General features: G+C 71.7%; 201 protein-coding genes and 3 pseudogenes (1 of these 204 cut by a window edge). 85 read left to right on the top strand and 119 right to left on the bottom strand.

Annotated elements, in window-relative coordinates; genetic code table 11:
- On the bottom strand, window positions 1-649 hold the 5' portion of the coding sequence (locus AB0F38_RS09915; protein WP_361889476.1) for an alpha/beta fold hydrolase. 632 nt of this gene lie to the left of the window's left edge; the window shows 649 of its 1281 coding nt (coding positions 1-649); it begins with the start codon at window positions 647-649; the stop codon falls past the left edge of the window.
- Between the two features lie 559 nt (window positions 650-1208).
- Here AB0F38_RS09915 and AB0F38_RS09910 point away from each other — a divergent pair.
- Complete coding sequence (locus tag AB0F38_RS09910; protein WP_361889473.1) at window positions 1209-1772, top strand: dihydrofolate reductase family protein; 564 nt, start codon at window positions 1209-1211, stop codon at window positions 1770-1772.
- Between the two features lie 213 nt (window positions 1773-1985).
- Here AB0F38_RS09910 and AB0F38_RS09905 read toward each other — a convergent pair whose 3' ends face one another.
- The 6 genes from AB0F38_RS09905 to AB0F38_RS09880 all read right to left on the bottom strand — a co-directional run bounded on the left by AB0F38_RS09905 (window position 1986) and on the right by AB0F38_RS09880 (window position 7935).
- Window positions 1986-2627: a hypothetical protein gene (locus AB0F38_RS09905; protein WP_361889470.1), complete on the bottom strand. Its 642-nt coding sequence runs from the start codon at window positions 2625-2627 to the stop codon at window positions 1986-1988.
- 71 nt (window positions 2628-2698) lie between these two features.
- Window positions 2699-3865 (bottom strand): ROK family glucokinase, encoded by a 1167-nt coding sequence (locus tag AB0F38_RS09900; RefSeq protein WP_361889467.1) that lies wholly within the window; start codon window positions 3863-3865, stop codon window positions 2699-2701.
- Window positions 3866-3995: 130 nt separating this feature from the next.
- Window positions 3996-4862, bottom strand: a complete 867-nt coding sequence (locus AB0F38_RS09895; protein WP_361889465.1) for an ATP-binding cassette domain-containing protein — start codon at window positions 4860-4862, stop codon at window positions 3996-3998.
- A complete protein-coding gene (locus tag AB0F38_RS09890; RefSeq protein ID WP_361889462.1) occupies window positions 4859-5908 on the bottom strand; it encodes an ABC transporter permease in 1050 nt (349 codons plus the stop codon). Before AB0F38_RS09890 ends, AB0F38_RS09895 begins: the two co-directional genes overlap by 4 nt.
- Window positions 5905-6888: a sugar ABC transporter substrate-binding protein gene (locus AB0F38_RS09885; protein ID WP_361889458.1), complete on the bottom strand. Its 984-nt coding sequence runs from the start codon at window positions 6886-6888 to the stop codon at window positions 5905-5907. Before AB0F38_RS09885 ends, AB0F38_RS09890 begins: the two co-directional genes overlap by 4 nt.
- A gap of 285 nt (window positions 6889-7173) precedes the next feature.
- A complete protein-coding gene (locus tag AB0F38_RS09880; RefSeq protein WP_361889455.1) occupies window positions 7174-7935 on the bottom strand; it encodes a GntR family transcriptional regulator in 762 nt (253 codons plus the stop codon).
- Between the two features lie 93 nt (window positions 7936-8028).
- Here AB0F38_RS09880 and AB0F38_RS09875 point away from each other — a divergent pair, with 93 nt between their 5' ends.
- Window positions 8029-9033 (top strand): Gfo/Idh/MocA family oxidoreductase, encoded by a 1005-nt coding sequence (locus AB0F38_RS09875; RefSeq protein WP_361889452.1) that lies wholly within the window; start codon window positions 8029-8031, stop codon window positions 9031-9033.
- Between the two features lie 6 nt (window positions 9034-9039).
- Here AB0F38_RS09875 and AB0F38_RS09870 read toward each other — a convergent pair whose 3' ends face one another.
- Window positions 9040-10236, bottom strand: coding sequence for a cytochrome P450 (locus AB0F38_RS09870; RefSeq protein WP_361889449.1), 1197 nt, complete (start codon window positions 10234-10236; stop codon window positions 9040-9042).
- Between the two features lie 466 nt (window positions 10237-10702).
- Window positions 10703-11623, bottom strand: a complete 921-nt coding sequence (locus AB0F38_RS09865; protein ID WP_361889446.1) for a DMT family transporter — start codon at window positions 11621-11623, stop codon at window positions 10703-10705.
- 220 nt (window positions 11624-11843) lie between these two features.
- On the opposite strand from AB0F38_RS09865, the gene AB0F38_RS09860 reads away from it, so the two are divergent.
- Both AB0F38_RS09860 and AB0F38_RS09855 read left to right on the top strand, forming a co-directional pair.
- Window positions 11844-12488 carry a TetR/AcrR family transcriptional regulator gene (locus tag AB0F38_RS09860; RefSeq protein WP_361889443.1) on the top strand — a complete coding sequence of 215 codons (645 nt, stop codon included), beginning with the start codon at window positions 11844-11846 and terminating at the stop codon, window positions 12486-12488.
- 75 nt (window positions 12489-12563) lie between these two features.
- Window positions 12564-13397, top strand: a complete 834-nt coding sequence (locus tag AB0F38_RS09855) for an aldo/keto reductase (protein ID WP_361889442.1) — start codon at window positions 12564-12566, stop codon at window positions 13395-13397.
- A gap of 30 nt (window positions 13398-13427) precedes the next feature.
- Here the strand turns inward: AB0F38_RS09855 and AB0F38_RS09850 are convergent, their stop codons facing one another.
- The 3 genes from AB0F38_RS09850 to allB all read right to left on the bottom strand — a co-directional run bounded on the left by AB0F38_RS09850 (window position 13428) and on the right by allB (window position 16321).
- A complete protein-coding gene (locus AB0F38_RS09850; protein WP_361889441.1) occupies window positions 13428-13757 on the bottom strand; it encodes a putative quinol monooxygenase in 330 nt (109 codons plus the stop codon).
- Window positions 13758-13874: 117 nt separating this feature from the next.
- A complete protein-coding gene (alc, locus tag AB0F38_RS09845) occupies window positions 13875-14990 on the bottom strand; it encodes an allantoicase (protein WP_361889438.1) in 1116 nt (371 codons plus the stop codon).
- Window positions 14987-16321 carry an allantoinase AllB gene (allB, locus tag AB0F38_RS09840; protein WP_361889435.1) on the bottom strand — a complete coding sequence of 445 codons (1335 nt, stop codon included), beginning with the start codon at window positions 16319-16321 and terminating at the stop codon, window positions 14987-14989. The genes alc and allB overlap by 4 nt, the downstream gene beginning before the upstream one ends.
- A 371-nt stretch (window positions 16322-16692) precedes the next feature.
- Between allB and AB0F38_RS09835 the strand changes: the two genes are divergently transcribed.
- On the top strand, window positions 16693-17496 hold the full coding sequence (locus AB0F38_RS09835) for an IclR family transcriptional regulator (protein ID WP_361889432.1): 804 nt from the start codon (window positions 16693-16695) through the stop codon (window positions 17494-17496).
- Window positions 17497-17553: 57 nt separating this feature from the next.
- Here the strand turns inward: AB0F38_RS09835 and AB0F38_RS09830 are convergent, their stop codons facing one another.
- Window positions 17554-18234 carry an ABC transporter ATP-binding protein gene (locus tag AB0F38_RS09830; protein ID WP_361889429.1) on the bottom strand — a complete coding sequence of 227 codons (681 nt, stop codon included), beginning with the start codon at window positions 18232-18234 and terminating at the stop codon, window positions 17554-17556.
- Entirely contained in the window at window positions 18231-19313 is a 1083-nt protein-coding gene (locus AB0F38_RS09825) for an ABC transporter permease (protein ID WP_361889426.1), read from the bottom strand. Before AB0F38_RS09825 ends, AB0F38_RS09830 begins: the two co-directional genes overlap by 4 nt.
- 110 nt (window positions 19314-19423) lie before the next feature.
- On the opposite strand from AB0F38_RS09825, the gene AB0F38_RS09820 reads away from it, so the two are divergent.
- Together AB0F38_RS09820 and AB0F38_RS09815 are read left to right on the top strand one after the other, a co-directional pair.
- A complete protein-coding gene (locus tag AB0F38_RS09820; RefSeq protein ID WP_361889424.1) occupies window positions 19424-20617 on the top strand; it encodes a sensor histidine kinase in 1194 nt (397 codons plus the stop codon).
- Entirely contained in the window at window positions 20614-21246 is a 633-nt protein-coding gene (locus AB0F38_RS09815) for a response regulator transcription factor (protein ID WP_361889422.1), read from the top strand. Before AB0F38_RS09820 ends, AB0F38_RS09815 begins: the two co-directional genes overlap by 4 nt.
- A 2-nt stretch (window positions 21247-21248) precedes the next feature.
- Here the strand turns inward: AB0F38_RS09815 and AB0F38_RS09810 are convergent, their stop codons facing one another.
- Entirely contained in the window at window positions 21249-21563 is a 315-nt protein-coding gene (locus AB0F38_RS09810) for a DUF5955 family protein (RefSeq protein WP_361889420.1), read from the bottom strand.
- Window positions 21564-21750: 187 nt separating this feature from the next.
- Here AB0F38_RS09810 and AB0F38_RS09805 point away from each other — a divergent pair, with 187 nt between their 5' ends.
- Complete coding sequence (locus AB0F38_RS09805; RefSeq protein WP_361889417.1) at window positions 21751-22356, top strand: nucleotidyltransferase family protein; 606 nt, start codon at window positions 21751-21753, stop codon at window positions 22354-22356.
- Window positions 22357-22589: 233 nt separating this feature from the next.
- A complete protein-coding gene (gene aceB / locus AB0F38_RS09800; protein ID WP_361889414.1) occupies window positions 22590-24209 on the top strand; it encodes a malate synthase A in 1620 nt (539 codons plus the stop codon).
- Between the two features lie 25 nt (window positions 24210-24234).
- On the opposite strand, the gene AB0F38_RS09795 is transcribed toward aceB, so the two are convergent.
- On the bottom strand, window positions 24235-24591 hold the full coding sequence (locus AB0F38_RS09795; protein WP_361889412.1) for a hypothetical protein: 357 nt from the start codon (window positions 24589-24591) through the stop codon (window positions 24235-24237).
- A 144-nt stretch (window positions 24592-24735) separates the two neighbouring features.
- Between AB0F38_RS09795 and AB0F38_RS09790 the strand changes: the two genes are divergently transcribed.
- The gene (locus AB0F38_RS09790) at window positions 24736-24915 is read left to right on the top strand and encodes a DUF397 domain-containing protein (protein ID WP_361889409.1); all 180 of its coding nucleotides are present in this window, start codon (window positions 24736-24738) and stop codon (window positions 24913-24915) included.
- A gap of 6 nt (window positions 24916-24921) precedes the next feature.
- Here the strand turns inward: AB0F38_RS09790 and AB0F38_RS09785 are convergent, their stop codons facing one another.
- On the bottom strand, window positions 24922-25899 hold the full coding sequence (locus AB0F38_RS09785; protein ID WP_361889406.1) for a fibronectin type III domain-containing protein: 978 nt from the start codon (window positions 25897-25899) through the stop codon (window positions 24922-24924).
- 133 nt (window positions 25900-26032) lie between these two features.
- On the opposite strand from AB0F38_RS09785, the gene AB0F38_RS09780 reads away from it, so the two are divergent.
- Entirely contained in the window at window positions 26033-26638 is a 606-nt protein-coding gene (locus tag AB0F38_RS09780) for a TIGR03086 family metal-binding protein (protein WP_361889403.1), read from the top strand.
- A gap of 48 nt (window positions 26639-26686) precedes the next feature.
- Here AB0F38_RS09780 and AB0F38_RS09775 read toward each other — a convergent pair whose 3' ends face one another.
- On the bottom strand, window positions 26687-28840 hold the full coding sequence (locus AB0F38_RS09775) for a hypothetical protein (protein ID WP_361889400.1): 2154 nt from the start codon (window positions 28838-28840) through the stop codon (window positions 26687-26689).
- 74 nt (window positions 28841-28914) lie between these two features.
- On the bottom strand, window positions 28915-29595 hold the full coding sequence (locus AB0F38_RS09770) for an alpha/beta hydrolase (protein ID WP_361889398.1): 681 nt from the start codon (window positions 29593-29595) through the stop codon (window positions 28915-28917).
- A gap of 64 nt (window positions 29596-29659) precedes the next feature.
- Between AB0F38_RS09770 and AB0F38_RS09765 the strand changes: the two genes are divergently transcribed.
- Window positions 29660-30457, top strand: coding sequence for a chitosanase (locus tag AB0F38_RS09765; RefSeq protein ID WP_361889395.1), 798 nt, complete (start codon window positions 29660-29662; stop codon window positions 30455-30457).
- 71 nt (window positions 30458-30528) lie between these two features.
- Here the strand turns inward: AB0F38_RS09765 and AB0F38_RS09760 are convergent, their stop codons facing one another.
- From AB0F38_RS09760 to heR, 8 genes are all read right to left on the bottom strand, one after another.
- Window positions 30529-31926 carry an 8-oxoguanine deaminase gene (locus AB0F38_RS09760; protein WP_361889392.1) on the bottom strand — a complete coding sequence of 466 codons (1398 nt, stop codon included), beginning with the start codon at window positions 31924-31926 and terminating at the stop codon, window positions 30529-30531.
- A gap of 153 nt (window positions 31927-32079) precedes the next feature.
- The gene (gene pucL / locus AB0F38_RS09755; RefSeq protein ID WP_361889389.1) at window positions 32080-33012 is read right to left on the bottom strand and encodes a factor-independent urate hydroxylase; all 933 of its coding nucleotides are present in this window, start codon (window positions 33010-33012) and stop codon (window positions 32080-32082) included.
- A 6-nt stretch (window positions 33013-33018) separates the two neighbouring features.
- Window positions 33019-33408 carry a hydroxyisourate hydrolase gene (uraH, locus tag AB0F38_RS09750; RefSeq protein WP_361889386.1) on the bottom strand — a complete coding sequence of 130 codons (390 nt, stop codon included), beginning with the start codon at window positions 33406-33408 and terminating at the stop codon, window positions 33019-33021.
- Between the two features lie 5 nt (window positions 33409-33413).
- Complete coding sequence (gene uraD / locus AB0F38_RS09745) at window positions 33414-33935, bottom strand: 2-oxo-4-hydroxy-4-carboxy-5-ureidoimidazoline decarboxylase (RefSeq protein WP_361889383.1); 522 nt, start codon at window positions 33933-33935, stop codon at window positions 33414-33416.
- A gap of 166 nt (window positions 33936-34101) precedes the next feature.
- Window positions 34102-34422 (bottom strand): helix-turn-helix domain-containing protein, encoded by a 321-nt coding sequence (locus AB0F38_RS09740; RefSeq protein WP_361889852.1) that lies wholly within the window; start codon window positions 34420-34422, stop codon window positions 34102-34104.
- A 53-nt stretch (window positions 34423-34475) separates the two neighbouring features.
- On the bottom strand, window positions 34476-34727 hold the full coding sequence (locus AB0F38_RS09735) for a hypothetical protein (protein ID WP_361889380.1): 252 nt from the start codon (window positions 34725-34727) through the stop codon (window positions 34476-34478).
- A gap of 226 nt (window positions 34728-34953) precedes the next feature.
- The gene (locus AB0F38_RS09730) at window positions 34954-35400 is read right to left on the bottom strand and encodes a DUF6083 domain-containing protein (protein ID WP_361889378.1); all 447 of its coding nucleotides are present in this window, start codon (window positions 35398-35400) and stop codon (window positions 34954-34956) included.
- A gap of 365 nt (window positions 35401-35765) precedes the next feature.
- Window positions 35766-36548 carry a heliorhodopsin HeR gene (gene heR, locus AB0F38_RS09725; RefSeq protein ID WP_361889375.1) on the bottom strand — a complete coding sequence of 261 codons (783 nt, stop codon included), beginning with the start codon at window positions 36546-36548 and terminating at the stop codon, window positions 35766-35768.
- A gap of 161 nt (window positions 36549-36709) precedes the next feature.
- Here heR and AB0F38_RS09720 point away from each other — a divergent pair.
- The 5 genes and pseudogenes from AB0F38_RS09720 to AB0F38_RS09700 all read left to right on the top strand — a co-directional run.
- Window positions 36710-36887: pseudogene (locus tag AB0F38_RS09720) on the top strand (VapC toxin family PIN domain ribonuclease); the annotation flags it as partial.
- 74 nt (window positions 36888-36961) lie between these two features.
- The gene (locus AB0F38_RS09715) at window positions 36962-37168 is read left to right on the top strand and encodes a hypothetical protein (RefSeq protein ID WP_361889870.1); all 207 of its coding nucleotides are present in this window, start codon (window positions 36962-36964) and stop codon (window positions 37166-37168) included.
- A 192-nt stretch (window positions 37169-37360) separates the two neighbouring features.
- A complete protein-coding gene (locus tag AB0F38_RS09710; RefSeq protein ID WP_361889849.1) occupies window positions 37361-38074 on the top strand; it encodes a hypothetical protein in 714 nt (237 codons plus the stop codon).
- A 20-nt stretch (window positions 38075-38094) separates the two neighbouring features.
- Window positions 38095-38622: a GNAT family N-acetyltransferase gene (locus AB0F38_RS09705; RefSeq protein ID WP_361889373.1), complete on the top strand. Its 528-nt coding sequence runs from the start codon at window positions 38095-38097 to the stop codon at window positions 38620-38622.
- A gap of 71 nt (window positions 38623-38693) precedes the next feature.
- Entirely contained in the window at window positions 38694-38915 is a 222-nt protein-coding gene (locus AB0F38_RS09700) for a hypothetical protein (RefSeq protein WP_361889370.1), read from the top strand.
- Window positions 38916-38957: 42 nt separating this feature from the next.
- Here AB0F38_RS09700 and AB0F38_RS09695 read toward each other — a convergent pair whose 3' ends face one another.
- Both AB0F38_RS09695 and AB0F38_RS09690 read right to left on the bottom strand, forming a co-directional pair.
- Entirely contained in the window at window positions 38958-40565 is a 1608-nt protein-coding gene (locus tag AB0F38_RS09695; protein ID WP_361889367.1) for an AMP-binding protein, read from the bottom strand.
- On the bottom strand, window positions 40562-42238 hold the full coding sequence (locus tag AB0F38_RS09690) for an AMP-binding protein (RefSeq protein ID WP_361889365.1): 1677 nt from the start codon (window positions 42236-42238) through the stop codon (window positions 40562-40564). Before AB0F38_RS09690 ends, AB0F38_RS09695 begins: the two co-directional genes overlap by 4 nt.
- A 105-nt stretch (window positions 42239-42343) precedes the next feature.
- On the opposite strand from AB0F38_RS09690, the gene AB0F38_RS09685 reads away from it, so the two are divergent.
- Window positions 42344-43186, top strand: coding sequence for a helix-turn-helix transcriptional regulator (locus AB0F38_RS09685; RefSeq protein ID WP_361889362.1), 843 nt, complete (start codon window positions 42344-42346; stop codon window positions 43184-43186).
- Window positions 43187-43222: 36 nt separating this feature from the next.
- On the opposite strand, the gene AB0F38_RS09680 is transcribed toward AB0F38_RS09685, so the two are convergent.
- From AB0F38_RS09680 to AB0F38_RS09670, 3 genes are all read right to left on the bottom strand, one after another.
- The gene (locus AB0F38_RS09680) at window positions 43223-44341 is read right to left on the bottom strand and encodes a winged helix DNA-binding domain-containing protein (RefSeq protein WP_361889360.1); all 1119 of its coding nucleotides are present in this window, start codon (window positions 44339-44341) and stop codon (window positions 43223-43225) included.
- A gap of 141 nt (window positions 44342-44482) precedes the next feature.
- On the bottom strand, window positions 44483-45520 hold the full coding sequence (locus tag AB0F38_RS09675; protein ID WP_361889357.1) for a glutathione S-transferase C-terminal domain-containing protein: 1038 nt from the start codon (window positions 45518-45520) through the stop codon (window positions 44483-44485).
- Window positions 45517-47010 (bottom strand): MFS transporter, encoded by a 1494-nt coding sequence (locus AB0F38_RS09670; protein WP_361889354.1) that lies wholly within the window; start codon window positions 47008-47010, stop codon window positions 45517-45519. The genes AB0F38_RS09675 and AB0F38_RS09670 overlap by 4 nt, the downstream gene beginning before the upstream one ends.
- Before the next feature lie 254 nt (window positions 47011-47264).
- Between AB0F38_RS09670 and AB0F38_RS09665 the strand changes: the two genes are divergently transcribed.
- On the top strand, window positions 47265-47702 hold the full coding sequence (locus AB0F38_RS09665; protein ID WP_361889352.1) for a VOC family protein: 438 nt from the start codon (window positions 47265-47267) through the stop codon (window positions 47700-47702).
- 413 nt (window positions 47703-48115) lie between these two features.
- A complete protein-coding gene (locus AB0F38_RS09660; protein ID WP_361889846.1) occupies window positions 48116-50530 on the top strand; it encodes an endonuclease/exonuclease/phosphatase family protein in 2415 nt (804 codons plus the stop codon).
- A 68-nt stretch (window positions 50531-50598) separates the two neighbouring features.
- Here AB0F38_RS09660 and AB0F38_RS09655 read toward each other — a convergent pair whose 3' ends face one another.
- The 3 genes from AB0F38_RS09655 to AB0F38_RS09645 are packed head-to-tail and all read right to left on the bottom strand — an operon-like array spanning window position 50599 to window position 53081.
- Window positions 50599-51558 (bottom strand): alpha/beta hydrolase, encoded by a 960-nt coding sequence (locus AB0F38_RS09655; RefSeq protein WP_361889349.1) that lies wholly within the window; start codon window positions 51556-51558, stop codon window positions 50599-50601.
- 18 nt (window positions 51559-51576) lie between these two features.
- The gene (locus tag AB0F38_RS09650) at window positions 51577-52851 is read right to left on the bottom strand and encodes a beta-ketoacyl-[acyl-carrier-protein] synthase family protein (RefSeq protein WP_361889346.1); all 1275 of its coding nucleotides are present in this window, start codon (window positions 52849-52851) and stop codon (window positions 51577-51579) included.
- Window positions 52848-53081 carry an acyl carrier protein gene (locus AB0F38_RS09645; protein ID WP_361889343.1) on the bottom strand — a complete coding sequence of 78 codons (234 nt, stop codon included), beginning with the start codon at window positions 53079-53081 and terminating at the stop codon, window positions 52848-52850. Before AB0F38_RS09645 ends, AB0F38_RS09650 begins: the two co-directional genes overlap by 4 nt.
- Window positions 53082-53466: 385 nt before the next feature.
- On the opposite strand from AB0F38_RS09645, the gene AB0F38_RS09640 reads away from it, so the two are divergent.
- A complete protein-coding gene (locus tag AB0F38_RS09640; RefSeq protein WP_361889340.1) occupies window positions 53467-54198 on the top strand; it encodes a nitroreductase family protein in 732 nt (243 codons plus the stop codon).
- A gap of 215 nt (window positions 54199-54413) precedes the next feature.
- The gene (locus AB0F38_RS09635; protein WP_361889337.1) at window positions 54414-55964 is read left to right on the top strand and encodes a peptidoglycan-binding protein; all 1551 of its coding nucleotides are present in this window, start codon (window positions 54414-54416) and stop codon (window positions 55962-55964) included.
- Window positions 55965-56061: 97 nt separating this feature from the next.
- Here AB0F38_RS09635 and AB0F38_RS09630 read toward each other — a convergent pair whose 3' ends face one another.
- The 4 genes from AB0F38_RS09630 to AB0F38_RS09615 form a co-directional block, all read right to left on the bottom strand.
- Window positions 56062-57204, bottom strand: a complete 1143-nt coding sequence (locus AB0F38_RS09630; protein ID WP_361889334.1) for an XdhC/CoxI family protein — start codon at window positions 57202-57204, stop codon at window positions 56062-56064.
- 64 nt (window positions 57205-57268) lie between these two features.
- Window positions 57269-59686, bottom strand: coding sequence for a xanthine dehydrogenase subunit D (pucD, locus tag AB0F38_RS09625; RefSeq protein WP_361889331.1), 2418 nt, complete (start codon window positions 59684-59686; stop codon window positions 57269-57271).
- Between the two features lie 2 nt (window positions 59687-59688).
- Window positions 59689-60273 carry a (2Fe-2S)-binding protein gene (locus AB0F38_RS09620; RefSeq protein WP_361889328.1) on the bottom strand — a complete coding sequence of 195 codons (585 nt, stop codon included), beginning with the start codon at window positions 60271-60273 and terminating at the stop codon, window positions 59689-59691.
- A gap of 2 nt (window positions 60274-60275) precedes the next feature.
- Window positions 60276-61166: a xanthine dehydrogenase family protein subunit M gene (locus AB0F38_RS09615; protein ID WP_361889326.1), complete on the bottom strand. Its 891-nt coding sequence runs from the start codon at window positions 61164-61166 to the stop codon at window positions 60276-60278.
- A gap of 278 nt (window positions 61167-61444) precedes the next feature.
- Between AB0F38_RS09615 and AB0F38_RS09610 the strand changes: the two genes are divergently transcribed.
- Both AB0F38_RS09610 and AB0F38_RS09605 read left to right on the top strand, forming a co-directional pair.
- Window positions 61445-63199 (top strand): PucR family transcriptional regulator ligand-binding domain-containing protein, encoded by a 1755-nt coding sequence (locus tag AB0F38_RS09610; protein ID WP_361889323.1) that lies wholly within the window; start codon window positions 61445-61447, stop codon window positions 63197-63199.
- 164 nt (window positions 63200-63363) lie between these two features.
- On the top strand, window positions 63364-64146 hold the full coding sequence (locus tag AB0F38_RS09605) for a hypothetical protein (protein ID WP_361889320.1): 783 nt from the start codon (window positions 63364-63366) through the stop codon (window positions 64144-64146).
- A gap of 84 nt (window positions 64147-64230) precedes the next feature.
- Here the strand turns inward: AB0F38_RS09605 and AB0F38_RS09600 are convergent, their stop codons facing one another.
- Window positions 64231-64980: a GntR family transcriptional regulator gene (locus tag AB0F38_RS09600; RefSeq protein ID WP_361889318.1), complete on the bottom strand. Its 750-nt coding sequence runs from the start codon at window positions 64978-64980 to the stop codon at window positions 64231-64233.
- Window positions 64981-65119: 139 nt separating this feature from the next.
- On the opposite strand from AB0F38_RS09600, the gene AB0F38_RS09595 reads away from it, so the two are divergent.
- Together AB0F38_RS09595 and AB0F38_RS09590 are read left to right on the top strand one after the other, a co-directional pair.
- Window positions 65120-65968: a (2Fe-2S)-binding protein gene (locus tag AB0F38_RS09595; RefSeq protein ID WP_361889315.1), complete on the top strand. Its 849-nt coding sequence runs from the start codon at window positions 65120-65122 to the stop codon at window positions 65966-65968.
- A gap of 206 nt (window positions 65969-66174) precedes the next feature.
- Window positions 66175-67251: a DUF2637 domain-containing protein gene (locus AB0F38_RS09590; protein WP_361889312.1), complete on the top strand. Its 1077-nt coding sequence runs from the start codon at window positions 66175-66177 to the stop codon at window positions 67249-67251.
- A 24-nt stretch (window positions 67252-67275) separates the two neighbouring features.
- Here the strand turns inward: AB0F38_RS09590 and AB0F38_RS09585 are convergent, their stop codons facing one another.
- Entirely contained in the window at window positions 67276-67686 is a 411-nt protein-coding gene (locus AB0F38_RS09585; protein WP_361889309.1) for an ATP-binding protein, read from the bottom strand.
- Window positions 67687-67928: 242 nt separating this feature from the next.
- Between AB0F38_RS09585 and AB0F38_RS09580 the strand changes: the two genes are divergently transcribed.
- Together AB0F38_RS09580 and AB0F38_RS09575 are read left to right on the top strand one after the other, a co-directional pair.
- Window positions 67929-68327, top strand: coding sequence for a ribonuclease domain-containing protein (locus tag AB0F38_RS09580; protein ID WP_361889306.1), 399 nt, complete (start codon window positions 67929-67931; stop codon window positions 68325-68327).
- Between the two features lie 94 nt (window positions 68328-68421).
- The gene (locus AB0F38_RS09575; protein WP_361889303.1) at window positions 68422-68811 is read left to right on the top strand and encodes a barstar family protein; all 390 of its coding nucleotides are present in this window, start codon (window positions 68422-68424) and stop codon (window positions 68809-68811) included.
- A 25-nt stretch (window positions 68812-68836) separates the two neighbouring features.
- Here the strand turns inward: AB0F38_RS09575 and AB0F38_RS09570 are convergent, their stop codons facing one another.
- A complete protein-coding gene (locus AB0F38_RS09570) occupies window positions 68837-70579 on the bottom strand; it encodes a pyruvate dehydrogenase (RefSeq protein WP_361889300.1) in 1743 nt (580 codons plus the stop codon).
- An 80-nt stretch (window positions 70580-70659) separates the two neighbouring features.
- On the bottom strand, window positions 70660-72141 hold the full coding sequence (locus tag AB0F38_RS09565; protein ID WP_361889297.1) for a protein phosphatase 2C domain-containing protein: 1482 nt from the start codon (window positions 72139-72141) through the stop codon (window positions 70660-70662).
- A gap of 314 nt (window positions 72142-72455) precedes the next feature.
- Between AB0F38_RS09565 and AB0F38_RS09560 the strand changes: the two genes are divergently transcribed.
- Both AB0F38_RS09560 and AB0F38_RS09555 read left to right on the top strand, forming a co-directional pair.
- Entirely contained in the window at window positions 72456-73442 is a 987-nt protein-coding gene (locus AB0F38_RS09560; protein ID WP_361889295.1) for a helix-turn-helix domain-containing protein, read from the top strand.
- A gap of 57 nt (window positions 73443-73499) precedes the next feature.
- Window positions 73500-73982: a DUF456 domain-containing protein gene (locus AB0F38_RS09555; protein WP_361889292.1), complete on the top strand. Its 483-nt coding sequence runs from the start codon at window positions 73500-73502 to the stop codon at window positions 73980-73982.
- A 302-nt stretch (window positions 73983-74284) separates the two neighbouring features.
- Here AB0F38_RS09555 and AB0F38_RS09550 read toward each other — a convergent pair.
- Together AB0F38_RS09550 and rsgA are read right to left on the bottom strand one after the other, a co-directional pair.
- Window positions 74285-74499, bottom strand: a pseudogene (locus AB0F38_RS09550) (Ada metal-binding domain-containing protein); the annotation flags it as partial.
- Window positions 74500-74545: 46 nt separating this feature from the next.
- Complete coding sequence (gene rsgA / locus AB0F38_RS09545; protein ID WP_361889289.1) at window positions 74546-75697, bottom strand: ribosome small subunit-dependent GTPase A; 1152 nt, start codon at window positions 75695-75697, stop codon at window positions 74546-74548.
- A 317-nt stretch (window positions 75698-76014) separates the two neighbouring features.
- On the opposite strand from rsgA, the gene AB0F38_RS09540 reads away from it, so the two are divergent.
- A complete protein-coding gene (locus AB0F38_RS09540; RefSeq protein ID WP_361889286.1) occupies window positions 76015-76515 on the top strand; it encodes a DUF5949 family protein in 501 nt (166 codons plus the stop codon).
- A 121-nt stretch (window positions 76516-76636) separates the two neighbouring features.
- On the opposite strand, the gene AB0F38_RS09535 is transcribed toward AB0F38_RS09540, so the two are convergent.
- The 6 genes from AB0F38_RS09535 to AB0F38_RS09510 form a co-directional block, all read right to left on the bottom strand.
- On the bottom strand, window positions 76637-77047 hold the full coding sequence (locus AB0F38_RS09535; protein WP_361889283.1) for a rodlin: 411 nt from the start codon (window positions 77045-77047) through the stop codon (window positions 76637-76639).
- Window positions 77048-77269: 222 nt separating this feature from the next.
- Entirely contained in the window at window positions 77270-77476 is a 207-nt protein-coding gene (locus AB0F38_RS09530) for a hypothetical protein (RefSeq protein WP_361889280.1), read from the bottom strand.
- 227 nt (window positions 77477-77703) lie between these two features.
- Window positions 77704-78114 (bottom strand): rodlin, encoded by a 411-nt coding sequence (locus AB0F38_RS09525; protein ID WP_361889276.1) that lies wholly within the window; start codon window positions 78112-78114, stop codon window positions 77704-77706.
- A gap of 182 nt (window positions 78115-78296) precedes the next feature.
- Window positions 78297-78566: a hypothetical protein gene (locus AB0F38_RS09520; protein ID WP_361889273.1), complete on the bottom strand. Its 270-nt coding sequence runs from the start codon at window positions 78564-78566 to the stop codon at window positions 78297-78299.
- Between the two features lie 237 nt (window positions 78567-78803).
- Window positions 78804-79037, bottom strand: a complete 234-nt coding sequence (locus tag AB0F38_RS09515; protein ID WP_361889270.1) for a chaplin — start codon at window positions 79035-79037, stop codon at window positions 78804-78806.
- 221 nt (window positions 79038-79258) lie between these two features.
- On the bottom strand, window positions 79259-79660 hold the full coding sequence (locus AB0F38_RS09510) for a rodlin (RefSeq protein WP_361889267.1): 402 nt from the start codon (window positions 79658-79660) through the stop codon (window positions 79259-79261).
- Window positions 79661-79927: 267 nt separating this feature from the next.
- On the opposite strand from AB0F38_RS09510, the gene AB0F38_RS09505 reads away from it, so the two are divergent.
- Window positions 79928-80656 carry a chaplin gene (locus tag AB0F38_RS09505; protein WP_361889265.1) on the top strand — a complete coding sequence of 243 codons (729 nt, stop codon included), beginning with the start codon at window positions 79928-79930 and terminating at the stop codon, window positions 80654-80656.
- Between the two features lie 311 nt (window positions 80657-80967).
- Here the strand turns inward: AB0F38_RS09505 and AB0F38_RS09500 are convergent, their stop codons facing one another.
- From AB0F38_RS09500 to AB0F38_RS09485, 4 genes are all read right to left on the bottom strand, one after another.
- Entirely contained in the window at window positions 80968-81429 is a 462-nt protein-coding gene (locus tag AB0F38_RS09500; RefSeq protein ID WP_361889262.1) for a MaoC family dehydratase, read from the bottom strand.
- A 33-nt stretch (window positions 81430-81462) separates the two neighbouring features.
- Window positions 81463-82806, bottom strand: coding sequence for an MFS transporter (locus AB0F38_RS09495; RefSeq protein ID WP_361889259.1), 1344 nt, complete (start codon window positions 82804-82806; stop codon window positions 81463-81465).
- A 117-nt stretch (window positions 82807-82923) separates the two neighbouring features.
- Window positions 82924-84150: an acetyl-CoA C-acetyltransferase gene (locus tag AB0F38_RS09490; protein WP_361889256.1), complete on the bottom strand. Its 1227-nt coding sequence runs from the start codon at window positions 84148-84150 to the stop codon at window positions 82924-82926.
- A 107-nt stretch (window positions 84151-84257) separates the two neighbouring features.
- Window positions 84258-85154: a LysR family transcriptional regulator gene (locus AB0F38_RS09485; RefSeq protein ID WP_361889253.1), complete on the bottom strand. Its 897-nt coding sequence runs from the start codon at window positions 85152-85154 to the stop codon at window positions 84258-84260.
- A 155-nt stretch (window positions 85155-85309) separates the two neighbouring features.
- On the opposite strand from AB0F38_RS09485, the gene AB0F38_RS09480 reads away from it, so the two are divergent.
- The 4 genes from AB0F38_RS09480 (at window position 85310) to AB0F38_RS09465 (ending at window position 89156) form a co-directional block, all read left to right on the top strand.
- Window positions 85310-86227 (top strand): CoA-transferase, encoded by a 918-nt coding sequence (locus tag AB0F38_RS09480; RefSeq protein ID WP_361889843.1) that lies wholly within the window; start codon window positions 85310-85312, stop codon window positions 86225-86227.
- Between the two features lie 41 nt (window positions 86228-86268).
- Window positions 86269-87051, top strand: coding sequence for a CoA-transferase (locus AB0F38_RS09475; RefSeq protein ID WP_361889251.1), 783 nt, complete (start codon window positions 86269-86271; stop codon window positions 87049-87051).
- Window positions 87052-87111: 60 nt separating this feature from the next.
- Window positions 87112-88650 carry a 3-hydroxyacyl-CoA dehydrogenase gene (locus AB0F38_RS09470; RefSeq protein WP_361889248.1) on the top strand — a complete coding sequence of 513 codons (1539 nt, stop codon included), beginning with the start codon at window positions 87112-87114 and terminating at the stop codon, window positions 88648-88650.
- 98 nt (window positions 88651-88748) lie between these two features.
- Entirely contained in the window at window positions 88749-89156 is a 408-nt protein-coding gene (locus AB0F38_RS09465; protein ID WP_361889245.1) for a VOC family protein, read from the top strand.
- On the opposite strand, the gene AB0F38_RS09460 is transcribed toward AB0F38_RS09465, so the two are convergent.
- Window positions 89084-89854, bottom strand: a complete 771-nt coding sequence (locus AB0F38_RS09460) for a DUF6597 domain-containing transcriptional factor (protein ID WP_361889243.1) — start codon at window positions 89852-89854, stop codon at window positions 89084-89086. The two genes, AB0F38_RS09465 and AB0F38_RS09460, sit on opposite strands and share 73 nt — an antisense overlap.
- 59 nt (window positions 89855-89913) lie before the next feature.
- Window positions 89914-91119: a YihY/virulence factor BrkB family protein gene (locus AB0F38_RS09455; RefSeq protein WP_361889241.1), complete on the bottom strand. Its 1206-nt coding sequence runs from the start codon at window positions 91117-91119 to the stop codon at window positions 89914-89916.
- 17 nt (window positions 91120-91136) lie between these two features.
- Here AB0F38_RS09455 and AB0F38_RS09450 point away from each other — a divergent pair, with 17 nt between their 5' ends.
- The 14 genes from AB0F38_RS09450 to AB0F38_RS09385 all read left to right on the top strand — a co-directional run bounded on the left by AB0F38_RS09450 (window position 91137) and on the right by AB0F38_RS09385 (window position 104614).
- Window positions 91137-92774 (top strand): acyl-CoA dehydrogenase family protein, encoded by a 1638-nt coding sequence (locus tag AB0F38_RS09450; RefSeq protein ID WP_361889238.1) that lies wholly within the window; start codon window positions 91137-91139, stop codon window positions 92772-92774.
- Window positions 92775-93040: 266 nt separating this feature from the next.
- Entirely contained in the window at window positions 93041-94333 is a 1293-nt protein-coding gene (locus AB0F38_RS09445; protein WP_361889235.1) for a GAF domain-containing protein, read from the top strand.
- A 47-nt stretch (window positions 94334-94380) separates the two neighbouring features.
- Window positions 94381-95043: a GNAT family N-acetyltransferase gene (locus tag AB0F38_RS09440; protein ID WP_361889232.1), complete on the top strand. Its 663-nt coding sequence runs from the start codon at window positions 94381-94383 to the stop codon at window positions 95041-95043.
- 123 nt (window positions 95044-95166) lie between these two features.
- Window positions 95167-95250, top strand: coding sequence for a putative leader peptide (locus AB0F38_RS09435; protein ID WP_361889840.1), 84 nt, complete (start codon window positions 95167-95169; stop codon window positions 95248-95250).
- A 116-nt stretch (window positions 95251-95366) separates the two neighbouring features.
- Window positions 95367-97064 (top strand): nitrite/sulfite reductase, encoded by a 1698-nt coding sequence (locus AB0F38_RS09430; protein ID WP_361889229.1) that lies wholly within the window; start codon window positions 95367-95369, stop codon window positions 97062-97064.
- Entirely contained in the window at window positions 97061-97240 is a 180-nt protein-coding gene (locus tag AB0F38_RS09425; protein WP_361889225.1) for a hypothetical protein, read from the top strand. Before AB0F38_RS09430 ends, AB0F38_RS09425 begins: the two co-directional genes overlap by 4 nt.
- Window positions 97237-97953, top strand: a complete 717-nt coding sequence (locus AB0F38_RS09420) for a phosphoadenylyl-sulfate reductase (RefSeq protein ID WP_361889222.1) — start codon at window positions 97237-97239, stop codon at window positions 97951-97953. The genes AB0F38_RS09425 and AB0F38_RS09420 overlap by 4 nt, the downstream gene beginning before the upstream one ends.
- Window positions 97953-98522 carry an adenylyl-sulfate kinase gene (gene cysC, locus AB0F38_RS09415; protein WP_361889219.1) on the top strand — a complete coding sequence of 190 codons (570 nt, stop codon included), beginning with the start codon at window positions 97953-97955 and terminating at the stop codon, window positions 98520-98522. The genes AB0F38_RS09420 and cysC overlap by 1 nt, the downstream gene beginning before the upstream one ends.
- Window positions 98519-99454 (top strand): sulfate adenylyltransferase subunit CysD, encoded by a 936-nt coding sequence (gene cysD / locus AB0F38_RS09410; RefSeq protein ID WP_361889216.1) that lies wholly within the window; start codon window positions 98519-98521, stop codon window positions 99452-99454. Before cysC ends, cysD begins: the two co-directional genes overlap by 4 nt.
- A gap of 1 nt (window position 99455) precedes the next feature.
- The gene (locus tag AB0F38_RS09405) at window positions 99456-100808 is read left to right on the top strand and encodes a GTP-binding protein (protein ID WP_361889214.1); all 1353 of its coding nucleotides are present in this window, start codon (window positions 99456-99458) and stop codon (window positions 100806-100808) included.
- Between the two features lie 225 nt (window positions 100809-101033).
- Window positions 101034-102149 (top strand): aliphatic sulfonate ABC transporter substrate-binding protein, encoded by a 1116-nt coding sequence (locus tag AB0F38_RS09400; RefSeq protein ID WP_361889211.1) that lies wholly within the window; start codon window positions 101034-101036, stop codon window positions 102147-102149.
- A 49-nt stretch (window positions 102150-102198) separates the two neighbouring features.
- On the top strand, window positions 102199-102990 hold the full coding sequence (locus AB0F38_RS09395; protein ID WP_361889208.1) for an ABC transporter ATP-binding protein: 792 nt from the start codon (window positions 102199-102201) through the stop codon (window positions 102988-102990).
- Window positions 102977-103855, top strand: a complete 879-nt coding sequence (locus AB0F38_RS09390; RefSeq protein ID WP_361889205.1) for an ABC transporter permease — start codon at window positions 102977-102979, stop codon at window positions 103853-103855. The genes AB0F38_RS09395 and AB0F38_RS09390 overlap by 14 nt, the downstream gene beginning before the upstream one ends.
- Before the next feature lie 6 nt (window positions 103856-103861).
- Window positions 103862-104614, top strand: coding sequence for a sirohydrochlorin chelatase (locus AB0F38_RS09385; protein ID WP_361889202.1), 753 nt, complete (start codon window positions 103862-103864; stop codon window positions 104612-104614).
- 7 nt (window positions 104615-104621) lie between these two features.
- Here AB0F38_RS09385 and AB0F38_RS09380 read toward each other — a convergent pair whose 3' ends face one another.
- The 9 genes from AB0F38_RS09380 to AB0F38_RS09340 all read right to left on the bottom strand — a co-directional run bounded on the left by AB0F38_RS09380 (window position 104622) and on the right by AB0F38_RS09340 (window position 113681).
- A complete protein-coding gene (locus tag AB0F38_RS09380; RefSeq protein WP_361889199.1) occupies window positions 104622-105254 on the bottom strand; it encodes a DsbA family protein in 633 nt (210 codons plus the stop codon).
- Window positions 105255-105417: 163 nt separating this feature from the next.
- Window positions 105418-106335 (bottom strand): S1 family peptidase, encoded by a 918-nt coding sequence (locus AB0F38_RS09375; RefSeq protein WP_361889196.1) that lies wholly within the window; start codon window positions 106333-106335, stop codon window positions 105418-105420.
- 558 nt (window positions 106336-106893) lie between these two features.
- Complete coding sequence (locus AB0F38_RS09370) at window positions 106894-107277, bottom strand: nuclear transport factor 2 family protein (RefSeq protein WP_361889194.1); 384 nt, start codon at window positions 107275-107277, stop codon at window positions 106894-106896.
- Window positions 107270-107818, bottom strand: coding sequence for a DUF1697 domain-containing protein (locus AB0F38_RS09365; RefSeq protein ID WP_361889191.1), 549 nt, complete (start codon window positions 107816-107818; stop codon window positions 107270-107272). Before AB0F38_RS09365 ends, AB0F38_RS09370 begins: the two co-directional genes overlap by 8 nt.
- Window positions 107819-107898: 80 nt before the next feature.
- Entirely contained in the window at window positions 107899-109101 is a 1203-nt protein-coding gene (locus tag AB0F38_RS09360; RefSeq protein ID WP_361889188.1) for a S8 family peptidase, read from the bottom strand.
- A gap of 253 nt (window positions 109102-109354) precedes the next feature.
- Window positions 109355-110554, bottom strand: coding sequence for a macrolide-inactivating glycosyltransferase (mgt, locus tag AB0F38_RS09355; protein WP_361889185.1), 1200 nt, complete (start codon window positions 110552-110554; stop codon window positions 109355-109357).
- Between the two features lie 54 nt (window positions 110555-110608).
- Window positions 110609-111910: an extracellular solute-binding protein gene (locus tag AB0F38_RS09350; RefSeq protein WP_361889182.1), complete on the bottom strand. Its 1302-nt coding sequence runs from the start codon at window positions 111908-111910 to the stop codon at window positions 110609-110611.
- On the bottom strand, window positions 111910-112749 hold the full coding sequence (locus AB0F38_RS09345) for a carbohydrate ABC transporter permease (RefSeq protein WP_361889179.1): 840 nt from the start codon (window positions 112747-112749) through the stop codon (window positions 111910-111912). The genes AB0F38_RS09350 and AB0F38_RS09345 overlap by 1 nt, the downstream gene beginning before the upstream one ends.
- Window positions 112746-113681 (bottom strand): sugar ABC transporter permease, encoded by a 936-nt coding sequence (locus AB0F38_RS09340; RefSeq protein WP_361889176.1) that lies wholly within the window; start codon window positions 113679-113681, stop codon window positions 112746-112748. Before AB0F38_RS09340 ends, AB0F38_RS09345 begins: the two co-directional genes overlap by 4 nt.
- A gap of 124 nt (window positions 113682-113805) precedes the next feature.
- Between AB0F38_RS09340 and AB0F38_RS09335 the strand changes: the two genes are divergently transcribed.
- Entirely contained in the window at window positions 113806-114672 is an 867-nt protein-coding gene (locus AB0F38_RS09335) for an aminoglycoside phosphotransferase family protein (RefSeq protein WP_361889173.1), read from the top strand.
- A 46-nt stretch (window positions 114673-114718) separates the two neighbouring features.
- Here AB0F38_RS09335 and AB0F38_RS09330 read toward each other — a convergent pair whose 3' ends face one another.
- Entirely contained in the window at window positions 114719-115450 is a 732-nt protein-coding gene (locus AB0F38_RS09330; protein ID WP_361889170.1) for a 3'-5' exonuclease, read from the bottom strand.
- A gap of 175 nt (window positions 115451-115625) precedes the next feature.
- A complete protein-coding gene (locus AB0F38_RS09325; protein WP_361889167.1) occupies window positions 115626-116858 on the bottom strand; it encodes an SAV2148 family HEPN domain-containing protein in 1233 nt (410 codons plus the stop codon).
- Between the two features lie 379 nt (window positions 116859-117237).
- Between AB0F38_RS09325 and glgX the strand changes: the two genes are divergently transcribed.
- Window positions 117238-119394, top strand: coding sequence for a glycogen debranching protein GlgX (gene glgX / locus AB0F38_RS09320; protein ID WP_361889164.1), 2157 nt, complete (start codon window positions 117238-117240; stop codon window positions 119392-119394).
- Between the two features lie 85 nt (window positions 119395-119479).
- Window positions 119480-121885 (top strand): malto-oligosyltrehalose synthase, encoded by a 2406-nt coding sequence (treY, locus tag AB0F38_RS09315; protein ID WP_361889161.1) that lies wholly within the window; start codon window positions 119480-119482, stop codon window positions 121883-121885.
- Between the two features lie 15 nt (window positions 121886-121900).
- Here the strand turns inward: treY and AB0F38_RS09310 are convergent, their stop codons facing one another.
- On the bottom strand, window positions 121901-122467 hold the full coding sequence (locus AB0F38_RS09310) for a DUF1707 and FHA domain-containing protein (protein ID WP_361889159.1): 567 nt from the start codon (window positions 122465-122467) through the stop codon (window positions 121901-121903).
- A 164-nt stretch (window positions 122468-122631) separates the two neighbouring features.
- On the opposite strand from AB0F38_RS09310, the gene AB0F38_RS09305 reads away from it, so the two are divergent.
- Entirely contained in the window at window positions 122632-123621 is a 990-nt protein-coding gene (locus AB0F38_RS09305; RefSeq protein ID WP_361889157.1) for a GNAT family N-acetyltransferase, read from the top strand.
- 154 nt (window positions 123622-123775) lie between these two features.
- Window positions 123776-124687 (top strand): GNAT family N-acetyltransferase, encoded by a 912-nt coding sequence (locus AB0F38_RS09300; protein WP_361889154.1) that lies wholly within the window; start codon window positions 123776-123778, stop codon window positions 124685-124687.
- Between the two features lie 7 nt (window positions 124688-124694).
- Here AB0F38_RS09300 and AB0F38_RS09295 read toward each other — a convergent pair whose 3' ends face one another.
- Entirely contained in the window at window positions 124695-126053 is a 1359-nt protein-coding gene (locus AB0F38_RS09295; protein WP_361889151.1) for a GH1 family beta-glucosidase, read from the bottom strand.
- 203 nt (window positions 126054-126256) lie between these two features.
- Between AB0F38_RS09295 and treZ the strand changes: the two genes are divergently transcribed.
- On the top strand, window positions 126257-128017 hold the full coding sequence (gene treZ, locus AB0F38_RS09290; RefSeq protein WP_361889148.1) for a malto-oligosyltrehalose trehalohydrolase: 1761 nt from the start codon (window positions 126257-126259) through the stop codon (window positions 128015-128017).
- A gap of 48 nt (window positions 128018-128065) precedes the next feature.
- Here the strand turns inward: treZ and AB0F38_RS09285 are convergent, their stop codons facing one another.
- A complete protein-coding gene (locus tag AB0F38_RS09285; RefSeq protein ID WP_361889145.1) occupies window positions 128066-129196 on the bottom strand; it encodes an aminopeptidase P family protein in 1131 nt (376 codons plus the stop codon).
- A gap of 69 nt (window positions 129197-129265) precedes the next feature.
- Entirely contained in the window at window positions 129266-129901 is a 636-nt protein-coding gene (locus tag AB0F38_RS09280) for a nucleoside/nucleotide kinase family protein (RefSeq protein ID WP_361889142.1), read from the bottom strand.
- Between the two features lie 106 nt (window positions 129902-130007).
- Between AB0F38_RS09280 and AB0F38_RS09275 the strand changes: the two genes are divergently transcribed.
- Window positions 130008-130394: a VOC family protein gene (locus tag AB0F38_RS09275; protein ID WP_361889139.1), complete on the top strand. Its 387-nt coding sequence runs from the start codon at window positions 130008-130010 to the stop codon at window positions 130392-130394.
- A 103-nt stretch (window positions 130395-130497) separates the two neighbouring features.
- Here AB0F38_RS09275 and AB0F38_RS09270 read toward each other — a convergent pair whose 3' ends face one another.
- The gene (locus AB0F38_RS09270) at window positions 130498-131169 is read right to left on the bottom strand and encodes a response regulator transcription factor (protein ID WP_361889136.1); all 672 of its coding nucleotides are present in this window, start codon (window positions 131167-131169) and stop codon (window positions 130498-130500) included.
- A complete protein-coding gene (locus tag AB0F38_RS09265; RefSeq protein ID WP_361889133.1) occupies window positions 131157-132386 on the bottom strand; it encodes a sensor histidine kinase in 1230 nt (409 codons plus the stop codon). Before AB0F38_RS09265 ends, AB0F38_RS09270 begins: the two co-directional genes overlap by 13 nt.
- A gap of 149 nt (window positions 132387-132535) precedes the next feature.
- Between AB0F38_RS09265 and AB0F38_RS09260 the strand changes: the two genes are divergently transcribed.
- Both AB0F38_RS09260 and AB0F38_RS09255 read left to right on the top strand, forming a co-directional pair.
- Window positions 132536-133273 (top strand): ABC transporter ATP-binding protein, encoded by a 738-nt coding sequence (locus AB0F38_RS09260; protein ID WP_361889130.1) that lies wholly within the window; start codon window positions 132536-132538, stop codon window positions 133271-133273.
- Window positions 133270-135858: an ABC transporter permease gene (locus tag AB0F38_RS09255; protein ID WP_361889127.1), complete on the top strand. Its 2589-nt coding sequence runs from the start codon at window positions 133270-133272 to the stop codon at window positions 135856-135858. Before AB0F38_RS09260 ends, AB0F38_RS09255 begins: the two co-directional genes overlap by 4 nt.
- A 9-nt stretch (window positions 135859-135867) precedes the next feature.
- Here AB0F38_RS09255 and AB0F38_RS09250 read toward each other — a convergent pair whose 3' ends face one another.
- The 7 genes from AB0F38_RS09250 to AB0F38_RS09220 form a co-directional block, all read right to left on the bottom strand.
- Complete coding sequence (locus AB0F38_RS09250) at window positions 135868-136773, bottom strand: LysR family transcriptional regulator (protein WP_361889124.1); 906 nt, start codon at window positions 136771-136773, stop codon at window positions 135868-135870.
- A gap of 30 nt (window positions 136774-136803) precedes the next feature.
- Complete coding sequence (locus AB0F38_RS09245; protein ID WP_361889121.1) at window positions 136804-137997, bottom strand: glycine C-acetyltransferase; 1194 nt, start codon at window positions 137995-137997, stop codon at window positions 136804-136806.
- A gap of 47 nt (window positions 137998-138044) precedes the next feature.
- Window positions 138045-139073: an L-threonine 3-dehydrogenase gene (gene tdh, locus AB0F38_RS09240; RefSeq protein ID WP_361889118.1), complete on the bottom strand. Its 1029-nt coding sequence runs from the start codon at window positions 139071-139073 to the stop codon at window positions 138045-138047.
- Window positions 139074-139292: 219 nt separating this feature from the next.
- The gene (locus AB0F38_RS09235) at window positions 139293-141407 is read right to left on the bottom strand and encodes a bifunctional serine/threonine-protein kinase/ABC transporter substrate-binding protein (RefSeq protein WP_361889115.1); all 2115 of its coding nucleotides are present in this window, start codon (window positions 141405-141407) and stop codon (window positions 139293-139295) included.
- Between the two features lies 1 nt (window position 141408).
- A complete protein-coding gene (locus tag AB0F38_RS09230) occupies window positions 141409-143532 on the bottom strand; it encodes a bifunctional serine/threonine-protein kinase/ABC transporter substrate-binding protein (RefSeq protein ID WP_361889112.1) in 2124 nt (707 codons plus the stop codon).
- 9 nt (window positions 143533-143541) lie between these two features.
- A complete protein-coding gene (locus AB0F38_RS09225; RefSeq protein WP_361889109.1) occupies window positions 143542-144291 on the bottom strand; it encodes a hypothetical protein in 750 nt (249 codons plus the stop codon).
- 187 nt (window positions 144292-144478) lie between these two features.
- Window positions 144479-144934: a MarR family transcriptional regulator gene (locus AB0F38_RS09220; RefSeq protein WP_361889106.1), complete on the bottom strand. Its 456-nt coding sequence runs from the start codon at window positions 144932-144934 to the stop codon at window positions 144479-144481.
- Window positions 144935-145144: 210 nt separating this feature from the next.
- Here AB0F38_RS09220 and AB0F38_RS09215 point away from each other — a divergent pair, with 210 nt between their 5' ends.
- Both AB0F38_RS09215 and AB0F38_RS09210 read left to right on the top strand, forming a co-directional pair.
- A complete protein-coding gene (locus AB0F38_RS09215) occupies window positions 145145-145618 on the top strand; it encodes a MarR family transcriptional regulator (protein WP_361889103.1) in 474 nt (157 codons plus the stop codon).
- A 154-nt stretch (window positions 145619-145772) separates the two neighbouring features.
- Complete coding sequence (locus tag AB0F38_RS09210) at window positions 145773-147365, top strand: MFS transporter (RefSeq protein WP_361889099.1); 1593 nt, start codon at window positions 145773-145775, stop codon at window positions 147363-147365.
- A gap of 45 nt (window positions 147366-147410) precedes the next feature.
- Here the strand turns inward: AB0F38_RS09210 and AB0F38_RS09205 are convergent, their stop codons facing one another.
- The gene (locus tag AB0F38_RS09205; RefSeq protein ID WP_361889097.1) at window positions 147411-148634 is read right to left on the bottom strand and encodes an MFS transporter; all 1224 of its coding nucleotides are present in this window, start codon (window positions 148632-148634) and stop codon (window positions 147411-147413) included.
- A 73-nt stretch (window positions 148635-148707) separates the two neighbouring features.
- Here AB0F38_RS09205 and AB0F38_RS09200 point away from each other — a divergent pair, with 73 nt between their 5' ends.
- From AB0F38_RS09200 to AB0F38_RS09185, 4 genes are all read left to right on the top strand, one after another.
- The gene (locus AB0F38_RS09200) at window positions 148708-149466 is read left to right on the top strand and encodes a DeoR/GlpR family DNA-binding transcription regulator (RefSeq protein ID WP_361889094.1); all 759 of its coding nucleotides are present in this window, start codon (window positions 148708-148710) and stop codon (window positions 149464-149466) included.
- Window positions 149467-149685: 219 nt separating this feature from the next.
- Complete coding sequence (locus tag AB0F38_RS09195; RefSeq protein WP_361889090.1) at window positions 149686-152112, top strand: GTPase-associated protein 1-related protein; 2427 nt, start codon at window positions 149686-149688, stop codon at window positions 152110-152112.
- A 111-nt stretch (window positions 152113-152223) separates the two neighbouring features.
- Window positions 152224-154509: a hypothetical protein gene (locus AB0F38_RS09190; protein ID WP_361889087.1), complete on the top strand. Its 2286-nt coding sequence runs from the start codon at window positions 152224-152226 to the stop codon at window positions 154507-154509.
- A gap of 2 nt (window positions 154510-154511) precedes the next feature.
- Window positions 154512-155060: a hypothetical protein gene (locus tag AB0F38_RS09185; RefSeq protein WP_361889084.1), complete on the top strand. Its 549-nt coding sequence runs from the start codon at window positions 154512-154514 to the stop codon at window positions 155058-155060.
- Between the two features lie 98 nt (window positions 155061-155158).
- Here the strand turns inward: AB0F38_RS09185 and AB0F38_RS09180 are convergent.
- Window positions 155159-155316, bottom strand: a pseudogene (locus AB0F38_RS09180) (peptidoglycan-binding protein); the annotation flags it as partial.
- A gap of 36 nt (window positions 155317-155352) precedes the next feature.
- On the bottom strand, window positions 155353-156468 hold the full coding sequence (locus AB0F38_RS09175; RefSeq protein ID WP_361889081.1) for an endonuclease/exonuclease/phosphatase family protein: 1116 nt from the start codon (window positions 156466-156468) through the stop codon (window positions 155353-155355).
- A gap of 496 nt (window positions 156469-156964) precedes the next feature.
- Here AB0F38_RS09175 and AB0F38_RS09170 point away from each other — a divergent pair, with 496 nt between their 5' ends.
- The gene (locus AB0F38_RS09170) at window positions 156965-157546 is read left to right on the top strand and encodes a snapalysin family zinc-dependent metalloprotease (protein ID WP_361889078.1); all 582 of its coding nucleotides are present in this window, start codon (window positions 156965-156967) and stop codon (window positions 157544-157546) included.
- Between the two features lie 152 nt (window positions 157547-157698).
- Here AB0F38_RS09170 and AB0F38_RS09165 read toward each other — a convergent pair whose 3' ends face one another.
- The 20 genes from AB0F38_RS09165 to AB0F38_RS09070 form a co-directional block, all read right to left on the bottom strand.
- Complete coding sequence (locus tag AB0F38_RS09165) at window positions 157699-158583, bottom strand: peptidoglycan-binding protein (RefSeq protein ID WP_361889075.1); 885 nt, start codon at window positions 158581-158583, stop codon at window positions 157699-157701.
- Window positions 158584-158611: 28 nt separating this feature from the next.
- Window positions 158612-160153, bottom strand: a complete 1542-nt coding sequence (locus AB0F38_RS09160) for a DUF6519 domain-containing protein (protein WP_361889072.1) — start codon at window positions 160151-160153, stop codon at window positions 158612-158614.
- Window positions 160154-160275: 122 nt separating this feature from the next.
- Window positions 160276-162441 carry a hypothetical protein gene (locus tag AB0F38_RS09155; RefSeq protein ID WP_361889069.1) on the bottom strand — a complete coding sequence of 722 codons (2166 nt, stop codon included), beginning with the start codon at window positions 162439-162441 and terminating at the stop codon, window positions 160276-160278.
- Between the two features lie 22 nt (window positions 162442-162463).
- On the bottom strand, window positions 162464-166225 hold the full coding sequence (locus AB0F38_RS09150) for a putative baseplate assembly protein (RefSeq protein WP_361889066.1): 3762 nt from the start codon (window positions 166223-166225) through the stop codon (window positions 162464-162466).
- Window positions 166222-169389: a putative baseplate assembly protein gene (locus AB0F38_RS09145; RefSeq protein ID WP_361889063.1), complete on the bottom strand. Its 3168-nt coding sequence runs from the start codon at window positions 169387-169389 to the stop codon at window positions 166222-166224. The genes AB0F38_RS09150 and AB0F38_RS09145 overlap by 4 nt, the downstream gene beginning before the upstream one ends.
- Window positions 169386-169763 carry a GPW/gp25 family protein gene (locus tag AB0F38_RS09140; RefSeq protein WP_361889060.1) on the bottom strand — a complete coding sequence of 126 codons (378 nt, stop codon included), beginning with the start codon at window positions 169761-169763 and terminating at the stop codon, window positions 169386-169388. The genes AB0F38_RS09145 and AB0F38_RS09140 overlap by 4 nt, the downstream gene beginning before the upstream one ends.
- The gene (locus AB0F38_RS09135) at window positions 169760-170101 is read right to left on the bottom strand and encodes a hypothetical protein (RefSeq protein ID WP_361889057.1); all 342 of its coding nucleotides are present in this window, start codon (window positions 170099-170101) and stop codon (window positions 169760-169762) included. Before AB0F38_RS09135 ends, AB0F38_RS09140 begins: the two co-directional genes overlap by 4 nt.
- Before the next feature lie 21 nt (window positions 170102-170122).
- Window positions 170123-170653 carry a phage baseplate assembly protein V gene (locus tag AB0F38_RS09130; protein WP_361889054.1) on the bottom strand — a complete coding sequence of 177 codons (531 nt, stop codon included), beginning with the start codon at window positions 170651-170653 and terminating at the stop codon, window positions 170123-170125.
- Window positions 170654-170690: 37 nt separating this feature from the next.
- Window positions 170691-171830: a hypothetical protein gene (locus tag AB0F38_RS09125; RefSeq protein WP_361889050.1), complete on the bottom strand. Its 1140-nt coding sequence runs from the start codon at window positions 171828-171830 to the stop codon at window positions 170691-170693.
- Window positions 171823-172197, bottom strand: coding sequence for a hypothetical protein (locus AB0F38_RS09120; protein WP_361889048.1), 375 nt, complete (start codon window positions 172195-172197; stop codon window positions 171823-171825). Before AB0F38_RS09120 ends, AB0F38_RS09125 begins: the two co-directional genes overlap by 8 nt.
- 5 nt (window positions 172198-172202) lie before the next feature.
- Window positions 172203-172889 (bottom strand): hypothetical protein, encoded by a 687-nt coding sequence (locus AB0F38_RS09115; RefSeq protein WP_361889046.1) that lies wholly within the window; start codon window positions 172887-172889, stop codon window positions 172203-172205.
- Window positions 172886-173566: a hypothetical protein gene (locus AB0F38_RS09110; protein ID WP_361889043.1), complete on the bottom strand. Its 681-nt coding sequence runs from the start codon at window positions 173564-173566 to the stop codon at window positions 172886-172888. Before AB0F38_RS09110 ends, AB0F38_RS09115 begins: the two co-directional genes overlap by 4 nt.
- Before the next feature lie 12 nt (window positions 173567-173578).
- A complete protein-coding gene (locus AB0F38_RS09105; RefSeq protein WP_361889040.1) occupies window positions 173579-179680 on the bottom strand; it encodes a DUF4157 domain-containing protein in 6102 nt (2033 codons plus the stop codon).
- On the bottom strand, window positions 179677-179961 hold the full coding sequence (locus AB0F38_RS09100) for a hypothetical protein (protein ID WP_361889038.1): 285 nt from the start codon (window positions 179959-179961) through the stop codon (window positions 179677-179679). Before AB0F38_RS09100 ends, AB0F38_RS09105 begins: the two co-directional genes overlap by 4 nt.
- Window positions 179952-181952: an ATP-binding protein gene (locus tag AB0F38_RS09095; protein ID WP_361889035.1), complete on the bottom strand. Its 2001-nt coding sequence runs from the start codon at window positions 181950-181952 to the stop codon at window positions 179952-179954. Before AB0F38_RS09095 ends, AB0F38_RS09100 begins: the two co-directional genes overlap by 10 nt.
- Before the next feature lie 30 nt (window positions 181953-181982).
- Complete coding sequence (locus AB0F38_RS09090) at window positions 181983-182840, bottom strand: DUF4255 domain-containing protein (RefSeq protein WP_361889033.1); 858 nt, start codon at window positions 182838-182840, stop codon at window positions 181983-181985.
- A gap of 4 nt (window positions 182841-182844) precedes the next feature.
- Window positions 182845-183588, bottom strand: coding sequence for a hypothetical protein (locus tag AB0F38_RS09085; RefSeq protein WP_361889030.1), 744 nt, complete (start codon window positions 183586-183588; stop codon window positions 182845-182847).
- On the bottom strand, window positions 183581-184318 hold the full coding sequence (locus AB0F38_RS09080; RefSeq protein WP_361889028.1) for a hypothetical protein: 738 nt from the start codon (window positions 184316-184318) through the stop codon (window positions 183581-183583). Before AB0F38_RS09080 ends, AB0F38_RS09085 begins: the two co-directional genes overlap by 8 nt.
- Window positions 184319-184347: 29 nt before the next feature.
- The gene (locus AB0F38_RS09075) at window positions 184348-184872 is read right to left on the bottom strand and encodes a phage tail protein (protein ID WP_033300128.1); all 525 of its coding nucleotides are present in this window, start codon (window positions 184870-184872) and stop codon (window positions 184348-184350) included.
- Between the two features lie 42 nt (window positions 184873-184914).
- On the bottom strand, window positions 184915-186765 hold the full coding sequence (locus tag AB0F38_RS09070) for a phage tail sheath C-terminal domain-containing protein (RefSeq protein ID WP_361889025.1): 1851 nt from the start codon (window positions 186763-186765) through the stop codon (window positions 184915-184917).
- 610 nt (window positions 186766-187375) lie between these two features.
- Between AB0F38_RS09070 and AB0F38_RS09065 the strand changes: the two genes are divergently transcribed.
- From AB0F38_RS09065 to AB0F38_RS09050, 4 genes are all read left to right on the top strand, one after another.
- Window positions 187376-187864 carry a hypothetical protein gene (locus tag AB0F38_RS09065; protein ID WP_361889022.1) on the top strand — a complete coding sequence of 163 codons (489 nt, stop codon included), beginning with the start codon at window positions 187376-187378 and terminating at the stop codon, window positions 187862-187864.
- A gap of 208 nt (window positions 187865-188072) precedes the next feature.
- Window positions 188073-188294, top strand: a complete 222-nt coding sequence (locus tag AB0F38_RS09060) for a hypothetical protein (protein WP_361889019.1) — start codon at window positions 188073-188075, stop codon at window positions 188292-188294.
- 150 nt (window positions 188295-188444) lie between these two features.
- Window positions 188445-188993 carry a TetR/AcrR family transcriptional regulator gene (locus AB0F38_RS09055; RefSeq protein WP_361889017.1) on the top strand — a complete coding sequence of 183 codons (549 nt, stop codon included), beginning with the start codon at window positions 188445-188447 and terminating at the stop codon, window positions 188991-188993.
- 40 nt (window positions 188994-189033) lie between these two features.
- Entirely contained in the window at window positions 189034-191205 is a 2172-nt protein-coding gene (locus tag AB0F38_RS09050; RefSeq protein WP_361889014.1) for an MMPL family transporter, read from the top strand.
- Window positions 191206-191321: 116 nt separating this feature from the next.
- Here AB0F38_RS09050 and msrB read toward each other — a convergent pair whose 3' ends face one another.
- From msrB to AB0F38_RS09030, 4 genes are all read right to left on the bottom strand, one after another.
- Entirely contained in the window at window positions 191322-191729 is a 408-nt protein-coding gene (gene msrB / locus AB0F38_RS09045; protein WP_361889011.1) for a peptide-methionine (R)-S-oxide reductase MsrB, read from the bottom strand.
- A gap of 10 nt (window positions 191730-191739) precedes the next feature.
- Window positions 191740-193134 carry a UDP-N-acetylmuramate--L-alanine ligase gene (murC, locus tag AB0F38_RS09040; RefSeq protein ID WP_361889008.1) on the bottom strand — a complete coding sequence of 465 codons (1395 nt, stop codon included), beginning with the start codon at window positions 193132-193134 and terminating at the stop codon, window positions 191740-191742.
- Between the two features lie 45 nt (window positions 193135-193179).
- Entirely contained in the window at window positions 193180-193632 is a 453-nt protein-coding gene (locus AB0F38_RS09035) for an indole-3-glycerol phosphate synthase (protein ID WP_361889005.1), read from the bottom strand.
- 153 nt (window positions 193633-193785) lie between these two features.
- Window positions 193786-194568 (bottom strand): pyrimidine reductase family protein, encoded by a 783-nt coding sequence (locus tag AB0F38_RS09030; protein ID WP_361889002.1) that lies wholly within the window; start codon window positions 194566-194568, stop codon window positions 193786-193788.
- Between the two features lie 37 nt (window positions 194569-194605).
- On the opposite strand from AB0F38_RS09030, the gene zapE reads away from it, so the two are divergent.
- From zapE to AB0F38_RS09010, 4 genes are all read left to right on the top strand, one after another.
- Window positions 194606-195745, top strand: a complete 1140-nt coding sequence (gene zapE, locus AB0F38_RS09025) for a cell division protein ZapE (protein WP_361888999.1) — start codon at window positions 194606-194608, stop codon at window positions 195743-195745.
- 84 nt (window positions 195746-195829) lie between these two features.
- Complete coding sequence (locus AB0F38_RS09020) at window positions 195830-196255, top strand: OsmC family protein (protein ID WP_361888996.1); 426 nt, start codon at window positions 195830-195832, stop codon at window positions 196253-196255.
- A gap of 135 nt (window positions 196256-196390) precedes the next feature.
- Window positions 196391-197767, top strand: a complete 1377-nt coding sequence (locus AB0F38_RS09015) for an alkaline phosphatase PhoX (protein WP_361888993.1) — start codon at window positions 196391-196393, stop codon at window positions 197765-197767.
- A 154-nt stretch (window positions 197768-197921) separates the two neighbouring features.
- Window positions 197922-198767, top strand: a complete 846-nt coding sequence (locus tag AB0F38_RS09010; protein WP_361888990.1) for a polysaccharide deacetylase family protein — start codon at window positions 197922-197924, stop codon at window positions 198765-198767.
- Between the two features lie 27 nt (window positions 198768-198794).
- On the opposite strand, the gene AB0F38_RS09005 is transcribed toward AB0F38_RS09010, so the two are convergent.
- Together AB0F38_RS09005 and AB0F38_RS09000 are read right to left on the bottom strand one after the other, a co-directional pair.
- Complete coding sequence (locus AB0F38_RS09005) at window positions 198795-198980, bottom strand: hypothetical protein (protein WP_361888987.1); 186 nt, start codon at window positions 198978-198980, stop codon at window positions 198795-198797.
- A 28-nt stretch (window positions 198981-199008) separates the two neighbouring features.
- The gene (locus AB0F38_RS09000; RefSeq protein WP_361888984.1) at window positions 199009-199686 is read right to left on the bottom strand and encodes an AIM24 family protein; all 678 of its coding nucleotides are present in this window, start codon (window positions 199684-199686) and stop codon (window positions 199009-199011) included.
- 72 nt (window positions 199687-199758) lie between these two features.
- On the opposite strand from AB0F38_RS09000, the gene AB0F38_RS08995 reads away from it, so the two are divergent.
- The 3 genes from AB0F38_RS08995 (at window position 199759) to AB0F38_RS08985 (ending at window position 203057) form a co-directional block, all read left to right on the top strand.
- The gene (locus AB0F38_RS08995) at window positions 199759-200520 is read left to right on the top strand and encodes a peptidyl-tRNA hydrolase (RefSeq protein WP_361888981.1); all 762 of its coding nucleotides are present in this window, start codon (window positions 199759-199761) and stop codon (window positions 200518-200520) included.
- 192 nt (window positions 200521-200712) lie between these two features.
- Window positions 200713-202014, top strand: a complete 1302-nt coding sequence (locus AB0F38_RS08990) for a DUF692 domain-containing protein (protein WP_361888978.1) — start codon at window positions 200713-200715, stop codon at window positions 202012-202014.
- Window positions 202011-203057, top strand: a complete 1047-nt coding sequence (locus AB0F38_RS08985; protein WP_361888975.1) for a TIGR04222 domain-containing membrane protein — start codon at window positions 202011-202013, stop codon at window positions 203055-203057. The genes AB0F38_RS08990 and AB0F38_RS08985 overlap by 4 nt, the downstream gene beginning before the upstream one ends.
- Window positions 203058-203328: 271 nt before the next feature.
- Here AB0F38_RS08985 and hemQ read toward each other — a convergent pair whose 3' ends face one another.
- Both hemQ and hemG read right to left on the bottom strand, forming a co-directional pair.
- Window positions 203329-204042 (bottom strand): hydrogen peroxide-dependent heme synthase, encoded by a 714-nt coding sequence (gene hemQ, locus AB0F38_RS08980; protein WP_361888972.1) that lies wholly within the window; start codon window positions 204040-204042, stop codon window positions 203329-203331.
- A gap of 4 nt (window positions 204043-204046) precedes the next feature.
- Window positions 204047-205582: a protoporphyrinogen oxidase gene (gene hemG / locus AB0F38_RS08975; RefSeq protein WP_361888969.1), complete on the bottom strand. Its 1536-nt coding sequence runs from the start codon at window positions 205580-205582 to the stop codon at window positions 204047-204049.
- 126 nt (window positions 205583-205708) lie between these two features.
- Between hemG and AB0F38_RS08970 the strand changes: the two genes are divergently transcribed.
- Window positions 205709-206725, top strand: coding sequence for a DUF4349 domain-containing protein (locus AB0F38_RS08970; RefSeq protein ID WP_361889837.1), 1017 nt, complete (start codon window positions 205709-205711; stop codon window positions 206723-206725).
- Window positions 206726-206770: 45 nt separating this feature from the next.
- Entirely contained in the window at window positions 206771-208153 is a 1383-nt protein-coding gene (locus AB0F38_RS08965) for an FAD-dependent oxidoreductase (RefSeq protein WP_361888966.1), read from the top strand.
- An 84-nt stretch (window positions 208154-208237) separates the two neighbouring features.
- Here the strand turns inward: AB0F38_RS08965 and hemE are convergent, their stop codons facing one another.
- Complete coding sequence (gene hemE / locus AB0F38_RS08960) at window positions 208238-209308, bottom strand: uroporphyrinogen decarboxylase (RefSeq protein ID WP_361888963.1); 1071 nt, start codon at window positions 209306-209308, stop codon at window positions 208238-208240.
- Between the two features lie 92 nt (window positions 209309-209400).
- On the opposite strand from hemE, the gene AB0F38_RS08955 reads away from it, so the two are divergent.
- The 6 genes from AB0F38_RS08955 to AB0F38_RS08930 all read left to right on the top strand — a co-directional run bounded on the left by AB0F38_RS08955 (window position 209401) and on the right by AB0F38_RS08930 (window position 217895).
- Window positions 209401-210060: a DUF3000 domain-containing protein gene (locus AB0F38_RS08955; protein WP_361888960.1), complete on the top strand. Its 660-nt coding sequence runs from the start codon at window positions 209401-209403 to the stop codon at window positions 210058-210060.
- Between the two features lie 220 nt (window positions 210061-210280).
- A complete protein-coding gene (locus AB0F38_RS08950) occupies window positions 210281-210943 on the top strand; it encodes a response regulator transcription factor (RefSeq protein ID WP_056791805.1) in 663 nt (220 codons plus the stop codon).
- 118 nt (window positions 210944-211061) lie between these two features.
- Window positions 211062-212336, top strand: coding sequence for a ribonuclease D (locus tag AB0F38_RS08945; protein ID WP_361888957.1), 1275 nt, complete (start codon window positions 211062-211064; stop codon window positions 212334-212336).
- Window positions 212337-213133: 797 nt separating this feature from the next.
- A complete protein-coding gene (locus AB0F38_RS08940) occupies window positions 213134-214363 on the top strand; it encodes an acetyl-CoA C-acyltransferase (RefSeq protein WP_361888955.1) in 1230 nt (409 codons plus the stop codon).
- Window positions 214360-216492, top strand: a complete 2133-nt coding sequence (locus AB0F38_RS08935) for a 3-hydroxyacyl-CoA dehydrogenase NAD-binding domain-containing protein (protein WP_361888952.1) — start codon at window positions 214360-214362, stop codon at window positions 216490-216492. Before AB0F38_RS08940 ends, AB0F38_RS08935 begins: the two co-directional genes overlap by 4 nt.
- A 302-nt stretch (window positions 216493-216794) precedes the next feature.
- On the top strand, window positions 216795-217895 hold the full coding sequence (locus AB0F38_RS08930; RefSeq protein WP_361888949.1) for an LCP family protein: 1101 nt from the start codon (window positions 216795-216797) through the stop codon (window positions 217893-217895).
- A gap of 177 nt (window positions 217896-218072) precedes the next feature.
- Here the strand turns inward: AB0F38_RS08930 and AB0F38_RS08925 are convergent, their stop codons facing one another.
- The 6 genes from AB0F38_RS08925 to AB0F38_RS08900 all read right to left on the bottom strand — a co-directional run bounded on the left by AB0F38_RS08925 (window position 218073) and on the right by AB0F38_RS08900 (window position 226557).
- Window positions 218073-219542: an amino acid permease gene (locus AB0F38_RS08925; RefSeq protein ID WP_361889834.1), complete on the bottom strand. Its 1470-nt coding sequence runs from the start codon at window positions 219540-219542 to the stop codon at window positions 218073-218075.
- A gap of 241 nt (window positions 219543-219783) precedes the next feature.
- Window positions 219784-221697, bottom strand: coding sequence for a 1-deoxy-D-xylulose-5-phosphate synthase (gene dxs, locus AB0F38_RS08920; RefSeq protein WP_361888946.1), 1914 nt, complete (start codon window positions 221695-221697; stop codon window positions 219784-219786).
- A gap of 171 nt (window positions 221698-221868) precedes the next feature.
- Window positions 221869-223146: a sugar ABC transporter permease gene (locus AB0F38_RS08915; protein WP_361888943.1), complete on the bottom strand. Its 1278-nt coding sequence runs from the start codon at window positions 223144-223146 to the stop codon at window positions 221869-221871.
- Window positions 223143-223931, bottom strand: coding sequence for an ATP-binding cassette domain-containing protein (locus tag AB0F38_RS08910; RefSeq protein ID WP_361888940.1), 789 nt, complete (start codon window positions 223929-223931; stop codon window positions 223143-223145). Before AB0F38_RS08910 ends, AB0F38_RS08915 begins: the two co-directional genes overlap by 4 nt.
- A 195-nt stretch (window positions 223932-224126) precedes the next feature.
- Window positions 224127-225236: a substrate-binding domain-containing protein gene (locus AB0F38_RS08905; RefSeq protein WP_361888937.1), complete on the bottom strand. Its 1110-nt coding sequence runs from the start codon at window positions 225234-225236 to the stop codon at window positions 224127-224129.
- A 121-nt stretch (window positions 225237-225357) separates the two neighbouring features.
- The gene (locus tag AB0F38_RS08900) at window positions 225358-226557 is read right to left on the bottom strand and encodes an ROK family transcriptional regulator (RefSeq protein WP_361888934.1); all 1200 of its coding nucleotides are present in this window, start codon (window positions 226555-226557) and stop codon (window positions 225358-225360) included.
- Between the last annotated feature and the right edge of the window lie 379 nt (window positions 226558-226936).

The following is a 226936-nucleotide window of genomic DNA, read 5'->3' as shown; positions in this document are numbered from 1 at the left end:
CCTCGGCGGGACCGGTGACCTTGTCCTCGGCACCGACCAGGACGAGGGTCGGGACGCCGATCCGGGGGAGCTCCGTACGGATGTCGAAGGCGGCCAGGGCCTCGCACGCGGCGATGTAGCAGCCGGGGTCCGTCGTGCGCACCATCTGGACGGCCCACTCGACGATGGCAGGCTGGGCGGCGGCGAAGCCGGGGGTGAACCAGCGTTCCGGGGAGGTGCGGGCGATCGGCTCCAGGCCGTTGGTACGGACGATCACCCCGCGCTGCCGGAACTCGTCGGCGGTGCCGAAGCGGGGCGAAGCGGCCACCAGTGCGAGGGAGGCCACCCGGTGCGGATGGCGCAGCGCGAGATCGGCGCCGACGGCGCCGCCGATGGAGCAACCCGCGTAACCGAAGCGGTGGACGCCGACGCTGTCCAGCGTGGCGAGCAGGCGGTCGGCGAGATCACTGACGGCGACGGCCGGGTGGGCGGGGGCTCCGCCGTGCCCGGGCAGGTCGTACCGGAAGATCCGCCAGTGCTGGGAGAGCTCGGGTATCTGGCGGTCCCACATGTGCCATGTGGTACCCAGGGACGGCCCGATCACCAGGACCGGAGCGTCTTCTGGCCCGTCAAAGCGGTATTGCATGGTGTTCGGTGGTGTCTCGGTCACCCGGAAAACCCTCTCATCTGTCACGAGATGTCACATCGCCGGGGTGGACCCAGCCAGTCTCGGCTCACACGCGTGACACCGAGCCGGCCCGACCCTTCTGCCTCGAACACGGCCATGCACAAGCGCCCAGTCCCTCCACTCTCCCACGTGCTCTTCAGCAAGGTTTTGGAGGCGGACACTTCCTGGCCTCTCCCGAACTCGGTCCAGGGTAATCCGGCGTCAGTCCCTGCCTCTCGGTCTGACGGGCGGGCGGTGAGGTATCCGAAGCGTCAAACGAGCGGCGCAGTGGCGGAGTCAGCTCCAAGACACGCTGCGCACGGTCACCTCCCCAGGCGGCAGGGAGGGCGAATGCGCCGACACCCGAAGTGACACCGGCTCGATTCCGACAGTCCCAGGTCAGCATCGGTGTGGTGTTCCACCCTCGCACATCGATGGCGAGTGAGGTCTTCTCAACGAGATGATCTCGTGAGGTGACTCGACCCAGTGATTCTCGCGTCGCGTTGAGTCCTGCGGCATCCGGCGGTCGTACTGTCGAAACCGCTACCGAGGAGGACTTCTGATGCGCAGCGTGACGTATTCGATGGGCGTCTCACTGGACGGCTACGTCGTCGGGCCGGACGGCGGCTTCGACTGGACGCCGCCCGACGAGGAGGTACATCGCTTCGCTACCGACGAGGTGCGAGAGGCCGGTGTCCACCTGTTGGGACGACGGCTGTACGAGACGATGCTCTACTGGGAGACCGTCGACCAGAATCCATCGCTCGGCTTCTCAACGCTCGAGTTCGCCGCGGTCTGGAATGCGCTCCCCAAGGTGGTGTTCTCCACCACGCTGTCGGCGGTGCAGGGCAATGCCCGCCTGGCCTCCGGCGGCCTGGCGGAGGAGATCGAGCGATTGCGAGCCGAGCCGGGGGACGGCGACATCGCGATCGGCGGTGCGACTCTCGCCGCCGAGGCGGCCGCGTCGGGTCTGATCGACGAGTACCGGGCCAGGGTTTACCCGGTGCTGGTCGGCGGCGGCATTCCGTTCTTCCCCCAGCACGAGCGCCGGGTCGATCTCGAACTGGTCGGGACCCGCACCTTCGGCTCAGGAGTCGTCCACCTCCGCTACCGCGTGGCGCGTTAGCCGACCGGTCCGCCGAACCCTGGCAAGAACGGCGGAGCTTCTCTCTCATGAGGACAGATTGATGCTGGACATCGACGACGCTCCTGTGCTGGCCCAGAACTTCCTGGCCGGGTGGAGCTGCTGGACCGGATCGCCCTGACCGGGGTGGAGGGCCGGGCGGGCTGCGGGGTCGTCTCGCTCGCGCAGGGTGGTGAGTCACCCGTCCGCTCCCCGTCAGGGGGTCGCCGCGGACACCACGTAGACGACGGGGGCTGCCGGGTCGGTCATGTTGACGGTGATGTCCTGCGTGGGGCGCGGGTCCTTGTTGCGGTGGGTCGTTCCCGCCCAGTCGACACCGGGTCCGAAGAACCATCCGGTGATCCTGGTGTCCCGTTCGCCGATGGTGACCTTGCCGGTCTCCAGCGCGGCGCGGCCGGTTCCCACACCGCTCAGGAAGCGGTCGAGACCGGCGGAGGTCGTACGGAACTTCACGTACATCCTGCTGGCTTTCCAGTTGTTGGTCTCGTAGTACTGGACGCCGACGGCGTTCCCGGGGATCGGCAGTTCGAAGATCCTGCGCTGCATTCCGGACGGCCAGTCCTCGCGCAGCCCCTGGGCCGCCGCCTCGGCCTCCTTGTCCTGGCCGGAGCGGCGGCTCTGCCCGGCGGAGATCACCAGGTAGCCGGCCGGGATGCCGATGAGCAGCACGATGATGGTGAGGGTGATCAGCCGCCGACGGATCATCCGGCGCCGGTCCTTCGGAGGCATCGCGCCGCCGTCCCCGGGGGAACCCGGGGAACCGGGAGAGCCGGGAGAGCCGGGAGAACCTGAGGAAGGCGTCTGGCCCGGCACGACGTGGTGCTCGGCTGCGGTCATGGTCGGTGATCCCTCGGAGCTGCGGGGCGGAGTGCTGATGGCGATTGCCGGGTGCCGCGGCGCGGCTGCGGTCAGTCGGTGGCGCGGGTGCCGCGCGTGTTGCGGATGGTGCTCGTGGCCTGGTCGTAGAACTGCGCGTAACGCTCGTACCGCTCGACACGCCTCCGGTTGGTCCGCCGGAACCTGCGGGCGACCAGACGGGCCAGGTCCGCGGCGCCGACCATACCCGCCTCAGGTCCGAGCTGGGCCTTCGCGATCCGGGCCTCCGGGCGGTAGCCGCGGCCGGTGAGGTGGCGCTTGAAGGCGTCCCTGGCCGGGCCGATCAGCAGATCGTCGGCAGCGCTCACGCCGCCGCCGATGACGAAGCAGGAGGGGTCGAGCGCGGCGGCCAGATTGGCGATGCCCACACCGAGCCACTGACCGATGTCCTGGAGGAGTTCGACGCACATCGCGTCACCCTCGCGGGCGAGCTCGGTGATGAGCGGGCCGGAGATGTCGGCGATGTTCCCCTTCACGCGGTCCAGCAGAAAATGCGCCACCGGGGAGTCCGCCGCGGCCAGCTCCCTGGCCTCGCGCACCAGGGCGTTGCCCGAGCTGTACTGCTCCCAGCAGCCGCGGTTCCCGCAGGGGCAGCGGTGCCCGCCGGGCACCACCTGCATGTGGCCGAACTCACCCGCGACGCCGTACTTGCCGCGCTTGACGTGCCCGTCCTCCAGGATCGCGCCCCCGATCCCGGTGCCCAGCGTGATCATGACCAGGTGGTCCTCGCCGCGGCCGGCGCCGAAGCGCCATTCCGCCCAGGCCGCCGTGTTGGCGTCGTTGTCGACCATGACGGGGACGACGAGGCGGGAGGCGATGGCGTCCCGGAGGGGTTCGTCGCGCCAGGCGAGGTGCGGGGCGAAGAGCACCTTGGAGCGGTCCGCGTCGACCCAGCCCGCCGCACCGATACCGACGGCGTGCACGTCGTGCCGGTCGGAGAGGTCCAGGACCAGCTCGACGATGGTGTCCTCGACGACCTTGGGGCTCTTGGACTTGTCCGGCGTCTCCGTGCGCAGGGTCTCCAGGATGTTGCCGTCGGCGTCGACGACTCCGGCCATCACCTTGGTACCGCCGATGTCGATCCCGACGGTGGGGACCCGGGGCGCGGTGAGGTGTGAGCGCCGCTCCCTGGTCCCGACGGTCCGCAGAACGGTGGCGCGGGCGGAGCCGCGGTGTGTGAAGTCGCGGTACGTGCTCATCGTCCCTGCGCAGGTCGGGGGGCCGGCGGTCACTCCTCCGGCGGCGAACGGTGCCCGCCGCCCCCGATTCTGCCATTCCCGGGCCCCCGGAACCGGTGGACGGCCCAGGGGCGGGGAAGATCAGGGGGGACTACGGGGTGTCCTCGCCGGCCGGACGACCGCCGAGGTGGTCCGGAGCGGGGGCCCGCTCCAGCTCGTGGCTGAGCTCGTCCAGCTCGCTGCCACCTGCCATCTGCCGGGTCAGTTCGTCCAGCGTGACGCCGTCCTTGGTGTGGCTGCCGGACATCACGCCGCGCTTGAGCAGGACGAACCGGTCGCCGACGAGGTAGGCGTGGTGGGGGTTGTGCGTGATGAGGACCACGCCGAGCCCGGCGTCGCGGGCGGCCGCGACGTACTTGAGGACGACGCCGGACTGCTTGACGCCGAGCGCCGCGGTGGGCTCGTCCAGGACGAGGACCTTGGCCCCGAAGTACACGGCGCGGGCGATCGCCACGCACTGGCGCTCCCCGCCGGACAGAGTGCCGATCGGCTGGTCGACGTCCCGGAGGTCGATGCCCATGCGCAGCAGTTCCGTGCGGGTCGTCTCGCGCATCAGCTGAACGTCGAGGCGCTTGAACGGGCCGGTGCCCTTCGTCGGCTCGGAGCCGAGGAAGAAGTTGCGCCAGACCGGCATCAGCGGGACGACGGCCAGGTCCTGGTAGACGGTGGCGATGCCCCGGTCCAGGGCGTCGCGCGGGTTGGCGAGCGTGGTCGGCGCGCCCTCGATCAGGAAGGACCCGGAGTCGTGCCGGTGCAGCCCCGAGATGATCTTGATGAGGGTGGACTTGCCCGCGCCGTTGTCCCCGAGGACGCAGGAGATCTCTCCCGCGTGGACCTCCAGGGAGACGTCCTCCAGGGCCTTGATGTTGCCGTAGTACTTGCTGACGTGGTCGAGCTCGACGAGCGCCGGGCGGGCCGTGTCGGTGTCCCGGGGGCCCGGAGCCTGGGGGGCCGTCATGTCGTCGCCTCCGCGCGCTTGCGTACCCATGCGTTGAGCAGGGTGGCCAGGAGCAGCATGGCTCCCAGGAAGAACTTGAACCAGTCGGGGTTCCACTCCGCGTACACGATGCCCTTGCTGGTCATGCCGAAGATGATCGCGCCGACCGCGGAGCCGATCGCGGAGCCGTAGCCGCCGGTGATCAGGCAGCCGCCGATGACGGCCGCGATGATGTACGTCAGTTCGTTGCCGACGCCCTCGCCGGACTGCACCACGTCGTAGGAGAACAGCAGATGCTGTCCGGAGACCCAGGCGGCGAAGGCGACCCCGAGGTAGAGCCCGATCTTCGTACGGATCACCGGGACGCCGACCGCGCGGGCCGCGCCGGACTCGCCGCCGACGGCGAAGATCCAGTTGCCGAAGCGGGTGCGGAGCAGGATCCAGGTGCAGACGGCGACGAGCGCCACCCACCAGAGGATGGTGACCTTCAGCTCGACGCCGCCGACGGTGAGGTAGGAGGCGAAGACCTTGCGGGCGGACTCGAAGCCCTCCATGTCGCCGATGGCCTTGGTCGAGACGGTGCCGCTGATCAGCTTGGTGAAGCCGAGGTTCAGACCGGTCAGCATCAGGAACGTGCCGAGCGTGATGATGAAGCTCGGCAGTCCCGTGCGGGTCAGCATGAAGCCGTTGAACGCGCCGAAGCCCAGGGTGACCAGCAGCGACACGAGGACGCCGACCCAGACGTTCGCCGTCATCTGGTAGCTGAACATCGAGGAGATCAGCGCGGCGCTGGTCACCATCACACCGGCCGAGAGGTCGAACTCCCCGCCGATCATCAGGAGCGCCACCGGCGCCGCCATGATCCCGATGGTGGAGGCCGCGTAGAGCACCGTGCCGAAGCTGGACGACTGCAGGAAGCTGTCCGCGACGATCGCGAAGAAGAGGAAGACGGCCACCGCCCCGACGATCGAGCCGAGCTCGGGGCGGCCGAGCAGCTTGCGCAGCGGCGAGGTGCGCAGCAGCCGTTCGTCGGTTCCCGTTGCCGGCGACTGCCCGGTGGCCGTCATCGGGTCCCCCGCTTGGTGTACTCGGCGAGCTCGTCGGCGTCCTGTGCGGTGATGATCTGCGGGCCGGTCAGGACGGGCAGGCCGCCGCCGAGGGCGTTCCGGTTGTAGCGGTGGAGCCAGAGCAGGTCGACGGCCTCGTAACCCTGGAGGTAGGGCTGCTGGTCGACGGCGAATCCGAGCGTCTTGTTCGAGAGGCCGGTGGCGACGCTCGCGTTGAGGTCGAAGGTGTCGATCTCGGCCTTGCTCCCCGCGGTCTGCTTCGCCTTCACGGCCGCGGCGGCGAACGGGGCCCCGAGGGTGACGACCGCGTCGATGCTCCGGTCGGAGTCGAGCTTCGCCTCGATGGAGGCCTGGACGTCGGGCATGTTGGTGCCGTCGACGTACAGGTTCTGCATCGTGCCGTCGAAGGTCTTCTTCGCCCCGGCGCAGCGCTGCTCGTGGCCGACGTTGCCCTGCTCGTGCAGGACGCACAGCGCCTTCTTGCGGCCCCGCTCGTCGAGCTCGTCGCCGACGGCCTCGCCGGCGATGGTCTCGTCCTGACCGATGTGGGTGAGCGCGCCGAAGGCCTTGGACTCGGCCGAGCCGGAGTTCACCGTGATCACGGGGATGCCGGCCTGGACCGCCTTGGCGACGACGGCCTTCATCGAGTCGGGCTTGGCCAGCGAGACGATCAGGCCGTCGACCTTCTTGTCGATCGCCGTCTGGACGAGCTCGGCCTGCTGCTGGCCCTCGTCGCTGTGCGAGTAGAGGAAATTGATGTTGTCCTTGACGGCCGCGTGCTCGGCGCCCTTCTGGACGATGTCCCAGAAGGTGTCACCGTCACCGGAGTGGGTGACCATGGCGAACGTCCAGCGGGGCGTGTTCACCGCGGACCGGCCCTCTGCGGCCTCCTTGGCCGCGCGCTCCTCCGCCCGCTTGCCGCCGGTGCTGCTGCATCCCATGAGGGAGACCCCCAGCACCGCCGCCAGCACGGCGCCCATCGCACGTACCCCTGTCCGAACCCTTGCCACGACGCCGTGCCCTTCTTGTGCTGCTCACTGTGCTGCCTGGTGGAGCCGGGGCAGCGGACTCGCGGCCCGGCCGCCCAAGTATCCCCGAGCCCGTCCCGGGACAGCCCGGCAGGGGCGTGACGGTGATCCGGCGGCCGTACCCCTTCCGTCGCCCCGCCGCGGGATTGCGGCTGTGGGAGTTCTAGCGGCCTTACATGACCCCGTCAACACGTGGACCGTACATTCCAGCGCGTCACCGGTACGGGGGCGGAGCCCTCAGGGACGCGCCAGCAGCTGGAACTCGAACGCGTACCGCGAGGCCCGGTAGACGTGGGAGCCGAATTCCACCGCCCGGCCGCCGTCGTCGAAAGTGGTCCGCTCCATCGTCAGCAGCGGGGCTCCCGCGGGCTCGGCGAGCAGCGCCCCCTCCTCGGCCGTGGCGGCCCGCGCGCCGACGGACTGACGGGCGCTGTGCAGGGTGATGCCCGAGGAACGCATCATCCGGTACAGCCCGGTCGACTCCAGCCGCTCGGTGCCGAGATCGAGCAGCTGCGGGGGAAGGTGGTTGCGCAGGAGCGCCATGGGCTCGTCGTGGGCGTACCGGAGCCGTTCGACGAGGTGGACCTCGCTGCCCTCCGCGACCCCGAGCGCCGCGGCGATGCCGGCCGTCGCCGGCTCGACGGTGTTGCGCAGGACGCGGGTCGCGGGGCGGCGGCCGGCCGCCTCCAGGTCGTCGTAGAGGCTGCTCAGTTCGAGCGGCCGCTTGATTCGGCTGTGCACGACCTGGGTGCCGACCCCCCGGCGGCGCACCATCAGGCCCTTGTCGACGAGCGACTGGATGGCCTGCCGGACGGTGGGCCGGGACAGTCCGAGGCGCGCGGCGAGCTCCAGCTCGTTGCCGAGGAGACTGCCAGGTGCGAGGAGGCCCTGCTCGATGGCCGTCTCCAGCTGACGGGCCAGCTGGTAGTAGAGCGGGACGGGACTGGTGCGGTCCACGCCCAGCCCCAGGGCGGCGGAGTCGGCGGTGGGTTTGGGCACGGCACGGAGCGTACCCCGTCGGCTCGCTCCCGCACCCTCGAATTGTCAGGACATATAGTTGACAGCGCAGCCGGTGGGCGGCACGTTGAGTCCATGCGCATCGGACTCATCGGCACCGGCCGGATCGGTTCCTTCCACGCGGACGTCCTGGCACGCCATCCCGAGGTCGGCGCCCTGGTGGTGACGGACCCCGACGCGGCCCGTGCCGCGCAGGTCGCGGAGCGGACCGGTGCCACGACCGCCGCGTCCGCGGCCGAGGTCCTCGCCCGCGGGGTGGACGCGGTCGTCATCGCGTCTGCCACCGCGGCGCACGCGGAGCTCATCGGCAGGGCGGCGCGGGCGGGTCTGCCCGCGTTCTGCGAGAAGCCGATCGCGCTGGACCTGCCGGGGACGCTGGGCGCCCTGCTCGAGGTGGACCGCGCGGGCAGCGTGCTCCAGCTCGGATTCATGCGTCGGTTCGACGCCGGGTACGCCGCGGCGCGCGCCGCCGTGCGGAGCGGCGCTCTCGGCCGGCTGCACACCGTACGGGCGGTGACCTCCGACCCCGCTCCCCCGCCCGCGGCCTATCTGCCGCTCTCCGGCGGGCTGTTCCGGGACTGTCTGGTGCACGACTTCGACATCCTGCGCTGGGTGACGGGCCGCGAGGTGACGGAGGTGTACGCCACCGGGTCGGACGCCGGTCCCCCGATCTTCCGCGCCGCGGGCGACGTGGACACGGCGGCTGCCCTGCTGACCCTGGACGACGGCACGCTCGCCACCGCCACGGCCACCCGGTGCAACGGGGCCGGATACGACGTGCGCATGGAGCTGGCGGGAGAGCGGGACCAGATCGCGGTCGGACTCGACGACCGTACGCCGCTGACCTCGGCGGAACCACAGGGTCCGCCCGTCCCGGACGAGCCGTGGCCCGGGTTCCTGGAGCGGTTCGCCCCCGCATACGAGGCGGAACTGGACGCCTTCGTCCGTGTCGTACGCGGGGAGGCGGCCAACCCCTGCGACGGCCGGGAGGCGCTGCACGCGCTGCGGATCGCCGAGGCGTGCGAACTCTCGCGCACGGAGCGCCGGCCCGTACGGATGTCGGAGATCCCCGGGATCTGACCGGGGTTACCAGGTCACCGGCAGCTGCTGCGGACCTCGTATCAACATGCCCGTGCGCCACGGGAGGCTGTCCGGGTCCGCGTCGAGCCGCAGCCCGGGGCAGCGTGCCAGCAGCGATCCGATGGCGATCCGGGCCTCGATACGGGCCAGTGGTGCGCCCAGGCAGTAGTGGATGCCATGACCGAAGGCGATGTGCCCGCGGGCGTCCCGGGTGATGTCGAAGCGGTCGGCGTCCGGGAAACGGGCGGGGTCGCGGTTGCAGTCGGCCATCGCGATCAGCACGAGCTCGCCGCCCCCGGGGATCACCGTGCCGGCGACGTCGAGCGGTTCGGTGGTGAAGCGGTACGTCGGGGTCTCGATCGGCCCCTCGTAGCGGAGCGTCTCCTCGACGGCGTTGTCGATCAGGCCTGCGTCGGCGCGCAGCGCTTCGAGCTGGGCGGGGTGCGTCAGCAGGCCGAGGACGCCGTTGGTGATGAGGTTGACCGTGGTCTCATGGCCCGCGACGAGCAACAGCCATGCCATGCCCGTGAGTTCGTCGGGGGCGAGCCGGTCGCCGTCTTCGTCCGCCGTGTGGATCAGCGCGCTCATCAGGTCGCTCCCGGGGGCGGTGCGCTTCTCCTCCAGCAGTTCCTCCAGATACCCGCCCATGGCGGCGGTGGCCCGGACGCGCGCCTCGGGATCGACGGAGGACACCGCGGTGTTGGACCAGGCGCGGAAGGCCTGCCGGTCCAGGGACGGCACGCCCAGCAGCTCGCAGATGACGGCCATCGGCAGCGGGAACGACAGCGCCTCGACCAGGTCGGCTCCCCGGCCGGGTCCGGCCAGCATGGTGTCGAGCAGCTCGTCCGTCATCTCCTGGATGCGCGGGGCGAGCTGCTCCATCCGCCGCAGGGTGAACTCCCGGCTCACCAGCTTCCGCAGCCGGGTGTGGTCGGGGGCGTCCGAGCCGAGCATCGACTTGCCCGCCGACACCTTGCTCACCCCTAACGAGGGCGACGCCCGCTGCCAGTCCTTGGCCAGGCGCTGGTCGGCGAGGAGCGCGCGGCCCGCGTCGTATCCGACGACGAGCCAGGCATCGGTGCCCTCCGGGACCCGGACCCGGTGGACCGGCCCGCGGGCCCGGAGTTCCGCGTAGACGGGGTAGGGATCGCGGGTGAAGTCGTCTCCGAGCGCGGCGAGGTCGACGGTCGCTTCGGTGGTCAACGTGGTTCCCTTCGGTCGGCTGTACGGACGGATCCACGTGCTGGTGTGTCGGGTCCGGTGGCCGCAGGTGCGCCGGCCCCGTCCGCGGCGGACGAGCAGACGCGCTCAAGGCTCACCGGCCGTACCGGCCCCAGGTCTGCCGAACCGCTGGTCCACGAGGGCCTCCTCGTAGCCGGCTCCGACCCACACAGCCTAGGACAACTGGGCCTGCCGAAAGGTGTGTTCGCGTGCGCGGGCGGGTCGGGCGGAACGAGGCCGGGCGGAGGGACGAGCGGGCCGACGGCAGGGCGCGTCGCGCTTTCCTCGTGTCCTCTCCCTGCTCACGAAGGCGCCGGAGTCGGCGAGGACGACGCCGTCCGGGGTGGTGGGGTCGGCGTCGATCGCGGCGGGGGCGAGCAACCCGAAGACGGCGGCACACAGGAGGGCCGCGAGCCGGCACCCGCGGTGATGATCTCGGCGGACGCGATCAGGACCGGGCCTCCACGCTCCGGCGCCCCCACGCGGTGCCCGCCAGGACGAGGACCGCTCCCAGCACACCGGGGACGCCGAGGCGCTCTCCGCCGATCGAGATGCCGACTGCGGCGGCCCAGAGGGGTTCCGTACCGAGCAGCAGACCGACCCGGGACGGCGAGGTGCGGCGCACCGACCACATCTGCACGAAGAAGGCGAAGAGCGTGCAGAAGACGGAGAGGAAGACCAGCCCCGCCCACTCGGCCGCGCCGAAACCGGCCGCCACCGTCCAGGGTGCCGGGCCGGTTCCGGGAACGGCCGCGAGCACGGCGAAGACCGCCACCGCGCTGCCGAGCTGCACGGTGGTCAGGGACAGCGAGTCCGCCTCCCGGACCGACCTGACGCGCGCCATCGCCAGGACGTGGACGGTGCGGGCGAGGGCGGCGAGCAGCATCAGCAGGTCGCCCGCCGAGGGGCTCGTGAAGCCGCCGCCCTGGGTCAGCAGCACCACGCCGGTGACGGAGAGCCCGGCGGCGGCGAGGAAGGTCCGGGGCGGCCGGGCCCGGGTCACGGCGGCCTCGGCGAGCGGGGTGAAGATCATCGTGAGGCTGATGATGAGCCCGGCGTTGGTCGCCGAGGTGTGGACGACTCCGTACGTCTCCAGCAGGAAGATCCCGCTGAGCACGAGCCCCAGCAGTCCGGCGCCCCGCCACTGCGCCGCGCCCAGCGCCCGCAGCCTGCGCCACCCGGCCACGGCCAGGACGGGCAGCACGATCGCGAAGCGCAGCACGAGGACGGCGATCACGGTGTGCGTGGTGGTGATGCCCTTGGCCGCGAGATAGCTGGCGCCCCAGACGGCGGCGACGAGCAGGACGGGCAGGTCCGTGACCCATGCACGGCGGGACGGCGTGAGAGCGGGCAGCGCGACAGAGGACACCTGGTTCTCCTGGTTCTCCACGGGAAACGATGTGGAGACCTCTCCGGCTCACACGGGGAGCGGCCACCGTACCGAACGGACACCCCTGGCGGGAACCTCTGTCCGAGGGGTGGTCCGGCCGTCCCCTCCCAGGGGGTGTCCCGTCCCGAAGCGGTCTCCCGGCGGTGACCGGTTCTCCTAGAATGTCGGTCTTGGACGCTCGGACACACGGAGTTGGCACATGGGTGGAGCGCGGCCGGACGGACGGGTCGAGCGGGGGAACCAGACCAGGCAGCTGGTCCTGGGGCGCGCGGTCCAGGTCGCTTCGACGGAGGGGCTGGAGGGTCTGTCGCTCGGCCGGCTCGCCGCGGAACTGAAGCTGAGCAAGAGCGGCGTCTTCGCGCTCTTCGGCTCCAAGGAGGAGTTGCAGCTCGCCACCGTCCGTGCGGCCGTGAGTGTCTTCGTCGAGCATGTGCTCACCCCGACCAGGGCCGCGGAGCCGGGGGTCGGCCGCGTCTGGCGGATGTGCGAGAGCTGGCTCTCGTACTCGCAGCGCAGGGTGTTCCGCGGCGGCTGCTTCTTCTACGCGACCATCGCGGAGTTCGACTCACGGGCGGGCAAGGTGCATGACGCACTGGCGTCCACGCAGACCGGCTGGGTGACGTTCGTGGAGGAGACCATCGAGCAGGCCAGGGTGCGCGGCGAGCTCGCCGCGGACACGGATGTCTCCCAGCTGGCCTTCGAACTGATCGCGTTCATGGAGCTGGCCAACGCGGAGTCCGTTCTGCACAACAACAACCCCGGCTACACGAAGGCGGCGCGGGCGATCCTGGGCCGGCTGCGCGCGGCCGGGACGGGCGCGGCGCTGCTGCCCGCGGCGCCCTGAGCACCTGAACGACCGACGTGCCCCGTATCGCCGCCCGGCCTACGCTGGCAGCGACCACGACACGAGAGGCAGACCATGAGCCAGACGCCCCCGGTACACACGCTCAACGACGGCCGCACCATCCCCGCGGTGGGCCTCGGGACCTGGCCGCTCGACGACGCGGCGGCCGAGCAGGCCGTCGTGGGGGCGCTGGGTCTGGGCTACCGGCTCGTGGACACCGCGCTGAACTACCGGAACGAGACCGGTACGGGCCGCGGCATCGCCCGCGGCGGCGTACCGCGCGAGGACCTCTTCGTCACCACCAAGGTGCCCGGCCGGCATCACGGGTACGAGGAGACGCTGGCCTCGTTCGAGGAGTCCCGGCGCAATCTGGGGCTGGAGTACGTCGACCTCTACCTCATCCACTGGCCGCTGCCGCGCGTGGGGAAGTACGTGGACACCTGGAAGGCGCTGATCAGGCTCCGCGAGGACGGTCTCGTACGTTCCGTCGGCGTCTCCAACTTCACCGCGGCCCAGCTGGACCGGCTGGAGCAGGAGACGGGCGTGGTGCCCGCGGTGAACCAGATCGAGATGCATCCGCTGCTCCCTCAGGAGGAGTTGCGGGCGGTGCACGCCGCCAAGGGCATCCGTACGGAGAGCTGGAGCCCGCTGGCCCGCGGGCGCCAGGTGCTGGAGGACCCGGCGGTGGTGGCCGCCGCCCGGGCGCACGGGGTGACGCCGGGCCAGGTGGTGCTGCGGTGGCACACCCAGCTGGGGGCGGTGCCGATCCCCAAGTCCGCCGATCCCGGGCGGCAGCGGGAGAACCTGGACCTGTTCGGGTTCGAGCTGACGCCGCAGGAGCTGGGGCGGATCGGGTCCCGGCCGCCGCACCGCTTCGGCGGCGACCCCGAGACGCACGAGGAGTTCTGACCGACGGCGGGTTGCCCCCTGGGGCCGGGCTCAACGGTTGCGCGGGGTGACCTCCGACATCCGTGACCAGTCGTCGCCCGGCACCTCGACGTTGATGATCTCCGGAACCTCGGCCACGAGCTCCGACATGGTCTCGATCGCTGCCTTGAAGTGGTCGGAGTTCACGTGCTCCACACCCGCCTCCTGCGAGGCGAAGGCCTCGAGCAGGACGAACTGGTCGGGGTTCTCGACGCTGTACGACCACTCGAAGAACAGGTTGCCCGGCTCCTGACGGGTGGCCAGGGTGAACTCGTCGACGGCCGGGAGCCAGTTGTCGCGCTCGGCGGCGCGGACGGTGAACTTGACGGCGATGAAGATCATGGCAACTCCTGGTCGGGGGCGGCGTGCCTCGTGTCGGGCCCCGACCAGGTTCCCATATGCCCCGGGGCGGACACGCCCGGCACACCCGGTGCCGCCGGGCGGGCCGCCCGGGGGCCGCTATCCGCCGAGCTCCTGGTGACGGGCCGCCAGCCGTGCCGCGCCGTCCTCGGTCAGCGAGCCGAAGAGCCGCAGTCGCGAGATCCCGCCGTCCGGGAAGATGTCGATCCGGACGCGCGTGCCACGTGCGGGCTCCGGCAGGACGAAGCGGTGGTTGGTGTCGGGCTGCAGCCGGGTGCGGGGCAGGATCCCGGTCCACTCCTCGCCCTCCCCGTCGCTCACCGACAGCGTCGCCCAGCCCGCCGCGTTGCCCTTGAGGTAGGAGGTGTCGATCTCGACCGCCCGGATCTCCGACCGTGCGGCCAGCCGGTAGCGGATCCAGTCGTTGCCCTTGTCCCGTCGGCGGCGGGTCTCCCAGCCGTCGTCCATCTTGTGCGAGCGGCCCGGCGCGATGGTGTTCGTGGCCGGGGAGTAGAAGCGGTCGGAGGCGTCCTCGACCTGCCCGCCGTTCTCCAGGGCCGCGAGGTCGAACGTACCGAGGGCCGTGAGCCACACCGGGTCGGGGGCCACCTCGCCGTACACCCGCAGACGGGCTATGCCGCCGTCCGGGTGCTGGTTGACCCGGAGGTGGGTGAAGCGCAGCCCGGCGTCGACCACGAATCCGTTGGCCGCGTGGCCGCCGACGGCCGTACGGGGCACGAGGGTCGTCCACGTCACGCCGGGTCCGAGGAGGTCCTCGGGGGACGGAGAACCGGGCAGGGAGGTCGCCTCGACGGAGACGGACTGGGGGTAGTTGCCGCGGAAGTGGGCGGTGTCGACGACCAGTCCGCGGATGACTCCGGGTGCTCCGAGGCGTACCAGGGCCCAGTCGTGGTCCTCGTCGGCGGGGTGGGGCTCGGTGGCGCCCGTACCACGTCGGCGGCGGGTCTCCCAGCCGTCCATGATCTTGCCCTTGTGACCGAAGCGCTCCGGGTCGAACTCCGCGGGTCCCGGCTTCAGCAGGTTCTCGCGCTCGGCGAAGAACTCGTCGTTGGCGGCGATGACGCCCGCGCCGAGCCGCCGGTCGGCGAGGTCGACGAGCGAGGCGAAGGGGAAGTCGGCGGTGCGGTAGTCGGCGTAGGGGTCGCCGCCCTGGTACGGGTCGGCGTCGCCGGTGAAGTGCCGTGTCGGCGTCAAGGTCGGTGGTTCCTTTCGAGGAGGAGGCCGGCGGGCTCGGTGAGTACGCCGTCGGCGGCGATCCGCTGCCCGCGCAGCCAGGTCGACCTGACGACGCCGTGCAGCGTCCGGCCCGCGTAGGCGGTCACCTGGTTGCGGTGGAAGAGCTCGGCCGGATCGACGGTGAAGGCCGCCTCGGGGTCGAGGACCGCGAAGTCGGCGTCGCGTCCGGCCTCGATGGCGCCCTTGCGGGTGAGTCCGGCGAGTCCGGCGGGGGCCGCGGACATCCAGCGGGCGACGTCGTCGAGGGTGTGACCGCGCCGGCGCGCCTCGGTCCAGACGGCGGGCAGGCCCAGTTGCAGGGAGGAGATGCCTCCCCACGCGGAGGCGAAGTCCGGGGTCTTCAGGTCGGTGGTGCAGGGCGAGTGGTCGGAGACGATGCAATCGATCGTGCCGTCGGCCAGCCCTGCCCAGAGCGCGTCCTGGTTGGCCGCCTCCCGGATGGGCGGGCAGCATTTGAACTCCGTTGCTCCGTCGGGCACTTCCTCGGCGGTGAGGGTGAGGAAGTGCGGGCAGGACTCGACGGTGAGCTGTACGCCCTCGCGTCTGGCCGCGGCGATCAGCGGCAGGGCGTCGGCGGAGGAGAGGTGCAGGACGTGGACGCGGGCGTTCAGCCGCCTCGCGTGGGCGATGAGGCCCTCGATCGCGGTGTTCTCGGCCTCGCGCGGCCGGGAGGCGAGGAAGTCGGCGTACGCGGGTCCGCCGCGCTGCGGGGCGGACGCCAGGTGGTGGGGGTCCTCGGCGTGCACGATGAGGAGCCCGCCGAAGCCGGCGATCTCGGCCATGGAGCGGGCCAGTTGCTCCTGGTCGAGCTCGGGGAACTCCTCGACGCCGGAGGGCGAGAGGAAGCACTTGAAGCCGAACACCCCGGCCTCGTACAGCGGACGGAGGTCCTTCGTGTTGGACGGGATCGCCCCGCCCCAGAAGCCGGTGTCGACGTGTGCCTTGGACGCGGCCACCCGCCGCTTGGTGCGCAGGTGCTCGACGGTGGTGGTCGGCGGGAGCGAATTGAGCGGCATGTCGAGGAGGGTCGTGATGCCGCCCGCGGCGGCGGCACGGGTGGCGGTCCAGAAACCCTCCCACTCGGTGCGGCCGGGGTCGTTCACATGGACGTGGGTGTCGACGAGGCCGGGCAGCAGCACGTCGTCGCCGAGGTCCTCCTGACGGGCACCGGCGGGCACCCCGGCGCCGTGGGGGAGGACGGCCTCGATCACCCCGCCGGCCACGACGACCGCGGCGGGGCGGGTCCCCTCGGGGGTGACGACGCGCGTGGAGCGCAGTACCAGCCTCACGTCCGCCTCACCCTCCGCTTTCGTGTCCGCACCGGGCACCCGCGCTCCCCCTAAGAATTCAACGAACTGTTGAAGGAGTCTTCACTCGGGGACACGGCCCGTCAAGACCCACCTTCCCCTCGGGGCGGCCCGCCGACCACTCGCACCACCCAGGGAGGTTTTCCACGAAGCAATAGTCCGATCTCGGCATACGGAACGCAGAATGCCCCATGAGCGGCATCGCCGAGCCTGCCTCCGGGCCCGCGGACCCACCGCCGGCAACCGGACAGAACGGGTCCTGACCGGCAAGGACGCCGCAGCGGGAACAGTGGGCCGATCAGGGGCAGCCCGGTAGGCTGCTGCCTCGCCCCTGCCTCGAAAGGACCGTTGACGTGCCGCCGTCCCACGCCAGCACTTCCGACTCCAAGCCCGCCGGTTCCAGCGGCGGGGTGCAGTCCCTCGAACGCGCCTTCGACCTGCTGGAGCGCATGGCGGACGCCGGGGGCGAGGTCGGGCTCAGCGAGCTCTCCGCGAGCAGCGGTCTTCCGCTGCCGACGATCCACCGGCTGATGCGCACCCTGGTGGTGTGCGGATACGTGCGCCAGCAGCCCAACCGGCGTTACGCGCTGGGCCCGCGCCTGATCCGGCTCGGCGAGTCCGCGTCCCGGCTGCTGGGGACCTGGGCGCGGCCGTACCTCCAGCGTCTGGTCGAGGAGACGGGCGAGACGGCGAACATGGCGCTGCTGGACGGCGACGAGATCGTGTACGTCGCCCAGGTGCCGTCGAAGCACTCGATGCGGATGTTCACCGAGGTGGGCCGCCGGGTGCTCCCGCACTCCACGGGTGTGGGCAAGGCCCTCCTCGCGAACACTCCGACGGACGAGGTCCGGGCGCTGCTGGCCCGTACGGGCATGCCCGCGGCCACCGAGAAGACGATCACCACCCCGGACGGCTTCCTGGACGCACTGGAGCAGGTGCGCAGGGCGGGCTACGCGGTGGACGACAACGAGCAGGAGATCGGGGTGCGCTGCCTCGCCGTGCCGGTGCCCGACTCCCCCACTTCGGCCGCCATCTCCATCTCGGGTCCGGCGGGACGGGTGACGGAGGCGGCGACGGAACGGATCGTGCCGATCCTGCAGCAGACCGCGAAGGAGCTCTCCGAGGCGCTGGCCGGCAGCGGCGGCCCGGCAGGCTGACACCCGTCGGGCCGGCGTCCGGCCGAGCGCCGGGCCGTAGGCGTTCAGGCCGGAGCGTCAGGCCATGGCGGATGCCGTCAGCCGGCCGTCCTCCATCGTGACCGTGCCGTCCACCCGGTCCAGATGTGCCCGGTCGTGGGTGACCAGGACCGTGGCCGTGGACCGTTCGCGGGTCAGAGCGGCCAGCAGGTCCAGGACCGCGGCGCCCCGTTCGTGGTCGAGTGCGCTGGTCGGTTCGTCGACGAGCAGCACGGCGGGCTCGTTCATCAGGGCCCGCGCGATGTTGATCCGCTGACGCTGGCCGCCCGACAGCTGGTGCGGCCTGCGGTCCGCCTTGTCGGCCAGACCGACCGCCTCCAGGAGTTCCAGCGCCCTGACCCGGGCCGCCCGTGCCGGTCCTCCCGACAGGTGTGCCATCACCTGCACCTGCTCCGCGGCGGTCAGGGACGGCAGCAGGTTCGGCTGCTGGAAGACGATGCCGATGCTCTCCCGGCGCAGGACCGCCGTCTCCGCGCGGCCGAGCCCCGAGGTGTCCGTACCCGCCACGACGACCCGCCCGTGGTCCGGGGTGACCAGCGTGGCCGCGACGGCGAGCAGGCTGGACTTGCCGGAACCGGAGGGTCCGACGACCGCGGTGAGGGTGCCCGCGGGGACGTCCAGCGAGACCCGGTCGAGTGCGGTGAGCCGGGTGTCACCGTCGGGGTAGGTGAGGGTGACATCGGTGAGGGTGAGGGTCATCGGGCACTCCCGAGCGCGGTGAGCGGGTCGACGGCGGTGATCCGCCGGATGGACAGGGCGGCCCCGAGCGCACCGAGGGCGATCATGACGGCGGCCGGCAGGAGGACGGTCGACGCGTCGAGGACGAACGGCACGGCGCCGTCCCCGCCCCCGACGAGCGCGCCGATGCCCGCGGCGAGCGCGGTGCCCACGCCCGTACCGGCGGCGAGCATCACGACGGCCTGTCCGAGCGCGTCCCGCAGCAGGTACGGGGTGGAAGCGCCCAGCGCCTTGAGGACGGCGACGTCGCCGCTGCGCTGGATGGTCCAGACGGTGAAGAAGGCGCCGATGACGAGCGCGGAGATGGCGAAGAGAAAGCCCCTCATCAGCTGGAGCGAGCCGTTCTCGGCCTGGTAGGAGCCGATCGCGGTGAGGGATTCGTCCAGGGTCAGGGTGCGGGTGCCCGCCGCCTCGTCGCCGGCGGCGAGGTCGGCGCCGTGCGTGGTCAGCGCGATCACCGTGGCCTGTTTCGCGGCACCGCCGGCCCGGCCGAAGCTCTGCCAGTCGTCGAGCGAGGTCCACACCACCGGGGTGTGGCTGTACGAGGCGTCGCCCGCGACGGCGTCGACGGTCACCTCGGTGCCGCCCAGCCGGACGGCGTCACCCGCCCCTGCACCGAGGTCGTCGGCGGCCTGCCGGGAGAGCACGACCCGGCCCGTGGCCACCGCCCCGGGCGCGAGCTCCCCGCCGGGCCGGACGCCGAACGCCGAGACCGCGGCGGTGCGGTCCCCGTCGGCGGCGGCGTCCAGCGTACGGATGCCGAGGGGTTCGGCGGCGGTGACCCCGGGCAGGGCGGCCCAGGTGCGCCAGGCGCTTTCCTCGACCGTCGAATCGGTGAACGACACCGCCCGGCCGTCCGGCGGGGCCGCGAACGCGAGACGTTCGGCGTCCAGCCCCGTGACGGCCGAGGTGTTCTCCCTGGCCAGTCCGGCCGTCAGACCGGACAGCAGCCCCACGAGCAGCGTGATCAGGACCACGACGGTGCCCATGAGCGCGAACCGGCCCTTGGCGAACCTCAGATCTCTCCATGCGACAAACATGACTCCAGACTCGGGCACAGGGCCTGCGCGGACATCGCGCGCCGGACGGGGCGGACATCAACCTTTCGGTTGACCGGCGGCGCGCCGGTCGCCTCTACGCTGGAACGACCATGGATTCGCGTGCGCACACTCCCGTCACCACCGCACTGCGGCTCTGTCTGCACGCGTTGCTGGTGGGACTGCTGGCGCTCGCCGCGGCCCGTGCGATGGACGACACCGCGGTGATCCTCCTGGCGGGGGTGATGGCCGCGCTCTACGGCGCGGGCGCGCTGGCCCCCGTCGTGCAGCCGCACACCCGTGCCGCCGCCCTCTGGCTCGCCGCGCTGGGCGCGGTCTGGCTGGCCCTGCTCGCCCTGTCGCCCGATGCCCTGTGGGTGGCCTTCCCGCTCTACTTCCTGCAGCTGCACCTGCTCCCGGTGCGCTGGGGGCTGCCCGCCGTGGTCGCCACCGCGGCCGCCGCCATCACCAGCTTCGTGCTGCACGGCCAGGAGATCAGTCCGGGTACGTTCATCGGTCCGCTGCTCGGGGCGGCGGTGGCCGTCGCGACCGTGCTCGGGTACGACGCGCTGTTCCGGGAGAGCGAGCGGCGCCGCGAGCTCATCGAGGAGCTGGTCTCCACCCGGGCGGAGCTCGCCGAAGCGGAACGCGCCGCGGGCACCCTGGCCGAGCGGGAGCGGCTGGCCCGCGAGATCCACGACACCCTCGCCCAGGGCCTGTCCAGCATCCAGCTCCTGCTGCGGGCCGCCGAGCACACACTCCCCGAGGACGCGCAGGCCACCGCCCATGTGCGCAGAGCCCGTGAGGCCGCCCAGGACAATCTGGCCGAGGCCCGCCGCTTCGTACGGGCGCTGAGCCCGCCCGATCTGGAGCACGGTTCGCTGGCGGCGGCCCTGTCCCGGCTGTCGTCCCGCGCCTCGACGCCGGATCTCACCGTGCAGTTCGCGGTCAGCGGTACGCCGGTGGAGCTGCCGACCCCGTACGAGGTGGCGCTGCTCCGTACCGCGCAGTCCGCGCTGGCCAACACGGTGCGGCATTCGGGGGCGCGGCGGGCGGAGATCACCCTCAGCTTCATGGAGACGTCGGTGGCGCTGGACGTCGTGGACGACGGGTGCGGCTTCGACCCGGAGGCCGCGGACGGGGTGCGGCGGAGCTCGGGGAACGGGGGCTTCGGCCTGCCCGCGATGCGCTCACGGGCCCGTTCGCTGGGCGGCACGCTGAGCGTGGAGTCGGCTCCGGAACAGGGCACGGCACTGGCGGTCACGCTGCCGCTTCCGCTTGTCGACGGAGAGGACACCGCCGCATGACCGGTCCGATCAGGCTGCTGCTCGCCGATGACCACCCGGTGGTCCGGGCGGGCCTGCGTGCCGTCCTCGACACCGAACAGGACTTCGAGGTCGTCGCCGAGGCCGCGACCGCCGAGCGGGCCGTCGCCCTCGCCGCGACCGGCGCCTTCGACGTCGTCCTGATGGATCTGCAGTTCGGCGCCGGGATGCACGGTGCGGAGGCCACCGCCGCGATCACGGCGGCGGCGGACGCGCCCCGGGTACTGATCCTCACCACGTACGAGTCGGACGCGGACATCCTGGCCGCCGTCGAGGCGGGGGCCGGTGGCTATCTGCTCAAGGACGCTCCTCCGCAGGAGCTGGCGGCGGCGGTGCGCACGGCGGCGGCCGGCCGCTCGGCACTCGCCCCGGCGGTCGCCCATCGTCTGATGGACCGGATGCGCACCCCCGCCCAGGCCCTGACCAAACGCGAGCTGGAGGTCCTCCAGCTGGTCGGCGAGGGCCTGTCGAACCAGCAGATCAGCAAGCGGCTGTTCCTGAGCCAGGCCACGGTGAAGTCCCACCTGGTGCACATCTACGCCAAGCTGGGCGTCGACTCACGCACCTCGGCCGTCGCCGCGGCCACCGCACGCCGCCTGATCCGCCGCTGACCTCACGGGTGGCGCGGCGGCTCGCCGAAGAGGTCCACGGCGATCCTTACGTCCCGCAGGCCTGGCGCCAGTGCGCTGACGGAGCCGATCGCCCCCGCGACCAGCAGCAGCGAACGACGGAGCCGGGGGATCTCGGGCGTGCCGCTGACCGCCATGGCGTCGAGCGCCGCCAGCTCGTCCTCGGCGATGCCCCGGTCCGGGAACTCGGAGGGATGGCCGGCCAGCTCACGGCGGAGCCGGGAGACGGCCGTACGCAGCTCCTCCACTCTCGGGTCCTCATCACTGCGCAACCGCTTCTGCCCCACACTTCGCAACAAAGCACTCCCCCTCGCATCCCTGCGTGCCGGTGTATTGATCAGGTACCGGGCGGCGGTCAAGTGCCCGGGGATGTCCGCAAGTTAACGCCATCGAACGAGGCGTGCGCCACTGCGCGAACACAAAAGAGTACCCGTGAGGGTGACATCCTTTTCGCCCGTGCGAACGGGGCGGTGGTATCCAGGGCCCATGGCTCACACACAACCCGTCCCCGTGATCGCCGGGGTGCTGCTCGCCGCAGGTGGCGGCCGTCGGCTCGGTGGCCGGCCGAAGGCCCTGCTGGGACACCGCGACCGCCCGCTCGTCGAGCACGCGGTGCGGGCGCTGCGCAACGGCGGCTGCGGCCCCGTCCATGTGGTGCTGGGCGCAGCGGCCGAGGAGGTGCGGGCGCGGGCGGACCTCTCGGGGTGCGTGGTGACCGTCAACCCCTGGTGGCAGGAGGGCATGGGCTCATCGCTGCGGGCGGGGCTCGGGGCACTGGCCGGCTCGGACGTGGACGCGGCGCTCGTGCTCCTGGTCGACCAGCCGGGCATCGGGACGGAGGCGGTGGCGCGGGTGCGGTCGGCCTACCGCACCCGGACGACCCTCGCGGCGGCGGCGTACGACGGGGGGCGCGGCCATCCGGTGTTGTTCGGGGCCGACCGGTGGGCGGACGTCGCCGCGGCCGCGGTCGGTGACCGGGGCGCACGGGAGTACCTGCGGGCGCACCGCGATGCGATCACGCTCGTCGAGTGTTCCGATGTGGCTCAGGCGTTCGACATCGACACGGCGGAGGACCTCACGCACCTGGAGTGACCGGACGGTGCGCGCACGGCACGGTGCGCCACCGCGGCCGTGCCTCCGCCGACCCGGAGGATCCCGACATCGACAAACCATTGATCTTCCACCATGAGGAAATTAATATCCACTGATCAGAAGCCCGCAGTACCGCTTCCGCCCCCGGAAGGCACCCGCGGCGTATCCCGGAGCCCTGGCACCGTGCCGTACGGGACACCCCCGCACGCACCCCGCTGAAGGAGTGACAGCTCATGTCCGCACCAGCGCCGTCCCCGCTGGCCATCGTCGATGCCGAGCCGCTGCCGAGGCAGGACGAGGTCCTGACCGATGCGGCTCTCGCGTTCGTGGCCGAGCTGCACCGGCGGTTCACCCCGAGGCGCGACGAGTTGCTCGCCCGCCGGGGCGAGCGCCGCGCCGAGATCGCCCGCACCTCCACGCTGGACTTCCTGCCGGAAACGGCGGCGGTCCGCGCCGACGACTCCTGGAGGGTCGCGCCGGCCCCGGCCGCGCTGAACGACCGCCGGGTGGAGATCACCGGCCCGACCGACCGCAAGATGACCGTCAACGCCCTGAACTCGGGCGCCAGGGTCTGGCTCGCCGACTTCGAGGACGCGTCCGCCCCCACGTGGGAGAACGTGATCACCGGTCAGCTCAACCTGATCGACGCGTACACCCGGAACATCGACTTCACCGACCCGAAGTCCGGCAAGTCGTACGCCCTCAGGCCCGCCGAGGAGCTCGCGACCGTGGTCACCCGGCCGCGTGGCTGGCACCTGGACGAGCGTCACCTGCAGCTGGACGGCACCCCGGTGCCCGGTGCGCTGGTCGACTTCGGCCTCTACTTCTTCCACAACGCCCAGCGGCTGATCGACCTCGGCAAGGGCCCCTACTTCTACCTCCCGAAGACGGAGTCGCACCTGGAAGCCCGCCTCTGGAACGACATCTTCGTCTTCGCCCAGGACTACACCGGCATCCCGCGGGGCACGGTCCGCGCGACGGTCCTGATCGAGACGATCACCGCCGCGTACGAGATGGAGGAGATCCTCTACGAGCTCCGCGACCACGCCTCCGGACTGAACGCGGGCCGCTGGGACTACCTGTTCTCCATCGTGAAGAACTTCCGTGACGGCGGACCCGAGTTCGTCCTGCCCGACCGCAACCTCGTCACGATGACCGCCCCGTTCATGCGGGCGTACACCGAACTCCTGGTCCGCACCTGCCACAAGCGCGGGGCGCACGCCATCGGCGGCATGGCGGCCTTCATCCCCTCGCGGCGCGACGCCGAGGTCAACAAGGTCGCCTTCGAGAAGGTCAAGGCCGACAAGGACCGCGAGGCGAACGACGGCTTCGACGGCTCCTGGGTGGCCCACCCCGACCTCGTCCCGATCGCCATGGCCTCGTTCGACGCGGTCCTCGGCGAGAAGCCGAACCAGAAGGAACGGCTGCGCGAGGACGTCTCGGTGGCGGCGGGCGACCTGATCGCCATCGACACCCTGGACGCGAAGCCCACGTACGACGGCCTGCGCAACGCCGTCGCGGTCGGCATCCGCTACATCGAGGCGTGGCTGCGGGGCATGGGCGCGGTCGCCATCTTCAACCTGATGGAGGACGCGGCCACCGCGGAGATCTCGCGCTCGCAGATCTGGCAGTGGATCAACGCGGGCGTGGTCTTCGAGAACGGCGAACGCGCCACGGCGGACCTGGCCCGCAGGATCGCGGCCGAGGAGCTGGCCGCGATCCGCGCGGAGACCGGCGACGAGGCGTTCGCCGCGGGCAAGTGGCAGCAGGCCCACGACCTGCTGCTCCAGGTCTCCCTGGACCAGGACTACGCGGACTTCCTGACGCTGCCGGCGTACGAACAGCTGCGCTGAGCAACGCCGGAGCGCCACATCCCCGTCAACGGACGGGGATACGGCGCTTCCGGCAAGCGGGCAGCTCGGCGGCGACCATGCGGACGGCACACACCACGCCCCGCACGAGCAGCACGTTCACGGCCGCCCCGAGCCCGCACGCGAGGGCGGAGCTGACGGCACCGGGTTCGCCCCCTCCCCCGCCGAGGTCGCCGAACACCGCGGTGAGCGGCATGAGGACGAAGACGTACAGCACGTTCAGCCCGGGTTGCGACAGCCAGGCCGGCAACGGATCGGCGGGCGAGGAGCCCGGGGCACCGGTGATCAGCCCGGCGGCGATCATGACGGCGACGTACGTGAGGGCCATGATCCGGAATGCACGGGGACGGTTGATGCGGCTCATCGCTGCGGGCCTCTCCTCACGACGCACGGAAGGCGGCCACTCGGCTCCACGTGCCGCACCGTCACTGTTGAACACGTTCGAAACCTACCACCCGACCACCGGCGCGCTGCCCGCCGCACCGCCCGCGCCCCAAGCGCGGAAGCGTTGCCCGAGTCCGCGTGGTCCAGGAGCAGCTACAGCACGGGCTCGGGCGGCGAATGCGTCGAGGTCGCGGCCTGCCCCGGTACCGTCCACGTGCGCGACTCGAAGGACACAGCAGGGCCGGTCCTGTCCGTCACCCCCGGCGGCTGGGCGGCCTTCGTGGGCTTCGCCGCGCGGGGCTGACCGCGCTCAGCCGGTGAGTACGACCGTGCGCTGGGCGGAGAAGTCACCCCACGTCCCGTCGGGCAGCTGGGCCCGGATCTTGAGCGAGTAGCGCGTGCCGGGCGGGTCGGTGACGGTGAGCCGGTAGGTCGCGCGGCCTGCGGGCGGGGTGCCGCCCCAGACGATCGTGGTGGTCAGCCGGCCGTTCAGGTACAGCTGGTACGCGGGGATCGCGCCGCCGGTTTCGGGCTGGTCCCAGGAGAGGTCGATCACGGACTCCTCGCCCTCGGTGGCCGCCTTCGTCCGCAGGCCCGTGGGGGCCGTACTGGCCGGCGCGCCGGGGGCCGAGGGGGTGGTGAGGTCGAGCGGGTCGCTGTCCGGGGAGGACTTCTCGGCGGCGTCCCGGGCGCGGACGGTGAAGGTGTAGACGGTGCCGGGGCGCAGCCCGGTGATGCGGGCCGTGGTCTGCGTTCCGGGCACGCTGTGGATTCTGGAGTCCTCCTGGTAGACGTCGTACGAGGTGACTCCCACGTCGTCCGTGGAGCCGCCCCAGGACAGGGTGACCGCCCTGCCGTTCTCGGCCTCGCCGCGCAGCTTCAGCGGCCCGGTGGGCGGCTCGGCGTCGGTGGGGGTGGGGGCGGGAGTGGTGACGGGGACGGCGGCGCTCGGGGCGGAGAGGTTCCCCGCGGCGTCGCGGGCCCGGACGGTGAAGGTGTACGCGGTCGAGGCGGTCAGCCCCTCGATGTCGGTCATCAGCTTGGCGGCCGGTACGGACCTGACCTTCCTGCCCTCGCGGTAGACCTCGTAGCCGGTGATCCCCTGGTTGTCCGAGGCCTGTTCCCACATGACGTGCACGGACGTGGCGCTGCCGGCCTGCGCGGTCACCCCCTCGGGTGCCGTCGGTTTCCGCGTGTCCGCTTCCGCGGATCCTCCGCAGGAGGTGAGCGTGGCGAGGAGCAGGGCTGCGGAGCAGGCCAACGCGGTGCGTGCGTGGGGGCGTTGCACGGTGATGCCTTCCGTCCGGAAGCAATGGTCCAGACCTGTATGCCATGCCGGTGGGGCTGCCGACAAGGGGACGGATCGGAACGTTCCGCAATGTCCGCGATGAGTTCCGGGCTCGGGAGGGGTCTGAAGAGGTATGGATACGCACGACGCGACAGCGCCCGCCTTCGATCTGGAACCCGCGGCCCGGCAGATCGGCGAACTGGCCGGCTCCGTCGACGACCGGCAGCTGTCCGGGCCCACGCCCTGCCCGGACTACGCGGTCCGTGAGCTGCTCGCCCATCTGCTCGGCCTGTCCGTGGCCTTCCGTGACGCGGCACGCAAGGAGCTGGGGCCGACGACGGACACCTCACCGGACTCGGCACCGCCGCTCCTCCCCGACGACTGGCGGGAGTCGCTGCCTGCGCTGCTGGACGAGCTCGTCACGGCGTGGCGCGCCCCGACCGCCCGGGAGGGCATGACCCGGGCCGGCGGGGTGGACCTGCCCGGCTCGGTCGCCGCCATGGTCGTGTCGAACGAGCTGGTCGTGCACGGCTGGGATCTGGCCCGGTCGACCGGGCAGGAATTCCGTGCGGACGAGGCGAGTCTGCGCTCGTCGGAGGCGCTGCTGGCCCCGGCGGACGACGAGGCGGAGCCCGGCGGGCCCTTCGGCCCGCCCGTGCCGGTTCCGCACGACGCGCCGCTGCTCGACCGTGTGATCGCGCTGAGCGGGCGCCGCCCGGACTGGCGGCCGGGCGGCTGACGGCAGACCGACGCAGCTCGCGGTGACGCTCCGGGACCCGGGACCCGCTCAGGACTCCGGCGCGGCCGCACCCCCGCTCATCGCCCGCAGCACCTCCCTGGCCTGTTCCCGCAGCCGGTCGTCGGTGGAGGCGATGGTGGTCTCCACGCCGGAGGCCGTCACCCTCAGGTCCCGCTCGGCCAGGGCGGCGAGCCGCCGCCCGTGGTCCTCGGTCAGCGCGTCCGGACCGAGGGCCCGGAGCGCCTCCAGCGCCGTGGCCGGGTCGGCGTCCGCCTCCGCCGAATCCAGCAGCAGCCCGGCCGCCGCGCGGCCATCGAGGGTCCCGGGCGCGATCGCGTGCAGGGCGAGCACCGCGGCCGGCCTGTGGAGCGGATCGGCGAGCAGTCCCTCCAGCGCGGGTACGAGCGGACGGCCCTGGTCCCCCAGCCGGGCGGCGACCCGTGCGGCTCGTAGCAGGGTCCAGCGCATCCAGCTCAGCTCGGTCTCGCCCAGCACCCCGGCCAGAAGGCGCGACGGCTCCTGGGCCCGGCCCGTGATCCGCCACAGCGCCTCGGCGATCGCCACGTCCGCGTCCAGGTGCGGAATGACGCGGGCCGGCCCGGGCGCGCTCACCGCCGCCACGAGGGCAGGCACCAGCTCGGCCGCCTTCGGTCCCAGTTCGGCGGCGGCAGCCGCGGCCTCGCGTACGCGGCCCCCGTCGCCGGTGAGCTGCACGGCCAGGACGGTCAGCAGGGGACCTGCGTCGTCGGTGAGCTGCCACAGGGCCCGGGCCGCGGCGAGCCGGGCCTCAGGCGGTCCCGACCGGGCCGCCCGGCGCAGCAGCCCGCCCGTCGACTCACGGTGTTCCGGTGGGCAGACGGCGGCGAGAGCCCTCGCCATCGGCTGCGGGAACGTGGGCAGCGCGGCGCCCAGTTCGGGCAGGGCCGGGGCTGCCCGGTCTCCCCAGGACTCCAGCAGCGCCGCGTACCGGAAGGGTTCGTTGTTGCTCAGCTTCCCCGGCGTGGCCAGCCGGGCGCGGACCGCGGTGAGCAGTCCGGCGTCGAACGGCACCGTGGGCGAGGAGCCGAGCGGCCCGCCGCAGGCGGCGCCGAGCGCCCGGGGCCGGTTCTCCAGGTCACGGGAGAGCAGAGACACGGCCGGCGCCGGGTCCACGCTCACCAGCGCTTCGAGTGCCCGGTCCGCCGCGTCGCCGCCCGTCGCGGCGAGTTCGGCCAGGACGGGAGCCGCTGCGGCGGCGCGGCGGCCCAGCAGTCGGAGGAGTGACAGCGCCCGTCCTGCGGTCGGGGGGTCGCCGAGGACCGCGGCGACCAGCGGGCCGGCCACCCTGTCCGGCGCGCTGCGTGAGATCTGGCAGGCGGACTCCGCCGCCCACAGGGCCTCGGTCCGCGCCTCGGGCAGCTCAGCGCGCAGCGCGGCGTCCAGCAGTCCGTACGCGGCGTCGCGGTCGGCGTCCGTGTCACGGAGCAGGAGCTCGGAGACCACGTACTTCAGGGGTTCGTTCCGGGCGAGGTCCATACGGCCGGAGACCAGGCCGTCGGCGGGCAGCAGGCCGAGCATCGCCTCGTGGTGCGCGGCGGTCCAGGGCTCGCCCGCGTCCACGCAGGCGAGCAGCGCGGCGATCCGGAGCTCACCCGGCCCGTCCGGGCCGATGGCCCCGGCCGCCAGGCCGGCGGTGCCCTCCGGGTCCAGGTGGGCCAGGCCGCCGAGGAGTTCGGCACGGACCAGCGGCTCGCCCTCCGTGGCGAAGCGGGTCCGCAGCACCGGACACACCTGTTCCGAGGCCCCGGTCATGGCCGCCGCCCAGGCTGCGGCCTGCCGTACGTCGCCGCTCCCGGCCTCCAGTGAGGCCAGCAGCAGGGGCAGTTGGTCGGTCACGGCCCGTCGGCAGGCGGCCTCGTCGCTCTCCCCCTCGTCCGCCCCGCCCTCCGCTATCCCGCCGAGCAGGGCGAGCACTTCAGCGGTGCGTACCCCCGCACCGGCGAGCCGTGCCAGATACGGGACGGCGTGTGCCGTGGCCTCGTACACCGAGCCCTGGTGCAGGATGCTCCCGTACAGCTCGCCGAGCGCTTCGGCGGCGACCTCGTCGTCCTCGTCCGCCAGCGCCCGCAGGCAGTCGGGCACGTCGGCGGCGCTGCCGTAGGCGTGCTGGTAGGTGGCCCACGGCTGGGCGTCGAGATCGGCGAAGAAGGGTGCGAGATCCATGGGACGGATCCTGGCACCCGGCACTGACAACACCGGGGGCAGCCCGGGACCAGGCCCGGTCCCGGGCCACGGATTCAGCTGGTGAAGAACTCGGTGATCTGCTGAGCGACCTGGTCCGCGTGCCGCTTGTGCACCTGGTGGCCACCGCCCAGCGTGATCAGCCGGCAGTCGGGGATGAGGGAGGCCATGTCGGGCAGCCGGTCCTGCGGCATGGCGCTCTCCGGTCCGCCGGCGATCATCAGGGTCGGCGCGACGATCTGCCCCAGCTCCTCCTCCCACCGCGGGTCGGGGGCGGCGATCTGGGCCTTGATCTCCGGGACGGCGTTCTCGTCGTAGTCCACCGGCCCCGTGGGGCGGCCGCCGGCCACCTGCCCCGGGAACGGTGGCGGGGTCTCCACGAGCACCAGGCGTTCGACCCGGTCCGCGTGCTCCTCGGCGAGCAGATAGGCGACGACTCCGCCCATCGAGTGCCCGACGACGCCGACCCGGTCGAGCTCGCACGCGTCGAGGAACCCGAGGACGTCGTCCCGCATCTGCTCGAACGCGTACTCGTCCGGCCAGTCGCTCTCGCCGTGCCCGCGCAGATCCAGGGCGTACACCCGCCATTCCTCGCCGAGCAGGTCGCCCACGGCCTCCCAGCTCGCGGACGAGCCGCCGAGGCCGTGCAGCAGGACGACGGGCGAGCCGAAGGCATCGCCCCAGGTCCGATACGCCAGCCGCACATCGCCGACGTCCACAACAGACTGATCTTCCATGCCCCGAACGCTACAGCCGCACGGCGCCCGCCGGTCCCGGACCCCCGCCTGGCACGCTTGGCGGGTGAAGCCCTTCCGTCTCGCCCTCGCCACCGCCGTGGCCCTCGTCCTGACCGGCTGCTCCGGGTCCGCCTCCGGGTCCCCGGAGAAGAGTCTCGACGATCCGGCGAAGAAGGACATCGCCATGCGACTGGTGTCCAGCGCGGAGAACTCCTCGCTGGACTGGAAGGCGCAGTACGGCTACATCGAGGACATCGGGGACGGCCGCGGCTACACCGCCGGCATCATCGGATTCTGCTCCGGCACCGGCGACATGCTGAAGGTCGTCGAGAGGTACGGGACGTCGCGCCCGGGAAACGCGCTCGTGCGTTTCCTGCCGGCGCTGCGGGCGGTGGCCGGCAGCGATTCGCACGAGGGGCTCGGTGGAGCGTTCACCGCGGCCTGGGCGAGGGCCGCGGCCGACCCGGCGTTCCGGTCGGCGCAGAACGCGGAGCTCGACGAGGCGTACTTCGACCCGGCGGTCGCCCGCGCCGAGGCGGACGGGCTCAGCGCCCTGGGGCAGTTCATCTACTACGACGCGTACGTGATGCACGGTGAGACGGACGGGAAGGGCACGGTCGGCTTCCGCACGATGCGCGCCCAGGCCCTCGCGGCGGCCGATCCGCCGTCCGAGGAAGGCGACGAGGAGGTCTATCTGAACGCCTTCCTGGACGCCCGTGTGGCCGCGATCCGCAAGGAGCCCTCGCACAGCGACACCAGCCGGGTGGAGACGGCGCAGCGCGTCTTCGTGCGCGAAGGCAGACTCCAGCTGGAGACCCCTCTGGTATGGCGGGTGTACGGCGAGGGCTTCCGCATCGGCTGACCAGGGCGTGTGTGCCGGGCAGGTGCGTCCGGCACACACGCTCCCGCAGCGAGGCGGGAGGGTGCGGAGCGTCAGGCTCCGGCGGCGATCCGCGCCAGACGCCGGGCCTCGTCGCGGGTCACGCGGGCAAGGGCGTCCTCGTCCGCCGTGACGAGGTGGTTGTCCTCGACGACGGGTCTGCCGTCGACGAGGGAGAGGGTGACGGGGGCCGCGGCGCCGAACACGAGTGCGGTCACCGGGTCGGCGATGGAGGCGTGGGCGAGGGTGTCGAGCTTCCACAGGACGAGGTCGGCGAGCTTGCCGGCCTCCAGGGAGCCGATCTCCTCGGCGCGGCCGAGGACCTGCGCGCCGCCGTACGTCCCCAGGCGCAGGGCCTGGCGGGCGTTCAGGGCCTTCTCGCGGTGGGCGCCGAGTCGGTTGATGAGGAGGGCGTTGCGCAGTTCGGTGTGGAGTTCGCCGGACTCGTTGGACGCGGTGCCGTCCACGCCGAGGCCGACGGGGACGCCGGCGGCGAGCATGTCGGGGACGCGGGCGATGCCCGCGGCGAGGCGGGCGTTGGAGGACGGGCAGTGCGCGACACCGGTGCCGGTGCGGGCGAAGGCGGCGATGTCGGAGTCGTTCATGTGGACGCAGTGCGCCATCCACACGTCGTCGCCGAGCCAGCCGGTCGACTCGAAGTAGTCGGTCGGGCCCATGCCGAAGAGTTCCTTGCAGAACTGCTCCTCCTCGACGGTCTCGGACCCGTGCGTGTGCAGGCGCACTCCGCGGCGGCGGGCCAGCTCGGCACCCTGCCGGAGAAGTTCGGTCGACACGGAGAAGGGGGAGCAGGGCGCGACGGCGATCCGGGTCATCGCGTCGAACGAGGTGTCGTGGTGTGCGTCGATGGCCGCCTCGGTGGCGGCGAGCGCCCCGTCGAGGGTCTCCACGGCGAAGTCCGGCGGCAGTCCGCCGTCCTTCTCGCTGCGGTCCATGGAGCCGCGGGCGAGGGTGAAGCGCACGCCCATGTCGCGGGCGGCCCCGATGATGGCGCCGGACAGGTCACCGGAGCCCCGCGGGTGGACGTAGTGGTGGTCCATCGCGGTGGTGACTCCGCCGCGGGCCATCATGGCGAGTGACCCCTGGGCGGCGGCGCGGACCATCGGCTCGTCGATGCGCGCCCAGGTCGGGTACAGGGCGACCAGCCAGTCGAAGAGGTTGTGGTCGGTCGCGAGCCCTCTGGTGATCCACTGGTAGAAGTGGTGGTGGGTGTTGACCAGTCCGGGCGTGACGAGGTGGCCGGTGCCGTCGATGCGCCGTACGACGCCGGCGAGGCCGCCGGGAGCACTGCCCGCGCCGACGGATTCGATGCGGTTGCCCGCCACGACGACGTGGCCCGAGGCGTACTCGGTGTCATGGGCGTCGACGGTCGCGATCGCACAGTTCTCGATGACGATGCGTTCTGTGGGCCTGGGGTCCGCCGAAGCTGCCATGGTGCTTCCTTCTTCCGTCTCTGGCGGGGTGGGCACGGCAGGACCCGAGGAGGATGTGAGCGCCACGGCGTCGAGGCCGTGGGTGCCGAGGTGTGAGGGTGATGTCCGGCCCCCGCCCGGCTGCGGGACGGGGGAGGCCGGCTCGGTACTACGTCAGAGGTTGGTCAGGTCCACCGGGATCCTCGGCTCGACGCCGTCCCGGAGCACGGTCGCCTCGATGAGGCCGTACGGCCGGTCGGCGGCGAGATAGACCGCGCCCTCGGCCGTATCGTTCTCGAGTCCGAACGGCTCCAGATCCACCAGGAAATGGTGGTTGTTGGGCAGCGAGAAGCGGATCTCGTCGATCTCGCTCCGGCTCTCGATGATGCGCGAGCCCATCTGGTAGAGGGTCTGTTGCAGCGACAGGGAGTAGGTCTCGGCGAAGGCCTGGAGCATGTGCCTGCGCGCCTGCTCGTAGGACTCCTCCCAGTGCGGCATGCGCTCCTCGTCGCTGGTCCAGTTGTACCGCCACCTCGCGGACACGTCGGTCGCGAGGATGCGGTCGTACGCCTCCTTGAGCGTCGTGTACGGGTCCTTGACGTAACCCCAGAACTCGGAGTGGGTGGAGTTCATCACGGTGAGGTCCTTGAGACCGGAGATGACCTCCCACTTCTCTCCGTCGAAGGTGATCTGGGTGGTGCGAGTCTCCTGGCCCTTGCGGACGAAGGAGTGCTTGACGTCGTCGGCGCCGGTGGAATCCGAGGGGGCGTCCGAGGTCGCGATGCGCTCCCAGGCGTACTCCTCGATCCGGATGCGGGCGACCTCGATCGGCTCCTGCGAGGTCACGAAGTGCCGGGCGAGGTGGATGCCGAACTGCTCGGCGGACTCGATGCCGTGCTCCTTGGCGAACGCGAACACCGTGTTCTTGGTGGTGTCGGTCGGCAGGACGTGCGCGTTGGAGCCGGAGTAGTGGACCTCGTCCATGTCGCCGGAGAGGGCGACGGAGACGTTGAGGTCCTTGATGTGGTGGGTGGCACCGTCCCGCGTGATCCCGACGACGCGGTTCTCTGCTTTGCCGTACTGGTTCTGGCCGAGAATCGTGGGCATGGCCTGCTAGCTCCCTCGGTAAACGGAGTAGCCGAACGGGTTGAGCAGCAGCGGCACGTGATAGTGCTCGCCCGGCGCGACGGCGAACGCGATCGCCACCTCCGGGAAGAACGCACCGCTGTCCCTTGCGCGGGGGGCGTCCTGCTGCGCCTCGGCTCGCTTCTGGCTGGTGAGGTACGACTCGGTGTCGAAGACGAGCCGTACATGGGTGGTGCCTTCCGGCAGGGCCGGCAGGTCCTTGCAGCGCCCGTCCGCGTCGGTCACGGATCCGCCGAGCGTCACGTACGGCGCGGCGCCGCCGCGGGCGGCGAGCGAGACGGTGACGGCCGCGGCGGGGCGGCCGACGCTGGTGTCCAGGACGTGGGTGGACACCGATGCGGTGGTGTCGGTGCTCAAGACCGTCACGCTCCTTGTTCTGGGGAGTCCCGCACGAGGCGGGTCAGCCGGATGCGGTTGATCCTTCCCAGTTCGGTGCGCACGATCTCACGCTCCCGCTCGGGCGGGTTCCCGATCCGGGACCTCACCGCGTCGCGCATCTGCTCACCCGTGGCCCCGGTGGCGCAGATCAGGAACACGTGACCGAACCGCTCCTGGTAGGCCAGGTTCAGTTCGAGCATCTCGGTCCTGAGCTCCTCGGACGCCCCGGCCATCCCCCGCTGTTCCCGGGCGGAGGCCGGATCCCCGGGTCTCGGCCGGCCGATCGGCGGATGGCCCGCCATCGCTTCGGCCAGGTCCTCGGGGGAGAGCCCGGCCGTGGCGGCGTCGCTCGCGGTGAACAGGGCTTCCGTGGTGGCGTAGGGCCGGTGGGCGAGGACGGCACTCCCCCATGCCGTGCTGGCACACACCTCGTGCAGCGCGGCGGTGGCCTCGTCGGCCGGCAGGGTGTTGAACCGGGCGAGGCCCGCTGTGGAGCTCGACGTCACGGGAGCCTCCGTGGCTGCTTCTTCGCTGTGCGCTGTTCGCGTTGCGGACAGCTAACGCCCTTCACCACATGACGTCAACAGTTTGTTGAAATACTGCGGACGCGAGGAGCCGCGGTCCCGGCATCCGGTCAGCGGCACCCCGGGCGCTCGGCCACACCGTGGTCAACTACCCGCCCTTGGCGGCGTTTTCCCGGTTGAGGTAGTTGTAGACCGTGAACCGGCTGACGCCCAGGGCGCCCGCCACGGTCTCCACGCCGTGCCGTACGGCGAAGGCACCACGCGCCTCCAGAGTCCGCACGATCCGCTGTTTGGTCTTGCGGTCCAGGTCGGCGAGCGGCATTCCGTGCCGCCGCTCCATTCCGGCCAGGATGTGGTCGAGCGAGTCGGAGAGCTGCGGGAGTCGCACGGCTATGACGTCCTGGCCCTCCCAGGCGAGCACCACGTCGTCGGCCTGCGCCTGCTCGGGCCCCAGCAGCTCGGCGCCCATGGCGTCGACGAGCGGCTTCACCGCGGCGACCAGGGGATGGTCCGACTGTCCGGTCACGGGGTGTCCTCCCCGATCACGTTGACCTGGAGCGAGACCCGGGTGGCGCCCGAGTCCAGGGCCCTGCGCAGCAGCGAGTCCACGGCCGTGAGGACCTGGTCCGCGCCGCCCTCCGCCGTGTTGCCGAAGGGGCCGACGTCCACCGCGTCCAGGCCGGCCGTCCGGATCAGCTCCCGGGCCACCACCGCATGGGCGGGCGCCTCGTCCAGGTCGAAGGGCTCGGTGGTGAATTCCACCCTCAAACGCACGGTGCCTCCCTCATGTCCCCGCCGCGGTCGGTCGGCCCGCACGGCTGGCTCCCGACCCTAAGGCACGGCCGCCAGGAGCCCGGCCGGACGCACTTCACAGGCCGTCGATGATGCCCGGGGTCAGCCGCCCGGACAGGAGCGCGCGGGCAGCGCCGGGGCCCGGTGAACACCGCGGGGCGGGTACCGCACCCCTGCCCCCTGCGCACGGGCACGTACCCCGCCACGGTCACCCGGCACCCGTGACGTCCTCGTCGGGCAGGTCGAACAGGCGTTGCGCCCGTAGGTCGTTGTGCCGCCGCAGCGCCACGATCCACGACCATGGCTCCTCCGCCCCCGCGGCGGGGCAGGCGAGGCGGTGCGGGAGACGGCACCCGGTACCGGGGAGCGGCTCCGCGTCCCACAGGTTCATGGCGGTTCCGGTCGAGGTGATGATCCACCGCCGCCGCGGGGGCACGGTGTGAGCGGGTACGAGAATGCGGGGCTCGAGGAGGACCCAGCACCCCGGGTGGCCGGTGGGGTACCGGTCCCCACGGAGGCCGCAGTCCGGGCAGTCGGGCGGGGCGGGTGGCCCGGGGACCGTGGCGCCTTCGCAGCCTACGAGCAGGGCGTGGGCGGGATGGTCCCGGTCGTCGGTCCGGTCCGGACGCCGCGAGGTGTTCCCGGTGTCCCCCATGGGTCGATGATCCGGGCCCGTCCCGGGCGCGGGTAGGGCGCGATCCGGCCACGAGGAGCGGTGCGACAGCACGTCGGGGGGCGGAACACCACATGAGGCGCGCGTCGGGGCGGCCCTGCCCCGTTATCTCCTTCGCGGTCCTGCAACGGGACCGCTGGCCTCTGGGCCCGGAACCTCGATCCACGGCGGAGAAGCCCCCCGATTGACCAACGACATAGAGCACCCCCTTACCTGCTGCTTCTCCGAGCCTCCGGCAGGATTCGAACCCGCGACACCGCGTCAGGAGTCCTCCCTGGCGGAACAGCGACGCGTGGAAAGGCAGTCGGTGGTGTTGAGGCCGCGGGACCACCCCGGACCAAGGAGGTTCATCCGGTCAGCGAGCCGGTGAAGATCTGCCATGCCAGGAGGGACTTCGCCACGAGGCTGAGAACCAGGTAGGCCTTCTCGCCGTATGCGTAGTCGGACCACCGGCCGACTCCGCGGTACTGGAGCCACTGGTTGAGACCGAAGCTGAAGAAGAGGGCGGCCTGGACGAGAACGATCCCGTACACGAAGCCGGGGACGGCCCCGGCCGCGACGATGTTGTACGTGATCGAGAGCCACGGCGTCAGGCCGACCAGCGTCCCGAACCAGAACGGGAGCATCGTGGTCACCACCCGTCCCGGCGGGTTCATCTCCTCCTCGATCCAGCCGAAGAGAATCATCCCGACGTTGGCGCCGATGACGGCGATGACGGCGTTGAGGCTGGTGATGCCCGAGTAGAAGCCGATGAGGAGCACCATCAGGGTCGCGCTCAGCGCGTACTCCAGCCACCTGAAACGGTTGATGCCGCGTCTCAGGTCGCGTTCGTAGGTGCCGCGGCACACCGTCGCCGTCAGCAGGTGGTCCAGTGCCGCGAGGGTGAGGAAGACGGCGACGGCCCAGCCGATCGGGACGTCGAACAGTGCTTCGGGGGCAGGCGCCTTCGTCCCCGGGGGCCCCTCGGGCAGGGAGGAGGTGACGGTGATCGAGAAGCTACCGGCGAGGAAGAGGATCGCCAGGGCCTGGACCAGGTGCAGCAGCGTGAGCCCCACGTTCCACGCACGGAGCCCGGCGAGGCGTTCGACGGTGACACCGGTGGCCACCGCAGCGCCGTCCTCTCTTCTCATAATTCCTCCCGAGGGTCGGCGCCGCAGCACGTCTGCATGGTCGTCCGGTCCGGGTGGGAATCACGGCAATCACGTCGCTGCCCCGCCAAAAGCCACACGAGTGGCACAACGAACCGCCGCACCCGCCGGTCTCCGGGACGGTCCGCGCGCCGAGAGCGAGTTTCGACCCCATCCCCTTCGGTGCTGAGGTGGCCCGCGTCCACGGCCGCATCTGTGCCGCGGTGATCAGCGAGGACCCAAGCCCCGTCGCCGGGGGCCCGGCCGGATGATCGCCGCCATCGCTGTGGCCGTGGACCATCCCCTCCACTCCTCACGACCACACCCGACGACTTCGCCGGGCTGTGCGCCCGCCCGCCGGCGCGTCATCGTCGGCCCAGGTCGGGGACCCCTCGCAGAACGAGTCCTGGGACACCGTGCGCAGCAGCCCCGCGGAGCTGGTGGCGGGCTCGGATCCGCGGGTGGGGAGCAACCCGCCCGTCACACGGCATCTGCACGAACCGGCGCCGGCAACGGTGGCGGACATCCGCGAGCGGTACGGGATGGTCTTCGAGCTGAAGCTGTCGATGTCCGAGTACTACCGGGTGCCCGGGAACGGCGCGACCGTGCGGACCGAGGGGTGAGCAGGGGCCCGCGCGCCGCGAGGACCTCGGCGGGCCCGCCGGGCCGCCGAGGGAGCACGGGCGGCGCGTGAGCGGCACGGCGAAAGTGTCCGGACGAAGTACGCCAAGTCCCTCCCCGGAGCGTCGCTCCTGGTGGACGATGGAGATACGGAACGCAGTCGCCGCGGCAGCGGCGGCGGGGAGGGGCACAACGTGGAGTCCGTACCGGTGCGCTGCCCGGTCTGCAGCCGGGAGCACGCGTACGTCACGCCGGTGTACCCCTGCCCGTGCGGCTCCCCGACCGCCCCGCCGCTGATGCGCGGCGCCCCGGCCGAGCCGATCACCCACCGCACGTGGGACGACGACTGGGTGAGCGTGCGCTGCCACTCCTGCGGGCGCCGTGACCAGTGGCCCTACCCCGAGCTGTGCTGCCCCTGCGGGACCGTGCTGCGCATACCGGTGCGCCCGGTGGCCACGCGCGGCATCACCCCGTCCGCCCCGACGGGCCCGTCCCCCATCCCGCTCCCGCGCACGGCCGCGCATCCGCGCCCGATGTTCCAGCCCCTGGTGATCCGTACGGCGCGCGACGCGGTGAGCGCGGCCGCGCTCTACCTGACCTGGCTGGGCTACCGGGACGTCGTCCAGCCCGAGGTGCGGCCCACCTCCCGGATAGACCTGCGGGCGGCAGGGCTCATCGCCCAGGTCGACTCGACCACCCGGCCCACCGCCCTGCGCGACGTCGAGTGCCTCTGGCTCAACGCCCTCAGCGCGTCGGTGTCCGGCGTGCACTTCTCCCTCGCCGGTTACGCGGACGACGCCCGCTCGCGGGCGGACGGCCTCTCCATCCCGCTCTTCGTCATGGACCTCACGGGCACACCCCGGCCGGTGAACGGCGCCGCCGAGAAATTGGTCGGCACCGGTCCCTGATCTCCCGTCATACTCGGCCCATGCGCATCCGTCCCACCCGCCGCGCCGAACTCCCCCAGCTCCAGGACATCGAGCGTGCCGCCGGTGAGCGCTTCAGGGCCCTCGGCATGCAGTCCGTCGCGGACGACGACCCGCCACCGCTCGACATGCTGGAGAACTACCGCCGCGACGGCCGCTGCTGGACGGCGGCGGACGAGGACACTGATCTCCCGGTCGGCTACCTGATCGTGGACCGCGTCGACGGCGCGGCCCACATCGAGCAGGTGTCGGTCACCCCGGCGGCCGGCCGCAAGGGCGTGGGCCGCGCCCTCATCGGCCAGGCCGCCGTCCGGGCGGAGCGGGAAGGCCTGAGCGCACTCACACTGACCACCTTCGCCGAGGTCCCCTGGAACGCCCCGTACTATGCCCGCCTCGGTTTTCGGACACTGGCGGCGGACGAACTCGGCGCAGGACTGCGCTCGATCAGGGCGCGGGAGGCGGAACACGGCCTGGACCGCTGGCCGCGCGTGTGCATGCGTGGCGAACTCCCCTTCCGTCCCGGGCAATGATTTCGGTCACCTGTGCCGTGTGGGCCGCATATGTTCGAGCTGTTGTCAGTGTGGGGACGTAGAGTGAAGGCATGGTATTAACTCCACGACTTTCCACCCGTTCCATCCCCGTTTTCCCGACTCAGCCGACACACCAGTCCGCCGTCGAGGCGAACGAGGCGATTCGCGCACTCGTGGACGCGCGCGCCGGCCAGGACTGGTCGTCCGTGGAATCCGCGAAGTACGAGGTGCTGCTCATCGAGTGGGCGGCGGCGACCCGGGGCATAGGCTCCGACATCATCGAAGCCGCATGACCCCGGGGGTGCGCCGGCCGTCCCGCGGGGCGCCGGCGCGCGCTACCCCCCGTAGTTCTCCCGTAGTTCGATCTTCCGGACCTTCCCGCTGACCGTCATCGGGAAGGTCTCCAGGATCTGGAGCCGTCGCGGGATCTTGTAGTGTGCCAGCCGCTCGCGGCAGTGGGCCGTCACCTCGTCGAGCGTGGGCGGGTCTGCCGGGTCGCGCGGGATGACGCAGGCCAGGATCTCCTCCCCGTACGTGGCATGAGGCACCCCGACCACCTGCACGTCGGCGATCTTCGGATGACTGTGGAGGAACTCCTCGATCTCCCGCGGGTACACGTTCTCGCCACCACGGATGATCATGTCCTTGATGCGGCCGACAATCCGGACGTACCCGTCCTCCCGCATCACCGCGAGATCCCCGGTGTGCATCCAGCGCCCCGCGTCGAGGACTTCGGCGGTCCGCTCCGGCTGGTCCCAGTAGCCGAGCATCACGCTGTACCCCCGCGTGCACAGCTCCCCGGACTCGCCGCGCGGCAGGGTCAGCCCCGTCACCGGGTCGGTCACCTTCACCTCGATGTGCGGCAGCACCCTGCCGACCGTGCCCGTGCGGCGCTCCAGGTCGTCGTCCCTGCGGGTCTGCGTGGAGACGGGTGAGGTCTCGGTCATCCCGTAGCAGATGGACACCTCGTCCATGTGCATCTCGGCGACGACCCGCTTCATCACCTCGACCGGGCACGGGGATCCGGCCATGATCCCGGTGCGCAGCGAGGAGAGGTCGTACGAGGCGAAGTCGGGATGGTCGAGCTCCGCGATGAACATGGTGGGCACGCCGTAGAGCGAGGTGCAGCGCTCCTGCTGGACGGCCGCGAGCACGGCGGCGGGCTCGAAGGCAGGGGCGGGGATCACGATGCAGGCGCCGTGCGACGTGATGCCGAGGTTCCCCATGACCATGCCGAAACAGTGGTAGAAGGGCACCGGCAGACAGACCCGGTCCTGTTCCGTGTAGCCGACCGTCTCCCCCACGAAGTAGCCGTTGTTCAGGATGTTGTGGTGGGAGAGGGTGGCTCCCTTGGGGAAACCGGTGGTGCCCGAGGTGTACTGGATGTTGATCGGGTCGTCGCAGGACAACTCGGCTTCCCGGGAGATCAGTTGCTCCACGGCGACGGACTTTGACGCCGCCGTCAGCTCGTCCCAGGTCGGGTCGCCGATGTAGTGCACGGCGCGCAGGGCCGGGCAGTCGGCGCGAACCTGGCCGACGAGTGCGCGGTAGTCGCTGGTGCGGTGGGCGAGCGAGGCGATCAGGACCGAGATCCCGGCCTGCTTGAGCACGTACTCCAGCTCGTGGGCACGGTAGGCCGGGTTGATGTTGACCATGACGGCGCCGATGCGGGCCGTCGCGTACTGGACGAACACCCACTCCGGACAGTTGACCGCCCAGATACCGACCCGGTCCCCCTTGGCGACGCCGGATGCCATCAGCCCGCGGGCCAGCTCCTGGACGGCGGCGCCGAATTCGGCGTACGTCCAGCGGCGTCCGGACACCACGTCGACGAGGGCCTCCCGCTCCGGGAAGGCGCGGACCGCCCGGTCGAGGTTGCGCCCGATGGTGTCGCCGAGCAGGGCGGTGGTGCCGGTGCCGTGCGCGTAGGACGGCTCGCTCATCGCAGGTCCCCCTCGTCGAACTCGGTGCCCGTTCCCTGGGCCGTGCGCTCGCGCAGCTCGATCCGGCGGATCTTGCCGGAGACGGTCTTGGGCAGTTCGGCGAACTCCAGCCGGCGGATGCGCTTGTACGGGGCGAGGACCGCCCGGGAGTGCGCGAAGAGGACCTTCGCCGTGTCCGGACCGGGCTCCCAGCCCTCCGCCAGCACGACGTACGCCTTCGGGACGGACAGCCGCACCGGGTCGGGTGCGGGCACGACCGCGGCCTCGGCGACCGCCTCGTGCTCCAGCAGGGCGCTCTCCAGCTCGAACGGCGAGATCTTGTAGTCGGAGGCCTTGAACACGTCGTCGGCCCGCCCCACGTACGTGATGTAGCCGTCCTCGTCACGCGACCCGATGTCTCCGGTGCGGTAGTAACCGCCCGCCATCGCCTCGGCCGTCCGGTCCGGGTCGCCGTGGTAGCCGGTCATCAGGCCGACGGGGGCTGCGGACAGATCGAGGGAGATCTCGCCCTCCACGGCGCCCGCCTCACCGGTGACCGGGTCGAGGAGCTCGACCCTGAAGCCGGGGCTGGGCCGCCCCATGGAGCCCGCCTTCAGCGGCTGCCCCGGCGAGTTGGCCACCTGGACGGCGGTCTCCGTCTGGCCGAACCCGTCCCGGATGGTGACGCCCCAGGCGCGCCGTACGCTCTCGATGACCTCCGGGTTGAGCGGTTCGCCTGCGGCGACGACCTCGCGCGGCGGTGTCCTGAGCTGGGTCAGGTCCGCCTGGATGAGCATGCGCCATACGGTGGGCGGTGCGCAGAAGCTGGTCACGGCGGAGCGGTCCATCTCCGCCATCAGCCGGGCCGCGTCGAAGCGGGTGTAGTTGAAGATGAAGACGGTGGCCTCGGCGCTCCACGGCGCGAAGAGGTTCGACCAGGCGTGCTTCGCCCAGCCGGGCGAGGAGATGTTCAGGTGGACGTCGCCGGGCTTGAGCCCGATCCAGTACATCGTGGCCAGGTGGCCGACCGGATACGAGACGTGGGTGTGCTCGACCAGCTTGGGGCTCGCCGTCGTCCCTGAGGTGAAGTACAGCATCAGCGGTTCGTCGGCGTCGGTCTCGCGGTCCGCCGTGAACGTGTCCGGGGCCTCGTCGGCCCCGCCGTAGCTCCGCCAGCCCTGGGCCTCGTCGCCGACGGCGATCCGGGTGTAGTCGCCGGGCACCTCGTCGAACTTCGCCGTGTCCGCCGACCGTACGATGACGTGGCGGACCCTGCCGCGCTCCACCCGGTCACGCAGGTCGACCGGACCGAGCAGCGGGGTGGCGGGGATGACGACGGCGCGCAGCTTCATCGCGGCGAGGGCGGTCTCCCACAGTTCGGTCTGGTTGCCGAGCATGACCAGGATGCGGTCCCCGGCCCTCACGCCCTGGGACCGCATCCAGTTCGCGGCCCGGTTGGAGCGGGCGGCCATCCGGGCGAAGGACACCTCGGTGCGCCGGCCGTCCTCCTCGACGATGTGCAGGGCGGTGCGGTCGTTGTTCTCCGCGATGACGTCGAACCAGTCGAGCGCCCAGTTGAAGTGGTCCGAGCGGGGCCAGCTGAAGCCTTCGTAGGCCTTCGCGTAGTCCTCACGGTGCTCGAGCAGAAAGTCCCGGGCTGCCCGGAACGTCTGCGTCGCGCTGGTTGCCGACATGTGCCCTCCTCATTGCGGACCCGTCCTTTAACATCATGTGAACAGTGACCCAGATCTCACCACCCCCGAACGGGGGTACGGCGTACAGGGCGGGGAGTCATCGGCGTGCCGGAACCGGGCGAGGCGACCGAACTGCAGGCGGCGCTGCTGAGGCTGCGCCGTACGAGTGGGCTGCCCGTCGTCTTCGGCGGGCTCCTCTCGGACGCGCGCCACGCGCGGATCGCCGAGCTGAACGGGACGCAGACCGACGCGCTGCGCGGGCTCGTCATCTCGGCGGGCAGCGGGCTCGGCGGCAAGGCGATCGCCCTGTCGCGGCCGTGTGCGGTGAGCGACTACGCCTCCTCGCGCCACATCAGCCACGAGTACGACACGGCCGTGGCGGCGGAAGGGCTGCGTTCGGTCGTCGCGGTGCCCGTCGTCGTCCGCCGCACGGTGCGCGGTGTGCTGTACGGGGCGCTGCGCGAGCCGCTCACGCTGGGGGACCGTACGTTCGACGCGGTGGCGTCGGCGGCGCGGGATGTCGAGCAGGGGCTGGCCGTACGGGACGAGGTGCAGCAGCTCCTGACGGCGACCCGGGAGCAGGTCACCGATCCCGGGCGACCCGGCACCTGGGAGGACGTCCGCGAGGCGCACCGTGAGCTGCGGTCGCTGGCACCGAAGATCGTCGATCCGGTACTGCGCGAGGAGCTGCTCGCGGTGTGCGGGCGGCTCGCCTCGGCTGCGGGGGCGGGCCGGTATCCCGCCGCGCGGCTCGTACGGCTGGCGCCGCGCGAGGTGGATGTGGTCGCCTGTGTGGCGTCGGGGGCGACGAACGCGGCGGCGGCCGAGCGGCTGGGGCTGCGGCCGGAGACGGTGAAGGGCTATCTGCGCTCCGCGATGCGGAAGCTGGGGGCGCACACCCGGCTCGAGGCGGTGGTGGCTGCGCGTCGGGCGGGACTGCTGCCGTGAGGGCCCGGTGCGGGGGGCCGGGGGGACCGGCGCGCCTCAGTCGCCGAAGTCGATGAACGTGGCGAACCGGACGTCGTGCGCGGGGGCCGCCGACATCACCGTCAGCATCTCCACGGCCTCCTGCGTGATCTCCTCGCGCTGCGCCCCGCTGAGGCCGCCCAGGGGCTGGACGGTGACCGTCGCCTCGTCCGTCGTCTCGTCGAGGCGCCAGAGCGCGGCCAGGAAGCCGTCCACGAGGACCGTTCCGTACGACTGGTTGCCGACGCCGTTGCGTCCCTTGTACGCGGGCGGGATGACCCGTGTCCGGTCCGCGTGGCCGAGCAGCACGTTGTCGAATTCTGGAAGGAAGCGGGGCGGCGCGGGGACGTCGGGGCCGGGGCGCGGGGCGTCCGGCAGGTCGAAGAGCTCGACACCGTTCTCGTCGCGGAAGGTGACCAGCCGCGGTCGCAGCCGTTCGAAGACCTCGCGCAGCCAGGTGAGTCCGGCCCACATCTGCATGTCCTTCACGGAGGCCGGTCCGAAGGCGCCGAGGTAGCGCAGGACGGTCCCGTCGGGCGCGGGTGCCTGGTGCGAGGCTCTGCCGAGCCAGTGCTCGACGGTCGTCAGCGCGACCGGTCCGCCGCGTCCCCACAGACCGCGCGGGGTGACCTGGACCAGCGGCAGCAGACAGCGGGCGGCGACCGACAGGGCGCGCGGGTCGGCGTCCGGCCAGTGCACGGTCAGCTCCTCCCGCAGCTGTTTCATCGTGCGGGGCCGTTCCTCGACGAGCTCCTTGCTGAGGGAGGCGAGCCGTTCCAGGTCCACCCCGGTGAGCCCGCTCCGGAACATCTTCAGTTCCCGGTCGCGCGCCGGCTGGACGAGGGGACGCAGGGCGAGCGCGTCGTCGGCGGTGTGCGTGTGGATGGTGGAGCGCAGGGTGACGATCCTGACCACCTCGCGGGACTCCATCAGCGCGGAGAGCGCGGCGGGGTCGAAATCCTCGATACGGGAGTGGAGCTGGAAGTACGGCGGCCTGGTGTTCTGCGCCTGCAGTCCCACCAGGCGGGTGACCACGTCCTTCACCGGCACGAGGGTGCGCCGGAGCAGCATCTGGCGTTCCAGTGTCGCCCGGTTGAGCGCGCGGCGGGAGAGTACGGGGGCGTTCTTCGCGACCATGGACCGCACGCTACGCGGGAGGGCGTGGACCGGCGCTCGAATCCGGCACCCCCGCCGGCCGGCGGCACCACGGACCGGGCGTGTGGTGCCGGCGCGTTGCCCGCCGGACGCGGCGGAGACCGCGGGTGGAGCGAGGGCGGGTCAGGGGCGTCCCCGGGCCGGTACCTCCTCGCCGGGCGGCACCGGGCCCGGCGGGGTGCCGTCGCCGAACGGGCGGCCTCCCAGCTGCTCCCGGTGGTGCGGGGTCAGCCAGCCGGACAGGTAGGGGCCGAGCGGCACGATGCCGGTCGGGTTGATGCCCGTGTGCACCCGGTAGTAGTGCTGCTTGATGTGGTCGAAGTCGACCGTGTCGCCGAAGCCCGGGGTCTGGTAGAGGTCGCGGACGTACGCCCACAGGACAGGGTCCTCGGCCAGCTTGGAGCGGTTGCACTTGAAGTGGCCGTGGTAGACGGCGTCGAAACGCACCAGGGTGGTGAAGAGCCTGATGTCCGCCTCGGTGAGGGTGTCGCCGACGAGGTAGCGCCGGTCGGCAAGCCGCTCCGAGACCTGGTCCAGGCGGCGGAAGACATCGATGTACGCGGCCTCGTAGGCGCCCTGGCCGTCGGCGAATCCGGCCCGGTAGACGCCGTTGTTGACGTCGCGGTAGATGCCCTCCATCACCTCGTCGATCTCCTCCCGCAACGGTTCCGGGTAGAGGTCGGGGGCGCCGGGGCGGTGCAGCGCCGTCCATTCGGTGGCCAGGTCCAGCGTGATCCGCTGGTAGTCGTTGGTGACGAGCCTGCCGCTCGGTACGTCGACGACGGCGGGGACGCTGACCCCGCCCGGGTAGCCGTGCTCCCGCGCGTCGTACGCCTCGCTCAGGTAGCGGATGCCGAGCACGGGGTCGCGGCCGCCCTCGTCCAGGGTGAAGCGCCAGCTGCGGTCGTCCTGGATGGGGTCGGCGACGGCCAGGGACAGGGCGCTCTCCAGTCCGAGCAGCCGCCGGGAGACGAGTGCGCGGCCGGCCCAGGGGCAGGCCCGGCTGACGACCAGCCGGTAGCGGCCGGCCTCGACGGGCCAGCCGTCACGGCCGTCGGCGGTGATGCGGTCGGCGAAGTGGCTGCGTGACCGCTTGAAGGGCTTGTGGCCGTACGAGGTGTTCCCGCCCGGCTCGCCCGGCTCTGCTTCCTCGTCGCTCATCGTGTTCCTCTCTGCGGGTCGGGTGCTGCGGATGTCTCCTGACGTCTTCTTCCCCGGCGGCCCGCTCCGACGTCGGCCAGGGCCACGATCAGAGCGACCAGGACGAACGCGACGGAGACGACGAGACCGCGGTCGTACGCGTCGGACCAGCCGTCGGGACCCAGTTGGGCGAAGAAGACCGATCCCACCGCGGCGATCCCGATGGCCGAACCGACCCGCTGGCTGGTCTGGAGGGTGCCCCCGGCGCTGCCCGCGTTGTGCACCGGCACCTCGGAGAGGGTCAGGGTCTGGTTGGGGGCGATGACGAGTCCGCTGCCGAGTCCGGCCAGCAGCAGCGGCGCCGCGATCGCCAGTCCGGCGCCCCGGCCGGGCACCAGGTGCGCGGCCAGTGCGGTGAGGCCGAGCCCGACGGCCACCATGGTCAGTCCGACGACGATCAGAGGCCGGCCGAACCGGCCGACGAGCCGGCCGCCGATGGTCGCCGCACCGCCCGCGCCCAGTGCGAACGGAGTGATCGCGAGGCCGGCCTCCAGGGCGCTGTAGTGCAGGCCCGACTGCAGGTACAGCGTGGTGATGAAGAAGATCGAGGTGAAGCCCGCGAAGTACAGCAGGATCATCAGACAGCCCAGCCAGAAGGACCGGAGCCGGAAGAGCGAGAGGTCCACCACGGGCTGGACGCCCTTCCTCGCACAGCGGGACTCCCAGCCGACGAAGGCGGTCAGCAGGACCAGGGCCACCACGACGAGCAGCCACTTCCCGTTGCCCGGCCACTGCTGGGCCTGGACGAACGGCAGCAGCAGGGCCAGGACCCCCGCGCCCAGCAGCAGCACCCCGACCGGGTCCAGGTCGCGCGGCCCGACGCGGCCCGCGGACGGGGTGTCCGGGAGCAGCCGGTGGGCGAGCAGGAGGCAGACGGCTCCGATCGGCAGGTTGACGTAGAACACCCAGCGCCATCCCTCCTGCGCCCCGGCCCCCTGGATCAGCAGCCCGCCCAGGAGCGGGCCGACGGCGGTGGAGATGCCGACGACGGTGCCGAACATGCCGAAGGCCCGGCCCCGCTCGCGGCCCGAGAACATCTGCTGGATCAGTGCGGAGATCTGCGGCGAGAGCAGCCCGCCGGCCGCGCCCTGGAGCAGCCGGGCGATGACGAGCCAGAGGCTGGACTGGGCGGCCCCGCAGGCGGCGGAGGCCAGGGTGAACAGGGTGAGGCCCCACATGAACATCGTGCGCCGCCCTCGGGCGTCGCCGAGCCGTCCGCCGGGGATGAGGACGAGCCCGAACGCGAGCGCGTAGCCGGACAGCACCCACTGGAGGTCGGAGTCGGGGGTGTCGAGGCCCTCCTTGATGGACGGCAGCGCCACATTGACGATGGACACGTCGAGGAGCGTCATGAAGCCCGCCACCAGGCAGACGGCGAGGGCGCGCCAGCGACGGGTGTCGGAAGGGCCGGGACGAGAGTCAGGGTTCCCGTGCACCGCGCTCTCTTCCATGGTCCGCACCCTAAGGGCTGTCCCGCAATTCCTGGTGGATCAGCGCGCGGCGTCAGATGCGGTGCGTCGCAAGGCGGAGGGACGCCCGAATACTGGACGTATTCGTGCGTTCCGACAACGCGGCGAGGTGCCGTAGCTGTCGTCGTGCGCCCGCCGGGAGTTGCGGGACAGCCCTTAGGTGGCGGCCCGTGATTCCGGCGGATCCCTGCCACGGGGTCCCGCGTGTTCCGCCCTACCGGGGGTACCCGATCGGCATGACTGTCCTCAAGACGAGTGTTCTGGTCCTGGATTGTGCCGAGCCCATGGAGCTCGCGGGCTTCTACGCGGCCCTGTTGGACGCCGAGACGCGGGTCGGGAGCGATCCGGACTTCGTGGAGATCGTCGGCAACGCGGGGGTGCACCTGGCCGTCCGCCGCGACCACGGCTACGCCCCGCCCAGCTGGCCCCGCCCCGAGGACTCCCAGCAGGCGCATCTGCGCATCCTGGTGGACGAGGGGGACATGGACGAGGCCGAGCGCGAGGCGATCGGCCTCGGCGCCCGGCCGGTGGACACGAAGGACAGCAACAGCGGTCCGCGCGATGTCCGCGTCTACACGGATCCGGCCGGGCACTCCTTCTCGCTGGCCGTCTACCCGTCCTTCGACGCCGAACAGCCGCGCGGCGCGGACTCGGTGAGCGCGGACGGGGTGTGACCGGCCTCGCGTGACGACAGGTCGGTGCCGGGCGCATCGTTCTCGTCGATCCGGCCCGGGACATCCCGTCGCGACCCCACCTCGTCCGGGCGGGCGGAGCACCCGCGCTTCAGGTCGCCCTCGCCATGGGGGCAAAGGCCCGACCGCCTCACGGCCCTCCGGCCGCGTTGCGAAGCCCTGCCGGTACGGGCCGTCGCCCACGGGGCGCGCGGTGTCGAGGCGGAAGGCGCGGTGTGTGACCGTACCGTGGCGCCCGCCCGGCCTCACCAACGGCGTCACGAACGGTCATCCGGCGGCCTGCCGCAGCGGCCGCGCACCCGGCCGTTTCCAGGATTTAACCTCTTGATGCCTTGTCACTCACGGTCTACGCGCATAGCTTTTGCCCCCTCACTACACACTTGGGGGCAGTTCCCGTGCACATAGCCAGACCCGGCTCCGCCCTGCTGGCCGGCGCCGTCGCCGTAGCGCTTTCGGTGACCGCGCTGCCCGCCGCCTTCGCGGCCCCGTCCTCGTCCGCCGTGATCTCCGAGGTGTACGGCGGTGGCGGCAATTCCGGCGCGACGCTCACCCGCGACTTCATCGAGCTGGCCAACGCCGGTCCGAGCCCGTTCGGCCTGTCCGGCTTCAGCGTCCAGTACCTTCCGGGCACCCCGTCGGCCGGTTCGCAGTGGCAGGTCTCCGAGCTGTCCGGAGCCGTCGCGCCCGGTGGCCGCTACCTCGTCGCGCAGGCCGCGGGCACCGGCGGCACGGTGGCCCTGCCGACCGCCGACGCCACCGGCACCGTCGCGATGTCCGCGTCGAGCGGCACCGTCGCACTCGTCTCCGGCACCACCCCGCTGACCTGCAAGACCGTCGCGGACTGCGCCGTGGACACCCGGATCGTCGACCTCGTCGGCTACGGCTCCGCGGTCGTGCGCGAGGGCAGCGGCCCGGCGACGGGCACGTCGGCCACGGCGTCCGTGGCACGCGGCACCTCCCTCGCGGACACCGACGACAACGCCGCCGACCTGACCGCGAGCACGCCGACCCCCGTCAACGCGGCCGGCCAGACCTCCGGCGGTTCCGGCCCCGGCGAGCCCGGCGGACCGACCGAGCCCGGCACCGTGCGGGTGCACGACATCCAGGGCACGACGCGGGTGTCCCCGCTCGTCGGGCAGTCGGTGACCGGGGTCCCCGGCATCGTCACCGGCGTACGGACCAGCGGTTCGCGCGGCTTCTGGATCCAGGACACGACGCCGGACGCCGACGCCCGTACGAGCGAGGGCCTGTTCGTCTACACCGGCTCCGCCGCCCCGGCCGTGGCCGTGGGCGACTCGGTCCTGGTCAGCGGCAAGGTGGCCGAGTACTACCCGTCCTCCACCACGCAGTCGCTCACCCAGCTCACCGCCCCGAGGTCCACCGTCCTGTCCTCGGGCAACGCCCTTCCGGCCCCCCTCGTCCTCGACTCGAGTTCCGTGCCCGACGCCTACGTACCGACGGCGGGCGGCGGGTCGATCGACGCGCTGGCGCTGGACCCGGCCGCGTACGCCCTGGACCTGTACGAGTCGCTCGAAGGCGCCCGCGTCACGATCGCCGACACCCGGGTGACGGGTGCGACGACCGCGTACGACGAGGTCTGGGTGACCGTCAAGCCGGACGAGAACCGCACCCGGCGCGGCGGCACGCTCTACGCGTCGTACGAGGACCAGAACACCGGCCGCATCAAGGTGATGTCGCTGAACGCCGCGCAGCCGGTCCCGGTGGCGGACGTGGGCGACGAGCTCTCCGGCCCCACGACGGGTGTCATCGACTACGCGTCGTACGGCGGGTACAACCTCCAGGCCACCGAGCTCGGCACGCTCACCGACAACGGGCTGCGGCGCGAGGTGACCCGGCAGCAGAAGCACAAGGAGCTCGCGGTCGCCACGTACAACGTGGAGAACCTCGACGCGCTCGACGAGCAGGCCAAGTTCGACACGCTCGCCTCCGGGGTCGCGGTCAGCCTCTCCTCCCCCGACATCGTCTCGCTGGAGGAGATCCAGGACGACAACGGCGCGACGAAGGACGGGACGGTCGGCTCCGAGGCCACGCTGCAGCGGTTCACGGACGCGATCGTCGCGGCGGGCGGCCCGCGGTACGCGTGGCGCTACATAGCCCCCGCTGACGGGCAGGACGGCGGCGAGCCCGGCGGCAACATCCGCAACGTCTTCCTCTTCAACCCCGAGCGGGTCGACTTCGTGGACCGCGAGGGCGGCGACGCGACCACCGCCGTGCAGGCCGTGAAGACGAAGAAGGGTGTCACCCTCTCCGTCTCGCCCGGCCGGATCAACCCGGCGAGCCCGGCCTGGGACGACAGCCGCAAGCCGCTGGTGGGCGAGTTCCGCTTCCGCGGCAAGCCGGTCTTCGTCATCGGCAACCACTTCGCGTCCAAGGGCGGCGACCAGCCGCTGCACGGCCGCTACCAGGAACCGGTGCGCGGTTCGGAGACGAAGCGCGTGCAGCAGGCGACCGAGGTCAACTCCTTCGTCACCTCGCTGCTGAAGGCGGACAAGTCGGCGCGGGTGGTCACGCTCGGCGACCTGAACGACTTCGCGTTCTCCCCGACGATGGACGCGCTGACCAGCGGCAGGGTCCTCAGGCCGCTCATCACGACGCTCCCCCGGAGCGAGCAGTACAGCTACGTGTACGACGGCAACTCGCAGACGCTGGACCACATCCTGACCAGCCCCGCGATCCGCCGCTTCGACTACGACGTGGTGCACATCAACGCGGAGTTCGCCGACCAGGCGAGCGACCACGACCCGCAGATCGTGCGGATCGACGTGAACGGCTCCGGCCACCGGCACTGACGGCCCGGGGGTGGTTCCGGTCCCGGCCGGAACCACCCCCCGGACGCTCGTCCGCGCCTCGTGTCCCGCTAAGCCCCCCGGACCGGCACGGTCCGGCGCACCCCGCCGCCCTCCCCCGGCGCCTGGTGCGGGAGGGGTGCGGGAGCCGGTGCCGTCGCTCCGTCCACCGGCCGGTCCGTGAAGAAGCGGGTGACCAGTGCGGCCACCTCGTCGGACCGCTCCAGCACGACCCAGTGGTCGGATTCCGGGAGCGTCAGGAAGCGGCTGCCCTCGATCGTCCCGGCGAACTCCCGCTGCCGCTCCGGCGCGGTCACCGTGTCGTGCTCCCCCGCGAAGACCAGGGCAGGTACACCCGACAGGCCCCCCGAGAAGTCCGGCCGGTCCCCCAGCGCCCGGTGCAGCGAGTCGGCGGCGTGCGGCGAACCATCGCTGAGCGCGTGCAGGAAGGAGCGGCGTACGTAGCGCCGGGCCAGCTCCCTGCGGTACACGGGCCGGTCCGGGTCCAGGCACATCAGCCCGTCGGCGGCCAGCACCGCGAATCCTTCCTCGTCCCCCTCGGCCAGCCGCCGCGTCGCCCGGCGCCAGTGCTCGCGCTGGGCCTCGCCGATGTGCACGGGGACACCGCCGAGGGCGAGCCGGGCGATCCGCCCCGGGTCGTGCCGTGCGCAGCCGAAGGCGATGGCCGCCCCGTACGAGAAGCCGAACAGGTTGATCCGGGGGGCGCCGATGTCGTCGACGATCCCCGTGACCGCGGCGCGCAGGACGGCGGCGCTGGGTCCGGGCGGCAGCGGGTCGGCGGTGCCCATGCCGGGCAGGTCCGCGGTCACCACGTCGGCCACCTGGCCGAGGTGGTCGTCCATCTGCGGCCAGCCGAACATGCCCTGCAGCGCGCCGCCCAGGACGAGTACGGGTTCGGTGCCCGGTCCGCCCGCCCGGCCGGCCGGGCCTGCCGGTTCCGTGCGGCGCAGCAGGCGGTAGTGGTACCGCAGGCCGTGCACGGACAGGGACCGGATGATCTCCTCGGGCATGGTGCTCCTCGCTTCCCGTCAGGCTCTGGTGAGCACGAGCGCCGCGTTGTGACCGCCGAAGCCGAGCGACGTCTTGACCGCGCAGTCGAAGGCGCCCCGTCGGGCCTCCTTGCTCACCACGTCCACGGGGATGCCGGGGTCGGGTGCGTCGAGGTTGGCGGTGGGCGGCACGAGCTGGTGCTGGAGCGCGAGGACGGTCAGCGCGGCCTCGATGCCGCCCGCGGCACCCAGGGTGTGCCCGGTCATCGCCTTGGTGGACGTGACGAGGGGCCGCTCGCCCAGGACCCGGCGCAGCATGGTCGCCTCGATGAGGTCGTTGGCGACGGTCGAGGTGCCGTGGGCGTTGACGTGGCCGATGTCGGAGGCATCGAGGCCCGCGTCGGACAGGGCGGTGCGCAGCGCGCGCTCGATGCCGAGGCCGTCGGGGTCGGGGGCGACGGCGGAGTGGGCGTCGCTGGATGCCCCGTAACCGGACACGCGGGCGCGGACGGTGGCCCCGCGGGCGCGGGCGTGCTCAGGGTGTTCCAGGACGAGGAGGCCGGCGCCCTCTCCGACGACGAAGCCGTCGCGGTGCGTGTCGAAGGGGCGGCAGGCCGCCTGCGGATCGTCCCGGCGGGTGGAGACCGCCCGCATCTGGCAGGCGCTGGCGATCAGCAGCCGGGAGCACACGGACTCGGCGCCGCCCGCGACGACGATGTCGCACGCCCCGGTGCGGAGCATCTGGTGGGCGGTGCCGATGGCGACGGTGCCGGAGGAGCAGGCCGTGGAGACGGCCAGGCTCGGGCCGTGGACGCCCAGGTCCATGGCGACGCTGCTGGCGGCGCCGTTGACGACGGTCAGCGGGGCAAGCTTCGGGGAGACGCGGCGCGCACCACGCTCGGTGAGGGTGGTGTGCTGCTCGTCGTAGAAGGGCAGCCCGCCGTGCGCGGATCCGATGACGACGGCGACCCTGCCACTGTCCCAGACCGAGGGGTCGAGCCCGGCGTCGGCCACGGCCTCGCGGGCGGCGATCACGGCGAGCTGCGAGAAGCGGTCCATCAGCCGCTGGGCGGCGACGCCCAGCACGGCCCGCGTGTCCAGTCCGGTGATGGTGTACATGAAGTCGCAGGGCAGTCCGGCGAGTTCGGGCAGGCGCTGGACGGAGGGCGCGGCGGCCGTGTCGCACACCCCGCGCCAGGCCGCGTCGACGCCCACACCGGCGGCGGTGACCAGGCCGAGGCCGGTCACCGCGGCGCTGAACGGCTCGATTCCCGGCCGGCCTGCCCGGCGAGCGAACGGCCCGCGGGCCGTCACGCTCCGGCCTTGCTGCACACGGCCGCGACCAGGTGGCCGACGGTGTCGCGCGAGGACAGGACGACGTCCTCCAGATCGATGTCCATCCGGTCCTCGATGAGGAGCCGGAGCTCCTCCAGCGCGAGTGAGTCCAGGCGCAGTTGACGGAGCGGCACCTCCGGCCCGATGGCCTGTGGGTCGGTTCCGAACCTGGTGACGAGCAACGCGCTGATCTCTTCCGAGGTGCTCATGGGGAGGCTCCTCCGCTCTCGGTACGCGGTGACGCCGGCCGCGTGGTGGGTGAGATGGCCATCGGGGACGCCGACTGCTCCAAAGGGACCCTTTATACGCCTCCGCTGCGGCGGTTCCGGCCATCGTTCCCCCGAGAGAGGTGAGGGCGACCAGGTGTGCGAATCCGCTGTGTCGAGGCCGTGGGGAAGCGACCTGCGTCCCGCCGTGCCGGCCGACGTGGTCCGGCCGCAGGCGGAGCGGCGACGGCCGGCTGAGCGCCGGGCCGGGGGGCGGCGGCTCGGACCGCCTCCGCTCCGGTCCCGGCCGGGACCGGCGTGCGGACGGGAGCATCAGGCGCCCAAGAGGGCTCCCCGCAGCGGGAATCGGCCCGTAAACTCCGCGATCATGACCTTCGAAACGGTTCAGGCCGACGCGTCCGCCCTCGACGGACCCGCACTCTTCCCGATCATGTCCACGATGCGCGCGATGCGCCGCCTCAAGCCGGACGCCGTGCCGGACAAGACGATCGATCAGCTCATACAGGCTGCGGTCTGGGGGCCCAGCGGCGGCAACATGCAGTGCTACGAGTACGTGGTCGTCACCGACCGCGAGGTGATGGCCCGCCTGGCCCCGCTGTGGAAGCGGTGCGTCGACGCCTACCTGGCGACGACCGGCAAGCACGCGCCGGAGGGCATGGACGACGCCGCGTACGGCCGGATGGTGGCGGCGATCGAGTACCAGCGCGACCACTTCGCGGACACGCCGGTGCTGATCATCCCCTGTTACAAGTTCCCGGAGCCGCGGTTCGACGAGGAGGGACTGGGAATCTACGCGCAGGCGCTCGGGCCGGCGGGCCTGGAGCACATGACGAACACCCAGACCCGCTTCCAGGCACTCGCGGAGGGGTCCTGCGTCTATCCGGGCGTCCAGAACCTCCTGCTCGCGGCCCGGGCGCTGGGACTCGCGGCCAATGTCACCATCTGGCACCTGTTCCTGGAGCAGGAGTGGAAGGAGGCCCTCGGGATTCCCGCGGACACGCACACCTTCGCGGCCATTCCGGTGGGCCTGCCGCAGGGCAACTTCGGGCCGGTCCGCCGCCGCCCGGTGGCCGACGTCATCCACCGGGACCGCTGGTAGCCGCCCGCCGCGCCGTCGCCCCCCGCCGGGGGTGACGGCCCCCACGGCACGAGCCTGGCCCCCCGGCTCAACTCCATTGGGGTGAAAGAGATTTGGACACGCAAGGAAATCATTGTCATGCCCTGATCATGTCGATAGCCTGTGCGAGCTCGACGGCCCTCGGCCCACCCCACCGGGTCCGGGGGCCTTCCCCTCCCCCACGACCAGGAGCAGCCATGCCCCGACGCCCCGCAGGCCACACCGGCAGACGCGCAGCAGTTCTGGCGGCCGTCGCCGCCACCGCCCTCGTCGCCACCGGCCATCCGGCCCCCGCCGCCCAGGCCGGGCAGAACCCCATGAACCAGGCCTTCACCGAGGCCGCCGAGGAGTTCGACGTACCTCGAGACCTGCTCGCCGCCGTCGGCTACGGCGAGACCCATCTGGACGGACACGCCGGACGCCCCAGCCAGGCCAACGGCTACGGCGTGATGCACCTCGTCAGCAACCCCACGAACCGCTCCCTGGAGAAGGCCGCGGCCCTGACGGGCGAGTCCACGGCCGCTCTGCGCAAGGAAACGGACGCCAACATCCTGGGTGGCGCCGCGGTGCTGCGGAGCCACGCCGACGCCCTCGGCCTGGACCGTGCCGAGCGCCGGGACATCGACGCCTGGTACCCGGCCGTCGCCCGCTACAGCGGGGCACAGGGGGCCGTCGCGGCCCTCTACGCCGACACCGTCTACACCTTCCTCGCCGAAGGGCTGCGGACGACGGTCCCGGGTGGCGAGCGGATCTCGGTCACCTCCCGGCCGGTCTCCCCGGAGAAGGGCGCCCTGGCCACGGCCGAGGTCACCGCCCAGAGCCCCGACTACCCCTCGGCGCTCTGGGTGCCCGCGAACTCCGCCAACTACGCGACGGGCAGGACGGCGACGGTCGACAAGGTCATCGTCCACGTCACGCAGGGCTCGTACGCGGGCTCCATCAGCTGGTTCCAGAACCCGGCGTCCCAGGTCAGCTCCCACTACGTGATCCGTTCCTCCGACGGCGAGATCACCCAGATGGTGCGCGACAAGGACACCGCGTACCACGCCAGGAGCGCCAACGCCTCGTCGCTCGGCATCGAGCACGAGGGCTTCGTCGACGATCCGTCCTGGTTCACGGACTCGATGTACCGCTCCTCCGCGGCGCTGACCGCGTACCTCTGCGACCGGTACGGCATCCCGAAGGACCGGTCCCACGTCATCGGGCACAGCGAGGCCCCGGGCAACGACCACACCGACCCGGGCGTCAACTGGAACTGGACCTACTACATGCAGCTCGTCGGCGGCTCCGGCGGCGGCAGCGGGAGCGACGGGCTGAGCTTCAGCTCGTACACGACCCAGACGTCGGGCTCGTCGGGCGCCCAGGTCAAGGCCGTGCAGCAGCTCCTCAACGACCAGGGGTACGAGGCGGGCGCGGTGGACGGCTCCTTCGGCCCGGCCACGAAGAGCGCCGTCCAGGCGTTCCAGACGGCCCGGGGGCTCTCCGCCGACGGTACGGTCGGCCCGAGGACCTGGACCGCGCTGCTCTCGGCGGGGACGACTCCGACGCTCGTCAAGGGCAGTTCGGGCGACGCGGTGAAGCGGCTGCAGCGGGCGCTGACCGCGGCGCTCGGAAAGACCGTGTCCGTCGACGGCGTCTTCGGCTCGGCGACGGACACGGCCGTACGCAGCTATCAGAGCTCGCGCGGACTGACCGCCGACGGCAGTGCGGGACCGAACACCTGGTCGGCCCTGCAGTCCGGCCGCTGACCCCGGCGGATTCGCCCCCGGCGCGGCCCCGCCGGTCCGGGTGGGGGCGAACCGGGGTGCCGAGAAGCAGCGGCGGCCCCACGCCGCCGTGCGGGGGTCAGGCCACCGAGGCGAGGGGCGTCGGTCCGTCCTCGTGGTGGATCGGGGTGTGGGCTCCCGTCAGCGGTACTCCACTGCCGCCGCGCCGGTCGGCGACGATCTCCGCCACGATCGACAGGGCCGTCTCCTCGGGCGTGCGGGCCCCGAGATCCAGCCCGATCGGCGAGTGCAGGGAGGCCAGTTGGCGTTCGGTGACACCCGCCTCGCGCAGGCGCTCGTTGCGCTCCAGGTGCGTGCGGCGCGAACCCATCGCGCCGACGTAGGCGACCGGCAGCCGCAGGGCCAGTTCGAGGAGCGGCACGTCGAATCTGGCGTCGTGCGTGAGGACGCACAGCACGGTGCGCGCGTCCACGCCGGTGGCCGCGAGGTAGCGGTGCGGCCAGTCGACCACGATCTCGTCGGCCTCCGGGAAGCGGGCAGCGGTGGCGAATACGGGGCGGGCGTCGCAGACGGTCACGTGGTAGCCGAGGAAGCGGCCGGCCCGCACCAGGGCGGCGGCGAAGTCGATGGCCCCGAAGACGATCATCCTGGGCGGCGGAACGCTCGATTCGACGAGCAGGGTGAGGGGCCTGCCGCAACGCGATCCCTCGGCGCCGATGCCGACCGGCCCGGTGCGGCCCGCGTCCAGCATGGCTCGCGTCTCGGCGGCGGCGGTGCGGTCCAGTCCGGGGGACCCGCCGAGCCCGCCCTCGTACGTGCCGTCGGCGTGGACGAGGAGCGGGCGGCCCAGCAGGTCGTCGGGGCCCTCGGTGACCCGGGCGACCGCCGCCGCCGTCCCACCGGCGGCGGCGGCGAACGCGGCGGCGAACACCGGGCGTGCGGGATCGTCCGCCCGCACCGGTGTGACCAGGATGTCGATGACGCCGCCGCAGGTCAGGCCCACCGCGAAGGCGTCGTCGTCGCTGTAGCCGAAACGCTCGCGCACGGTGGTGCCGTCGTCGAGGGCCTGCCGGCACAGCTCGTACACCGCCCCCTCCACACATCCGCCGGAGACCGAACCGATGGCCGCGCCGTCGCTGTCGACGGCGAGTGCGGCGCCCGGCTGCCGGGGCGCGCTGCCGCCGACGGCCACCACGGTGGCCACGGCGAACTCGCGTCCCTGTCCGACCCACCGGTGGAGCTCCTCGGCGATGTCCAGCATGGCGTGTCTCCTTCCGACAGGGGTGCGAGGGGGTGCGCACCCCCCGGGACTTCCTGGTGGCGCGTCAGGTTCCGGTGATGTGCTCGGGGCGTACCGGTGTCCTGTTGAGCTCCAGTCCCGTCGCGTTCCGGATCGCCGCGAGGACGGCCGGGGTGGACGACAGGGTCGGGGCCTCGCCGACGCCACGGAGCCCGTACGGGGCGTGGTCGTCGGCGAGTTCGAGCACATCGACAGGGATGGTCGGGGTGTCGAGGATGGTGGGGATCAGATAGTCCGTGAAGGACGGATTGCGCACCTTCGCGGTCTTCGGATCGACGAGGATCTCCTCCATGACGGCGACACCCAGCCCCTGAATGGTGCCGCCCTGGATCTGGCCCTCGACCGACAGCGGGTTGAGGGCCTTGCCGACGTCCTGCGCGCAGGCGAGCTCGATGACCTTGACCAGTCCGAGCTCGGTGTCGACCTCCACGACCGCGCGGTGGGCGGCGAAGGAGTACTGGACATGGCCGTTGCCCTGGCCGGTCCGCAGGTCGAAGGCCTCGGTGGGCCGGTGGCGCCACTCCAGCTCGATGTCGACGGCCTCGTCCTCCAGCACCTCGGCCAGCGGGGCGAGCACCTCCCCGCCGTCGGTGACGACCTTGCCGCCCTCCAGGAGGAGTTCGGCGGTCGCCCACGCCGGGTGGTACGTGCCGAACTTGCGGCGGCCCATGTCCAGGACCTGCTCCCGGACGGCCTCGCAGGAGTGCTTCACGGCGCCGCCGGTGACGTACGTCTGGCGGGACGCCGAGGTCGATCCGGCCGAGCCGACCCGGGTGTCCGCCGGGTGGATGGTGACCTGGCTGACTCCGAGCTCGGTACGGGCGATCTGGGCGTGGACGGTGACGCCGCCCTGCCCGACCTCGGCCATCGCGGTGTGCACGGTGACCACGGGCTCACCGTTGATGACCTCCATCCGCACCCGGGCGGTGGAGTAGTCGTCGAAGCCCTCGGAGAAGCCGACGTTCTTGAGGCCGACCGCGTAACCGACCCCGCGCACCACGCCTTCGCCGTGCGTGGTGTTGGACAGTCCGCCGGGCAGGGCGCGCACGTCCACGGAGCTGCCCTCCGCGTCGGCCGAGAGCCACTGCTGCTCGGGCGGCATCGGGCGGGCCTTGACGCGGCGCAGCAGTTCGGCGACGGGGGCCGGCGAGTCGACGCGCTGGCCGGTGGGGAGCAGGGTGCCCTGCTCCATGGCGTTCAGCTGCCGGAGCTCGACGGGGTCCATGTCCAGCGCGGCTGCCAGCTTGTCCATCTGCGCCTCGTACGCGAAGCACGCCTGGACCGCGCCGAAGCCGCGCATGGCGCCGCAGGGCGGGTTGTTGGAGTAGAGCGCGAGCGCCTCGATGTCGACGTCCTCGACGACGTACGGGCCGACCGCGAGCGAGGCCGCGTTGCCGACGACCGCCGGGGAGGCGGAGGCGTAGGCACCGCCGTCCAGCACGATCCGGCACTTCATGTGGGTGAGCTTGCCGTCCCTGGTGGCGCCGTGCTCGTAGTGGAGCTTCGCCGGGTGCCGGTGGACGTGTCCGAAGAAGGACTCGAAGCGGTTGTAGACCATCTTGACGGGCTTGCCGGTGCGCAGGGCGAGCAGGCAGGCGTGGATCTGCATCGACAGGTCCTCGCGGCCTCCGAAGGCACCGCCGACGCCGGAGAGCGTCATACGGACCTTGTCCTCGGGAAGTCCGAGGACGGGGGCGATCTGGCGGAGGTCGGAGTGCAGCCACTGGGTGGCCACGTACAGTTCGACGCCGCCGTCCTCCGACGGCACTGCGAGGCCGGACTCGGGGCCGAGGAAGGCCTGGTCCTGCATCCCGAAGACGTAGTCGCCGGTGACGACGACGTCGGCCCGCCGCGCGGCGGTGTCCGCGTCGCCGCGGACGATCGGCTGGCGGTGCACGATGTTGGGGTGCGCGACATGGCCGATGTGGTGGTCGGTGCGGCCCTCGTGGACCAGGACGGCGTCGGGCGCGGTCGCGGACGCCTCGTCCGTGACGACCGGCAGCTCGGCGTAGTCGACGCGGATCCTGGCCGCGGCGCGGCGCGCGGTCTCGGGGTGGTCGGCGGCGACGAGGGCCACCGGCTCGCCGTGGTGGCGCACCTTGCCGTGGGCGAGGACCGGCGTGTCCTGGATCTCCAGGCCGTAGTTCTTCATCGCTGCGGGCAGGTCGTCGTAGGTCAGCACGGCGTACACGCCGGGCGTGGCGAGGGCCTCGCCGATGTCGATGGACCTGATCCGGGCGTGGGCGACGGTGGAGCGGAGCGTGTGGCCCCACAGCATGTCCTCGTGCCACATGTCCGAGGAGTACGCGAACTCCCCGGTGACCTTGAGGGTGCCGTCGGGGCGCAGGGTGGACTCGCCGATCCCGCCCCTGGTCTTCGAGCCCTGGGTGATCCTGGTGGGGGTGCCGGCCGGTTCGGAGGCGGCTCGTGGGTGCAGCGCCATGGCTATCGGACCGCCTCTTCCTGACGGGCGGCCGCGAGGCGGACCGCGTCGAGGATCTTCTCGTAGCCGGTGCAGCGGCAGAGGTTGCCGGAGAGCGCCTCGCGGATGTCCTGGTCGGACGGGGAGGGCCGCGCTTCGAGCAGTTCGTCGGCCGCGACCAGCAGGCCGGGGGTGCAGAAGCCGCACTGCACGGCGCCCGCGTCGATGAACGCCTGCTGGATCGGCGAGAGCTCCTCGGCGCTCTGCCCGTCACCGGCCTGTCGGCGCTGGGCGGTGTCGAGCGAGGTGCCGCAGGTGCCCGGGGCGCAGCCGGCGCCGGGGTGGGCGTCCTCGCGGTGCCTGGCGTAGTCCGCGAGACCTTCGACGGTGACGATCTCGCGGCCCTCCGCCTGGCCGGCCGCGACGAGACAGGAACACACCGGCACGCCGTCGAGACGGACCGTACAGGAACCGCATTCACCCTGCTCACAGGCGTTCTTCGACCCCGGGAGGCCCATGCGCTCACGCAGGACGTACAGGAGGGACTCCCCCTCCCACACGTCGTCGGCTTCCTGCTTGCGGCCGTTGACCGTGAAATTCACTCGCATGGTTAAGCAGCTCCTTCGAGGGTGCGGCCCGTGCCGCGGTACTGCTCCCAGGTCCAGCCCAGCGTGCGGCGGGCCATGATGCCGACGGCGTGCCTGCGGTAGGCCGCGGTGCCCCGCACGTCGTCGATGGGGTTGCAGGCGCCGGAGGCGAGCTGGGCGAACTGCTTGGCGACGGAGGGGGTGATGATCTTGCCGCTCTCCCAGAACCCGCCCTCCTCCAGCGCGGCGTTCAGGAACTCCTCGGCCTCCCTGGCCCGGACCGGGGTCGGGGCGGCGGAGCCGATGCCGGTCCGGACGGTGCGGGTCTCGGGGTGGAGGGCCAGGCCGAAGGCGCAGACGGCGATGACCATGGCGTTCCGGGTGCCGACCTTGGAGAACTGCTGGGGGCCGTCGGCCTTCTTGATGTGTACGGCACGGATCAGCTCGTCCGGGGCGAGGGCGTTGCGCTTGACGCCGGTGTAGAAGGTGTCGATCGGGATCATCCGGGTGCCGCGTACGGACTCGGCCTCGACCTCGGCGCCCGCGGCGAGCAGAGCCGGGTGGGCGTCACCCGCGGGTGACGCGGTGCCCAGGTTGCCCCCGACGCCGCCGCGGTTGCGGATCTGCGGCGAGGCGACGGTGTGCGAGGCGAGCGCGAGACCGGGCAGCTCGGTCCTGAGGTTCTCCATGATGGCGCTGTACGGCACGGAGGCGCCGAGTCGCACGGTGTCCCGGCCGGTCTGCCACTCGGACAGCTCACCGATCCGGTTCAGGTCCAGCAGGTGTGCGGGCCGCCGGTGGTCGAAATTGATCTCGACCATCACATCGGTGCCACCCGCGATGGGCACGGCCGTCGGATGCTCGGCCTTGGCGGCGAGCGCCTCCTCCCAGCTGGCGGGGCGAAGGAAGTCCATGAGTGGATCTCTTCTCGATCGGGTCGTTCGGCTGGGGGCGGGGTGCGGCCGGCCCGCTGCTGGTCGTTCCTGAGTCCTTGACACGTGTGTGACCCAGTACACAAGCCTTGCTCCACTCGGTGCAGTCACCGAAACCATGAAGGAATTGGCTGGCCCCCGTCCCCGTCTTGTAGATTCGAACGAATGGCGGGGGTCGGAAACCTCACCGCAATTCACAGGGGTACCCCGCCGCCCCCGCACCCCTCACGCACCAACGACGAGATCGGCGGCAATCGACGATGCGGCTGCGCGCACTGCTGGACACCGACGCGCTGGGCCTGCGGCTGCTCGGCGGCGAGGACGAGCTGGACCGTCCGGTCCGGGGCGTCATGACGACCGATCTGCGCGACCCCAGCCGCTACCTCTCCGGCGGCGAGCTGGTCCTCACGGGGCTGGCCTGGCGCCGGGACGCGTCGGACTCGGAGCCGTTCGTCCGGATCCTGGCCGGTGCCGGGGTGGCCGGGCTGGCGGCGGGCGAGGCGGAGCTCGGCGCCGTCCCGGACGATCTGGTCGAGGCGTGCCTGCGGCACCGGCTGCCGCTCTTCGCCGTCGACGAGACCGTCGCCTTCGCGACGGTCACCGAGCACGTGGTGCGCCAGGTCTCCGGCGAACGGGCCGGCGACCTGGCCGCCGTCGTCGACCGGCACCGAAGGCTGATGACCTCGGGCCCGGCGGGGGGCGGTCCCGAGGTGGTGCTCGATCTGCTCACCTCCGATCTCGATCTGCGGGCCTGGGTGCTCTCCCCCACGGGCCGGCAGATCGCCGGGGCGGGCGAGCCGCTGGCCGGGCCCGTGGGCGCGGCCCTGGCCGGACAGCATCTGGCGGCGACCCGGACCGGCCGCCGGGGCCCGCACCGGGCCGAGGTGGCCGGCACGACGTACGCGCTGTTCCCGATCCGTACGAACGGCCGGGGCGCGCCGCACGGCGCCCCCCGCGATGTGCGCGAGTCGGTGCTCTCGGACTGGCTGCTGGCCGTGGAGGCGGACGCGGGCGACTGGCCGGCCGAACGACTGGACCTGCTCCAGGGCGTCACCCAGCTGATCGCGGTCGAACGGGACCGTCGCGAAGCGGCCCGCACCGTACGCCGCAGGCTCGCCCAGGAGGTGCTGGAGCTGGTCCAGGCGGGCGCCGCCCCGGCGGAGATCGCGGCCAGGCTGCGGGTGGCCGCCCCGGTCCTGCTGCCGGGCCTCGGTGCGGCGCCGCACTGGCAGGTGGTGGTGGCCAGGGTCGAGTGGGCGGGCGGGGACACGGAACTCCCGGGCGGCCGGGTCGCCCAGGCGCTGCTGGAGGAGATCCTGGTCGACCCCGCGGTGACGGGACCCGACTCGGCGGACCGGATCGCGGTGGCGCACACGGGCGACGAGGCCATCGCCCTCGTACCCCTGCCTGCCGTCGCCCCGGCACCCGCCGCCGGTGGCGCGCCGGGTGACGAGGACGCGGACAAGCCCTCCGGAGCGCCCGGTGACAAGGGCGGGGAGCGACAGGAGCGGCGGGACACCGCCCTGCACGCCGAGGCCCTGCTCGCGACGGTCCGCGAGCCGCTGTCCGCGGGCCTCGCGGACGACGGCCGCCTGACACTGGGTGTCAGCGCAGCGGTGCATTCCGCCGAAGGTCTGCGCGGCGCCCTGGAGGAGGCCCGGCACGCCCGCCGGGTCGCGGCGGCCCGGCCGGGCCGGGTCTGCGCGGCCGGCCACCACGAGCTCGCCTCGCACGTCCTGCTGCTGCCCTTCGTGCCCGACGACGTACGCCGGGCGTTCACCGCACGGCTGCTGGACCCGCTGCGCGACTACGACCGGCGCCACCGCGCGGAGCTCATCGAGACGCTCGTGGCCTTCCTGGACTGTGACGGTTCCTGGACCCGCTGCGCGGCCCGGCTGCACCTCCACGTCAACACACTGCGCTATCGCGTAGGACGCATCGAGCAGTTGACGGGGCGTGACCTTTCGCGCCTGGAGGACAAGCTCGATTTCTTCCTCGCCCTGCGCATGAGCTGACGTCCGGGCCCGGCCCGGGCCCGGACGGGTTCCGCGCGATTGTGAATTCTTTCACCTGACATCGATCCCGACCCCTTGGCCCGACGTGCCATTCCGTGCTGAGATGCGCCCAGACCCAACAGCTCGATGGCGCGCTCGGGGAGGGCAATGTGGCGCATACCGCCATGTCTGGTTCCGGAACGACAGCAGATGACGATCCGCCGCTCCAGACAGCGGTATGGCGGCTGCGCTCACGCGCCTGCTGGACCGACGCGGCCGCGCTGCTCGAACCGCGCGCGGCCACCGACCCCGCCGCCGCCCTCCAGCGGACCTCCCTGCTGACCGAGCGGTGCCTCTACACCGGCACCGGGTGGACCGACGCCGAGGACGCGCTGCGCAACGCGGAAGCGCTCGCCCACGACAACACCGAACGGGGGGCCGCCGCCTGCGAGCGCGGCTATCTCGCCTACGCCTCGACCCTGCTCGGCGTACGGGACCGGGCCGACGAGGCCAGCGTGGCGCTGAGCAGGGCCGCGGCGCTGCTCGCCCCCGCGGCGCCCGGCCGCCCGCTGCTGGACTTCCGCCGCGGGCTGATCGCCCAGAACATCGCCGACGCACCCCAGTCCGCCCGCGCCGCGTACCGCAGGGCGCACGCCGGGGCAACGGCCCAGGGGGACCAGCTGCTGCTCTCGTTCACCTGGCGCCACCTCGCCTCGCTCGCCCTGCGGGAGGGCGAGCTCGCGGAGGCCCGGCACGGCTTCGCGGAGTCGCTGCGCATAAGGGAGGAGCTGGGCTACCTCGTCGGTACGGCCCCGGCGCTCATCTCCCTCGCGGACGCCGAGACGGAACCCGAGGCGGCCCGGCTGCGCGCCGAGGCGGGCCGACTGTTCCGGCTGCTCGGCGGCGTACCGACGTGGCTGGCCCCCCGGCTGGAACCGCCGGCTCCGGAGACCGTCGAGGCGAACTGAGGGCGGCCCGTCCTCCGCGGGATCCTCGGCCCGCCCGGTCAGGCTCGGCCAAGGGGGCGGGCGGCCGGGCGTGCCCGGCGGCCCTCAGCCGTCCGCGCCGTTGAAGTGTTCGCGTACCAGGGACTGCACCACCGCGAGGTCCCGGGCGATCAGCGCGTCCAGCAGCGCGGTGTGTTCCGAGGCGTCGGCGAGCAGGTCGGCGCGGCGGGTGGCCGGGTTGCTGACCAGTGGCCACTGGGACCGGCGGTGGAGGTCGTCGGCGATCATCACGAGCTGCTCGTTGCCCGACAGCGCGAGAACGGCGCGGTGGAAGGCGCGGTCGCACTCCGCGTAGCTCGCCCGGTCACCGACGGCGGCCGCCGCGACCGTGGCGTCGGCCAGCGGCCGCAGGGCGCACCAGCTGCCCGCCGGGACGGTGCGGGCCAGCCGCAGCATCACGGGGACCTCGATCAGGGCACGCACCTCGGCGAGCTCCGCCAGCTCCCGCGGGCCGCGTTCGCTGACCCGGAAGCCGCGGTTGGGCACGACCTCGACGGCGCCCTCGATGGCCAGTTGCTGCATGGCCTCGCGCACCGGGGTCGCGGAGACGCCGAAGCGGGCGCCCAGCGCCGGGGCCGAGTAGACCTGTCCGGGTGCCAGCTCACCGCCGACGAGTGCGGCGCGCAGGGCGTCGAGGATCTGGCCGCGCACGGAGTGCCGCTGCACCACCCGGGGCGCGCGCGGCTCGCCGTGGGTGTGCTCGCCGCGCGCCTGCTCGGGCACGCGGAAGCCCGGCGGGGTCGCCGAGGATGCGTACGGCGGGTGTACGCCGTCGCGCGCTCTGCCCTGCTCCACCGGAACCTCCTCCCACTGGCCGGCCCGGCTGCGCCCGGCCCCTGTGCACGATAGGCGGGGCGGGCCCCAGTTCAAACACCGATCATTTCGGGTAAGGTAAGGCTTACCTGTCAAAGATCGTGATTCGGGGGTCCCCCGCATGACCGTCCCCGCCCTGCTCACCGCCATCGCCCCGTCCCCCGTGACGGCGGCGTACGCGCGTCTGGCCGAGGTCTTTCCCGGCCTGCGCGCCGAGGTGCTCACCGATGACGACCCGGCGCCGTCGGGTGCCGGGTGGGTCGGTGCGGCCGAACTCGCGGAGGGCGGCGCGGCCCTGGACGCCTTCCTGGCCTGCGACGACGCCCAGGTGGTGCGGGACTACGGCATGCGGGCCCGCCCGGACGTGGTGGCCAGCTTCGGGCTGCACCGCTACGCCTGGCCCGCATGCCTGCTGGTGACCCTGCCCTGGTTCCTGCACCGCCGGGTGCCGCGGGTCCCCGTGCGGGACGTCTCCTTCCAGCGGGCGACGGGCCGTCTGACACTGCGCGTGAGCGAATTCGCCTGCCTGCCGGACGACCCCGCGGCGGCCCTTCCCGGCGCCCGGGTCGTCCCGGACGAGGCCGCTCTGCGGGCCGAGGTCCTCGAGTCCGTGGCGGAACACATCGGTCCGGTGCTGGACGGGTTCGGGCCGCGCATGCGGCGCGGCAAGCGGGCGCTGTGGGGCATGGCGACGGACGAGATCGTCGAGGGCCTCTGGTACATCGCGCATCTGCTCGGCGAGGAGCGCCGCGCGATGAAGGAGCTGGAGCTGCTCCTGCCCGGCACCACCAAGCCGTACGTGGGCACCGCCGGTTTCCGTGAACTGACCGGCCCCGACGGCGAATCGCTCCCGACCCGCGACCGTGCGAGCTGCTGTCTGTTCTACACGCTGCGTCCGGAGGACACCTGCGTCACCTGCCCGCGCACCTGCGACGCCGACCGCGTTCGGAAGCTGACGCCCGCGCCGTGAGCGCCCCTTCCCGGACCATGCCGCTCGTCCGGGGGACTCAGATTCGAACGTAACTCCCTATTAACGTGAGGGCGTTCGAGGAGAATCCGCCCAACGACGAGCCCGGTCACCCCGATGGCGTTCACTTGTCCCGAAACCCGCTGAGCGGGGCGTCGCTTCCGCCACCATGGCGTCCGAAACGCCCTACGCGACGCAAGGGACCGCGCATGAGACTGACCGACATATCGCTTGACTGGCTGCTTCCGGGCGCCGTGCTGCTCGTGGGGGTCATGGCGGCGGTGACGGTGGTCGCGCGCGGCAGGCGCGCCGCTGAGAAGTCCGCAGCCGACGACAGCTGGGAACGCAGCGAGGAGCGCCGCAGGCGCAAGGAGGCGCTGTACGCGACCGCCTCGTACGTCCTGCTGTTCTGCTGCGCCGCGGTGGCAGCCGCCCTCTCCTTCCACGGACTCGTCGGCTTCGGCCGGCAAAACCTCAGCCTCTCCGGGGGCTGGGAGTACCTGGTGCCGTTCGGCCTCGACGGGGCGGCCATGTTCTGCTCGGTGCTCGCCGTGCGCGAGGCCAGCCACGGTGACGCCGCACTCGGCTCCCGGCTCCTCGTGTGGACCTTCGCCGGTGCCGCCGCCTGGTTCAACTGGGTGCACGCACCACGCGGGCTGGACCACGCGGGCGCCCCGCACTTCTTCGCGGGGATGTCGCTCTCGGCGGCCGTGCTGTTCGACCGCGCGCTGAAGCAGACCCGCCGCGCCGCCCTGCGGGAGCAGGGTCTGGTACCCCGCCCGCTGCCGCAGATCCGGATCGTCCGGTGGCTGCGGGCACCCCGGGAGACCTTCGGCGCCTGGTCGCTGATGCTCCTCGAGGGCGTACGCACCCTGGACGAGGCGGTCGACGAGGTACGCGAGGACCGCCGGGAGAGGGAACAGGACCGGCACCGCAGGCGGGACCAGGCGAAGCTGGACCGGGCGCAGATCAAGGCCCTGAACCGGCAGAACCGGTCCTGGGCGCGCGGTGGCCGCCGGCTGGAGGTCCAGGCCATCGCCCCCGCTACGGGCGGCGGCACGCCGACCGTAGCGGAGCCTGCCATAACAGAGCCGGGACAGCTGCCCCTGCGCCACCGGCCGTCCCTGCAAGCCGTGAACGGCTCGAACTCCAGGAGCACTTCGGCACAGACCGCGAGCGGTGACCCCGCGATCGTCGACCTCACCACCGAGGACGACACCCAGACCCTGCCCCGGCTCGATTCGCTGGAGCGGAAACTCAGGGATCTGGAGCAGCAGTTCGGCTGAGCGGTGCGATCCGCGCGGCGGCCGTCAGGTCTTCCCGCCGTCCAGCTCGAACCAGACCACCTTGCCCAGCGCCTGCGCCGTGACCCCCCAGGAGTCCGCCAGGCTCTGCACGAGGAGCAGCCCTCTGCCGTGCGTACCGTCGTCGGCGTTCGGTACGTACGGCGCGGGCTCCTGCCCCGGCACGAAGTCGCGCACCTCCACGCGTAATCGGGCGGGAGCCGCTGTCACGGTGACCACGGCCCCGTTCCGCGTGTGGATCAGGGCGTTCGTCACCAACTCGCTCAGCAGGAGCTCCGCCACGTCGGTCTCCTCCGGGCGCGAGCGGTGCCGTAGGAACTCTCTCAACGCACCGCGTACTTCCCCCACGCCCGACAGATCGGCGTGGCCGATTCTCCGGTGCAACCGGACCGGCCGGCTCTCCTGTCGCTTCGTCATGTCCCCCGCGCGCACCGTGAATCGGCCTCCCTTGATTCCGTCAGGTCTCGAACACCGTCACGGGATGCATGCCCCACAGACGGGCGGCCACGCTTTTCCCGGCGCCAACAGGTGAAGGCACTTCGGGGCAACTCCCGCCGGAAGTCAGGTGCGTTACGTTTCCGTACCCACGGTTAACTCCCAAAAAATTCACACAGGGTGGCGTTGACGGAAGGGGATCTACGCGCGTCATCATGGTGGACATGCGAATCCCCCCACGGATCACCACGCTCGGCGGCATCGCCGCCCTCCTGTCCGTCCTCTTCGTCGGCGGACCCGTCACGGCAACGGCGGCGACCGTTCCCTCGACCACTGCCGTCGGCAGCATCTGCTACTCCGCGCTGCCGTCCCAGGCACATGACACCCTCGACCTGATCGACGCGGGCGGACCTTTCCCGTTCGATCAGGACGGCACCGTCTTCCAGAACCGGGAAGGCATCCTGCCGAGCCAGGGAACGGGCTACTACCACGAGTACACGGTCATCACCCCGGGCTCGGACACGCGCGGGGCACGGCGGATCGTGACGGGTGAAGAGGTCCAGGAGGACTACTACACCGCGGACCACTACGAGTCCTTCGACCTGGTCGACCACGGCTGCTGATCAGCACCACCCCGGTCCGGTCCGCGCCGTTGTCCCCCACCTGCGGCGCGGATCACCGGACGGGAACCGCAAGGCGCGCTTGTACCCTCCATCCATGACCGTGATCTATGTGATCGACGGCTCCGAGGTCACCGGCCTGGAGCGCTTCTGGGATGTGGTCGGTGAGGCCGTGAACGGTCCCGGCGGCTATTTCGGGCGCAATCTCGACGCCTTCGCCGACTGCCTGGGCGGCGGCATGGGCACCCCGGACGACGCCGACTTCGTCATCGAATGGCGCGACCACGCCCTGTCCGCCCGCGCGCTGGGCCATGAGGAGACCGCCCGTCGGCTGCGCCGCACCCTCAGCCGTGCGGACGCCACCGGCAGGGCACGGGTGGAGACGGAGCTGGCCGAGGCGCTGGCCGGCCGGGGGCCGACGCTCTTCGACCAGCTGGTGCAGATCATCACGGACCGCACCGCGCCCGGGACCCTGCGCCTGCGGTGACGGCGCCGCGCCCCGGAGCGGATCCTCAAGGGCGGGGCACGTTACGGAGGTTGGAGCGGGCCATCTGGAGCATCCGGCCCACACCGCCGTCCAGCACCATCTTGCCGGCGGAGAGGGCGAATCCGGTGACCATGTCGGCGCTGATCTTCGGCGGGATGGACAGGGCGTTCGGGTCGGTGACCACATCGACGAGTGCGGGCCCCTTGTGCTTGAAGGCGTCCCTGAGGGCGCGCTCCAGCTGTTTGGGCTTCTCCACCCGCACCCCGTAGACCCCGGCGGCCCGGGCGACCGCCGCGAAGTCCGGGTTCTTGTTGGTCGTGCCGAACGACGGCAGTCCCGCCACCAGCATCTCCAGCTCGACCATGCCGAGCGAGGAGTTGTTGAACAGGACGACCTTCACCGGGAGGTCGTACTGGACGAGCGTGAGGAAGTCGCCCATCAGCATGGTGAATCCGCCGTCACCGGACATCGACACGACCTGCCGGTTCCGGTCGGTGAACTGGGCGCCGATCGCCTGCGGCAGCGCGTTCGCCATCGAGCCGTGGCTGAACGAACCGATCACCCGGCGCCTGCCGTTGGGCGTGAGATAGCGGGCCGCCCACACATTGCACATGCCGGTGTCGACGGTGAACACCGCGTCTTCGTCGGCGAGTTCGTCCAGCACGGCGGCGACGTACTCGGGGTGGATCGGCACGTGCTTCTCGACCTTGCGGGTGTACGCCTTGACCACGCCCTCCAGCGCGTCGGCGTGCTTCTTCAGCATCCGGTCGAGGAACTTGCGGTCGGTCTTGGCCTTCACCCTCGGCGTCAGGGCCCGCAGCGTCTCGCGCACATCGCCCCAGACCGCCAGATCGAGCTTGGAGCGCCTGCCCAGGTGCTCGGGCCGCACATCGACCTGGACGATCTTCACATCGGTCGGGAGGAACGCGTTGTACGGGAAGTCGGTGCCCAGCAGGATCAGCAGATCGCACTCGTTGGTGGCCTCGTAGGCGGCGCCGTAGCCGAGCAGCCCGCTCATGCCGACGTCGTACGGATTGTCGTACTGGATCCACTCCTTGCCGCGCAGCGCGTGGCCGACCGGTGCCTTCACACGCTCGGCGAACGCCATCACCTCCGCATGCGCGCCCGCTGTCCCGCTGCCGCAGAACAGCGTCACCCGCCTGGCCTCGTCGACCATGCGGCAGAGCTTCTCGATCTCCCCGTCACCGGGCTTCACGGAGGGCCGCGAGGTGACGAGGGCGTGCTCGATCGACTTCTCGGGAGCCGGTTGGGAGGCGATGTCCCCGGGCATCGACACGACGCTGACGCCGCCGCGGCCGATCGCGTGCTGGATGGCCGTCTGGAGCAGGCGCGGCATCTGCTGCGGGTTGGAGATCATCTCGTTGTAGTGGCTGCACTCCTGGAAGAGCAGCTCGGGATGGGTCTCCTGGAAGTAGCCGAGGCCGATCTCGCTCGACGGGATGTGCGAAGCAAGGGCGAGCACGGGGGCCATCGAGCGGTGGGCGTCGTAGAGGCCGTTGATGAGGTGCAGATTGCCCGGTCCGCAGGATCCGGCACAGGCGGCCAGGGTCCCGGTGATCTGGGCCTCCGCACCGGCGGCGAACGCGGCGGTCTCCTCGTGCCTGACCTGGATCCACTCGATGGCGGCGTTCCGCCGGACGGCGTCGACGACGGGATTGAGGCTGTCACCGACGACGCCGTACAGCCGCTTGACCCCCGCCCGCACGAGAATGTCGACGAACTGTTCCGACACGTTCTGCTTGGCCATGGGTGCGCACCCTCTCTGTGTGTGCTCCGTGCACATGCGGCTGCCCCGCTACGGAGTCCATCAACCCACGGTGCGCGCGGTTACGCCTCCCAGACTGCGGCGCTCGTGCGGTCGTCGCCGTACCCCTTGATCCTGAGCTGGGTGTCGGCCAGATAGGCGGGCAGGCCGGGCGGGCCCGGCGCCCAGCGCCGGGCGAGCTCCTCGGCGAGGACCGGCTCGCCGCGCATCGGTTCGGCCAGTCCGTCGCCGCAGAGCAGCAGGGTGTCCCCCGCGCGGGCGACCGAGGCGCGGAACCGGAAGGGCTCGGCGGGCGGCGCCGGGCTCCCGGCGTACGGGGACGGGGGTGTGGTGATCCGCAGATCCGTCGTCAGCCTGGCGCCGCCCGGGCCCTCTTCGCCCACCGCGCCGCCGGACGGCGCCGGGACGAGCGGTTCGAGGTCCTGCCAGACGCCGTCGCGGAGCCGGAAGAGGCCGCCCCCACCGATGCCGAAGAAGACCCGGGTGCGGCACTCCGGATCGGCGGGCAGGAGCAGGCAGCGCAGCCCCGCGGCGTACGCGGAAGGTTCGAGGCCGAGCTCGGCGGCACGGGCGCGCAACCTGCCGTAGGTGCGGTCGGTGAGGCGGTGCAGACCCGATCTGAGGTCGCCCCGGCGTCCCGCCCTTATGTCGGCGCAGAGCCTGGCGTGGCTGCGGGCGACGGCACCGCCGATCGAGCGGCAGGCTTCGGCGGCGGCGAGGTGGGCGTGTCCGGCGGCTCTGGCACCCGCGGCCACCGCGACCAGGACCAGTGCCTCGTCCCCGGTGCCGAAGCGCGCGGTGAGCAGGGCGTCGCGACGGGTTTCGCCGCGGAAGCGCGCCAAGTCGCCGCGCACGGAGGCCGCCCGCAGCGTGTACGTCCCGTACCGGGCACCGTCGAGCACCGTGTCGGGAACGAGTCCGCCGATGTCGTCGGGGCCGGAGGCGGGCAGCGCGGCGGGCTCGGCGTCGTAGGCAGGCGGCCGGTCCCCGAGGTGGCCGACCGTCGGGCGCGACTGCTCCTCCCCGGGCACGTGCGCGACACCGGCGGGGGCTGTCGGCCCGGACGGCGCCTCCGGGGTCAGCGGTACGGCGAAGGTGCGCGGCCGGGCGGGTCCGGCCGGGGCCTCCCAGGGGGCGGGCACGGCCAGGGTGCGCGGGGGCGCGGGGAGCGTTGGCACGGGGGGTGCCTCCGGTGCGGGCGGCGGCGGCACCGGCAAGGTCCGCGCGGGCGGCGCGGGAAGGTGCTCCGGTGCACGGGGTCGCTCCGGCGCGGGAGGTGCGGGAGGTGCGGGAGGTGCGGGCGCATCCCACGGCGTGCCCTTCACCGGTTCCGCCTCCGGTGTGCGGGGGTCGGGCACCGGCACCACCGGGACCGGGCGGTCCACGGGGTCCGGCGCCCCGCCCACCGCGTCCGATGCGGAGTCGAAGCGGTCGTCGAGGCTGTCCGGCGCGTCGCCCGGGCCCGTGTCCGGCACGGTCCCGTCGTACAGCCTGCGCCACCAGTCGTCCTCGTGGGCGGTGGGCTTCTCCCCCTGCTGACTCATGCCCATAGTGTCCACCGCACAGGCCGTGCGAAAACGGGTCGTCAGGAAAAGAGGCCCGGAAGTGACGCCCGTGCGGCGGCCGGCGAAGGGCCGGCCGGCGATCGCGGACGCGTCGCTCGCCCCGGGTGATCGCGGAACGGAGCACAGCGGGCCGTGCTTCCGCGGAGAGTCGGCCGGTACCGCTGTGACGCCACACTGACCGAGGGCGCGCCAGTACGGGGCATGATGTGCCCGTCGCATATACGCCGTGGCCGATTCCCGCCACGGCCGTACGGGCGCAGCGATGTGCGATCACCACCGGGGAGGGTCCGAGGATGCTGGCAGCGATAGGTCTCGACGAGAGACAGGAAGCGGCCTACCGCGCACTGGTCGCGGCGGGCGCGGTGGAACTCCCTGATCTCGCGCGCCGGCTGGCGCTGCCCGAGGCGGACACCGAGCGGGCGCTGCGCCGGCTGGAGCAGCAGGGGCTGGCGGCCCCGTCCTCGTCACGGGCGGACCGCTGGGTGGCGGCTCCGCCCGGGGTCGCGCTGGGTGCGCTGCTGGCGCGGCAGCGGCACGAGCTGGAACAGGCCGAGCTGGCATCGGCGCTGCTCGCCGAGGAGTACCGGGCGGAGGCGGCCGTGCCCACGGTTCACGACCTGGTGGAGGTGGTGACGGGTGCGCGTGCCGTGGCCCACCGCTTCCACCAGCTGCGGCTGGGCGCCAGGTCCGAGGTCTGCGCGCTGGTCGCGGGCAAGCCGGTCGCGGTCGCCGGTACGGAGAGCGGGTCCGAGGAACGGACCACGACGCGCGGGGTGTCCTACCGGACGGTCGTCGAGCGGGACGTGCTGTCGCTGCCCTCCGGGATCGTCGAGCTGTCGGCCGCGCTGAGCCGTGACGAACAGTGCCGGGTGGTCGACCGGGTGCCGACGGAGCTGGTGGTCGCCGACGCGTCCCTGGCCCTGGTGCCGCTGACCGGCCGGGGTGCGGAACCCTCCGCGCTGGTCGTCCACGCCAGCGGTCTGCTGGAGTCGCTGATGGGGCTCTTCGAGGCTGTATGGCGGGACTCGATGCCACTGCGGCTGGGCGGGAACGGCATCCGGGAGGGGGCAGGACCGGGGCCGGATCCGACCGATCTGGAGATCCTGTCGCTGCTGCTGGCGGGTCTGACCGACGCGAGCGTGGCGAAACAGCTGGAGCTGGGGCTCCGGACGGTACAGCGGCGGGTGAAGGGGTTGATGGAGCTCACCGGCGTCACCACCCGGCTGCAGCTGGGCTGGCATGCCTACGAACGCGGATGGGTGGCCCGCGCCCCGCGCTGAGCGCCCCGCCACCGGCGCTGACGGGCGGGACCGGACGGACTCCGGCAGGCTGGTCGAATGAGTGTGTGGCAGCTCGTTGCCGTCGGGGCGGTGATGCTGCTCGGCCTGGTCGGCGTACCGGCGCCGGGCGTACCGGGCCAGGCGATCGTCTGGGCGGCGGTGCTGTGGTGGGCGTTGACGGACACGACGCCGGTCGCCTGGGGCGTGCTGATCGGGGCGACGTGCCTGCTGCTCCTGAACCAGGCGCTGAAAGCACTGCTGCCCTCGCGCCGCCCGCACGAGACGGGCGCCCCTCGCAAGACGTTGACGCTGGGCGGGCTCGCCGCGATCGTCGGCTTCTTCGTCGTCCCGGTGGTGGGTGGGATCCTGGGCTACGTGGGCGCGGTCTACGGTGCCGAGCGGCTGCGGCTGGGCAGCCACGGGGCGGGCTGGGCCTCGTTGAAGTCGGTGATGCGGGCGACCGGATACTCGGTGCTCGTGGAGCTCTTCTGCTGCCTGATGGTGGCGGGGGCGTGGCTGGGCGCGGTGGTCTGGGGCTGACGGACGGCTGCCGGATCCGCGTCCGCGGGCGCGGGACCCACGGCCGAGGTGCCGGGCCGGGGTCGAGTGGCGCCGGAGCCGTGAGGGAATCAGCCGAGGAGGTCGTCCGCGTCCGCGCGGGGGAAGATCCGCAGCTGGGATCTCGACGCGTGCCGGGACCTACGGCCCCGCGGGTCCGTGCTGCCGAGGTCCGGGTCCGCGGGCTCCGGATGGCGTGCGGCGTACGAGCACCAGGGCCGCAGGCGCCCGGTGCCCCGTTCAGGTGAGCCGGTGCTGCGGCCGAGCCGGCCGGGCCCGGGACGCTCGCAGTCCACGATGCCCTCGCCGATCATCCGCACGGCGCGTCCGACGGCATCGGCGCGGATGCTCCGGTCGGCGAAGCCGGGCACGGCGTCCGGGCGGCAGCTCGCGCCGCCCGGAAGCCGTTGTTCTGAGCCGCGGCCTCGGTGGGATGGAACCGCACGTTCTTCCGTCCCGGGGTGACCGCGGGGCGGCTCGGCCGGCACGGGATGCCGGTGTGCGCCACCCCCGGGCCCGCACCCGCGGAGCCCGGGGCGGCTGCGCTACCGCTTCCGGCCCTGCTTGACCGCAAGGGCCGCGCGGCCCTCCGCCGTCCTGCGCTTCCACTCGCGCAGGTTCTCGGAACGCAGCCGGGCGTCGGTCTTCGCCGCGATGCGGTGGTTCTCCCGGAGCAGCTTGCGGTAGCTGTCCAGGCGCCGCTCGGGCAGCGTGCCGTCCTCGATCGCGCCGAGTACGGCGCAGCCGGGCTCGGCCTCGTGGGCGCAGTCGTGGAACCTGCACTGCTGTGCCAGGTCCTCGATCTCGGAGAAGACCTGGCCGACGCCCGTCTCCGCGTCCCAGAGGCCGACCCCCCGCAGTCCGGGGGTGTCGATCAGCGTGCCGCCGCCGGGCAGCACGAGGAGGTTGCGCGTCGTGGTGGTGTGCCGGCCCTTGCCGTCCACGTCGCGCGCGGCCCGCACGCCCATCACCTCCTCGCCGAGCAGGGTGTTGGCGAGGGTCGACTTGCCCGCCCCGGAGAGCCCGAGCAGCACGCTCGTACCGCCCGAGACGATGGCGCCGAACACATCGGTCCCCTCACCGGTGGCGGAACTGACCGGCAGCACCTGCACCCCGGGGGCGATGCGCTCGATGTCCTCGACCAGATGGGACAGCGTGGTCACGTCGGGGACCAGATCGGCCTTGGTGAGCAGGACGAGTGGGTCTGCCTCGTACCTGTCGGCCTGCGTACCGTCGCCGAGCAGCGCGTCACCGGCGGTGCTGGACATCGCCAGCGCGAGGAAGCGTTCCAGGCGCCCGAGGTCCAGCTCGACGGCGAGCGAGACGCAGATGACGATGTGGTCGATGTTCGTCGCGAGCACCTGCCCCTCGGAGCGCTGCGAGGACGTCGAGCGTACGAACGCGGTGCGCCGGGGAAGGAGCGTACGGACGAACTGCGGGTCGCCGTCGGGGTCGACGGCCACCCAGTCGCCGGTGCAGACGATCCGCATCGGGTCGCGGGGCACGACGAACGCGGTGTCCGCCCTGAGGATGCCGTCCGAGGTGACCACGTCGCACTGCCCGCGGTCCACCCGCACCACGCGGCCGGGCAGGAGTCCCTGCTCGGCATACGGGGCGAAGGCGGCAGCCCAGTCGTCGTCCCAGCCGTACGGGGCCAGCGGGTGCGACGAGGAGGTACGAAGAATGGGGAAAGACAAGGGAAACCCTTCACAAGGGTGGCCCCGGCAACGCGCGTTCGAGCGCGGAGAAAGGAAGTCGGGTTCAGCCGGCGGCCACAGGGGTGGGAACGATGCTCTTCGTGTGGGCAGCGCCCATCGCAACGACAGTCATCAATGTCCTCACCTCCTGGTTCCTTGAACTCCACACACCCTAGCCCGGGGCCGCCCGGCGGCGTCAACAGGTTTTCCGCACGTGACCGCACGCCCAGGGATTTCGCCGGAGTTGACGGAAAATATCCCTCGATCAGGTGATACGCATATACAAAGGCCGGTCTCGGGCCGTTAGTGTGCCGGACATGACCTCACCCCAGACCGCCACCGGCACGTTCACCCAGGCCCAGTTGGGCACCCAGATCCTCCTCGGCTGGAGCGGCGAGAACCACGTGAGCGGCCGTGACGTCGCCTTCCTCCTCACCTATGCGCTCGGCGACGGGCAGGACGGACCGGAGGTGGGCGAGCGGGCCATGCGAGCGGCTCTCGAACGCAGCGGACTGCGGGTGGGGGGCGAGACGTTGGACGCCACCGACAAGCCCAGCCTCCCGGTGAAGCTCCTCATCCAGGCCGGCCAGGTCGTTCTGACGATGCCGCACTTCAAGGCGCAGTACACGGTCCCGCGCGACTGGCTGGCAGTGGCCCAGGCGGAGGGCCAGGTGCACGGCATGTTCGCCACGCGTCCGTGGCCCGCGGCCGTTCCGGGGCAGCCGGTCGGCGAGGAGCTGTTGCGGTCCTTCGTGGGCGACCCGGAGGTGATCGCAACCTCCGCCCACTGCATCCTGCCGGTACGCCGCCTGGCCTGACCGCCGTCGCACCGCGCATGACGATGCCCACCACCCCCGTGGAGTGGTGGGCATCGCCGCAGGCGGCCCTCACCGGCGCGCGTGCGGACGGTTCCGTGACCGGCCGTACGCAGCCGTGCTGTCAGCTGTTGCCGAGGCCGTTGCCCGAGATCACCGGGATGTCGTTCAGGATGTGCGACAGCGGCTCGTCACCCTTGGCCTGGGTGGAGTTGTCGGCGCACTGCTGGTTCTGCGGGTTGGACAGCACGTTGATGTCCTGGACCGCGACCGCGGCGGGGACGCCGGCGAGCGAACTCGTGTTGACCTTGGCGGGCAGCCCGACACACAGCTTGTTCAGCGAACCCTGGACCAGGCTGAGCTGCGGGCTCTGGTCACCCTTGGTGACGCTGTTGCCGTACTCCGACTCGGCACCGTTGCCGTTGACCGTCGTCGTGCCGTGGTCGTTGCCGATCGCCATCGCCGAGGGGGCCGCAGCGGCGGACAGACCGAGCAGGGACACAGCCACAGTCGCGCCGGCCATCATCTTCTTCATCACGCTTCACCTTTCGGAGCGTCCCGTTGTGGAACGTACTGACTAACCCCAAGCGGACGATTCAGTTCCGCTACTCCACTCAAACGGGTTGAATCAGGTGCCGGGCCGACGCGCCGCCAGTGTGCTGCGCCAGGCGACGTTTGCCCGTCAAGGAGCGGCGTCGGGTGCCTGCTCTCGGCGTGCCGGGCGTCGCGACGGGGGCGAACGTCGCCTGTTACGGCACTAGTCCGTGTCCGCGGTACGCGCGGCCGGGACGAAGACGCTTCCCCGGTCGTGCACGGGCCCGCGGGAGGACGGGTGTTGCGGACGTGGCGGGGCCTCGCGCCTGGCCGCCTGGCACCACTCGGCGAGCAGCCTGTCGTAAATGGGTGTGGCGCCCTCCGGCCGGTGGTCACGGCCGGGCGCGTGGTGACTGTCGTACTGATCCATGAGGACCACCTACCCGACCGGGCGGACCGCGTCGGGCGCGACTGGGGCAACCGGCCCAATTCCCGCACTATCGGGCTACCCGACCCGCAGCACGGCGGACCCGGACCCGGGACGCGGGCACGGCGAAGGGGCCGGTCCATCCAGGCTCCCGAAGGACGGTTGCCGCACGGATGGACCGGCCCCTCAGATCATCGGCTGCGGAGAGGCAGGAGGGGAGCTATCGGCGGTCAGCGGTTGCCCGCACCGTTGCCCGAGAGGATCGGGATGTCGTCCAGGATGTGCGACAGCGCCTCGTCACCCTTGGCCTGGGTCGAGTTCTCGGTGCACTGCTGGTTCTGCGGCGAGGACAGGACGTTGATGTCCTGGAGCGCGATCGGGGCGGCGCCGACGAGCGAACTGATGTTGGCCTTGGCCGGGAGCGCGATGCAGGGCTTGTTGAACGATCCCTGGATGAGACCGATCTGCGGACTCATGTCACCATGCGTGCTGCTGTTGCCGTACGCCTGCACGGCACCGTTGCCGTTGACGGACGTGGTGCCGTGGTCGTTTCCGATCGCCATGGCCGAGGGGGCCGCAGCGGCGGAAATACCTACGACGGAGGCGGCGACTGCCGCCGACGCCAGGATCTTCTTCATCATGAACTAACCCTTCTGGTTATTCTGTTGCCCGCCTGTCCGGAGCATTCTGAGCAACTCGTTCGGGCGGATATAGTTGCGCCATTTCACTCGAACGGCGTGCTTCTCGTCCGGCCATCGCCGCATTTCACGGACGCCGGCAACGAGACTGTCGTGCGTCGGGAACGGACTCGTGCGGCGACGGCTCAGCCGCCGAGCGGCAGCCCGCCCATGAGGGGGGCGACCTTCTTGGTAACACCTGCCGCCGCCCCGTCCTCCCGGACCGCCTCGGCGGTGTCGCCGACCGCGTCCACCACCTGGTTCGCGACCTGCGGCGTGGTGGACGTGAGTTCGTTCACGCCACTGGTGAGGCTGAAATGAGGGCCCGTGGCGGTGGTGACCGCGAAGGCGGGAGCGGCCGTTCCGAGAGCGGCCACGGAGCCGGCGAGACAGGCGACAGTCTTCGCGTACTTCACTTTCGGGTTCCCTTCTCGAGCGGCGTCCGTTCGGTCGCGTTTCCACACCGCACAGGCCTCTTTTTCCTGTGACTTCCGCCGCTTTCATCCGGGATAACGATCGGGCAGCGGGCGGGCAACTGGAAAGGGCATGATTTCTTGGTACGCACGGAAAAGTCCCGGAACACGGAAGTGTGCTCCGGGACCTCCCTCCGAAAAGCCCCAGCCGGACCGGCCGGGGCCCGCCGGGGAACGGCGTCAGTCGTTGATGCAGATGTTGCCGAACGCCGGGTTGAGCAGACCGGGGGCGTTCAGGGTGTTGCCGCAGAGATTGACCGGAATGTGGATGGGAACCTGCACGACATTACCGGACAGGACGCCCGGGGAGTTGGCAGCAACGGCCTTGGCGCCGGAGTCGGCCATGGCCGGGGCGGCGGCACCGAGCGCCATGAGGGTTCCGGCGGCAACGGCGGCAACCTTGGTGTACTTCACTTTCGTCCCTTTCTGCAGCGAAGCCCTGAGCGGTCACGTATTTCGCGCCGCACGAGCACTGTGGAGAATGTGCCCGTGGCTCCGGTTCTGTAATCCGTAACGATTGAGGGGCAGCATCGAAACTCTATGGGAGAAGTTTCCTGGAAAACCCCCCGAATGATGCAGGCCCGGGCCGCACGATGGAGGAATGTCGGCGGCCCGGGCCGGTCCTTGCGGCTTGATCAGCCGTTACCGGCACCGTTGCCGGAGAGAACCGGGATGTCGGAGAGGATGTGCGACAGCGGCTCGTCACCCTTGGCCTGGGTCGAGTTGTCGGTGCACTGCTGGTTCTGCGGCGAGGACAGGACGTTGATGTCCTGGAGCGCGATCGGGGCGGCACCGACGAGCGAAGCGACGTTGGCCTTGAGCGGCAGGCCGACACAGGGCTTGTTGAGTGAGCCCTGGACCAGGCTGAGCTGCGGGCTCTGGTCACCCTTGGTGACGCTGTTGCCGTACTCCGACTCGGCACCGTTGCCGTTGATCGACGTCGTGCCCGTGTCGTCTCCGATCGCCATGGCGGTCGTTGCCGAGAGACCGAGGATGGAGGCGGCGACGGCACCCGTAGCCAGAACCTTCTTGATCACGATGAACCCTTCTCGTACCGATTGCCCCGCAACGGAGCACCCTGACCAACTCACCATCGGACGTTTGGTTCCGCCCGTTCACCCGATTGCCAGCATTCCCGCGACAACACGAACACACGTACGTAACTCTTCCGGGTGGTTACAGGATTTCCACCGGTCCTCAAGTTTCCCCCGCACGCGGAGCATCGTTAGAGAGTCGTCCGCGTGCATGGAATGACGTTCCATCAGGGCCACCGCCCACGCGAATTTCCCGAAGAAGGGCAAGTAATGCGACAGGTTCTGAATAAAAGCATGATCGTCATGGCGGCGGCATCGGGCATCCTGGGCGTCGCCGGCGGTTACGCACACGCCGACGCCTCGGCCGAAGGCATCGCCGCCAACTCGCCCGGTGTCGGTTCGGGCAACGCCGTACAGGTGCCGGTGCACGTCCCGGTCAACCTCTGCGGCAACACGGTCAATGTGATCGCCCTGCTGAACCCGGCCTTCGGCAACACCTGCGCGAACGTCGACTCCGGCAAGGACCACCACGATGAAGCCTCCGGGTCGAGCGCGGAGGGCGTGGCCACCGGCTCGCCGGGCGTGGTGTCGGGCAACCAGGCCCAGGTGCCCATCGACCTCCCGGTGAACGCCTGCGGCAACTCCGTGGACGTCGTCGGCGCGCTGAACCCGGCCTTCGGCAACACCTGCGTCAACGACAGCGACGGCGGGCACCACCCGCCGGTCGAGCCCCCGGTCGTCGAGCCGCCCGTCGAGAAGCCGCCGGTCGTCGAGCCCCCGGCCGTCAAGCCCCCCGCCGAGGAGCCCCCGACCGCCAAGCCGCCGGTGGACAAGCCCCCGGTGGACGTGCCGCCGCCCGGCAACCCCGGCCCGAGCACCCCCGACACGCAGCTGGCCCAGACCGGTGCGGGGGAGATCGGTCTGGCCGCCGGCGCGAGCGCGGCTCTGCTGCTCGGCGGAGCGGTTCTCATGCGTCGCACCCGCGGTTCGCGCACCTAGTCGCGGTACACACGGAGAGAGGGGCCGCCCGGCAGCGTCAGGTGCTGCCGGCCGGCCCCTCTTCCCGTACTACGCATGTGCCCCGCGCGGTCCGGGACGTCCGCGGTGCCAGGAAGGGGTCCAGGACCCAACCCCGCTCACCGGCGAGTGTGCCGCGGCAGGCAACGTTTGCCCGTCGAGGAGCGGCGTCGGGTGCCTGCTCTCGGCGTGCCGGCCGGAAGTCCTCGTACGGGACGCAGTCGGGCTTCCGGCCGGTGCGGCGAGCGTGCGTGCCGGGCGTCGCGACGGGGCGAACGTCGCCTGTTACGGCACTAGGAAGGGTAGAAGTGCGTCAGCGACTCCGCGGCACAGGCCGGCTTCTGCGACCCTTCGAGCTCGAAGGTGAACGCCCGGGTCATCTGTACGCCGCCCCGCGCGACCTCCGTCACCTCGGTGACGGCCGCGTGCAGGCGTACGCGGCTGCCGACGGGGACGGGCGCCGGGTACCTGACACGGTTGACCCCGTAGTTGAGCGCGCGTCCCACGCCGCTGACCCGGAGCAGCTCGCCGAACATCGGGATGCCCCAGCTCAGGACCATGTAGCCGTGGGCGATGGTGCGCCCGTACGGGCCCTCCGCGGCGCGTTCGACGTCGGTGTGGATCCACTGGTGGTCCCCGGAGACACGGGCGTACGCGTCGATGAGCTCCTGGGTGATCTCCTTCCAGCCGGAGTGCCCGAGGTCGCGTCCGCCGAGGGCGAGGATCTCCGGGATGCCGTGCACGGTCAGGGGCATGGGGCGGTGGTCCGTTCTGCTCGCGGGCGGGGTTCAGGCGGTGACGGGGGCGGTGCGCGGTGCGGCGGCCGGCTCGGCGGCCAGCTCGTCGTGGTTGGGACGCTTGAGCAGCAGGAGCATGCAGCCCAGGGTCAGCGCCACCTGGAAGACCGCGTACACGATGACGGCGGTGATCGAGCCCGTCCGGTTGAGCAGGAACTGGCCGATGATCGGGGTCGTCCCGCCGAGCAGGGTGCCGCACAGCTGGTAGCAGAGCGAGATGCCGGTGTAGCGCAGGTGGGCCGGGAAGCGACTGGCGAGCATGCCGGCCAGGGCCGCGTAGTAGAGGCAGTGGGGGATGGTGGCGACGGCGACACCGAGCATCGCCAGGCCGTAGTTCTCGGTGCTGATGAGGACGAACATCACCGGCATCAGGATCAGTTCGGGCACCAGCATCACGGTCACCGCGCGGGACCAGCTCTTCATCCGGGTGGCGATGAGCGCGCCGAAGGGCTGGACGATGATCTGGGTGACGTTGGCGACGAGGATGATCGTCAGGAACGAGCTGCGGTCGAAGTCGAGCGTCGTGGTGGCCCAGGACAGGGCGAACGTCGACTTGAAGTACGTCGCCGACAGGCCGATCGTGCAGGCGCCGATGCCGAGGACGATCAGCATGGGGTGGCTGCGCAGGACCTCGGTCAGCGGGAGCTTGACGACTTCCTTCTTCTCGATGAGCTCGGCCATGGCCGGGGACTCTGCGACCTTCAGCCGGACCAGCAGTCCCACGATGACGAGGGCGGCGGAGGCGAGGAAGGGCACCCGCCAGCCCCAGGAGACGAAGGCTTCGTCGGGCAGCCGGCTGATGGCGAGGAAGCTCAGTGTGGAGAGGGTGTTGCCGACGGGCGAGCCCTGCTGGGCGAACGCCCCGTACAGCACCGACTTGCCCTTGGGCGCGTGCTCGGAGGCGATCAGGACGGAGCCGCCCCACTCGCCGCCGAGGCCGATGCCCTGGATCATGCGGATGCAGACCAGCAGGATCGGGGCGGCGATGCCGATGGAGGCGTAGCCGGGGAGCAGACCGATCGCGGTGGTGGAGATGCCCATCATCAGCAGGGTGATGACGAGGGTCTTCTTACGGCCGAGACGGTCGCCGTAGTGGCCGAAGACGATGCCGCCGATCGGGCGGGCGAGGAAGCCGACCCAGAAGGTGGCGAAGGCGACCAGGGTGCCTATGGGGCCTTCGAGTTCGGGGAAGAAGACCTTGTCGAAGACGAGCGCTGCCGCGGTTCCGTAGATGTAGAAGTCGAACCACTCGATGGTGGAGCCGATGAAGGCTCCGAACCCCGCACGGTTGGCGGCTTTCGTCTTCGCGCGTGCGGTTGCGGTGGACGCACTCATAGGTGGCTCCCGTGAACATCGTTGATCAAGCGGATGGGGGCATGACGGACCGAGGCGTCGCCCGAGACGCCCTGGGTCATGCGGAGGAGGGGACGGAACAGAAAGGGGAGGGGACGGTCAGGCGGTGATGCGTTCGAAGACCGCGGCGAGGCCCTGGCCGCCGCCGATGCACATGGTCTCCAGGCCGTAGCGGGCTTCGCTGCGGTGCATCTCGCGGGTGAGCGTGGCGAGGATGCGGGCCCCGGTGGCGCCGACCGGGTGGCCGAGCGAGACTCCGGATCCGTTGACGTTGATCCGCTGCTCGTGGTCCTTCTCGCCGAGGCCCAGTTCCCGGGTGCAGGCCAGGACCTGGGCGGCGAAGGCCTCGTTGATCTCGATCAGGTCGAGGTCGGCGAGCGTGAGCCCGGCCCGGCCGAGGGCGGCGTGGGTGGCGGGGACGGGGCCGATGCCCATGGTGGCGGCGGGTACGCCGGCCCGGGCGAAGGAGACGAGCCGGACGAGCGGGGTGAGTCCGAGCCGTTCGGCCGTGGCGGCGCTGGTGACGAGGCAGGCGGCGGCCGCGTCGTTCTGACCGCTGGCGTTGCCCGCGGTGACGGTCGCCTCCGGGTCGGACGTGCCCATGATGGGGCGCAGCGCGGCGAGTTGCTCGGCGGTCGTGTCGGGGCGGGGGTGCTCGTCGGCGGTCACGACCGTCTCGCTCCTGCGTGTGCGCACGGTGACGGGGACGGTTTCCGCCGCGTAGCGCCCCTCCTTCACCGCGCGGGCGGCGCGGGCCTGCGAGCGCAGGGCCAGGGCGTCCTGGTCGGCGCGGCTGACGGAGTAGGCGCGGCGCAGGTTCTCCGCGGTCTCGATCATGCCGCCGGGGACGGGGTGGTTGACGCCGCCCGCGGTGACCCGGCCACGGGCCAGCGAGTCGTGGAGCTGGAGGCCGGGGCCCTTGATGCCCCACCGGCCGTCGTGCGTGTAGTAGGGGGCCGCGCTCATGACGTCGACGCCACCCGCGATCACGACGTCGCTGAACCCGGCACGGATCTGCATGGCCGCGTCGAGGACGGCCTGGAGGCCGGAGCCGCAGCGCCGGTCGATCTGGGCGCCGGTGACGGACTCGGGGAGTCCGGCGTCCAGGGCGGCGACGCGGCCGATGGCCGGGGCGTCCGAGGTGGGGTAGGCGTGTCCGAGGATCACCTCGTCGACCCGCTCGGGGTCGATTCCCGTGCGGGCGACGACCTCGGCGATGACGCGTGCGGCGAGCGCGGCGGGCGTCTGCTGGGCGAAGGCTCCGCCGAAACGCCCGATGGGGGTGCGCAGCGGTTCGCAGATGACGACATCGATCTGGTCGGGCACGGCGGGACACCTTTCGGCGGTTCGGGTGTGTGGGGTGACCTTCGCACCCGATCACTGAGTCGGTCCAATATCGAGTTCGCCGGTCTTCGAGACGCGATGCGTCTCAATCAGGCTCCGGGCGTGGGCAGGGCCTCCTCGGCGACCGCGAGGACCGCGCGGAGGGCGGGGGACGGGTTGTCCGTACGCCAGGCCAGTGCGGCCTGCCGCCGGATGGGAGGGCCCGCGAGGGGCCGGTAGACCAGCCCGTTCTGCTGGATGTGCCGGCAGGAGGAGACGGTGAGGGTGACCCCCACACCCGCGGCAACGAGGGCCAGGATCGTGTACGAGTCGGGGGCCTCCTGCACCACGCGCGGATTGAAGCCGGTGGCCTCGCAGGCCTCGACCATCGCGTCGCGCACCGTGGATCCGGCGTTGGCGGGGAAGGAGACGAAGGCTTCGTCGGCGAGGATCCCGATCGGAATGCTCCCCAGCGCGGCCAGCCGGTGGTCGGAGGGCAGCGCGCACAGCAGCTCCTCCTCGTCGATCACCCGGTGGGCCACCCCCGGCTGGGTCACCGGGAGCCGGACGAAGCCCAGGTCGAGGGAGCCGTCGGCGACCCGGGACAGGGCGACGTTGGCGTACGTCTGCCCCTTCATGACCAGCTCCAGCGCGGGGTGCGCGGCCCGCACGGCCCTGGTCAGCTGGGGCAGCGTCTCGTGGCTGGAGGCGCCGGCGAAGCCGATCGTGACCCTGCCGTACTCCCCGCGTCCGGCGGCCTTGGCGGCGCGCACCGCGGTGTCGAGGTCCTCCAGGACCGTCCGTACGGGTTCGAGGAAGGACTCCCCCGCGCCGGTGAGGCGCACCGAGCGGGTGTTGCGTTCGAAGAGCTGGACGCCGAGCTCCTTCTCCAGCTGTCTGATCTGCTGGCTGAGCGGCGGCTGGGCCATCTGCAGCCGCTTGGCTGCCCGGCCGAAGTGCAGCTCCTCGGCCACGGCGGTGAACGCGGTCAGATGACGCAGCTCCATACGACGATCCATTCATTAATCAACGGTCTGGATGCGACCCTAATTTGGTATTGGACAGCAATCAATGCCCGCTGACACGGTGGTGCGGACCAGCACACACCTCGCCGAGGAGCACCGTGGAACGGACGGACAGGGCCGACGGGCCCAGCAAAGTCATGTCGATGAAGGAGGCCGTCGCGGCCTTCGTGCACGACGGCGCCACCGTCAGCCTGGAGGGCTTCACCCACCTCGTCCCGACCGCCGCCGGGCACGAGATCATCCGCCAGGGACGCCGGGACCTCACCGTCGTCCGGATGACGGCCGACATCGTGGTGGACCAGATGATCGCCGCGGGCTGTGTCTCGCGGCTGGTCTCCTCCTTCGTGGGCAACTCCTCCGCCGGTTCGCTCGGAGAGCTCCGGCGCAGGATCGAGCGCGCGGACCCGGCACCGCTCGCCTTCGAGGAGTACAGCCACTACGGGATGGTCTGCCGCTACCTCGCCGGTTCGCAGCGGCTGCCGTTCTATCCGCTGCGCAGCTACGGCGGCAGCGATCTGCCGTCCGTCAACAGCGCCCTGCGCAAGGTGACCTCGCCCTACCCGGGCCCGGACGGCGAAGCGGAGCAGATCTACGTCGTACCGCCCGTGAACCCGGATGTGACGATCATCCACGCGCAGCGGGCGGACCGCAGGGGCAACACCCAGATCTGGGGGCTCACCGGCATCCAGGCGGAGGCGGTGTACGCCGCGGACAAGGCGATCGTGGTCGTGGAGGAGGTCGTCGGGGACGAGGTCGTCCGCTCGGACCCCAACCGCACGCTCGTCCCCTCCCACGCCGTGGACGCCGTCGTGGTGTGCCCGCGCGGCGCCCACCCGTCCTTCGCCCAGGGCTATTACGACCGTGACAACGACTTCTACCGGGCCTGGTCGCACATCAGCAAGGACCCGGAGCGGCTCCGGGAATGGCTGGCGGAGTGGGTGTACGGAACGGCCGACCACGCCGAGTACGTCGACAAGCTGGGCGAGGAGTTCTGGGCGGGCCTCGCGGTCGGCGAGGCGCTGAGCGAGCCGGTGAACTACGGACGGCGACTGTGAGCGCGGACCACCGGGTCGCGGACCACGAGAAGGAGCGGACCATGACGACCACCACCCCCCGGCCGGACACCGTCACGTCCTCGGAGCTGCTCTCCGTCGTCGCCTCCCGGGAACTGGCCTCGCGCCGCACGGTGTTCGCCGGCATCGGGCTGCCGACGCTCGCCACCGAGCTGGCCCGTCTGACGGTCGCCCCGCGGATCGAGGTCGTGTACGAGTCCGGGGTCTGCGGCGCACACCCCTCGCATCTGCCGGAGACCATCGCCGACGCCGTGCTCATCTCGGGTGCGGAGGCGGTGCTGTCCATGCCGGCACTGTTCGGCTGCGTCCTGCAGGGCGGCCACATCGACGTGGGCTTCCTGGGTGCCGCCCAGATCGACCGGTGGGGCAACCTGAACACCTCCGTGATCGGCGACTGGGAGAGCCCTCAGGTGCGGCTGCCGGGTTCCGGCGGCGGTATCGAGGTGATGGCCAACTCCCGTGAGGTCTTCGTGGTGATGCGCCGTCACCATCCGCGCTCCTTCACCGAGGCCCTGGACTTCTGCACCACTCCGGGTCCGGACCGCGCACGCGCGGAGGGCATCAGGCCGCTGGGCGTCGGCGTCACCCGGGTCATCACGGAGCTGGGCATCCTGGCCCGCACGGGCATCGGCGAGGAGCTGAGGCTGATCGCCGTCCACCCGGGGGTCACGGTCGAGCAGGTCCGGGAGGCGACCGGCTGGGACCTGGAGGTGTCCGCCGAGCTCGGGACCGTGCCACCGCCGACGGCGGCGGAGCTGCGGCTCCTGCGGGAGGACATCGACCCCGGCCGCGTCTATCTTCGCTGAGAACACTCCCCCGAACCGGAGAGCACCCCCGATCCCCACCCCGAGAGGACCGTAACTGCCATGCGTATCAGGATCGTCGGCGCCGGAGCCATGGGCCGCGGTATCGCCCAGTGGGCGGCGACCGGCGGACACACCGTCGAGCTGTGCGACGTCCGGCCGGAGGCGGTGACCGCGGCCGTCGGCTTCGTACGGTCCATGCTGGAGCGTGCGGTGGAGAAGGGGCGGATGTCCGCCGGGGACCGGGACGCCGCCCTGGACCGGCTGGTCCCGTTGGAAGACCCCTGGGAGCAGGGACCGGACGTCGAGCTGGCCGTCGAGGCCGTGCGGGAGGACCTGGACACCAAGGCCGAGGTGTTCGGGAAGCTGGAGCAGGCGCTGCCCGCCTCCGCCGTCTTCGCGACCAACACCTCGTCCCTGTCGGTGACCGCGATCGCGGCCACCCTGGCGGACCCGACGCGGCTGGCGGGGCTGCACTTCTTCAACCCCGTACCGCTGATGAGGATCGTCGAGGTCGTACCGGGCGCCGCGACGCGTCCGGAGATCCCGCCGGCCCTCACCGCGCTGGTCGAGAGCTGCGGCCACCGCGCGGTCACGGTCGCCGACACCCCGGGCTTCCTGGTCAACCACGCCGGACGCGGTCTGGTGACCGAGGCCCTGGCCCTGCTGGAGGAGTCGGTGGCCGACCCCGCCGGCATCGACCGGATCGCCCGGGACGTGCTGGGGCTGCGGATGGGCCCGTTCGAGCTGATGGACCTCACCGGGCTCGACGTGACGGCGACGGTGATCGATTCCATCTGGCAGGGCTTCCGCCAGGAGGACCGGCTGCGCCCCTCGTACCTGACCCCGAACCGGGTGGCCGCGGGGCTGCACGGCCGCAAGACCGGGCGGGGCTGGTTCGCGTACGGCCCCGGCGCCCCGGGACCGGAGGCGGAGCCGCCGGTGACGGGCGACGCGGACCGGCCGCTGTTCCTGGCCGGCCCGGAGGCCCCCGGCTCCGCGGCGCTCCGCGAGGCCCTGGCCTCCGCCGGAGCCACCGTCGGGGCCGGCCCCGCGCCCTCGGCCGACGCGATCGTGCTGGTGCCGGTCTGGGGGACCACGGTCGCCGCGGCGGTGGCCTCGCTGGGGCTGCCCGCCGGACGCACCTTCGGTGTGGACCCGCTGCCCGCCGCGGGGCGCCGCCGGGTGCTCGCGGTGACGCCCGCCGCGGACCCGGCCGCCGCACGGGACGCCCGCGCGGTGCTGGCCCGCGCGGCGGACGGCGAGGAGCCGTACGCGGTGTCGGTCGTGCGGGACACGGCGGGTTCGGTGGCGCAGCGGCTGCTCGCCTCGGTGGTGTCCGTCGCCGCATCGATCGCGGAGCGCTCGCTCGCCGCCCCGGCGGACATCGACCTGGCGGTGACGGCCGGGCTCGGCTACCCGGTGGGGCCGCTGGCCTGGGGCGACAGGATCGGCGCCGCCCGGATGCTGGAGCTGCAGCGGGCCCTGCACGCCACGACCGGCGATCCGCGCCACCGCCCGTCCCGCTGGCTGACGGAACGCGCCCAGCTGGGTCTGGCGCTGACGGACCCGGGCTCCTCGCCGGACGTCTGCACGGCGTGAGACGGGTGCGGCGGGCGGCCCGGACGGCCGGCCGCCGCACCCGCGCGGATGACCGTTTCCTACAAGACGCGACGGAGCCGCCCGCATAGGTTCGGGCCATGACTCCACGATTCGACGCGATCTCCGTCACCACCGCCGACCTGGCCGCCTCGCTCGCCTTCTACCGCCGGCTCGGCCTCGGCATCCCGGCCGGCGCCGAATCCGCACCCCATGTCGAGGTGACCCTTCCGGGCGGTCAGCGGCTGATGTGGGACACCGAGGACGTCGCCCGCTCCGTCGACCCCGGCTGGGCCCCGGCGGCCGAGGGAGGCGAGCGGCTCGGTCTCGCCTTCCTCTGCGACGGCCCGGCGGAGGTCGACACGGTGTACGCCGGACTGACCGGTGCCGGTTACCGGGGCCACCTCGAACCCTGGGACGCCGTCTGGGGGCAGCGCTACGCGGTCGTCCTGGACCCCGACGGCTGTGCCGTGTCGCTCTTCGCACCGAGCGCACCGGCCGCCCCGTAGCCCAGTCCGGCCAGATAGCCGCCGAGCGTCGTGCCGGTCAGGTCCCGCACCTCACGGGCCAGGTGGGCCTGGTCGGTGCAGCCCGCGGCGTACGCGGCCCCGGCGTACGGCGTCCCGGCCCGTACGAGGGCCAGGGCCCGCTGCAGCCGCAGGATCCTGGCCAGTGTCTTGGGCCCGTAGCCGAACGCGGCCAGGGAGCGGCGGTGCAGCTGGCGTGCGCCGAGACCGGCGGCCCGTGCGGTGGCGGCGACGGAGTGCCCCTGATCCAGCCGGCCGGCGACGGACACCATGAGCGGGTCCGGCGGCTCCGTGCCGGCCGCCCTGCTCAGGACGGCGCCCTCCAGTGCGGCGGCCGGGTCGGCCGCCCCCTCCATCCGCTCGGTGAGCCTGCGGACCTCCGCACCCTGCCAGAGCGCGGCCAGGGCGACCCGCCGGTCGCGGAGTTCGTGGGCCGGTACGCCGAGGAGCGCGGGCGCCGTGCCGGGGGCGAAGCGGACGCCCGCGCAGAGCCCGTCGCCGGTGTCCGGCACCTGGACGGCACGGGTGTCAGGTCCGGCGACGAGCAGCAGGCCGTCGGCCCAGATCAGGTCCATGCAGCCGTCGGGCAGCACCGGGCGTTCGGGCCCGCGGGGCCCTCGCCAGGTCCAGACGAGCGCACCGCCCCACCCGGTCGGCCGCTCGGTGTATGGCCCGCTCATGTCCACAAGGGTAGGCAGCGTCCCGGGCCGGAGCGGCCTCGCGGGGCGTCGGCCCCGGGCTACCGGCCTTCCTGGTCGGTGGGGGTGCTCCCGGGTATCCCGAGGTCCTTGGTGTCCTGAGTGTCCTGGGTGTCCTTCGCCTCCCTCGTCTCCCGGCCCGCGTGCAGCCGGGACTTCACGTCGTCCGGGGGCAGGAAGCGCGACCAGCGCTCCGGGAATTCGGAGGGCATGCAGACGTCGTCCTCCTCGTCGTCCGCCCAGGCGTCCCAGTGGCCCGCCTGGGCGCGGGCGACCAGCTCCGCGGCCTGTGCCGCGCGCACCCGCTCCGTGGCCGCTCGCGCCGCGGCGGTGGCCAGTGACGGCCACACATGGTCGATCGCGGCGTTCACCGCCGCGCCGACCAGTACGGCGAAAGCGGAGATGCCTATCCAGAGCAGGACGGCGATGGGTGCGGCCAGCGACCCGTAGATCGTGGGGCCCTCGACCGTGCTCGTGAGGTAGATCCGGAGCAGGAAGCTGCCCATCACCCACATCGCGAGTGCCACGAGCGCCCCCGGGATGTCCTCCGTCCACGGCGAACGGACGGGCACGGACACGTGGTAGAGCGTCGTGAGGAAGGCGATGGACAGCACGATGACCAACGGCCAGTACAGGACGGCGAGCACCTCGGTGCCCCACGGGACGAACTCCACCACCCGGTCGGGACCGACCACCAGCAGCGGCAGCACCACCGCCCCCAGCAGCAGCGCGACCACGTACAGCAGGAAGGCGAGCAGCCGGGTCTTGACGATGCCGCGGTGTCCGTCGAGCCCGTACATCACGGTGATGGTGTCGATGAAGACGTTCACCGCGCGCGATCCCGACCAGAGGGCGATCGCGAAGCCGATGGAGATGACGTCGGGGCGCGCGCCGTGGGTGACGTCGTCCATCAGCGGCCTGGCGATGTCGTTGACGCCCCGCTCGGAGAGCACCGTCTGTACCGCGGCCAGGATGTTGCGCTCGATGGAGGCGACCGTGGTGGTGGCCGTCCAGTCGTCGACGTATCCGAGCAGCCCGATCAGGCCGAGCAGCAGCGGCGGCAGGGACAGCAGTGTGAAGAACGCCGCCTCGGCCGCGAGGCCGAGGATGCGGTACTCGATGCACGAATTGACCGTGTCCTTGAGCAACTGCCATGCCATCTGCCGCTTGGATACGTTGCGGTAGAGGACTCGAGCCCGGTGGAGCCGACCCGGTGGCCGCTCGGGTGTTTCATTTGCTGCCTGCACCTCCTTACCGTATCGGCATGGCAGCAACCACCCACACAGTGACCAACCAGGTTCCGCCGCTGGTCGGCTATGACGTCTTCGCCGCCGACCGCGCCCTGACCGAGGCCGTCGAACGGCATCTGGAGCCCGGAATCCTCGCCGACGCGCGGAAGGAACTCGGAGCGCTGGGACTCTCCGCCGGCTCCGCCCAGGCCCAGGCATGGGGTGCGCAGGCGAACGAGAACCCGCCGAAGCTGCGTACGCACGACCGGTACGGGCACCGCATCGACGAAGTGGAGTTCCATCCGGCCTGGCACCGGCTGCTGGGACACGCGGTCGTCGCCGGTCTGACCGACGCCTGGGGCAGACCGGGCGGGCATGTCCGGCGGGCGGCCGGGTTCCTGGTCTGGACGCAGGCCGAGGCGGGCCACGGCTGCCCGCTGTCGATGACGCACGCGGCGGTCCCTGCCCTGCGGACCGACCCGGCGCTGGCCGCCGAGTGGGAGCCGCTGCTGACCTCGCACGTGTACGAGGAAGGGCTGCGCCCTGCGTCGCAGAAGGCCGGTGTGCTCTTCGGGATGGGCATGACCGAGAAGCAGGGCGGCACGGACGTGCGCTCCAACACCACCCGGGCCGAGCCGCTGGCCGGCGAGGGGGAGTACCTGCTCACGGGGCACAAGTGGTTCTGCTCGGCGCCCATGTCCGACGGGTTCCTGGTGCTGGCGCAGGCGCCGGGCGGGCTGAGCTGCTTCCTCGTGCCACGTGTCCTGCCGGACGGTGCCCGCAACCCGTTCGCGATCCAGCGGCTCAAGGACAAGCTGGGCAACAGGTCCAACGCCTCCGGCGAGGTGGAGTTCGACGGGACCTGGGCCCGCCGGGTCGGCGAGGAGGGGCGCGGGGTACGCACCATCATCGAGATGGTGGCGGCGACCCGGCTGGACTGCGTGGTGGGTTCGGCGGCCCTGATGCGGCAGGCGGTGGCGCAGGCGATCCATCACACCGCGCACCGCAGCGCGTTCGGCGGGCTGCTGGTCGAGAAGCCGCTGATGCGCAACGTACTGGCCGATCTCGCCCTGGAGTCGGAGGCGGCGACGACGCTCGCACTGCGGCTGGCCGCCGCGTACGACGCGGACACGGAGGAGGAGCGCGCCTTCCTGCGGATCGCGGTCCCGACCGCCAAGTACTGGGTGACCAAGCGGTGCGGCGCGGTGGTCGGCGAGGCCCTGGAGTGCCTCGGCGGCAACGGGTACGTGGAGGAGTCCGGGATGCCCCGGCTGCTGCGCGAGGCCCCGCTCAACTCGATCTGGGAGGGCTCGGGCAACGTACAGGCGCTCGATGTGCTGCGGGCCCTGCAACGCGAGCCGCGGGCGCTCGACGCGTTCCTGCGGGAGGTGGGAAAGGCGCGCGGCGCCGATCACCGCCTCGATGCGGCGATCAAGGACCTGCTGACCGAGCTGGCGGATCTGGACGCGGTCGAGGCGCGGGCCCGGCGGCTGGTGGAGCGGATGGCGCTCGTGCTGCAGGGCTCGCTGCTGCTGCGCTGGGCCCCGGCGGAGGTGGCGGACGCGTTCTGCGCCTCGCGGCTGGGCGGGGACTGGGGCTCGGCGTTCGGAACGCTGCCGCACAGCCTGGATCTGGCCTCGGTCGTGGAGCGCGCGCGGGCGCAGGAGCGGTAGTCCGCCGGCGGGGTGAACGACGGAGGGTGGTGCTGCGCCGACACGGCACCACCCTCCACGCTTCCGCACCACCGCGCTACGGGGTCGAGGACTCCGCGCACGGTGTCGCCCCATTCTCCTACGGTCCGTGCCCGGCCACCAGAGTTGCAAAGGGTTGCAACCATTGTGTGGAGAGCCGGGCAGCGGGACCCGCGGCACGCAAGGATAGGTCTCGGGTCCGGTACCCCGTTCCGGACCGGGCCCACGTTTCATTGGGGGAATCCGTCATGGAAACAAGCCCCGTCGCGGCGCCGCGACCGGCGGCCGGCCCGTACTCGGCGGTGACGACGCGCCTGGTCCACCGGACCCGGGAGGCCAGGCTGGCGGGTGAGCGCGCGGCGACAGGCCCGCGCGCGGAGATCGACGCGTCCTGGGACCGGGTGCTGCGCAGCGGTGTCGATCCCGGGCAGTCGACGGAGAGCAGGCTGCTGGAGACGGACGAGATCGAGCACCGGCGCAGGAGTTCGCCCCTCGGTGAGGTGATGCCACTGCTGCGGGACGGGCTGGCCACCATCGCGGACGCGGTGCAGCAGATCATGGTCGTCACCGACGACGAGGGCCGGGTCCTGTGGCGCCAGGGCAACGCGGCCGTGCTGCGCCGGGCCAAGGACATCTGCCTGGAGGAGGGTGCCGCCTGGTCGGAGTCGACGACGGGGACGAACGCCATCGGGACCGCGCTCGCCACCCGCGCCCCCATCCAGGTCCACTCGGCCGAGCACTTCCTCCGTGCCCTGCACACCTGGACCTGCGCGGCGGCCCCGGTGCGCGATCCGCGCGACGGCAGCCTGATGGGCATCGTCGACGTGAGCGGCCCCGCGTCCACCTTCCATCCCACGACACTGGCCCTGGTCGGCTCGGTGGCCGCGCTCGCGGAGAGCGAGCTGCGCAACCGGCACCTGGTGGCGATCGAGCGGCTGCGGTCGGTGGCGGCCCCGATCCTGTGCCGGCTGGGCGGCCGGGCCCTGGTGGTGGACACCCATGGCCGGCTGGCCGCGGTCAGCGGCATGCCACCCGTGGACCGGCTGCCGCTGCCGAAGGCGATGCGGCCGGGACAGGTGTGGCTGGCCTCGCTCGGGATGTGCCGGGTGGAGCCGCTGCCGGGCGGCTGGCTGGTGCGGGTCGCGGACGGTTCGCCGGACGGGCCGCCCCGGCGGGTGGTGCTCGACCTGCGCCGGGAGCGGGGGCTCACGGTCCGTGTGACGGGGCCGGTGGGCACCTGGTCCCGGCAGCTGTCGCCGCGTCACGCGGAGCTGCTGTTCGCGCTGGCCCTGCACCGGGAGGGGCGCACCGCGGCGGAGCTCGCCGGGGACGTCTTCGGCGACCCGACCAGGACGGTGACGGTGCGGGCCGAGATCTCGCGGATACGGCGCCATCTCGCGGAGGTGCTCGCGCACCGCCCGTACCGCTTCGGCGAGGAGGTGGAGGTGGAGGTGATCCAACCGGAGCTGCCGTCCGACCTGTTGCCCCGCTCGACGGCTCCGGTGGTGGTCAGGACACGTACGGCCGCGGGCGCGGTCTGAGCGGGCCGGGTTGGGCGGCGGACGGACGGCATGATTCTCTGGCCGCCATGAGCAACCCCCTGCACCCCCCTGGTCCCCCGCGTCCCGCCGCTGCGGCGTCTCCCTCCCCCGCCGTTCCCGTCTCCGGGGTTCCCACCTCCGAGGTGACGATCTGGTCCCTGGAGCAGACGTCGCCCGCCGATCTGCGTGCCGCCGGCGGTCCCCCGGCCGGGGTGCGGATCGTACGGTCCGAGACACCGCTGCCCGAGTTCAGCCGCTTCCTGTACACCGCGGTGGGCGGCGACGTCCGCTGGACCGACCGGCTGGGCCTGACGTACACGCAGTGGCAGGAGATCCTGGAGCGGCCGGGAGGCGAGACCTGGGTGGCGTACGAGAACGGGACGCCCGCCGGATTCATCGAGCTCGACTCGCAGGAGGGCGGCGTGGTGGAGATCGCCTACTTCGGGCTGATCCCGGCCTTCCGCGGCCGCCGGATCGGCGGCCACCTGCTGTCGTACGGGGTGGCGCGCGCCTGGGACCTCGCCGAGCGGCATCCCGGCCGGATGCCCACCGAGCGGGTGTGGGTGCACACCTGTTCCGAGGACGGTCCGCACGCGATGGACAACTACCTGCGGCGCGGTTTCCGGCTCTTCGACACGCGGACCGAGCGGGAGCCCGACGTGGCCCATCCGGGCCCCTGGCCGGGTGCTCACGGCGAGGCTTCGTACTGACGAAACGGCTTTGCCGACGGCCCACACGTGACAGACACCACAGCGTCTCACATCCCGGGACCATCTCGTCCACATAATGGATCGCGGTGGACTGGCCCAAGAGGCGCGTGACACGCTTCCGTCATGTCTGGAACTGGAGTTGCCCTGGTGAGTCGGCGGCACGTCGACCTCGGCCGCATGTCCAGCGCTATCTGTCCGGCCCGCTGAAAGACTCCAGCACCGCCGCGAACCCCGATCTCCACATCACCCCTGCGCACCGCCGCGCCTCACGCGAGTGTGCAGTTCAGAGCCGCCCTCCTGCAGTCCCGAAGGACGTATTTGCCATGGCCGCCAGCCCCGAACAGCCTGCTACCACCACGCCCCGCCGCAAGGCCGGCCGGCACCGTGGCGAAGGTCAGTGGGCCATGGGTCACTTCACCCCACTCAACGGGAACGAACAGTTCAAGAAGGACGATGACAGTCTCAACGTGCGGACGCGCATCGAGACGATCTACTCCAAGCGCGGCTTCGACTCCATCGACCCGAACGACCTGCGCGGCCGGATGCGCTGGTGGGGCCTCTACACGCAGCGCCGGGCCGGCATCGACGGCGGCAAGACCGCCGTGCTGGAGCCCGAGGAGCTCGAGGACTCGTACTTCATGCTGCGGGTGCGCATCGACGGCGGAAGGCTGACGACCACGCAGCTTCGGGTGATCGGTGAGATCTCCGAGCAGTACGCACGCGGCACGGCCGACATCACCGACCGGCAGAACGTCCAGATGCACTGGATCCGCATCGAGGATGTCCCGGCGATCTGGGAGAAGCTGGAGGCCGTCGGGCTCTCCACCACCGAGGCGTGCGGCGACTGCCCCCGTGTGATCATCGGTTCGCCCGTGGCGGGCATCGCCGCGGACGAGATCATCGACGGCACGCCCGCGGTCGACGAGATCCACGAGCGCTACATCGGCAGCCCCGAGTTCTCCAACCTGCCGCGCAAGTTCAAGACGGCGATCTCCGGTTCCCCCGTCCAGGACGTGGTGCACGAGATCAACGACATCGCCTTCGTGGGCGTGGACCACCCCGAACACGGCCCCGGTTTCGACCTCTGGGTCGGCGGCGGTCTGTCCACGAACCCGCGGCTGGCCGAACGCCTGGGCACCTGGGTCCCGCTGGACGAGGTGGCCGACGTATGGGCCGGTGTGGTCGGCATCTTCCGCGACTACGGCTACCGCAGGCTCCGTACGCGTGCCCGTCTGAAGTTCCTGATGGCCGACTGGGGTCCCGCCAAGTTCCGTCAGGTGCTGGAGGACGAGTACCTCGAGCGTCCGCTGCTGGACGGTCCCGCCCCCGCGGAACCCTCCTCCCGCTGGCGCGACCACATCGGCGTCCACCAGCAGCAGGACGGCCGCTTCTACGTCGGCTTCGCACCCCGCGTCGGCCGGGTGGACGGCTCCACCCTGGCCAAGATCGCGGAACTGGCCGAGGCACACGGCTCGGGCCGGGTGCGCACCACCGTCGAGCAGAAGATGATCATCCTCGACGTGGAGCAGGACCAGGTCGAGTCGCTGTCCGCCGGTCTGGAGGCGCTGGACTTCCAGGTGCGGCCCTCCACGTTCCGGCGCGGCACGATGGCGTGCACCGGCATCGAGTTCTGCAAGCTGGCGATCGTCGAGACGAAGGCCCGCGGAGCCGCGCTGATCGACGAACTGGAGCGCCGCCTGCCGGACTTCGAGGAGCCGCTCACCATCAACATCAACGGCTGCCCGAACGCCTGCGCCCGCATCCAGACCGCGGACATCGGCCTCAAGGGACAGCTGATGCTGGACGCCGACGGCAACCAGGTCGAGGGCTACCAGGTGCACCTGGGCGGCGCGCTCGGCCTGGAGGCCGGCTTCGGCCGCAAGGTCCGCGGCCTGAAGGTCACCTCGGCCGAACTCCCCGACTACGTCGAGCGGGTGCTCGGCCGGTTCCAGGAGGAGCGCGAGGACGACGAGCGCTTCGCCACCTGGGCGGCCCGCGCCAGTGCGGAGTCCCTGTCATGAGCGGGCGGGCCGCGCCGTTCTACTGCCCGTACTGCGGGGACGAGGACCTGCGCCCGCACGAGGCGGGGCACGGCGCCTGGGAATGTGCTTCCTGCAATCGCGCGTTCCAGCTGAAGTTCCTGGGTCTGCTGACCCATGGACTCCAGCGCAACGACGTGGAGGGGGAAGGGACATGACGGAGACGCTGCAGGCGGGCGAGCTCACCGACGAGGCCCTGAAGGAGCTGGCCGAGCGTGCGGGGCGCGAGCTGGAGGACGCCTCCGCGCTCGACATCCTGAAGTGGGCCACCGACACCTTCGGCCGGAAGTTCTGCGTCACCTCCTCCATGGAGGACGCGGTCGTCGCGCACCTCGCCTCCCGGGTCGCCCCCGGCGTGGACGTGGTGTTCCTCGACACCGGCTACCACTTCGAGGAGACGATCGGCACCCGGGACGCGGTCGACGCGGTGATGGACGTCAACGTCATCACGCTGACCCCGCGGCAGACGGTGGCCGAGCAGGACGCCCTGTACGGGGCGAAGCTGCACGACCGCGACCCCGATCTGTGCTGCGCGCTGCGCAAGGTCGAGCCGCTGGAAGAGGGCCTGACCGCGTACGGCGCCTGGGCGACCGGCCTGCGCCGCGACGAGTCCCCCACCCGGGCGGGCACGCCGGTCGTCGGCTGGGACGAGAAGCGCCGCAAGGTCAAGGTCTCCCCGATCGCCCGCTGGACCCAGGACGACGTGGACGCGTACGTCGCCGAACACGGCGTGCTGACCAACCCGCTGCTGATGGACGGCTACACCTCCGTCGGCTGCGCGCCCTGCACCCGTCGGGTGCTGGAGGGTGAGGACGCACGGGCCGGCCGCTGGGCCGGACGTGGGAAGACCGAATGCGGACTGCACGGCTGATGACGACTGATCAGGAGGTATCGATGAGCGTGACGGAGACGGGAGCCACCGTCTGGCTCACCGGTCTGCCGAGCGCGGGCAAGACCACCATCGCGTACGAGCTGGCGGGCAGGCTGCGTGGCGAGGGCCACCGGGTCGAGGTCCTGGACGGTGACGAGATCCGGGAGTTCCTCTCCGCGGGCCTCGGTTTCTCCCGCGAGGACCGGCACACCAACGTCCAGCGGATCGGCTTCGTCGCCGGACTGCTGGCCGCCAACGGCGTGAAGGTGCTCGTGCCGGTCATCGCGCCGTACGCCGACAGCCGTGACGCGGTGCGCACGCGCCATCTGGCCGGGGGCACCGCGTATCTGGAGGTGCATGTCGCGACTCCTGTCGAGGTGTGCTCCGTACGCGATGTGAAGGGGTTGTACGCCAAGCAGGCGGCGGGCGAGATCAGTGGCCTCACCGGGGTCGACGACCCCTACGAGGCACCCGAGTCGCCGGATCTGCGGATCGAGTCGCACCGGCAGACCGTGCAGGAGTCCGCAGCGGCGCTTCATGCGCTGCTCATCGAGAGGGGCCTGTCGTGAGCACCGTCGCCACCGTGCCGGAAGGCACCGTCCACCCGTACGCGCTCAGCCATCTCGACTCCCTGGAGTCGGAGGCGGTGCACATCTTCCGCGAGGTCGCGGGCGAGTTCGAGCGTCCGGTGATCCTGTTCTCCGGCGGCAAGGACTCGATCCTGATGCTGCACCTGGCACTGAAGGCGTTCGCACCGGCCCCCATACCCTTCACACTGCTGCACGTCGACACGGGGCACAACTTCCCCGAGGTCCTGGAGTACCGCGACCGGACGGTGGCGAAGCACGGACTGCGCCTGCACGTCGCCTCCGTCCAGGAGTACATCGACGCGGGCAAGCTCCGCGAGCGCCCCGACGGCACCCGCAACCCGCTGCAGACGGTCCCGCTCACCGAGGCCATCCAACGGCACCGCTTCGACGCCGTGTTCGGCGGCGGCCGGCGCGACGAGGAGAAGGCCCGGGCCAAGGAGCGCGTCTTCTCGCTGCGCGACGAGTTCTCCCAGTGGGACCCCCGCCGCCAGCGCCCCGAGCTGTGGCAGCTGTACAACGGCCGGCACGCCCCCGGCGAGCACGTCCGCGTGTTCCCGATCTCCAACTGGACCGAGCTCGACGTCTGGCAGTACATCGAGCGTGAGGGCATCGACCTCCCGGAGATCTACTTCGCGCACGAGCGTGAGGTCTTCAACCGCTCCGGCATGTGGCTCACCGCGGGCGACTGGGGCGGCCCCAAGGACCACGAGAAGGTCGAGACCCGTAAGGTCCGCTACCGCACGGTCGGCGACATGTCGTGCACCGGTGCCGTCGACTCCGACGCCACCACGCTGGACGACGTGATCACCGAGATCGCCGCCTCCCGGCTCACCGAGCGGGGTGCGACCCGTGCCGACGACAAGATGTCCGAGGCAGCGATGGAAGACCGCAAGCGCGAGGGGTACTTCTAAAATGACCGGACCCATTCAGCTGGCCGAGCGCCTGTCGGCCACCACCCTGCTGCGGTTCGCCACGGCCGGGTCGGTCGACGACGGCAAGTCCACCCTCGTCGGACGTCTCCTGCACGACTCCAAGTCGGTCCTCACCGACCAGCTGGAAGCCGTCGCGCTGGCCTCCGCCAACCGCGGCCAGGAGGCGCCCGACCTGGCGCTGCTGACCGACGGCCTGCGGGCCGAGCGCGAACAGGGCATCACCATCGACGTGGCCTACCGCTACTTCGCCACGCCCCGCCGCCGGTTCATCCTGGCCGACACCCCGGGCCATGTGCAGTACACCCGGAACATGGTCACCGGCGCCTCCACCGCCGAGCTCGCCGTCGTCCTGGTCGACGCACGCAACGGCGTCGTCGAGCAGACCCGCAGGCACGCCGCCGTCGCCGCGCTCCTGCGCGTCCCGCACGTGGTGCTCGCCGTGAACAAGATGGACCTCGTGGATTACGCGGAGCCCGTCTTCGCCGCGATCGCCGAGGAGTTCACCGCGTACGCCGCCTCGCTCGGCGTGCCCGAGATCGCCGCGATCCCGATCTCCGCGCTGGCCGGTGACAACGTCGTGGAGCCGTCCGCGCACATGGACTGGTACGGCGGCCCGACGGTCCTGGAGCACCTGGAGACCGTGCCGGTCAGCCACGACCTGACCGAGGGCCCGGCCCGCTTCCCCGTCCAGTACGTGATCCGCCCGCAGACCGCGGAGCACCCCGACTACCGGGGATACGCCGGGCAGATCGCCTCCGGTGTGCTGCGGGTCGGCGAGACCGTCACCGTGCTGCCCTCGGGCCGTACGTCGACGATCGCCGGGATCGACGTGCTGGGCGAGGGTGCCGACGTCGCCTGGGCACCGCAGTCCGTGACGCTGCGGCTCGCCGACGACCTGGACATCTCGCGCGGCGACCTGATCGCGCCCGCCGTCGAAGCGCCGGACACCACGCGGGACGTCGAGGCGACCGTCTGCCACGTCGCCGACCGGCCGCTCACCGTGGGCCAGCGAGTGCTGCTCAAGCACACCACCCGCACGGTCAAGGCGATCGTCAAGGACATTCCCTCGCGGCTCACGCTGGACGACCTGTCCCAGCATCCCTCGCCCGGTCAGCTCGTCGCCAACGACATCGGCCGCGTCGTGGTCCGTACCGCCGAGCCGCTCGCGCTCGACGCCTACGCGTCCTCCCGGCGCACCGGTTCGTTCCTGCTGATCGACCCCGCCGACGGGACGACCCTGACGGCCGGCATGGCGGGCGCCTCGTTCGCCGCCGTCACCGTCGCCGCCGGGGCCGCCGGCACGGCCGCCGACGACGCGGAGTGGGACTTCTGATGGGCATCGACTTCTTCTCGACCTTCGCGAAGGAAGGCGGCCGTGTCGGCAGCGGCGCCCTCGGCAGCGGCCAGGGCGGGGTCGGGCGATGTGCGTGATGACGTACGCGCACTGCCCGCGCGCCCGCTCGTACCACAAGTCGAGACGAAGACCTGCCGACCTCCCGGCCACGGCCCCTGACTTCAGAGGGACGTGAGCACCGGGCCGACGAGAGGAAAGCCTCCCGTGTCTGCCCCCCGTACCACCGTTCGTCGCGGCATCGCCGCTGCCGCCGCTCTGCCGCTGCTCGCCGTGGCGCTCACCGCCTGCGGCTACGGCTCGCAGGCGAAGGACGACGGCGCCGAGAAGACGAACGTCTCCGCCGGCGGAAAGAAGCTCTCCGCGGACACCGTGAAGATCGGCTACTTCCCGAACCTCACGCACGCCACCGCCCTGGTCGGTGTCCAGGAGGGCCTCATCGCCAAGGAGCTGGGCGGCACCGAGGTCAAGGCCTCGACGTTCAACGCCGGGCCGTCCGAGATCGAGGCACTCAACGCGGGGTCGATCGACATCGGGTTCATCGGCCCCTCCCCCTCGATCAACGGTTTCACCAAGTCCCAGGGCAAGAACCTGCGGATCGTGAGCGGTTCGGCGTCCGGCGGAGTGAAGCTGGTCGTCGACCCGAAGAAGATCAAGACGCTGGACGACCTCAAGGGGAAGAAGATCGCCACCCCGCAACTGGGCAACACCCAGGACGTGGCGTTCCTCAACTGGATCTCCGAGAAGGGCTGGAAGGTCGACGCCCAGAGCGGCAAGGGCAACGTCTCCGTGGTCCGCTCGGACAACAAGGTGACGCCGGACGCCTACCGGTCGGGCTCCCTGGACGGGGCCTGGGTGCCGGAACCGACCGCGTCCAAGCTGGTCGCCGAGGGCGGGAAGGTCCTCCTCGACGAGTCGTCGCTGTGGCCCGACGACAAGTTCGTGATCACGAACATCATCGTGTCGCAGAAGTTCCTCTCCGAGCACCCGGACGTCGTCGAGGCGGTACTGCGCGGCACCGTGAACACCAACAAGTGGATCAACGCCAACCCGGACGAGGCGAAGGCCTCGGCCAACGCCGCGCTCGAGGAGCTGAGCGGCAAGGCGCTGCCCGCCGAGGTCCTGGACCCGGCGTGGGAGTCCATCCGGATCACCGACGACCCGCTGGCCGCGACGCTGCAGGCGCAGGCCGACCACGCGGTCGAGGCCGGTCTCCTGGAGAAGCCGGACCTCAGCGGCATCTATGACCTGAAGCCGCTGAACAAGATCCTCGGGGCCGCGGGTCAGCCCGAGGTCGCCGACGCCGGTCTCGGCGTCAAGTAACCCACCCGGTCCGTAATCGGATTCCCAGGATTCCCAGGAGGTGACGACCATGGCGACCACCACGCTCACCAAGGCCGAGGACCGTGCGGTCGTCGAGCACGCCGCTCGCATCACGCACGTCTCCAAGTCCTTCACCGGACCCACGGGGCAGCAGCTCGTCCTGGACGACATCACGCTCGATGTCGCTCCGGGCGAGTTCGTCACCCTCCTGGGAGCTTCCGGGTGCGGTAAGTCGACGCTGCTCAATCTGGTGGCCGGGCTCGACCGCCCCACCGCGGGGTCCATCGAGACCCCCGGCGGGCGGCCGGCCCTGATGTTCCAGGAACACGCCCTCTTCCCGTGGCTGACCGCGGGCAAGAACATCGAACTGGCCCTGCGGCTGCGCGGCGTCCCCAAGTCGGACCGCCGTACGGAGGCGGAGCGGCTGCTCGAACTCGTACGCCTGGGCGGGGCGTACGGGAAGCGGGTGCACGAGCTCTCGGGCGGCATGCGCCAGCGGGTGGCCATGGCCCGTGCGCTCGCCCAGGACAGCCAGCTGCTGCTGATGGACGAGCCGTTCGCGGCGCTCGACGCCATCACCCGCGATGTGCTGCACGACGAGCTGACCCGGATCTGGCGCGAGACGAACGCCTCGGTCCTCTTCGTCACCCACAACGTGCGCGAGGCGGTGCGGCTCGCGCAGCGCGTCATCCTGCTCTCGTCGCGGCCCGGCCGGATCGCCAGGGAGTGGACGGTCGACATCGAGCAGCCGCGCCGCATCGAGGACGCCGCCGTGGCGGAGCTGTCCGTCGAGATCACCGAACAACTGCGTGGGGAGATCCGCCGTCATGGCCAGCACTGACACCAAGTCCGACGATCTGGCCGGGCTGGAAGCCGGGCTGGACGCGCTGGACGCCGTCCAGGTGCCGCGGACCCCTGCCCGTGAGGTCCTGCTGAACAAGGTCCTGCCGCCGGTCGTGGCGGTGGTTCTGGTGGCCCTGGTCTGGCAGCTGCTGGTCTGGGCGAAGGTCACCGAGGACTACAAGCTGCCGCCGCCCTCAGCGGTGTGGAACAGCGTCGCCGACATGTGGCTGCAGGGGACGCTGCTGGAGGTCGTCTGGACCAGTGTGTCGCGCGGTCTGCTCGGCTTCCTGATGGCCGTCGCCATCGGCACCCCGCTGGGTCTGCTGGTGGCCAGGGTCAAGCTGGTCCGAGCGGCGATCGGCCCGATCCTGTCCGGACTGCAGTCCCTGCCGTCGGTGGCATGGGTGGCACCGGCCGTGATCTGGCTCGGGCTCAACGACTCGATGATGTACGCGGTCATCCTGCTGGGCGCCGTCCCCTCCGTCGCCAACGGACTGGTCTCCGGGGTCGACCAGGTGCCGCCGCTGTTCCTGCGGGCGGGACGCACGATCGGTGCGACCGGGCTCCGCGGGACCTGGCACATCGTCCTGCCGGCCGCTCTGCCGGGTTATCTGGCGGGCCTCAAGCAGGGCTGGGCGTTCTCCTGGCGTTCGCTGATGGCCGCCGAGATCATCGCGTCCTCGCCCGATCTGGGTCTGGGTCTCGGCCAGTTGCTGGAGAACGGCAGGAACAACTTCGACATGCCGGGGATCTTCCTGGCGATCCTGCTCATCCTTTTCGTGGGGATCGCGATCGACCTGCTGATCTTCAGTCCGCTGGAGCGGCGGGTGCTGCGCGGCCGCGGTCTCCTCGTGAGGAGCTGAGTCACCGTGTCCGCTCCGGTCCTCCTCGTCGTCGCCCACGGCAGCCGCGATCCGCGGCACGCGGCGACCGTGCACGCGCTCGCCGCGCGGGTGCGGTCGCTGCGGCCGGGGCTGCGCGTGGAGACGGGATTCCTTGAGTTCAACGCCCCGTCCGTGCCCCGGGTGCTGGAACGCCTGGCCGCCGAGGGGGCGGGTGAGGTCGTCGCGCTTCCCCTGCTGCTGACCCGGGCCTTCCACGCCAAGTCCGACATCCCGTCGGTGCTGCACGAGGCCCGCACCCGGCTGCCCCGGCTGGCCATCCGCCAGGCCGGGGTGCTGGGCCCGTCCCCACTGCTGAACTCGGCGCTGGAACAACGGCTGTACGAGGCCGGGGTGGCTCCCGGCGACAAGGGCTCGACCGGGCTGGTCCTGGCCTCGGCGGGCTCCACGGACCCGGAGGCGATCGCAGTGATCGCTGAAATCGCGCGGGAGCTGCGGCACACCGGTTGGTGCGCCGTGCGGCCTGCGTTCGCCTCCGCCTCTCTGCCCCGCACCGCCGACGCGGTGCGGGCCCTGCGGGCCGACGGTGTACGTCGGGTGGCGGTGGCCCCGTACGTCATCGCGCCCGGGCGGCTCCCCGACAAGATCGCCGAGGGCGCCGCGCAGGCCGATGTGCTCGCCGGTGTCCTGGGCCCGTCCCCGGCCCTCGCCCGGGTGCTGCTGAACCGGTACGACGAGGCGTGCGTCCCGGCGGCCGGGTGGCGGTCGCTCAGCGCGTGACGGCCGGTCAGCCGACGTCGAGACGGCCCGTGCGGGCGCGCTTCAGCTCGAAGAAGTCGCTGTGCCCGGCCAGGACCCGGAAGCTGTCGAAGAGCCGCGCCGCCTCCTGCCCGCGCGGGGCCGAGCTGAGGACCGGCCCGAACCACACGGTGCCGTCGACATGGATCGTGGGCGTGCCGACGTAGGAGTCCGCCGCGGGGTCCTTGCCCCGGTCGTGGCTGAGGCGTACGGCGTCGTCGTACGCCTCCGAATGTGCGGCATCGGCGAGGCCGGCGGGCAGTCCCAGTTCGGCCAGGGACTCGGCGGTCACGGTGTCGTAGTCCTCGTTCCCCTGCCGGTGGATGCGGGTGCCGAGGGCGGTGTAGAGGTCGCGGAGGATCCCGGGCCCGTGCGCCTGTGCCGCTGCGGCGGCGACGCGCACCGGGCCGAGCGATCTGTCGACCAGCTCGCGGTACCGGGCGGGGAGTTCGTTGCCGTCGTTGTGCAGGAACAGGCTCATGACATGGAAGCGGAGCTCGATGTCGCGCAGCTGCTCGACCTCCAGCATCCAGCGGGAGGCGATCCAGGCGAACGGGCAGGCGGGGTCGAAGTAGAAGTCGACGGCCGTCCGGCCCGCCGCGGGGGCTTCGTGGGTGCTCATGGCAAGGAGCCTAGGGACTCATCGGCCTGTTCTCCTGGTCCAATCGCCCCCCGCCGGGACGGGCCACTCCGGCTCCGGGAGGGACGGACACGGCAACGGGCCGCGCTCGGGGAGCGCGGCCCGTCGGGGGTGAGCCGGGTCGTGGTGTCCTGCGTCCGGAGTCCTAGAAGACGCTGACGCCGTAGGCGCTCAGCGCCTCGGTGACGGGCTGGAAGAACGTGGTGCCCCCGGTGGAGCAGTTGCCGCTGCCGCCCGAGGTGAGGCCCAGCGCCGTGCTGCCGGCGAAGAGCGAGCCGCCGCTGTCGCCGGGCTCGGCGCAGACGTTGGTCTGGATCATGCCGTAGACGACGTCGCCGCCGCCGTAGTTCACCGTCGCGTTGAGGCCCGTGACGCTGCCGCTGCGCAGGCCGGTGGTGGAGCCGCTGCGCTTGACCGACTGGCCGACGTACGCGTTGCCGGCCGAGGTGATGTCCTGGTAGCTGCCGTTGTAGAGGTAGACCCGGCCGTCCGCGTTGGCGGAGTTGGAGTGCCGGATCAGCCCGTAGTCATTGGTGGGGAAGCTGCTTCCCGCCCGCGAACCGAGGACCGAGGTCTGGCCGGAGTTGGTGTACCAGGTGCTGCCGATCTCGGTGCAGTGACCGGCGGTCAGCGCGTAGTACGTGCTGCCGCTGCGGACGTTGAAGCCGAGGGAACAGCGGCCGCCGCCGGCGTAGATGGCCTGGCCGCCGGCGATGAGCTTGTTGAACGTGCCCGGGGTGTGCTTGAGGTCGATCTTCGCACCGGATTCGGTGACCGACTTCTTGATCGTGGCGATCTCGGCGGCGGAGACCGTGCTGTCGACGGTCACGACGACCTTGCCGGTCTTCGCCTCGGTGTACCAGGCGGTACCCGCGATGTCGGCGCCGCGGACGGCGGAGCTGGCGTCGGCGAGCTCGGCCTTCGTCACCGTGGTGTCCGGCGCGGCCTGGGCGACCGCGGTCGGGGCCGCAAGCGCGACGGCGGTGACCAGACCGGAGGTCACGGCGATGAGCCGTGCACGTCTGGAGATGGAACCGAGGGGGGCGAGGCGCTTGAAGGTCACAGGATCCTCCATCGATGGGGGGTAGCGCGGCCTGCTGGGTGGGCGGGCCGGGGGTGTGCGGCTGTCCGCGACCAGTGGGTTCTGGTCGTGGACCTGCCAACCGCACGTCCCGAATCCTTGACTCCACTTGGCCCGGTGACAAGGTCGGCTTCCGGCCCCGTAGCGGAGAACGGACAGTGAACTCCGATACGCGACCAGGTGACCTCCGAACACCGGCGTCCGCTCACCGAACGGACGCCGGCAGCGAATTGCAGCAAACCGCGAAAAGTGGTCAGGACATCGGGCCGGACCGGCTGACATCGCGATCACACACGCCACCACTGCCCGGGGGTCGGCCGCGCGCAGCCGCGCCCGGCCCGGGCCGGGCCCTGCGGGAGTGCGTCCGTTCGGCCGACTTACCGCTGAATTGCCCGGGCACGTCAGATGGCCGGAATCTGTCCTTCCGGCGAGAACCGGCCGCATACGGGGCCCGGATCAGACCGGCTCCGCCCTCTTGCGGGCCGGCCGCGCCATGTGCTGCGGCCTCGGCCGCCCCTGCGTGCGGACCTCGGCCGGTGTTCAGGCCTCGGCGACCGGGTCGTCGATGAACGGCGTCCCCTGGTGGAAGTAGAGGAGCCAGCCGCTCCCGGTCAGCCGCCACAGCGAACTGCGGTGGGAGCGCCGCCCTCCGGACTCCGTGTCGTAGGTGAGGTGCACCAGGTCGGGAGCGAGCCGCTCCCCGCGCATCCGGGAAACGGTCGGAGGGCTGGGCGGCGGCGCGCCGGTGGCGGTGAGTACGGCGATGATCGTGTCCCGGTCCCAGACCCGGCCGCTGGTGCCGATCTCGCGGAACTCGGGGTGGAGCATCGTGCCCAGGAGGTCCGCGGAGGCCCGTACCGCCGGGTCGAGGAGCCGGAGCTCGGCATCGATGGCTGCCGCCACGGCGGACGAGGGCTCAGTCACGCGTCATCTCGACCAGCTTGACCACGGTGTTCCAGTTGCGGGAGGTCCCGACGACGCCCCGGTTGAGGGCAGGCCGCGCGAGGGCCTCGGCCAGCTTGGAGCGGCCGAGCCCCTCGGGGGCGTACAGATAGAGGGCACGGTCGCCGAGCCGGAACTCCTCGGGCCGGAAGGCGGCGGCGTCGATCGGCGCGAAGCGGCCGGCGTCGACGGGCCCGTCGAAGAAGGTGACGTGCAGTTGCCTGCCCTGGAGTGCGGCGGCCGGGAACGGGCAGGCGTCGGCCAGCGCCGCGAGATACCCTCCCGTGCGGACCAGGCAGTCGACCGGGAATCCGAACCGGTCCGCGAGGGCCCGCTGCAGCTCGGCGGCCAGGGAGTCCTCGTCACCTGACGCGCTGCCGAACACGGCGTTCCCGCTCTGCAGGTACGTGGCGACGCCCTCGTACCCCAGCTCCCCCAGCAGCGTGCGCAGTTCCGCCATGGGGACCTTGCGGTGGCCGCCGACGTTGATGCCGCGCAGCAGCGCCGCGTACCTCGTGCTCATGACCCCACCCTAGACCGGTCGTTCCGCGGGTCCGGGCCGCCGCGCCCCGTGGGGGAGGGCACGGCGGCCTGCGCACCTGACTACTCGACGATCTTGAGCAGCTTGTTCGCCGTACCCTCGGTCGCGTTGGAGATCGCGTTCGGGGTGGCCCCCTCCGTGAGCGCCGTGGCGACCTCGTCCGGGGTGGCCTCCGGGTGCCCGGCGAGATAGACGGCGGCGGCACCGACGACGTGCGGGGTCGCCATGGACGTACCGGAGATGGTGTTCGTGCCGTCGTCGCTGTCGTTCCACGTCGACGTGATGTCCGAGCCGGGCGCGTAGATGTCCACGACCGAGCCGTAGTTGGAGAACGAGGACTGCTCGTCGTCCACTGTGGAGGAGGCGACCGTGATGGCGTCGGGGACGCGGGACGGCGAGCCCTCGCCGGCGTCGCTCGACTCGTTGCCCGCGGCCACCGCGAAGGTGACACCGGAGGCGATCGCCTTCTCGACCGCGGCGTCGAGGGCCGGGTCGGCGCCCCCGCCCAGGCTCATGTTGGCGACGGACGGGCCCTCGTGGTTGGCGGTGACCCAGTCGATGCCCGCGATGACCTGCTCGGTGGTGCCCGAGCCCGAGTCGTCCAGCACACGGACGGCCACGATCTTCGCCTTCTTGGCGACGCCGTGGGACGCGCCGGCGATGGTGCCGGCGACGTGGGTGCCGTGTCCGTTGCCGTCGTTCGCGTCGTCGTCGTTGTCCACCGCGTCGAAGCCCGAGGTGGCCCGGCCCTCGAAGTCGGAGTGGGTGACCCGGACACCGGTGTCGATCACGTACGCCGTGACACCGTCACCCGCGGCATCCGGATAGGTGTACGCGCTGTCACCCGCCGTCCCGGCCTGGTCGAGCCGGTCCAGACCCCAGGACGGCGGGTTCTGCTGCGTGGCGTCGATGTGGAACTTCTTGTTCTGGACGACCTTGGCGACGGCCGGGTCGGCCGCGAGCCGCTTGGCCTCGGTCTCCGAAAGCCCGATGGCGGAGAAGCCGTTGATGGCCGAGCTGTAGTTCCGCTTGAGCTTGCCGCCGTACTCCTTGGCGAGCTCGCCCTTGTTCGCCTTCTGATCCAGCATCACGATGTAGCTGCCGGAGACGGCCGTGGCAGCGTCGGCGCCGTAGACCGTGCCCATGGCGGGAGCCGGGGCGGCTCCGGCGAACGAGGTGTTGAGCAGGGTGACACCGGCCGCGGCCGCCACGGCGGTTATCGCGGCGGTCAGCTTGATCCGGCGTGCGCGCTTGTGAATTGCCATGAAGAGGGCTCTCCTCGTCATTCTTTGTGGGGGGATTGACCCCCGGCCGGAAAATCTCCGGGGGTTGCCTCGAAACCCTGCTCGATTGACGCGCCCAGATCAAGACCTTCATGTAGCCGTCACGCAGTCACCAGCTTCCCTCCATAAGAAACCGAACCACTCCCGATCAAGTCGGACAGCCCGCGCAACGTGCGGTACACGAAGGGAATTTGTGCCGGACGGCCGGCGACGGGCCCGGACCGGCGGTCGCGCCTCAGGCGGGAAGTTCGGCCTCGACGAGATCGGCCGCCCGCCGCGCGCCGCCCTCGGTCGCCATCCGCTCCCGCACCCGCTCCAGCCGGGCGGCGACCTCCGGGTCGTCCACCAGGGCGAGGACCGCGGCGCGCAGGGACGCGGCATCGGCCTCCTCCTTCGGCAGGTGCCTGGCCACACCGAGCGCCTGGAGCATGTCCGCGTTGCCGAACTGGTCCACGGCCTGCGGGACGGCGACCATCGGGGTGGCCGTGGCGAGCCCTTCCTGGCTGCCGCCCGCGCCGGCATGGGTGATGAAGGCGTCCGCCTGCCTCAGCACGGACAACTGGGGCACCCAGGAGTGCACCTCGACATTGGCCGGTACGTCCCCGAGTGCGGACGGGTCGACGTGCGCGCCGATCTGGAGCACCATGTGCCAGTCCGGCAGGTCCCCGAACGCCTTGAGGCATTCGCGGTAGAACCCCGGCTCGTCGGTGAACGACGATCCGAGCGAGACCAGCAGCACCTTCCCGGCGTCCGCCGGACGCTTCCACCGACCCTGGTCGGCACGCTCGCCCTGACAGGCGCCGACGAAGGTGAAGACGGTCCCGTCCACCCGGTCGGCGTTCGGCTGGAGCGCTTCGGGGATCAGGACGAGGGCACGGCGCGGGCGGGCGACGAACTCGTCCGGGGGCACGTCGCTCAGGCCGTTCTCCGTGAGCCATTCCTCGAAGCGCGCGTAGTACGCCCGGCCCCGCTCGGTCTGCTTGAGCTCGGCGGTCGCCGGCTCGCCGACCTCCTGCTCGTACCCCTCCCACGGGACGAGGTTGGGCCACAGCGAGACGGCGGGGACGCCCCAGCGGTGGGCGAGCAGACGGGCCGGATAGGAGGTGATGTCGTGCAGGACCAGGTCGGGCTCGTCCCCTTCGAAGGCCTCCATGAGCTGGGGCAGGGCCTGGATCCCGTCGGCGAGGAACGGCTCGATGTTGTCGATGAGTTCGGTGCCCCAGCCCTCCGGATTGTCCTCGGTGGGCAGCACGGAGCCGTAGATCACCGGTGTGGCACCGGTGGCGGCGACCGTCTCCGCGAAGGAGGCCGGGATGGCGTAACTGACGCGGTGCCCACGGGCGACGAGCTCACGGATCACTTCGAGGCTCGGGTTCACGTGGCCGTGGGCGGCGATGGAGAACATGGCGATATGGACGCGCGGGGTGGCTGTCATGCGGCTCACCCTAAGCAAGACGATACGTCTCGTCCAATTAATTCCGCCGCGTACTCAGCGCTGGTAGCGGGCCAGCACCCGGTTCCCGTCGACGACCAGGCGTTTCCTCAGCTCCTCGGTGTCGATCGCTCCGCTGTAGTACTCCTGGAGCGCGGGCGTGGCGACCTTGTCCTTCCATTCGGGATATCCGCGGACCGACTGCGCGGGTGCGGGACGCAGGGCGCGGGCGAGCGCCGTGCCGGTCGCCCAGCCGTTCTCCGCGGTGTGCAGCGCCGGGTCGGCCAGCGCGGCCGCGCCGGTCGGCAGCATCCAGTCGCCCCGGGCCAGACGCACCATGTTCGCCGGGCGCAGCAGGAAGTCGATGAACCGCACGGCCTCCTCCTTGTGCGGGCTGTCCTCGGCGACCGAGAGGGTCTGCGGGCTCACCCCCTGGGCGAGTCCCCCGCTGCCGGCCGGTGCGGGCAGGACCGTCCACTCGAAACCCTCGGGGGCCTGCTCGACGACCTGCTGACGGTAGGAGAAGCCCAGCGGGACCATGGCGTACCTGCCGCCGAAGAAGCCGGGCAGGGTGTCCGAACCGCTCATGCCCAGCGCGGTGCGGGCCGCGCTGCGGTCGGCACCGACCTGGTCCCGGACGGTGCCGGGCATGATCCGGTCGCCCTCGTCGAAGCGGATGGTCACCTTGCCGTCGGCGTCGCGGTGGAAGAGCTGCCCGCCTGCGGAGAGTCCCAGATTGAGGGTGACCGAGACCGGTTCCTTGAGCGGCCAGGCCACTCCGAATCTCCCCTTACCCGTCAGCTCCTGGGTGACACGGCGGAATTCGGGCCAGCTCCACGGCTCCGCGGGGGTGGGGATGCGTACGCCGGACGCCCTGAGGATCCTGGTGTTGGCGATCAGCACCCGGGGTTCCTGGAGGAACGGGACACCGTAGACCCCGTCGCCGAAGGTGGTGGTCCGCCAGGACCGCCGCGGGATGTCCTGGGTGAGCCGGTCCGGCAGGAGGGGGCGCAGGTCCGCGAGGAAGCCGCCGTACGCGAAGTCCGCGAGGTCGTCGGAGGCGTTGTGGATGATGTCGGGCGCCTCACCTCCCTCGAAGGAGGTGAGCAACTGGTCGTGGACGTTGTCCCAGCTGCCCTGGACGTAATCCACCTGGATGCCGGGGTGAGTGGCGTTCCACTCCCTCACCAGTTGCTTGTTGGCGTCCACGGACTCCTTCTGCCAGGCCAGCGACCGGAAGCTGAGCCGGATCGTGCCGTCGGCGTCCCTGCCGCCCTTCCCGCCGCCCGAGCAGCCGGCGAGCAGCAGGGCGAGCACGGTGGCGACGGTGACGAGGGTGCCGGACGCGGGCCGGCGCATCAGTGCTTCACCGCCCCGGCCGTGAGACCGCCCGTGATGCGCTTCTGGATGACCGCGAAGAGGACGAGCGAGGGAAGGGTGGCGAGGAACGCGGCGGCGGCGAGCGGCCCGAGGTCGGCCACGCCCTCCGCGCCGAGGAAGTGGGTGAGTACGACCGGCAAGGTCTGCTTCTCCGGTGTCTTGAGCAGGACGAGCGCGAAGAAGAACTCGTTCCATGCGGTGATGAACGCGAAGAGTGTGGTGGCGACGATCCCGGGGACCAGCAGGGGTGCGGTGACCGAGACGAGGATCCGCGCCTTCCCGGCCCCGTCGACCGCCGCCGCCTCCTCCAGCTCCGGCGGCACGGCCCGGACGTAACCGGTCAGCATCCACAGGGCGAACGGCAGCGACCACACCACGTAGACCATGACCAGCCCCCACAGGGAGTTGATCAGGTGCAGGTTCTTGAGGACCAGGAAGAGCGGAATGATCACCAGCACGAAGGGGAACGCCTGGCTGACCACGACCCATCCGGTCGCGGCCGTGGACAGTCTGCCCCGGTGGCGGGCCATCACATAGGCCATGGGCGTGGCGATGACGACCGCGAGGACCGCCGCACACAGGGCCGCGGTGAGCGAGTTGGCGGCGGCACGGAGCAGCGGCTGCTCGTCGAAGGCCTGTCGGAAGTTGTCGAGCGTCGGCTGGTCGGGGATCCAGGTGGGGTGCAGTGATCCCAGCTCGCGGGCGGGCTTGAAGGCGGTGGAGAGCAGCCACAGGAACGGGAGGGCCAGGAAGGCGAGGTAGCACAGCAGCGCGGTGTACTGCCCCGCCCGCGCGGATCCGCTGGTCCGGAGACTCACGCGTCATCGCCTCCCCTGAGCCGGCCGGCGAGGTAGCAGGCGAGGATCACGGAGATCACCGCGACCATCACACAGCCCATCGCTGCGGCGTAGCCGAACTGGCCGTAACGGAACGCCTCTTCGTAGGCGAAGAGCATGGGCAGCCGGGTGCGGCCGCCCGGTCCTCCGCTGGTCAGGACGTAGACCAGGGCGAAGGAGTTGAAGTTCCAGATGAAGTTGAGCGCGCTGATGGCGAGCGCCACGGGTCTGATGGCGGGCCAGGTGACGGTACGGAAGCGGCGCCAGGCCCCGGCGCCGTCGAGGGCCGCCGCCTCGTGGAGCTCCTGCGGGGTGTTCTGCAGGCCGGCGAGGAGCGCCACGGCGGTCTGCGGCATGCCGGCCCAGATGCCCACGACGATCACGGCGGGCAGGGCGGTGGCGAGCCCGGTCAGCCAGTCCCGCCCGTCACCGAGCCCGAGGTCGCGGACGGTCTCGTTGAGGATGCCCGCGTCGGGGTTGTAGACCAGGCGCCACATGATGCCGACGACCACCTCGGGCATGGCCCAGGGGATGATCGCCAGCGCCCTGGCCACCCAGCGCATCCGCAGGTTCGCGTTGAGCAGCAGGGCGAGACCGAGCGCGAGCACGAACTGCGGGACCGTGACACCGACCGCCCACAGCAGGCCGATCCGGAAGGAGTCCCAGAACAGCGTGTCGTGCAGGAGGTCCTGGAAGTTGAGGAAGCCGATCCACCGGGTGGACCGCGTGCGGCCCGACTGGGCGTCGGTGAAGGCCAGCGCGATCCCGTACAGCAGGGGCCCGACGCTCAGGATCAGGATCGGGATGAGCGCGGGCAGGACCAGGAACCAGGCCGCGCGGTCCCGTCCGTGCCGTTCGCCGCGAACCGGTGGGGCCTGAGGACCGGGCCGCGCCCTCGTGGTCACCATTGTCATGAATTCGACCCCTTTACCTGATTGGATCGGTTTCATACCCGTATGGCCGCCGAACGTTCCCCGTCATCGTGCTGACGGGGGCTCCGTTCGTCAAGGTGGCCCGCACGGGTGAGAAAATCGGGCCATGGACGAGATGCGTGCGCGCGAGGTATTGACCGCCGCCGGACTGTCCGGCGGCGCGGAGCTGCTCGCCCTGGGCGAGAACGCGGTGTTCGCCGTCGGCGGCCTGGTGGTCAAGGTCGGCCGGGACGCCACGGCGCACCCGGAACTACGGGAACGGGCCGAGCGCGAGGTGGCCGTCGCCGAGTGGCTCGCCGCCTCGGGCGTGCCCGCCGTGCGGGCCGCCGAGCCCCGGGCCCGGCTGGCCGAGGGCCACCCGGTGACCTTGTGGCACCGGCTCCCCGAGGCCGTGCGGCCGACCGAGCCGCGCGATCTCGCCCCGCTGCTCACCCAGGTGCACGCGCTGCCCGCCCCCGAGGGCTTCAGGCTGCCGCGCCGTGAGCTGCTCGGCGGTGTCGAGCGCTGGCTGCGGCTGGCGGGCGACGCGATCGATCCGGCCGATGCCGACTATCTGCGCGGCCGGCGCGACGGCTTCGCGAAGGCCGCGGCCGCCCTGGCCCCGCACCTACCGCCCGGCCCGATCCACGGCGACGCCCTCCCCCGCAACGTCCACATCGGCCCCGACGGACCGGTGCTGGTCGATCTGGAGACCTTCTCCGCGGATCTGCGCGAGCACGACCTGGTGGTCCTCGCCCTCTCCCGGGACCGCTACGGCCTGCCCGCCGATGCGTACGACGCCTTCACCTCGGCCTACGGATGGGACGTGCGCGCATGGGAGGGCTGCGCCGTGCTGCGCGGAGCCCGCGAGACGGCGAGCTGCGCCTGGGTCTCCCAGCACGCCCCGGCCAACCCGAAGGCACGGGCGGAATTCCGCCGCAGGGTGGCGTCACTGCGCGAGGACGACCCCGAGGTGCGCTGGTACCCCTTCTGAGGGGACCCGTTCAGCCGGCACCGGGGGGAGCCGCTCAAGGGAACGTTCAGGAAGCAGGCACCGGCGCCGGCTCGCGCAGCGGCCAGCGCCCGTCGATCACCGCGTCCGCGGTGCCCTTGCGGCGCAGGAACGCCTGGAAGCCGGCGGCCCAGTCCGCGTACCAGGCGATCTGACGCTGATGCAGCTCGGCGGTGGTCAGGCCGGCCACCGAACCGTGCCGCTCGGCTATCGCGTAGGCCACGCGCACGGCGGCCAGCGCGTCGGCGGCCGCGTCGTGGGCACCGCCGTGCACCACGCCGTACTCGACGCAGACCGCCTCCAGGGTGCGCTTGCCCTTGCGGTAGCGGTCGACCGCCCGGTCGATGGTCATCGGGTCGATGACGGGGCCGATGCCCGCGCCGCCCAGCCGGTCACTCAGGGAAGGCAGGCCGTGGCGCTGCAACTCGGCCGAGAGCAAAGTCAGATCAAATGCCGCGTTATATGCCACAACGGGCACTCCCGCACGCCAGTAGTCCACCAGGGTCTCGGCGATCTCGTCCGCCACCTCGCGCACCGGGCGGCCCTCCGCCGCCGCCCGCTCGCTGCTGATCCCGTGGATCGCCGAGGCCTGCTCGGGAATCCGGACGCCCGGATCCGCCAGCCAGGTCCCGCACCGGACGGGCTCTTGGCTCCTGCTCTCCACCGCGACCACCGCGGCGGTGACGATCCGGGCCTCCAGCGGTTCCGTGCCCGTCGTCTCCAGGTCGAAGCCGACCAGACGCTCCTGGTGCCAGCTCATCCCGTACCTCCTTCTGTGGTGCTCTGCCCCACGTGGTGACCACCTTCGCACGCACCACTGACAACACAGGAGGGGGCGTCAGAAGGAACGCCGGGAGCCAGGGACAGGACACGGACGGGGAGAAGCGTCCGGGGACGGACGGGGAGAGGGGTCAGGAGACGGACGGGGAGAGTGGTCAGGAGACGGGCCGGGAGTCCGTCCATACCGACTCGAACTCCTCCCGGTACGTCTCGAAGAGGCCGTGCTCGCTGTCCTGCCCCGCCCGGACCACCGCGCGCCCGCCGCCCCGCAGCACCAGCACGGGTGCCTCCATGCCGCGGGCCCTGCGCAGATAGGGCTGGACGACTCCGACCGCGTCCGGACCGTCACCGTCCACCAGGTAGGCCGTGAAGCGTGGTGTCTCGTCGAAGACGTGGATCTGGAAGGCGCCCGGGTCGCGGAGCTTGGAGCGGACCCGGCGCATGTGGAGGATGTTCATCTCCACAGAGCGGCTCAGCTCGCCCTTCTTGAGGCCCAGTTCCCGCTCCCTGCGCTTGACCGCGCTGCTCGCCGGGTTGATGAACAGCAAGCGCACCCGGCAGCCCGACTCGGCGAGCCGGACCAGCCGGCGCCCCGAGAAGTTCTGCGTGAGGAGATTGAGCCCTATGCCGATCGCGTCCAGCCGGCGCGCTCCGCCGAACAGGTCCTCGGCGGGCAGCTGGCGCTGGAGCCTCACCCGGTCGGGGTGGACGGAGACCACGTCCGCGTACCGGTCGCCGACCAGCTCCTCCACGGCGTCCACGGGCAGCCTGTCGGCGGACGGGACCGCCGCGCCGCTGCCGAGGATCTCCAGGAGCCGCGCGGAGGCACGCTCGGCCTGCGCGAGGACCGCCTCGTTGAGCGCGCGGTTGCGGGAGACGACGTTGCGCGCCACCTCCAGCTCGTCCAGCGCCAGCTCCACCTCGCGGCGGTCGTCGAAGTACGGCTCGAAGCAGGGCCAGTGCTGGACCATCAGCTCGCGCAGCTGCGGCAGCGTGAGGAAGCTGAGGACGTTGTCGTCGGCCGGGTCGAGCAGATAGCCCTTGCGGCGGGAGACCTCCCGGACCGCGACGGCGCGCTGCACCCACTCCTGCCCGGCGGGTCCGGCGGCGGCCACCACCCAGTCCTCGCCGTGGACCGGCTCGTAGATAGGCCGGATCACGGCGGAGACCACGGCGCGCAGCCGCTGTTCCACCAGATTCAGCCAGATGTACGCCCGCCCGGCGCGCTGCGCCCGAGTGCGCACCTCGTTCCAGGCGTCCGCTCCCCAGTCCAGCTCCACGCCGATCTCCATGGGCTGCGCGAGGGAGACCGCCCCCGGCGGGGCATCGGTCGATTCCCCCTCGTGACCCGCGTCACCTGGGGGCAGCTCGAACCCTCCCGAGCTCACCCGTGTACCGCCTTCCGCTCCCCCACCAACGATCAAGGAAGGGTACTCCGGGAGCGGGAGCCGGTGCAGCCGGATGCGCAGGCTCATCACTCAACTCCCCTGCCTCCCGCCCTTGTTCCCCACGGTGAGATCGGGCGGAGTGAGCTGATTCATAGCGTTTGGACACCCTCTCGCCCACCGTGCACCGGACGAGGGGGCGCATCTGTCATCCGTATCCCCTCTCCGGGCGACACCGGGGTGTCCGAAGTTGACCGGCGCATCACGGCCGCACCGACGAGACCCGGCCGCACCGGCCGACGTACTAGGTACGCGCTCATCTTTCGGGGAGTATCGGGTCAATAACCCCCGCACCCGGATCAGAAGTGGAAGAGTCCTATCTATGCAGGTCTGGCCGGGACAGGCGTATCCCCTCGGTGCCACGTACGACGGCGCCGGGACCAACTTCGCGGTCTTCTCGGAGGCCGCCGACCGGATCGAGTTGTGCCTGCTGCACGACGACGGTTCAGAAACGGCGGTGGAGCTCCGCGAGACCGATGCCTTCGTCCGCCATGCCTATCTGCCCGGGGTGATGCCGGGGCAGCGGTACGGCTTCCGGGTGCACGGCCCCTACGAGCCCCAGCGCGGGCAGCGGTGCAACTCGGCGAAGCTGCTCCTCGATCCGTACGCGCGTGCGATCTCCGGGCAGATCCAGTGGGGCGAGGAGGTGTACGGCTATCCCTTCGGCCGGCCCGACGCGCGCAACGACCTGGACTCGGCGCCGCACACGATGAGCTCGGTGGTGGTCAACCCGTACTTCGACTGGGGCGACGACCGCCGCCCCCGTACGGACTACCACCGCACGGTGATCTACGAGGCCCACGTGAAGGGCCTGACCATGCTTCACCCGGGCCTGCCCGAGGAGCTGCGCGGTACGTACGCGGGGCTCGCCCACCCCGAGATCATCGCCCACCTCACGGAGCTGGGTGTCACGGCGATCGAGCTGATGCCGGTGCACCAGTTCGTCCAGGACCACCGTCTCTCCGACGCGGGCCTCGCCAACTACTGGGGCTACAACACCATCGGTTTCTTCGCCCCGCACAACGCGTACGCCTCCTGGGGGGACCGCGGCGAGCAGGTGCTGGAGTTCAAGCAGGCCGTGAAGGCACTGCACCAGGCGGGCATCGAGGTGATCCTCGACGTGGTCTACAACCACACGGCGGAGGGCAACCACCTGGGGCCGACGCTCTCGTTCCGTGGGCTCGACAACGCCTCGTACTACCGGCTGGCGGACGACCAGAAGTACTACATGGACACCACGGGCACCGGGAACTCCCTGCTCATGCGGTCGCCGCACGTCCTGCAGCTGATCATGGACTCGCTGCGGTACTGGGTGACCGAGATGCATGTGGACGGCTTCCGCTTCGATCTGGCGGCCACGCTCGCACGCCAGTTCCACGAGGTGGACCGGCTGTCCTCGTTCTTCGACCTCGTGCAGCAGGACCCGGTGGTGAGCCAGGTGAAGCTGATCGCCGAGCCGTGGGACGTGGGCGAGGGCGGCTACCAGGTGGGCAACTTCCCACCGCTGTGGACCGAGTGGAACGGCAAGTACCGCGACACGGTGCGCGACATGTGGCGGGGCGAGCCCCGGACGCTCGCGGAGTTCGCGGGCCGGCTCACGGGCTCCTCGGACCTCTACCAGGACGACGGCAGGCGCCCGCTGGCCTCGATCAACTTCACCACCTGCCACGACGGCTTCACGCTGCACGACCTGGTCTCGTACAACGACAAGCACAACGAGGCCAACGGCGAGGGCAACCGCGACGGGGAGAGCCACAACCGCTCCTGGAACTGCGGTGCGGAGGGCGAGACCGAGGACAAGGAGGTGCTGGAGCTGCGCGGCCGTCAGATGCGCAACTTCATCGCCACGCTGATGCTCTCCCAGGGCGTGCCCATGCTGAGCCACGGCGACGAGTTCGCCCGGACCCAGCGGGGCAACAACAACGGGTACTGCCAGGACAACGAGCTCTCCTGGGTCCACTGGCCCGATCCGGCCGCCGCACGCGCACCGGGGACCGGGGGCGCGGAGGGCGGCGGTACGGACCGGAGCCTGCTGGAATTCACCCGGGCCATGGTCTGGCTGCGCCGCGACCACCCGGTCTTCCGCCGCAGGCGCTTCTTCCACGGCCGCCCGGTGGAGGGCACCCACGACGAGCTCTCCGACATCGCCTGGTTCACCCCGAGGGGTGAGGAGATGACGCAGCGGGACTGGCAGGCCGCGCACGCCAAGGCCATGACGGTCTTCCTGAACGGGCACGCGATCTCGGAGCCGGGGCCCCGCGGTGAGCGGATCTCCGACGACTCGTTCCTGCTGATGTTCAACGCGGCCGCCGAGTCACTGATGTTCACCGTCCCGGTGAACCACGGGCGGCAGTGGCAGGTGATCGTGGACACGGGGATCCCCGACGGGGTGCCGCCGGGTGCGGGTCCGAAGGTGTCCGCGGGCGACCGGGTGACGCTGGTCGGGCGCAGTCTGACGGTGCTCCAGCGCCCGGCGTAGGCCGAACGGGTCACGGGGGCGGCGCTGGTGCCCCCGTGCGGGGTCCGGTGAGACAGAAGCCGCCGGGGTGGGTACGTACGTCTTCATGACGCCCACCGCCACGTACCGGCTGCAGCTCCAACCGGACTTCCCTTTCGCCGCCGCGGCGGACGCCGTGCCGTATCTCGCCGACCTCGGCGTCTCCCATCTGCACCTGTCCCCCGTCCTGGAGGCTGTGCCCGGCTCCGGACACGGCTACGACGTCGTCGACCACAGCCGGGTGCGGGCGGAGCTGGGCGGCGAGGAGGGGCTGCGGCTGCTCTCCGCCACGGCCCGGGCGCACGGCCTCGGGCTGGTCCTGGACCTCGTGCCCAACCACATGGCCGCCGCGCCCCGGCACAACCCGCCTCTGTGGGAGGTGCTGCGCGAGGGGCCGGAGTCCCCGTACGCCCGGTGGTTCGACATCGACTGGGCTGCGGGCGGCGGCAAGGTGCTGCTGCCCGTGCTCGCGGGGCGGCTCGGAGAGGAGATCGACCGCTTCGAGGTCGGATCCCGGGACGACGGCACGCCTGTGCTGCGCTACGGCGACCTGGAGTTCCCGCTGCGCGAAGGCACGGCCGCGCTGCCGCTGCCGGAGCTGCTCGACGCCCAGCACTACCGGCTCGGCTGGTGGCGCCTGGCCCGTACGGAGCTGAACTACCGGCGGTTCTTCACCGTCTCCGAGCTGATCGGCGTGCAGGTGCAGCATCTGGAGGTCTTCGCCGCCACGCACGACAAGATCCTCGGGCTGATCATCGAGGGCGTCGCGGACGGTCTCCGCATCGACCATCCGGACGGGCTGGCGGACCCCGCCGCGTACCTGGAGCGGCTGGCCGCGGCCACCGACGGGCGGTGGACCGTGGTCGAGAAGATCCTGACGGGCTCCGAGGCACTGCCGGCCGGCTGGGCCGTCGCGGGGACGACCGGGTACGACGCGCTGCACCGGATCGACGGGCTGTTCACCGATCCGATGGGCGCGGCGGACCTGCTCGGCCGGTACCGGGACTTCGCGGGCCCGCCCGGGGACCGGGGCGGCTTCTGGACGGCGACGGTCCGCCGGGCGGCGTACCGCGTCGTCACCCATGAGCTGGCCGCCGAGACGGAATGGCTGACCCGTCTCGCCGTCCGGGCCTGCGCCGGAGACCCGGCGCTGCGCGACCACGCCCCGTGGGCACTGCACACGGCGGTGCGCGAACTGCTGGTCCGGCTCCCCGTCTACCGTCCGTACGTCACCGCGGGCGGCCCGCTCACGGAGATCGCGGAGTCGACGCTGCCGCCCGCGGCGGTACGGGATGCCAAGGCCGTGTTCTCGGTGCCGGAGGAGGCGGCGGCCGTGGACGTGGTGCGGGATCTGGCGCTCGGCCGGCTCGGGGACGGGCCGGAGCACACGGCGTTCTGTGCCAGGTTCGCGCAGACGGCGTCCGCGCTGCACGCCAAGTCGGTGGAGGACACGGCGTTCTACCGCTATGTCCCGCTGATCTCGGCGACGGAGGTGGGCGGCGATCCGGGGCAGCCGGCGGTGAGCCCGGAGGAGTTCCACGGCTTCTGCGCGCGGATCGCCCGTGACTGGCCGGCCACCGGCACGGTGCTGACCACACACGACACCAAGCGCAGCGGGGACGTGCGGGCCAGGATCGCGGTGCTCTCGGAGTGCCCGGAGCGCTGGTCCTCCCTGGTGGCGCAGCTGACCCGGGCCACGTCCGCTGCCGCCCCGGACCCCCAACTGGCCTGGCAGGCATGGCAGTCGGCGTACGGCTGTGCGAGCCTGCCGGCCGGGGAGATGGCGGGCCGGCTGGAGCCCGCCCTGCTGAAAGCCGTGCGCGAGGCGGGCCTGTTCACCAGCTGGACCGAGCCGGATCCGGCGTACGAGCGCGCCGTGACCGACTTCGTGGCGGCAGGTCCGGGCAGTGACACGGGCGAGACGCGGGCGATGATGACACGGTTCGCGGACACGCTCGCCCCCTTCGTACGGGCCAATGTGCTGGGGGCCGCGCTGGTGCACCTGACGATGCCCGGGGTGCCCGACCTCTACCAGGGCACGGAAGGGGAGTACATCGCGCTCGTCGACCCCGACAACCGCCGCCCCTTCGCCCGGCCCGCCGGGAGGCGTGACGAGAAGGCGGATCTCACGGCGGCGGCGCTGCGCCTGCGGCGGGAGCGTCCGGACGTCTTCGGCGAGTCGGGTACGTACGCCCCGCTGGCTGCCAGGGGCCGGGCAGCCGCCCACTGCGTGGCGTTCTGCCGGTCGGGCGAGGCGGTCACCGCCGTGACCCGGCTGTCGCTGCGGCTCGCGGAGGAGGGCGGCTGGGGCGATACGGAGCTGGCGCTGCCGGACGAGGGCCCCTGGCTGGACCTCCTGTCACCGGGCCGGGAGTTCGCGGGGCCGGCGGTCACGGTGGCCGGGCTCTTCGCCGAGCGGCCGGTCGCGCTGCTCGTGAAGGCGGTGCGAGGGGAGTCGACGGACCGTGGGTGATCCCCCGGCGCCCGCTCAGGCCGGGGGCCCGGGCAGAGGTGCGGAGAGCCGGAAGGTCATCCGGCCGAAGCTCACCTGGTCGCCGTCGCGGACCGTGGCGGCGCCGATGACCCGCTGGCCGTTGACGCAGGTGCCGTTCGTCGAGCCGAGATCGCGCAGGATCCACCGGCTGCCGTGCGCGGTCAGTTCGGCGTGCAGCCGGGACACCGTCTCGTGGCTGAGCCGCAGTCCGTTGCCCGGGTCGCGGCCTATGCGCAGCGGGTGCGGCCCCGGCACGGGCAGCAGGAGCTTGGGCAGCCGCTCGGACTGCCAGGCCCTGCGCACCCCTGCCGGAAAGGCGGAGAGGCCGCCCACCGCGCGGTACAGCCTGCGGGACCAGCGCCCCCGGCTCTCCAGGTCGGAGGTGAGCGCCGCCAGCTCCTCGGAACGCCGGGCCGTCAGGGCCAGTTCCATACGCCGCAGGAACGTGTCGTGGGAGAGCTTTCCCTGCGCCGCGCCGTCTCTGAGCACACCGAGGACACGGTCGCGCTGGGCGTCGGACAGCCGCGCGGGATACGTGTGGGACTCGAAGGAGGACGTCACAGTGCCGATTGTCGGCCCGAGGGGCCTGAGGTGTCCAGAAGAACTCCGCATTCGCCCCTCCTGACCTGCGCGGCAGCGCATAAATCCGGCCCGTCGGACGCTCCGTGTTGTTAGGGTCGCCCGCTGTCGGTCCTCGCCGGCACCTATGGCACCGAGGAGCCTCTGTGACCCCTGCACCACCGGGACTGACCGTCCGTCCGCTCACCGGAGCGGACGAGCTGGGTCTCTTCTGCCGTCTTTCCTACGTCCTGGACCACGAGCTCGCGGACGATCTGGCCACCGGCCGCCGCCGCCCCGAGTGGATGTGGGTGGCTCTGCTCGGCGACCGGGTCGTGGCGCGCATCGCCTGGTGGACGGGCCGGGACGGCACCGCACCGCAGCTGCTGGACTTCTTCGACCTGGACGACGCCCTGCCGGAGCCGGAGCGTGGCGCGGTCGGGCTGCGGCTGCTGGAGACGGCGAGCGCCGCGGTCCTGCCCGCCGGGCCGGACCGGCCCGAGTACGGCCGGTACATCCCGCCGGACTGGCGTGAGGACCCGGTGGCCCGCGAGGTCGTCGAGGCCCGGATGCGGGTGATGGAGGCGAGCGGCGCACGGCTGCTGGTCGAGCGGCTGCGTCTGGAGTGGCGTGCGGGCACGCCGGTGCCGCAGGACTCCGGCCGGCTGGTGTTCCGTCCGGTGGCCGGACGCGAGGATCTGCTCGCGTTGATGGCACCGGTGATGGAGGGCACCCTGGACGCGCACGGACGGGCGGACCTGGCGTCGGGGCTGACTGCCCGCGAGGCGGCGGAGAAGCACTACGACGAGGAGTTCGCGCACCTGACGACACCTCAGGAGTGGTGGCGGATCGCGGAACTGCCGGACGGCGTGCCGGTCGGCTTCGTCATCCCCGCCCGCAACAACTACCACCCGATGATCGCGTACATCGGGGTACTGCCCGCCCACCGCGGCCACGGCTACGTCGACGACGTCCTGGCCGAGGGCACCCGGGTGCTCGCCGCGCAGGGCGTGGAACGGATCAGGGCGGCGACCGATCTCGGCAACGTCCCGATGGCGAAGTCGTTCGAGCGCCTGGGGTACGTCAACTTCGAGCGGTCCTTCGACATGGTGTGGGACCGGGACAATCCGGTGGACGGCCGGATCCCGGGGTCGTAAGGTCGGTGCGACAGCCAGGCCCCGGACACGGAAGGAGGCGAGAGCGATGCGTACGGCCTCTCTCCCGCGCTCCCGCTCCGTCCGCAGGGCGGTGTCGGACTCGGTCTGACCGGGAGCGCCACGCTTCTTGTCACGAGTCCCGGAGGACACACCCATGACCGATACGGTCATCCGCGCGCTCACCCGGAGCGACGCGCACCTTTTCGATTCCCTGCAGGATCCGTGCCTGGTCGGCCGCGGCGCGTTCGGCCACCGCTACGCCACCGTGCGGGACGGTGGTGAGTACCGCCCCGAGTGGACCTGGGTCGCGCTGCGCGACGGCGTCGTCGTGGCCAGGGCCGCCTGGTGGGGCGGGCCCGCGGACACCGAGCCCGTGCTGCTCAACTACTTCGACTTCGCCCCGGGCGAGGACGGGGTGGCCGCCGAACTGCTGCGCAGGGCACCGTGGTCCGTCGAGTACGAGCTGATCGTGCCGGCCGGCTGGCGGGAACTGCCCGAGGTGCGGGTGGCCGCGGCGGCCCGGGTCGCCGCGGCGGAGGCGGCCGGCCTGGAGCTGCTGGTGGAGCGCTACCGCTACGAGTGGACGCCCGCGTGCGGTCTGCCCGAACGGCCGGGCCGGCTCGCATTCCGGCCGGAGCCGGACGACGAGGTGATCCTGGAGGTCCTGCGCCGGGTCCACTCCGTGACGCTGGACGCCCATGCCCGTCGAGCTGTCGAAGGGCCGGGCGGTCTGGAGCAGGCGGCGCGGGAGGAGCTCGAATTCTTCCGCTGGTGCCCCTCGCCGCGCGCCTGGTGGCAGCTGGCGTACACCCCGGACGGAGCCCTCGCCGGGATCCACGTGCCCGCCCGGAATCCGGGCGGGCCGTGCATCGGATTCATCGGGGTCGTCCCCGAGGCGCGCGGTCACGGCTATGGATACGACCTGCTGGTCGAGAGCACGCACTTCCTGGCCGAGCAGGGTGCGACGTCGGTCGCGGGTGCAACCGACCGGGGCAACACGCCCATGGCCGCCGCGTTCGCCCGGGCCGGTCACCGCATCGTGCAGGAGCGCATCCACCTGGTGTGAGCGGTCGTCAGTCCGTGCCTCCGGTGCGCTGGGCGCGGATCACGTCGCGGTACCAGGCGTACGAGTCCTTCGGGGTGCGCCGCAGGGTCTCGTAGTCGATGTGGACCAGGCCGAAGCGCTTGCTTGCGCCTTCGGTCCACTCCACGTTGTCGGTGAGCGACCAGGTGAAGTAGCCGCGCACGTCGACGCCCGCGTCGATGGCCGTCCGCAGTGCCTCCAGGTGCCCTTCCAGGAAGGCGATGCGGCGGCCGTCGGCGACGGGCTCGTCGACCGCGCAGCCGTTCTCCGTGATGTAGACGGGCGGCAGCCGGCCGCCGAAGCGGTCCTTCAGCCCGCCGAGGGTCTCGGCGAGCCCTTCGGGGACGACGGGCCAGCCGAGGTCGGTCGTGTCGTAGCCCTCGATCTCCCTTATTCCGAACGGGAGTTCGGCGGGCATCGTGTAGCCGGAGAAGGAGCCTGGGGCCCCGGCCCCCGGTGCGCCGACGAGGGTGGGGTTGTAGTAGTTGACCCCGTACCAGTCGAGCGGGGTGGAGATCACCTTGAGATCGTCCTGGACCGGTCCCGGCATCAGGGCGGCGAAGCCCTCGTCGGGGTAGCGGCCGGTCAGGACGGGGTCGGCGAACAGCCAGTTGGCCAGCGTGTCGTAGAGCTCCGCGCCCCGCCGGTCCTCCTCGGAGTCCCCGGCCGTCCAGACGGGGGTGTGGGAGAGCGCGATGCCGATGTTGTCGGCGCCGGCCGCGCGCAGTGCCCGCACGGCCAGCCCGTGGGCGAGGAGTTGGTGGTGGGCGGCGGGCAGCGCGTCGAAGAGGAGGGTGCGGCCGGGGGCGTGCTCGCCGAGTGCGTAGCCGAGCATCGTCACCTCGGCCGGTTCGTTGATGGTGATCCACATGGGCACGCGGTCGGCGAGGCGCTCGGCGACGATGCCCGCGTACTCGGCGAAGCGGTACGCGGTGTCCCGGTTGAGCCAGCCGCCCGCTTCGTCCAGCGGGAGCGGGGTGTCCCAGTGGTAGAGGGTGGGGGCGGGCGTGATGCCGTGGGCGCAGAGCTCGTCGACGAGCCGGTCGTAGAAGTCCAGTCCGGCGGGGTTGAGTGCGCCGCTGCCGCCGGGGACGACCCGGGGCCAGCTGATGGAGAAGCGGAAGGCGTCCGCGCCGAGTCCGGCGAGCAGGGCGACGTCCTCGCGGTAGTGCTCGTGGAAGCCGGTGCCCCGGGTGGTGTCGGTGCCGTCCTTGATCCGGCCCGGCTGTGCGGCGAAGGCGTCCCAGCCGGAGAGCCCCTTGCCGTCGGCGTCGAACGCCCCTTCGGTCTGGAAGGCGGAGGCGGAGGCTCCCCAGAGGAAACCGGGTGGGAAGGTCGGCACGGTCATCTCGGACTCCAGCAGCCGTAAGGGGGACCTTGGATTACTGCCCGGGTTCTCTGCGTATGAGCAGAACCCGGTAGGGCAATGATCAGGACCAGACCCTAATCGCCGGTCTTGGGCTCGCTCCAGTCTTCCGGGGCCCCGAGTGCGACTTCCACCGAGCATGGGGCCCGCTGCCGGGCTTCCGGTTCATGGACGAGGAGTGGTGAATGCAGTTCGAGGTGTGGGCGCCCCGGGCCGAGTCGGTCGTGCTGCGGACGACGGACGGGCGCCGGCCGATGGTGCGCGATCCGCTGCGGGAGGGCTGGTGGACGGCCGAGGCGGACGCGGCCGACGGTGACCGCTACGGCTTCGCGCTCGACGACGGGCCCGTGCTCCCCGACCCCCGCTCCCGCCGCCAGCCGGACGGCCCCGACGGTGAGAGCGCGGTCGTGGACCGGACGGCGTACGCCTGGCGCAACGCGTGGGCGGGTCGCGGGCTGCCGGGCGCCGTCCTGTACGAGCTGCACATCGGGACCTTCACGGACGCGGGCACCTTCGACGCCGCGGCCGAGCGCCTCGGGCACCTCGTGGAGCTCGGCATCACCCATGTGTCGCTGATGCCCGTCTGCCCCTTCCCCGGCACCCACGGGTGGGGGTACGAGGGGGTGTCGCTGTGGGCCGTGCACGAACCGTACGGCGGCCCGGCCGGCCTGAAGCGATTCGTCGACACCGCGCACGGACTGGGTCTCGCGGTGGTCCTCGACGTGGTCCACAACCACCTCGGCCCGTCCGGGAACCACCTCCCCGCCTTCGGCCCCTACTTCACGGACACGCATCACACCCCCTGGGGCCCGGCCGTCAACCTCGACGCTCCCGGCTCGGACGAGGTCCGGTCGTACCTCCTGGGCAGCGCGCTCGCCTGGCTGCGGGACTACCGGCTGGACGGGCTGCGCCTGGACGCCGTGCACGCGCTGGCCGACAGCCGGGCGCTCACCTTCCTGGAGGAGCTCTCCGCGTCCGTCGACGCCCTCGCCGAGGAGCTCGGCCGCCCGCTCTCCCTGATCGCCGAGTCCGACCTCTGCGACCCGCGCACGACCGCACCGCGCGAGGAGGGCGGCCTCGGGCTGCACGCCCAGTGGAACGACGACTTCCACCACTGCCTGCACACCGCCCTCACCGGCGAGTCCCAGGGCTACTACGCCGACTTCGCCGTCGCACCGCTGGCCGCCCTCGCCAAGACCGTGACCGGGGCGTTCTTCCACGACGGTACGTACTCCGGCTTCCGGGGCCGCACGCACGGCCGCCCCGTCGACGTCACCCGCACCCCCGCCCACCGTTTCGTCGGGTACGCCCAGACCCACGACCAGATCGGCAACCGTGCCCTCGGCGACCGGCTCGCCGCCGGCCTCTCCCCCGGGCTCCTGGCCTGTGCCGCGGCCCTCGTGCTCACCGGCCCCTTCACCCCGATGCTCTTCATGGGCGAGGAGTGGGGTGCCCGCACCCCGTGGCAGTTCTTCACCGACCACACCGACCCGGCGCTCGCCCGGGCCGTACGCGAGGGCAGACGGCGCGAGTTCGCGGCGCACGGGTGGGCGCGGGAGGACATCCCGGATCCGCAGGACCCGCGCACCCGGGCCCGTTCCTGCCTCGACTGGAGCGAACCCGCCCGCGAGCCGCACGCCCGCCTCCAGGCCTGGTACCGCGAGCTGATCGCGCTGCGCCGGGCCATGCCCGATCTCTCCGATCCCGATCTGGCCTCGGTCAGGACGGCGTTCGACGAGGAGGCCCGCTGGCTGGCCTTGCGCAGGGGCGATCTGCGGATCGTGGTCAACCTGTCCGGGGAGCCGGCCGCCATCGCGCTGGGCGGCGGCCGTCACCGGACCGGCGGGGGCCGGGTGCTGGCCGCCTGGGAGCCGGTCGGCGCACCGGGCGGCGACGGACTGCTGCGCCTGCCGCCGGAGTCGTGCGTGGTGCTGGCGGACGACTGAGCGAGCTCCGCTTCCGTCACCGCGAGCCGCGGGGCCGAGGGAGGCGCGCTACTCGACGATCGCCATCTCGCGGGAGGTGGTGTTCAGCCGCCGGCCGCCGTCCTCGGTGACCGTGACGATGTCCTCGATACGCACGCCGAAGCGGCCCGGGAGGTAGATGCCGGGCTCCACCGAGAAGCACATCCCGGGGACCAGCGGCTGCTCCTCGCCCTCGATCATGTAGGGCGGCTCGTGGGTGGTGACGCCGATGCCGTGACCGGTGCGGTGGATGAAGCGCTCGCCGTAGCCGAACTCGGTGATCACGGCGCGCGCCGCCCGGTCGATGTCCTGACAGGCCGCCCCGGGCCGCACCGCACGGCAGCCCGCCTCCTGCGCCTCCCGTACGACGTCGTGCACCCGCTGCTCCTCGGCGGTGGGTTCGCCGACGTGGACCGTACGGGAGGTGTCGGAGCCGTATCCGTGCTTCAGGCCGCCGAAGTCGAGGACGACCATGTCGCCCCGCTCGATGGTCCGGTCGCCGGCCTCATGGTGTGGACTGGCGCCGTTCGGGCCGGAGCCGACCACGGTGAAGTCGACCTGCGAGTGGCCGGACTCCCTGAGGAGGGCGGCCAGATCGGCGGCGACCTCGGTCTCCCTGCGGCCGGAGAAACGGACCTCGATGATCCGCTCGTACGTGGCGTCGGCGGCGGCCCCCGCCGCGGCGAGCCGCTCCAGCTCGGCCGCGTCCTTGACGGCGCGCAGCATCGGCAGGACCGCGGTGAGCGAGGCGTAGGAGGTGCCGGGAAGGCGCTGCTGCAGCGCGAGCAGGTGCAGCGCCCAGGTGTTGTCACTGACCCCGAACCGTCCCTCGCCGTCGAGCAGTCCGGCGGTCAGCGCGTACGGATCCGAGGCGTCGGTCCAGTCGTGCAGGGTGAGGGCGGGGGCCCCCGTCGCGCGCTCGGCGTCCGGGGCCTCCAGGGCCGGGACGACGAGGACGGGGTCGTGGCCGACGCGCAGGACGAGGAGGGTGAGGCGTTCGGTGTCCGCCGGGACCCGGTAGCCGGTGAGGTGGACCAGGTCGGGGCCCGGCGCCACCAGGACACCCGCGAGCCCCGCGGCGTCGGCCGATGCGGCCGCGCGGACCATCCGGGCCCGGTAGTCGTCGGCGGTGAAGGGAACGGGCTGGCCGGGGCTGGGCATGTGGACCTCCTGGCGGGGCGACACGGCAGACAGCATCCTGCCCGTACGGTCCGGCGGACGCGAACGGGTTCAGGGCATGTCGCCGACCCGCACGACGAGATCGGCCAGATCGCGGCCCCGCTCGACCAGCCGGGCGTTGGGTTCGTCGGATGCGGCGACCCAGCACTCGGCCTGCGGGCGCGGCTTGCCGAACCGCACATGGCGTTCCACCAGCCTGCGCACCCGCAGGTCCGGTTCGGGATCCAGGAACCACACCTCGTCGAGCAGCCCGCGTACCGGCGCCCACGGTCCCTCGTCCAGGAGGAGGTAGTTGCCCTCGGTCACGACGAGCGGGGTGTCCGGGGGGACGGGGACGGCCCCGGCGATCGGTTCCTCCAGGCTCCGGTCGAACGTGGGCGCGTACACCGGGCCGGGTCCCTCGGGGTGCCGCAGCCGCCGGAGCAGGGCCGCGTATCCGGCGGCGTCGAAGGTGTCGGGGGCGCCCTTGCGACCGGACCGGCCGAGGCGGTCCAGCTCGGCTCCGGCCAGGTGGAAGCCGTCCATCGGGACGAGGACCGCGCGTCCTTCCAGGGAGCCGACGAGCCGGGCGGCCAGAGTGGACTTCCCCGCTCCGGGCGCGCCCGCGATGCCGAGGATGCGGCGGGTGCCGGGGACGGCGAGGCGGCGGGCGCGGGCCGTCAGCTCGGTCAGGTCGGTCGTGTCCATGCGGGCATTGTCCCCGGGGCGCGCGCGACGGCGTTAGTGTGACGCAGAGCAGTGTTACGTATAACCATCCCGGGACGCAGCGCCGTTCCCACGCCGAAGGACCGCCATGCCCCACATCGCCCTGGTCACCCTGGTCGTGCGCGACTACGACGAGGCCCTCTCCTTCTATACGGACGCCCTCGGGTTCGAGCTGGTGGAGGACACCGACCGGGGTGACGGCTCGCGCTGGGTGGTCGTGCGGCCGCGCGGAACGCGGGGCACGGGGCTGCTGCTGGCCCGCGCCAAGGACCCCGCCCAGCTGGGGAGTGTCGGGGCTCAGACGGGCGGCCGGGTCGGGTTCTTCCTGCACACCGAGGACTTCGCGGGCGACCACGAGCGGATGCGGGCCGCGGGTGTGCGTTTCCTGGAGGAGCCGAGGCACGAGGTGTACGGCTCGGTGGCGGTCTTCGAGGACCTGTACGGCAACCGGTGGGACCTGCTGCAGCCCGCCTGAGTGACGCGCCCTTCCCGAAGGGCTCCGGTGTGCGCGGCACGGTACGGCTCGGCCCCCGGGGACCAGGGGGTCCTGGCCGTTCCCGCGGGGTGGTGAGCACCGGTCAGCGCGGGACCCGGTCCTCGTCCCTGCCCTCCAGGTAGGCCAGCACCGCGAGCACGCGCCGGTGCACCGTGCCGTCGTCGGGCTCCAGGCCGAGCTTGGCGAAGATCGAACCGATGTGTTTGCTCACCGCCCTCTCCGTCACGACCAGTTGGGCCGCGATGGTGCCGTTCGCCTGGCCCTGCGCCATGTGTTCCAGGACTTCCCGCTCCCGTGCGGTGAGACTCCGCAGCGGCCGCGCGGACGCCTTGCGGGTCAGCAGCTGGGACACCACCTCGGGGTCGAGAGCCGTGCCGCCCGCGGCCACCCTGTCCAGGGCCTCCAGGAACTGCTCGACGCGCCCCACCCGGTCCTTGAGCAGGTAGCCGATGCCCTGCGCGCCCCTGGCCAGCAGCTCTGCGGCGTACGTCTCCTCGACGTACTGGGACAGGACCAGGATCGGCAGGCCGGGCAGCTCGGCACGGGCCGCGAGCGCGGCCCGCAGGCCCTCGTCGCGGAAGGTCGGCGGGAGGCGTACGTCGAGCACGGCCACGTCGGGGCGGTGCTCCAGCAGTGCGGGCAAAATCTCCGGACCGGTGGCCGCGTCGGCGACCACCTCGTGCCCGGAGCTGGTGAGGAGCAGGATGATGCCCTCGCGCAGCAGCGCGTTGTCCTCCGCGATCACGATCCGCACGGCAGCTCCACCTCGATGTACGTCGGCCCCCCGGCGGGGCTGCTGATCCGGGTGGTCCCGTCCAGGGCGGCGACCCGCCGCCTGATCCCGACCAGCCCGCTGCCGGCGCGCTCGTCCGCGCCGCCGTGCCCATCGTCGCCGATCCGTACGCGGAGCGTGCCGGGGCCCCTGGTGATCCGGACGGTCGCCGCCGTCGCCCCGCTGTGCTTGCTGATGTTGGTGAGGGCCTCGGCGACCACGAAGTAGGCGGCTGCCTCGATCGCGGCAGGGAGCCGCCGGCCGTCCTCGACCCCGCCGAGTTCGACCTCGGCGGGAACGGCCACATCGGCGGCCAACGCCCTGACCGCACCGGTCAGTCCACGGTCCGTGAGCACCGGCGGATGGATGCCGCGCACCACGTGCCGCAGCTCCGCGAGGGCCGCCTCCGCGCCGTCCTGCGCCTCGTCGAGCCGGACCCGGGCAGCCGCCGGGTCGCGGTCGAGGAGCTGCTTGGCCAGCCCGATGCGCATCGACAGGGCGACGATCCTGGCCTGCGCCCCGTCGTGCAGATCCCTTTCGATGCGGCGCAGTTCAGCACCGTGGGCCTCGACCGCGCCGGCACGGCTCTGCGTCAGCTGGACGATGCGCTCGTCGAGGACGTCGGGCACCGGGGAGGTGAGGACCGCGCGCGTCCAGCTCGCCGAGAGGTCGGCGAGCACCGGGTGCCAGCGCAGCACCCAGCCTCCGCGTACGGGGACCGGGGTGCCGTACTCCTCGCTCGTGCGCCGGTCCAGCAGGTGGACGACGGTCAGTACGGCACCGTCGACGAGCAGCCCGACCGGCCACAGCACCATCATGAGGTAGCCGAGAGCGTTGCCCGCCAGGGCCTGGAACGGCAGCCAGAGCACGTCCCGCAAGGTCGCCGGGTCGGTGAGGAGGCGGCGTACCCGGTCGGACAGCTCCCCCGCGTCCAGCGGCAGATAGGGCGTCGGCCGGAAGGGGAGGCCCAGCCGTGCCGCGGCTCTGCGGCGCTCGGACTCCGCGAACCGGCGCAGCGCTCCGGCCGCTTCCGGCAGGGCGGGGAGCCCGATGACGACGGCGGCGAACAGCAGCACCGCCAGGACGAGGAACACGCAGACGTACGCGGCCAGTGCCACCGGGATGCCGATGAGGAGGTAGCGCGAGGCGTCCCACGAACGCCGGACGGCCGCCGTCAGCGGGGAGGGAGTGGAGCTCATGGCAGCCCACCGTACGGGGGTTCGCCCTCCCCGGGAGGGGTGCCCTCCCCCCGGTGGAGGTGGAGCCTGCTCCACCACGGGTCCGGGAGTGCGCACCCTCGCCCCCGCCACTCGCCCTCACTAGCGTTTGTGCAGGTCACAGGGCATGCATGGCGAGGGGAACGGTGAAGCAGACGGTGCACACGGTCACGGCGGTGCGAACGGCCGCGCTGAGTCTGGAGTCGGTGAGCCGGCGCTACGGGCGGCGGGGCGGCGGCCCGGAGGTGACGGCGCTGGACGCGGTCAGCTGCGCGGTTCCGGCCGGGAGTCTCACCGCGGTGGTGGGGCCGTCCGGGTCGGGCAAGAGCACGTTCCTGCAGTGCGCGGCGGGCCTGGACCGGCCGACGTCCGGGACGGTGCGCATCGGCGGCACGGATCTCGGCTCACTGTCCGAGGCTGCACTGACCCGGCTGCGCCGGGACCGGGTCGGCTTCGTCTTCCAGTCGCACGCCCTGAATCTGGTGCGCTCGCTGAGCATCGAGGAGAACGTCATCCTCCCGCTGGTCCTGGCGGGAGCCGACCCGGCCGGGGCCGAGGTGCTCGCCCGCGGAAGGGAGTCGCTGACGCGGGTGGGTCTCGCGGGGCGCGGGAAGGACGGCCCTGCGAGGCTGTCGGGCGGCCAGCAGCAGCGGGTGGCGGTGGCGCGGGCCCTGGTGACGGAGCCCGATGTGATCTTCGCGGACGAGCCGACGGCGTCCCTGGACCCCGAGTCGGCGGCACTGGTGATGGCGCTGCTGCGGGACGCGGTACGGACCGAGGGCCGCACGGTCGTCATGGTGACCCACGATCCGGTGGCGGCGAGCTGGGCGGACACCGTGCTGACGATGGACGGCGGGCAGCTTCGATGAGCACGGACACGCACGCGGGACGGGCGCCCGTGGTGGCCGCGCGAGCGGGTTCCCGGCGGGCGTCGGCGTTCCTCGCACGGCGGTCGCTGAAGGCCCATCGCCGTTCCTGGGCCGCCGTGTTCGCGGCCGCGGCCGCCGCGGCGGCACTGCTCGGGGCGTTCGCGCTGGTCCTCGGTTCGCTGCTGCTCGCGCAGCCGCCGGTGGAGCGGTACGCCGGCGCGGACGCGGTGGTGGCGGCCTCCCAGGAGGTCGCGTACACCGCGGAGCCGTGGGGCGGTGAGCCGCGGACCGTGACGGCGTATCTGCCCGAGCGGGTCCGTCTGGACCGCGCTCTGGTGGCAAGGGCCGCGGCGGCCGACGGGGCCGCGGGCGCCGTCGCGGACGACTCGGTGCCGGTGGTCCTGGCCGACGGGGCCCCGGCGACGGGCCGTTCGTGGCCCTCCGCCGTCCTCACCCCTTACCGGCTCTCCGAGGGCCGGGCGCCGAGGACCTCCGACGAGGTGGTCCTGGACACGGCGCTGGCACCGTCCGGTACGGAGCCGGGCGACACGGTGGCGCTCCGGGCGGGCGGACCGGCCCGGCAGTACACCGTCAGCGGACTGGCCGGGACCGGCCGGCACACGGGGTCCCGGGCTGTCTTCTTCACCGAGGCGCACCTGACCGCGCTGGCCGGGCACCCCCGTACGGTCGACGCGATCGGGATCCTCGCCGAGCGCGGCGTCGCCGCGGGGACCCTGCGGGAGTCATTGCGCGCCGCTCTGCCGGACACGGCGGGGGCGGGCCATGAGGTGCGGGTCCTGACCGGCGCGGAACGCGGCGAGGGCGAGCGGGTGGAGGCGCTGGGCGGACGGGACGACCTCCTGGCACTGCTGGCCTCCATCGCGGGGACCGTCCTGCTGGTGGCCCTGCTGGTGATCGCCTCCACCCTCTCCCAGGCCGTCCACCAGCGCTCCGGCGAACTGGCGCTGCTGCGGGCGGTGGGGGCGTCCCCGCGTCAGCTCAGGTCGGCGATCGGCCGGGAGGCGGGCCGGGTGGCCGGGGCCGCCGCGGTCCTGGGCGGGGTCGCGGCGGTGCCGCTCGGGCTGGTGATCCGGTCGCTGCTGGCCACGGATCCGCTGCCGCTGCCCGTGCCGCTGTGGCTGCCGTTCGCGGCGGGCGCCGCCGGAGCGCTGATCGTCTCCCTGGCCGCGCGGCCCGTCGCGATACCGGCCGCCCGGGGCATCACCCGGCTGCGGCCGTCCGCCGCGCTGGGGGCGGCCGGTGCGCCCGAGCCGAGCGATCCGGGCCGGTTCCGTACGGGCGCCGGGCTGGTCCTGGTGCTGGCGGGCGCCGGCTCGGCCGGTCTGGCCACGGCGCAGGGCGGGCAGGCCGCGGCGCTGGCCGCGTCGGGCTCGGCCACCTCGCTGGTCGTCGCGGTGGCCCTGCTGGGCCCCCGGATCGCACGGGTGGCGGTCCGTGTGCTGGGCAGGCCGGTGCGCCGGCTGGGCGGGGCCTCCGGGTTCCTGGCGGCCAGGTCCTCCGCCGCGCACACCCGCAGGCTCGGTGCGGCGATCACTCCGGTCGTGCTGGTGGTCGCGTTCGTCTGTGTGCAGCTGGCGGCGGCGTCGACGCTGGAGCGGGCAGCCGGCCGGCAGGCCGCCGCGGCGCTCCGGGCGGATCTGGTGGTGACGGGTCCGGCCGGCGGGCTCCCGGCCGGGGCGGCGGAGGCCGTGCGCGGGGCGCCCGGCGTCGCGGCGGCGACCGGTGTACTGCGGTCGACCGTGGTGCTGGCCGGCCGCGAGGCGGGCGAACCCGTACTGGAGCGGCTCCCCGTCCTCGGCGTGACGGCGGGTGGGCTGCGGCGCACGCTCGATCCGCAGGTCACCGCGGGCGACCTCGCGGACCTGACGGGCACGGGCACGGTGGCGGTCGGAGCGGACCGGGCCGACGCCCTGGACACGGGTGTCGGCGGCACGGTGCAGCTGCGGCTCGGGGACGGTGCGCAGGTCGGGCTGCGGGTGGTAGCCGTCTACGAACGGGCCTTGGGAATCGGCGAGTTCATGCTCCCCCGCGCGGCGCTCGCAGCCCATGTGTCGGCCGCGCGTGACCGAGCGGTCCTGATCCGCACGGAACCCGGCACGGGCAACGGTACGGCGGCGGCATCCGTCCGGGAGGCGCTCACCCCGTACGGCGGTGCGCCGGTCCGTGCGGCGACGGCGGACGACGTGCGGATCGCCCCGCCCGCCTCCGGGCAGGACGAGGCGCTGGTCGTCATCGGGGTCGGAGTCATCGGCGGCTTCGCACTCCTGGCGGTGGTCAGCACCCTCGCCCTCATCTCGGCGGGCAGGCGGGGCGAGCTGCGGCTGCTGCGCCTGGTCGGCGCGGGTGAGGGCCAGTTGACCCGGATGCTGGTCCTGGAGACCGGCCTGGTGGTATGCGCGGGCCTGGCGATCGGCACGCTCGTCGCCGCCGTCCCGCTCACGGCCTTCTCGGTGGCGCTGGCCGGCTCGGCACCGTACATGGCACCCGCGCAGTACGGGGCGCTGGCCCTGGCCGTGACGGCGGCTGCCGCGGCGGGGACCGTGCTCCCGGCCGCCCGCAGATGAGGGCGGCCCCTACGCCAGGCCGGCCGCCGCCCCCAGCGCGTCCAGGACCGGCTTGATCAGCGGATGCCCCTCGGCCCCCTGCCGTACCGCCGCGAAGACCCGCCGGGTCGGGGCGCTGCCCTCCACCGGCCGCACGACGACGCCGCCGAGCTCCGTGCCCCGCAGCGCCGAGCGGGGCACCAGCGCCACCCCGGCGCCCGCCCCGGCCAGCGCGACCACTGCGTGGAAGTCGTCCGAGGAGTGCTCCAGGCGGGGTGCGAATCCCGCGTACTCGCAGGCCAGGACCACCACGTCATGGCAGGGGTTGCCGGGGTAGGGGCCGATCCACGGGTCCCCGGCGAGGTCGGCGACGGAGACGTGTTCCTGGCCGGCGAGGCGGTGGCCGACCGGGAGCACCGCGTCGAAGGGCTCGGAGTACAGCGGCACCCGGGTCAGCCGCCGGTCGTCGTCACCGGGCGCCCCGCGGTATTCGACGGCGACCGCCACGTCGACCTGCCGGTCCAGCACCATCGGCACGCTCGCGTCCCCCTCGGCGTCCTGCACCCGGACCCGGATGCCGGGGGCGGTGCGGGTCAGCTCGGCGATGGCGGGGGCGAGGACGAGGCCGATGCCGGTGGCGAACGCGGCGACGGTGACCGTCCCCGCGACGCCCGCGCCGTAGTCGGCGAGCTCCGCCTCGGCCCGCTCCAGCTGGGCGAGCACCACGTTGGCGTGGGTCAGCAGGATCTCCCCGGCGGCGGTCAGTCTCGCCCCCCGCGCTCCGCGCTCGACGAGCCGGTGACCGGTCTCCTGCTCCAGGGCGGCGAGCTGCTGGGAGACCGCGGAGGGGGTGAGGTACAGCGCGGCGGCTGCGGCGGTCACCGTGCGGTGGTCCGCCACCGCACGGAGGATACGCAGCCGCCGTGCATCGATCATGCGCTCATTGTCCCAGATCGTGAGACGGCCCTACGCCTCCAGGGCCGCCCGTGCACCGACGAACGCGTCCACGGCGCGGTTGACGTCGTCGGTGGAGTGCGCGGCGGAGAGCTGGACGCGGATGCGCGCGGCTCCCTGCGGGACGACGGGGTACGAGAACCCGATCACGTACACACCGCGCTCCAGGAGCAGCTCCGCCATCCGGCCCGCCTTCGTCGCGTCCCCGATCATCACGGGGGCGATGGCGTGGTCGCCGGGCAGGATGTCGAAGCCCTCCTCGGTCATCCGGGAGCGGAAGAGCGCGGTGTTGGCGTCGAGCTGCTCGCGCAGGTCGCCCGCGGACTCCAGCAGGTCGATGACCTTGAGGGAGGCGGCGGCGATGACCGGGGCGAGCGAGTTGGAGAACAGGTACGGGCGCGAGCGCTGGCGCAGCAGCGCGACGATCTCGGCACGCGCCGCGACGTAGCCGCCGGACGCACCGCCCAGGGCCTTGCCGAGCGTGCCGGTGATGATGTCGACGCGGTCCATGACGCCGTGCAGCTCGGGGGTGCCCCGGCCGCCGGGCCCGACGAAGCCGACGGCGTGCGAGTCGTCGACCATGACCATCGCGTCGTAGCGGTCGGCCAGGTCGCAGATCTCCGCGAGCGGGGCGACGTATCCGTCCATGGAGAACACGCCGTCGGTGACGACGAGCCGCCGCCGCGCCCCGGATGCCTCCTTGAGCTGCTGCTCCAGATCTGCCATGTCGCGGTTGGCGTAGCGGTGGCGCCTGGCCTTGGAGAGGCGGATGCCGTCGATGATGGAGGCGTGGTTGAGGGCGTCGGAGATCACCGCGTCCTCGGGGCCGAGCAGGGTCTCGAAGACACCGCCGTTGGCGTCGAAGCAGGAGGAGTAGAGGATCGTGTCCTCCTGGCCGAGGAAGGCCGAGAGCCGCTGCTCCAGCTCCTTGTGGACCTCCTGGGTACCGCAGATGAAGCGGACGGACGCGAGGCCGTAGCCCCAGCGGTCCAGTGCATCGTGGGCGGCGGCGACGACCTCGGGGTGGTCGGCGAGGCCCAGGTAGTTGTTGGCGCAGAAGTTGAGGACCTCACCGGCGCGGCCGCCGGAGGTCACGCCGACGGTGGCGGACTGCGGGGTGCCTATCACCCGCTCGGGCTTCTGGAGTCCGGCGTCCCGGATCTCGTCGAGGGTGGTGCGCAGGTCGTCGCGTACGGAGTCGAACATGAAGGATGTCTCCCAGGTGGGTACGGGCCGGGGGGTACGGGGTGCGGTCAGGCGGACCAGTCGAGCAGGACCTTGCCGCCGAGGCCGCTCGCGGCGTCGTCGAACGCGGCTTCGAAGTCGCGGTATCCGTACCGTCCGGTGATCACGGGGGCGAGGTCGAGTCCGCCCTCCAGCAGCACGGACATGGCGTACCAAGTCTCGTACATCTCACGGCCGTAGATGCCCTTGATCGTGAGCATCGAGGTCACGACGCGGGACCAGTCGACGGGGAACGCGCCGGCCGGGAGTCCGAGCATCGCGATCCGGCCGCCGTGCGTCATGTTCGCGATCATGTCCTGCATCGCCTCGGGGCGGCCGGACATCTCCAGGCCGATGTCGAAGCCCTCGCGCAGGCCGAGGTGGCGCTGGCCGTCGGCGATGGTCTCCTTGCCGACGTTCAGGGCGAGGCTGACGCCGACCTTCCTGGCCAGTTCCAGGCGGGCCTCGCTGACGTCGGTGATGACGACGCTGCGGGCGCCGGCGTGGCGGGCGACGGCGGCGGCCATGATGCCGATCGGGCCGGCACCGGTGATCAGGACGTCCTCGCCTACCAGCGGGAAGGACAGGGCGGTGTGCACGGCGTTGCCGAACGGGTCGAAGATCGCGGCGACGTCGAGGTCGACCTTGTCCCGGTGCACCCACACGTTCGACGCGGGCAGGGCGAGGTATTCGGCGAACGCCCCGTCCCGGCCGACGCCCAGGCCGAGGGTGGAGCGGCAGAGGTGACGCCGTCCGGCGAGACAGTTGCGGCACTTCCCGCACACCAGGTGGCCCTCGCCGCTGACGAGGTCGCCGACCTCGATGTCGACGACGTCGCAGCCGAGGCCGGCGACCTCGCCCACGAACTCGTGGCCGAGGACGAGCGGGGTGCGCACGGCCTGCTGCGCCCAGCCGTCGTAGTCGCGGATGTGGAGGTCGGTGCCGCAGATTCCGGTGCGCAGGACCTTGATCAGGACGTCCGCGGGGCCGATCTCCGGCTCCGGCACGTCCATCAGCCAGAGTCCCGGCTCGGCCTTCTGCTTCACGAGTGCCTTCACGGCTGCGACTCCCTGTACCTGATACCTGGTGAATGCCCCGGGCCGGGGGCATGCCGAAGGCGGCCTGCGGCCCGGGGCGGATGGGGGTACGGCGGCGGGACAGGCGCTCGGATCGGCTCCACGCACGGCCCGCGGGTCCCTTCCGCCGTCACGGAGACTGTGCCGCACCCGGCCCCTCAGGTCCATCGAGGTTTTCTTAAGCGCAGCCGTAGATCTTCTTCAGACCGTGGTGTACGGCCCCAGCCAGCGGGCCCTGCCGTCCTCGATCCGGTAGAGGAACGTGCCCGTGTCGCTCCGTACTCTGCGGGCGCCGTGGAACGACACGCGGCGGCTGACGCCCTGGTGGTCGAGCAGGAAGAGCCGCTGGGCGACGCCGCCCCGCTTCGCGTCCGTCGCGCTGGTCGTCGCGGCGGCGCGGGCGATGAGGCCGACCGCGTCGTACGCTTCGGCCGACCAGCGGCCGGGCGGGGTGCCGAACCGGGCGCGGTGGGCGGTGGTGAACTCCTTGGCGGCGGGGGCGGCCACGGGGTCGGTGTAGGCCTCCGAGAACACCCACCCTTCCGCGGCGTCGCCCGCGCCCCGCAGGAAGGCGGGAGCCAGGACGGGTCCGGTGGACAGCCGTGTCCCCGTGAATCCGGCGTCGGCAAGGGACGCTGCGCAGCGGGCGCCCCGGGTGGGTGACCCGCCCGCGTAGACGACCGCGTCCGCGCGGGCGGAGACGGCCGACCGGGCGGCGGGGCCGAAGCCGCTGTCCGCCGCCACGGTGTGCACGGTGAGGGTCGCTCGGGTCGGTGCGGCGTCGCGGAACGTGTTCGTGATCGGCCAGCCGCTCACCGGGTCGGCCCCGTCCTCGATGATGTGGATCCGCTCGGCCGGCCTGACGTGGACCACGTAGTGGATCAGGCCGACGGGCAGCACGCTGTCGAGTGGCCGGATCACGCACAGGGACGTGGAGAGGCCCACGCCGACGGCGGTGCGGGCCGCGACGACGACTGCGGCGAGGCGGCTCCGCCCGTAGCGCGTGACGACGGCCTCGGGCGTGCTGTCGGTGGTCGGGCCGACGACGGCCAGCACCTCCGGGCTCGCGGAGAGCCGGTCGGCGACCCGGAGGGCGCCTTCGGCGGTCCCCGCGTCGTCCTCGGTGCGCAGGGCCAGGCGGAAGGCGGCGCCGGTACGGGCGTTGTGGGCCGCGACGGCGAGCTGGGCACCCCGCTGATGCGCCAGGCCGGCGGTCCTGCCGGGTCCGCTCATGTCGGCGTGCAGGCCGAGGGTGTACGTGGGAAGGGGACCGGATGCGGCCGGCCGGCCGGACGACGCGTCCCTTGGCCGGCCCGCCAGCCAGGCCGCGGTGCCGCCGCCGGTCAGGAGGACCGCCCCGGCGGCCCCGGCGACGAGCACGCGACGCCGGGAGGGTTTCCCGGCGGGCGCCGGGTCCGGCACCGTGGGGAGGGGGCCGGGATCCGGCAGGGTGAGCGCCGCGGAGGAGCGTTCGGCGATCGCTGCGGAGAGTCCGGGCACCGACCACGCCGCCTCCCCCCGTCCCGTCAGCCGCTCCGCGGCCTGTGCGGCGGTGGGGCGGTCGGCCGGGTCCTTGGCCAGGCAGGCGGTAACCGTGCCCAGCAGCTCGGCCGGCAGGCCGTCCAGGTCCGGGTCCTCGTGGACGGTCCGGAAGAGTACGCCCGCTGCCGGACCCCGGCCGAAGGGTCGGTGCCCGGTGGCCGCGAACGCGAGGACGCAGCCGAGCGAGAAGACGTCCCCGGCGGGTCCGGACTCCCCCGCGGACGCCTGCTCGGGGGCCAGGTAGCCGGGCGTGCCGATCACCGCGCCGGTCGCGGTGAGGGCGGTGGCGCCGTCATGGCGTGCGATGCCGAAGTCGATGAGCCGCGGCCCGTCCAGCGCCAGGAGCACGTTGCCCGGCTTGACGTCGCGGTGGACGAGACCCGCCTTGTGCACCGCCCCGAGGGCTCCCGCCAGCCGGGCGCCGAGGGTCCGCACGGTGCCGGCCGGCAACGGCCCCTGCACGTCGACCACTTCGGCGAGCGAGGGGCCCGGAACGAATGCGGTGGCCAGCCAGGGCTCAGGGGCCTCGGTGTCCGCGCCGGTCACGGGGACGACCCACGGTCCGGTGATCCGCCGGGCCGCGTCGGCCTCGCGCCGGAAGCGTGCGCGGAATCCGGGGTCGGCGGCGTGCTCCGCGCGGATCACCTTCACGGCGGCCAGGCCGCCGCCGGGCGAACGTGCCAGGTACACCACGCCCATGCCCCCCGCCCCGAGCCGGACCAGCGTGCGGTACTCGCCTACCGTGCGGGGGTCCTCGGAGGTGAGCGGGCGCACGTCAGGTGCCCTTCGGTGCCGGACCGACGAAGCGGTAGCGGCCGTTCTCGACCCGGTACAGATAGGCGTCGCCGCCGACCAGGGTCTGCTTCTCGTCGAAGGCGTACGTCCGGGAGATCCCCTGGTACGTGGACCTGGCGATCCGTGCCACGAGGGCGGTGCGCCCGGGGCGCTCCGGGAAGGCGCGGAGAGCGGCGATGACGAGCCCGGCCGCGTCGTATCCCTCGGCGGCCCAGTGTGCGGGCGCGGAGCCGAATCTCTCGCGGTGCGCGGCGGCGAACTCCTTGGCGGCGGGGGCGGCCGCGTCGGTGTACGGGGCGGTGAACTCCCACCCCGTGGCGGCGTCGCCCGCGTCCTCGATGAATCCCGGGCCCATGGCCGTGTGCATGGCCATCCTCGGCCCCTCGAACCCGGTGGCCGCGAGTGCGCGTGCGGTGCGTGCGGCTCCGGCCTCGTCCCCGGCGTAGAAGAGGGCGTCGCTGTCGTGCGCGAGCATGTCGGTGAGGACCGGGCCCAGATCCTGTGTGCCGGCCGGCACGACCCTCGGATAGGTGGTCCCGGTCGTGAGGACTCCGGTCATGAGGTTGGTCGCGTAGCCGCCCATGTAGGCGGCCTGGCCCCCGGCGCGGTCGAGCAGCACGCCGAGGCGCTCGACGTCGGGTCTCAGCACGAGCCGGCTGATGATCGGCCGGGTCAGGACGGCGTAGGACGGTGCCGCCTGGAAGAAGGACTTCCTGGACCGGGCGGCGTAGGCGATCGCCAGGGACGACACCGTGATCAGCGGCAGCATCGCCTCGTCGTACACGCTCAGGACGGCGCCGGTCGCCGCGTCGCCGGTCGGACCGATGACGGCGAGGACGTCGCGGTCACGGGCGAACTCCTCGGCGGCCCGCACCGCCCGCCCGGGTCCGCCCCGGTCGTCGAGCACCTTGACCTGAAGCGTGAAGGGCTTTTCCTCAAGGGAGTTGAAGCGCTCGACCGCGACGCGCACCCCGCGTTCCTGGGCCCGGCCCGCCGCCTTCTGCATCCCGGACAGATCGGCCTGCACCCCGATGATCCAGGCCCGTTCGCCGGTCTTCGCCGCCCCGCCGCCTTCCTCGTCACGCAGCGTCTCCCACGCGCCGAAGGCGCCACCTCCCGCCACGACGACCGCGCCGGCGGCTACCAGCGAGAGGAACCGGCGTCTGCCCGGCGGTGCGGGCACGGGCCCTTCGGCGATCGTGGGCTCGATGCCGGGCAGGGCCAGCATCTCGGCGGAGCGGTCCGCGATCAGCTGTACGACGTCCTCGGGCAGCCATGCGATCGACCCGTGCGGTGCGTCCTCGACGATGCGCTCGTCCAGCTGCCGCGCCGTCGGCCGGTCCGCGGGGTTCTTGGCCAGGCAGTCGGCGACCAGGGCGCGCAGTTCGGTGTCGCCGATCCCGGCGAGGTCGGGTTCGTCGTGCACGGCGCGGTACAGCAGGGCGTCCACGGCCCCGCCGCCGAAGGGCGGCCGGCCGGTCGCCGCGTACGCCAGGAGGCAGCCGAGGGAGAACACGTCGCTCGCGGGCCCCGGCGCCGTACCGCCCCCGGAGGCCTGCTCCGGTGACAGGAAACCGGGGGTGCCGACGACGAGGTCGGTGGCGGTGAGCGCGGTGGCGTCGCCGGCCCGTGCGATGCCGAAGTCGATGAGCCGCGGCCCGTCCACGGTGAGCAGGACGTTGCCGGGCTTGACGTCGCGGTGGACGAGTCCGGCCGTGTGTACGGCGGTCAGGGCGCGGGAGAGCAGCCGCCCGAGCACCCGCACGCTGCGGGCGGGCAGCGGGCCGCAGCGGGCGACCGCCTCGGCGAGCGAGGGGCCGGGCACGAACGCGGTTGCCAGCCAGGGGCGTTCGCCCCCGGTCTCGGCGCCGGTGACCGTGACGGCCCAGGGGCTGCGCACCGTGCGGGCGGCCTCGACCTCACGGCGGAACCGGGCCCGGAACGCGTCGTCCCCGGCGTGCTCCGGGAGGATCACCTTGACGGCGGCGGTCGCTCCCGCGTCCGTGCGGCCGAGGTAGACCACCCCCATGCCGCCCGCGCCGAGGCGTCCGAGCAGCCGGTACGCGCCGATGCGCGCGGGGTCGGTGGGCCGGAGCTCGTCCATCGGAAGTCCTCAGCTCTGCTTCTCGACAGCGGACTCGATCCGCACCAGCATGGTGGTCATCCCCTGGAGCACCAGGTCGGAGATCTCCTCCTCGGTACGCCCCTCGGCTCCCTTGCCCGTCGCGGCCACGGTGAACTGCAGGCTCTGCGCCTGCTGCCAGACGTACGCGTGCGGGCCGCCGAGTGCGGTGCCGAAGAACTCACCGGACTCGCTCAGCGCGTCCTCCGACGTGGCCTGTCCGCCTTCCCCGCCCAGCAGTGCGGCCGAGATCATCGAGCCGATGCGCTCACCCTCCCGCAGTTGCTGGGTGGGACACCGCATCGTCTCCTCGATCGACTCGGCCATCTCCCAGCGCGCGTCGTCACGGGTGCGGTGGACGGTGACGACCGCGGAGAGCCGCACGGGCCCCTTCCTCTGCGCGGCGGGCACTTCGAAGGACCGGGTGACCGTGGCGAGGACGTTGCCCGGCGGCTTCTCCTGGTGCCAGACGCAGTCGGTGCCGAGCACCGGCCAGGTGGCCGGATCGCTCGCGTACGGGCTGCGCTTCACCACACCCGGGCCGAAGCTGTCGGGGTCCGCGATGACCCGGCCGATGAGGTCGAGCGCGGCCTCGCGGTCCTTGGGGAGCCGGGCGGCATCGGCGTCGAGGACCGGGGTCGGGGACACGGTGTCCGCGCCCGGTCCTGCCGTGGCCGGAGCGTCCCCGTTCCTGGCGGCCGGGGTGCCGCCGTCCCCGCTCGAACACGCCGCCACGAGCATCAGCGGGGCCAGAATCGGAATGCCGTACCGGTGTAACGGGCCTAGGTGCCTCACGAGTTCCTGTCCCCCATCTCCACGACGTCGCTCAGATCATAGGAGCAGCGGTCGGCCCGGCACGGGAATCCGGTGAACTGTTGCGCCGGTGCGACAAGCGGGACAGGCGCGTGACGAAACGGGCGCCGTGGGCTCAGGGACGGGGCCAGGGGCGCCCGTCGAGGTGCTCGATGTCGGTGTTGAGGCGCTTGAGGTACGCGGCGAAGGCGGCGACCTCCTCCGGATCCCACTCGGCCATGACCTTCTCCAGGCCACGGATGTTCGCGGACCGCTCGGCATCGAGGCTGCGCCCGCCCTCCTCGGTGATGCGGAACTTGCGGGCGATCCCGCCGTCGGGGTCCGGGATGCGCTCGACGAGCCCCGCCCGCAGCATGGCGGCGGTCTGCCGGTTCAGGGTGGAGGCGTCCAGCCCGAACGCGTCACTGAGCTGCCCGATGGACATCGGGCCCTCTATCCGGATGCGGCTGAGGAGGGTGTACGCGCTGCGGTCCAGGGTCTGGTTGTTCCGCCTCAGCCGGGGTGCGCTCAACTGGAGGTGCCGCCCGAGCAGCATGGTCTCGAACTCGATCAAGTGCGTGGGCTTGTCCATGGTCCTTCTCTCGACCGCCTTCACCGTGCGCCGGGTCTCTCAACCGCAGATATACCACCACGACGAAAAGCCCCGCATTCTTCGCCCTGCCGCCCGGGCCGGGGCCCGCACTGCCGGCGCCGTGGCCGGGTCCGGATCACCCGTCGGCGGGGCACGACAGAACATTTAAGTATTTTGACATAGGTATCTTGGGGTACCTATGCTGTGGACATGCCCGACTCCAGTGCACGCTCCCAGGACGTCGACCGCGTAGCCTCCGCGCTCGTGGCCGTCCTGCCCGTGCTGCAGCGGAGCCTTGAGCGGCATATCGGCCGCGAGTTCCCGCATCCGCGGCTTCCGGAGGGCCAGCTCGCCCTGCTGTTCCTCGTCGAGGAACGCGAGGGCGTCACGGTCCGGGAGTCCGCCGAGGCGCTGCTGATGAAGCCGAACAACGTGAGTGCCCTCGTCTCCCAGCTCACCGATCTGGGACTGCTGGAACGCAGGCAGGACGCGGCCGACAAGCGGGTCGCCCATCTGTTCCCCACGGCCACGGCCCGGGAGCGGCTCGCCGAGGCGCGGCTGCTCAAGGAGGGCCGTGTGGCACGCGCGCTCCACACCCTCACCGACGGCGATCTCGATGCCCTCGGTGCGGCTCTGGGTGCGCTGACGTCATTGAGCGGTCATCTCCGCACCCCCGCCGGCTGACACCCGCTCGCTGTCCGGTCAGGGGCCCGGGTCCTCCTGAGGACCCGGGCCCCTGACCGCTGCCGGTTTTCGTCACTGCGGCCGGGCGCCCCACGCGTGCTGACGCGACGCGTCTCCTCCGCACCCCAAGTACGTACACAGACAAGGCATTTCCATGTCCTCCACGACCGTGGACAAGTCCCCCCTGCCCGTAGACGCTCCCCCGGGCGCCCCGAGGGGCAGGCGCGCCAACCCCTGGCTGACGCTGATCGCCGTCGCCATCGGCCTCTTCATGGTCAACCTCGACGGCTCCGTGGTCTCGATCGCCAATCCGGAGATCGGCCGGAGGCTGAACGCGTCCACGGCCGACCTGCAGTGGGTCACCAACGCGTATCTGATCGCGATGGCCGCCTTCCTGATCCTGGGCGGCAAGCTCGGCGACCGCGTCGGGAGACGCACCTTCTACATGATCGGCACCGCCGGATTCACCGTGGCGTCGGTCGGAATCGCCCTGTCCGGGTCGATCGGGGGTGTCATCGCCTTCCGTGCGCTGCAGGGTCTCTTCGGGGCGCTGCTGATCCCCAACACGCTGGGTCTGCTGCGCGCGGTCTTCCCGCCGCGGAAGTTCGGCATGGCGGTGGGCCTGTGGGCCATGGTGGCGTCGTGCTCCACGGCACTCGGTCCGATCGTCGGCGGGCTGCTCGTCGAACACGTCAGCTGGGAGTCCGTCTTCCTGATCAACGCTCCGATCGGTGTGGTCGGGCTCGCCTTCAGCGCCTTCGTGCTGCCGAGGAGCAAGGACTCCACGGGCCATCACCCCTTCGACGTGCCCGGCGTGATCCTGCTCGCCGCCGGACTGGTGGCGCTGGTCTTCGGCGTGGTCAAGGGCGAGACCTGGGGCTGGACCTCCGGCGGCACCCTGGGCGCGCTCGCCGCCGGCCTGGTCGTCCTGGCCGTCTTCTGCTGGTACGAGACCCGGGTCCGGCATCCGCTGCTGCCGATGCGGCTGTTCCGCAGCCCGTCCCTGTCGATCGGCACGTTCGTCACCGCGATCAACTTCTTCGTGCTGCTCGGCGTGATCTTCTTCCTGATGCTGTACCTGCAGAACGTGCGCGGCTTCACCCCCGTGGAGGCCGGTGTCCGCACCCTGCCGCTGAGCCTGGCCACCGTGGTCGCGTCCCCGCTCGGCGCGGCGTTGACCCAGCGCTTCGGCCCCCGTCTGACCATGCCGCTCGGCATGGTGCTCCAGGCCGCCGCCTCCCTCTGGATGCTGACCTGGGACGTGGAGTCCCCGTACGCCGCCCTGTGGCCGCCGTTCCTCGCGATCGGCCTGGGCGTCGGCATGGTGATGTCCGCGTCCTCCGACGCGATCGTCGGCAACGCGCCGAAGAGGGACGGCGGTGTCGCGGGTGGTCTGCAGGCGACCGCCCTGCAGATCGGCGGCGCGCTCGGCACGTCCGTGCTGGTCTCCCTGATCAGCGGCAAGGTGGGCTCCACCCTCACCGGCGAGCTGATCTCCGCCGGTGTCCCGGCATCGGCGGCGGCCCGCTTGGCGGAGGCCGAGGACGCGGTGGCGATGGGTGTTTCACCGGTCTCCGGCGACATGCCCGCCCAGCTGAGGGCGGCCGTCATCGAGGGCAGCGGCAACGCGTTCATGAACGGTGTGCACGGTGCGGTGATCGTCACCGCGGGCCTGTGCGTCGCGGGCGCGCTCCTGGCCGGCTTCGGCCTGCGTCGGGGCACCGGACCGGTCGACGCCGGGCACTGACGGTCCGGCCCGGCCGGACCGCGTGGGCGGGTACGGGAGGACGGTTCAGACCTTCTGGGGCGCGGGCTCCTCGCCCGTGCCCTCGGTCGTCCTCACGGAACCGGAACCGGAACCGGATGTGAGGATCGGCGCGGTCAGCGAGGCGATGACGCAGAAGGCCACGGGCAGGAAGAAGGTGAGGTTCAGCGGCATGAAGTGGGTCATCGGCCCGATCACCGCCGGGCCCGCCAGGATGCCGATGTAGCCGAGGCCGGCCACCCGCGAGACGTTCGTCCCCGCCGCGGCCGGGTCGATGTGGCCCGCGGCGCTGAAGAGTTGCGGGATGGTGCCGGACAGGCCGATGCCGAAGACCGTCCAGCCGACGAGGGCCACCGGGATCGTGGACGAGAGCGCGGCCAGGACGAGTCCGGCGGCCGCCGCCCCGGAGCCGTAGCGGAGGATCGCCACCGGGCCGAAGCGCGCGGCGACGCGGTCGGCGAGCAGGCGGCCGACGGTCATGGCGGTGGCGAACGCGCCGTACGCGAAGGCAGCGGCCGACGGGGAGGCGTCGAGCACGTCCTTGAGGTGCAGGGCGCTCCAGTCGCCGGCCACGCCTTCGGAGAGCATCAGCATGAGGGCGAGCGCCGCCATGATCCAGATGCGGCGGGGCACGGGACGCCGGGCGGACTTCGGACCGGCGTCGCCCTCGGCTCCGGCGCCGGCCGGGGCGGCTTCCGGGGACATGAGCGCCGGCATGGTGGCCAGTGTGACGACGAGGCTGAGCAGGGCCATGGCGGCGAGCGTCACCGCCGGGCTCCAGTCCCGGCCCAGGGTGAAGGCGCCGACCAGCGCCGCGAAGACCCCTCCGATGGAGAACATGGCGTGGAAGGCCGACATCACGGGCCGGCCGTAGCCCCGCTCGACCTGCACCGCGTGGGCGTTCATCGCCACGTCCAGGCATCCGGTCGTGCAGCCGAGTGCGAAGAGCGCGGCCCCCAGCGTCCAGGGGTTGGTGGCCAGGCCCGGCAGGACGAGGGCGGCGCAGGACAGCACGGAGCTGACCGGTACGGCCTTGCGGGCGCCGAAACGGTCGCTGAGCGGACCGATCAGCTGCATCCCCGCGAAGGCCCCGCCGCCCAGGAGCAGGAGGAGCCAGCCGAGGACGGCGTGGCTGATCCCCACCCGCTGCTCGATGGTGGGGATGTGGACGATCCACATGCCCAGGATGAAGCCGCAGAGGGTGAAGTACACGAGGGTGGCCAGTCGGCCGACCCGCAGAGATCTGTCCATGCGCGCAACCTAACAAACAGATTTTATGAGCGTAACTTTGTTTTACGCACACTTCTGGTGTTCACTTCGCTTCATGGCGAGCACAGACCGGCTGAAGCAGATCACGCACGCGGTCCTGGAGACGGGCCGCAGAACGGTCGCGGAGCTGGCCGCGCTCACCGGTGCGTCGGAGATGACGATCCGGCGCGATCTGGAGACGCTGGCCGGCCAGGGCGTCCTGGAGCGGTACCGGGGCGGGGCGAGGAGCCTCATGCTGCGCGGCGAGGAACCTCCGTTCGCGCTGCGGGCCCAGGAGGGCCTGGAGACGAAGCGGCGCATCGCGGCCGAGGTCGCCTCGCTGATCGCGGACGGCGAGTCGGTGGTCATCGACAGCGGCACCACCTGCCTGGCGGTGGCGCACGCCCTCGCACACCGCCGGCTGACCGTCATGCCGCTGTCCCTGCACGCCGCCAACGCCCTGACCGGGGCGACCGGGCTGACCCTGCTGCTGCCCGGTGGCCGCCCGCGCCCCGGCGAGCTCGCGCTGACCGGGCCGCTGACCGAGGCGTCCCTGGCCTCGCTGCGCTTCGACACCGCGGTGATCGGCTGCTGCGGACTGACCGCCGCCGACGGGCTGACCGCCCATGATCTGGAGGACACGGCGGTCAAGCGGGCCGCGATCGCGTCCGCCCGCCGCGTCGTCGCCGTGGCCGGCGCTCCCAAGCTGTCCCGCACCGCCCTCGCCCTCGTCACCCCCGCCTCGGCGCTGCACACGGTCGTGACGGACACGGCGGCGCCGGGCGATGAGGTGGAGGCGCTGCGGGCACTGGGCGTGGACGTACGGAAGGTGTGAGCGGAGAGGCGTGAACGGGCATCACCCCGGGCCGCACGGGCCGTTCGCCCATCCGCCCCCGGGTGACGGGAAGTCTGTGCAAGGGCACGGCTCAGGACGACAACGCGAGCGTGTGGCCCGGGCCTTGATAGCGTCGCCCGAGCGACTACGGACCGCTCCCTCGCGGAGTGGTGACCGCGGTGGGCCCGGACGGACGTGGCATGGAAAAAGGACCTACGCATGAGCCTCGCGCAGTTGCACTACACCTCCGGTACGGCCGGGGACGGGGGGCCTGGCGGCCGGTTCACCGCCGTCGACCCCGCGATACCCGGGCCGGTCCGCGTGGAGGCCGCACCGCTGCTGTCCTACGAGGCTCCGGCAGGCACTCCCGGGCGGCTCACCGACACCGAACTCCGCGCGCTGCCGGTCGCTTTCAGCTTCACCGCACTCTCCGACGGCAGCCATCTCCTCAGCCGTACGGTGGCCGCCGGTACAGGTGGCTTCCACGCGCACGCCGTCCTTCTCCCGGCGGGTACGCCGCCGCCCGGCCGGACGCTCCCGGTCGCCGCCTGGGGGGCCGCGGGCTGGCTCTCCACGACACCGGACCGCGCGCTGCCCGATCCGCTGACCTCGCTGTCCGCGTCCCACGGCCTCGCCCCTGGCCTGTCCCGCGGTCTGTCCCGCGAGGGCCTGGGGGATTTCGCCGTGTCCCGCAGCCCGTGGCTGGCCGCCGTCCTGAGCGATCTGCGCCGGGTGAGCCAGGACCGGTCCGCGCCGCCGGTCGTGCTCGTGGAACGGCAGAGCGCGGACGTGGCCCGGTGGATCGCGCTGGCCACCGCCGTACTGCCCCGTGAGCACGCCGAGCAGCTGACCTTCACCACGTACACCCGGCATCCGGGGGCCACGTCGCATCAGGTCCTCGGGGTCCTGCCGCAGGACGCGCCCGACCCGCGCGACCCCCGCTTCCGGGTGCACGCCGCGACCGGTCCGCGCCCCGCGGGGACGGTGGACGACGCCTGGGCGGGGACCGCCGCCCGCATCTGGCGCAGCCGGGCTCCGGAACTCTTCCGGGACGCGGCCGAACTGCCGGGCGAGCCCTTCGCCGCCGGGCCGCTCGCCGTGACGGCGCTCGGCGCGGGTATCGCGCTCGGGTCCAACGAGCGTGCCGCGGCGGCGGACTGGGCGGCCGACCGGCCTTACGCACTGGACGAGAAGCGGACGCAGCAGCTGACCGAGGCGCTGACGGCACCCGCCGACGACCGCACGGCCGCCGAGTGCGCCGCCGCGCTCCGGCTGCTCACGGCGCTCGACGGCCGCTGCCCCGCCGCGGTCACGGCTCCGCTGGCCGCGCTGCTGGTGACGGAGGCGGTGCGGGGCGGTGATGTCACGCTCGAACCGCCCGCCCGTTCGGCCTTCTCCGAGCCCGCCGGGGAGCGCGCGGCGGCGGGGCTGGTCGAGGAGCTCGGCGACGAGATGCTGGCCGAGCTCGCCGCCGGAGTGCCCCGGGGCGTAGCGCGGACGGTGCAGTTGCTGCGGATCGTGCGGCTGCTCGGTGTGGACTGCGAGGAGCTGCTCCCGGGTGTCGTGCACCGGCTGGCCCGCGCCCTGCTCGACGACCTGGAGACCGGCGGGTGCCGCACGCTGCTCGACCTGCTGGACGAACAGTTCGACGTGCGCACGGCGCTGCTCGGTGAGCTGGACCGGCTCGCTCCGGACGACCCGGCGGGGACGGAGCGGCTGCTGCTCCGCGTCGCCCTGCCGTTCACCGGGACGCAGGCACTGCCGCATCTGCGGATGTGCGCCGAGGCGCCCGGCGCCAAGGCGCGCGGGACGGACCGGGTGAGGGTCCTGCACACGGTGCTGCGGGCCGCGGGCATGTCCCCGTTCGCCGAGCCGCTGGTGCTCCGCACGGCCGTGGGCCTGGTGTGGGGCGAGGACACCCCCACGGCGGGCGAGGCGCGTTCGCTGCTGGGCGAGACCACGTCCGACGCCCACCGGACGGCCGGCACGTGGGCGCGCCTGGTGGATGCCGCGCTCGGCGCCCCCTTCGACGACGAGGACGCCCCGGAACTCGCCCACGACCTGCTGCGCGGCTTCCCGCAGGAGATGGGCGCCCGGGTGCGCGCCTCCCTGCTGCTGCTGGACTTCGGCCGGGATGTGCGCTCGGGTGCGACGGAACCCGGCTGGACGGAACGCGCACGCTCGTTGCGCGCCCTCGCCGAACCGGTCGAGCCCCTGGTCCTGGAGCACGCCTACGGCGCCCTGGCCCGGCGGCTGCTCGCCCCCGACCGCCCCGAGGCGGAGCTGTACGCATTCGTGCACAGCAATGACGAGGACCTGATCGCGGCCTACGGCCGGGTCGCCCACCGCGACGAGATCCTGACCCGGCTGCGGGACGAACCCGCGTACGTGGCGGACTGCTTCACCGTATGGACCGCCCACCCGCACGCGGGCGACGCCTGGACGCGGACCCGCACCACCCTGCTCGACGAGGTCCTGCGCCCCGCGGTGCGCGCCCTGTCCCCCGAGGGCGTCACGGAGGTGGAACGAGCCGTCGAACGCGGCGGAAGCAGCCGCACACTCGACGCCTTCCGCACCTGGCACCGGCCGTCCCGCTCGATCGGACGCCTCGGCAAGCGCATCGTGGGGCGGGTGCGCCGGGGGTGACGGCAGGAAGTCGTTGCATATGCGCACGGGGGAAAAGTCGACTCGGTTAGGCTGTCGCGCGGCCGGGCACGACCTTCCGGTCGCCGTGGAACCGTCGGGGGAGACGAAGTGGTGAAGTTCGATGATGTCGTCAACGCGCCCGTCGGCAAGCTCAAGGCCGCCGCCGACGACTGGTCGGACATGGTAACCAAGTTGGAACAGCTCGCCGAGGACGCCCGGACCGGCATGAAGGCCACATCGGACAAGGCCGAATGGGAGGGCGTCAACGCGGGCGTCACCAAGGCCTTCATCACGAAGACCGCCAAGGAATTCGAGGACGCGGCGGCGGAGGCCAGAGGCATCAAGCTGCTGCTCGCCGATGCGCACACCTCTTTCAAGGCGGCCAAGGACGCACTCGTCACCATCAGGGACGAGGAAGGGCCCCAGGCCGGCATCGTGGTGAGCGCCGCCGGCAAGGTGGCGCCCCGGTACGACCTGGAGGACGACGCGGGGGCGCGCAACGACCCCGACTATCCCGAGGCCCTTCGCAAGCAGAAGGCCGCGGTGATCGCCTGGCAGAAGCGCATCGACCGGCTCGTCGAGGACTGCTCCGACGTCGACGACTCCCTGAACCGGGCCCTGATGGCCAACGTCAAGGACGGCAAGGACTTCAGCGCACCCACGTACAAGAGCCTCGACGCGGAGCAGGTGGCCCGCGCGGCCGACCTGATGAAGAAGGTCACGGGTGAGGGCGGCACCGCTCGCAACGTGGACGCGCTGAGGGAACTCGAGGACCTCATCGACGACAACCGCGACGACCCCGAGTTCGCCACCGGTTTCTACCGGAAACTGGGAGCGGAAGGGACTCTCGACGCCTACACGAGGATGTCGCTGGACTCGACGGCGCTCGGCCCGGCCGGCCAGGACCGGGTGAACATGGTCCGCAACATGCAGAGCGACATGGGCGCGATGCTGGGCCTCGCGACGCAGACGTCCACGCCGAACCATCTGGACGCCACCTGGACCACGCAGCTCATGAAGGCGGGCCGCAAGGAGGTCGACGTGTCGGGCTTCGCGGGCGTCGGCACCCAGGTGTACGGCTACCAGGCCCTCGGGGCGCTCCTCCGGGAGGGCACGTACGACAAGGACTTCCTCACCACGGTCGGCCGCGACATGGTGGCGATGGACAAGAAGAACCCGGAGATCTGGTCCCAGAACCTACCGTACGACCAGAAGATGGCCATCAACCTCGACGAGACCGGCGGCAAGGGCTTCAACCCGATGACCGGACTCATGGAGGCGATGAGCAAGAACCCTGCGGCGTCCACGGAGTTCTTCAACGAGGCAATCCGTGAGGACACCAACAAGGACGGCATCGTCACGCTGTCGGACGCCGAGATCAAGGGCAAGGACGCGCAGGGCGTGGTCGACTACATGCTCGACAAGAAGCCGACGGACGACTGGTACGACACCGCCGTCGACGGGGAGTTCACCCCCGGCCAGACGGCTATGGGCAACGCCCTCGAAGCGGCGGTCACCGGCCGCGTCCCCGGCGACGACGACGCACCCCCGGTCTCACACTCCAAGGCCATGGGCGATGTGATGGAGAAGGTCGTCGAGAAGATCGGCACGAACCCCGAGCTGGTGGCAGCGAAGCCCGGCGACCCGCCCGGCCCGCTCAACGGACTCTCCCAGCAGTTCGGCAACATGGCCGCCGAGTACATGCCGGACCTTCAGGCCGCGGCGGAGAACGGCGCGGACCAGATCAAACCGTTCGGGGAACTGGCGGAATTCGAGAAGGCCCAGATGGCCGGATTCCTCGGCGCCGTTGCTCAGGATCCGCAGGCCTACGGTGCGATCACCAACGCACAACAGGCATACACCACCGCACTGGTGAGTGATGTGTTCAGTCATCCCGACAAGCACCCGGACATGGGCGAAGCGGTGCGGAACGCGGTCCACCCGGGAGGGGAGATCGCGGGCATCATGTCCGAAGCACGAGCCCAAGCGGTGCACGACACGAAGTCGCACGAGACGGAGGAATACAACAAGGGGACCGAGGAGAACGCGAAATGGACGAACAGGATCCTCTCCGCGGCAGGCGCCAAATATGTCGAAATGATCCCCGTGGGCGGTGACGTGGTGGAATGGATACAGGAAGATGTCACCGAGGCCGCACTGGAGAGCGCGAAACACGACCTCTCGGATGAGGCTCGCCGTGAATCTGGAAGCGGATACACACTTTCTGAGGCCGCTGCCAAGAATGCTGCCGCAGCAGCCGTCGACACGAGCGGAAAGGCAGCCGGACTCACAACTGAACAGATCAACGAGTACAAAGGGTCGGCTTCCACGGAAACAGCGACTGCACATTCTATCGGCCGCGACCTGATGGACAGCACTCACTCCAAGGGGAATTAGCCGTGCATTCACTCAGGAAAATACTGATCGTGACCATGGGCCCGGCCCTATTGCTCGCTACTCTGACCAGCTGTTCCGAGGGCGAGACCAAGGCTGTTCCGAAGCTACCCGACAGGATCTGCTGGGGCGCCTTCGCCAGCAAGGGGATCACCCCACTGTTGCCGACCGGCGAAGAGGCGACGCTCGATACCGATCCCTTCAGCCTTATCGAGGGCCTGGATGCCGCGACATGCTCCACATACATTGACGGGAATATTCAGTTCCAGGCAACTGCGACCCGGCGTGACTTCGAGAATGAAATCGAGTGGAGCTCCTACGAAAAAGGCGAGACCGACCCCGTCGATGTAGGAAAGAGGGCAATCGTCTGGCCCGGTGGCGCCATCGGGTACATCGTCTGCGAACCGTCCAAGTCGCCCTCCGCGCCGGGCAATTATGTAGAGCTGAGTATCAATACCTTCGACGCGCCGGATGACAAGCGAGCGAGAAGTGCCGCCTCGGAGCTATTGAAGGAGTTTGCGGAGTTCGCACAGCGTGAGCTGAAGTGCGCATGACCCGTGGTTTCGCCGCGTGCGGCCCCTGACGCGCCCCGCAGGGTGCGGCGGCCTCGGTGGGGAGAGGGCCGCCGCACCCGGCGTCAGGTCCGGAAGGGTCAGACGTTGGGCACCTTGAGTCTGTCCCGGCCGGCCTTGCCCGGGATGCCGTCCGCGCCGCTTCCCGAGTAGCCCAGCTTGTGCTGCCACGCGGCGTACGACGTGCGGTCCGCCTCGGACCGGTCCGGGCCGGGCCGACCTCGTACTTTCCGCAGCCCCGCTGCTACAGACGGGCGACAAGGCTGCCCTGAGCTCACGCCCGCTCGTGCCGGCCGGAGACCTGGACATGCCGAGCCGCACTCTCGACGTCAAGGGCCGCCCGTCCTTCCAGGCGACCGCCATCCGCAGGAGCCACGAGAAGTGGATCACCTGGAAGTCCATCGCCGGACCGAACCCCGACTCGGTCGACGTGGGCAGGAGGGGTCTCGTCCGGGACCACGGACCGGCCCTCCGTCGGCAGGAGCGCCAGGACCGCGACGACGGCCCGATGGTCCGTACCGGGCACGGTGTGCTCGCTTACGGAGGTCCCCACCAGGCCGGGGCCGTGCAGGACGTGGTCCAGTTGGATCAGAGGGGGGACGAGAGCATGGCCGACGGGCCATGTGGGGGCCCATCCGTGGCCGAGTTCGGCATGGGTGTCCGTGAGGCCGGCCGCGAGCAGCCTTCGCATCGGGGTGTGGTCGAGGGAGGCATTGAAGTCGCCCAGGAACACGGTGTCCGGGCCGCTGCGCCGGGCCATGGAGGCGAGGGCAGTCATGTCCCGTGTCCAGCGCTGCGCGTCTCCGAGCGGGTAATAGGTGTGAACGGCGACGAACCGCACCCTGCGCCCGCCGACCGCGACCTCGGCGGTGGTCTGGGGCCAGGCGGTGTCGATCCGCGTCGTGCCGCCGTGGGAGAGCGGGTGCCGTGAGTAGATCGAGGAGTCGTACTCGGGGTGGAGTTCCTGGTAGGGCATCAGCGCCCCCAGGCCCGCCTTGTCGAGCATGTCCACACCTCGCGACGGCATTTGCTCCACGGCCAGCACATCGATCCGCTCGGTGCGCACCAGCTCCACCACCGCACGGGGATCGGCGCCGCCGCCATCGGTATTGAGGGTGGCCACTCGCAACTCGACCGGCTGCGACGGCACATGCCGGCTGTCGGGCAGGAAGCGTGGTGCGAGCAGCGTCACGTGCACGGCCACCAGAGCCGCGACGACGCCCACAGCCCATCGGGAACGCAGGGCAGGAACGGTGATCATCACCCCCAGCACCAGCACACCGAGAACCGTCGAACAGGGAAAGAGCGCCAGGGGCATCGCGAGCGGCGTTCCCGCGTCGAGACCCGTCAGGCGGACAACGAGCAGTGCGGCGGCGGGGGCGGCAAGCACGATGCCGCAGCCCCGTGCCCATGTCCGTCCCCGTCGGCCGGGCGGCCTCCGTCGGTCCGCCTCACGCGGGGCGTCAGTAGCAGTGCCCGTCATTCTTCCTCACCCCGGAGTCGTGACCGGCGAGATGATCGTGATCACCGGTTCCCGCTACGGGAACGTCCGCACGGGCGCGCACGGTTCCAGGCTGAGGCCGCTGGACACGTCCTGGCGCGACGATTGCGCCACCGCACCGGATCCTGGATCCCCGATGACCTGCACATACGCGGCACCTCCGGTGTCGGCGAACAACGGCGGGAGTCCGGGAGCGGATCGCGGACGCAGTCCCCCCACCACTCTCTTCCAGCCATTTCAATGACAGGGGCATGATAAGTGTGAGCCGATGGGCATAGTTCTGAGGCCCCGGGAGAACCTGCGACCGGCCACCTCGCTGATGCAGTCCCTCTCCCCGCTCTCGGTTCCGAGCGGAGCCGAGTCCCCCACGAGTGAAGGGACAGCAATGCCGCACTCCTTATGGCTGAAGGCAGCCTGTACCGCCGCCACGCTCACCCTGGCCGCAGCAACAGCAGCGCACGCCGCACCCGCACCGCAACCGGCCGCGGCGGAGGCCGCGGCAGCGGTGGTGACACTCCGCTACGACGACAGCCGGGCAGGCGGCTGGGAAGCGGCGATCACCGCCGGAGTCGCCTCGTGGAACCAGAACGTGGGAAACGTCAGGCTGGTGGAAGCCGCACCCGGCACTCGGGCCGAGATCCAGATCGTCGCCACCAGCGGATGGCCGCAGGCGACACTCGGCCCGGTGCGCCCGGGCGGCCAGGTGCGAGTCGAACTGGGCAGTCAGGCGGTGTCCCAGGGCTATGACAAGACCCGCATCGCCGCCCACGAGATCGGGCACAGCCTGGGCCTGCCCGACACCAAGCCCGGCCCGTGCTCCCAGCTGATGTCAGGGTCGAGCGCGGGCACCAGTTGCAGGAACGCGGTTCCGAACGCGACGGAACGAGCCCGCGTCGAGACCGCCTACGCCAACGGCCTCGCCTCGCTCACTCCTGCCGACGGCCGCACTCTGGTGGACGCGCCTTAGCCGGCAGGGACCACCACCGCGCGCGGTGCCCGACCCCCACCGTGCGGTCGGGCACCGCGCGCACGTCGTGATGACGGTACCGGCCCGGTGCCGCGGCCCCCGGTGAGGAGAGGGCCGGTCGTCGGCATCGGCATCGGGCAGCCCCGACGGGCTCAGACGTTCGGCACCTTGAGTCTGTCCCAGCTGGCCTTGCCGGGGATGCCGTCCGCGCCGCTTCCCGAGTAGCCCAGCTTGCGCTGCCACGCGGCGTACGACTTACGGTCCGCCTCGGACCAGTCCGGGCCGGGGCCGACCTCGTACTTTCCGCAGCCCTCGGCCACCAGCCTCTTCCCCATCGCCGTGATCACGGCGCTGCGCCGGCCGGCGCGGAAGAACGTGGCTCCGGGAAACGGCTCGTACGTCGCCGGAGGCTTGGGGGCGGGCGGCTTCGCCGGGCCGTCGGGCGGGCCTGCGAGGCGTGTCCTGACCCTGCCGCGCATCGAGTCCATCGTGAAACCGCGCGGGTCGATCTTCCCCGGCTGCCACTCCTTGTGGCCGATCACCGAGCGTTGGTTCCAGCCGTGGGCCCGGCAGACCGCGGCAGCCGCCTTCTCGATGGCCTCCAGCTGGGCGGCCGGCCAAGGGTCCTTGCCGTTGCCGAGGTTGATGCACTCGAAGCCGTAGAAGAAGCGGTTGCCGTCGGTGTTGGCCTCGTTGTCGGCGGGCAGGGCCGATTCGTTGACCACCGCGCGCAGCACGTCGTCGTCGCCGAGTCCGGCGTGATTGGCACGGCCGTGGCCGACCAGGTGGACCGTGCCGTCCTTGGCGATCACTCCGTGGCACAGCGGCCCCGGCAGGCTCGCGTGGCCGTTGTAGCAGAGGTCCACGGAGCTCCGCGTGCCCGAGGTCACGGTGTGATGGATCATCACCCCGTGGACAGGCCCCCATGGGCCCTTGTGGTTGCGGTTGTGGGTGCGCCAGCTCCGGTGCTCGACGACCTGCAGACCCTCGACCCGCAGGGCCTTGAGGAGTCTGTCGGCGGACAGGGGCGTTGCCATCGTGGTGCTCCTTTACCCAGGTGATGCGTCAGTTTTCGGGTTGTCCCTCTTCCCGATCCGGCGTCCGTCCGTCCGGACCGGCGGGGGCGTTCTCCCTGGCCTCGGCCTCCGCTTCGGCCTCCGCCTCCGCGGCCAGTTCCCGCTCGCTCGCAGCGGGGATGACGGCGGCCAGAGGCGCGAACGTCATGCGCAGGTCCGCGACCGATCCCTCCCCCAGCACCCAGGCCAGCGGTGCGTAGTGGACCCGGATGCCCTTCGGGGACCGCAGGAGCGGGCGGCGGGCCGCGTCCGTGGGCCACTCGACGCCGCCCGTCACGGTCCGGGCCGCAATGGTCCAGAAGTCGCCGGACCGGTACGTCATGCCCGGCTCGAAGTACACGAGTACGCCGTCCTCCAGCGGCAGCCAGCAGCCCTCCTCGATCCGGACCGCACCGCCCCGCAGCTTCGCCGCGGACGCCGTGGCGCGGCCCGGGCCACCCCCGTGCCGGGAGCCGGACCGCTGGTCCCAGCGCCGCAGGAACGGGTGGAGTTCGGGGCGCCGCCCGACCGAGGGGTGCGGCTCGTCCGAGAGCCGTACCCGCCGTCCCGGCAGGTCGATCTCCTCGACCCGCAGCAGCGGCAGCGGCTCGCCCCGGCTGGTGTAGCCGGTGTCCACGAACTCCACCTGGTCGCCGACGTCCAGGCCGAGCTTGTCGTCGTTGCCGAGCGAGGCCAACTCGACCCAGGTGCCGTCGAGTTCGTCGACCGGCAGCGTCACGGACCCGTTCTCCCGCGACCATTTGAAGGTGGCGTCCTTCGCCGGGCCGCCCTGGTGGATCTCCACGCGGTACATCTGGTTCTCCGGGCCTCGGTAGCGGGCGTCCGGCTCCACCAGGCAGGGTTCGTCCGCGTGCTCGGGCCGCTCACTGCGTGCCGCCATCCGCGCCGTCGGCGCCTGCGCCGCCGCCCATCGCGCGAACGCCTCGCGGACCTGGTCCTTCGTCGCCCCGTCCGCGAGCTCCAGCTGCGCACCGGGCAGCGGCAGCACCTGCCAGACGGTCTTGATCCGGGCCGCCGTGTCGGGCATGGCCGCCCCGAGCGCCACCTCGCGCAGCAGCGGGTCCTCGGCCGCGGTCACCGAGCGCTCCCACACCTTGAGGCAGGCGAGGTACGGGAACTGGGTGGGCAGCCGGTCGCCGGGACGCTCCGGGTCCCGGTAGCCGTCCGGCTGGTCCCAGTACGTCCAGGTCGCCGGGGTCCCTCCGCCGGCGGGCGCGTCCTCCCCCGCCGGTACGCCGGGTTCCGGGCGGGTCGCGTCCAGCAGGATCCCGTCGACGTAGTAGCGGCCGCCCCCGAGCGAGAGGTCGTCGAGCTCCCGGCTGCCGCCGAGGAACCCCACCTCGAATCCGGTCGCGCCACGCGGGCCGCCGTGCTGCCCGATCAGGTCGGCCGCGGTGGTCCGGGCGCGGTGCAGCTGGATCGCGGCCTGTTCGTTGGCGTCGGCGTCCAGCTGGACCCGGCCCTGCTGGGCGAGGACCGCCGCGTAGTGCCGGTCGGGCCGGAAGGTGTCGCGGGAGAGATCTGCGTGCATGGGAAGGGGTCCCCCTCGGAGGTACGTCAGTCGGAAGAGATCGGGGCGGGCGGGCAGTTCAGGGCGGGCCGGCCGGCGCAGGTCGGGTCGGGTCAGGTCAGGTCACGTCACGTCACGTCACGTCACGTCACGAGGAAGATCCCGGCGTCCGTTCCGGCCGGGGTGTACTCGGCGAGCCGTGCCCGGAGGCTGTCCTCGCGCTGCGGTTCGTACAGCTGGTGGAAGACCCCCATCTCCGAGCCGTCGTCGGCGCCCCGCCGGATCTGCCACGGTCCGCCGTCGGCGAGCCGCCCGTACGCGGGGGTGCCGTACCGCTCGCTGCTCAGCAGCGGGCGCACCTGCCCGGCCAGGTCGGCGCCCACGAGGTCCGGCTGGCAGCGGTGGCGGGGCGGGGTGCGCGAGCCGGGCGGCACGTAGGAGTACCGCAGGCAGCCGATGCCGCGCCGGGCCACCCGCAGTTGCCCGGTGAAGATGCTGTTCTCGGCGATCCGCACCGCGTGGGTGTGGACCTCGCCGATGACCGTGGTGCGGTGCGCGTGCAGCACGGCGTGCGCGTGCCGGCAGTCCGGGGCGGAGAGCGCCGGAAGGCCGTGGCCGGTGGCGTCCAGGACACTGTCGCGGATGTGGATCGGCAGCGGGTCTGTGCTCACCTCCTCGCCGATCACCTCGATGGTGCCGAGGATGCTGCGGTCGATGGACACACAGGCGGAGGTCCGGTCCAGGACCAGGCTCGGTTCCTCGGGCGAGTGCGGTGCGCAGTCCGTCTCCAGCGACCAGCCGGGCACCAGCGTGCAGTGCCGCAGCACGACCGCGCCGACCGGTCCGCTGACATGGAGCCCGCGTCCGGTGACCAGCAGTCCGTCCAGGACGATCCGGGGAGCGTCCCCCCTGTCCTGCGGCTCCTCCCGCGCCCGGATGTTGAGCGCGTCGGGGCGGTTGCTGTACCAGTCGAGCAGCCGGATCACCGGGCGGCAGCCCTCGGCCGCCCGCAGTTCCAGCCGGTCGCCGCGGCCGAGGTCGAAGTCGAGCTGCTCCTGGTAGGCGCCGCTGTGCGTGATCTCGATGACGCCCTCGGCACCGCAGTGCCCTGACGCCCGGTCGGTGCGCCACTGCTCGTAGGCGTCCATGATCCGCTGGTGGGCCTGGCCGGGACCCACCCGGTAGACGCGGGCGGCGGGCGGGGTGACGCGGTCGCGCGCGTACTCGCCGCCACCGGTGTCGTCGCCGAAGGCGTAGTGGTAGGTGACCCAGACCCCTTGCCGGGGTGCGGAGCGGGACCCGAAGGCGATCCGGCCCAGCACCGGGTCGACGGCCACCTGGCCGAGCTCGGGGCGGTAGCGCCATCCGGTCAGGTCGGCCACGACGATGTCCGACATCGGCACGGGCTCGTCCTGCCCGTCACGCCGGACCGTGAAGCTCTTGCCAGGACCGTAGTGGTCGGCGAGCCGGTCCGCGAGCTGCCGTCTGCTGAGGGACGCGGGCACGTGGTCGACGGTCGCGATGTGCGTGGCGGAGGGTTCCGGCACGGGGCGGGTCACCAGTGCGGTGTCGTTCCCCAGGATCGAGAACGTGTACAGGCTGCGGGCGCGGTCGACGCAGTACGCCGGCGCCCGGCTCACCCGGTACGGCTTCAGCCGCCACACGAACAGCCCCACCCCCACGGGGGAATGGCCGCCCTGCCGCCGCGGCGACGCCGCCCTGCGTACGTCGACGGACCGGGCCAGCGGGTCGAACGGCCCGCCCGCCAGGTCGAGTCGCGCACCGTCGCGTACGTCGGCCAGCCTGCCGCGCCCCAGTCTGCGTACGTCGCCGGTCGCCGCCCCCGTCCCGTACAGCCTGACCGGCTGGTAGTGGGAGAGCAGCCGGGAGAACTCCACGGCCCTGGCCGGCCGGCCGGCGACCTCCTGGGCCAGCTCCTCCAGCAGGGCGAGGGTGCCCTTGCGGCGGCGGTTGGCGACCGTGGCCGCGACGTCGCGGCGCGGGGCGAGTGCCTCGGCCTGCCGGGAGCGGGCCTCCCCGCCGCCCGTGTCACCGAGTCCGGCCGTCCGGATCCGCTCGTACCCCGGTAGTGGGCGGTAGCCCACGAGGTCCCCGAGGTACGGCAGCGCCCAGGGGGCGGCCGTCTCCACGAAGAGGTCCTCGTAGCTCTGGTCGACGCCGTCCCGCACCCGGTCGACCTGCTCGGCGATCACCGCGAGCAGTGCGCGCAGCGGCTCCCCGCCCTCCGCGTCCCGCAGCCGGTGCCACTGCGGGAGCAGCTCCGCGAGCCCGTCCGGTTCCCTGGTCATGCGACGCTCCCTTCCTGGGTGTTCATGCGGTGACCTCCGTGAGATGCAGCGTGTCGGGGACGTCCGGTGACAGCAGGACGAGCTGTGCGGGCCGGATACCGCGGAAGACGCACACCGCGCGGCCTCTCTCCAGCCGCCGGGTGTCGGTGATGTCCGGGTTGAGGCGCAGCAGTTCGGCGAGTGCGATGCCGTACCGGGCGGCCACCGAGGTGAGCGTCTCGCCCTCCGGTGCGGTCACCCGGTGCACGTCCTCGTCGTACGTGGCGAGCCGTGCCGGGACCGTGGTCCGCGGTTCGGCGAGCGTGTCCGCGAGGGCGGGCAGACCGTCGGGGGTGAGGGAGTCCGGCACTCCGCCGAAGACGTCCACGTCCACGTGGTCGACACCGGGTACGGAGTGAGCCGTCGCCAGCACGTCCGACAGATGTGCGGGGCTGCCCAGCTCGCGCCGTGAGCTGCCGAACCGGGTCAGCAGGGCCTGACGCAGCTTCGGTTCGACGATCCGCCAGCTGTGGTCGCGGGCCACCTTCACCTTCGCCGCGAGGAGGAGCAGCAGCAGTTCGCGTACCCGCACCCGTACGGGCAGACGGGAGTCGCCGTACCGGGCGAGCGAGGAGCGCAGTGCGGTGAGCACGTCGGAGTCCTCGGCGATCGGGATGTCCTGGACCCCTGCGACGGTGACGTGCAGCACCTGCCGCCTGCCGTCGAAGAGTTCGCGCGCCACCGCCCGCCCGATCCCGGCCCGGGAGCGGGCGAACTCCTCGTAGTCGGCGACCGACACCAGCCGGTCGAGGGCGGACACGGCGAGCGGGATCGCGGACCGGGTCTGCCCGGGGCCGTCCGCGTCGGCGCCGCCCGTCGCGGGCTGGGGATTGGTGACCCCGGTGACACCCAGCGGCCGGGTCACCGCCTGCGTGACTCGGTCGGCCCGGACGTTGGCGGCCCTGCCGGAGCCGAAGCGGTAGCGGGCCCGGACGTTCTCGTGGCCGGTGGGGAGCCGGGCCCCGTGCACCCCGTCGCCGAAGGTCACCGTCGTCCGGCCGCCCGCGGAACCGCAGACGTAGACCCGCTCGCGCGGGCCGCGTCCGGCGAGGCTGTCCACCCGGTGCCAGAGCAGCCCGTCGACGCGCACCTCCAGGGCCGGGGTCGCGCCCAGCGGGTTGTCGGCGGGCAGCCAGGTCAGCGGCGCCTGCCAAAGCGCGAACGTCTGGTTGGCGAGGTCCGCGTTCCCGTTGCCGATCGCCTCCTCCCGGCTCTCGCCGTGTCCGGCCGCCACGACGTTGCCGCGTACGCGTACGGTGGCGCGCCGGTAGCGGTGGACCAGGTCCGTCGTCAGGGTGAGCCTCGTGTGCACGTGGTCGCCGGGCAGCAGCGGGTCGAGCACCTGGTCGACGCCCGCGATGGTCACCAGTTCGGTGGCCGGGGCGGCGGGTACGTCGGTGCGCTCCCCGGACACGATCAGCCGCCGTCCCGGGCGCAGCCCGTCGTACAGCTCGGCGAGTTCCAGTTCGTTGCCGTGGACGTCCTCGGCGAGCGGCTCGTCGGCGAGCCGCAGCGCCTGCCCGCCCGCGTGCACGGTGGCGTCGCGGATGGTGGAGAGCAGTACGTCGTGCTCGTCGAGCCAGGGGTCGGCCAGGGTCAGCTCCGTACCGCGGCCGGTGATGCCGAAGTCGGTGTACACGGCGGTGCGCAGGGAGGTGACCCTGGTGGTGACGCGTCCGAGGGCCGGATCGCCCGGGATGGCGTCCGGCCCCGCGGCTCCCTTGCGGGGGCGCTCGATCACGACCCAGCTGCCGACCGTGATCGAGTCCTGCACCGAGTCCAGCGCGATCACCCTCCGGTCGGCGGGTTCCGGTACCGTGGCGATGCCGATCATCACGTTGGCCGGTTCGCTGCCGACCGTGTAGCGCACGGTCAGCTCGTGTCCCTGGTGCCTGATCTGCTGGTGGTCGCCGGGCGCCAGGTGCCAGCTCTTCGGCTCACCGTTGTGCACGGCGACATGGACACGGCCGTCGCCCGCGGGCCGGGACACGAACAGCGTCCGTTCGGGCAGCCCGTCGAGCAGCTGGGCGGTCACGCCCGGCTCCTGCGAGTCGGCGGGGCGCTTGTTCAGCCAGCTCAGATCGTGGTCCTGAGCGGTCCGGGTCATGACCGCGACCCTGCCGGGCCCGAGATCGAACGTCGCCTCCGACGGCAGGTTCTCCGCGTGCTGGACGGAGGACCCCGTCTCGGTGTGCTGGAACTCGGCACGCACCGGGACCTTGCCCGCCGTGTCGAACACCACCCGCATCGTCGTGAGGGCGGAGCCGGTCAGCGGCCAGTCAGCCTGCCTGATCACCCGCCCCCGCTCGTCCTGCACCGGCCTCAGCGGGGCCATCGCCCCGAACGGGGCGGCCGTCACGCGCATCGCCTGCACCTCGTGCAGGAGCGACGGCATGGTGGGGGCGGACCGCCGCCACGCCGGGTACATCCCGTCGGCGATCCGCGGGTCGAGCGCCGCCAGCAGCCGCGCGCCCAGATCGGAGCCCGGGGCCGCCGGTGGTGTACCGGCGTACGCCGGTACCGGCCGGTTACGGGACGGGCGCACGACCTCGCCGCGCAGTGCGGGGAGTACGGCTCCGAGCGCCTGCAGCGCCGCGGACACCGGCGCGGCGGCGCGCGGCGTTCCGGGGGCCGGCCGGGAGGGCTCAAGGTCCGCCGCCTGCGCGATCACGGCGCCGACGATCGCCTCCAACTGCTCGAACCAGGCGAGGACATCGGCGTGCGCGCGGGCGACGGCCTGTGCCTCGGCGAGCCGCTCGTGCGGCTCCGCCAGCCGTGCCGCGAGGGCGGCCGGCGAGGTGACGGAGTCCAGGTCGGCCCGCAGGGGGGCGAGCACCTGGGCGTCGAACTCGGCGATGAATCTGCTGACCGGGCGCGGATTGGGGTTGTCGGGCGCGGGTTCGCCGTCCTCGACCGCCCGCTCGTCCTCGGTGATCCATTCGCGCAGCAGCCCCACCAGTTCGCCCAGGGAGGGCGGGGCGGACTGCTGGAGCCCGATCCCCGTCACGTCGTCCTCCCGGTCGGCACGGAGCCGGGCCACCGTGCGGAGCAGCCGCTGCCCCGGGTCTCCGTCACCGCCCTGCCCCTTGAGGACGAACAGCAGCCGGTCCCCGGTCCGCAGACCGGTCGTGGTGCCCGACACCTGGATCTCGGAGCGCCGGGTCAGATCCTGCTCGGTCAGCAGCGCGGGCCTGCGCCGGCGCACAGCGAGCTCGTTCCACGAGGCGCGGGCGACGAGATCGGCGTCCGTCTCGAAGACCTGCGACTCCTCCTCGGAGGTGAGCGGAACGCTGTTGCTGCGCGCCCCGCGCGGAACGACCACCTCCACGTCCACGCCCCGCGGGTCCCTGTCCAGGGTGTACGCGAGATGAGTGTCTGCGGCGATGCCCGGCCTCGGACGGTGCCCCACCAGCCGACCGAGCAGCGCCAGCGAGCGGTGCTCGTTCGCGGTCCGGACGTACGCCTCGTCCATGATCCGTTCGGAGTGGAACGTCAGCAGGTCGCCGACGACCGCCCAGGCGTCCAGCAGTCCGATCGCCGGATCGTCCGGGGTACGGACCGTCAGCCCTCGCAGCGCCGGGTACGCCGGGGAGGCGAGCCGGTCCACCATGGCCGCCAGGAACGATCCGTAGTCCCCGGCCCGGTAGTCGAGAGCGGTGCGCCCCGGTGGGTTGTACAGGGCCGCGGGTGCCAGGCCTTCGTCGTGTCCACCGCAGCCGCAGCCGCGGTTGTCCGCGCCGCTCATCGGGTGCCTCCGGCGAGTTCGATGGTGAGCCGCCCGTTGTCGGGGCGGTCCGGGTCGTTGTCGCAGCGTGCGATCTCCAGCGCGCCGATCCGCAGCACGCCCGTCTCCAGGGCAGTGCCCTCTGCGTCGGCGCCGTCGAAGAGCCGGCGCAGCCGGGTCACCGTCACGCTCTCCACCCCCTGCACGCCGGCCGCGGCGGCCACCAGCCTGCTGAGCCGCACCGGGTCGCCGAACACCAGGGCGTCGGGATGGAAGAAGCCGAGCCGCCCGTCGCGCAGCCGCCCGCTGCCCAGCAGTCGGTACAGCTCGGCCAGGATCTGCCCGTGCTGATGGCCGGGTGCGGCACCCACCGACAGTGCGATGTCCAGCGGTACGGTGCTCGCGGGGCCGACCACCAGATCGTGTCCGATCCGCCGGTAGCGCTCCAGCGCGTACGCCACCGAGTCGAGCAGCTCGGGCTCCGGATCCCCGGCGCCCAGCGGATCGACGGCGACATGCGCCTCCTGCACACTGCCGGTCCAGCGGATCTCCGCGGCCGCCCGCTGCACCCCGGGAAGTGCGGAGGCCAGGGCCGCGTAGTCCTCGGCGGTGACCGCGCGCCGGGCGGTGCGCTTCAGGTCGAGCGGGGCCAGCTGCCGCACCTGTTCGAGCGGTTCGGGCTCCGTTCCGCCGACCGCAGGCAGCGGATTGCGTACCCGCGCGACCGGCGGCGCCTCCCCGGCGTCCTGGGTGTCCGGGTCGCGGTACAGCACCAGATGGTTGACGGCCTCCGCGCCGACGTTGCCCGCCGTGCCGCCGCCGAGCCGGTAGTGCAGCTCCAGCCGGGCTCCGGGCCGGGGCCGGGCACCGTGCCGCCCGTCGCCGAACCGCAGCGCGATCCGCCCGTCGTCCTCCAGCTCACCGACGAGATGCCGGTCCCGGTGACCGGCGGCGAGCAGGTCCCGCCGGGCGGTCCACTCCTCGTCGCCGTCCACGGCCGTCACCGCGGGCAGCGCGGCCCGCGGATCCTGGACGAGTGAGGCGGCGGGGCCCCTCAGCACCGGCTCGTCGGGATGCAGTCCGGCCGCGTGGCCGGGGCCCCAGCTCTGCGCGATCTCCCAGGCGATGCCCGCGCCGAGCACCGCACCCGCCCGGGCCCGGGCCGTCAGCACCTGGAGCCTGCGCAGTTTAGGTGCCAGCAGCCGGTCGCTGCGGTGCAGCAGTTCACGCAGCGCGCGTACGGGGTGGAGGTGCAGCTCCAGGTGCTCCAGTGCCCGCAGTCCGAAGAGCACGGTCAGCTCGTCGATCTCCGCCTCGGTCAGCCCGTCGCGGTCGCGGGCACTGCGCCACAGCTCCACCAGCCGCTCCCGGACCCGCCCGGGCACGGCGGCCAGCCGGTCGGCCTGCCCGGCCGAGACGTGCTCGGGCAGGGGGAAGGGCGCCGCCTGGACGACGGGTGAGCGCTGGAGCACCGGCCGGAACCGGGGCCGGATGCCCGGGTGGACCACCTGCGCGAGCAGAGTCGCCAGCGCCTCGGCCTGCTCGTACGCCGCACCCGGTACGACCTTCTCGCGCCGTCGCCCCGCGAGCTCCAGGCCGATTCCGGCGCGCGTCACCTGATCCTCGCCGACCCGCTCGGACAGTTCCCTCACCTGCTCGGCGGTGAGCAGCCGGCCGCGCCGCGTCTGTCCCAGGCGTTCGCCCAGGAGCCGGGCCGTCGCGTTGCCCGCGTCGACGCCCTCGCAGCCGGAGCCGGCCGGCTCGCAGGAACCGGGGACGGCGGGGTCCGGGGGCGCGACGACCGTCTCGGGCCGCGCCCCGCCGAAGGTCAGCGACCTGCCGTGGTCGACGAGGACCACATTGCCCCGGGCGACGCTGACGTCCGCCACCGGTTCGCAGTCCGGCCCGCCGCGCGTCGACAGGCACAGGGGGAAGGCCAGCGCGTCCTGGCGGGCCCAGGTGATCTCCAGCACCGGCTGGCCGGCCAGCTCGTCCACGCCCGGGGTGACCGAGGTCAGCCGTACCGCCTGCCGGTGGGCGGGATCCGCGTCGCCGGGCATGCCCGATCGCGTCCCGCGCACTTCCTCGAACAGCAGCAGATCGCCGGGCGCCAGGGCCAGCGACCGCACCGTGCGCCTCTTGTCGGTCCACCCGTCCCGCAGCGTCGCGGAGACAGCGCCCTTCGGCAGGGCGCACACCTCGTCACCCCAGGTCCACAGACGGATGGTGTTGTGCGCCGGGCGCAGTTCGGCCGGCTCGGTGTCCACCACCGGCTCGAACACCTCCACCACACCTCGCTCGGCCAGCACCGCCAGCTCACGGTCCTCGACGACGGTGCCCGCGTCGGGCGCGCGGAGCCCCGGCGTGCGGACGTCGACCGCGGCGAAGCGGAACGTCCCGGGCAGCAGTGTCAGCCGCTTCGTCACCTCGACGGTGACCAGGGCCCGGGCGTTGCAGCCGTCGTGCATCGGGTAGTCGATCAGCCGTACGTGCCGGCGCACCGACACCCGCCTGCGTGCGGTGTCGAGGTACGCCTCCGTCGCGACCGCGTCCTGCTGGTAGCTGATCCGGTCGGCGGTGTACGCCAGCAGTTCGACGAGCGTCACACCGAGGTCGGCGGGGCTGCGCTCCACCCAGTCGGGCGTGGTCAGCGCCAGCCGGTCCAGGAGGAGCCGGCGCACGGAGTCGAAGTCGCGCGCCGTGTAGTCGATGACGGGTGCTTCCACCCGGGCCCCGGCATCGCGGCCCGACGTGTCCTCGGCGCAGTCGAAGGGTGTGGGGCAGTCCGTCCGGAACTCGAACTCCGTACGGAAGTAGCGCTGGTCGAAACCGGGGAACGGCTTCGTGCCCGGTCGCCCGTACGGATCGGCCTCCACCACCGACAGCCGGTAGCGCGAGGTGTCCCCGGTGCGGTCGACCGTCACGAGCAGCCGGTCGTCGAGCTCCGGGTCCTCCTCCCGCTCCACGGTCACCTCGACCGCCTCGACACCCGTGACGCGACGGCCGCCGTCGACGCGGATGTTCTCCGGGCACAGCCCGTGCGGGGCCTTGCCGAGGAACGTCACCGTGAGTGTCAGTCCGTCGTCGCCCACCTCCACCGCGTCCACGCCGTGGAGCCGCGCCGCGCGCACCGTGCCACGCCTGCCGTCCGTCCGGCAGGCCACCTCCCTGCCCGTGCCGCTCATGCGGGCCCGCTCCCTTCGAACACCTCGTCGCGACGGCTCCCGGTGAAGCGCACCACATAGCGCAGACACACCCGGACGACGTTCTCCTCGCTCACCACGTCCAGGGACTCCACGTCGATCAGCTCGCCCAGCCGGCGCTGCAGCGAGGCCTGCACGGAGAGTTCCATCGCCGAGGCCAGTTCGGGGCTGTTCGGCGTGAACACCAGATCCAGCAGCCCGCAGCCGAAGTCGGGTCGCATCAGCCGTTCGCCGGGGCTGGTGAACAGCAGCTGCTCGACCAGATCCCGCACGTGTTCGTCGTAGCGGGCGTGCGCCGTCCGGCCGCGCCGGTCGGTACGGAACGGGAACGCCAGGTCGCTGCGTACGGTGCTCATCGGCATGTCACCCCCCGCCGGGCCGCGTTCACGACCGGTGGCCCCTGCGGCACGAGAGCCGCGCTGAAGCACTGCGCCGCACTCGTGTGCAGCAGGACGGGTACGCCGTCGACCCGCACGGCGTCCGGCCGCGGGCTCCACCGGACGGTGGTGCACGGATGCGGCACCCGGTCGACGGTGTGCGGGCACCCGGTCACCACGAAGGTGTCGGACGCGGTGTGCACGGGCAGCCCGTCCAGGCGCACGGCCGTGCACGCGGAGGCGGCGGAGGCCCGGCCGCCGTGCGGGCAGTGAAGGGCCGCGGCGGCGCTGACGATGGTCCCTGAGCTGGTGGACAAGTCTTCTCTCCCCGTTGTCTGTCACTGCTTCTCGGCCACGATCAGCCGGCCGTCGTTGATGTCGACCTCGCCACCGGCCAGCACGATCGAGGCGCCCTGGCCGTCGGCGATCGTCACGCCCTTCTCGTCCACCTGGATGTACGCCCCGGTCGCGGCCTGGAGGCGGATGCCGTTGCCGCCGTCCGGCACGTCGCCCATGACGAACCTGTGCCGGTCGGAGGTCTGGATCACCACGTTCTGGTGGGCGGGTCCCCCGGTCAGCGCGTCGGGCGGGAGCTCGGACGCGTCGCCGTACCAGCAGCCCGTCCAGATGGGGAAGCTGACGTCTCCCTGCTCGAACTCCACCCATACCCCCGCGCCTTCGGCGGGGACGACGTACTGCCCCGACTGAGGGCCCGTGAACGACAGACAGGGCATGGCCCAGGTGGACGTCTCGTCGCCCAGGACGTCCGGCACCTTGACCGTGACCCGGCCGGTCCTCAGCGGATCGTCGTTGCTCACCACCCGCCCCCGGAACTTGCCGAGAAACCGGTTGTTCGGTCCTGCAGCCATGCGTAGGTCTCCTGGTCCGCTTCCGCTGTCGCGGCCGCTACGGTCGTACGGTGCCGCTCCGGGCGATGAGCCCCTCGCGTGAGAGCGTGAAGTTCTGCTGGTACGAGCCGGGCCTGATCGTGTGGGTGACGGACTTGACGAAGTAGTCGCCGTCGTACGTCACCCCGGCGCCACGGACCCCGACCAGCTCGCGCGGCCGCAGGACGTACCCGTGGCGGTTGACGTCCAGCGACCCGGACCCCGAGATGGCGTCGGCGGACAGTGCGGCCCGCGCCAGCAGCTCCGCCTGCGCCTGCGCCGACTCCTTCTTCGCCGTGCCGGACAGCGTGCGCCGCTTGAGCGCGGGGGTGGCGCGGCGGCCGAGCGGGGGGCGCAGCGGCCCGATGTCGGGCTGCGGCAGGAGCCGGCTGTCCCGGGTGGCCGGGTCCTGCACCCGGGCCTGGGGTTCCTCCCTCGCCGTCCCGTCGTACGCGAACGTCAGCTGGTCCACGGTCGAGTTGACGTCCATGTTCACGTTGAGCGCGTGCTGCCGCTGTCCGATGCGGGCCTCGGGGCCCCAGACGGCGGTGGAGCGGCCGGGGCGTGGTCCTGGTTCGAGGTAGAACGTGTAGCCGTTGGCCCGGGCCAGATCGTTCACATAGCTCAGGTCGGTGCCCGACTGGTAGTCGACCCTCAGCTGTTCGCGGGGCGGCTGCTCGATCTGCTCCTGGAAGACACGGGCCTCGATGCCGTAGTCGGCGTACCTGGCGAGGATGCGGGCTACGCGTCCGGAGGGCCGCAGGTTCGGGTACCGGTCGGTGCGCTCCTCCAGGTCCATGAGGAGGGTCAGGTCCTCACCGGTCACCGTGAGGGTGGAGTGCCCCGGCTGATTGCTCGCGCCGACCTCCTGGCGCACGATCAGCCCGTCGAGCAGCACCCATGCCGTGCCCTTCACGCTCACGGAGAGGATCACGCGGGTCTTCGGGTCGAAGAACCCCTCGGGCAGCAGCCGCGTGTTCAGCGCGCCCCGCTTGGTGAGGTCGAACGCGAGCTGGAACCCGCTGCGTTCGCCCGCGGTGGAGGTGATCTGGGCGGACAGCAGCGCCTCGGTGACCTCGGGCGGCACGGGCCGGGTCAGCCGGGGTCCCGCCTCCAGCGTGATGTGGACGGGCCCGCTCCCCACGGGCTGGTCAGACATACCGTGCTCCCGTCCCCGGGAAGCCGCCGGCATGCGGGACGGCGATGGTGCGGCCCGGCTCCTCGGTCAGCTCGTGCGGGTCCAGCACGGGGTTGGCGTCGGCGATCTGCCACCACTGGCCCGGGTCGCCGAAGTACCGCTGCGCGAGCAGGTCCGGCCGCTCTCCGCTGCTGACGGTGTGCGGGGCGCTCTCCTGTGCCGCCTCGCTCAGTGGTGGCAGTAACCGCCGCTTCGCGTACCGCACTTCGGTCCCGTCGGCCATCCGGTGCACGCCGATCTCGGCATCGTGGTAACGGCTGGAGCGGGGGTAGGGGTGGGCACCTGGTACGGCGTCCAGCGCGCTCTCGTACGGTTCGGCCTCGGCCATGCTCTTCAGCCCCTTCCCATGACGGTGTGGCCCCCGGCCAGCCCCAGCGAGACGAGCCCGCCGCCGCGCGCGGCCCTGGCGAGCTGTTCCTTCTGCGCGAGATGCGCCATGTACAGATCGGCCCCGCGGTGACCGGCGGGCAGATCGCTGACGCTGAGCACCTTCATGCCGATGCTGAGGCTCGCCCGGATCGGATTGAGGCTCACGTCGAACGCCGACTCGTTGATGGACAGTTCGGTGAGCCGCACGGGCATGACGCGCTTGCTTCCCCAGGTGAAGAGGGTGAGCGGCATCTCGATCGGGCTGATCTCGATGGTCCCCTTCCTGGCGAGCCGGCTCGCCTCGCGCAGCTGGTCGGTGGTCGGGTGCACGAGCATTTCGAGGGTGGCCAGCTCGGGGTGGATCCCGTCGGGGGCGGCGACCTCGAACTGATCGGTGGCATCGATCTCGGCGGTGAACTTCCAGGTCTCCTGGGCGGGCCCCTTGAGGCGGAGGGCCTCGTTACGGTCCCCACTCCCACTGCCCCCTCCCCCGGAGTCCCCGCTCCCGCCGGCGGACTGGGGCGCGAGGCTGCGCTCCAGGGTGTCGGGGTTGAACTGGAGGACGATGATGCGCTGGGGCGTGCCGCGTTCGGGGTCGACGACGACGATGCCGGAGCGGATGGGCTTGGGGATGTCGGCGTAGCGGGTCACAGTCGCTCCTCAAGACGGGTCCGCAAGTCCGCATAATCATGATCCGGGAAAACTTGCGGAAAAATTTCGAGCATGCACTTCATCGAATTCATCGCCGTCCGGACATCGCTGTGCTCCATGCCGGCAGTGGTGAAGAGATGCTGCCAGCCGTAAGCACCTTTGGTCGTCAGCAGGCTGTCGAGATAGGTGCAGTAATCCAAATCCATTCGGAAGACGCCGAGCGGACCGTCGTGGTACCAGATCTCTGGGTTCACCATTCCCGGCGAGATCCTCAGTGCGGCAAAAGTGTCTCCGCCTCCATAAGGCTGATCGTCAAAGATTCGGAGCTCGGCGTAGATCTGCGACTCTTCGTCCGTGGAGTACTCAGTGTCCGCATCCGTTCCCACGGTGAGCATCGCGGCTGCCAGATGACGCAGTGAAAATTCTCCGGAAACATGCGATTCACCCAGCTCCAGGCGCCAGTGGCTCGAGATTCCTTCGAAACGAAGGAAGCAACGCTGCAGTCTTTGATCAAGACGAATGCCCTGCCATGAGAAGATTTTCTCGAACGCATCCTGTGCGCCCCCTACCGATTCCTCGATCGGCCCGCACTCCGACTGGTAAACGCACACCCGCCGGCATTCGTCGAGCTCCTTCAGCGATTCGACATGGCGCCGTTCGTATTCGGTGAGATTCATTTCGTTTCACACCTACTTACTGTCGAAGCGAATATCTTTTTCTTTGGCTATCACTTTTTGGAGATCTTGCCCGTAGGGAATGACGTCCGAGGCAGGGAGCCGACTGATCTCATTTGACATCCTGAGCCTGAGCGATCTCATGTCCCGGAAAGGCCCCAGGCGGTGCAGCGTTACGGAGAAGTCTTTCGACACCTTGAACTTCTCTTCTATCCTCCTGGCGCTCACCTGGTTGATGTTGAATCGAGTGTCCGTATCCAGCCGCTCCGGGAGTTCGATATTGTTACGTACATACGCGCGTTCTGCGGGCTTCTCCTTCCATTTGCGCTGCTTGAGTTCGTACCCACCCCATTTCATGCCGAGGGATTCAGGAAATCCGTAGTCGGCATCACTCCGGTTGTCGGTGTGGAAGGACACATCAACCTTGTACCAGATCATTTTCTCTGAGGCATTACCGACCTTGGGCTTCACCGCACCCTCGGCATACCTCTCCACCTCGTTGTAGAACCTCGTGTTCAACGAGGTGAGGGTAGGGACAAGATTGCTGCCCTTCGCAGGTCCGGACAGACCTCCGTGAAGCAGGTGCGTGCGCCCCCAGCGGGGAGATTTCCCGACGGTCCGGGGGCCCCAGCCGATCGGGACTCCGGCTGCCGCATCGGTTGACTTCTCTCCATCTGAAGCCTTGCCGTTGATCCCTGTCGCCTTGAAGCTGCTACCACGTATCCCGTCGGCGAACTCGGGGACCACCATGGGCAGAAGCGGTACATCTTGTTCGATGTTCCGCACCTCCAGCCTTCTGGCCAGCCTGCGCAGAAGCAGCTGGAGAGTCCGGTAGGCCCTCTCCTGTCCCGAGTTGGCGGTTGTCGACGAGCCCGGTGGAAGAAGCTTCTGTTTGTCTTTCACTCGCAGGAGCGTGTCTCGCGCATCTTGCAGTGCCGCCCGCTGGGCCTCTTGTTCCTGAGGGTCGGGAATCGACGGGATGGCCTTCACCCATTCATCGAAATACGCCTCTATCCCCATAGGCCTGCTGTGCACTTCAAGGTCGGCTCGTCGGCCACGTCCTCGGTACATGAGCGTGTGCGACTCTTCGTCCATCGTGCGAAATCCAGCCCTGGGCATATCGAGTTGATGCCCGTTCCCGTCCGGCCGATCCGGCTTGTTGTTCCGCAACCTGTCCCTGACCTTCCGCAACGCGTCATTCAGCCGGCGCGCCAGGTTCTTCAGCTTGTCGAACAGGTTCCGGGCCCTGGCCCCGAGGCGGCGCAGCGCGTTGCGGATCTTCGCCAGGGCGTCCCTCGCCGCGTTACCGACGCGGCTCAGTGCGCTCGGCCCCCTCGGCTTCTTCCGGTCGGGCTTCTGGCCGGGGGCGTCCTTGTTGGGTCGCTTGCCGTCCTTGGGCGGCTTCCGCAGGTCCGGGCGTTTGTCGTCGGGCTTCTTCCTGCCCGGGCGCTTGGTGTCCGGGCCCCGCCCCCCCGGGCGCTTCGTGTCGGGGCGGTCCTTGCCCGGCTTCGGTCCCGGGCCACGGCCGGCCTCGTTCGTGGGGTGGCCGTCCCTGCGGCGGTCGTCGTCCCGCTCGTCCTTGGGTGTCGCGGGCTTTGTCGCGGGCTTGCGTCCGGGCGTGGGCACGGGGGCCGGCCGGGCCGGCTTCGAGGCCGGGGTGTCCTGGCGGGGTGCGTCCTTCTCCGGGTCGGGGCGCCTGTCCCGTCCCTTGTCGGAGTCCGGGTCCTTCCGTCCGAGCTTCGCCGCCCTGCCGCGCAGCACCTTCGCCACCTTGCCCAGGTACTTGCCCACTCCGCTCACCAGCCACTGGTAGATGAGCTCCAGGAGCGCGACCACGCCCGAGGCCACGGCCTTCGCGAACGGCAGCGCACCGCTTCCGCCCTTGACGGCCTTGAGGAACGTCATGAACATCCCGAACGCGCGCAGGATCGAGCCCAGCGCGTCGTACGCCGTCTTCAGCGCGTCGATGATCGCCATGACCCAGCCCGCACCAGGGATCAGCTTCGCGACCACCTTCGTGACGATCAGCTCACCGATGATCACGGGGAGTTGTGGAAGCGCCTCGTCCCAGGCCATCTTGGCCATGTCTTCCTTGGACGTGCCGCCCTTCACCAGTCGGTTGAACATCTCCGTCGGGATGCCGATCAGCTGCTGCACCTTCTGGTTGAACCACTCCTTCACGGCGGTCTTGATCTCCGTGAAGAGGTGCTCCTTGGATCCGGTGACCGCGGCGTCCTTCGCCTTGCCGATCCAGCCGCCCGGGTCACTGAGGATGTCCGTGGCGACGGCCGCCCACTCACCCAGACCCTTGAGGAGCGCCGCGCCGACCTCCATCGCCTTCACCGTCACGGTCTCCGCGATCTCGACCGCGGCCAGCATTCCCTGCTCCATGAGGTCCAGGCCGGCCAGGAGCGCGTCGCCGAACGCGTCGATCAGCTTGCCCGCGATGTCCTTGAGCTTGTCCGCGGCCTGGTTGACTTTCTTGACCGCCGCGTCACGCAGACCGTCGATGGACTTGCGCCACTTGTCCCGCAGTGCGGGATAGTCCTTCAGCAGTTCGTCACCGAGGCGGATGAGGGCGTCGGCGAAGTCGTTGATCTGCTGGACGACCCACTTGCGGGCGTCGTCGATCAGGGTGAAGACCTGCTTCTTGAACTCCTCGATCACTCCCTTGACCAGGTTGCGGGCTTTTTCGAAGACGTCCTTGACGGCCTTCTTCAGCTTGGTGAACTGGTCCTTGATCCAGTCGAGGCCCTTCTCGAACCAGTTCCGGGAGTCCTTCTTCCCCTCGTCGCGCTTCTGTGTCGCTTCCTTCTCGGCCCCGGTCCGCCCGTCGTCGATCTTCTTCTGGTCGTCCTTGGTCCGCTGATCGACGTCCTGGTCGGTCCTGTCCTGCTTCTCCTTGATGTCCGTGCGCGCCTTGGTGAACTGCTTGCCCTTCTTGCCGTCCACCTCGGCAAGCTTGTCGTCCTGCTCCTTGCGCCAACTGGTGCGGGAGCGGGCTATGTCGGTGCGGCCCTGGTCACGTGCGTTCGTCTGTTCCTTGGTGTTGGTGTCGATCTCCTGCCTGACGTCCTGCTGGTACTGGCGGCGGTCCTGCTTGGCCTTGGTCTCCTTCTCCTGGCGGGCGCCCGTCATCTTCTGCGCCGCCTGCCCGAAGGCCTGCTTGATCTGCGGGCCCTGTTCGTGCTCCGCGACCGCCGAAACCGCCTCCGGCGGCAGGCCCGCCCCGGGGGTGTTCGCCGGGCCGCCCTTCCCGCCACGCTGACGCCTGACGCCGCCGATGCGCGCGGTCAGGGTCTCCTTCGGCACGTCCGGGTAGAGCTGGTCCTCACCCATCGGGCGGGCCGCGTCCTCCCGGCCCTCGGTGTGCAGCTCGGCGCCCTTGTCGTCGAGCTTCTTCGCCTGTTTGTCGGTCCGTTCCGGGTCGGAGTCGTCCTTGAGGGGCAGTTCGGGCGCGTCACCGACCTTGGCGCCGTACAGCCCCTTGTCCGTGCCGGGCAGCTTGTCGATGGACCCGGTGAGCTTGTCGAGGGGCAGGAGTTTGGAGAGGAGCTTCTTGCCGAGCCCCATCAGCAGTGCCTTGCCGATGTCCCACCAGCCCGGCTCCTCCGTGTCCGCACCGGGGAGTTCGCCGCTCGGCGCCTTCTCGCCCTTGATCTCCGGCGTGCTGCCCTGCGCCGCCTCCGTCTTCCCCACGCTCTGCGAGGTGTACGTGCCCGGAGCCGACGGCTTCGGGCCTCCCCGTACGGTCGTGGGCGAGCCGACTGGCCGCTCCATCGTGGGCGGCGCACCCTTCAGACTGCCGCGTTCTCCGGACACCGAGCTGCCGACCGTCGCGGTGACGCCCTTCAGCGTGGCCACCGCCAGATGGGGCTGGAGGCCTGCCGCGGACGCGAGCCCGGACTCGGGGGTGCTGCCCGCGACGTTCGGAGCCGGTGCCGCCTTCTTCGGCTTCGCGGTGGCCCTGCCACGACCGCCACCGCCGGGGCTCCCACCGCTCCTGGCCCGGGGTGCCGCATTGACGGTGACGGGTTTGTCGGTGTCGGACCGTGCGGGCTCGTGCTTCGGCGGCGCCTGGGTCCGGAGAACGACAGAAGCGACCTCCTCCGCCGCCGGTGCTACCGCACCGGTGTCGCCGCCCGCGCCCGGAACGGTGGCGGGGGCGGAGGCCGGGGCCGCGGCAGCCCGCGGCGTCGCGGCGGCCGCGGGCTTCGCGGGTGCGTCCGAGCCGCCCGAACCCCTGCCGCCCGCCGAGGGGGTCGCCTGCCCCCGTGCGTCCTCGGCTGCCTTGGCCAGCCGGCCAGGGGCGGCGTCGCCGTGCGGCGTACCGTCCCGACCGCTCCGTTCCTCCCCAGGGCTTTCGTTCGCCTGCTGCGACTCGACCGCCAGGTCGCGCTCCTGGGCCTCGGAATCCGTCCCGCCCGACGAGGCGTCACGCGCCGCCCCTGGACGGACCTCCTCATCGCTCTCCGGCTCGCCGATCCCCTCCCGCTGATCGAGGGGGCCCTCCGGATCGAGGTCCTCACTGCCTTCCTCGATGGCCGCCGCCAACGCGTCCGTGTCCGCGACGGGCACGCGCGGCGTGGGCGACGAGTCGCCAGTGCCCCGTTCCGAGCGCGGAGCCGACGCGTTCGCCGCAGCCCCTTCGAGGCCGACAGGACCCGCATCGTCCTGGCGGGGCGCCGGTCCCGGATCGGCCGCGTCCCGCTCCGCCTCCGCGACGAGGTCCTCCAACTCGGCAAGCGCCTCGGCCTCGTCGGCACCCGGAAGCTCGTCGTCCTGGTCCTGTTCGGACTCGGGAGGCGCGTCCTGCGGGGCCGAGTTGCGGGTGTCGTCGCGCTCCGCCGCGCTCTTGTCCACGGGCGTCGGGCGCGCGGCTCCGGTCTGCCTGGCCGACGCCTCCTTGCGCTTCGACTCGTCCGGTCGCGGCTGCGGGGTGCGTGCCTGCTGCGGTTCCGCCTGCCGGTCCTCGTCCTTCGCGCCGCCGGCCGTGCCCTTGTCCTCGGCCGCACCGGGCCCCTGTTCGGCACCGATGGACTTCCCCTCCACCTGGAGGGGTTGGGCCCCGGCCGATTCCTGCTCGCTCCGCTCCGCCTGCGGGGGAGCGCCCGACGGTGCTGCGCCGCCCACGGCCGTACCGGTCTCCCGCGCCTCTTCGGATGCGCCGCTGTCCGCTCCCGGGTCCTCGACCTTGCGCCGCTGCGCCTGCCGCATGCGCTCGTTCTCCAGCTCGTCCGCGCTGTCGAGCCTGGCGCGCCACGCCTCCGCCTCGGACTCCTGCTCCCAGGTGACCTCCTCGATCGCGTCGGGGACCACATGCGGGGTGAGCAGGACCGACGCCTCCAACGGCAGCGGCGCCCGGTCCACTTCGTCGAGCAGGTCGACGAGCCGGTCGTGGGCCGGGGTGGGCAGCCGCGTCTCCAGCGCGTCGAGGACCGTGTCCTGGAGCTCCACGGGCATCCGCACCAGCTGGAGCCGTACCCTCCCCGAGGCGTCCGCCGGGTCTCCTCGCAGCGAGCGCAGCACACCGTTGACCAGCCGGTCGACCACGGTCTCCGGGTCCATGCGTTCGGCACGCAGCCGGTCCGCGTCCACGGTCGCGTATCGCAGCCAGCCGGGTGTGGACCCGTTCGGAGCGATCTCCGGCGCGGGCGTCCCGTCCCGTACGGCCTCCTGCGCCGCCGACTCCGCCTCGCGCTCCACGGCCTGCTGCGGCAGGCTCACCGCGCCCAGGTCGCGACCCGCGCGCAGCGCACCGAGCCCGTGCGGATTCTGCACCGTGTGCAGCAGTTCGTGGGCGAGCAGACGCTGACCGTCCTGGGTTCCGGGACGGTACGCACCCTCCCGGAAGAAGATGTCCTGCCCCACCGCCACCGCGTCGGCGCCCAGCATCTCTGTGAGCGCGCCCGCGTCCCGGTCGGTGTGCAGCCGTACCCGGCTGAAGTCGTGGCCGAGAGCCTCCTCCAGCTCCCGCCGTACGCTCAGGTCGAGCGGCTGGCCCGCGCCGCTGACGATGTTCTTCGGCTCGGGCGCCCTGGACGCGGCGCGTTCCTTGCGCTTGCGGCGTTTGCCGGACCGGTCCGACCGCGTCTCCTGCGAGTGGGACGTGCTCATGGCGTCACCTCGCCTCCGCCCGAGAGGCCCGTGTGCACCGCGCGCGCCAGCTCCTGGCCGAGGCGGCGCGCGGAGAGGTTCGCGGGCAGCGGGGGCAGCCCCGCCAGCGCGTCCAGCGCCTGTCCGCCGTCGGCGGCGAGCGGCACGCCCCGTTCCCTCAGGAGACGCCCCAACTCGGCCTGGAACGCCTCCGATACCCGCTCGGGGTCCACCCGGCCGAACCCGTCGAGCACCAGCTCGCCGATGTGTACCCGTACCGTGCGCTGCTCGTTCACACCCATCCGTGCACCTCCGACGGTGTCAGGGAGCGGTCGAGCTTCAGGTATTCGGTGCGGGCGGCCTCCAGCAGGTGGCGCATCTGGAGCCGGTCGCCCTCCTCCGCCGCGAGGAACGCGCCGGAGAGCGCGATGTTGCGGATGGAACCGCCCGCCACGGTCAGACGCGCCAGCAGGGCGGGGTCGACGCCCTTCATCGGCGCACGTGCGGGCAGCACACGGCGCCAGATCTCGGCCCGCTCGCTCTCACCGGGGAACGGGAAGTCCACCACGAAGCGGATACGGCGCATGAACGCCGTGTCCAGCGCCTGCTTCATGTTCGTCGTGAGGACCGCCAGTCCCCGGTACGCCTCCATCCGCATCAGCAGATAGCTGACTTCGAGGTTGGCGTACCGGTCGTGGCTGTCCTTGACCTCACTGCGCTTGCCGAACAGGGCGTCTGCCTCGTCGAACAGCAACAGGGCCCCGCCCTGCTCGGCGGCGTCGAAGACCCTGCGCAGGTTCTTCTCGGTCTCACCGATGTATTTGCTGACCACCTGGGAGAGATCGATGACGAACAGGTCCAGGCCCAGCTCCTTCGCCATCACCTCGGCGGCGAGGGTCTTGCCGGTGCCGGAGCCGCCCGCGAAGAGTGCGGTGACGCCCAGGCCCCGGCGCAGCGTCCCGGCGAAGCCCCACTCCTCGTGGACGGTGGGCCGCTGCCGTACGTGCGCGGTGATCTCGCGCAGCACCCGCACCTGCCGCTCCGCCAGCACCAGATCGCCCCAGGCGGCCTGCGGTTCGATCCGGCGGCCCAGCTCGTCCATGCCCATCCGGGCCTCGGTGAGTCCCGCCCGCCAGGCCAGGCCGGTCGCGTCCAGCTCGTCCTCGCCGGGCAGGTCCCTGGCCACGGCCGCTCCCGCCGAGCGGACCAGATGGGGCGGCAGCGAGAACTGGGCCACGAGGTCACGCAGGTCGCCCTCCGACACGTCCGGCACCGCGGCGAACGCGTCGGTCCACACCCCGAGCTGCTCGTCGGCGTCCAGCGGTGGCACGACCACGCGCTCACCGCGAGTGCGGGCCGTCTGCCGCGGGCCGGAACTCGACACGACCAGCGGCACGGCCGCGCTCTCGACGAACGCATCGGTGGCGGTGGCCTGTTCGCGGTCCAGGTCACCGACCTCCACCAGCAGCGCGGCGGGCAGCAGCACCGCTTCGCGCTGCCACAGACGGGCCAGCAGGTCGCGTGAGGCCGGGGCGGCCGGAAGATCGGCGGCCGCCAACTCGTAGAGTCCGAGTCCCGAGCGGCGCGCGGCGACCGCGGCGATGTCCGCACGGGTGCGGAAGTCGCCCCCCACCAGCTCGACCCGGAGCGGCGCACCGCGCCCGGCTCCCGCCCAGCCGGCCGCGACCCGGTCCGCGGCCCGGGCGTGGGAGGCGGGCAGCGAGTCCGGCGCGGTGGTCCGGCGCAGCAGCCCGTGGAGCCGTGCGTCCAGGTAGGGCGAGCCGACCAGGAAGTGCAGGATCCGTTCGTCGAGCCGGAGCCGGGACGTGGTCAGCCGGGTCTCGTCGTCGAGCTCGACGATCCGCCAGCGCCGCAACGGGGCGACGGGTGTGAGGGCGCTCCAGTGCGGATCGCCGAGCGCGGCGAGGGAGAGCGAGAAGGTGGGGTACGCCCGTTCCGGATCCCCGCAGGCCGACGCACAGCGGGCGGCCGTGGTGGGGTCCAGCTCGGCCGCCGCGGCCAGCAGGACGATCTGGCGCTCGAACGGGCTGAGGCCGAAGCAGGCGACGAGGGCATCGAGGGCCGCGGGACCGGGGGATGCGGCCACGGCGGCGCCGAGGTCCGGGCTCTCCGTCGGCTGCTCGGACCCTGCCGGGCCCGGGCCGTGCGTCGCGCGCCCGGCGTGGGTGTCGATGCGGGCGAGCACGGCGTGGACGGCCGCCAGGAGCGCCCGCCCCTGCGCCGCCGCGTCGCGGCCCTCGCCCCCGCCGGCCCCTGCGCCGTCCGTGCCCATGTCCTCACCCCCCGTTTTCCGCATCGCGGCTCAGCCCTTGTCGTCCGGCGCCGGTGTGCCACTCCCGGCCGTCCTGCGGGGACGCGGCGGAGCCGCTCGCCCGGCTGCGGCCTTGGTGGACTTGGCAGGAGCCCGGACCGTGCCGTCGGCGGAGGTCCTCGCCGTGGCAGCCTTCGCCGGACCGGCCTTCTTCGGCGCGACCTTCTTCGCGGGAGCGGCGCGAGCGACGGGGGCTGCCGGAGCAACGGCTGCCGCCGGAGGAGGCACCGGAGCCCCCGGCGCCCCGAACGGCACCACCCGCACCGTGCGTTGCACCACCGGCTTCGCCGGGACCGGCTTCTCGCGGCCCTCGATCACCACCAGTGATGCCTGATAGGCGACGGACAGGGTGTAGGGGGTCTGGTGCAGCATGCCCCAGAGCTTGGACGTCTCGTCGACGTCCATGACCGTCGGCGTGAAGCGGACCTTCTGCAGGGATTCCGCCAGGTCGCTGCCCGCCAGATGTGGTCGCTCGGCGGCCAGTTCGATCAGTTCCCGGGGCAGCACCGGAATCTCGTGCAGGGTCCGGATCACGCAGCCCAGCAGCCGCTGCCCGACCAGCTCCGTCTCCTCCCCGTACGCGCTGATCACGTAGTGCAGGTCCAGTGGTGCTGCCGCCCGGTTGCGCAGGGTGCCGTCGGGGGCGCGTGCCGGCAGGTCGTTGTTGCGCATCGCGGCGTTCGGGGTCACCTGGTAGAGGAACACCGTGATGGTCGGCTCGCCCGGCGGCGCCGACAGCGGCTTACGGGTCTCCACCTTGACCGCGATGTCCATCTCGGGTCCCAGGTTGCTCTCGATCAGCAGGGCGAGCGCCTGGGTGACCGTGGCGACGGCGAGTGCGTTGCTCATGTCGTCAGTCCCTCTTCCCGCCACGCGACAGGAAGTCGCCCAGCGTCAGTACGGGGCCCGGCCGGCCGGCCGGCGGGGCGGGGCGCCCGGCCGGTGAGGCATTCGCGCCGGGCGGCGGCGCCGCGCTGACCTCCAGCCGGCCGATCTGAACCTGCACGACGCGTTCGGCCTGGCGTGGCGCGCGCCGCCCCACCGATCCGAGCGCGACACCCCGCGCAGCGGCGGAGCCGGGGCCCCGCGGCACCGCGAGCGCTGCCGCACGCACCGGTGCGGCACCCTGCTGCGCCGGCGCAGCCGCCCCGGCGGGCGCCGGCACGGGCTCGCCCGGAGGGGACGACCGCCCACGACGTGCCGCACGCGCGCCTTGCGCCGCTCCGGGCCGGACCTTCGGTACGGGAGCGACCGGGAGCCGCGGCGGCGGCGCCGGGGCCGCCGCCGCGGGCGGGACCGGCTGTCCCGTCCCGTCGGGCTGCGGGGCGCGCTCGGTGCGCACCACGGTGTGCCGCTCCGTACGCACCTCCCGGTCCGGCCGCGCCGGCCGGGGCCCCTCCGGGTCGGCCAGGGGGGCGGAGGGAATCAGCGCGGCCGGTTCGTCCGGCTCGGGCGGGCCGTACCGCAGTGCCTCGGTCCGCTCGAACGGACCGGACAGCCGCGGCCGTACCCGTACCCGTGTGCCGGTCTCACCGGTGCTGCCGGCCGCGGCGACCGGCGTGTACCGGGCGAGCAGCCGGTCGAAGTAGTCAGCCATCGGTACACAGCTCCAGGTAGTAACGACGCCGGAGAGGGCTGAGCGCCAGGATGTGCGGCTCGCTCCACCCGTAGGCGGTGGCGAGCAGATGGACGTCGACGAGCAGGTCCCTTGCCCAGTTGTCCAGTTCGGTCCAGAGGTAGGAGGTGATGTCCAGCTCGGCCGGGGTGGCCCCACCGCATTCCGGGCACGCCACGTCCAGCGTCACCTCGGCCGTCGGGTCCGCCTCGGCGGCCTTCTCGGCGATGAGCCGCTCCACCCGTTCGGGCAGCAGCGCGGCCAGTCGCTCCGCGGCGACGCTCTCGCCGCCCCGCAGGGCCCGTACCGTGCAGCCCGTCACCAGTCGTCGGCGTGCGTCGGCGGGTGAGGCGGCCGCACCGGCCGCTGCGAGGTCGGCGACGGTGGGCAGCCGGAACTCGACGACCCAGTCGTCCTCCGCAACGCGCAGCAGCCGGTCCTCCGCCGCCGGACGGGCACCCAGCGCACCGGCATCGAGGTCGAACTCCATGGCCTCGCCGCAGGCACCGCACTCGATCCGCACCTGCATCCGCTCACCGAACAGCGACCGGCGCAACGCGAGCAGGTCCGCCTCCCGCTCGCCGACCGGCACCGACAGCAACGCGTCCGTACCGGCCCCCGGGCGGGCCGCCCGGTGCAGCAGCAGCGACTTCTCCGCCGCACCCAGAAGCAGCCCGGCCTCCCAGGTGGCGAGCAGTTCGGCGGGCCCCATGGGGGCCGTCCCAGGGTTCACGACGACGTTCAGGCCGGGTGGGTGAACGACGGTTCGACCGGTTCCGGGATCTCGTAATCGCGTTCCCAGCCCTCGCACTCCAGCTTCACACTCTGGATGGCGACGGCGTTGGCGTTCGCGTCGAGCTCGCCGATGACCTGGTACTCACTGACCCAGGCCCGGTAGAGCTTGTGCGAGACGGCCACCTGTCCGGCTTCGTTGAGCACCTGGATGATGATGTCCTTGCGGAAGTCCCGGAGCGAGACCTCCGAGCCCAGCCCGGCGCCCACCTGCCAGACCTTGTTGGCCCAGCGGTCGAATTCGGGATCATGAGTGACACCGCGTTCGAGCGTGACGCCCTCGAACTCGGAGCGGCCGGGTGACTTGCGGGGTGAACTGGGATCACCACCGTGTCGGTGTTTCACCACCTCGGTGGTGCGCTTGAGAGGACTGATCTTGCTGATGCCCGCGACCGTTCGACCGTCCCAGAGGACCAGGAACTTGAAATTCTTGTAGGGGTCGAAGCGATGGGCGTTGATCTGGAACTCAGCCATCGGATTCCTTCGTGTTCCTTTTCCTTGGCCAGGAAAGATCGGCTACGAGAGATCGAACTGCCCGGCGAACTGCTGGATCTTGACGATCACGAACTCCGCGGGCTTGACCGGAGCGATTCCGATCACGACGTTGACCACTCCGCGCTCGATGTCGGCGTCGGTGGTGGTGTCCTTGTCGCACTTCACGAAGTACGCCTCGCGCGGTGTGCCGCCCTTGAACGCGCCTTGCCTGAAGAGGTCGTTGAGGTAGGCCGACGCCTTGAGCCGGATCTGCTGCCACAGCTGTGCGTCGTTGGGTTCGAAGACGACCCACTGCAGTCCGCGGTAGAGGCTCTCCTCGACGTGCAGCGCGAGCCGCCGCACCGGCACGTACGTCCACTCGCTGTCGAGCGCGTCCGCGCCCTCGAGCGTGCGGGCGCCCCAGACCAGCGGCCCCACGACGGGGAAGGTGCGCAGGCAGTTCACACCCAGCTGGTTGAGCAGTCCGTTCTCCCGGTCGCTCAGCTTGACCGTCAGCGACCGGACACCGGCGAGGCGTGCCTCGGTCCCGGCCGGCGCCTTCCACACCCCGCGCTCGCCGTCGATGCGGGCGATCACCCCGGCCACGGCACCCGACGGCGGGAAGGAACGCAGCCGTCCGGTCAGCGGGTCGGTCAGCTGGAGGTGCGGGAAGTACAGCCCCGCGTGGTTGCTGCGTACGGGTTCGAACGCGCCGATCCCGGCCCGCACGGCGTCGACGCTGCCCCAGGTCGAGGGCGAGTCGACGAGCAGGAAGATCCGCCGCTCCTGGCAGAGCTGCTCGGCCGCCGAGAGGACGGTGACCATGTCCTCGGTGGACTCGTACGCCGACAGCTCCGGCAGCGCCAGCAGATTGACGTCGTCCACGTCACGCAGCGCCTGGAGGCCGGTTTTGCTCCCCTCGCTGCCGATGAGGTCGCGCGGGCCGGGGGCGTCGCCGTCCTTGCCGCCCTCCAGCGGGAAGACGGGCGGGTTGACCGAGGCCTCCAGACCCAGGTCGTTGGCGCACTCGCCGACGAAGCGGACCACGTCGTCCGGATCGACGGACCCGGCGACGACCTGGAGCCGCCTGCCGAACGCGGTGACCTCGGACCCGGCGAAGGCGTGCTTCCCGGGGGCGTCGGGCAGCGCGCGCAGCTTGCGCTCGAGCAGGAGGGCCAGCTCGGTGACGCTGCTCGGCGGCTCGCCGTCACGGTCGGGCTCGAAGAGCGTGAACTCACGCTCCACACCGCCGATCTTGACCTTGAGCTCGACTTCCAGGCCGGGCAGCTCCGCCGCGAACGGTTTGGAGACCGTGCCGGACGGGTCCGGCCGGTCCTCGTCGAGGGCCTTCACCCTGACGAGGGAGGAACCCGCGTTGACGACCGTCTCGACGAAGCGGCCGTGGCCGGAGTCCATGGACAGGCCGGTGAACGACTCCCGGCCTCCGCCACGGGCGTCGAGGATCTGGAGGTTGAACGTCCTGTCCGGTGCGGGGGTGTCGTGGTCCACGGCCACCCGCAGGCCCGAGCCCCACACTCCGGGCTCCTTCGCGTGCACCTCCAGTACCGGGCACTCGCTGTGCCCCTCCGTGGAGCGGAGGGTGACGCAGGCGTCCTCACCCGTGCCGGCCTTGGCCACCCGGACGATCACCGCGAGCGTGCCGCCGTTGCCGAAGAACTGGTGCACCGCGTAGCTGAGGGCGCTCTGCGAGGTGAGTCCGCCGAAGCGGCGCTCGAAGTCGGCGAAGCTGGTGATCCGTACCGGTCGGTTGAGCGGACCCCGGCGCGTGTGCCCCACGAACGCGGTCACCGAGGTGGTGACCGAGGCGATCGTACGGACGCCGCTGGGAAGTTCTTCGATGTACACACCGGGATAGCCCATGTGCGTCGGCATTCCCCCTCCATTCCCTTCGCGCACCAAGAGATGAGAGGAGAGGTGAGGGCGAGTTGCGTGCGTACGTCGAATCCGCACACACGATTCCCCCGCGTGTATCCCCCGTCGTTCACCCCGTGCGATATCTGGTCTCGCAGGGCCATCCGCATCCGCGCTCGTGGCTCCTGATGCATGAGTGCCTCTGGCGAGTGTGTATCGCCCCACGAGAACCGGTCAAGGTAGTGATTCGGTCATCCGGTGATACCGCCTGGCCGGATCGGCAATAAATGATTCGACATGGTCAGAGGATTTCCCCATCAGCGTATGAAGATTCAATTCACCATCGCTTCACAGAAAAATCGGAGCCCATGGGAGAAACAAGCCGAATCAACTCGGTGGCGGCGCGCCGCCGTGCGTCAGGATCACGAAGAATAGCCATTCGGTTCGAATCTCGGACGGATGTCACACTCGGGCCATATGGGATACCCGCAGCCCGCACGTGCCCTATCAGCAGCGGGCGACACCGCGTCGACAGGGCGGCGGCCGGACCCGGGACCGGAGAGCGGCAGGTACCGTAGGGAGGACGATTTCGTGGGCCTCCTGGCGGGCTGCGTACACCCAGGAGGAACACATGACGACGAACCGCGGGCGCAAGGACGTCATCCGGGACCGGATGGCCGCGACCGGAGAGTCGTACAACGTCGCCGCGCGCAATCTGAAGGCGATGAAGGACATGGGCGCCACCCGCGATGCCATGCTCATCCAGCGCTGGCAGCCCGCCGGGTCGCTGGACGTGCCCTGTCCGTGCGGCGGCACCTGTGAGCCGGGCGAGAGGTGCGACCACTGCCACGCCTGGCACCGGCACGTGAAGCGGTACCCGGGCAGCGTCACGGACGTGGAGGTCTGGGCGGACCGCTACGAGTGCCTGGGCTGCTCGTCCTCGTACACCCTGACCGTCCGTCTGGGCGGACGGCCGTGGGGCGTTGCCGAAACCGTGGTCCAGGGCGGGTCGGCGGAGGAGGTCGTGCGCGCCCGGGTGTTCCCCGGGGTCGTACACCCGCTGCTGCGGGCCGAGGCGACCCAGGAGAGCGACCAGGACCAGGGCGTCCGCAGAGCCTGACGCCCGACAGTACGTCGTGGCGACTCGTCGCACATCGCCCTGATGAATCGTGTCCCGTGGTGGAGCCGTTGCCGCGGTCGCGTACGGCCAGGCCGGTTCGGCCGGCCGCAGGTCATCAACTGAATCCCTGCGCGATCACCGCGCCGGACATCACGGCCGGAAAGCCGAACCGACGCTCCACCTGATTCATCCGCGAAGAGCCGGTGGAGTGCTGCTCGGACCGGTCGGTCGTACACCCGCCCGGGCCCGCGACACCTGTGGGTCACGGCCGCTGACGAACAACTCCTGGCAGGACAACAAGTACCCCTTGCGCACCGGGGAGTTCGAGCCACGGATGATCCCGCCCACGGCACCGCGCGCGGGAATCGCCGACCTCATGCTCGTGGGAGCGGAGACGCCACGTTTCAGCGGCGCGGACACCATGTCCTGATCGGCAGCCGCTCGGCCGGCCACACCGCCCGAGCCCCGCGGCCGACCAGTGCGGCCGGCCGCGACGGCGAGGAGCCGGAGTGACGGGCGTCACGAAGAACCCCTGACCGATCGGTCAGCTCTGACCGATCGGTCAGCTACGGTGGGGTCCATGCCACGTCCGCCGTCCGCGATGCGCCGTCAGATTCTCGATTCCGCACTGCTTCTCTTCTCCGAGCACGGTTTCAAGGGGACCTCGCTGCACGACATCGCAGTCGAGGCGCACTGCTCCAAGGCGTCCCTGCTGTACCACTTCACCGGCAAGGACGCGATCCTCACCGAGCTGCTGACTCCGCCGGCCGAGAGTCTCTCCGCCATGAGCGAGGAGCTGGCGGCGCTGAACGGCGATCAGGCCGTCGAAGCGGCCGTCACGGGCTACGTCGGCCTCGCGATGCGCTACCACCTGGAAGTAAAGATCATCTTCGCCGAACTGCCCGACATGCTCGGCCATCCGGTACTGGCCGTCATCCCCCGGGCGGTCGACCAGCTCGCGGATGCGCTGGGCGGCCGTTCGGCGGAACCACGTGCGCGTGTCATGGCTCAGATGGTGATCGGCGGCGTGGCCGTCACGGTCGCCGCCGACGTGGACGTCGACCCCGGCACGATGCGTGCCGAACTGGTCCAGGGAGCGCTGAGAACCCTCGGGCATCCGACCGGCTGACAGTAGTCGTCCAGACCGAAGAGAAAGACGCCTCTATCGCATGGCAATCCTGCTGTACCGGCTCGGCCGGCTGTCCTTCCGCCGCCGAGGGCGTGTCCTCGCCCTCTGGCTCCTGCTGCTCGCCCTGCTCGGCGGGGGCGCGGCAGCCTTCAGCGGGCCCACCACCAGCAAGTTCTCGATCCCGGGCACCGAGTCCCAGAAGGCCCTGGACTTGCTCTCCCGGGAATTCCCGCAGGCGGGCGGCGCGACGGGGACCATAGTCGTCGCCGCGCCCGAGGGCGGGACGCTCACGCCCTCGGCTGTGGCCCCCGTGACCGAGGAGGCCGCCGAGGTCCCCGGTGTCCTCGCGGCCGTCGACCCCTTCGCGGCCAGGGCCGTATCGCAGGACGGCCGGTACGCCCTGATCCAGGTGCAGTTCGAGTCAGGTGTCGACGGGATCACCGACACGCAGCGGGAGGCGTTCACGAAGGCGGGCGCGTCCGTCGCGGATCTGCGCGTCGAACACGGCGGCGAGATCATGCGGGGCGTCCCGGAGATCGGCTCGACCGAGATCATCGGTGTGGCCGTCGCCGCCCTCGTCCTGGTCCTCACCTTCGGTTCGCTGGTGGCGGCGGGCATGACCCTGCTGAACGCCCTGGTCGGCGTGGCCGCCGGTATGGCCGGGCTCTTCGCCCTCAGCAGCACCGTGGAGCTGACCAGCACCGCGCCCATCCTGGCGCTCATGCTGGGCCTGGCCGTCGGCATCGACTACGCCCTGTTCATCACCTCCCGTTATCGCCACTACCTCGCGGAAGGCATGGACGGGGAGGAAGCAGCGGGCCGGGCTGCCGGGACCGCCGGTTCGGCCGTCGTCTTCGCGGGCGCCACCGTCGTCATCGCACTGGCCGGGCTCGCGGTCGCGGGCGTGCCCTTCCTCACGGTCATGGGCCTGGCCGCCGCCGCCACGGTCGCTCTCGCGGTGCTGGTGTCCCTCACTCTGCTACCGGCCGTCCTCGGCTTCGCCGGCACCCGCGTCCTGCCCCGGAAGCGCCGGGCACAGGTCCCTACGCCCGCCTCCCCTCCCGTCGAGGCCGAGGCCGGCTTCGGCTTCCGCTGGGGCCGGATCGTGGCACGGCTGCGCGTCCCCGTCCTCGTGCTCGGCGTCGTCGGCCTCGGCGCTCTCGCCCTCCCCGTGCAGGACATGCGTCTGGCACTGCCCGACGCGGGCACCGAGGCGGTCGGGTCACCGAACCGGGAGGCCTACGACCTGACCACCGAGGGGTTCGGCGAGGGCTTCAACGGCCGGCTGGTCGCCGTGGTGTCCGCCGGCACCCCGCGGGCGACCGCTGCGGCGGCCGAGGAGACCGCCGCGCTCATCACGGACACCGGCGGGGTGCTGGCCGTCGCCGCCCCGCAGACGAACGAGAAGGGCACCACCGCCCTCCTGGCCGTCATCCCCGAAACCGGTCCCACCGCCGCCACGACCGAGGACACCGTCAACGAGATCCGTGACCGGGTCGCGGACGTCGAGGGCGCCGCCGTCTCGCTGACCGGTGCCACCGCGGTCGGTATCGACGTCTCCGAGAAGCTCGCCGCCGCGCTGCCGGTCTATCTCCTGCTGGTGGTCGGGCTCTCCGTCCTGCTGCTGATGCTCGTCTTCCGGTCGATCCTGGTACCCGTCAAGGCGGCACTGGGCTTCCTGCTGACCATCGGTGCCACCTTCGGAATCACCGTAACGATCTTCCAGGAAGGCCATCTGGCGGAGCTGGTGGGCCTCGACACACCCGGACCGCTGGTCAGCTTCCTGCCCATCCTCCTGATCGGCATCCTCTTCGGGCTGGCCATGGACTACGAGGTCTTCCTCGTCTCGCGGATGCGGGAGGACTTCGTCCACGGCGCCGATGCCCGCGAGTCCGTCATCAGCGGTGTCGGCCACAACGCGCGTGTGGTCACGGCCGCGGCAGTGATCATGACCGCGGTCTTCGGCGGATTCGTGTTCATGCCGGACCCGATCATCAAGTCCATCGGGTTCGCCCTGGCCATCGGCGTGCTCATCGACGCCTTCATCGTCCGCATGGCCCTCGTGCCGGCGGTGATGCATCTGCTGGGGCGCGCCGCGTGGTGGCTGCCCCGCCCGGTCGACCGGGTCCTGCCGGACCTCGACATCGAGGGCGAACGACTGCGGCGCGAGATCCCGGCGCAGCGGGAGCCGGTGGAACTCGTGAAGGCGTGAGAGCGCCGGTGTCCCCGGCCTGAAGGGCACCGGCGGGGCCGGCCTCGCCCTGCCGGCCGCCCGTCAGGAGCGGACCTCCTGCCGGGCGGCCTCCTGCCCGGGACCCGGTGGCCGGCTCAGCTCTCGTCCGGCGCCAGCGTCAGCGAGATCGAGTTGATGCAGTACCGCTGGTCCGTGGGCGTGGGGTAGCCCTCGCCCTCGAAGACGTGGCCCAGGTGCGAGCCGCAGCGGGAGCACCGCACCTCGGTACGGGTCATGCCGAGGCTGGTGTCCTGGATCAGCTCGACGGCTTCGGTGTCCTTCGGGTCGTAGAAGGACGGCCAGCCGCAGTGCGACTCGAATTTGGTGTCGGAGCGGAACAGCTCCGCACCACAGGCCCGGCAGGAGTAGACACCCGCGGTCCTGGTGTCGGTGTACTCACCCACGAACGCGGGCTCGGTGCCCGCCTTGCGCAGCACCGCGTACTCGGCGGGGCTCAGCTCCGCCCGCCATTGCTCGTCCGGCTTCTCGACGTCGTACGACACGGTGGCTCCCTCAGCTCGACAGGTGGTCCAGGATCTGCGGGCCGAGGTCGGTGACGTCGCCCGCTCCCATGGTGAGAACCAGATCGCCCGGCTTCGCCATTCCCGCGACGACGGCGGGGACCGCCGCCTTGTCGTGGACGGCCGTGACGTCGGCTCCGGCCGCCTTCGCGGCGTCGATGATCAGGGTGCTGGTGATGCCCGGGACCGGGTCCTCGCGGGCCGGGTAGATGTCCAGGACGACGGAGGCGTCGGCGAGGGCGAGCGCCTGTCCCATCTCTGTGCCGAGCTCCTGGGTGCGGGAGAAGAGGTGGGGCTGGAAGACCACCAGGAGTCGGGCGTCGGTGGCCGCGCCGCGCATGGCCGCGAGGTCGGCCGTCATCTCCGTGGGGTGGTGCGCGTACGAGTCGATGACCTGGACGCCGGCCGCCTCGCCCTTGAGCTGGAGGCGGCGCTTGACGCCGGTGTACTTGCCGAGTGCGGAGGCCAGGTTGTGCGCCGGGATGCCGAGGGCGACACCGGCGGCGAGGGCGGCGACCGCGTTGTGCGCGTAGTGGCTGCCGGGCACGGAGACCGTGAAGGTGAGGTACTTGCCGTTGAGGACGACCGTGACCTCGCTGGTCAGGCCGCGCGGGGTGACCTTGTGGACGCGTACGTCGGCGTTCTCGGACTCGCCGTAGGTGACGACGTCGAGGGACGCGATGTCGCGGACCCGGCGGGTCAGCTCCACCGCGCCGGGCTGGTCGGCTGAGACGACGAGCGTGCCGCCCGGGACGACCTTGCCGACGAACGTCTCGAAGGAGTCGTAGATCTCCTCCATCGAGGCGTAGTTCGCGTGGTGGTCCAGCTCGACGTTGAGGACGATGGCGACCTGGGGGTCGTACTTCTGGAAGCTGCGGTCGCTCTCGTCGGCCTCGGCCACGAAGATGTCGCCGCCGCCGTGCGCGGCGTTCGTGCCCGGGCCCTCCAGGTCGCCGCCGATGGCGTACGAGGGGTCGAGGGCCAGCTCCGAAAGGGCGACGGCGAGCATCGACGTGGTCGTGGTCTTGCCGTGCGTCCCGGCGACCGCGATGGCGCGCAGGCCCTCCATGAGGGCGGCGAGCGCGTCGGAGCGGTGCACGACCGGGATGGACAGCTCCGCGGCGCGGGCCAGTTCGGGGTTGTCCGCGCGGATGGCGCTGGAGACGACCACGCAGGACGCGTCGTCCGCCAGATGACCGGCGGCGTGCCCGATGTGGACGGTCGCCCCCAGCGCGCGCAGGGCCTCGGCGGTGGCGGACTCCTTGGCGTCGCTGCCCGCCACCTTCGCTCCCCGCTGGGCGAGGATCTTGGCGATGCCCGACATTCCGGCGCCGCCGATGCCGATGAAGTGCGGCCGTTCCAGGGCGGCAGGAATACCGGGTGCCATGCGTGCGTCTCCGAGGGTGCGAGGTGGGTGCGGTCCGGCCCCAGCCTATTCGCTGTGCGCGAAGAGCTTGAGCACCGGTACGCCGACCTTGTGCCGGGCCCGGGAAGCCCAGTCGCGGTGGAAGAACTCCTCCACGTAGTGCGGGGCGGTCAGCACGATGACCTCGTCGGCCCCCGAGTCCTCGACCACGGACTTCAGTTTGTCCAACGGGTGGTCCTCGATCACCTGCCCGACGGCTTCCGCCCCGGCCCCGCGCAGCTCCTGGAGCGAGTACTCCAGGGCGACCGCCGCGGGCTCCTGCGCCGCCTTGCCCTCCGGTTCCTCGCCCTCGCGGACCGCTTCTCTCAGTTCGCCGAGCGCCACGTCGTCGATCGCCCGGAGCAGGACGTCGGCCTGATCACCGCGTGGCTGCATCAGTACGACGAACGAGATCCGCTCCTCGCCGTGGAGGGTCGTGACGAATTCCACGTCCTCGGGGGTGAGCGGCTTCTCGATCATCAAAACGCTTGTGAACACGGCAGGCGCCCTTCCGTTTCATCTCATCGGCCCTGGACGGCCGCTGCTGAAACCATCCTGCCCCGCAATTGCACGGGGTTGCAGGACTAAGTGTGCCCACCCGGAGTTAACCGGAACGATAAATTCCGCTCAGTGTCAGATCTTCCCGTACCGACTGAAGAGGAATCCTGCCTCCTCCAGCAGCGACACAAGAGAGAAACGTTCCGGCACGGTCACCGGCGGGCCGCCCGAGATCCGCTGGGCGTCCCCGGCGACGAGCATCGGCGACAGGGTCAGACAGAGCTCGTCCAGCGCCCCGGCCGCCACGAACTGGCCGAGCAGCCGCGGCCCGCCCTCCGTGAGCAGCCGGCGGTGCCCGCGTGCGGCCAGCTCCGCCACCGCTCGCGCCGGGTCGACGGCCGCGCCGTCCCCCGCGGTCAGCACCTCGGCGCCCGCCTCCCGGGCCGCGCGAACCCGGTCGGCGGGTGCCGCGGCCCCGGTGACCACCAGGGTCGGGACCAGGGGCGAGACGAAGAGCGGCAGGGAGAAGTCCAGGTCCAGGCTCGCGCTCACGACGGCGATGACGGGGGCGGGCCCCTGCCCGGCCGCCGCGCGCCGCGCGGCGAAGGCGTCCCGGGCCCTGGCGGGCCGGTAGCCCTCCTTGCGCGCCGTCCCGGCACCGACGACGACCACGTCGGCCAGTCCTCGCAGGGTGCCGAAGATCCGCATGTCGGCCGCGGAGGAAATGCCCTGGGAGCGGCCGTCGTGATGGGCCGCGCCGTCCAGGGTGGACACCATGTTGGCGCGCAGCCAGGGGCGGTCGACGCCGGGGTACGCGTAGGCGTCGGCCAGTTCGTCGAGGGTCCACTCGCGATCGGTGGCCGCGGTGGTACCGGCGGCCGGGGGTGTCAGGTCCGTCACAGGGAGCAGGCGTCGCATGCCCCGCAGTCTGGCACGGCCCTTAAGGTGGAGAGTTGTGTCGTCCTCCACCGCCGTGCCGGGGCAGAGCCCCATAGCCGAAACGGCCCCGAAGTCCCTGTGCGCCCTCGAGCCGCGCGTCCCCGCCGACCGCCTGGTCGCGGAGATGGTGCCGCCGCCGCGCTTCGACTCGGTGCGCTTCGATACGTACGAACCCGACCCCGGTCAGCCGAGCCAGACCGAGGCCGTCGAGGTGCTCAGCGCTTTCGCCGGCGGGCTCGGCGGGGCGCATGCCACCGGCGCGGGCAGGAAGGGGCGGGCACGAGGCGCGTCCGCCGGGGGGTGGTGGCGGGCGACGGGTGGGCTGTTCGGCAGGAAGACCGCCACGCCCGCCGGCCCGCGGGGTGTCTACCTCGACGGCGGTTACGGCGTCGGCAAGACCCATCTGCTGGCCTCCCTGTGGCACGCCACCCCGGCCGCTCCCTCGCTGAAGGCCTTCGGCACGTTCGTCGAGCTGACCAATCTGGTCGGCGCGCTGGGCTTCCAGCAGACCGTGCAGACCCTGAGCGGCCACCGGCTCCTGTGCATCGACGAATTCGAACTGGATGACCCGGGTGACACGGTTCTGGTGTCGTCCCTGCTCAGCAGGCTCGTGGAGGCGGGCGTAGCGCTGGCCGCCACCTCGAACACCCTGCCCGGCAAGCTCGGCGAGGGCCGTTTCGCCGCAGCCGATTTCCTGCGCGAGATCCAGGGACTCTCCGCCCACTTCCGGCCGCTGCGGATCGACGGCGAGGACTACCGGCACCGCGGGCTGCCCGAGGCCCCGCCGCCGTACTCCGACGAGGAGGTCACCCGGGCCGCGTACGCCACCCCCGGGGCCTCCCTGGACGACTTCCCCTCGCTGCTCGACCATCTCGCGCGGGTCCACCCGAGCCGCTACGGCGCGCTGACCGACGGGATCACGGCGGTCTGCCTCACGGATGTGCGGCCGGTCCCGGACCAGTCGACGGCCCTGCGACTGGTGGTGCTCGCGGACCGGCTCTACGACCGCGAGGTCCCGGTGCTCGCATCCGGTCTTCCGTTCGACCGGCTGTTCAGCGAAGAGATGCTGAACGGCGGGTACCGGAAGAAGTACTTCCGGGCGATCTCCCGGCTGACGGCACTGGCGCGTGACGCAAAGGGACTGGTGGCGCAGTAGGTTCGGGTGCGTACCGCGTGCGAGGTGCCCCCGGGTGCCTCGTACGTCCCGTTCAACCGCGCACACCGTTCGAAGGGATCCAGCATGGCTACCACGCGTCAGGCGCACACGGTCTGGGAAGGCAACCTGCTCGAGGGCAAGGGCGTCGTCACCCTCGACTCCTCCGGGGTCGGGGAGTTCCCGGTCTCCTGGCCGTCCCGCGCGGAGAAGGCGAACGGCAGGACCAGCCCGGAGGAGCTCATCGCGGCCGCGCACTCCAGCTGCTTCTCGATGGCCCTCTCCAACGGCCTGGCCACGGCGGGCACCCCGCCCACCAAGCTGAACACCCAGGCCGAGGTCACCTTCCAGCCCGGCACCGGCATCACCGGCATCCACCTCACGGTGGAGGGCGAGGTGCCCGGTCTGGACGAGGCGGGCTTCGTGAAGGCGGCCGAGGACGCCAAGGCGAACTGCCCGGTCAGCCAGGCGCTCACGGGTACGACCATCACGCTCACCGCGTCGCTGGCCTGACCTCTCGACGCCCCTGAGGCCTCTTCCGCCCCAGGGGCACATCGAGGCACGGTGGCCCGCATGGTTCCCGCGTGACACGTCGCGTGGTACACACATGCGGGTCACTACACCTGTCCGCCAACAGGGAGTTGCCTCATGTCATCCGCACCACGACGACTCGCGACACGACGCCAGGTCCTGGCCCGAAGCGGCGCCACCGCCGCCTCGGTCGCCTTCGCCGGAGCCTTCACCGAACTCTTCGCGGGCACAGCCGCCGCACGGGGCCACAGCGGCTACGGCCCCCTCCTGCCGGACCCGGACGGCCTGCTCGACCTGCCGAAAGGTTTCCGCTATCGGGTCCTCTCCCGCGAGGGCGACCCGCTCCGCTCCGGCGAGGGGCGGGTTCCCGGCAATCACGACGGCATGGCAGCCTTCGCCGGCCGCCGAGGCCGGGTCCATCTGGTGCGCAACCACGAGAACCGGGTCACGGGCAGGATCGGTGTCCCGGCCGTCGAGGGCCTCACGTACGACCCGATGGGCAAGGGCGGCTGTACGGCCCTGGAGCTCGACAGCCGGAACAACGTGCTCGGCGAGCGGGTGGCCATCGCCGGTACGGCCGTCAACTGCGCGGGTGGTCCCACTCCGTGGAACACCTGGCTGACCTGCGAGGAGACCGAGGACAAGGCCGGCACCAACGGCTACACGAAGGACCACGGCTTCGTCTTCGAGGTGGACGGTGCCGATCCGCGCCGCACCGGGGCCGTGCCCCTGACCGCGATGGGCCGCTTCCAGCACGAGGCGATCGCTGTCGACCCGAGGAGCGGGATCGTCTACGAGACCGAGGACGCGTTCGAGCGGCCGTTCGGGCTCTTCTACCGCTTCCTCCCCGAGAAGCCGCTCGGCGGCACGGGCTCGCTGCGGGCGGGGGGCGCGCTCGAAGCCATGCGGGTCCCCGGGGTGCCCGACCTGTCCGCGGTCCAGGAGACCGGTGCGAGCTTCGACCGGGTCGAGTGGGTCCCGGTCCCCGACCCGCAGGCCGCCGGAACGCCGATCCGGCTGCAGGACTTCGGCCCGAAGGGCATCACGCACGCCCAGAAGCTGGAGGGCTGTTACTGGGGCGGCTCGTCCGTCTACTTCGTCTCCAGCTTCGCGCACAGCTCGCAGGGGTCCGCGGCCGACCACTTCGGCCAGGTCTGGCGCTACGAGCCGAAGCGGCGCCGGCTGACGCTGGTGGTCGTCTTCGGCCCGGACACGGACATCCAGCTGCCCGGCGAGTCCCCCGACAACATCTGTCTCGCCGCCGACGGCGGGCTGATGGTCTGCGAGGACGGCGGCGGCGCGCAGCACGTGCTCGGGGTGACGCGCCACGGAGAGGTCTATCCGATGGCGCGGGGGCGGCAGAACATCGGGACCGCCGACGACCCCGAGTGGGGCGAATTCGCGGGGGTCACGTTCTCGCCGGACGGCGGGACGATGTTCGTGAACTGCTACGCGCCCGGGACGACGTTCGCGGTGACGGGACCCTGGCGCTGAGCGTCCGGGAAGAGGCCGCGGGGCCGGGCAGCGGTGACTGCCCGGCCCCGCGGCGGTTCCGCGTGCCGTGTGCCGTGTGCCGTGTGCCCGGGGGCGCCGGCGCGGCCGGAGTGCCGTGCACAGATTCTGATGACCCATCAGCTAGCGTTTTCCGGTGATCACATCTGTTCGTACGACGACACTGCTGACGGTTCTGGGAGCGGTCCTCACCGCCTGCGGCAGTCCGGAGGCCCCGCGCACCGCGACCCTCGCTCCCCCGGCGGGTCCGAGCCCGGGAGCCACGGCGAAGGCGGCGGAGGGACCGCCCACGACGGCTCCCGGACCGGAGGGCCTGACCCCGGTCTTCGAGCGCCGGGCCACCGGGGCCGACAAGGTCGTGGCACTCACCTTCGACGCGGACATGACCGCGGATCAGGGAGCACGTGCCGCGGCGGGTGAGCACTTCGACAACCCGGGTCTGATCGAGCTGCTGCGCCGGCTGAAGGTGCCTTCGACGGTCTTCATGACCGGGCGGTGGGCGCAGGAGTACCCGTCCCAGGCCCGCTCGATCGGCAACGATCCGCTGTTCGAGATCGCCAACCACTCGTTCAGCCACCACGCCTTCTCCTCGCCCTGTTACGGGCTGCCGGTCCTCGCGAAGGCCGATATGCGCGGCGATGTGGAGCGGGCCTTCACCGCGATCCGGGGGACGGGGGCACGTCATGTGGTGCCGTACTTCCGCTTCCCCGGCGGCTGCTACGACGACGCGTCGCTGAAGGCCCTGGCGCCGACGGGGGTGACGGCGGTGCAGTGGGACGTCGTCAGCGGGGACGCGTTCGCCACGGACGCGGACGCGGTGGCCGAACAGGTGCTGGCCGGGGTGAGGCCCGGTTCGCTGGTGGTCATGCACTGCACGCGCAGCGCGGCACCCGTCACCGACAGGGCGCTGCGGAGGGTGATCCCGGAGCTGCGCGAGCGGGGCTACCGCTTCGTCAAGGTCTCCGAGTTGATGCGCGGCTGAGGCCCGTCGCGCCCGGCCCGCCCCGGGTCAGCCGGAGCAGGCCGTGCGCCCCGCCTCCTGCCACGCGCAGACCGGACAGAGAGTGCTGCCCTTCGCCGACTCCGGGTACTCGGTCGGCTTCCGGCACAGTACGCATGCGGCGTACGGCGGTCCCGCGTCCGCGGGTGCGGGTGCGGGGGCCGGCACGGGCGTCACGCAGTACGCATCGTCCATGCGTACGAGCGTACCCACCCGGGCGGGATCAGTTGGCCGACGCCTTCTCCGGCTTGAGCTCGCTGGGCCGGACGATCACGAATCCCTCGCCCTGCAGCATCAGCTGGACGGCCTCGCCGGAGCCACCGCGCACCATGGAGCCGAAGCTCTGTGAGCGGTGCAGCGTGGTGGAGAGCTGGGCGCTCCAGCCGACGACCGCGTCCGTGTCGACGTACACCGGCTGCTGGGCCGTGACGGGGATCACGATGGGCTGGCCGTCGCATATGAGGCCGAGCTTGCCGTAGCCGCTGAAGACGCTGTTGAAGAGACCGCCGCCGGTCATTCCGGCGCCCTTGACCGTCTTGATCTCGTACGCGAGGCTCGCGTCGAAACACAGGACGTTGCGGCCGTTGACGGTCAGGACGTCTCCCTGCTCCATCTCCACGATGAAGCAGCTGGCCGCCTCGTGGGCGAACCACGCCTCGCCCTGACCGCGGACCGCCATGAGCGGCAGGCCCTCGCCGGTGACCGCGCGCTTGAGCATGCCGCCGATGCCCTGGCCCTTGCGCTCGAACTGCAGATTTCCGCGGAAAGCGATCATCGATCCCTGACGCGCGTGCATCTCACCGTTGACGGCGTACTTGATGGACTTGGCGTTCTGGAGGGACATGCCGGGGGTGGTGGCCTGCTCGGCCATGTGCTCGCTGGAAAAGAGGTCGCTCTTCATGTCCGGCATCCTCACCCGGAGCCCTTCGTTCCAGCAAGGACCGGTCTCCGCGGGCCTGGCAGACTGGACTCCGTGAGCAGCGACGATCTTCCCGAGCCCCTTCCCCGGTCCGTCCCGGAGCCCGTTCCCGCAGACCCCGCGGACAGCCCGTTCCGTACGGAGCCGACCACCCGCGACGAGGCACCGCAGTTCGTGCTGCCGCTCGTGGTGCACATCGAGAAGGCGGACCCGCCGGCGCGTACCGACGCGCTGCGGACCGCCGCCCGGGCGGTGCTCACGATGCTCTCCGACGAACGTTCGCTCGGTGAGGGCGAGTGGGCCCAGGTGATGCGGGACTGGCAGGACGCCCGGATCCGCAAGGTGGTGCGGCGGGCGCGGGGCTCGGAGTGGCGCAGGGCGTCCGCGCTGCCCGGGATCACGGTCACGGGTGAGCACGCGGAGGTACGGGTGTTCCCGCCGGTTCCCCTGGACGGCTGGCCCAAGGAGCTGGCCAAGCTGCAGGTGTCGGGCACGGATCTGGACGACCCCGCGCCGCCGGCCGCACCCGGTCCGGCCGATCCGGTGCTGTGGATGAATCCGGCGGTCGGCATGTCGGCGGGCAAGGCCATGGCACAGGCCGGGCACGGTGCGCAGCTGGCCTGGTGGGAGCTGTCGGACACGGAGCGCAAGGCCTGGCGGGAGGCCGGCTTCCCGCTGTCCGTCGCCACGCCCGACGCGGACCGCTGGCAAGAGCTCACCGTGAGCGGGCTGCCGGTGGTGCGGGACGCCGGGTTCACCGAGATCGCGCCGGGATCCTGCACGGTGGTCGCGGACCATCCGGCACTGCGCCGCTGAACACCGCCGCGTCTCGTTCACCTCGCGCCCGAAGCCGCCCACGACTCAGCCGTTGCCGCGGACCTGGGCACAGCCGTGCGGATCCCCGGGAACCTCGGATCCACCTCTGAACGTCCCCCTTCTCGGATTCACCACCGCCCGGCGGGGCCATGACCCCTGCACGGGGCGATGGATCCGGACGAGGGGGACGGGATGAAGCTGGGAACCGGCATCGGCTGGCGGCCCGAGATCGAGGACACCGTCGAAGCGCTGCCCGGGATCGACTGGGTCGAGGCGGTCGCGGAGAACCTCTGCGCCGATCACCTTCCGGCCTCGCTCGTGCGCCTCAGGGAGCGCGGCGTCACCGTCGTCCCGCACGGCGTCTCGCTGGGCCTCGGCGGGGCCGACCGCCCGGACGCGGGCCGCCTCGCGGACCTGGCCGCACGGGCCGTACTGCTGGACGCACCACTGGTCACGGAGCACATCGCGTTCGTGCGGGCCGGGGGGCCGCTCACCGCGTCGCCGGGGCTGGAGGCGGGCCATCTGCTGCCCGTGCCGCGGACCTGGGACGCGCTGGAGGTGCTCTGCGAGAACGTCCGGATCGCGCAGGACTCACTGCCCGTGCCGCTGGCCCTGGAGAACATCGCCGCGCTGATCTCCTGGCCGGACGAGGAGCTGACCGAAGGGCAGTTCCTCGCCGAGCTGGTCGAGCGCACGGGAGTGCGACTGCTGATCGACGTCGCCAATCTGCACACCAATCACGTCAACCGGGGCGAGGACCCCGCGCAGGCCCTCGACGAACTGCCGGTCGAGGCCATCGCGTACGTCCATGTGGCGGGCGGCGTCGAGAAGGACGGGGTCTGGCACGACACGCACGCCCATCCCGTGACACGCCCCGTCCTGGACGTGCTGGCCGAGCTCCGTTCGCGGGTCGATCCGCCGGGTGTCCTGCTGGAGCGCGACGACGACTTCCCGTCGGCCGCTGAGCTGGCCGGCGAGCTGACCGCCATCCGCGCCACGTGGGCCGCTGCGGCCGGCGTTCCGGCGCCCGCGCGGCAGCGGCCCGCCCGGCCCCCGGAGCCGGCCGGACGGACCGCCGGTGCCCGTGAGCGGGTCGGCGCGGCCCAGAGCGCGCTGCTCTCGTCGCTGGTCGCCGGTACGCCCGCCCCGGCGGGTTTCGACCACCGGCGGCTCGGGGTGCAGAGCCGCGCCCTGGCCGCCAAGCGGGCCGAGGTCGTCGCCAAGGTGGCACCGGAGCTCCCGGAGATCCTCGGCGACGGCTACCGCGAGGCGTTCCTCGCGTACGCCAGGACCCGGCCGATGTCCGCCGGATACCGCCGCGACGCCCTGGACTTCGCCGAGCGGCTGCTCATCGCGGGCCGCCCGGCGGACGAGGCGTCCCGTATCCGGCTGACCCACTGGTGGCAGGACCGGGCGGCGCCGCGTCCGCCGCGCCGAAGGGCCAGGCTGGCCCGGGCGGCCCGTGCCGCCCTCATGGGAAGGTGCCCCCGATGAACGTCCTCGCCCTTCTGCTGACCCTCGCCGTGGTCGTCTCCTCGACGCTCCTGATCGTCGCGACCCGCGACGCCGGCCGTCGCGGAGCCGACTCCGGCGGTTACGCGCACGATCGGTCCGAGGCCGCCTTCCTCCACGGCGGCCCCGCCAGGGTCGTGGACACCGCGCTCACCGCCCTGCACGCGGACGGGCGCCTGGTCATCGGCGGTCCCGGCATCGTCGCCGTACAGCGGGCGGAGGCCCGTGACGCGGTGGAGCGTGCCGTGCTCCAGGAGCTGGCCGCCGCCCCGAGCGGGGCCCTGCACACGCTCCGGCAGGCCGTGATGCGGCATCCGGCGGTGCAGGAGATCGGTGACGGTCTCGCGGCCCGCGGGCTGATGGTCGCGCCGGGCGGGAGCCGCACCCGCCGCCGGTGGGCACTCCTCCAGGGGACGCTGTGCACGGTGGCCGTTCCCGTCAGCCTGATGCTGACCTTCGTCCAGTACACCCTGCACGACGGACACACGGACACGCCGTTCCCGTTCATCGTCAAGGTGCTGCCCGCACTCGTGGCCGGCAGCGTCATCGGCTTCCTCGCCGCCGCCTCGGCCAAGGCCCGGGTCACCCGGGCCGGGCGCCTGGCCGCCGACGGATACCGGGCCACCCAGGCCCATGTGACGGACCCGGCCCACCTGGTGGCCACCGTGGGGCTGCGCGCACTCACCGACCCCGTACTCCAGGGGCAGTTGCTGGCCGCCGCCCGGCATCCGTCGGTCCGGCGCCCCTCGTCGTCCTCCGCGACGCACTCCCCGTCGACGGACTCGTACGCGGCGAGCACCGCGCTCCTGCCGGTGATGTGGTGCGCCGGTGCGGGCCCCGGCAGCGGGAGTTGCGGCAGTTCCGGCGGCGGTGGCGGCCACGGGGGCGGTTCCTCCTGCGGTTCCGGATCGGGCTGCGGTGGAGGATCGGGCGGCGGGTCGAGCTGCGGCGGCGGCAGCGGGTCGAGCTGTGGCAGCAGCAGTGGTTCGAGCTGTGGGGGTTCCAGCTGCGGCAGCAGCTCCTGACACCGAGCGGCCGGGGACGGCAGAAGGGCCGCCCCCCGGCGGGAGCGGCCCTTGCGCGGTGCCTGTTCGGCCCGGGGCACATCGGCCGTACGCGGTGGGGCGCGGCGGCCTGCGGGGAGAAATGGCTGACTCCCCCGCAGGCCGGCGCAGTTCACCGGTACGGGACCGATGTGCCCGGAGCCGGACCCGGTGTCGCTGGAACGACGGGCGGCGGCGCTGGCGCCGTAGCCCGTCAACTGATCTTCCGGGTCGGGGTGACCGGAAACGCTGGCTATGCGAGACCGGCCACCAAGTCTGCGATCGACTTCCTGCGCCCCGTGTAGAACGGGACCTCTTCACGGACGTGCAGCCGTGCCTCGGAGGCCCGCAGGTGACGCATGAGGTCCACGATGCGGTACAGCTCGTCGGCCTCGAACGCGAGGACCCACTCGTAGTCGCCGAGCGAGAAGGAGGGCACGGTGTTGGCGCGCACGTCGGGGAAGCCGCGGGCCATCTTGCCGTGGTCCGCGAGCATGCGGCGCCGGTCCTCGTCCGGGAGCAGGTACCAGTCGTAGCTGCGCACGAAGGGGTACACGCTGACGTAGTCGCGCGGCTCCTCGTCGGCCAGGAAGGCCGGCACGTGCGACTTGTTGAACTCGGCGGGGCGGTGCAGCGCCATGTTCGACCAGACCGGCTCCAGAGCGCGCCCCAGCGTGGTGCGCCGGAAGAGGTTGTACGCCTCCTGGAGAGCGTCGGAGGTCTCGGCGTGCCACCAGATCATCAGATCGGCGTCGGCCCGCAGGCCGGACACGTCGTAGGTGCCGCGGACCGTGACGTCCTTGGCCTCGAGCTGGTCGAAGAGTTCCTGGACCTCGTCGGCGTGACCGGCGCGGTCGGCGGGAAGCACATCTCGCAGCTTGAAGACGGACCACAGGGTGTAGCGGATGACCTCGTTGAGGTCCTTGGCCTTCTTGCCTGCGTTCGGAAGCTTTTCTGGCGCACTCATACGGCTATTGTCCCGCCTCGCTCCGGGTGCCCTGAACCCGGGTCGACGTGGCGATGATCTCTCCCGCGATCTTCCCCGTGCTCCCCTCCGCGATCTCCCCCGTGTCCCGGTCGGCGCGGCCGCCCGTGAGGTCCCGGGCGATCTCGTCCGCGGCCCGCCGGGCGCTCGCGATGCAGGCGGGGATGCCGACCCCGTCGTACACAGCTCCGCACACCCGCAGTCCCGGCAGCTTGGCGACCTCGTCCCGGATCCGGGCGACCCGGGTCAGATGCCCCACGGGGTACTGCGGCAGCCCGCCGATCCAGCGGGTCACCTCCGCGTCGACCGGCCGGGCCGTCAGCCCGGTCGCGGCGCGGAGGTCGCGCAGCGACACGTCGACGAGCTCGGAGTCCTCGCGGTGCAGGTGCTCCTCCTCGCCGTAACGCCCGACGGAGGTGCGCAGCACGAAGAGGTCGGGGGCCGCCTCGGCGACCCACCGCCACTTGTGGCTCGAGAAGGTCGACGCCTTGATCGTGCGCCCGTCGACGGGCGGGACGAGGAAGCCCGAACGTCCCTGCAGCGCCGGGGTCCCCGCGATGTCGGAACGCCGGAAGGCCATGGTGACCAGGGCCATCGAGGCGTACTCGACGGCGGCCAGCTCGACGGAGGCGGCCGGGCTCTCGGCGGCCAGCAGCGTGGACGCCGACCAGGCCGGGGTGGCCAGGACGATGCCGTCGGCGTTGATCACCCGGGTGTCGGTGCGCACGTCCCAGCCCCGTGCGGTCCGGGTCAGCCCGAGCACGGGGGTGGCGAGGAGGACCTCCGCCCCGCCGGCGCGTACGGCGTCGGCCACGGCGCCCGGCAGGGTGCCGATGCCGCCGTCGATGCCCTGGAAGACCGGTCCGGTCTGCTGACGGGCGGCGGCCCTCTCCTGGATGCGCAGGACGCCGTCGAGGAGCGAGCCGCCCTCCTTCACGGCCTCGAAGAGCTGCGGTACCGCGGCGCGCATCGAGATCCGGTAGGCGTCGCCCGCGTACACCCCGCCGAGCAGCGGCTCCACGAGCCGGTCGACCACCTCGCGGCCGAGGCGGTCGGCGACGTACGCGCCGACCGCGACGTCGTCACCGACGGCGGTCGGGGTGAGGTCGCGTTCCTGGGCGATCCTGGCCAGTCCCTCGGGGGACAGCACACCGCTGAGCGCCGCCGGGTCGCCGGGAACGCCCATCACGTGGCCCTGGGGCATGGGGCGCAGGGCGTCGCGGGTCCACACCGACGCGGTGGCGGTGGCGGGCGGCTGCAGCCGGTCGCCGAGGCCGACGGCGGTGGCCAGCTCGACCGCCTCGGGACGGCGGGCGAGCATCGACTCGGCACCGAGGTCGACCCCGGTGCCCGCGATCTCGCCGGTCATCAGCTTGCCGCCGAGCCGCTCGGTGGCTTCCAGGACGGTGACCCGGAGACCGGCGGAGAGCAGCCGGTGGGCGGCGGCGAGTCCGGCGATGCCACCTCCGATGACGACGACGTGGCCCGTACGCGTGGTGTCGTGCTGAAGAGAAGACTGCATGGGTCCACTCTCTCAAACCCTTACCGAGTCCCGAACGTGACCGCTTCGAAACCGCTGAAGGGCAACCCGCGCAGGGGTCCCGTACGTCGAACCGGCACCATCAACAACGGCCCTGGGGGACTCGTCATGCCGATCGACCGCCACGTGGACAGTCGTCCACCCACCCGCACGCCCCTGCGTTCCGCGCACCGCTCGCGCGCGGCCCTGGCCGCCGCACTGCTCGTCGTCCTCCTGGGCACCGGCGCGTGCGGTGCGGGGGACGACTCGGCGAGCGACAAGAGTGCCGCGGCCTCCGACCAGCGTGAGTTGGGCTCCGGCCCGGGAGGCGGCGACGCGGGATCGGACGGCAAGCGGTCCGGCGGGACGTCCGCGTCCGGAGCCCAGGCCGCACCGAAGCCGGGGGCCGCGGTCGCGGTCCACGTCATCCGCACGGCGACCCTCGCCGTCGAGGTGAAGAGCGTGCCGAAGGCGGTCGCCACCGCCCGCGGGGCGGCCCAGGGGGCCGGCGGTCTCGTCGCGGAGGAGACCACGGAGCGGGTCGACGACACCCACGAGAGGTCGCATCTCGTGCTGCGCGTGCCCCAGGACCGGTACGACGCGGTGCTGCGCGAGCTCGCGGGGACCGGGAAGCTGCAGTCCCGTACGTCGAACGCGAAGGACGTCACCGGTCAGGTCGTCGACGTGGAGAGCCGGATCGCCACCCAGCGGGCGAGCGTGATCCGGGTCCGGGCGCTGATGGACAAGGCCGGGAAGCTCACCGACGTGGTCACGCTCGAAGGAGAGCTGAGCAGGCGTCAGGCCGACCTGGAGTCGCTGCTCGCCCAGCAGGCGTCTCTGAAGGACCGCACCTCGCTGGCGACGATCACGCTCGAACTCAGCGAGCCGTACGAGGACGGAGAGGATCCCGCGGACGAGGACCCGGGTTTCCTCGACGCGCTGGCCGGCGGCTGGGACGCCTTCGTGACGATGCTCCGGTGGATCGCGGTGGCGATCGGCGCCACGGCTCCGTTCCTGGTCGCGGCGGCCGTCCTGGCGGGCCTGTGGCGGCTGCTGCGCGGCCGTCTGCCGCGACGTCACCGGCCGGCACGGCCCGCGGCGTCCCCGGATCCGGCACCGGCCCCCGAGGCCCCGCCCGCCCCCTGAGCGCCGTAGCGTGGGCTCCCTGACACCTCGGCGAAGGGACCCGGCATGGCGACGGAACGACTGGTGGTCATCGGGGGCGACGCGGCGGGCATGTCCGCCGCGTCGCAGGCCCGCAGGCTCAAGGGGCCGGACGAGCTGGAGATCGTCGCCTTCGAACGCGGCCACTTCACCTCGTACTCCGCCTGCGGCATCCCGTACTGGGTGAGCGGCGACGTCGAGAAGCGCGACGACCTCGTCGCCCGGACACCCGAGGAGCACCGGGCCCGTTCCATCGATCTGCGTACCCGCACCGAGGTGACGGAGATCGATGTCGCCGGGCAGCGGGTGCGTGCTCTGGACCGGGACGGCGGGGAGACGTACTGGACGGGCTTCGACAAGCTGGTGATCGCGACGGGAGCCCGTCCGGTCCGCCCGGAGTTGCCCGGGATGGACGCCCCCGGGGTGCACGGGGTGCAGACACTGGACGACGGCCAGGCGCTCCTGGACTCGCTGGACCGGGCCCCCGGGCGCCGGGCGGTCGTCGTCGGGGCGGGCTACATCGGCGTCGAGATGGCCGAGGCGATGCTGACGCGCGGATTCGAGGTGACGGTGCTCAACCGCGGCGCGCAGCCCATGGCGACGCTCGACCCGGACATGGGGCGCCTCGTCCACGACGCGATGGACGGGCTGGGCATCACCACGGTGAACGACGCCGCCGTCACCCGCATCCTCACCGGCGCGGACGGCCGCGTCACCGCGGTCGCCACGGACGACGCGAGCTACCCGGCGGACGTGGTGGTGCTCGGCATCGGCGTCGAGCCGGAGACCACCCTGGCCCGCGCGGCCGGTCTGCCGCTCGGCCCGCACGGCGGTCTGCTGACCGATCTCTCCCTGCGGGTCGTGGGCCACGAGGACATCTGGGCGGGCGGCGACTGCGTGGAGGTGCTGGACCTCGTGGCGGGCCGCACCCGCCACATCGCGCTGGGCACCCACGCCAACAAGCACGGCCAGATCATCGGGGCCAACGTCGGCGGCGGCTACGGAACCTTCCCGGGCGTGGTCGGTACGGCGGTGAGCAAGGTCTGCGACCTGGAGATCGCCAGGACCGGGCTGCGCGAGAAGGACGCGCGGGCGGTCGGCCTGCGGTACGTCACGGCGACGATCGAGTCGACGGGGCGGGCGGGCTACTACCCGGGAGCGCAGCCGATGACGGTGAAGATGCTCGCCGAGTACCGCACCGGCCGGCTCCTCGGCGTGCAGATCGTGGGCCGCGACGGGGCTGCCAAGCGCGTGGACATCGCGGCGGTCGCGCTCACCGCGGGAATGACGGTGGAGGCCATGACCGCGCTCGACCTCGGCTACGCCCCGCCGTTCTCCCCGGTCTGGGACCCGGTCCTGGTGGCGGCCCGCAAGGCGGTGACAGCGGTACGGAAGGCGGGCACGGCCTGACGGCGGACGGCCCGAGAGGCGTCCGCCCGCGCCTTCGCCCGCCACGTCGACCGCTCCGGGACCCGGAGCGGCACGGCGCCTGACTCAGCCGGCCGTCTGCTCGTGGACGTACTCCACGAGCCGGGTCAGCGCGTCCGGGTCGGTCGTCGGCATGACCCCGTGGCCCAGGTTGAAGATGTGGCCCTCGAGACCGGCGGCGGCGTCGAGCACCTCGCGGGCCTTGGCCTCCACCGCCTCCGTCGGTGCGAACAGCACCGCCGGGTCGAGGTTGCCCTGGAGCGCCTTGCCGGGGCCGACCCGGCGGGCACCCTCGTCCATCGGGACCCGCCAGTCGACGCCGACGACGTCCGCGCCGGCCTCACCCATGAGGCCGAGCAGCTCGCCCGTGCCGACGCCGAAGTGGATGCGCGGGACGCCGTACGACGCGACGGCGTCGAACACCTTCGCGGAGGCCGGCATCACGGAGCGGCGGTAGTCGGCGGGGGCCAGGGCACCCACCCAGGAGTCGAAGAGCTGGACCGCCGAGGCGCCCGCCTCGATCTGGACCTTCAGGAACGCCCCGGTGATCGCCGCGAGCCGGTCGAGCAGGTCCGCCCAGAGCTCCGGGTCGCCGTACATCATGGCCTTGGTGCGCTCGTGGTTGCGGGACGGGCCGCCCTCGACCAGGTAGCTGGCGAGGGTGAAGGGCGCACCGGCGAATCCGATCAGCGGCGTGGAGCCCAGCTCGGCGGTGAGCATGCCCATGGCCTCGGTGACGTACGGGACGTCCTCGGGCGTGAGGTCCCGCAGCCGGGCCAGGTCGGCGCGGGTGCGGATCGGCTCGGCGATCACCGGGCCGACGCCGGGCTTGATGTCGAGGTCGATGCCGACGGCCTTGAGGGGTACGACGATGTCGCTGAAGTAGATCGCGGCGTCGACCTTGTGGCGGCGCACCGGCTGCAGCGTGATCTCGGTGACGAGCTCCGGCATCATGCAGGAATCGAGCATCGCGATGCCTTCGCGGACCTTCAGGTACTCGGGGAGTGAGCGCCCCGCCTGGCGCATGAACCACACCGGGGTGTGCGGAACGGGCTCACGCCGGCACGCCTTGAGGAAGGCCGACTCATGGGTGGCGGATGTCGTCTGCAGGCCCGAGGGGCTGTCGTTGGCACTCACACACAGAATCTTCGCACGCATGCGGAACGAGCCGGACCTCGCGTGGGTGTCCCTCCCTGCGCGAGGACCCGGTTCCGCCTACTCTTCCCGGCATGGCTCCGGCTCAGGGACAATTCTCCGATCATTCCGATGGCGCTGATACCGAGGGGAGCGGTGAGGACGAGTCAGTCCCGTCCGCCTTCCGGTCGGCGGTCGACGCGCTGCGCTCCGCCCGGCTGCGCCCCGAACTGGAGGTCGAGCCGACACGGCCCCCCCAGCGCCTCGCACCGCACGCGTACGCCCTGGAGGCCGCCGTCGTGGACGGCGAGGACGATCTCGCCGACGGCCGCCTCGTGCTCCTGCACGATCCGTCCGGGCACGACGCCTGGCAGGGCACCTTCCGCCTGGTGACGCTCGTGCGGGCCGAACTGGAACCGGAGATGGCGGCCGACCCGCTGCTGCCCGAGGTGTGCTGGTCCTGGCTGACGGGTGCGCTGGACGCGCGGGGCCTGTCGTACGGGGAAGCGGGCGGCACGGTCACGCGCGCCGGATCGCACTATTTCGGAGCGCTGGCCGAGCGGCGCTCGGCGACGCAGATCGAGATCCGGGCCTCCTGGACGCCTCGCGAGGGGCGCGGCGGCGTGCCGGACACGGCGGCGCACCTGGCGGCGTGGGGCGACCTGCTCTGCCAGCTGGCCGGCCTGCCGCCGTCGGGCGCGACCGACGCGGCGGTGGTGACGCTGCCCCAGCGTCGCGGCCCCCAGCGGCCCTGACACTGCGTCACCTTCTGGAGGGAGCCGGTCGCACAAGCACCGGCTCTCTTTTCGTACAATCGATCGCATGTCCTATTTGCCCGAATTGTTACTCACTAAATCGTGATCTTCCTCTAAAGGAGGACGCATCTGCTGCCGAAGAGGTCAATGACCCTTCAAGCACGGTTCGCCCCGGCTTCATCCCCGAGCCGGCCCGTACCGCCACTCCCCAGGAGGCCTGGTGTCCGTTCTCCTCGAGCAGCCCGCAAGCCTGGTCGCCTACCGCCCGAACAAGCCGACGGCCATGGTCGTCGTGGCCGACCCGCGCGTCCGTTCCACCGTCACCCGCCATCTGTGGGCACTCGGAGTTCGTGACGTCATCGAGGCGTCGTCCATCGCGGAGGCCCGCCCCCGCGTCGGCAACCCGCGCGACATCTGCGTTGCCGACGTCCACCTGCCCGACGGTTCCGGGCTGACCCTGCTGTCCGAGACCCGAGCCGCCGGCTGGCCGAACGGCCTCGCCCTCTCCGCCGCCGATGACATCGGCGCGGTTCGCAACGCCCTCGCGGGCGGCGTGAAGGGCTACGTCGTCACCGGCACCCGCACCAACATCGGCCATCCCTCCCGACCCGGCGTCGCACCGATCGGCGCCAACGCAGCCCGCATGCACCGCAGGCCCCCCGGTTCCCCGAGCCACCCGGGCGGCTACCGCGAACTCTCCGGCCGTGAGGTGGAGGTGCTCCGCCTGGTCGCCGAAGGCCAGTCCAACAAGGCCATCGGCGTCTCGATGGGCCTGTCCGCACTCACCGTCAAGAGCCACCTCGCCCGCATCGCCCGCAAGCTCGGCACCGGAGACCGCGCCGGAATGGTCGCCGTGGCCCTGCGGACGGGCATCATCCACTGACCGCCACTCCCCCGCCGGCACGCGCACCGATGCGTACCCGGCCGGTTTACGTGCATCGGCACCCGTCGGCGGAACGTTCCGTCGACGGGTGCCGCGCATACACAGATACCCTTGGCATGTGACCGACGCCCAAGAGACCGCAGCAGACACCTCACTGCGAACCACCGGGGGCGCTCCCCCGGACGACGTCGCCCCGGCGCCGATCCCCTTGCTCGAACCGCGCGAGGGCATTCCCCCGGTGGTGGCGAGCGACGACGCGCTGGCCGAGGTGATCGCGGCCTTCGCCGCGGGCACCGGCCCCGTCGCCGTGGACGCCGAGCGCGCCTCCGGCTACCGCTACGGGCAGCGCGCCTACCTCGTGCAGCTGCGCCGCGAGGGCTCGGGCAGTGCGCTGATCGACCCGGTCGGCTGCCCGGATCTCTCGGGCCTGGGCGAGGTCCTCACCGGCAGTGAGTGGATCCTGCACGCCGCCACCCAGGACCTGCCCTGTCTGCGCGACATAGGCATGATCCCGACCTCGCTCTTCGACACGGAGCTCGCCGGACGGCTGGCGGGATTTCCGCGGGTCGGTCTCGGCGCCATCGTGGAGAACGTCCTCGGCTACGCGCTGGAGAAGGGCCACTCCGCGGTCGACTGGTCCACCCGCCCGCTGCCCGACCCCTGGCTGCGCTACGCGGCGCTCGACGTCGAGCTGCTGGTCGACCTGCGCAACGCCCTGGAGGAGGAGCTCGACCGGCAGGGCAAGCTGGAGTGGGCCCTGGAGGAGTTCGACGCGATCGCCTCGGCCCCGCCCGCCCCGCCGCGCAAGGACCCCTGGCGCCGCACCTCCGGCATGCACAAGGTGCGCCGCCGCCGCCAGATCGCGGTCGTACGGGAGCTGTGGACCGCCCGCGACCAGGTCGCGCAGCGCCGGGACGTCTCGCCCGGCAAGGTGCTCGGAGACGCCGCGATCATCGAGGCCGCCCTCGCCCTACCGGTGAACGTTCAGGCCCTCACGGCCCTGCCGGGCTTCGGCCACCGCATGGGGCGCCGTCAGCTGGAGCAGTGGCAGGCGGCGGTGGACCGGGCCAAGGAACTGCCCGAATCGGAGCTCCCGCAGCCCGGCCAGCAGCCCGCCGGACCGCCTCCGCCCCGCTCCTGGGCGGACAAGGACCCGGCCGCCGCGGCCCGCCTGTCAGCGGCTCGCGCCGCGGTGTCGGAGCTCGCGGAGCGGCTGCACATGCCGCAGGAGAATCTGATCACCCCGGACACCGTGCGCCGGCTCTGCTGGGAGCCGCCCCGGAGTCCGACGCCGGACGGGGTCGAGACCGCGCTCGCCGGATACGGCGCCCGCCGCTGGCAGATCGAGCAGGTCGGCCCGCTGCTCCTGCGGGCTCTGGACGCGAGCGCCTGACCACGTGCGTACGCCCCGGGCGAGCGGATGACGGCAGATGGGTCCGACGACTGGATACGTGCGCTCGAGTACGAACGGAACGCCGGGCCGGACAGGGGGATCCGCAGTGCAGCCGGGCGCCCGGCTGCCCGCGCCGGTCCGGCGCGGCGTGCAGCGTTTCCAGGTCGCGAGGACGCGGACGGCGCCGGTCTGATCGCCGGGACGGACGCCGTGGGGGACTTCGCGTACGCGTCAACGGTCCGATTGTTCGTCGGCGAGGAGCGAAATCACGCCAGGTTGCTCGCGCTGCCGCTGGCCGCGGGCGGGCGTCCACGCTCCGTCGGCACGGGAGCGACCGGGCCCTCGGGGCGCTGCGCGGACGGCTGGAGCTACTGGTTCCGACGATCGAGGAAGTGATCGCTCTGCGTCACCACCGGGCTCTGCGCGACGGTACGGGCGACGCGCTCACCCGTGCGGTGGCGGGCCGGATCCTCGCCGGCGAGGGAGCGGCACGTCCCGCCGCGCACGACTGCGCCGGACGCTCTGTCCCCTCCCCCGCCCCGTGCGGCCTGACCACGCTCGGCCGGCCCGGTCGCGTGGGACCGCGGTCCCGCGCGTCGAGGTGTCCGTTCCTCGCACCCGATCGCCACGGACACGGTGCACGAGGGCGCCGCACGGGCAGTGTGTGACATGTGACCTTCGCCGCTCCGCCCGTAGGGGGTGGGCAGTGTGGTTACCCGCAAGTAGCATGTGGGGGGCGGCGCGCTCCTGGGCGCGCCCCGCAGCAGTGCCATCCCGCACCCTGGAGGAGAGCCACCGTGCCTCGTACCATCCGGGACGTCGTCTTCGTCGACGGCGTCCGCACCCCGTTCGGCAAAGCGGGCCCGAAGGGCATCTACCACGAGACCCGCGCCGACGATCTCGTCGTGAAGGCCATCCGGGAGCTGCTGCGCCGCAACCCGGACCTGGATCCCGCGAAGATCGACGAGGTCGCCATCGCCGCGACCACGCAGATCGGCGACCAGGGCCTCACGCTCGGCCGCACCGCCGGAATCCTGGCCGGTCTGCCGCAGTCGGTCCCCGGCTACTCCATCGACCGCATGTGCGCGGGCGCCCTGACCGCCGTCACGGCGACGGCCGGTTCCATCGCCTTCGGCGCGTACGACGTCGTCGTCGCCGGTGGTGTCGAGCACATGGGCCGCCACCCGATGGGCGAGAGCGTGGACCCGAACCCGCGCCTCGTCTCGGAGAAGATGGTCGACGAGTCCGCCCTGTTCATGGGCATGACCGCGGAGAACCTGCACGACAGGTACCCCACGATCACCAAACAGCGCGCCGACGAGTACGCGGTCCGCTCGCAGGAGAAGGCCGCCAAGGCGTACGCCGACGGCAAGATCCAGCAGGACCTGGTGCCGGTCGCCGTGCGCCGCACCAACGCCGAGGCAGGCGAGACGGGCTGGGGCCTGGTCACCGCCGACGAGCCGATGCGCCCGGGCACCACGATGGAGTCCCTGGCCGGCCTGAAGACCCCGTTCCGCGCCCACGGACGCGTCACGGCCGGTAACGCCGCCGGGCTGAACGACGGCGCCACCGCCTCGCTGCTCGCCGCCGAGGACGTCGCCCGCGAGATGGGCCTCCCGGTCAGGATGCGCCTCGTCTCGTACGCCTTCGCGGGTGTCGAGCCGGAGGTCATGGGCTACGGCCCGATCCCGGCGACGGAGAAGGCCCTGGCCAAGGCCGGTCTCTCCATCGACGACATCGGTCTCTTCGAGATCAACGAGGCGTTCGCGGTGCAGGTGCTCGCGTTCCTGGAGCACTACGGCATCGCCGACGACGACGCGCGCGTCAACCAGTACGGCGGCGCGATCGCCTACGGCCACCCGCTGGCCTCCTCCGGCGTCCGTCTGATGACTCAGCTGGCCCGTCAGTTCGAGGAGCAGCCGGAGGTCCGCTACGGCCTGACGACGATGTGCGTCGGCTTCGGCATGGGCGCCACGGTCGTCTGGGAGAACCCGCACTTCGACAACGCAGCCGGAGGCAGCAAGTGAGCACCACCACCACCGAGCTTCTGAAGGGTGCGGCCGAGCTGTTCCCCGGCGAGGTCGTCACGCAGGCGCACGTACGCCACCTCGACCTCCCGTCGGGCGCGGGCAGGCTGGCCCTCATCACGCTGGACAACGGCTTCGACCACACCAAGCCGACCACCATCGGCCCGCAGTCGCTGGCGAACCTGAACGCCGCCCTCGACCAGGTCGAGAAGGAGGCCGCCGAAGGCGCGATCACCGGTGTGGGCATCACCGGCAAGCCGTTCATCTTCGCGGTCGGCGCCGACCTCAAGGGCGTCGAGCTGCTGAAGAAGCACGAGGACGCGCTGGCCATCGGCAAGGGCGGCCACGACGTCTTCCGCCGGCTGTCCGGCCTCGCGGTCCCCACCTTCGCGTACTACAACGGCGCGTCCATGGGCGGCGGTGTCGAGATCGGTCTGCACTGCTCGTACCGCACCGTCTCCACCGCGATCCCCGCGTTCTCGCTGCCCGAGGTCTTCCTCGGCCTGGTCCCCGGCTGGGGCGGCTGTGCGCTGCTTCCCAACCTGATCGGCGCCGACCGCGCCGTCTCGGTGATCATCGAGAACTCGCTGAACCAGAACCGCCAGCTCAAGGGCAAGCAGGTCTTCGAGCTCGGGATCGCGGACGCGATCTTCGAGGGTGCGGACTTCCTGGAGCAGTCGCTGCTCTGGACCGCGTCCGTGCTCAACGGCACGGTCACGGTGGAGCGTCCCGAGGTCGACCGCGGTGACGCCTGGGACCAGGCCGTCGCACGGGGCCGGGCCATCGCCGACTCCAAGGTGCACGGCGCGGCCCCGGCCGCGTACCGCGCGCTGGAGATCATCGCCGCGGCCAAGGACGGCGACCTGAGCGCCGGCTTCGACGCCGAGGACCAGGCCCTCGCGGACCTGATCATGGGCGGCGAGCTGCGCTCGGGGATCTACTCCTTCAACCTGGTCCAGAAGCGCGCCAAGCGCCCGGCCGGTGCCCCGGACAAGTCCCTGGCCCGTCCGGTCACCAAGGTCGGCGTGGTGGGCGCGGGCCTGATGGCCAGCCAGCTCGCGCTGCTGTTCCTGCGCCGTCTCGAGGTGCCGGTCGTCCTCACGGACATCGACCAGGCGCGCGTCGACAAGGGTGTGGGCTACGTCCAGGCCGAGATCGACAAGCTGCTCGGCAAGGGCCGGATCAACCAGGACAAGGCCAACCGCCTGAAGGCCCTGGTCTCCGGTGTGCTGGACAAGGCGGAGGGCTTCTCCGACGCCGACTTCATCATCGAGGCCGTCTTCGAGGAGATCGGCGTCAAGCAGCAGGTGTTCGCGGAGGTCGAGGCGGTCGCCCCGGCGCACGCGATCCTCGCCACGAACACCTCCTCCCTCTCGGTGACCGAGATGGCGTCGAAGCTGAAGAACCCCGAGCGGGTCGTCGGCTTCCACTTCTTCAACCCGGTCGCGGTCCTCCCGCTCCTGGAGATCGTCCGCGGCGAGCAGACCGACGACGCCTCGCTGGCCACGGCCTTCGGTGTCGCCCGCAAGCTGAAGAAGACCGCGGTCCTGGTGAAGGACGCCCCGGCGTTCGTCGTCAACCGCATCCTCACCCGCTTCATGGGCGAGATCCAGAACATCATCGACGAGGGCACCCCGGTGGAGTCGGCGGAGAAGGCCATCGAGCCCCTCGGCCTGCCGATGTCCCCGCTGGTGCTCCTGGAGCTGGTCGGCCCGGCGATCGGCCTGCACGTCTCCGAGACCCTGAACCGCGCGTTCCCGGACCGCTTCACGGTCTCCGAGAACCTGGCCGCGGTGGTCAAGGCCGGCAAGCGCGGCTTCTACGTCTACGACTCCGGTAAGCCGGAGCTGGACCCGGAGGTCGCCGCCCTCCTCGAGCAGGGCGACACCGTCCTGACCGAGGAGCAGGTCCGCGACCGCGTCCTGGACGCGGTGGCGCAGGAGATCGGCCTGATGCTGGACGAGGGCGTCGTCGCCGAGGCCCAGGACATCGACCTCTGCCTGATCACCGGCGCGGGCTGGCCCTTCCACCTGGGCGGCATCACCCCGTACCTGGACCGCGAGGGCGTCTCCGAGCGGGTCAGGGGCAGGAAGTTCCTGGCGCAGGGTGTGGCGAGCGTTCCGGCGTGACACCTGCCTGACGTGCGAAGGGGTACGGCCCGGACACCGGGGCGTACCCCTTCGTCGTGCCCGGACCGCCCGGACGCGACACGGCGGTGACGGAGTGCCGGATCCCGTCCCGAGGACCGAACGCCTCCCCGTCCCCGAGAGGCGCTCCGGGAGATCACACCGAGGATTGCGCGAACAACTGCGCGATATTCGACGACAAATCTATAGTGCAGACCTAGCCCCCCACGTGCGTGGACCGGCCCCACCCGAGTCCCGGACCTGCCGCCGGCCCTTCGGGCCATGAGCCAAGGGACTGGATCACGATGAGCCACGATGCCACGCCCCCGGGCCGCCACGCCTCAGGGCGGGCGGAGCCCCCGAACCGGGAACGGAAGAAGGACCGCAGGCGCCACCGCGGCCTCAGGATCACGCTCGGGGTGCTGCTGGTCCTCCTGCTCACCGCCGGCGGCACCGCGTACTGGATGTACAGCAGCCTCGACGGCAACATCAAGGGCGTCGACATCGACAAGGCGCTCGGTGAGGACCGTCCCGAGAAGCTGCCCACCGCGGGCCAGAACCTCCTCGTCCTCGGCTCCGACTCGCGCGCGGGGGCGGAGAACAAGGAGCTGGGGGGCGGCGGCGACGTCGGCGGGGCGCGCTCCGACACCGCGTTGGTGGTGCACATACCCGAGGGCCGGACCGAGGCCGTCGCCGTGTCCATTCCGCGCGACACCCTGGTGACGAGGCCGGAGTGCACGAAGGCCGACGGGACCGGGGTCGCGTCCGCGGAGCGCACGATGTTCAACTCCGTGTACTCCATGGTGGGACCGGCCTGTGTGGTCAAGACCGTGGAGAGGATGTCCGGGGTCCGCATCGACCACTACATGGAGATCGACTTCGCTGGGTTCAAGGATCTGGTCGACGCCGTGGGCGGTGTCACCGTCGAGGTCGAGGAGCCGATCCACGACAGGGCGTCGGGGCTCGACCTGAGCGCCGGTCCGCACGAGCTCGACGGCGCCGAGGCCCTCGCCTACGTCCGCACCCGGCACGGTGTCGGTGACGGCAGCGACCTGGGCCGGATCGGGCTGCAGCAGCAGTTCCTGTTCGCGCTGCTGACGGAGATCAAGTCCCAGGACCTGCTGGGCAGTCCGGCGACGGCCTACCGGATCGCCGGCTCGGCCACCAAGGCGCTCACCACCGACGAGGGGCTGGCCTCGCTGGCCTCCCTCACCGAGTTCGCCCGCTCGATGAACGGCCTCGACCCCTCCACCATGGAGACGGTCATGCTCCCGGTGGCGTACGACGAGCAGGACCCGAACCGCGTGGTGGCCGTGGAGCCGCAGGCCGGTGACCTGTGGAAGGCGATCCGCACGGGCGCCTCGATCCCGGAGTCCGCGAAGAAGTCCCCCGCGAGCGGCGGCTGAGGCCGTGTCACCCTGACGGGACGCCGGAGCGAACGGGCCCCTGTCTTCGACGCCGCCGGTGCGGTGGGGCGGCTGGGGGCGCGAGGGGTGCGGTGCCGCTGAGCGAGGGGTGCGTCGGCGGGTCGAGGCGTTCCGGGGGCCCGGTGCACGGGCCCCGGAGCGCTACGACCGGTTCCGTCACTGACCGGGCGTCTTCCCCATCCGGCTGTGGCCGCGTCCGTACGCGAAGTAGATGATCACGCCGAGCACCATCCAGATCCCGAAGCGGAGCCACGTCTCCGCCGGCAGGTTGAGCATCAGCCAGACCGAGGCCGCCACCGAGACGATCGGGAGCAGCGGCACCCACGGGGTGCGGAAGGCGCGGTGCAGGTCGGGGCGGGTGCGGCGCAGGACGATGACGCCGAGGGCGACGACGACGAAGGCGAAGAGCGTGCCGATGTTCACCAGGGTGGCCAGCTCGTTGATGCTCGTGAAGCCGGCCACGATCGCGATGATCACGCCGAGCAAAACGGTCGGCCGGTACGGGGTCCCGAAGCGCGGGTGCGTGACCGAGAAGAACCGCGGGAGCAGGCCGTCGCGGCTCATCGCGAAGAACACCCGGGTCTGCCCCAGGAGCAGGATCATGCAGACCGTGGTGAGGCCGACCGCGGCGCCGAAGCTGATGACCCCCGCGTAGAAGGGGTGCCCGACCGCCTTGAAGGCGTCGGCCAGCGGGGCGCTGACCGAGAGTTCCGAGTAGTGCTGCATGCCGGTGACCACGATCGACACGGCGACGTAGAGCAGGGTGCAGATGAAGAGCGAGGCCAGGATGCCGCGCGGCATGTCCCGCTGCGGGACCTTCGTCTCCTCCGCCGCGGTGGCCACGACGTCGAAGCCGATGAAGGCGAAGAAGACGACGGAGGCGGCGGTGAAGATGCCCATGATGCCGAAGTTCGTCGGTTCGTAGCCGAAGATCAGCTGCACCAGTGGGGCGTCCAGGCCCGAACCGGCCGGCTGGGGCTCGGCCTCGGGGATGAACGGCGAGTAGTTGGACGCCTCGATGAAGAACGCTCCCGCGACGATGACGATCCCGACGACGACCAGCTTGATGGCGACCACGACCGCGGTCACCCGTGCGGAGAGCTTCATCCCGAGCACCAGGATGACGGTGAGGATCAGCACCAGGGCGAACGCCAGGACGTCGAAGCCGAACCCGCTGGCCACGTCCGGGCCGGAGAGCACCTCGGGCATCGTCCAGCCCACGTTGTCCATGAGCGAGCGGACGTAGCCGGACCAGCCGACGGCCACCACCGCCGTGCCCAGCGCGAATTCGAGCACCAGGTCCCAGCCGATGATCCAGGCCACCAGCTCACCCAGGGACGCGTACGAGAAGGTGTACGCCGATCCCGCCACGGGGACGGTGGAGGCGAATTCGGCGTAGCAGAGGGCCGCGAGGGCGCAGACGATACCGGCGGCCACGAAGGCGAGGGCGGTGGCGGGGCCCGCCGTCTCCTTGGCGACCTTGCCCGTGAGGACGAAGATGCCGGTGCCGATGATGACACCCACCCCGAAGACCGTGAGGTCCAGTGCGGAGAGGGATTTCTTCAGCGCGTGCTCCGGCTCCTCCGTATCCCTGATCGACTGTTCGACCGTCTTCGTCCGAAACAGTGTGTTCACCGGTGTGCCTCCGTGATGTCCGTCGCCGCGTCCTCGCGTTACCCGAATCACGGTCATGATCGAGACGACGCGCGGCCGAGGGGCGGTGGAAGGGCGCGATTCACCCGATGGGGCCCGGGAGAGGGAAGTCCGGGCGGCCGAACGGAGTAACGGCACCGGGGGCGCACAGCACCGCGCCCCTCCGCCCGGGGACGGAGGGGCGCGGTGCGCGCAGGACGCCACGGTCCTCGGATCAGTCGCGGACTGACTCCACCGTGCGGCTCCCGTAGCCGCCGTCCACCTTGGCGACCAGACCGGTGACCTGACGGGCGATGTCCGGCGCCGTCAGCCCGATCTCGGCCATGACCTCGTTGCGGGAGGCGTGGTCGAGGAAGACCGGCGGGATGCCGAAGTCGCGCAGCGGTACGTCGACCCCGGCGTCGCGCAGTGCCTGGGCGACGGCGGAGCCGACGCCGCCGGCCCTGCTGTTGTCCTCGACGGTGACGACGACGCGGTGTTGTGCGGCGAGCGGGGCGAGTGCCTCGTCGACGGGCTTGACCCAGCGCGGGTCGACCACCGTCGTGGAGATGCCCTGGGCGTCCAGCAGCGCGGCGATCTCCAGGCACATCGGGGCGAGCGCGCCGACGGAGACCAGGAGGACGTCGGGCGCGTCCGTGCCCGCGTCCCGCAGGACGTCCATGCCGCCGACGGTGCCGACGGCCTTGACCGCCGGGCCGACCGCGCCCTTGGAGAAGCGGACGACGGTCGGGGCGTCGTCGACGTCGACGGCCTCGCGCAGCTGGGCGCGGACCTGGTCGGCGTCGCGCGGGGCGGCGATGCGCAGCGTCGGGACGCACTGCAGGATCGACATGTCCCACATGCCGTTGTGCGAGGCGCCGTCCGTGCCGGTGACTCCGGCCCGATCGAGGACGAAGGTCACCCCGCACCTGTGCAGCGCCACGTCCATCAGGACCTGGTCGAAGGCGCGGTTGAGGAAGGTGGCGTAGACGGCGAAGACGGGGTGCAGTCCGCCGGTGGCGAGGCCCGCGGCGGAGACCGCGCCGTGCTGCTCGGCGATCCCGACGTCGTAGATCCGGTCCGGGAAGGCCTCCTCGAACTTGCCGAGGCCGACGGGCTGCAGCATGGCCGCCGTGATGGCGACGATGTCCTCGCGCTCGTGGCCGAGCTTGACCATCTCCTCGCCGAAGACCGAGGTCCAGTCCAGACCGGAGGTGGAGATGGGCAGCCCCGTGTCCGGGTGGATCTTGCCGACCGCGTGGAAGCGGTCCGCCTCGTCCTGGAGGGCGGGGGTGTAGCCGCGGCCCTTCTCGGTGAGGCAGTGCACGATGACCGGGCCGCCGAAGCGTTTGGCACGCGTCAGCGCGGATTCCAGGGCTTCGATGTCGTGGCCGTCGATCGGACCGACGTACTTCAGGCCGAGGTCCTCGAACATGCCCTGCGGGGCGATGAAGTCCTTGAGGCCCTTCTTCGCGCCGTGCAGGGTCTCGTACAGCGGCCTGCCGACGACGGGCGTGCGCTCCAGGAGGTCCTTGCCGCGGGCCAGGAACCGCTCGTACCCGTCGGTCGTGCGCAGGGTGGCGAGGTGGTTGGCGAGGCCGCCGATGGTCGGGGCGTAGGAGCGCTCGTTGTCGTTGACGACGATGACGAGGGGGCGGTCCTTGGCGGCGGCGATGTTGTTCAGCGCCTCCCAGGCCATACCGCCGGTGAGCGCGCCGTCACCGATGACGGCGACGACGTGGTCGTCCTTCCTCAGCACCTCGTTGGCCTTGGCGAGGCCGTCGGCCCAGCCGAGCACCGTCGAGGCGTGCGAGTTCTCGATGACGTCGTGCTCGGACTCGGCGCGGGACGGGTATCCGGAGAGGCCGCCCTTGCTCTTGAGCTTCGAGAAGTCCTGCCGGCCCGTGAGCAGCTTGTGCACATAGCTCTGGTGGCCGGTGTCGAAGAGGACCTTGTCCTGCGGGGACTCGAACACCCGGTGCAGGGCGATGGTCAGCTCGACCACGCCCAGGTTCGGGCCGAGGTGGCCGCCGGTCTTGGACACGGCGTCGACGAGGAAGGTACGGATCTCCTCGGCGAGCTGGTCCAGCTGCTCAAGGCTGAGCCGGTCCAGGTCGCGCGGTCCCCTGATGCGGGTCAGCAGATCCACCCGTGCCTCCTTGCGTGTGAGCTGGTCGAGCGTGTCGATCCGATGAGTCTAGTGTTCCGCCGGCGGCCGCGGTCATCGGGCGGCGCATTGCACCGCCCGGCGCCGCGGCGCGACGGACACACCTGTGCCCGGCATCGGAGGATGCCGGGCACAGGTGTGCAGGTACGACGGTCAGGCGCGGCCGGCGGTCTTCTGCGTCTTGCGGGTGATGGAGTCGATGACGACCGTGACGAGAAGAACAGCGCCGGTGATCATGTAGTTGATCGGGGTGGCGATGCCTTCCAGTGCGAGGCCGTACTGGATCGAGACGATCACCATGACACCGAGCAGCGCGTTCCAGGTGCGTCCCCGGCCCCCGAAGAGGCTGGTGCCGCCGATGACGGCCGCGGCGATGACGTTCATCAGGAGGTCACCGGCGCCGGAGCCCTGGTTGGCCGCCGCGATCTTGGAGGCCCAGAACAGGCCGCCGATGGCCGCGAAGGTCCCGGCGATGGCGAAGACCGAGACGCGGATCGCCGTGACGTTGATGCCCGCGCGGCGGGACGCCTCGACGCTGCCGCCGAGCGCGAAGATCTTCCGCCCGTAGGAGGTGCGGCGCAGGACGAAGTCCGTACCGACCAGCACGATCAGGAAGAGGACCAGGGCCAGCGGGAGGCCGCGGTACTGGTTGAACATGAACGCCGCGCCGAAGGCGAACACCGCGAGGACGACGGTGCGGACCACGATGTCGACGAGCGGCCGCGACGGGACGCCCGCGGCCTCACGGCGGCGGGTGTCCAGGAAGGCGGAGAGGAAGTAGCCGATCACCGCGACCGCGGCGAGGCCGTAGGCGGCGGCGACGTCCGAGAAGTAGTACGTGGTCAGCTTGCCGACGACGCCGTCGCTGTCCAGGTTGATCGTGCCCGTGTCACCGAGCAGCTGGAGCATGAAGCCCAGCCAGAACAGCAGGCCCGCGAGGGTGACGGCGAACGCCGGGGCACCGATCCGTGCGAAGAAGAAGCCGTGGATGGCCCCGATGACCGCGCCGCTGACGATGGCGACGAGTATGGCGAGCCACTCGTTCATGCCGTGCGTGACGCTGAGCACGGCGACGACGGCGCCCGAGACACCGCTGACGGAACCGACCGAGAGGTCGATCTCGCCGAGCAGCAGCACGAAGATGATGCCGACGGCCATCATGCCGGTGGCCACCATCGTCACGGCGATATCGCTGACGTTCTTCGCCGAGAGGAACTCGGAGTTCAGGCTCTGGAAGACCACGCAGATGATGATGAGGCCGATGACCACGGGGATCGAGCCGAGGTCACCACCGCGCATCTTGCGCTTGAACTCGGTGAGGTAGCCGCCGAGGCCCTGCTCGCGCACGAGGAGCCGGGGGTCGACCGCGGTGTCGGCGCCCTTGGCCGCCTCCGGGTTGACCACTGCGGTGGACGTCTTGTCGGTAGTCACTTCTGGGCCTCCGCGTTGCGCGCCGCACGACGGGTCACGGCGTTCTCCGTGGCGCCCGTGATGGCGGAGATGATCTCTTCCTGCGAGGTGGTCTTCACGTCGAAGACCCCGTTGTTCCGGCCCAGCCGGAGCACGGCGACCTTGTCCGCGACAGCCTTCACGTCGGCCATGTTGTGGCTGATGAGGATGACCGCGTGGCCCCGCTCGCGCAGCCGCTCGACGAGGTCGAGGACCTGCGCGGTCTGCTCGACGCCGAGTGCGGCGGTGGGCTCGTCGAGGATGACCAGCTTGGGCTCGCCCAGCATCGAGCGGGCGATGGCGACGGTCTGGCGCTGACCGCCGGAGAGCGACGCGATCGGGATGCGGACGCTGGGAATGCGGATCGACAGTGTGCTCAGGAGCTCGCGGGAACGCCGCTCCATCTCTACCTCGTCGAGGATTCCGAACTTGCGGAGCTCCCGGCCGAGGTAGAGGTTGCCGACGACGTCGATGTTGTCGCAGAGCGCGAGGTCCTGGTAGACGGTCGCGATCCCCAGGTTCTGGGCATCGTGCGGCTTGCTGATCTGGACCTGCCGGCCATCCCACTCGATGACTCCGTCATCGATGGGGTGGACCCCGGCGATCGTCTTGACCAGCGTTGATTTACCGGCGCCGTTGTCACCCACCAGGGCGACCACCTCACCGGCGTGGACCTCAAGCTCTACATCGGTGAGCGCCTGGACGGCACCGAATCGCTTGGAGACCCCTCGCAACGCCAACACGGGCGTAGCGGACACGTGAACCATCTCCTTCGCCGCCTGACCCGGCGGGGATGCCGCGCCTGGGGGAAGGCGCGGTGGTCGAGCAGAAGTATTGAGGAAGAGCGTCCGAAGCGTTCCGTCCGGCGCCCCGTCCGGTAGCGGGACAGTTGGTGGGCGGGGCGCCGGACAGGCTTCGGGTCCGCCCGGCAGGCCGTGGGGCCCGGCCGGACGGTCGGGGGCCTACTTCAGGCCCGCGGCGGTGCAGGCGGCCTTGTACTTGGCCGAGCAGATCTCGTCGATCGTGTAGATGCCGTCCTTGATGACGGTGTCGTTGATGTTTTCCTTGGTCAGCGAGACGACCGGGACGAGCACGGTGGGAATGCCCTTCGTGCCGCCGTTGTCGACCTTGGACGTGGCGATGGAGTCGAGCTTCTCGCCCTTGGCGAGCGCGACGGCCATCTCCGCGGCGACGATGCCCTCCTGCGGGTACGGCTTGTAGACGCTCATGAACTGCTCACCGGTGACGATGCGCTGGACACCGGCGAGTTCGGCGTCCTGGCCGGTGACCGGCGGGAGCTTGGAGAGACCGGCCGACTTGAGGGCCTGGATGATGCCGCCCGCCATGCCGTCGTTGGCGGAGTAGACGCCGGCGATCTTGTCCTTGCCGAGGGCCGTGATCGCGCCCTCCATGTTGGCGTTGGCGTTCTCCGGCTTCCACTCCTTGGTGTCGTACTCCTTGCCGTACGTCACCTTGCCGTCGAGGACGGACTTGGCGCCCTTCTTGAAGAGCGCGGCGTTCGGGTCGGTGATCGAGCCGTTCATCATCACGATGGTGGGCTTGGCGGCGTCGCCCAGGGCTTCCAGCAGGGCCGTGCCCTGCACGCGGCCGACCTCTTCGTTGTCGAAGGAGGTGTAGGCGTCGATCGGGCCCTCGGCGAGGCGGTCGAAGGCGACGACGGGGATGCCCGCGTCCTTGGCCTTCTTCACGCTGTTCTCGATCGCCTTGGCGTCGACCGCGTCCACGATCAGCGCGTCGACCTTGCCCGTGATCATGGTGTCGACCTGCTGCGCCTGCAGCGTGGCGTCCTGGCGGGCGTTGGCGTAGACGACCTCCGCCTTGCCGCCGGTCAGCTCGCTGACCTTCTTCTCGATGATCGGCTTGTCGAACTTCTCGTAACGGGCCGTGACGTTCTCGGGCAGAAGGAGACCGATCTTGACGTCGTCACCCTTCTTGCCCGACTCCTTGGCGGTCTTGTCGCCCGACTCCTTGGCGCTGCCACAAGCAGCGAGCGAGACGGCCATCGTGGTGGCGGCAACGGCAACGGCGGCACGACGCATACGCGTGTTCATCTTTCGAACCTCCCTGACGAGGCCGCGACGTTGCGGCCGAGGTGGCTGGAAGTCAACTCGGCCACGACGCCAGCGTCAAGGAGTAAATCCTTAACGAGATGACAACGGTGCCATTCGTTATCTAAGTGAAGACAGGCGTCGCGGCAGGGAGCGTGCTTTCCAAAAGGGTTGAATCCCCCATCTCACTGAGAACGAGGGCCAGTGCGCCCAGCACCTCCGCCCGGCCGCCGAGCGCACCGGGCAGCACGGAGAGCTGCCGCGCGGCGCTGGGAATGGCGTACCGGGAGACCGAGTCACGGATGGGACCGAGCACCAACTCCCCCGCCTCCGCGAGGGATCCGCCGAGGACCACCCGGCTGGGGTTGAGCAGATTGCAGAGGTTGGCCACCCCGCTGCCGATGTGCCGGCCCACGTCCCCGACGACCCTGCGGCAGCCCGGATCGCCCTCGCGGGCCAGCTGGACCACCCGCTCCATCGTGAGATCGGACCCGTGACTGGGCTGCAGCAGAGGCAGGACGTACCGGGCGGCGGTGAAGGTCTCCAGGCAGCCGCGGTTGCCGCAGCGGCACACGGGGCCCGACTCGTCGAGCGTGATGTGCCCGATCTCGCCGGCCGTACCACCCGGCCCGCGGTAGATGTTCCCGTCGATCACCAGTCCGGCACCCACGCCGCTGGCGACCTTGATGTAGGCGAGGTCCCTGACCCCGCGGCCACTGCCCCACACGAGCTCGCCGAGCGCTCCGAGGTTGGCGTCGTTGTCCACGTACACGGGCACGCCGAGACGCCCGGAGAGCTCCTGGCTGGGGTTGATACCCGTCCAGCCCGGCAGGATCGAGGTGGAGCCCAGGGTCCCGGACTCGACATCGATCGGTCCCGGCACACCCAGACCCACGCCGATGACCTTCCCGGGGCTTATCCCGGTGGTCTCGATCAGGCGGTTGACCAGCTGTTCCGCCCGACCGAAGCCCTGTGCCGACGAGGCGTCGACATCCAGCGGCTCGGATTCCTCGGCCAGCACCTGATGGGCCAGGTTCCCGATGGCCACCCGAAGGTGGGTATGCCCGAAATCAACCCCTATGACAATGCCCGCGTCCCCACTCAGGGAGACACTGCGGGCGCGGCGCCCGCCCGCCGAGGTGGGGGTCACCTCGACCGTGCCGCCCTCCTTCAGCTCGCGGACGATGTTGGAGACGGTGGCTGCGGAGAGGCCGGTGCTTCTGGCGATCTCGGCCTGGGTCAGTGACCCCGCCATCCTCACGGCACGTACGACCCGCTCAAGGTTGGCCCTGTGCAGAGATGTCTGCGACCCCGGAGTCTCCATCGACTCTCTCACTCCTGCCGTTTTCTCTAACATGTGAACCCTAAGCTGAGCGTTTTGGGGTGCCCCCCGTCAAGACCTTGAGCATTCAGAGCCTCTGATGAGCACCATGCTCCGCTTCTCGGCCGGATCGCGGCCGAAGCCCTCACCCCTGCCTGAAACTCTCGAACGAGCGCGACGCAACGCAGGCAGGAGCCCCGCGCGACAGCCACCCTCACTCGCAGGTGAGTTCGAATCGGCCATTCCCCGCACCGGACACGGCGGCGTGCCGCACCGCCGGGCCGCGACCAGGGCTCTTGCAAGGTCGAATTTCTCTGACGTTTGCGCTGGTCAGCGGGGGATGTCGAGGAGGTCGAGTGGGGCGGCGAAGGGTTCGTAGGAC

Source organism: Streptomyces sp. NPDC025273 (assembly GCF_040638585.1).
GTDB classification, from domain to species: Bacteria; Actinomycetota; Actinomycetes; order Streptomycetales; family Streptomycetaceae; genus Streptomyces; species Streptomyces cinereorectus.
The sequence above is the reverse complement of the archived record's forward strand: the minus strand, read 5'-3'. Positions and strand labels throughout refer to the sequence as shown.

What these genes read in the sequence shown, in the direction of transcription:
- AB0F38_RS09530 (WP_361889280.1), bottom strand. Translation starts at nt 77,476, where the DNA reads ATGGATCAGTACGACAGTCACCACGCGCCCGGCCGTGACCACCGGCCG.
- AB0F38_RS09890 (WP_361889462.1), bottom strand. Translation starts at nt 5,908, where the DNA reads ATGACGGCCACCGGGCAGTCGCCGGCAACGGGAACCGACGAACGGCTG.
- AB0F38_RS09395 (WP_361889208.1), top strand. Translation starts at nt 102,199, where the DNA reads ATGGCGACCACCACGCTCACCAAGGCCGAGGACCGTGCGGTCGTCGAG.
- AB0F38_RS09110 (WP_361889043.1), bottom strand. Translation starts at nt 173,566, where the DNA reads ATGAATCTCACCGAATACGAACGGCGCCATGTCGAATCGCTGAAGGAG.
- AB0F38_RS09120 (WP_361889048.1), bottom strand. Translation starts at nt 172,197, where the DNA reads ATGGCCGAGGCCGAACCGTACGAGAGCGCGCTGGACGCCGTACCAGGT.
- AB0F38_RS09850 (WP_361889441.1), bottom strand. Translation starts at nt 13,757, where the DNA reads ATGATCTTCATCGCCGTCAAGTTCACCGTCCGCGCCGCCGAGCGCGAC.
- AB0F38_RS08955 (WP_361888960.1), top strand. Translation starts at nt 209,401, where the DNA reads ATGGCTCCGGCTCAGGGACAATTCTCCGATCATTCCGATGGCGCTGAT.
- AB0F38_RS09535 (WP_361889283.1), bottom strand. Translation starts at nt 77,047, where the DNA reads ATGAAGAAGATGATGGCCGGCGCGACTGTGGCTGTGTCCCTGCTCGGT.
- AB0F38_RS09035 (WP_361889005.1), bottom strand. Translation starts at nt 193,632, where the DNA reads ATGATCGAGAAGCCGCTCACCCCCGAGGACGTGGAATTCGTCACGACC.
- AB0F38_RS09740 (WP_361889852.1), bottom strand. Translation starts at nt 34,422, where the DNA reads ATGGGCGCCGAGCTGCTGGGGCCCGAGCAGGCGCAGGCCGACGACGTG.
- AB0F38_RS09795 (WP_361889412.1), bottom strand. Translation starts at nt 24,591, where the DNA reads ATGAGCCGCATCAACCGTCCCCGTGCATTCCGGATCATGGCCCTCACG.
- AB0F38_RS09430 (WP_361889229.1), top strand. Translation starts at nt 95,367, where the DNA reads ATGGCCGCCAGCCCCGAACAGCCTGCTACCACCACGCCCCGCCGCAAG.
- AB0F38_RS09505 (WP_361889265.1), top strand. Translation starts at nt 79,928, where the DNA reads ATGCGACAGGTTCTGAATAAAAGCATGATCGTCATGGCGGCGGCATCG.
- AB0F38_RS09105 (WP_361889040.1), bottom strand. Translation starts at nt 179,680, where the DNA reads ATGAGCACGTCCCACTCGCAGGAGACGCGGTCGGACCGGTCCGGCAAA.
- AB0F38_RS09580 (WP_361889306.1), top strand. Translation starts at nt 67,929, where the DNA reads ATGCGAATCCCCCCACGGATCACCACGCTCGGCGGCATCGCCGCCCTC.
- AB0F38_RS09860 (WP_361889443.1), top strand. Translation starts at nt 11,844, where the DNA reads ATGGGTGGAGCGCGGCCGGACGGACGGGTCGAGCGGGGGAACCAGACC.
- AB0F38_RS09215 (WP_361889103.1), top strand. Translation starts at nt 145,145, where the DNA reads ATGCCCGACTCCAGTGCACGCTCCCAGGACGTCGACCGCGTAGCCTCC.
- AB0F38_RS09450 (WP_361889238.1), top strand. Translation starts at nt 91,137, where the DNA reads ATGGCAGCAACCACCCACACAGTGACCAACCAGGTTCCGCCGCTGGTC.
- AB0F38_RS09100 (WP_361889038.1), bottom strand. Translation starts at nt 179,961, where the DNA reads ATGGGTGTGAACGAGCAGCGCACGGTACGGGTACACATCGGCGAGCTG.
- AB0F38_RS09570 (WP_361889300.1), bottom strand. Translation starts at nt 70,579, where the DNA reads ATGGCCAAGCAGAACGTGTCGGAACAGTTCGTCGACATTCTCGTGCGG.
- AB0F38_RS09030 (WP_361889002.1), bottom strand. Translation starts at nt 194,568, where the DNA reads ATGCGACGCCTGCTCCCTGTGACGGACCTGACACCCCCGGCCGCCGGT.
- AB0F38_RS09085 (WP_361889030.1), bottom strand. Translation starts at nt 183,588, where the DNA reads ATGGCTGACTACTTCGACCGGCTGCTCGCCCGGTACACGCCGGTCGCC.
- AB0F38_RS09155 (WP_361889069.1), bottom strand. Translation starts at nt 162,441, where the DNA reads ATGACCAGGGAACCGGACGGGCTCGCGGAGCTGCTCCCGCAGTGGCAC.
- AB0F38_RS08990 (WP_361888978.1), top strand. Translation starts at nt 200,713, where the DNA reads ATGAAGCTGGGAACCGGCATCGGCTGGCGGCCCGAGATCGAGGACACC.
- AB0F38_RS09900 (WP_361889467.1), bottom strand. Translation starts at nt 3,865, where the DNA reads ATGAGCACGTACCGCGACTTCACACACCGCGGCTCCGCCCGCGCCACC.
- treY (WP_361889161.1), top strand. Translation starts at nt 119,480, where the DNA reads ATGACGCCCACCGCCACGTACCGGCTGCAGCTCCAACCGGACTTCCCT.
- AB0F38_RS09055 (WP_361889017.1), top strand. Translation starts at nt 188,445, where the DNA reads ATGCCACGTCCGCCGTCCGCGATGCGCCGTCAGATTCTCGATTCCGCA.
- AB0F38_RS09540 (WP_361889286.1), top strand. Translation starts at nt 76,015, where the DNA reads ATGACCTCACCCCAGACCGCCACCGGCACGTTCACCCAGGCCCAGTTG.
- AB0F38_RS09705 (WP_361889373.1), top strand. Translation starts at nt 38,095, where the DNA reads ATGCGCATCCGTCCCACCCGCCGCGCCGAACTCCCCCAGCTCCAGGAC.
- AB0F38_RS09585 (WP_361889309.1), bottom strand. Translation starts at nt 67,686, where the DNA reads ATGACGAAGCGACAGGAGAGCCGGCCGGTCCGGTTGCACCGGAGAATC.
- AB0F38_RS09065 (WP_361889022.1), top strand. Translation starts at nt 187,376, where the DNA reads ATGACGACGAACCGCGGGCGCAAGGACGTCATCCGGGACCGGATGGCC.
- AB0F38_RS09680 (WP_361889360.1), bottom strand. Translation starts at nt 44,341, where the DNA reads ATGGTCGCGAAGAACGCCCCCGTACTCTCCCGCCGCGCGCTCAACCGG.
- AB0F38_RS09220 (WP_361889106.1), bottom strand. Translation starts at nt 144,934, where the DNA reads ATGGACAAGCCCACGCACTTGATCGAGTTCGAGACCATGCTGCTCGGG.
- pucL (WP_361889389.1), bottom strand. Translation starts at nt 33,012, where the DNA reads ATGCCCACGATTCTCGGCCAGAACCAGTACGGCAAAGCAGAGAACCGC.
- AB0F38_RS09730 (WP_361889378.1), bottom strand. Translation starts at nt 35,400, where the DNA reads ATGGGGGACACCGGGAACACCTCGCGGCGTCCGGACCGGACCGACGAC.
- AB0F38_RS09145 (WP_361889063.1), bottom strand. Translation starts at nt 169,389, where the DNA reads ATGAGCGGCACGGGCAGGGAGGTGGCCTGCCGGACGGACGGCAGGCGT.
- AB0F38_RS09500 (WP_361889262.1), bottom strand. Translation starts at nt 81,429, where the DNA reads ATGCCCCTGACCGTGCACGGCATCCCGGAGATCCTCGCCCTCGGCGGA.
- AB0F38_RS09565 (WP_361889297.1), bottom strand. Translation starts at nt 72,141, where the DNA reads ATGAGTCAGCAGGGGGAGAAGCCCACCGCCCACGAGGACGACTGGTGG.
- AB0F38_RS09300 (WP_361889154.1), top strand. Translation starts at nt 123,776, where the DNA reads ATGACCGATACGGTCATCCGCGCGCTCACCCGGAGCGACGCGCACCTT.
- AB0F38_RS09390 (WP_361889205.1), top strand. Translation starts at nt 102,977, where the DNA reads ATGGCCAGCACTGACACCAAGTCCGACGATCTGGCCGGGCTGGAAGCC.
- AB0F38_RS09420 (WP_361889222.1), top strand. Translation starts at nt 97,237, where the DNA reads ATGACGGAGACGCTGCAGGCGGGCGAGCTCACCGACGAGGCCCTGAAG.
- AB0F38_RS09255 (WP_361889127.1), top strand. Translation starts at nt 133,270, where the DNA reads ATGAGCACGGACACGCACGCGGGACGGGCGCCCGTGGTGGCCGCGCGA.
- AB0F38_RS09640 (WP_361889340.1), top strand. Translation starts at nt 53,467, where the DNA reads ATGACCTTCGAAACGGTTCAGGCCGACGCGTCCGCCCTCGACGGACCC.
- AB0F38_RS09895 (WP_361889465.1), bottom strand. Translation starts at nt 4,862, where the DNA reads ATGACGGCCCCCCAGGCTCCGGGCCCCCGGGACACCGACACGGCCCGC.
- aceB (WP_361889414.1), top strand. Translation starts at nt 22,590, where the DNA reads ATGTCCGCACCAGCGCCGTCCCCGCTGGCCATCGTCGATGCCGAGCCG.
- AB0F38_RS09465 (WP_361889245.1), top strand. Translation starts at nt 88,749, where the DNA reads ATGACTCCACGATTCGACGCGATCTCCGTCACCACCGCCGACCTGGCC.
- AB0F38_RS09000 (WP_361888984.1), bottom strand. Translation starts at nt 199,686, where the DNA reads ATGAAGAGCGACCTCTTTTCCAGCGAGCACATGGCCGAGCAGGCCACC.
- AB0F38_RS09805 (WP_361889417.1), top strand. Translation starts at nt 21,751, where the DNA reads ATGGCTCACACACAACCCGTCCCCGTGATCGCCGGGGTGCTGCTCGCC.
- AB0F38_RS09405 (WP_361889214.1), top strand. Translation starts at nt 99,456, where the DNA reads ATGACCGGACCCATTCAGCTGGCCGAGCGCCTGTCGGCCACCACCCTG.
- AB0F38_RS09905 (WP_361889470.1), bottom strand. Translation starts at nt 2,627, where the DNA reads ATGACCGCAGCCGAGCACCACGTCGTGCCGGGCCAGACGCCTTCCTCA.
- AB0F38_RS09820 (WP_361889424.1), top strand. Translation starts at nt 19,424, where the DNA reads ATGGATTCGCGTGCGCACACTCCCGTCACCACCGCACTGCGGCTCTGT.
- AB0F38_RS09335 (WP_361889173.1), top strand. Translation starts at nt 113,806, where the DNA reads ATGGACGAGATGCGTGCGCGCGAGGTATTGACCGCCGCCGGACTGTCC.
- AB0F38_RS09280 (WP_361889142.1), bottom strand. Translation starts at nt 129,901, where the DNA reads ATGGACACGACCGACCTGACCGAGCTGACGGCCCGCGCCCGCCGCCTC.
- AB0F38_RS09700 (WP_361889370.1), top strand. Translation starts at nt 38,694, where the DNA reads ATGGTATTAACTCCACGACTTTCCACCCGTTCCATCCCCGTTTTCCCG.
- AB0F38_RS09295 (WP_361889151.1), bottom strand. Translation starts at nt 126,053, where the DNA reads ATGACCGTGCCGACCTTCCCACCCGGTTTCCTCTGGGGAGCCTCCGCC.
- AB0F38_RS09440 (WP_361889232.1), top strand. Translation starts at nt 94,381, where the DNA reads ATGAGCAACCCCCTGCACCCCCCTGGTCCCCCGCGTCCCGCCGCTGCG.
- AB0F38_RS09340 (WP_361889176.1), bottom strand. Translation starts at nt 113,681, where the DNA reads ATGACAATGGTGACCACGAGGGCGCGGCCCGGTCCTCAGGCCCCACCG.
- AB0F38_RS09610 (WP_361889323.1), top strand. Translation starts at nt 61,445, where the DNA reads ATGCGGCTGCGCGCACTGCTGGACACCGACGCGCTGGGCCTGCGGCTG.
- AB0F38_RS09480 (WP_361889843.1), top strand. Translation starts at nt 85,310, where the DNA reads ATGTCGATGAAGGAGGCCGTCGCGGCCTTCGTGCACGACGGCGCCACC.
- AB0F38_RS09160 (WP_361889072.1), bottom strand. Translation starts at nt 160,153, where the DNA reads ATGCACGCAGATCTCTCCCGCGACACCTTCCGGCCCGACCGGCACTAC.
- AB0F38_RS09210 (WP_361889099.1), top strand. Translation starts at nt 145,773, where the DNA reads ATGTCCTCCACGACCGTGGACAAGTCCCCCCTGCCCGTAGACGCTCCC.
- AB0F38_RS09495 (WP_361889259.1), bottom strand. Translation starts at nt 82,806, where the DNA reads ATGAGTGCGTCCACCGCAACCGCACGCGCGAAGACGAAAGCCGCCAAC.
- AB0F38_RS09015 (WP_361888993.1), top strand. Translation starts at nt 196,391, where the DNA reads ATGTCATCCGCACCACGACGACTCGCGACACGACGCCAGGTCCTGGCC.
- AB0F38_RS09635 (WP_361889337.1), top strand. Translation starts at nt 54,414, where the DNA reads ATGCCCCGACGCCCCGCAGGCCACACCGGCAGACGCGCAGCAGTTCTG.
- murC (WP_361889008.1), bottom strand. Translation starts at nt 193,134, where the DNA reads ATGGCACCCGGTATTCCTGCCGCCCTGGAACGGCCGCACTTCATCGGC.
- AB0F38_RS09770 (WP_361889398.1), bottom strand. Translation starts at nt 29,595, where the DNA reads ATGGAAGATCAGTCTGTTGTGGACGTCGGCGATGTGCGGCTGGCGTAT.
- AB0F38_RS09775 (WP_361889400.1), bottom strand. Translation starts at nt 28,840, where the DNA reads ATGGATCTCGCACCCTTCTTCGCCGATCTCGACGCCCAGCCGTGGGCC.
- AB0F38_RS09885 (WP_361889458.1), bottom strand. Translation starts at nt 6,888, where the DNA reads ATGGGCGCCGTGCTGGCGGCGGTGCTGGGGGTCTCCCTCATGGGATGC.
- AB0F38_RS09150 (WP_361889066.1), bottom strand. Translation starts at nt 166,225, where the DNA reads ATGAGCGGCGCGGACAACCGCGGCTGCGGCTGCGGTGGACACGACGAA.
- AB0F38_RS09275 (WP_361889139.1), top strand. Translation starts at nt 130,008, where the DNA reads ATGCCCCACATCGCCCTGGTCACCCTGGTCGTGCGCGACTACGACGAG.
- AB0F38_RS09130 (WP_361889054.1), bottom strand. Translation starts at nt 170,653, where the DNA reads ATGGCTGCAGGACCGAACAACCGGTTTCTCGGCAAGTTCCGGGGGCGG.
- AB0F38_RS09615 (WP_361889326.1), bottom strand. Translation starts at nt 61,166, where the DNA reads ATGGACTTCCTTCGCCCCGCCAGCTGGGAGGAGGCGCTCGCCGCCAAG.
- AB0F38_RS08910 (WP_361888940.1), bottom strand. Translation starts at nt 223,931, where the DNA reads ATGGTTCACGTGTCCGCTACGCCCGTGTTGGCGTTGCGAGGGGTCTCC.
- pucD (WP_361889331.1), bottom strand. Translation starts at nt 59,686, where the DNA reads ATGGCGCTGCACCCACGAGCCGCCTCCGAACCGGCCGGCACCCCCACC.
- cysC (WP_361889219.1), top strand. Translation starts at nt 97,953, where the DNA reads ATGACGACTGATCAGGAGGTATCGATGAGCGTGACGGAGACGGGAGCC.
- AB0F38_RS09825 (WP_361889426.1), bottom strand. Translation starts at nt 19,313, where the DNA reads ATGTTTGTCGCATGGAGAGATCTGAGGTTCGCCAAGGGCCGGTTCGCG.
- AB0F38_RS09330 (WP_361889170.1), bottom strand. Translation starts at nt 115,450, where the DNA reads ATGAGCTGGCACCAGGAGCGTCTGGTCGGCTTCGACCTGGAGACGACG.
- AB0F38_RS09695 (WP_361889367.1), bottom strand. Translation starts at nt 40,565, where the DNA reads ATGAGCGAGCCGTCCTACGCGCACGGCACCGGCACCACCGCCCTGCTC.
- AB0F38_RS09095 (WP_361889035.1), bottom strand. Translation starts at nt 181,952, where the DNA reads ATGGGCACGGACGGCGCAGGGGCCGGCGGGGGCGAGGGCCGCGACGCG.
- AB0F38_RS09670 (WP_361889354.1), bottom strand. Translation starts at nt 47,010, where the DNA reads ATGGAAGAGAGCGCGGTGCACGGGAACCCTGACTCTCGTCCCGGCCCT.
- AB0F38_RS09620 (WP_361889328.1), bottom strand. Translation starts at nt 60,273, where the DNA reads ATGCGAGTGAATTTCACGGTCAACGGCCGCAAGCAGGAAGCCGACGAC.
- AB0F38_RS09690 (WP_361889365.1), bottom strand. Translation starts at nt 42,238, where the DNA reads ATGTCGGCAACCAGCGCGACGCAGACGTTCCGGGCAGCCCGGGACTTT.
- AB0F38_RS09485 (WP_361889253.1), bottom strand. Translation starts at nt 85,154, where the DNA reads ATGGAGCTGCGTCATCTGACCGCGTTCACCGCCGTGGCCGAGGAGCTG.
- heR (WP_361889375.1), bottom strand. Translation starts at nt 36,548, where the DNA reads ATGAGAAGAGAGGACGGCGCTGCGGTGGCCACCGGTGTCACCGTCGAA.
- AB0F38_RS09140 (WP_361889060.1), bottom strand. Translation starts at nt 169,763, where the DNA reads ATGAGCACCGTACGCAGCGACCTGGCGTTCCCGTTCCGTACCGACCGG.
- AB0F38_RS09475 (WP_361889251.1), top strand. Translation starts at nt 86,269, where the DNA reads ATGACGACCACCACCCCCCGGCCGGACACCGTCACGTCCTCGGAGCTG.
- AB0F38_RS09205 (WP_361889097.1), bottom strand. Translation starts at nt 148,634, where the DNA reads ATGGACAGATCTCTGCGGGTCGGCCGACTGGCCACCCTCGTGTACTTC.
- AB0F38_RS09365 (WP_361889191.1), bottom strand. Translation starts at nt 107,818, where the DNA reads ATGAGCACGAGGTACGCGGCGCTGCTGCGCGGCATCAACGTCGGCGGC.
- AB0F38_RS09425 (WP_361889225.1), top strand. Translation starts at nt 97,061, where the DNA reads ATGAGCGGGCGGGCCGCGCCGTTCTACTGCCCGTACTGCGGGGACGAG.
- AB0F38_RS09470 (WP_361889248.1), top strand. Translation starts at nt 87,112, where the DNA reads ATGCGTATCAGGATCGTCGGCGCCGGAGCCATGGGCCGCGGTATCGCC.
- AB0F38_RS09075 (WP_033300128.1), bottom strand. Translation starts at nt 184,872, where the DNA reads ATGGCTGAGTTCCAGATCAACGCCCATCGCTTCGACCCCTACAAGAAT.
- AB0F38_RS08985 (WP_361888975.1), top strand. Translation starts at nt 202,011, where the DNA reads ATGAACGTCCTCGCCCTTCTGCTGACCCTCGCCGTGGTCGTCTCCTCG.
- AB0F38_RS09165 (WP_361889075.1), bottom strand. Translation starts at nt 158,583, where the DNA reads ATGGCAACGCCCCTGTCCGCCGACAGACTCCTCAAGGCCCTGCGGGTC.
- AB0F38_RS09655 (WP_361889349.1), bottom strand. Translation starts at nt 51,558, where the DNA reads ATGCCCGAGGAGATCATCCGGTCCCTGTCCGTGCACGGCCTGCGGTAC.
- AB0F38_RS09560 (WP_361889295.1), top strand. Translation starts at nt 72,456, where the DNA reads ATGCTGGCAGCGATAGGTCTCGACGAGAGACAGGAAGCGGCCTACCGC.
- AB0F38_RS09760 (WP_361889392.1), bottom strand. Translation starts at nt 31,926, where the DNA reads ATGGCAGCTTCGGCGGACCCCAGGCCCACAGAACGCATCGTCATCGAG.
- AB0F38_RS09605 (WP_361889320.1), top strand. Translation starts at nt 63,364, where the DNA reads ATGTCTGGTTCCGGAACGACAGCAGATGACGATCCGCCGCTCCAGACA.
- AB0F38_RS08900 (WP_361888934.1), bottom strand. Translation starts at nt 226,557, where the DNA reads ATGGAGACTCCGGGGTCGCAGACATCTCTGCACAGGGCCAACCTTGAG.
- AB0F38_RS09050 (WP_361889014.1), top strand. Translation starts at nt 189,034, where the DNA reads ATGGCAATCCTGCTGTACCGGCTCGGCCGGCTGTCCTTCCGCCGCCGA.
- AB0F38_RS09675 (WP_361889357.1), bottom strand. Translation starts at nt 45,520, where the DNA reads ATGAGCGACGAGGAAGCAGAGCCGGGCGAGCCGGGCGGGAACACCTCG.
- AB0F38_RS09245 (WP_361889121.1), bottom strand. Translation starts at nt 137,997, where the DNA reads ATGTTCGACTCCGTACGCGACGACCTGCGCACCACCCTCGACGAGATC.
- AB0F38_RS09875 (WP_361889452.1), top strand. Translation starts at nt 8,029, where the DNA reads ATGCGCATCGGACTCATCGGCACCGGCCGGATCGGTTCCTTCCACGCG.
- AB0F38_RS09815 (WP_361889422.1), top strand. Translation starts at nt 20,614, where the DNA reads ATGACCGGTCCGATCAGGCTGCTGCTCGCCGATGACCACCCGGTGGTC.
- AB0F38_RS09435 (WP_361889840.1), top strand. Translation starts at nt 95,167, where the DNA reads ATGTCTGGAACTGGAGTTGCCCTGGTGAGTCGGCGGCACGTCGACCTC.
- hemG (WP_361888969.1), bottom strand. Translation starts at nt 205,582, where the DNA reads ATGCAGTCTTCTCTTCAGCACGACACCACGCGTACGGGCCACGTCGTC.
- AB0F38_RS08905 (WP_361888937.1), bottom strand. Translation starts at nt 225,236, where the DNA reads ATGAACACGCGTATGCGTCGTGCCGCCGTTGCCGTTGCCGCCACCACG.
- AB0F38_RS09080 (WP_361889028.1), bottom strand. Translation starts at nt 184,318, where the DNA reads ATGGGGCCCGCCGAACTGCTCGCCACCTGGGAGGCCGGGCTGCTTCTG.
- AB0F38_RS09590 (WP_361889312.1), top strand. Translation starts at nt 66,175, where the DNA reads ATGAGACTGACCGACATATCGCTTGACTGGCTGCTTCCGGGCGCCGTG.
- AB0F38_RS09555 (WP_361889292.1), top strand. Translation starts at nt 73,500, where the DNA reads ATGAGTGTGTGGCAGCTCGTTGCCGTCGGGGCGGTGATGCTGCTCGGC.
- mgt (WP_361889185.1), bottom strand. Translation starts at nt 110,554, where the DNA reads ATGACAGCCACCCCGCGCGTCCATATCGCCATGTTCTCCATCGCCGCC.
- AB0F38_RS09005 (WP_361888987.1), bottom strand. Translation starts at nt 198,980, where the DNA reads ATGGACGATGCGTACTGCGTGACGCCCGTGCCGGCCCCCGCACCCGCA.
- AB0F38_RS09855 (WP_361889442.1), top strand. Translation starts at nt 12,564, where the DNA reads ATGAGCCAGACGCCCCCGGTACACACGCTCAACGACGGCCGCACCATC.
- AB0F38_RS09360 (WP_361889188.1), bottom strand. Translation starts at nt 109,101, where the DNA reads ATGGCAATTCACAAGCGCGCACGCCGGATCAAGCTGACCGCCGCGATA.
- AB0F38_RS09125 (WP_361889050.1), bottom strand. Translation starts at nt 171,830, where the DNA reads ATGTCTGACCAGCCCGTGGGGAGCGGGCCCGTCCACATCACGCTGGAG.
- AB0F38_RS09630 (WP_361889334.1), bottom strand. Translation starts at nt 57,204, where the DNA reads ATGCTGGACATCGCCGAGGAGCTCCACCGGTGGGTCGGACAGGGACGC.
- AB0F38_RS09020 (WP_361888996.1), top strand. Translation starts at nt 195,830, where the DNA reads ATGGCTACCACGCGTCAGGCGCACACGGTCTGGGAAGGCAACCTGCTC.
- AB0F38_RS09595 (WP_361889315.1), top strand. Translation starts at nt 65,120, where the DNA reads ATGACCGTCCCCGCCCTGCTCACCGCCATCGCCCCGTCCCCCGTGACG.
- AB0F38_RS08965 (WP_361888966.1), top strand. Translation starts at nt 206,771, where the DNA reads ATGGCGACGGAACGACTGGTGGTCATCGGGGGCGACGCGGCGGGCATG.
- AB0F38_RS09350 (WP_361889182.1), bottom strand. Translation starts at nt 111,910, where the DNA reads ATGCGCCGGCCCGCGTCCGGCACCCTCGTCACCGTCGCCACCGTGCTC.
- AB0F38_RS09525 (WP_361889276.1), bottom strand. Translation starts at nt 78,114, where the DNA reads ATGATGAAGAAGATCCTGGCGTCGGCGGCAGTCGCCGCCTCCGTCGTA.
- AB0F38_RS09260 (WP_361889130.1), top strand. Translation starts at nt 132,536, where the DNA reads ATGGCGAGGGGAACGGTGAAGCAGACGGTGCACACGGTCACGGCGGTG.
- AB0F38_RS09230 (WP_361889112.1), bottom strand. Translation starts at nt 143,532, where the DNA reads ATGGACGAGCTCCGGCCCACCGACCCCGCGCGCATCGGCGCGTACCGG.
- AB0F38_RS09070 (WP_361889025.1), bottom strand. Translation starts at nt 186,765, where the DNA reads ATGCCGACGCACATGGGCTATCCCGGTGTGTACATCGAAGAACTTCCC.
- AB0F38_RS09460 (WP_361889243.1), bottom strand. Translation starts at nt 89,854, where the DNA reads ATGAGCGGGCCATACACCGAGCGGCCGACCGGGTGGGGCGGTGCGCTC.
- AB0F38_RS09285 (WP_361889145.1), bottom strand. Translation starts at nt 129,196, where the DNA reads ATGCCCAGCCCCGGCCAGCCCGTTCCCTTCACCGCCGACGACTACCGG.
- AB0F38_RS09225 (WP_361889109.1), bottom strand. Translation starts at nt 144,291, where the DNA reads ATGCTCGTGGCGGCGTGTTCGAGCGGGGACGGCGGCACCCCGGCCGCC.
- AB0F38_RS09380 (WP_361889199.1), bottom strand. Translation starts at nt 105,254, where the DNA reads ATGAGCACCCACGAAGCCCCCGCGGCGGGCCGGACGGCCGTCGACTTC.
- AB0F38_RS09445 (WP_361889235.1), top strand. Translation starts at nt 93,041, where the DNA reads ATGGAAACAAGCCCCGTCGCGGCGCCGCGACCGGCGGCCGGCCCGTAC.
- AB0F38_RS09090 (WP_361889033.1), bottom strand. Translation starts at nt 182,840, where the DNA reads ATGAGCAACGCACTCGCCGTCGCCACGGTCACCCAGGCGCTCGCCCTG.
- AB0F38_RS09575 (WP_361889303.1), top strand. Translation starts at nt 68,422, where the DNA reads ATGACCGTGATCTATGTGATCGACGGCTCCGAGGTCACCGGCCTGGAG.
- AB0F38_RS09910 (WP_361889473.1), top strand. Translation starts at nt 1,209, where the DNA reads ATGCGCAGCGTGACGTATTCGATGGGCGTCTCACTGGACGGCTACGTC.
- AB0F38_RS09250 (WP_361889124.1), bottom strand. Translation starts at nt 136,773, where the DNA reads ATGATCGATGCACGGCGGCTGCGTATCCTCCGTGCGGTGGCGGACCAC.
- glgX (WP_361889164.1), top strand. Translation starts at nt 117,238, where the DNA reads ATGCAGGTCTGGCCGGGACAGGCGTATCCCCTCGGTGCCACGTACGAC.
- AB0F38_RS09645 (WP_361889343.1), bottom strand. Translation starts at nt 53,081, where the DNA reads ATGAGCACCTCGGAAGAGATCAGCGCGTTGCTCGTCACCAGGTTCGGA.
- AB0F38_RS09830 (WP_361889429.1), bottom strand. Translation starts at nt 18,234, where the DNA reads ATGACCCTCACCCTCACCGATGTCACCCTCACCTACCCCGACGGTGAC.
- AB0F38_RS09195 (WP_361889090.1), top strand. Translation starts at nt 149,686, where the DNA reads ATGAGCCTCGCGCAGTTGCACTACACCTCCGGTACGGCCGGGGACGGG.
- AB0F38_RS09170 (WP_361889078.1), top strand. Translation starts at nt 156,965, where the DNA reads ATGCCGCACTCCTTATGGCTGAAGGCAGCCTGTACCGCCGCCACGCTC.
- hemQ (WP_361888972.1), bottom strand. Translation starts at nt 204,042, where the DNA reads ATGAGTGCGCCAGAAAAGCTTCCGAACGCAGGCAAGAAGGCCAAGGAC.
- AB0F38_RS09780 (WP_361889403.1), top strand. Translation starts at nt 26,033, where the DNA reads ATGGATACGCACGACGCGACAGCGCCCGCCTTCGATCTGGAACCCGCG.
- treZ (WP_361889148.1), top strand. Translation starts at nt 126,257, where the DNA reads ATGCAGTTCGAGGTGTGGGCGCCCCGGGCCGAGTCGGTCGTGCTGCGG.
- AB0F38_RS08930 (WP_361888949.1), top strand. Translation starts at nt 216,795, where the DNA reads ATGAGCCACGATGCCACGCCCCCGGGCCGCCACGCCTCAGGGCGGGCG.
- AB0F38_RS09265 (WP_361889133.1), bottom strand. Translation starts at nt 132,386, where the DNA reads ATGAGCTCCACTCCCTCCCCGCTGACGGCGGCCGTCCGGCGTTCGTGG.
- AB0F38_RS09665 (WP_361889352.1), top strand. Translation starts at nt 47,265, where the DNA reads ATGACTGTCCTCAAGACGAGTGTTCTGGTCCTGGATTGTGCCGAGCCC.
- AB0F38_RS08970 (WP_361889837.1), top strand. Translation starts at nt 205,709, where the DNA reads ATGCCGATCGACCGCCACGTGGACAGTCGTCCACCCACCCGCACGCCC.
- AB0F38_RS09200 (WP_361889094.1), top strand. Translation starts at nt 148,708, where the DNA reads ATGGCGAGCACAGACCGGCTGAAGCAGATCACGCACGCGGTCCTGGAG.